Below are 224,273 nucleotides of genomic sequence, written 5' to 3'. Positions count from 1 at the left end.
CCGGCTGCGTCAGTTCTGCGATCTCGTTGACCCACGAGATCAGCCCCTGATGGGTGGTGGGGACGGTGGGAGCCGCGATATCGCGCGCCACGATTGCTCCTAAATGAGGGATTTTTTGTGATGTGGAGGCCCCGTGGGGGCTGCGACCCGGATGCTTCGGTGGATCTTGGCGCTCATCCGGTGCCGACTGCACTCATTTGATCATCCGACGTGCGCGCCCATCTGTCCAGAGGAGCGCACAGGTGAGCAACGTGAGGCTCGCCACGGTTTCCCCGCACCTCTTTGCGTGCACGTTGCGTTCACCTGACAGTCCGTTTGCGTGACCATCGCCGGGATGCGCTGAGAGGATGGCCACTCTTCGCCGGTCAATCGACGGCACCGACGCGCCACTTACGGTTCCGTAGCTACCATTCGGCCATGACTGCGTTCGTCCCCGACGCGCCCACGGACTCGGCGGCCGACGGCCACGGTCCGAAGGCGCTCTCCCTGCCGCATCCGGTCAAGCCGAAGCTGCGCGGCTGGCTGCACCTGGGCATGTTCCCGGCCGTTCTGGTCGCGGGCCTGGTGCTGACCGCGCTCGCCGACTCCTCCAGAGGACGCATCGCCTGCGGGATCTTCGCCCTGACAGCCTGCCTGCTGTTCGGCGTGAGCGCGCTGTACCACCGGGGCGACTGGAGCCCGCGCATGGACGGCGTGCTGCGCCGGCTGGACCACGCCAACATCTTCCTGATCATCGCGGGCACCTACACGCCGCTGACCATGCTGCTCCTGCCGGGAGCCAAGGGGCAGTGGCTGCTGTGGGGCATCTGGGCCGCGGCCGTGGCCGGCATCCTCTTCCGGGTCTTCTGGGTCGGCGCCCCGCGCTGGCTCTACACGCCCTGCTACATCGCCATGGGCTGGGCGGCCGTCTTCTACCTGCCGGACTTCATGCGCACCGGCGGCATCGCCGTCCTCGTCCTGGTCATCGTCGGCGGCCTGCTCTACAGCGCGGGCGGCGTGGTCTACGGCATCAAGCGGCCGAACCCGTCACCGCGCTGGTTCGGCTTCCACGAGGTGTTCCACTCCCTCACCCTGGCGGCCTTCATCGCCCACTACGTGGGGATCTCGCTGGTGGCGTACCAGCACGGGTAGCTCCCTCTCGCGCCCTCTCAAGGCCACGGCTTTCCAGCCGTGGCCTTTTTGCATGCCCGGACACCACCACCACTTGACAGTCTCCATCGTTTGACAGTTACTTTCATTTCATGGCTACTGTCATTACGCCTGACCCCCGCCGCTGGTGGGCCCTGACCGCTCTGGTCGCGAGCATGCTCACGCTCGGCTTCGACATGACGATCCTCAACGTCGCGCTGCCGACCATGGCCGGGGACCTCGGCGCGCGTACGGGCGAGCAACAGTGGATGGCGGACGCGTACGTGGTCGTCTTCGCCGCACTGATGCTTCCGGCCGGGCTGCTCGGTGACCGGTTCGGGCGGCGGCTGATGCTGGTCACCGGGCTCGGGATCTTTCTGGCCGGCTCGGTCATGGGCGCCCTGGCCCCGGACGTGACCTGGGTCGTCGTGGCCCGGGCCGTGATGGGCGTGGGCGGCGCACTGGTCATGCCGCTCGCGCTGTCCGTGCTGCCCTCGCTGTTCGGGCCGGACGAGCGCTCCAAGGCGATCGGCGTCATGTCGGCCGCCTCCGCGCTGGGCATGCCGCTCGGCCCGATCCTGGGCGGCTGGCTGCTCGACCACTTCTGGTGGGGCTCGGTCTTCCTGGTCAACGTCCCGATGGTCGGCATCGGCGTCGCGGCGTGCCTGTTCCTGCTCCCCGAGACGCGCGACCCCGCCTCCCCCAAGGTCGACGTCACGGCCACGTCCCTGACCGCGGCCGGTCTCGGCGCCCTCGTCTACGCCATCATCGAGGCACCCACACGCGGCTGGGGCGACCCTCTGGTCGCCGGGTTCCTCGCCGGGGCCGTCGTCCTGCTCGCCGGGCTGGTGCTGCGCGAGCGGCGGGCGGCGCGGCCCATGCTCGACATGGAGCTGCTCCGCCACCGCGGCTTCCTCGTGAACGCCCTCACGGCGACGCTGGTCACCTTCGTCCTGGCGGGCCTGCTGTTCCTGCTGCCGCCCTACCTCCAGGCCGTCCTCGGCCACGACGCCCTCGGCACCGGGCTGCGGCTGCTGCCGATGATGGCGGGCCTGATGATCTCCGCACGCGGCGCCCAGCCGGTCGTCGCCCGGTTCGGCCCCCGCGCGGTGGTCAGCTGCGGCCTGGTGACGCTGGCCTTCGCCGCGTTCCTCGGCAGCCGTACGACGGCCGACTCCGGGTACGGCTTCACCGCCCTGTGGCTGACCGTCACCGGCCTCGGCTTCGGTTTCGCCGTGGTCCCGGCGATGGACGGGGCGCTGGCCACGCTGCCCTCCGACCGGGCCGGGAGCGGTTCCGGGTTGCTGATGACCCTGCGCCAGGTCGGCAGCGCCATCGGCATCGCCCTGCTCGGCAGCCTGCTCGCGAGCGCCTACCGGGACCGGCTCGACGTCACCGGGCTGTCCGGCCGGGCCGCCGACACCGCCGGGGAGTCCGTCGTCGCCGCACACCTGGTCGCCGAGCGGTCCGGCACGCCGGGCCTGGCCGCCTCCGCGAACAGCGCCTACGTCCACGGCATGGGCGTCGTGCTGCTGGTGTGCGGTGTCGCGGCCCTGGTCGCCGCGCTGTCCGCCGCCGCGTTCCTGCCCGGGAGCGAGTCCGCCGAGGGCGGGGAGAGCGGCAGTCCGGCCATGGCCGGGCCCGGGGCCGATGCCCGACAATGACCTTCATGACGGCCGCACGCACCACTCCCGCCGACCGCCCTCCCCTGGGACTGCGGGAGCGGAAGAAGATCAAGACCCGCCAGGCGATCCGCACCGCGACGTACGCGCTGATCGAGGAGCAGGGCTACGACGCCACGACGATCGAGCAGATCGCGGACCGCGCCGAGGTGTCGCCGTCGACCGTCTTCCGGTACTTCCCCACCAAGGAGGACATCGTCGTCACCGACGAGTGGGACCCGGTGATGATGGCGGAGTTGCGGGCCCGGCCGCGGGACGAGTCGTGGGCGGACGTCCTGCGGCACGTGATGCGCACGGCGCTCGACCTGAGCCTCGCCGAGGAGCCCGAGGTGACACGGCTGCGGACCCGGCTCGGGGTCGAGGTCCCGGCCGTCCGGGCCCGCATGATGGAGAGCATGGCGGCGACCGGCCGGCTGCTCCGCGAGGCCCTCGCCGAACGCTCCGGGCTCGACCCCGACAGCCTGGAGCTACGGGTCTTCGCCATGTCGGTGATGGGCGGACTGATGGAGGTCTCCCAGTACTGGGCGGAGACCGGCCACCGGGACGACATCCGGGACCTCGTCGACCGCGCCCTGGACGTCATGGAGCACGGCCTGCCGAGCGGAAAACCCTGAGGCCGGTGCCCGCCATCGTGACATCCTGACCTGGTGAACGGTCCCGAGATCCACGTCGAGTTCGCCCCCGAGCTGCACGTCTTCGTCCCCCGGGCCCGCCGGGACGGCACGGTGCGGGCCGCCACCGACGGCGCCGCCGGCCTCGGCCATGTCATCGAGTCGCTGGGCGTGCCGCTGACCGAGGTCGGCGCGCTGCTCGTGGACGGCCGCGAGGTGCCCGTCTCGCACGTCCCGGCGGCCGGGGAGTCGGTGACCGTACGGACCGTCACGCGCCCCCAGCGGGTCCCGGGCGCTCCCCTGCGCTTCCTCCTCGACGTGCATCTCGGCACGCTGGCCCGCCGGCTGCGGCTGCTCGGGGTGGACGCCGCCTACGAGTCGACCGACATCGGCGACCCGGCGCTGGCCGCGCTGTCGGCCGCCGAGCAGCGGGTGATGCTGAGCCGCGACCGGGGGCTGCTGCGGCGCCGGGAGCTGTGGGCGGGGGCGTTCGTGTACAGCACCCGCCCGGAGGAGCAGTTGCGTGATGTGCTGGACCGGTTCCGGCCCGAGTTGCTGCCGTGGACACGGTGCACGGCCTGCAACGGGATGCTGCGCAGAGCCAGCAAGGACGAGGTCGCCGACCAGCTGAAGCACGGTACGCATGCGACGTACGACGTGTTCGCGCGGTGCGGTGCGTGTGGGCGGGCCTATTGGAAGGGCGCGCATCATGATCAGTTGGAGGCCATCGTGGAGCGGGCGCTTGCGCTCCGCGCGGAGCGCCGTTGAGTCCTGAGCGCCGCGGGGAACCGCGGGACCGCCGTGGCTGGTCGCGCAGTTCCCCGCGCCCCTGGGGGGCGCACCCGTCGGGGCGCTTCTAGCGCCTTGCCAGGTCCCCCTTGCCGCAGGCGGTTCCGTCCCTGTTCCTGTCCAGGCCCAGCGGGTCGTCCTTGCCGTTGACCTTCAGGCGGCCGTAGTCGTTCGCCTTGAGCCACTCACAGCGGGCCGCCGTCGTCTTCTTCACCTCCGCCGGGAAGTCCGTCGGCACGCAGACGTTGATCGAGCCGTAGTGGCGGTCGCAGCCGGAGACCGTCGGGCTGACCTTCTGCGACACCCGCTTCTTGCCGGGCCCCGTGACCTTGCCCTTCGGTGCGTCGGCGAAGTCGTGGACATGGGCCGAGGCGTCCGTCGCCTTCAGGGCCTGCGGGCCCTTCAGGTGCACCCACTTCGCCGCCGACGGCACCCCGTTCGCGTCGACCGCGAAGAGCATGTACCAGCCGGGCGGGGCCAGGTTGGGGTTGCTCGTCACGTTCAGGTCGACGTTGTCGCCGTCGACGGACAGCGGCAGGTCCACGAACCGCTGGTTGGGGTCCGAGGAGTGCGTGACGGCGGCCGGGCGGATCAGCTGGGCCTTGGCGACGGGCCGGTCGACGGTGATCCGCTGGGTGTCGCCGTAGTTCCACTCGGTGTCGATGACGGAAGTGATCTGCGGACGCGGGCCCTTGAACAGGTAGGGCGGGCTGTAGACCGAAACGTCGTGGTTCCAGGTGCCGTTGCCCGGGTTGTCGCCGGTGGTCATCACGCGGCCGTCGGGGAGCAGAAACGCCGAGGAGTGGTAGCCGCGCGCCTCGGGGTCGACGGCCACCGGGTCGAAGGTCTCCGACGCGGGGTCGAAGATCGACGTCTCGTAGACCGGGTTGGCGCGGTTGTGCAGCGCGCCGCCCGTCTCCAGCACCTTGCCGTCGGGCAGGAGCACCGCGGAGACGTACATCTTGCCCTGGTTCCCGGTCTGCGGGACCGGGCCGTTGCCGAGGTCGACGGTGCCCTGCGGGATCGGCGGCCCGGCGACGTACGCCGGGTTCGGCTGCTTGAGGTCGATGATGTCGGTCAGGCGGTTCGCCTCCGGGTTGGAGTCGATGTTGCCGCCGCCGAGGGTGAGGACCTTCTGGTCCTGCGCCGGGGGCAGCAGCACGCTGGCCGACTGGTCGCGCTCGTCCTTGTTCCTCAGGCCCGGCACCTGGGTGGTGGTGTTGGCGTCGTAGTCGTAGATCGCGGAGCCGGTGCCGGGGATGTTGTTGCCGAAGACGTGGCTGCCCGAGTAGAAGAGGCGGCCGTCCTGCATCAGGATCATCGACGGGTACAGGCCCCAGTACGACCAGGTCTGGTTGACCTTCCACAGCGGCTGCCACTGCTGCTCGGCCTCGGAGAACAGCTCGGCGGTGACCGAGCCGGTGGAGTCCTCGCGCAGGCCGCCGAAGGAGATGACGTCACCGTTGCCGAGGACCGTCGCCGACGGGTACCAGTGGCCGTCGTTCATGTCGTTGGTCTTGGTGTAGGTCTCGGTCTCCGGGTCGAAGATGTACGAGTCCTTGTAGCCCTGGTAGCCGATCCGGCCGTCCGCCGTCGGGTAGCCCTTGTTGCCGGACATCACCAGCACCCGGCCGTCCTGGAGCTGGACGTGCCCGGCGCAGAACATGTCCTTGGGCGTGGGGATGACCTTGTAGGAGCCGTTCGCCGGGTCGTACACCGCCGAGGTGAAGGTGCCGGCCTCGAACATCGACTCGTCGTTGCCGGAGCCCGCGATCAGCAGCACCTTGCCGCCCCGCAGCACGACGGAGTGCATCGAACGGACCGGGTTCTGCGTGGGCAGCACGTCCCACTTGCCGTTCGCGCACTGCTCCGCCGTGCCGGTGCACTCGGGCGGCAGGACCGGGTCGGGCACCTGGTCCATGGTGTAGTCGTCGGTGGTGGCGGAGCCGGTGCCGTAGACGGAGACGCCCCAGGAGATGCGGTCGGTACCGGCCGGGACCTCGGGGGTGCGGACGGTGGCCTCGGTCCAGCTGCCCGCCATGTCCAGTGTCTTGAGGTCGGTCCAGTACTGCCAGCCGGCCGTGGTGTCGTGCCGGAACAGCGTGATCGCCGCGTCGGGCGTGGTCGTCTTGTACCAGAGACCGAGGTCGTACTGCTTGCCCGGCGTCACCACCGGCGCGCACGCGGCGGACTCGGTGATCAGCGCTTTGCGGTCGCCGTCGACGCGGCGGGTCAGCTCGACCTTCATGGCCTTGGAGCCGGTGTGCGCGTCGGCCGTGGTGGTGAAGGTGAAGTCGTTGTCGCCCCAGCCGGACTTCTCCCAGCAGTACGGCATGTCGCCGGTGCCGGCGGTCTCGAAGCCGGGGTTCTTGATGAGGTTGGCGGCGGAGGCGGACTGGGGTGCGGTCAGGAGCAGGCCCGCGGTGAGGCCCGCCACGGCCAGGAACGCGGTACTTCTACGACGTCTGTTCACACGGCTCTCCTTGCTGTGCGGTGCTCCCGCGACCGGGCTTCTCGCGTCCCCGGCGCGGCAGGTAGACCAGCGCTTCGGTCGCGGCGAAGCGCAGGACGAACGTCGTCACCAGCGCGAGCGCGGTGGCCGACAGCACGCCCAGGTGCAACTGGTGCACGAACAGGGCGATCAGCGGGATGCGCAGCACCAGATCGGCGTTGGCGAGCAGCGCGAACCGCCCGGCCCGGTCCCACCAGCGGCGGTGCCGGCGCCGCTCGCGGAACAGCAGGTGCTCGATGAGCACGAAGTTCCAGGCGACACCCAGCTGGTTGGCGAGGATCTCCGCCGGCACGTAGTGCATGCCGGCGGCGGTCAGCGCCCACAGGCCCAGCAGGTTCGGCACGAAGCCGGTCAGCCCGATCAGGCCGAACCCGATCATCCGCGCGACCGGCGAGGCGGCGCGCAGCCCGGCCAGGTGGCGCAGGAAGCGCAGGCCCTCCTGCGCGGTGGACTTGGACTCCCCGGCGAACCGGTCCTGGAAGACGAAGGGCACCTCGGTGACCGTGCGGGGGCGGCTGCGGACGGCGAGTTCGAGGAGGATCTTGTAGCCGAGCGGCTGGAGGACCTCCGCCGTGACCGCGCTGCGGCGGATCGCGAAGAAGCCGCTCATCGGGTCGCTGATGCCGTGCAGCCGACGCGGGAACAGCGCCTTGGTCAGCCAGGTCGCCCCGCGCGAGACGGCCACCCGGTAGCTGCCCGCGAGTCCGGCCCGGCTGCCGCCCTTGATGTAACGGGAGGCCACGACGAGTCCGGCGTTGGCCCGCTCCCCGGTGGCGACGAGGTCGGGCACGAGGGCCGGCGGGTGCTGGCAGTCGCCGTCCATGACGACGATCCAGTCCGACGTGGCCGCCTTCAGCCCCTCGACGACCGCGCCGCCGAGCCCGCCCACCGGCTTCTCGCGGTGCAGCACGGTCACCGGGAACGGGCAGTCCTGCGCCGCCTTCTCGATGACCTCGGGCGTGTCGTCGGTGGAGTCGTCCACGAAGACGACCTCGCAGGGCAGCCGGGCCGGGACGGCCTCGGTGATCTGGCGCAGCAACTGCCGTACGTTCGCCGACTCGTTGAACGTCGGTACGACGATGGTGACGGCGCCCGGTTCGGGGATCTCGGTGGTCTCGACGACCTCGCCGGGGACGGTGGACTCCTGGCTCATCGCGCGCCTCCGGCGGACGTCTGGATCTGGCGGATCTCGATGCGGTCCTCGCCGGTGCCGAAGGTGGCGACCGGGTCCGAGTGCTCCATGGCGGCCTTGACGTTGGGCAGGTCGGCCGCGTCGCGCCGGACGGTCGGCGAGGCGACGACGTAGTCGAGGTCCTTCCAGCCGCGCGGCATCGTCTTCGTCACCGCCGGGTCGAGGTCGGCCTTGTAGAACCAGATGACGCCGAGGCCGGGCCGGTAGCCCTGGTGCACCAGGTCCAGCCAGAGGGCGTCGTCCACCAGCACCCGGGTGCGCTCCGGGTCCTCGACCTCCGTGGCCAGCCACTTGGAGGCGGCCTTGTAGGGGGCGTTGGCGTCGGTGGTGACGGCCGTGTGCGCGCCGTCGTACCAGCGGGGCACGACGTAGGCGCCGGCGGCCAGGGCGAGGACGGCGGCGAGCGCGTACCGGCTCACACTGACGTACCGTTTCTCCGCCTCGGAGCGCCAGCGGCTCAGCACCGCGTGGGCGACGGAGGCGGTGCCTCCCGCGAGGACCAGCGCGAGGAACGGCAGGGCCTGGATGACGTACATCGCGGGCAGGTAGCCGTTCGGGCGCAGGGCCAGCGCGGCGAAGATCGCCACGGCCAGGGCCGGTCCGGCCAGGGCGCGGGCGGTGACCGACCAGCGCCAGGTGAGGAGCAGGAGCAGGGCGCCCGCGAGACCGCCGAGGGGCAGGACCTTGTCGTAGTACAGCCACGACTGGAGCACACCCCAGGAGCCGGAGCCCTGGTCCAGGATGAAGCCCGAACCGGGTCTGGTCATCTGGTACTTGACGCCGTCCCAGAGGGACACGTGCCCGGCGCCGGGCAGCAACTCGCCCTTGAGCAGGGCGAACAGCGGGTACGAGAAGCCGATCAGGGCGCAGGCCGTGACGGCTCCGGTGATGGCGAACTTGCGGGTGTCCCGGTGGCTGTGGCGCCACATGGTGAGGAACAGGGCGGGCAGGACGACGAGCATCGTCTCCTTGGTGAGGACGGCCGTGGCGGCCGCGATGCCCGCGCCGAAGTGGTGCCACAGGTGGCGGCTCGGGGAGGCGGCCAGGGTGAAGGCCAGCAGCGTCCACATCACCGCGAGGTTGTCGAGGAAGATCTCCCGCTGGAGGACGACCGACAGCGGGGAGAGCCCGAAGAACACCATGCCGAGGGCGGCCGCCCAGCGGGGCAGCGCGAGGCGCCGGCCCAGCACGTAGACGAGGACCGCGCTGATGCCGCTGATCACCAGCATCGCGGCGCGCATGGTGCCCACCGTCATCGACTCGGGGCTGATCAGCGCGGGGATCCAGGTCAGCACGGCGATCTGGATCCAGCCGAGCGGCGGATGGTCGTACCAGTAGGTGTAGTGGGCCAGGCCGTTGCCCTGCTGGACCGACCAGGCCTGCGCGAGATAGGTGCCCTCGTCGTCGCTGAGGGCCGGGTAGTCGGCGATGTTCCAGCCCTGTACGACGAGGATCGCCGCGAGGAGGACGCCGCAGAGGATCAGGTCGGAGCGCGAGGAGCGCAGCCGGCTCGGCGGCTCCGGTCTGCGGTGCGCACCGGTCCGGGGCGCAGGCCCGCGCTGCGCGGGGACCTTGGCAGCGGTCACCGCGGGAAGGGTGGAGGTCACGCGGGAACGTCCTCTCGGGTCACGGCGTGCCGGGTCACGGCCGTCTCGTCGAGGTGGGCCCCGACATGGCTGGTCAGCTCCCAGTCGTTGCGGCCGCGCTGCTCACGCCAGACGGCCCGCACGGCCGCTCCGGCAAGCAGGACCTGGTAGAAGGGGCCGCCGAGGATCAGCTTCAGGTAGTGCGCGAAGCGGACGCGCAGCCCGTACTGCTTGCCGAAGTCGTGCAGTCCGACGACCTCGAAGACGAAGGTGACCAGGGCGGTGACGGCCGGCAGGAAGGTGACGAAGGCGATGCCGACGGGCACGTCCAGGAACAGGGCGATCGCCACGTTGAGCGGGATGATCAGGCCGGTGAAGGCCTGCATGAACGGCGTCATCAGGGTGTAGCGGGCGAGCAGCCGCTGCCCGAGGGTGGGCAGTTGCTTCCAGTCCTTCTTCCGGTACACCTGGAGGAACCCCTGGTTCCAGCGGGTGCGCTGCTTCAGCAGGGACATCAGCGAGCCCGGGGTCTCCTCCCGGGTCACCATGTCGGAGTCGTAGGCGACGACGACCTTCTTGCCGACGCTGGACAGGCGCACTCCGAGGTCGCAGTCCTCGGCGAGGCAGTTCGGGTCCCAGCCGTCGGCTTCCCTCAGGACGTCCGTGCGGACGAAGACGGTGTTGCCACCGAGCGGAATGAAACCTTTCTGCGCGTGCAGGTGGAGCCGCGAGCGGAACCAGAAGAAGTACTCCAGGCAGTTGCGCAGGCTGTACCAGCTGGAGTGGAAGTTGATCAGCTGCACCCCGCCCTGCACGACGTCCGCGCCGGTGGTGCGAAAGGCGTGGTCGACGTGCGCGAGGAGCTCGGGGTGGACCTGGTCCTCCGCGTCGAACACGCCGACGACGTCGCCGCGGCAGTGCGGCAGCGCCGTGTTCATGGCCTTCGGCTTGTTCTTCTTCTCGTGTGTGTCGACGACGACCCGGACCCGTGCGTCACGCGCCGCGGCCTGCTCGGCCACGGCGGTGGTCTCCGGGTCGTCGTGCCCGACGATCACGATGATCTCGAAGTCGGTGTGGCTCGACTCCAGCAGCCGCTGGATCGTGTGGTCCAGCACCGCCTGTTCGTGCCGCGCGGGCAGCAGCAGCGAGAAGGAGACGTGCTCGTCCCCGTCCGGACTGCTGAACCGGGTGGAGGCGAGCACTTCCGGCGTGCGCCAGGCGTGCATCTGCCACCACAGCGTGAACGCCGCCATCCAGAACAGGGCCAGTGAAACGGCAGCGATGAAGACAGACGTCAGCAAACAGATCCCCCCAGATCCCAGAGCCCCCGGTCGTGACGGTGTGCCGGTGCGGCCCCTCCCGTCACGTCACTGTGCAGAGATTAGGGGGGAACTGTGAAGCCTGGGGGCTGTTCAGATAAAGAGCGTGTTTCCGTTGATTCCCGACTTCAGTCGCTCAGCACCGCACGCAACCGTTCAACATCCGTTGTCGGCGCGTCACATGTGAAGTTACGGCAGACATACGCCGCCGGTTCACCGCCGACCAGCGGACGGCCGCTGAGCAGCGGGAACTCCTCGCTCTCCGGCACACCGACGGCGACGACGGCACCCGGCGCGGTCCCCAGAAGTGCCGTGCGGTGCAGGGACCTTGTGCCCTCGTCGTCCAACGACGGCCCCACGACCGCGACTTCGCGCGGACCGTCCAACGCGGCCTCCGCGACCGCGAGCCCCCAGCCGATGAAGCGCGGCACCCGCGGCCCGAGCGCCTTGACGACACCGAGGGCCCTCTCCGCGGCCGTGCGGTGCGGCTCGGAGCCGGTGTGCGCCGCGTACCCCAGCAGGGCACCGGCCGCCGCGCTCCAGCCGGACGGCGCGGCATTGTCGGTCGGATCCTGCGGACGGCGGATCAGCCGCTCGGCGTCGGCCGCCGTGTCGTACAGCGACCCCGACTCCGGGTCGGTGAAGCGGGCCAGGACGTGATCGGCGAGGAAGCCGGCGAACTCCAGCCAGACGCCCTCCCCGGTGACGGACGCGAGCGCGAGGAAGCCCTCCGCCACATCCGCGTAGTCCTCCAGGACACCGGCGTTGGCGCCGGCGTGGCCGTCCTTGCTGGTGCGGGTGAGCCGGGCCTGCTCGTCCAGGTGCAGCCGGACCAGGAGATCGGCCGCGGCGACGGCGGCCTCGACCAGGTCGGGCCGGTCGAAGTAGGCGCCCGTCTCGGCCAGCGCGGCGATCGCGAGGCCGTTCCAGGCGGCGACGACCTTGTCGTCCCGGCCGGGCGCGGGCCGCTCCGACCTCGCCGCCAGCAGCCGCTCCCGGACGGAGGCGACCTTCCCCGCGTCGACGAAACCGTCCCGCACGGGCAGTTGGAGGACGGACGCGCCCTCCTCGAACGTGCCCTCCTCGGTCACCCCGAAGTGCCGCGCCGCGAGCTCCGCGTCCTGCTCGCCGAGGACCTCCCGCAACTGCTCCGGCGTCCACACGTAGTACGCGCCCTCGACGTGCTTCCCGGTGCCGTCGTCGCTGTCGGCGTCCAGCGCGGAGGCGAACCCGCCCTCGTTCGTCCGCAGTTCGCGCACCATGAAGTCGGCCGTCTCCAGGGCGACCCGGCGCGCGAGCTCCGAGCCGGTGGCCCGCCACAGATGGGCGTACACCCGGCACAGCAGGGCGTTGTCGTACAGCATCTTCTCGAAGTGCGGCACGACCCAGTCACGGTCGACCGAGTAGCGGGCGAAGCCGCCCCCGAGCTGGTCGTAGATCCCGCCCCGGGCCATGCGCTCGCAGGTGTCGCCCGCCATCTGGAGCGCACCCTCGGCGCCGGTCCGCGCATGGTGCCTCAGCAGGAACTCCAGCACCATCGACGGCGGGAACTTCGGCGCTCCGCCGAATCCGCCGCGCTGCGGGTCGTACTCCCGGGTCAGGCCGAGCAGCGCCTGCGCGAGCTCCTCCTCACCGGGGGTCTGCGCGTCGCCGTAGGAGATCTCCCGCCCGGCCAGATCCCGGACGATCTTCCCGGCGACCTCGGTCACCTCGTCCCGCCGCTCGTCCCACGCCTGGTGCACGCCCTGGAGCACCTGCCGGAAGGACGGCATGCCCTGGCGGGGAGCGGGCGGGAAGTACGTACCGAAGTAGAACGGCTCGGCGTCCGGGGTGAGGAAGACGGTCATGGGCCAGCCGCCCTGCCCGGTCGCGGCCTGCACGGCTTCCATGTAGACGGCGTCCACGTCGGGGCGCTCTTCGCGGTCGACCTTGATGTTGACGAAGTGCTCGTTCATGACCTCGGCCGTCACCTCGTCCTGAAAGCTCTCCTTCGCCAGGACGTGGCACCAGTGGCAACTCGAGTAGCCGACACTCAGATGCACCGGCACCCCCCGCCGCCGCGCCTCCGCGAAAGCCTCTTCCGACCAGGGCCACCAGTCGACGGGGTTGTCGGCGTGCTGGAGCAGGTACGGGGACGTCTCATGAGCCAGTCGGTTCGGCATGCTTCCATCCTGCCTCAGGATGGCCGCCCGGCCGCGGAACACGCCTCTCGCCCCTCTCCTCCGCCGGTGCCAGGGGGCTCGCTTCACGCCAGACGGGCTCGACGCGAGAGTGGTCCCAGGTGTGACTCCCTTTGACGCCAGGGCGCACGACGCAGTGGGTGACCACGGAAGCGATCGTCCTTCGCTTCTCTGTATCCGCCATGCCGTCGTGCCAGCGTCGCCGCGTGGTCTCCGACGGGAGCACGTGGGGCGGGGCCTCGTGGAACAGCAGGCGTTCGAGGGCTTCGTCGGCCAACGGCCCGCTGATGCTGCACCGTCTGCAGGAGCGGCATGCATACGCGTAGGGACTACGCCGGTTCCTCCCCTTCTGAGCGCACAACGCACCTCCGCAGAAATCTCCGTTCATGAGCTGTGCACCGCAGCGCAGGAAGCCGCTGGCGAGACGGCTGGGAGCAGCGGTCCTCGTGGTACGCCTCGGAGCAGCGCTGCCGCGGTGCATGTAGAGGTTTCCGGGAGAGAACGTCGCACACACCGCCATCCACTGCTCCGGCGTCACCACGGGATCCCACCGGCCGAGAACCGGTTCCCCCGTCTCCGGCAAGATCAGCAACTCGCCCCGGTTGGCTCGGTAACCGCACACGCGGGGCGCCGTCATGATCTGGGTGATCGTCTGGGCATTGGGTCTGCCACCACGCGTCCCAGTGACCCCGAGTTCGCACCATTCCCGTGCGATGGCGCGGACCGCCCTGCCACCGACACGGTCGGTCACCGCCTTGCGAATGAGTGCCGCCTCGACCGGATGGAGCGTGAGTCTGTCTTCTTGCCAGCCGAAAGGCCGCGGCCCGCTGTGCGGAGCCCCCTCCACAGCCCGTGCCCAGTGCCAGTCCGACACCCGTCGGCTCCTCAGCCTCGTCTCCGTCATAGCGGCCTCCAACGACCGCACGGCCCGGAGCAGTTCCTCCGGGGAGTGGGGGTCTCGCACGCCCTGCGGATCAACGTAGACGCGCCCTGGCCTCCTGGTCAGCGCGGCGAAGAACCGGGCAAGGTCCTCCGGGCGACGGTAGAGCCGGTCGTACGCGACGCAGACGACCCCCTGGATGGCCTGGCCATCGTTCGTGTATCCGCTCGACAGCGCGGTGACCAGGCATTCGAACCCGGGTCTCACCGCACCATCCTTCGAAGCGCTGCGGCCGTTGTCGGTGTACTCGGCGACGATCAGGCAGCCGTGCTCTCGGGCAGTCCGCTCGTTGATCCGCAACTGATGGCGCACGCCATGTCCGTCCCGTTGCCGGAAGACCTCGGATGTACGGGCGTAGGACACCACGGGGATCCCACCGCTCCTTCGCCCCTCCATGGAACCCGTCATTTTCCCCCGCTCGACAGTCAGCCCGACACTCGCACCAACGAGCGAGCAGTGTGTCGGTCACCGGTCATCCGTTGATCGTCGCCCCCTCGCGCTCACGCCTCCCACCAAGGACACTCAGAGGCAAAGGAGTTGCCGCCGGAGGGGGACGTGACATGCGGGACGCTCATCGGGCGGAGGCCGAGCGGTTGTTGGTACGGGCCGTGGAGGAGGAGGTGCGGCGCTCGGGCGGGCGCAGTGACGGGAAGGTGCTGCTCGCGCGGGCGCGCGGGGCGCTCGACACCATGGCGCGGAGTGCGGGCGAGGAGTACGAGGCCTACACGCGCGCCCTGGACGAGGCGGCGGCCGGTCAGCTGACCTTCGGGCAGCGTTACGCCCGGGAGGGAGCCGGAACACCGCTGCTGGTGGCCGGGGTCGCGGCGGTGGCGGCCGTCGTCGCCGACATGGCGCTGGGCACGGGGACCGGGACGGCTCTCGGGGCGGGTGTGACGGTGGGTGTCGTGGGGGCCGCGGCGACGGTGGTGAAGGTGGTCGGGTCGCACGTGCCGGCCGCGAGTCGTCGCGCCGGGGCCGTGAGCCAGCCCGGCGGGCCCGAACAGTTGCGGCTCCAGTGGCTGACGGCGCTGGAGGTGCGGGGCATCCGGCCGTTCCTGGACCAGCAGCGGGTGCTCGCGGCCTCGACGGGGCCGAAGAAGACGGCGCCGCGGCTGCGGGGTGCGGACAAGAGCGCGGCGGCGCGCGGGCGCAATGTGCTGGAGCAGTCCTTCGGGCAGCTTCCCGAACCGGCGGAGCCGTTCGCGGGGCGGCGGCATGAGCTGGCGCAGATCCGGCAGTGGGTGCAGTCGGCCCGGGCGAGCACGGAGACGCAGCCGACGGTGGTGGTGCTGCACGGCACGCCCGGCAGCGGCCGTACGACGCTCGCGGTGCACGCGACGCACGATCTGAGGGACTACTTCCGGGGTGCCTGCGTCGTCGACCTGCGCGCGGACGGGCCGGGCGAGTCCCCGCTGTCCACCCGTGACGCGCTGCTGCATCTGCTGAACCGGCTCGGCGCGCCCCGCGAGCAGCTGCTGTTCCGCGAGCGTTCCTCGCCCGACCAGCAGGTCAAGCGGCTGAGCGAGCTGTACCACCAGCATCTGACGGGCCTGCCGGTCACGGTCGTCCTCGACGACGCGGCGGACGCGGAGCAGGTCCGCGCCCTGGTCCCGGAGCGGTCCGACAGCCTGGTGCTGGTGACCGCGCGGGGCCCGCTGGAGCTGGGGGGCCTGCCCGCGCGGGTGCACCAGCTGGCGGTGGCGCCGCTGGACGCGGCGGGTGCGGAGGAGCTGCTGGGCGCGGCGGCGCAGGACCGTTCCGGGCCGTACGACGCGGAGTCCGCGGACCGGGTCCGGGAGCTGTGCGGCGGGCTGCCGCTGGCGTTGCGCATCGCGGGCTCGTGCCTCGGTCCGCGCTCGCCGCGCGCGCTGGCCACGGACCTCGACGCGTACGGCCCGGTCGAGCCGGTCGAACGCGCCCTGTGGCTGCGCTACACCGACCAGTCGGAGACCGTACGGCGGTTGCTGCGCCGGCTGGCCCTGGCCGGGCGGGCCTCGCTGGGGGCCGCCGCGGCCGCCGCGCTGCTGGCTACGGACGAGGCGGAGGCGAAGCGTCATCTGCAGGTTTTGACCCGGGCCGGTCTGATCGACCACGTCCGGGGCGACCGCTACCGGCTGCACGACCTGGTGCGTTCCTTCGCCCAGGCCCGCCTGCTCGACGAGGAGGAGCCGTCCGAGCGGACTGCGGCGCAGGAGCGGCTGATTGTGAACTACGCCGAGCTGGCCGACTCGGTGCTGCGCATGGTCGACGGCAACATGTCGACCCGGACGAACCGTTTCAGCCCGTACGGCTTCACCTCCCTGGACGAGGCGCTGCGCTGGCTGGACGACGAGTCGAGCTTCATCACGGCGGCGCTGCGGCATGCCGAGGGAGTGGACCAGGCGGCGGTGCTGAACCTGCTGGGCGCGCTGTGCGACTACTGCCTGCTGCGGGGCGACCTGTACCGGCTGGGGGAGATCAGTGAGCTGGCGCAGGCGGTGGACGAGGGCCTGCTGGTCCGCTCGGTGCAGTGGCGTACGGGTATCGCGGCACGGCAGCTGGGCGAGCTGGACAAGGCCCGCACCACTCTCGCGTCGGTCGTGGACCTCTACCGGGAGGCCCACCACGACGCCGGGGCCGCCCGCGCGCTGTGCTCCCTCGGCATCACGCTGCACCACCAGGGCAATCTGACGGAGGCGTCGGCGAAGCTCCGGGAGGCGCTTGCCCTCCAGGCCTCGCCCGCGCTGGCGGTGGACCGGGCGTGGACGATGCACGCCCTCGCGGCGGTGGAGCGGGACCGGGCCCGGCTGGCGGAGGCGCTGGAGCTGCTGACCGAGTCGTTGGTCCTGCACCGGCGGGGCGAGTCCGTGCACGGCCAGGCGTGGGCGCACTTCCAGCTCGGTCAGCTGGGGCTGCGCATGGGCGACGTCCCGCGGGCCGAGGCCGAGCTGCGGGCGGCCCTGGAGCTGTACGGGCGGACCCGTGACGCCCGTGGTGAGGCCTGGGCCCTGACGCAGCTGGCCCGTGCGCTGCTGGTCGCCGGGGACGCGTCCCCCGCGGTGGAGGAGCTGCGGGGGGCGGCGGCCCGGCACCGCGACAACGAGGATGCGCGCGGCGAGGCCTGGACCCTGTACTACCTGGGCCAGGCCCTGGAGGAGACGGGCGATCTCGACCAGGCGGTCCGCGAACTGGAGCGCGCCCGCACGATGTTCTCCCGCATGCGGGACGTCTACGGCTTGGCCTGCGCCCGCCACCACTCCGCTCGCGTCACCCGCGACCAGCGGGCGGCCCAGACGGGCTCGCTGCGCAACTCGGGCTTCGCCCGCCAGCTCCTGGTCGACGCCCGGGCCGACTTCCAGCGCATCGGCGTCGCCCACGGCGAAGCCTGGACGTGCCTGGAGCTGGTGGTCGTGGACGCGGGCAACGCCCGCACCCAGCAGGCTCTGGCCCTGTGCGACGAGGCGGTGGAGCTCTTCGCGTCCTACGGCGACCGCCGGGGCGAGGACTGGGCCCGCTTCCTGCGCTGCACGCTCCTCCCCTACGCGGCCCCGGGCGGCATGGAGGTGGGTACGGCGGTGGCCCAGGAGGAGCTGGCGCAGCTGTCCCGCGCGAGCCACGGGCTGCGCGACGCCAAGCTGGACGACTACCTCGACGCGTACCGGCTGCTGCTGGAGCGGGGCGTGACCCTGGAGGCAGGCTGGCAGGCCTGGCGCCTCGGCATGGTCCCGAACCGGCATGCGCGCGAGGTGATGGGGGTGGCGGTGGAGCCGAAGGCGTAGGCCACAGGCCGAGCGGGGGGCCGGGACTGGCTCCGCCCCTTTCGGGCGCCCTCCCTTGTCGGCGGCACGCCTCGGGACGGCCGGGACGGCAGACGGCCGGGACGGCGGACGGAAGGGCCGCCGACGCCGTCGGCGAGGGACGCACCGGGCCCCTGGGATGCGTCACGCTACGGGCGACGCGCTCCTGGGCGGCGCTGCACCTCTCGGGCGACGCTCCCCGGGGGGCACGCCGGGTGACCGTCTACGTGTGATCCGCGATGCGCGCCACGCACCCGTCGGCGGCGATCGGCGCCGGCCGCCGACGGGTGGTGCCCCCTGGGTGGGGCGTCAGCCCTGCTTCTTGGCGCCCTGGCTGGAGGGCTCCGCTTCCGCGGCGTTCGCGGTCGCGTCCGCGGCGTTCGCGGTCGCGTCCGCGTCCGCCGGGGACTGCTCCGGCCGCTCCGGCTGCTCCGCCTTCGGGTCCGGGACCTGGGTGAAGTCGACCCGGTTCATGTGCCGGCTCATCGACTTCATCAGGGCCCACACCGCCAGGGCCATCGCCGCGAAGACGATGAAGCCGAGGACGCCGGGGGTGACCTTGTCCTCGTCGACCTCCTTGGCGAAGGAGACGAGGTGCGTCATTGCCAGGCTTGCGCTTGCGCTCATGTCAGGCATTGTCGCGGATGCCCGCGAAGAGGTCGTCCTCGGGGAGGGAGGTATCGACGAGGGCCTTCGCCAGCTCGTACTCCTCCGTCGGCCAGACCTCCTTCTGGATCTCCATCGGCACCTTGAACCAGCCGCCGTCCGGGTCGATCTGCGTGGCGTGGGCGATCAGCGCCTTGTCGCGGATCTCGTAGAAGTCGGCGCAGGGGATGTGCGTGGTGAGCGTGCGCTGCTTCATGCCGAACTCGTCCCAGCGCTTGAGCCAGTCCCCGTAGGGGGACTCCATGCCGCGGTCGAGCATCGCCTGGTGCAGGGCCTCGGTGCGCGGGCGGTTGAAGCCCTGGTTGTAGTAGAGCTTCTGCGGCTGGTAGGCGGGGCCGTACTCCGCCTCCGGGTACTTCTCCGTGTCCGCGGCCGACTCGAACGCCACCATGGAGATCTTGTGGGTCATGATGTGGTCGGGGTGCGGGTAGCCGCCGTTCTCGTCGTAGGTGGTGATCACCTGCGGGCGGAAGGCACGGATCTTGCGCACCAGCTCCCCGGCCGCGTGGTCCACGTCCTCCAGGGCGAAGCAGCCCTCCGGCAGCGGCGGCAGCGGGTCGCCCTCGGGCAGGCCCGAGTCGACGAAGCCGAGCCATTCCTGCTTGACGCCCAGGATCTCCCGGGCCTCGTCCATCTCCTTCTTGCGTACCTCGTGGATGTGCTCCTCGATGTACGCGTCGCCCTGGAGCTTGGGATTGAGGATGGAGCCGCGTTCCCCGCCCGTGCAGGTCACGACCAGCACGTCCACCCCCTCGGACACGTACTTCGCCATGGTCGCAGCGCCCTTGCTCGACTCGTCGTCGGGGTGGGCGTGAACGGCCATCAGTCGCAACTGGTCAGTCAAGACTCAATCCTCAGTAAGTCGGCGCCCTGTGTGCGTCGGCGCAATCAGCGGCTTCTATAGTGACCGAATCGGGGGGCGAATAATTCCGGGGCCCGGTGCCGGCGCCCCTTCCGGGACCTGCTTCCCGGCCCTGCCAGGAGGACGATCATGACTACGGCGAGCACGCGACTGCCCGAGGGCCGATACGGCCGTTCCTCGGACGAGCGCGCCGACCGTACGCTCAAGGTCGTGGGCGCCGTCCTCGCGGTGGCGCTGCTGGGGCTCGTCGGCTGGTTCGGCTACCACTACGTCGCCAAGAGCGAGATCAGCGCCGAGGTGATCAGCTTCGAGCCGGGCAAGAAGTCCGTGCAGGTGCATCTGGAGGTCCGCAAGGACGCCGGCGCCAAGGGCTACTGCACCGTGCGCTCGCAGGCCGAGGACGGGGCCGAGGTAGGGCGGGCCGACTTCCGCTTCGACGGGGACGGGACCCGCATCGACAAGGTCGTCACTCTCCGTACGACCTCCCCGGGGACCACGGCCGAGCTGCTGGGCTGCCACACCGGCTGACGCCGACCGGGCATCACCTGGAATACGTAGTACCTGACCTGCATTGACGTAAATCTGGTGGCTTATGTCCTCCCCCTTGGGCCCCTGAATTGTTAGGCTCGTGGTTTCGCCCTTCCGTGAAGGAACATTCTTCTGGGTAGGGCGATGCTTTGTATTCCCAGTACCTACGAGGAGCACCTGTGACCCAGACCAGCGAGAACGTCACCTGGCTGACCCAGGAGGCGTACAACAAGCTCAAGGCTGAGCTTGAGCACCTTACTGGTCCCGCGCGGGCGGAGATCTCCGCGAAGATCGCCGCTGCGCGCGAAGAGGGCGACCTGCGTGAGAACGGCGGGTACCACGCGGCCAAGGAGGAGCAGGGCAAGCAGGAGCTCCGTGTGCGCCAGCTCACCCAGCTCCTCGAGAACGCCAAGGTCGGCGAGGCTCCCGCCGCGGACGGCGCGGTGGCGCCCGGCATGGTCGTCACGATCGCGTTCGACGGCGACGAGGACGACACGCTGACGTTCCTGCTCGCGTCCCGCGAATACGCGAGCTCCGACATCGAGACGTACTCGCCGCAGTCCCCGCTGGGCACCGGCGTGATCGGCCACAAGGTCGGCGAGGACGCGGAGTACGAGCTGCCGAACGGCAAGAAGGCCCTGGTGAAGATCCTCAAGGCCGAGCCGTACGAGGGCTGACCCGCCCCTTCCGAACCCTGGTCTGCCCCCGGTGCCGCAGCGGCCCCGGGGGCATTCTCATGCCGTCGCCGAGCGGTACTTGCGCACCGCCAGGGTCCGGAAGACCACCAGGATCAGGATCGAGTAGATCAGCGAGGCCCAGACGGGGTGCTGCATGGGCCAGGCGTCCGACGGGGACTGGCCCGGGTTGGCGAACAGCACTCGGCAGGCCTGGACCGTGGCGCTGAAGGGGTTCCACTCGGCGATGTGGCGCAGCCACGGGGTCATGTGGCTGGTGTCCACGAACGCGTTGGAGATGAACGTGACCGGGAAGAGCCAGATCAGGCCGCTGGACGTGGCCGCCTCGGGGGTCCGGACGGACATGCCGATCAGGGCGCCGATCCAGGTGAACGCGTAGCCGAGCAGGAGCAGCAGGCCGAAGGCGGCGAGGACCTTGGCGGCGTTGGTGCTGCCGTCCGAGCCGACGCGCCAGCCGACCAGGAGGGCGACCACGGCGAGGACCACCAGGGTCAGGGCCGTCTGCACGGAGTCGGCGAGGGTGCGGCCGGTGAGCACCGCGCCGCGTGCCATGGGCAGGGAGCGGAAGCGGTCGATGAGGCCCTTGTGCATGTCGTCGGCGATGCCGGCGCCGGAGCTGGCGGTGGCGAAGGTGACGGTCTGCGCGAAGATGCCGGCCATCAGGAAGTTCTTGTAGTCGGCGGCGCTGGTGCTGTTGCCGATCTGCATGGAGCCGCCGAAGACATAGGTGAACAGCACCACGAACATGATCGGCTGGATCAGCCCGTAGATGATCATCTCGGGGATCCGGGACATGCGGATCAGGTTCCGCTTGGCGACGACCATCGAGTCGCGGATCGACTGGCTGACCGGGTTCGCGGCCGGCGCGACCCGCACGGTGTCGGTGACGGCGCTCACTGGGCGGCCTCCTTGTCGTTCTCCTGGTCCTTGGCCTCGGCGACATGTCCCGTCAGGGACAGGAAGACGTCGTCGAGGGTCGGCCGGCGCAGGCCGATGTCGTCGATCTCGATGCCCCGCGTGTCCAGTTCGCGGATGACCTCGGCGAGGAGCTTGGCGCCGCCGGTCACGGGGGCGGTGAGCTTGCGCATGTGCTCCTCGACCGTGGTCTCGCCCTTGCCGAATCCGGCGAGGACCTCCGTGGCGGCCTGGATGTGCTCGCGTTCGTGCACCACGACCTCGACGCGCTCGCCGCCGGTGCGGGCCTTGAGCTGGTCGGAGGTGCCCTGGGCGATGACCTTGCCGTGGTCGACCACCGCGATGTCGTGCGCCAGGTGGTCGGCCTCCTCCAGGTACTGGGTGGTGAGCAGCAGCGTCGTGCCTCCGGAGACCAGTTGCTTGATGACCTCCCACAGCTGCTGGCGGTTGCGGGGGTCGAGGCCGGTCGTCGGCTCGTCCATGAACATCACGGGCGGCGAGACGACCAGGGCCGCCGCGAGGTCGAGGCGGCGGCGCATGCCTCCGGAGTAGGTCTTGGTGGGGCGGTCGGCGGCGTCCGCGAGGTGGAACTGCTCCAGCAGTTCGGCCGCGCGCTCCTTCGCCGCCTTCGCCCGCATCTGGTAGAGCTGGCCGACCATCTGGAGGTTCTCCCGGCCGGTCAGGTATTCGTCGACGGCCGCGAACTGGCCGGACAGCCCGATGGAGCGGCGGACCGCGTCGGGCTGCTTGAGCACGTCGATTCCGGCGACGACCGCCCGGCCGCTGTCGGGGCGCAGCAGGGTGGTCAGGCAGCGGACGGTGGTGGTCTTGCCCGCGCCGTTCGGCCCGAGCAGGCCGAGGACCGTGCCCTCGGGTACGTCGAGGTCGACGCCGTCCAAGGCCTTGACGTCACCGAAGGTCTTGACCAGACCTTCGGCGTAGATGGCGCCTGGCATATGAGTCTCCACGTCTTCGGGGATGACCGGACAGACGTCCGGTGAGGCTTCGCACCGACACACCATAACGCGATGTATCGCGTCTCACAATGCGCTTTTCCTCGTCACTCTCAGCAAGACGAAAGGATCTTGGACGGGCCAGGGAGCCCGGTCAGCCGATGACCGTGTAACCCGCCTCGCGCAGCGCCTGACCCACCTCGGCGCAGTGCGCCGGGCCCTTCGTCTCCAGGTGCAGCTCGACCTCCGCCTCCGTGAGCCCGAGCCGCGGGTCGGTTCGTACATGGCTCACATCGAGGACGTTAGCGTCGACCACTGACAACGCGCCCAGAAGAGTGGCAAGAGCACCGGGCCGGTCCGTCAGCCGCAGGCGGACCGCCAGGTAGCGGCCCTGCGCGGCCATGCCGTGCCGCAGCACCCGCTCCATCAGCACCGGGTCGACGTTGCCGCCGGACAGCACCGCGACCACCGGGCCCTCGAAGGCGCCGGGCTCGCTCAGCAGCGCCGCGACCGGGCTCGCCCCGGCCGGCTCCACGACCAGCTTGGCCCGCTCCAGGCACAGCAGCAGCGCGGCGGACAGCTCGTCCTCGCTGACCGTGCGCACCTCGTCGACCAGCTCGCCGACGATCCCGAACGGCACGTCGCCCGGCCGCCCGACCTTGATGCCGTCGGCCATCGTCGCCGGGTTCTCGACCGACACCGGCCGGCCCGCCGCCAGCGAGGGCGGGTAGGCCGCAGCGCCCGCCGCCTGCACGCCCACGACCCGCACGTCCGGCCGCAGGGACTTCACCGCCACCGCGATCCCGGCGGCCAGCCCGCCCCCGCCGATGCCGACCAGGATCGTGCGGGCCTCCGGGCACTGCTCCAGGATCTCCAGGCCCACCGTGCCCTGGCCCGCGATGATGTCGGAGTGGTCGAAGGGGTGGATGAACACCGCGCCCGTCTCGGCCGCGTACTCCTGCGCCGCGGTCAGCGTCTCGTCGACGACCTGGCCGTGCAGCCGCACCTCGGCCCCGTAGTCCCGGGTGGCGCTGACCTTGGGCAGCGGGGCGCCCTTCGGCATGAACACCGTGGAGCGCACGCCGAGCAGGGCGGAGGCGAGGGCCACACCCTGCGCGTGGTTGCCGGCGCTCGCGGCGACGACACCGGCGGCGCGCTCCTCCGGCAGCAGACCCGCGATCCGGACGTATGCGCCGCGCAGCTTGAACGAGCCCGTCCGCTGGAGGTTCTCGCACTTGAGGTGGACCGGCGCACCGACCATCTGGGACAGGTGCCTGCTGCCCTCCATCGCGGTCACCCGCGCCACACCCGAGAGCATCTTCTGCGCGCCGCGCACGTCGTCGAGGGTGACGGGCCGAAAGGAGTCAGCCGTGCTGTAGCTCATGACTCCAGCATCGCAGTTCACAGGCGGGAACGACCGTTGTGACCAACCTCCGAGACCCGCTTTGCGCAGCGCCGGTACGGCCCGCCTTCCGGCCGCGTACCCTGTCCCCCAATCTGCCAGCCCTCCACGAAGTGAGCCCCCGGCCATGCCCACAACACCTGAAATGTCGATGGACATGACGACCGTCGGTGACACCGGTCTTCTCGACACGCTGCAGCACGAGGTGGCGCTGTTCGCCCGCCGTGCCGAACAGACCCGGCTCGGCGGAGTCGGGCAGGTGCGCAACTCCATGGACCGCGCCGCGTACCTGCTGCTCAACCGCCTCGACAAGGAAGGCCCGATGGGCGTCAAGGCGCTCGCCGCGAGCATGGGCATCGACTCGTCGACGGTCACCCGGCAGGTGGCACCGCTCGTCGACACCGGCCTGGTCAAGCGCACCTCGCACCCCGAGGACGGGCGCGCGGTGGTGCTGCAGCTGTCCCCGCGCGGCCAGGCCCGGCTGGAGGAAGTGCGCTCCTCCCGGCGGCAGTTGATGGCCGAGCTGACCCACGACTGGCAGCCCGAGGAGCGCGAGGCGTTCTGCGATCTCCTCACGCGCTTCAACAGCGCCCTGTCCTCACGGATGGCGGCACAGGGGGTGCCGGGGCCGGAGGCGGATCCGGCGTCCTGAACGCCCTGCCGCGCGGGGGCATCGCGTACGACGGCCGGGCCTCCACGCGTGCGTGGCACCGTCCGGGCCGTGCGCGGCTCTTGACCTCGGGGCCGTCCCTGGCCTGATATGAGACAGGGCCCCGTCGGATGCGGCCGGGTGCCCGCATCCTCAGGGTCGCCGTCAGGCGGGAGGCGCGGTGCTGGAACGGCATGCGTCCCGGGCAACCCGTCGCGCCCGGGAGTTCGAGGCGTTCGTCGCGGGCGCGGCCGGGCGGCTGCTGCACGCCGCCACGCTGCTCACCGCGGAGGCCCCGGACGACAACCCCCGCGCGCGGCGCCTTCTGACGCTGTCGCTGGCCCACACGTACGCGAGCTGGGACCGGCTGCGCGGCGAGGACCCCTACGACCGCACCCGCTCGCACCTCGCCGTCCGCTTCGCGCGCGGGGCGTGGCACCACCACGGCGGGCTCGGCCGCTCCCGCCCGGACCCCGCGAGCCCCCTGGCCCCGCTGCCCCCGCAGGAACGGCTGGTCCTGGTCCTCCGGCTCCACGAAGGCGTCGCCGAGGAGCAGACGGCGGCCCTGCTCGGCCTGTCCCCGGAGCGTGTACGGGCGATCTGCCACCGGGCCACGTCGACCCTGCTGCACCGGCCGCGGGGCCCGGCGCCCGCGGTGACCGCCACCAAGGCGGTGCCGTCATGAACCCGGCCCGCCACCTGAGGGCGACATGAGCGGAAACGACCGCGAGGCGGCCGTACGACGGCTCCTGGAGCAGGCACCACGCCCCCTGCCGCCCGAGATCCACACGGAGGCGGTGCGCCGCGGCGGCCGCATGCTGCGGCGCCGGACGCTCGCCCGCCGCGCTCTGTGGCTGCTGCTGCTCGCGGCGACCCTGGCGTTCACCGTGTGGGCGCTGACGGCCCGCCCCTGGGTGGAGCCGCCGTCCGAGACGACTCCACCCCTGAGCGGCTGGTGACCCGGTGACTGAGCCGGTCTAGCCGAGCGCCTGCTGGAGGTCCTCCAGCAGGTCCTCGGCGTTCTCGATGCCCACGGACAGACGCACCAGGTCGCCGGGAACCTCCAGGGCCGAGCCGGCCACGGACGCGTGCGTCATGCGGCCGGGGTGCTCGATCAGCGACTCGACACCGCCCAGGGACTCGCCCAGCGTGAAGATCTTCGCCCGGTTGCACACCTCGACGGCCGCCTCCTCACCGCCCTCGACGCGGAAGGACACCATGCCGCCGAACGCCTTCATCTGCTTGGCGGCGACCTCGTGCCCCGGGTGCTCCGGCAGCCCCGGGTAGAGCACGCTGCTCACGCGCGCGTGCCGGGTGAGCATGTCGGCGATCTTGGCCGCGTTCTCGCTGTGCCGGTCCATGCGCACGGACAGGGTCTTGGTGCCGCGCAGCACCAGCCAGGAGTCGAAGGGCCCGGCGACCGCGCCCATCGCGTTCTGGTGGAAGGCCAGCTCCTCGCCGAGGCCGGCGTCGGCGGTGATCAGGGCGCCGCCCACGACGTCGGAGTGACCGCCCATGTACTTGGTCAGCGAGTGCACGACGATGTCCGCGCCCAGCGCCAGCGGCTGCTGGAGGTAGGGCGTGGCGAAGGTGTTGTCGACGACGAGGCGGGCGCCCGCCTCCCGGGCCACCTGGGCGACGGCGGCGATGTCGGTGATGCCCAGAAGCGGATTGGACGGGGTCTCCACCCAGACGACCTTGGTCTTCGGGGTGACGGCGGCCCGCACCGCGGCCGGGTCGCTCGTGTCGGCGACCGACCACTCCACACCCCAGCGGGCGACGACCTTGGCGAACAGACGGAACGTGCCGCCGTACGCGTCGTTCGGGATGACCACGTGGTCCCCGGGGGTGAGCAGCGTACGCAGCAGGCAGTCCTCGGCCGCCAGCCCGGACGCGAACGCGAGACCGCGGCGGCCGCCCTCCAGGGCGGCGAGGTTCTCCTCCAGCGCGGTCCTGGTGGGATTGGCGCTGCGGCTGTACTCGTAGCCGCCGCGCAGGCCGCCGACGCCGTCCTGCTTGTAGGTCGAGACCTGGTAGATCGGCGGGACGACCGCGCCCGTCAGGGGGTCGGCGGTGTTGCCCGCGTGGATCGCGAGCGTCTCGAAGTGCTGACTGATGTGCCTGTCGCTCATGAGCACCGAGGGTAGTGCGCCGCGGCGCAGAGTGCCGGGGGTCCGGGTGACGCGGGGTTTTCCACAGGTTCGGGGAGCAGGTTGGCCAATTGTCGGCGCGGTCTGGTTCGCTTGTTGCATGGAGATTCTCTGGGTCCTGATCGCGCTGGTCATGCTGGGCTTCGTGCTGCTCCCCTTCCTGCGGCGCAGGCGCGGTGGTGCGATAGGGCTGGTCTCGCCCGACCACCCGGACGCGGCCGACCCGGCGAACTACGGTTTCGCCTTGGAGGAGGAGCTCGACATCCGCATGCCCGGCCCCGACCAGGACCTGATGGACGTCCTGGACGTGGTGCAGCGCACGCAGGACCACCGCGCCGCGCAGCAGCTCCTGGCGGGCACGGAGACGGAGGGCGAGCGGCGCTGGCAGCGCGTGCAGGCCTTCGCGGGCGCAGCCTCGCTGGAGCTCTCGCGGCGGCCCGGCGGGGTGAGCGAGGCCCCGGGCGGGCAGTGGCTGCGCGTGTGGCGGGCCGAGGCGCCCAAGGACGCGGGCGGTGCGGCGGTGCACGCCGAGTTCCTGGTGCAGCAGGCCTGGCGTACGGCCACACCGGGGACGGACGAGTTCCGGATCATCATGGAGGAGGCGAGGACGGCGTGCGGCGAGGCGGCGCTGCTCGCCCCCGGCGACCCGATCCCCTACATCGTCGAGCTGTCGGTGGCCCGCGGTCTCGGCTACTCCCAGAAGGACTTCGAGCAGATCTGGCTGAAGATCCTGGACCGCGCCCCGGCCCACATGGGGGCGCACCTGGCCGCGCTGCACTACTGGTGCGAGAAGTGGCACGGCTCCCGTGCGGAGGCCTACTCGTTCGCAGAGGCCGCGGCGGCCCGGGCGCCCCGGGGCTCCCTCCTCTCGGCGATGCCCCTCTTCGCGGTGTTCGAGCACCTCCCCGAGGTGACCCTCGTCGCGAGCTTCTGGCAGAGCGAGGTCGTCACGAAGGCGGTCCACGGCGCGCTGCACGCGGTGCACTCGGCCCGCCCGGACGACCCGATGCTGGCGCACGTCCGGCACATGCTGGTGTTCTTCCTGGTCCGCAGCGAGCGCTGGTCGGAGGCCATGAACCAGCTGGTCCACATCGACGGCCACGTGGGTGCCCTGCCCTGGACGCTGTCCGCCGACCCGGCGGCGGAGTTCGCGGTGTACCGGGCGCTTGCGGTGGCGGGCTACGAGGCGAACGGCGGCAGCCCCGCGAGCCTGCCGCACTGACGCCCGCCCGTGCGGTCTCCCCACCGGAATTCCGGGGAGTCCCGGCAGGTTGCAGAGGGCGTCGCCCCGATTGGAGACCGCATGTTCCCGCACAGCCGCACGCCCCACCTGCCGGCCCCCGAGCAGGCGCTGCCCGGCCGCCCGGAGCGGGCGTTCACGGTCCCCGACCGCCACACCGTCCTCGGCAACCCGCTGCTCGGCCCCTACCCCGAGGGCCTGGAGACCGCCGACTTCGGCCTGGGCTGCTTCTGGGGAGCCGAGCGCACGTTCTGGCAGCTCCCGGCCGGTGTGTGGACGACGCTCGTCGGCTACCAGGGCGGCCACACCGAGAACCCCACGTACGAGGAGGTCTGCTCGGGCCTGACCGGCCACACGGAGGTCGTGCGCGTGGTCTTCGACCCGGCGCGGATCTCGTACGAGCGCCTCCTCAAGACGTTCTGGGAGTCCCACGACCCCACGCAGGGCTTCCGCCAGGGCAACGACGTGGGCACGCAGTACCGCTCGGCGGTCTACACCCACACCCCCGAGCAGGAGGCCACCGCCAAGTCCTCCCGCGAGGCGTACCAGAAGGTCCTCACCTCCTCCGGCTACGGCAGCATCACCACGGAGATCGTCCCGACGCAGGGCCGCCCCTTCTACCCGGCGGAGGGCTACCACCAGCAGTACCTGGACAAGAACCCCGCGGGTTACTGCGGCATCGGCGGGACCGGAGTGTCCTGCCCGATCGGTGTGGCCAGGGCCGGTGGGTGACTCCACGGGCGCCGCTGCGTCCTTCGGCGGGGGCTGGATCTTCGAGGAGAGCCTGCGGCCGTTCTGCGAGTCGGTCTCGGAGTTCACGGGTTACGACTTCGACGACTTGGACTGGCAGGCCGTCGAGAACGCCCTGCCCGGCACCGACGTGGAGAAGCCCGGCGGCTGGTACGACTACCCCCTGTCGGGCCGGGTCCCCATGACCCTGCTGGTCGCGGCCGACCCCGGTTCGTCCGTCGTCTTCGTCCGGCTCACCGGGGAGCTCGATGACCGCACACGGACTCAGATCGAAGCGGCCTTGTACATCTTCAGCATGTACTCCATGCGCTGAGGGCCCCCTTCCGAGGGACGGGGCTGCTGCGGGCGCGCTCGCAGCCAATAGGGTGCCTGGGTGACTGCGCCTCTGAGTTCCGACAGATCCCGTGCCGCGCTGCGGATATCCGCGCGCGTGTCCGGGGAGTTTCTGCTGGTGTTGGCCGGGCTGGCCGTGACCCTGTGGCTGCTGGGCCGGATGTGGTCGGTGGTGTGGCCGCTCGTGGTCGGACTGCTGCTGACCACGCTGACCTGGCCCGCGGCCCGGTTCCTGCGCCGCCGGGGGTGGCCGCCCGCGCTGGCCGCCTCAGTTGTGACCGTGCTGTTCCTGCTGGTCGCGGCCGGCGTGGTCGCGCTGATCGCCGTGCCGGTGGCGTCCCAGTCCGGGGAGCTGACCGACGGTGTCGTGGAGGGCATCCAGCGGCTGCGCGAGTGGGCCGCCGGGCCGCCGCTCAACATCGGCGACGCGCAGATCAACCAGGCCTTCGACAGTGCGGTTTCGCGCGCCCAGGAGGGCGTCGGCAGCATGGTGGGCGCGGTCGTCACGGGAGTGAGCACCGTGGTCAACGGTGTCGTCACCGCCGTCCTCGCGCTGTTCCTGATGTTCTTCTTCCTCAAGGACGGCCCGCGGTTCCTGCCGTGGCTGTCCCGTCAGCTGCCCGGCCGGCTCGCCACCGACGTGCCGGCCGTGTTCGAGCGGGGCTGGGCCACCCTGGGCTCCTTCGTACGGTCCCAGGCGGCCGTGGGCCTGCTCGACGCCGTGCTGATCGGCCTGGGCCTGTGGATCCTGGGCGTTCCGCTGGTGCTTCCGCTGGCCGTGCTGACCTTCGTCTCCGCGTTCGTGCCGATCATCGGCGCCCTGTTCGCCGGGTTCGTCGCGGTGCTCATCGCACTGGTCTCCAACGGCCTGACGGACGCGCTGATCGTGCTGGCGATCATCGTCGTGGTGCAGCAGCTGGAGGGCAACGTCTTCCAGCCCATGATCCAGAGCCGTGGCCTGGGCCTGCACGCGGCCGTCGTGCTGCTGGCGGTGACCCTGGGCGGCAGCCTGGCCGGCATCGTCGGCAGCCTGCTCGCCGTACCGATCGCCGCGCTGATCGCGGTGGTCTGGAACTACGTACGGGAGCAACTGGTCGTCCCGACGGACGACACGAGCACCGGCGAGCCGGACGCCGGCGTTGTCGTGCCGTCCTGAGGGGCGGGCAGCCGGGGGCCGGGGGCGGTAACCGGAGCCGGTGACCGGGCCGCGCACCCCGTGGCCCTGGCCCATGGCCCATCACCGGACCGGCCAGGCCCGTAGCCGGGAAGCCCGGACGCCCGGGAGCCCGGAAGCCCGGGAGCCCGGAAGCCGGGCGCGCGAACGGCCCCGTCCAGGTCGCGGGGCCGCTCCTCGCTTGCGAGTCTGCAGGCGAGAGGAGTGCCGCCCATGGTTCCTGCCGCCGCGTCACCCGTACGTCTGGAAGCGTCCCTCGATCCCCGGCTGTCCCGATGGCTGTGGCTGGTGAAGTGGCTGCTCGCCATCCCGCACTACATCGTGCTGTTCTTCCTGTGGATCGCCTTCGCCTTCGTGACCGTGATCGCGTTCTTCGCCGTCCTGTTCACCGCGCGCTACCCCCGTTCCCTCTTCGACTTCAGCGTCGGCGTGCTGCGCTGGAACTGGCGGGTCGGCTACTACGCGCACACCGCGCTCGGCACCGACCGGTACCCGCCGTTCACCCTCGCCGACGTGCCCGACTACCCGGCGCGCTTCGACGTCGTCTACCCGGAGCGGCTGTCGCGCGGACTGGTGCTGGTGAAGTGGTGGCTGCTGGCGATCCCCCAGTACATCGCCGTGGCGATCATCGCCGGTGGCGGCGGGGGCTGGGGCGGCGGGGACGACTGGCCGGGCGGCGGGCTGCTGCCGTATCTCTCCCTCGTGGCCGTGGTCATCCTGCTGTTCACCGCCCGCTACCCGCGGCACCTCTTCGACTTCCTGATCGGTCTGGCCCGCTGGACGGCGCGGGTGGCGGCCTACGCCACGCTGCTGACGGACCAGTACCCGCCGTTCCGGCTCGACATGGGCGGGCAGGAGCCCGCACCGGCCTCACCACCGGCTTCGCCGCCCGGCTCCCCGCTGACCAAGGCCTGACCCCGCAAAGGGAGCCATTCACAGCGGAAGCGTCTCCTGCCGCCCTACGCTCCGTCGCATGGTCCTGAGACGAGCGTCACAGCTGGTCATGGTCATCGCTCTGGCCTCCGCGGGGGCTGTCCAGGGCGGAGCGGGCACCGCACGGGCGGAGCAGGACCGCTCGGCGACCGGGCGGCAACTGCTGTTCTGCAACCACGCCCACGGCGTGCTCGACCGGGAGACCGCGGACGCCATCGAGCACTCCTCCTGTCTGCGGGACTTCGCCGCCTTCCAGGTCCGCACCACGACCGGCACCGGCGGGCAGACCTGGACCGGCCGCTGTCCGACGGGGCGCGAGACCTACCTGGAGTTGTTCGGGAGTACCGGCCCGAGCACTTCGCCGACCCGCGCGCCAGCTCCGAGCCCGCCTCCCACCCCGGTGACGTGGGCCGCGAGCGCTACCTGGCCGACTCCTACCGCGACCGCCTGATGCGGGAGGTGACCGGGATCCGGCTCGCGGTGACCGACACGGGACGTCGCCGGCACGGTGCCGTTGCCGAAGGCCGACGGTTTCGCGGTCCGGGCGCTGCCGGGCGGGGGCGTCGTCGCGGACGGCGGCGGCACGACGATCCGCTTCGACTCCGTGCCCGTGGAGCGGGTGAGCCTGGGGCAGGTCGAGATGTCGCTGAACCAGACGGTGTCGTACCGGCACGTGGAGCGGATCGGCCACTCGGCCCTCGTGGTCGGCCCGGGGTCACGCGCTGTGTGGACCTTCGAGGAGCAGGACCCGCCCGGCACAGCGGGCAGGGGTCCTGGGGTCAGAGGGACACCGCCCGGCCCAGCCTCTCCCCCAGGAACTCCTTCCACGTCCGCTTCCCGGCCTGCGCCCCGTCCAGCGTCAGGTTCGCCCCCGCCCGGTAGGCCCGCCCCGCCTTGCCGGGGATGCGCACCGGCAGCATCGGGCGGCGCCTGCCGAGCAGACCGAGGTAGGGACGGGCCAGGGCGGCGAGGTCGTGGACGTCCGGCCCGGTCAGGTCCGGGACCAGGCCGGACGGGGCGCCGAGCGCCAGTTCCGCGAGGCGCGCGGCGACCTCGCGCGCATCGACGGGCTGGAGCCGGAGGCCGCCCGGGACGGGGAACACCGGCAGCTTCGCCATCTTCTCGACCATGGTGAACGCGAGGTCGTGGAACTGGGCCGCGCGCAAGGTCGTCCACGGGATGCCCGAACCGGCGACGGCCCGCTCCGACTCCAGCTTCGTCCGCATCCATGCCAGCGGGACCCGGTCGGCGCCGATGACGGAGATGTAGAGCAGGTGGCGTACGCCGGCCCGGGATGCGGCGCGTACCAGCGTGCGGGTGGACTCGTCGTCGCCCTTGGGGCCGCCCGCCAGGTGCAGCACCGTCTCCACCCCGTCGACGGCGGCCTCGACGCCCTCGCCCTTCAGCAGGTCGCCGGTGACGTACGCGATGCCGTCCGTGGCGGGTCGGGCGTGCCGGGTGAGGATCCGCACGCCGTGGCCGGAGGCGCGCAGCAGCGGGACGACGTGGCCGCCCAGGGTGCCCGTGCCGCCGGTGACCAGGATCGGTGATGTCATGACTGCTCCCCAGCTCGTTCGCCGTGTGATGTCGCCTTTCGCCGGTATGACGTGCGGCGGCACGGCGATGTGACGCGCGAGGGTGCGGGGGACCCGGCGACGGCTCAGCCGCCGCTGCCGTAGGGCCTCGTGATGATCTCCAGGCGGTGTCCGTCGGGGTCGTCGAAGTAGGTCCCACGGCCGCCGTCGTTGTGGTTGATCTCGCCGGGACGGCTGTGGAACGGGTCCGCCCAGTACGTCAGACCGGCTTCCCGGATGCGGCCGAAGATCTCGTCGAACTCGTCCTCGGAGACGAGGAAGGCGTAGTGCTGCGGCGTGATGGCGCCGGGGCTGTCCATGAAGTCGAGGGTCACGCCGTTGGAGATCTCGACCGGGAGGAACGGGCCGTAGGGAGGACTCACGTCGAGCCCCAGGAGGTCGGCGAGGAACCGGGCCGAGGCGCGCTTGTCGTGGGCGGCGACGATGGTGTGGTTCAGCTGCACGGTCATGGTGGGCCTCCCCTGACGTACCTGGCGGACCCCCCTGGTGCACTCCCCTCACGTGTACCCCGCGCACTCCCCCACGTGTACCCCGCGTGCGCCCCGTCGTGCATCGCGAAACGCCCTGAGGGCCCCGGCACGCGGCCGGGGCCCTCAGAGGGTGCTGTCCAGCAGGTCGGCAGGTCAGCAGGTCAGCAGGTCGGCGGTCAGATCGTCGCCGTGTCGATCACGAACCGGTAGCGCACGTCGCTGCCCTGGACGCGCTCGTACGCCTCGTTGATCTGGTCACCGCGGATCAGCTCGATCTCGGCGCCGAGGCCGTGCTCGGCGCAGAAGTCCAGCATCTCCTGGGTTTCCGCGATGCCGCCGATCATGGAACCGGCGAGGGTCTTGCCGCCGCCGATCACCGAGAAGAGGTTGAGGGAGATCGGCTCCTCGGGGGCGCCGACGTTCGCCAGCGTGCCCTCGGTCTTCAGCAGCGACAGGTAGGCGTTGAAGTCCAGCGGGGCGGAGACCGTGGACACGATCAGGTCGAACGTGCCGGCCAGCTCCTCGAAGGTCTTCGGGTCGCTGGTGGCGTAGTAGTGGGCCGCGCCCAGTCGCAGGCCGTCCTCCTGCTTGCGCAGGGACTGCGACAGCACGGTCACCTCGGCACCGAGGGCGTTGGCGATCTTGACGCCCATGTGGCCGAGGCCGCCCAGGCCGACGATCGCGACCTTCTTGCCGGGGCCGGCGCCGAAGCGCTTGAGCGGGGAGTACAGGGTGATGCCGGCGCACAGCAGCGGGGCCGCGACGTCGAGCGACAGCCCGTCGGGGATGCGGACGACGAAGTTCTCGTCGACGACGACCTTCTGCGCGTAGCCGCCGTAGGTGGGCTCGCCGTCCTTGCCGATGCCGTTGTACGTGGGCACGTTGCCCTTGACGCAGTACTGCTCGCGCCCGGCCTTGCAGTTCTCGCACTCGCGGCAGGAGTCGACCATGCAGCCGACGCCGACGCGGTCGCCGACGGCGAACTTCGTGACGCCCGGGCCGACCTCGGTGACGACACCGGCTATCTCGTGGCCGGGGACCATCGGGAAGATCGCCTCGCCCCAGCCCTCCTGGGCCTGGTGGATGTCCGAGTGGCAGATGCCGGCGAACTTGATGTCGATCAGGACGTCGAACTCGCGGACCTCGCGGCGCTCGATGGTGGTGCGCTCCAGCGGAGCCTTGGGAGCGGGAGCGGCGTACGCAGCAACAGTGGTCATGCCGGGGGTTCTCCTAGCGGGGGTTGTGTGCCCGGCTGCCTTCTGGATCTTCTGACCGGGCACGATCACCAGCGTGCCCGATCCGCGAGCGTCCACCCAGACCACGCTTTTGCGTACGCACACGGTGCGTACCACTGGTGGGGTCAGGCTCGTGTGCGTACGACCGTGAATACTGGACGGCATGGACGAGCAGCCCGAACCCGCACGTACGGCCGGCGGCGGCCTGGACCGGCGCGCCGAGCTCAGCGAGTTCCTGCGCACCCGGCGGGCCCGGCTGAAGCCCGAGGACGTGGGGCTGCCCGACTTCGGGCGGCGCCGGGTGCCGGGGCTGCGCCGCGAGGAGCTGGCGCAGCTGGCCGGGGTCTCCGTGGCGTACTACACGCGGCTGGAGCAGGGCAACGGCCGCAACGTCTCGGCGGAGGTGCTGGACTCGATCGCGCACGCCCTGCGGCTGAGCGACGCCGAGCACGCGCACCTGATGCATCTGGCGAAGCCGAAGCAGCACAAGAAGAAGCCGGCGGCACGCAGCCAGCAGGTGCGGCCGGCGCTGCGGCATCTGCTGGACTCGATCGAGAGCGTCCCCGCGTACATCGTCGGACGCCGCTCCGACATCCTGGCCTGGAACCGCATGGCCTCGGCCCTCTTCGGCGACTGGGCCGAGGTGCCGGCCCAGGAGCGGAACTGGGCGCGGATGGTGTTCCTGCGCCCGGAGTACCGCGAGCTGTACCTGGAGTGGGAGCAGAAGGCGTCCGACATGGTCGGCTACCTGCGCATGGACGCGGGCTGCCACCCGGACGACCCGAGGCTGTCGGCCCTGGTGGGCGAGCTGTCGGTGAAGAGCGAGGACTTCCGCCGCCTGTGGGCCGCCCACGACGTCAAGGAGAAGAGTTACGGCGTCAAGCGCATGCGCCATCCCCTGGTCGGCGAGCTGGCCCTGTCCTTCGAGACGTTCCGCCTGGTAGACGAGAGCGAGCAGTCCCTGATCACGTACCACGCGGAACCGGGCACCCCGTCGGCGGAGGCCCTGCGCCTGCTGGCGAGCTGGGGGGCGGACGCGACCCGCTCCGGCACGAGGGCGTCGGCGCCGTCGGAGTAGGAGGAGTAGGAGGAATAGGAGGAGTCCTCCTCGTCTCAGTCGTCGACGCCGAGGTCCTCCCGCATCAGCCTGCGCATCGCGGACAGCCGCGGTTCGGCCTCCTTCAGGTCCAGGAGTGCTCCCTCGGCGCTCTCGCCGTCCCGGGCCACGCCGCGGTCGAGCCGTTTGACCGCCGCGTCGATGCCCGCGAGGACCTCGTTCACCGACCGTGAGGCCTCCAGGATCCGCTCCGGCACGATCATCTGCGCCTCGGCGTACCGGTCCCGGTAGTCGCGCCGGGTCTCTTCGAGCCGGCCGCGTTCGGCATCGCCGTAGACCCCGTCGCGGATGCGGTGCAGGGCGTCCTTCAGGAGCGTGTGGAACTGGCGCGAGGCCCTGTTCATCGCCGTGTACGCGTCTCTGCGCTCCTCGAACCGCCGTCGCCGCTCGTCGGCCCGGGTCTCCTCGTCCCGCTGCCGTGCGGAGAGCCGCTGGCCGAGTACCGGTGCGAAGAGCGTTCCGAGGACGCCCACGACGGCGGTGATCATGGCGGTCACTGCGGCGGTCATGCGAGGACCCTACTGACGCGGCAGGCCCGCCGGAAGCCGAGGCTTCCGACGGGCCGTCAACGCGCTTGCCCTAGGGCTTGGTCACTTGCCGTAGTACGCGTTGTAGATCGAGATCGTCGACTTGTTGCCCTTCTTGTCGGCGATCTTGGCGTGGAAGGAGATGCCCTTCCCCTTCGCCGGGTTCTTGACGCTCACCTTGCCGTCCTTGACGGTGAGCTTCTTCCAGGTCTTGCCGTAGTCGTACGACGCGTACACCGACAGCGACTTCAGGTTGCTGCCCTTGGCCGCGCCCTCGACGGTGACCGGGATCTTGACGGTCTTGTCGGCCGGGGCCTTGCTGTCCAGACCCGTGGCCGCGAGGAAGCGGGCCGTGGAGACGGGCAGCTTGGTGATGTCGCTGGTCTTCTTCGAGCGGAACGTCCAGCTGGCGTCGACGCGGGTGGAGGCCGCGGCGACCTTGACGCTGCGCTTGACCGACGTCGTCAGCTTGTACGCGGCGTCACCGGCCGGGACCTTGAACTGCTTGTCGCCGAACAGCGGGTCGTCGTTGCTGCCGACCTTGGTGCCGTTGCGGTAGAGGGTCGTGTCGACCGCGGAGAACTCCGAGTAGCCCACGTTGCCCTTGCCGTCGGCGAACAGCGGCAGGGAACCGTAGATCTCGTTGCCCTCACGGAAGACCCCGAAGTCGCCGCTCAGGCGCGGTCCGAAGACTGCCGTGTTGACGGTCTTCGAGTAGCTCTTGCCGGCGGCGAACTTGTGCGTGCCCATCGCGTAGGCGGCCTCGTCGACCGGGAACCCGTCGGCGTCGACACCGCCGGACTGGGCGAACTCCAGCTGCCACTTCACGCCGCCCTGCGCGGACAGGTGCAGGGTGCGGGTGCCGGGCAGGGTCTGCTGGATGCCGATCGAGGAGGCGCTGGAGCTCCACGGCATCCAGCCCACCGCGTTGACGGAGCCCTTCTTGCCGCTCGCCGACGCGCCGAGGCCGGCCTTCACCGTGGCGAGCTCGCTCGCCTTGTAGTGCTTGGTGAAACCGGTCGCGAGCTGCTTGACCGGGCCGCCGGCGATGACGTCGTACTCCTCCTTGCCGCCCTTGGACCAGTGGCCGTCCCACTGCTGGGTCACCGAACCGTCGGTGATCTGCGAACCGACGTGGGCGGTGCGGATGTCGGCGAAGGAGTCCAGCCACCAGCCGAAGCCGTAGCTGCCCTCACCGGCCTCCACGGTGTAGTCGGCGGAGGCGAACTCCGACTTGACGCCCGTGGCCGGGACGGTGATGTCCACCGGCTTGGCCTTGCGGGCGTCCAGCGTGACCGTCGTGTTCTTGGTGACGTTCAGCTTGGGCTGGGCCAGCCAGTCGACGCCCTCGAACTTCTCCGGGTCGTCGCCCGCGAAGATGTTCGTGTTCAGGACGTAGGTGCCCTTGGGGACACGGGCGGTGACCGTGCCGTCCTCGTCGTACGGCATGGACGACTTGCCCTTGTTCTTGCCCGTGATGCCGGTCAGGTCGGCGTTGTAGTTCTTCGCCGCCTTGCCGTCGCGGTCGAGGAACTTCAGCGTCACGTCGTACGACTCGACCTCGCGCTGCACCGCCGCCGCCGTGCGGACGGTCTGGCCGCCGCCCGTGGCCGTCACGTACGACGAGTACGCGCCGTCGACCGTGCCGCCCAGCTTGGTGTTGACGGTGAACGGCACGGAGGCCTTGCCGCCGGCCGGGACCGTCACCGAGGTGGCACCGAGCTTGAAGAAGCCGGCCGGGGCGGCCTGGCCCTTCGGGTTGGTGGCCGTCGACGCCAGCTTCAGCGTGACGTCCTTCGTACCGAGGTTGCGGTACGTCAGCTCCTTGGTGACCGGCTTGTCGTCGGTGTGGGGCCACTGCTGCACACCGAAGCTCACCGAGGCCGGCTCGGCGATCACGGACTGCTTGATGGCCTGGTCGACCTGGATCCGGCCCGAACCCTGCTCGAACGGGGTGTACTTGCCGCCCTTGGTGGAGCCGGTGAGGGCGCCCTTCAGCTCGGCGTACTTCCACTCCGGGTGCTGCTGCTTGAGGATCGCCGCCGCGCCCGCGACATGCGGGGTCGCCATCGACGTACCGGAGATCGTCATGTAGCCGGCGGGCTTCTCGCCGACCTCCTGGGCTATCTGGTTGCCCGGGGCGGAGGCCGCCGTGATGTCCACGCCGGGCGCGGTCACGTCGGGCTTGAGGGCGCCGTCCATGCCGGGGCCGCGGCTGGAGAAGTCGGCGAGCTTGTCCTTGTCGTCGACCGCGCCGACGGTGAGAGCCGCGGCGGCGCTGCCCGGGGAGCCGATGGTCTGCTCGCCGAAGTCGCCCTCGTTGCCGGCCGCGATGGCGAACAGGACGCCCTTCTCGTCGGACAGCTTGTTCACCGCCGCTTCCAGCGGGTCGATCGCGGGCGTGTCGCCGCCGCCCAGGCTCATGTTGATGACGTCGGCGCCCTCGGCGACGGCCCACTCCATGCCGGCGAGGATCTCGGAGTCGCTGCCGAATCCGCCGTCGTCGAGGACCTTGCCGTTGAGGATCTTCGCGCCGGGCGCGACACCCTTGTACTTGCCGCCGGACTTCTTGCCGGTGCCCGCCGCGATGGAGGCGACGTGCGTGCCGTGGCCGACCTTGTCGGTGGCGTCGGGCGAGGTGGTGAAGTTCTTGGCGCCGGCCACCTGACCCTTGAGGTCGTCGTGGGTGGCGTCCACACCGGTGTCCAGGACGGCGATCTTGGTGCCCTTGCCGTCGTAGCCGGCCGCCCACGCCTTCGGGGTGCCGATCTGGGGGACGGACTTGTCGAGGCTGGCCTTGCGGACGCCGTCGAGCCAGACGTGCGCGATACCGGAGGCGGTCTTCTCGCCGTTGGTGACCGCGTCCCACAGCTCGGGCGTCTCCGCCTGCGGCGTCTGCACCGCGTCCGCGTTCACGGACTTCAGCGTGTGGCGCAGGGTGCCGGCCTCACGGACGTCGGCCTTGGTGGACGCGGCGCTTCCCCGGTAGCCGACGATGACCTTCAGGCCCTTCTTCTGGGCCTTCCGGGTCGTGGACTTGTTCAGCTCGGTGACGTCGAAGAGCCGCTGGTCGAGCTTGCCGGTGGCGACCAGGCGGGCCGCGTCGACCGGGATGACAAGGGTGTGGCCGTCGACCTTGCGGATCTGGACGGGTACGTTCTCGCGGCCCTTGGCATGCTCCAGGCCGATGACACGGCCCTTGGCGTCCAGGACGACGCGGTCACCGGTGATCAGTGTGATGCGGTGCTTGGCGGTAAGGGACGCCGGCTTGGCGGACGCTGCCGCCTGCTCGCCGTTGGCCGACGCCGGGCTGGTCATACCCGCCGCCAGGGCCACGGCCGCCGCTGTGGCGACCGTGGCCGCGCACGCCCTTTTCACTTGTCTGCGCAAGTTTCCCCCTTGCAGAAGAACCGGGTGAATTCCCCGTTCACCCGGCCGGGGGTGGTCTCGTACGCATGCACGTACACCCCCCGGAATAGGCAGTATGCCGAGGGGTGATCAGGTGCTCAATAGATGAGATGAGGGTAAGAAATCCGTCGGCCGACTGTTACACGGCCGTCGGAACTCCGTTACAGGGCAGCGCGGTTACGCACGCGTGTTCTCGGTGACGCTGATCCGGCCCTCGCGGATCGTCGCCAGGCGCGGGGCCTTCCGCGCAATCGCCGAGTCGTGGGTGACCATGACGAAGGTGAGACCGAGTTCCTCCCACATGCGTTCGAGCACGTCCATGATCTCGTCGCGCATCGATTCGTCGAGATTTCCGGTGGGTTCGTCGGCGAGGAGCACCTTCGGCTGTTTGACGAGGGCCCGGGCTATGGCCACGCGTTGCTGCTGACCGCCGGACATCTCGCCGGGAAGATGCGCGCTGCGCTCGCCGAGGCCGACCGACTCCAGTGCCTCCGCGGCCTGTTCGCGTCGCTGTTTCGGCTTCACGCCGAGGGGGACGAGGGCCGTCTCCACGTTCTCCTGCGCGGTGAGCGTCGGGATGAGGTTGAAGGACTGGAAGACGAAGCCGATGCTCTCGCTCCGTACGCGGGTCAGTCTGGCCTCCGGCAGTGCGGCGAGGTCGGTGCCGTCCAGGACGACCTGGCCGGAGGTCGGGCGGTCGAGACCGCCGAGCATCTGCAGCAGCGTGGACTTGCCGCCGCCGGTGGGGCCCTGGATGACCAGCCGGTCGCCGTCGGGGATGGTCAGGTCTATGCCGTCCAGGGCTTGGACGGTGTCTTTGGAGCGGGTGTAGTGCTTGGTGACAGCTCTGAGTTCGTACATGGCGGGAGCTCCTGAATCGTTCTTCGCGTGCGGGTGCGTGAGGGCTTGTGGCGCAGTCGCCGCGCCCCTGAGGTCCGTGCTGGTGCCGTCGGCCCGAGGGGAACGCCTACTCCACCCGCCGCAGTGCGTCCGCCGGGCGCAGTCTGGAGGCCCGCCAGCCGCCGAAGGCCCCTGCGACCAGCCCGCCCGTCACCGCGAGGCCCACCGCGAGGGCGATGGTCGTCAGGCTGACCGGGGCGGTGAGGGCGACGTCGAGGGTCTTCCCCGCCGCCTCACGGCCCGGGCCGCCCCGAAAGCCCCCGAAGCCGCCACCACCGGCACCGCCTCCCCCGCCCAACTGTGCCTGGAGCGTGGGACTCACGGCCGTCACGGCGTATGCGCCCGCCAGCCCCAGCGCGATGCCCAGCGCACCGCCCACCAGGCCGTTGACCACCGCCTCGCCGACCACCTGCCGCGTCACCCGGCCCGACTTCCAGCCCAGTGCCTTGAGCGTGCCGAACTCGCGGACCCGGCGGGAGACCGCCGAAGAGGTCAGCAGCCCCGCCACCAGGAAAGCGGCGGCGAGCACCACGATCGACAGCCACTTGCCGACGCCCGCGGCGAGGGAGGAGGCCGTCGACAGGGAGCCGGAGACGGTGCCGGCGAGGTCGGCGGAGGTGGTGACCGTGGTGCCCGGAACGTCCTTCTGGATCTCCGACTTGACGCTGCCGATCCGCTGCGAGTCGGTGGCCTTGACGTAGATGGTGGTGACCTTGCCCTTGGCGCCGGCCAGGGTCTGCGCCTGCTTCAGCGGGACGTAGAGGTCGGCGGCCGCGTCCCCGCTGTCGGCCGTGGCGATGCCGACCACCTTGAAACCGGTGCCTTTGACGGTGACCGTGGAGCCGGTCTTGAGCTTCTTCTCCTTGGCGTACGCGGCATCCGCCACGGCGACCCTGGCGTCCGTCTCGCTCCTGGTGAACGAACGGCCGCTGGTGATCTTCGAGGAGGTCAGCGGGCCGAGGGCCGGCTTGGTGACGTCGGTGCCGTAGACGGAGTAGTTGTTGACGTCGAAGTCGGCGCCGCCGCCCTCGACCCGGCCCTGCGGTGAGGGCTGGGCCCCGCCCCGGCCGAAGCCCTGCCCGCCGCCGCCCTCACCCTGCTCGAACCGGCCCCGTGTGAACGCGCCGCTGACCTTGACGACCTGGAGGCTCAGGCCGCCCACCGCGTCCGCGACGCCGCTCTGCGCACCGACCCTGCCCACGGTCGAACCGGCCAGGGTCTGAAAGCCGCGCACCATGACACGGTCGCTGCTCTGTTCGCCGCCCGACCCGTCGTCCTGCGCGTCGAAGCGGAAGCGCGGCCGCTGCGCGTCGCTCCCGGCCGGTGCAACGGCCTTGGTGACGGTCATGTCCGTGCCCAGCCCGTACAGCGACTGGAGCACCTTGTCCTGCGCCCGGCCCATACCGGCGGACACGGAGGAGACGACGATGACCAGCGCGATGCCCAGCGCCAGTCCGGAGGCGACGACGAGGGCCGCTTTTCTGCGGCGGCGCAGCTCGCGCCTCAGATAGGTGAAGAACATGGCAGCAAGCTAGGGGCGGTCTGTGATGAGGACTTGAGCCGCGCATAAGAGGTGGATGAGAAGAGACGAAAAGGCCGCGGCCCACCCCTGGCGAGGGGTGGGCCGCGGCCTTTTCGTCAGCGAAGCCGGCGAACCGTCAGACCGCCGAGCCGGCCTTCCAGTCGGCCCAGTTCATGTTCCAGCCGTTGAGGCCGTTGTCCGGCGCGATGGTCTTGTCGCCGGTGTTCTCGACGACCACCACGTCACCGAGCATCGAGTTCTTGAAGAACCACGCACCCGGGGTGTTCGGGTCGTCGGCGCCCTTGGCGTCCTGCAGACCCACGCAGCCGTGGCTGGTGTTCACGCTGCCGAAGATGGACTTCGCGCCCCAGTAGTTGCCGTGGATGAACGTGCCGGAGCTGGAGAGGCGGATGGCGTGCGGCACGTCCTTGATGTCGTACTCGCCCTTGCCGTCGTCGTCCGTGAAGCCCACGGTCGCGCCGTTCATGCGCGTCTCCTTGAACTTCTCGGACATCACCATGATGCCCTCGTAGGTCTTGTTCTCGGGCGAGCCGGCGGAGATCGGGATCGTGCGGACGGTCTTGCCGTCCTGCGTGATCTTCATCTGCTTGGTCTTCGCGTCGACGTACGAGACCTGGTTGCGGCCGATCTTGAAGGTGACCGTCTTCTGCTGGACGCCGAAGACGCCCTCGGCTCCCTCGACGCCGTCGAGCGCGAGCTTCAGCGTGACGGTGGAGCCTTCCTTCCAGTAGTCCTCGGGCCGGCAGTCCATGCGGTTGGCGTTGAACCAGTGGCAGGCGACCTCCTGGCCGCCGGTCGTGCTGACCTTGATGCCCTTCTGGACCGCGGCCTTGTTGGTGATCGCCTTGTCGAAGTTGATCGAGACCGGCATGCCGACGCCGACGGTGGTGCCGTCGTCCGGCGTGAAGTTGCCGATGAAGCTGTTGGCCGGGGAGACCGTGGTGAACGAGGCGTTCTCGTGGGCGACGCGTCCGTCGGAGTCCTTCGCCTCGGCCGACAGCTTGTAGGTCGTGGACCGCTCCAGCTGGGTGGTGGGCTTCCAGCTGGTCTTGTCGGCGGATATCTGGCCGCTGACCTCCGCGCCCTCCGGCGTCGTCATCTTCACGTTCGTGAGCGTGCCCTTGCTCACGGTGACGGCGGCCGAGTTGTTGATGGAGGCGTTGTCGGAGCCGTCCTCGGGCGTGATCTTGATCTGGGCCTCGGAGGTCTTCTTCGCCGCGGCCTCGTCGACCTTCGACTGGGAGCTGTCGCCTCCGTCGCCCCCGGAGGCGCTGTCATCGCCTCCGGAACACGCCGAGAGCATCAGCACTCCGCCGAGCAGTGCGGACGCGACCGTCAGGCCCTTGCGCCGCTTGCTGACCGTCATCACACGCTTCTCCATCATTGCCGATTTCCCCAGAACCCCGAGTGTCCCCGTCACAACTGAGTGCCCCCGCCGCCACTCGTGAGTCCTCGTCCCGAACTTTCAACGCTACGACTGGTTCCTCCGGTTCCCCATGTCACGCAGGTGTGGGGATCACCACGTCCGTGACGGGCGGTGCCGGCGATACGGGTGGGGTCGGTGCGCCGTTTGAGACGCGAAGACCCGGGCGGCGGTTGCCGCTCGGGGTCACGATTTTCCCGGACGCTCAGCCGTCGCTGTCGTCGCCATCATCCTCGTCGAGGTCCCAGTCGGGCGAGTCGGGGTCGTAGTCGATCCGCTCGCAGCTCCAGGAGGCCTGTTGCAGCTCCACCCCCGGCACCTGGCTGACCAGGTCGAACGGGTCCACGAGGTAGGCCAGGGCCTCCGCGGTGTCTTCCGTCACAGCGCTCTCGGCGTGGGCCCGTTCCGAAGCCGGCATCTCTGCCTCGTCGGCGATCCGGCGCAGCGCCGACTTGGTGACCGCGTCCGCGTCGTCGACCTCGAGGACGACTTCCACCCGAAGCCGTACAAAACGTGATGTCTCTGGAGTGCTCATGGCGCGAGCGTACGTCCAGGTCCTCCCGTGACTTTCCCGTGACCCGCGACTTTCACTAACATCGCCCCACACGGCCAATTCGCCAGCGCCACAAGGGGATCGATATTCCGTGTCATCCGCTCGCCGATCGTTGCTGACCGCCACCGCCGCGGCGTCCCTGCTGGGCGCCCTGTGGTTCGTCCCGTCCGCCAACGCGACGTCGGACTCCCCGGTGAGAGACGCGGTCTCGGTGAGTCCGTCGCCGCAGGTCACAGAGCAGGCGCGGATCGCCGCCACGACCGCGGACGCCTCCGTCGGCGGCGCCCGCCTCGCCGACACCGGCAGCTTCGACAGCACGCCGTACGTGATCGGCGGGACCTTCTGCCTCACGCTGGGCGCCGGGTTCGTCGTGTACTCGGTGCGCCGGGAACGCCTCGGTTTCTGACAGCGGTTGACGCGGGGGCCCCGCCGGACGGCAGGGCCCCCGCCCGCCCTGACGGCAGGGCCCCCGCGGCCCTACTGGAGCGGCCCGGTGACCTTCTCGACCGCGGCCAGCAGCCGCCCGTCGCGCACGAACGCGTCCGCCGCGGCGAGGTCGGGCGCGAGGAACCGGTCCGGCCCGGGTCCCTGAACTCCCGCGTCCCGTACGGCGTCGATGACCGCCCGCGACGCGGGCGCCGGGGTCAGCCCCTCGCGCAACTCCACCGCGCGCGTGGCGGCGTAGAGCTCGATGGCGATCACCCGGGTGAGGTTGTCGACGGCCGTGCGCAGCTTGCGCGCCGCCGACCAGCCCATCGAGACGTGGTCCTCCTGCATCGCGGAGGACGGGATCGAGTCGGCCGACGCCGGTACGGCGAGCCGCTTCAGCTCGCTCACCAGCGCGGCCTGCGTGTACTGAGCGATCATCAGGCCCGAGTCCACACCGGCGTCGTCGGCGAGGAACGGCGGCAGGCCGTGGCTGCGGTTCTTGTCGAGCAGCCGGTCGGTGCGCCGCTCGGCGATGGAGCCGAGGTCGGCGGCGGCGATGGCGAGGAAGTCCAGGACGTAGGCGACGGGCGCCCCGTGGAAGTTGCCGTTGGACTCCACCCGCCCGTCGGGCAGCACGACGGGGTTGTCCACGGCGGCGGCCAGCTCGCGGTCGGCGACCAGCCGGGCGTGGGTCATGGTGTCCCGCCCGGCGCCGGCGACCTGCGGGGCGCAGCGCACCGAGTAGGCGTCCTGGACGCGCGGGGCGTCGTCCTGGTGGTGCCCGGTCAGGCCCGATCCCTTCAGCACGGCCAGCATGTTGGCGGCGCTGGCGGCCTGGCCCGGGTGCGGCCGGATGGCGTGCAGTTCCGGCGCGAGGACCTTGTCGGTGCCGAGCAGGCCCTCCAGGGACAGGGCGGCGGTGACGTCGGCGGACCGGTAGAGCGTCTCCAGGTCGGCCAGGGCCATCACCAGCATGCCGAGCATGCCGTCGGTGCCGTTGAGGAGGGCGAGGCCCTCCTTCTCGCGCAGTTCGACCGGCTGGATGCCGTGCGCGGCGAGGAGTTCGGCGGCCGGGCGCACGACACCGTCGGGGCCCTCGGCGTCGCCCTCGCCCATGAGCGCCAGCGCGCAGTGGGACAGCGGCGCGAGGTCGCCGGAGCAGCCGAGGGAGCCGTACTCGTGCACGACCGGGGTGATTCCGGCGTTGAGGAGGTCGGCCATGGTCTGCGCGACCTCGGGGCGTACGCCGGTGCGGCCGGAGCAGACGGTCTTCAGCCGCAGGAACATCAGGGCGCGCACGACTTCCCGCTCCACGGCCGGGCCCATCCCGGCGGCGTGCGAGCGGACGATGTTGCGCTGGAGCTGCGCGCGCAGCTCCGGGCTGATGTGCCGGGTCGCCAGGGCCCCGAAGCCGGTGCTCACGCCGTACACGGGTTCCGGCTTGGCCGCCAGCGCGTCCACGATCTCGCGGGCTGCGGCGAGGGCGGCCACGGCCTCCTCGGAGAGCTCGACGGGGGCGCCGCCGCGCGCCACGGCGAGCACGTCGGACGCGGTCACCCCGGACGTCCCCACCACCACAGTGTGCATATCCATATTCAGGAGCGTACGCAGTGAATTCGATGATGTCACCACTGGGGACGGCGTTCGCCCCTTACCGAATGCGTCACACCCCGGGCCGGGGTCAGGGCGCGTGCCGCCCCCGGAAGCGCCGGCGCTCACCGTCGGACTCCTGGGACGGCTCGTCCGCCAGCCGTACGACAGGGTCGTCGGGCCCGGCCCGCCCTGCCACCACCGGCCTGCTCGCCCGCTCGGCCTTGGCCCGGTACTGGGCGGCGTCGGCGAGCCGGAAGAGCCGCCGGGCCGAGCGCACGGGCCCGATCGGGTCCTCGGTGGAGGCGACCCCGCAGGCCACCCCGTCCCCGAGCTCCAACTCCGCGGCCCTGCGGCACAGTTCACCGGCCGCCTTGACGACCTGGTCGGCGGGCGGCCCGACCGCGAGCAGACAGAACTCGTCCCCGCCGAGCCGTGCGGCCAGCGCGCCCGGCAGCATGGCCCCGCACAGCGACAGCACCGACCCGAACCGCTCCAGGAGCCGGTCGCCGACGGCGTGCCCATGGGTGTCGTTGACCCGCTTGAGCCCGTTCAGATCGCAGACGACGAGACTCACGACGGCGCCGTCCCTGCGGTGCCGCTCGATCGCCCGCTCCAGACGTACGTCCACGGCACGGCGGTTGGCCAGCCCGGTGAGCGAGTCGGTGAAGGCCAGCCGCCGGGCTTCCTCCAGCCGCTCGGTCTGGGCGAGGCCGGCGGCCACGACGGAGGCCAGGACCGTGGCGAAGTCGGCGTCGCCCCGCCCGAAGACCGCCTCACCGGCCGGGCGGGCCACGTACAGCTCGCCCCAGGCCCGGCCGTGCAGCACGATGGGCGCGACCACGCAGCAGCCGCGGCCCCTGCGGCGCAGGGCGGCGACCCGCTGGTGGCAGTACCCGGACCGCCCGCCGGCGGCGGGCCCCTCGGCGGTCTCCACCCAGGCGTCCGGCTCCCCGCCGCCGGCCCACTGCTCGTGCAGGAACTCGGTGATCTCCGCGAACTGGTGCACCGGGTAGGCCTCGTCCTCGGGGAACTCCTCCTCACCCTCGGCCAGCTCGCCGACGTTCACGAGGACCCGCAGCCGCCCGAGCTCCCGCTCCCACACCGACAGCGCGGCGAAACTGCCGCCCAGCGCCCGGCACGCCCCGGCGGCCGCGGCACGCCACGCCTCACGCGACCCGTGTGCGGCCGCCATCCCCTGAGCCAACGCGACGACGGCCGCCAGCCGTCTGTCCTCACCCATCACTCCAGGCTAGGGAGTTTCCAGCCAGACTGACCTGTTTACGACGCGAACGGGGACGACTGGTCCCGCCCGGGCGCGCTCCGGCCCCTATTCCCCCGGCCACTGCGGCTTGCGCCGCTCGTTGAAGGCCGCGACGCCCTCCGCCCGGTCCCCCGAGAACGCCGTGGTCCGCCACGCCGCGTCCTCGACCTCCAGCCCGGCCCGCAGATCGAGGCCCTGCCCGAGCCGCAGCGCCCGCTTCGCCGCCCGCAGGCCCACCGGGGAGTTCCCGGCGATCCGGGCCGCCAGCGCCAGCGCCGCCTCCCGGTCCCGCCCCTCCTCCACCAGCTCATCGACCAACCCCAACTCGCCCGCCTCCGCGGCCTCCACCCGCCGCGCGGAGAAGATCAGCTCGGCAGCCCGGGCCGCCCCGACCCGCCGCGGCAGCAACTGTGTGCCCCCGCCCCCGGGGATCACCCCGACCGACACCTCCGGCAGCCCCACGACGGCCGTCCGGTCCGCCACGATCACGTCGCAGGCCAGCGCCAGCTCGAACCCGCCGCCGAGCGCGAACCCGTGCACCGCCGCCACCGTCGGCACCGGCAGCTCCAGCACCCCGGTGTACGCCCCCCGCGTCACCGGCCGCTGCCGCAGCAGATCCGCGTCGCTGAACGAGTTCCGCTCCTTCAGGTCGGCCCCGACACAGAACGCCCGCTCGTGCGTCGAGGTCAGGACGACGGCCCGCACCTCCCGGTCCTCCCCCAGCGCCGTACACGCCCCGGCGATGGAGCGCGCCATCTCCGTCGACACCGCGTTCATGGCCTTGGGCCGGTCGAGGACGAGCTCCGCGACGTGCCCCTGCTCATGCCGCCGCACCGCCACGAACTCCCCGAACCGTTCCTCACTCATGACACCCTCCGGTTAACGCGGGTTAACAAAGCCGACGCTCAGATCATCGCAGCCGCACCCCACCCGCGAAAGGGCGGACACCTCCGACCCCACGACCCCCGCCCACCCGTTCGAGTGACATCGCCGCAACCCCGGCCCAAACGCCCATGGCAGCGCATAGCGTGCGTCCCCCACGGCGCACAGGGGGCGCATGCGCATCGGGGAGGGACCGTGATGACGACGAACACGCCGACGAAACCGCACCAGGCCACCAGGACCGCCCCGGCACCCTGCCGGCGGGAGCCGCCCGCGCCCCACGAGCAGGCCCCGGCCGAAACCCCTCACGCCCGGGGCCGGCACCGCAAGCCCCGCCCCCGCAAGGTCCTGCTCGCCGCCGGCGGCCTCGCCCTCGCCGCGGGCGCCCTGAGCCTCCTGCGCCTGGCCTCCGGCCCGGGCCCCGACGCCCGCGCCGTCGAGGCCGGGCCCCGCCCGGAGCCCGTCACCACCGCGTCGCACGGCACCGCCGGCCCGGCCGCGACCTTCCCGGCGGCCCCTGACGCGAGCCCCTCGTCGCCCGGCGCCCCGGGCGGCCTCACCCCGTCACCGGCCGCCAAGGGCGCGCGGCCGTCCCCGTCCACCACGACCGGCACCCCGACGGCCTCCAAGGCAGCCGCCCCGGCGCCCACGACCATCCCCGACACACCGAACCGGCCGAACGCCCCCGCCCCCGCCCCGGCACCGACGACCCCGGACGGCGGCACCACGCGTCCGGCCCCGGCCCCGCCCGCACCGCCGAGCCGGACCACACCGACCCCGGCGCCCGAGCCCGAGGAGACGGAGAAACGGAACGACCCGGGCCTGTGCGTGCCGGTCATAGGCCTGTGCGTGGACTCACCGGCCGAGCGCCGCTGACGTCCCGGCCGGCAAGGGCACGCCCTCTCGCCGACGCCCGGTTACGGCGCGCTGTCCCGCCGCGTGAGCAGCCACGGCTCCACGACGCCCAGGCCACGCACCGGCCGCTGCCACATCGGCTGCAGCCCGAAGCGGTACACCGGGGGCTCCTCGCCCTCCTTCTCCGCCGCCGCGGCCTCCTCGGCCGCCTCCGCCTCCGAGGCCGGGGCGTCCTGCGTACGGATCAGCTCCTCGGCGAAGGCGGTGTCGACGAGGACGGCGTCCTTCGGAGCTATCGAGGTGAGCCGGGAGGCCAGGTTCACGGTCGTACCGAACACATCACCCATACGGGTGGTGACCGTGCCGAACGCCATGCCGACGCGCAGCTCCGGCATCGTCTCGTCGTGCGCCATGGTCTCGATCAGCCGCAGGGCGATCTCGGCGGCCGTGCCCGCGTCGTCGGCGGCGTAGAGCACCTCGTCGCCCAGGGTCTTGATCAGCCGCCCGCCGTTCGCGGCCACCAGGTCCGCGGCCGTGGTCTCGAAGGCCTCGACCAGCTCGCCGAGTTCCTCCTCCTCCATGCGGCGGGTGAGCCGCGTGAACCCGACCAGGTCGGCGAAGCCGACGGCGAGGCGCCGGTCGACCATCTCCTCGTCGTCGGCCGCCTGCACGACCCGTCCGGCCGAGGCGGCGAGCTGCCGGCGCCAGACGTAGACCAGGAACTCCTCCAGCTCGGGCAGGAGCAGCTCGACGATCGGGTACGTGACCTCGGTGCGGGTCATGCCCGGCTCGGGCGGCTCGGTCAGCCCCTCCAGGAAGGAGTCGATCTGCCACTCGGCGAGCCGCGCGGTGGTCTGGCCCGTGGACCGGGCCACCTGGACGGCCATCGCCTCGCTCAGCAGCCCCGCCTCGACCAGACCGGCGAGGCGCCGCAGGGCGAGGACGTCGGCCTCCGTGAGGGCCTTGGCCTGGCCTATGTCGGCAAAGCCCATGGCCCGCCAGAAGCGGGAGGCCAGTTCCATGGAGACACCGGCGCTGCGGGCCGCCTGAAACGGGGTGTAGCGGCGCTCGGCGCCCAGGATGAGCCCTTCGAGGCGCAGGGCGAGCGGATCCTCGCCGGAGTCGGCGCCCTGCGCGTCCTCGCCGGAACCCGAGTCGTCGACGGTCACGCGTGTTGCCCTTCCGATCTGTCACGGTCATGTATCGACCGGCCTCAACTCTACGGCAGGTGTGCGCCAGCTCACTCCGTTAGGTTGGGCCGGGGGGTGAGGTTCCCCGGGTTGTCCAGGGACCCGGCGTCTCTGCCGCTGTCCCCAAGGGGCTCCGCCCCCCGGGCCCCCGCTTCGGCCTGAACGGCCTCGTCCTCAATCGCCGGACGGGCTGGAAGCACCTGGCCCGCGCCCAGGGGGCGGCACGGATGGGCGCCGGGGGTACCCCCCGCTCGAAGAGCTTGGGGGAGGCACCCCGCTCCGCCGGGCCGCGGACCCATCCGGCCCCGGCTCACGCCGGCCTCAGGTGGACGATGTCCCCGGCACCGACCGGCTCCTGCACCCCCTCCTCCGTCGCCAGCACCAGTCGCCCGTCCCCGTCCAGAGCCACGGCCTCCCCCACGACCGACCGGTCCCCCGGCAGCTCCGCCCGCACGACTCGCCCGAGCGTCGCGCACCCCGCCGCATATGCCTCCTGCAACCCGCACGCGACCGCGTCACCCTCGGCGTCACGCCACTTGCCGTACCACTCCTCCAGTGAGCGCAGCACCCCCCGCAGCAGCGGATCCCGGTCCGTGCTCACGGCCCCGGCCAGGCCCAGCGACCCCGCCGTCGGCACCGGCAGTTCGTCGTCCTTGAGCGAGACGTTGATGCCGACCCCGATGACGACACCGTCGTCGCCGGCCCGCTCGGCCAGGATTCCGCCGGCCTTGCGCTCAGCGCCCCCCACCGTGACCAGCAGGTCGTTCGGCCACTTCAGGGCCGTGTCCACGCCGGCCGCCCGCGACAGACCCGTCGCCACCGCGACCCCCGTGAGCAGCGGCAGCCACCCCCACCGTGCGACCGGCACCTCGCTCGGCGTGAGCAGGACGGAGAAGAAGAGGCCGGAGCGGGGCGGCGCCGTCCACTGGCGGTCGAGGCGGCCGCGGCCCGCCGTCTGCTCCTCGGCGACCAGCACCGCGCCCTCGGTCACCTCGCCCTTCGCCGCCCGGGCCACCAGATCGGAGTTCGTGGAGCCGGTGCGCTGCACCACGTCCACCTCCGACCACAGCCCTCCCTGCCGCACCAGCCCCCGGCGCAGGGCGGTGACGTTGAGGGGCGGACGGTCCAGGTCGGACCAACGGCTTCCGTTCGGCTCTGATGCATCTCGCGGCGTCATGCAAGCCACCCTAGGTGTGGTAAACGCCGCACTGCCGATGTGGAGGCCCCCCACTACTCTACGGATGAGTAACCGTCCCCCCTTTTGAGCAGGCAGGGAGCCGCATCCCGATGTCCGAGCCGGAAGAGCAGCAGCAGCCCGACATTCACACGACCGCGGGCAAGCTCGCGGATCTGAAGCGACGCATCGAGGAAGCGACACACGCCGGCTCCGCACGCGCCGTCGAAAAGCAGCATGCCAAGGGCAAGCTGACGGCCCGTGAGCGGATCGAGCTCCTGCTCGACGAGGGCTCCTTCGTCGAGCTGGACGAGTTCGCCCGGCACCGCTCCACCAACTTCGGCCTCGACAAGAACCGCCCCTACGGCGACGGCGTCGTCACCGGGTACGGAACCGTCGACGGCCGTCCGGTCGCCGTGTTCTCGCAGGACTTCACCGTCTTCGGCGGGGCCCTCGGCGAGGTCTACGGGCAGAAGATCGTCAAGGTCATGGACTTCGCCCTGAAGACCGGCTGCCCGGTCATCGGCATCAACGACTCCGGCGGCGCCCGCATCCAGGAGGGTGTGGCCTCGCTCGGCGCGTACGGCGAGATCTTCCGCCGCAACACCCACGCCTCCGGCGTCATCCCGCAGATCAGCCTGGTGGTCGGGCCGTGCGCGGGGGGCGCGGTCTACTCCCCGGCCATCACCGACTTCACGGTCATGGTCGACCAGACCTCGCACATGTTCATCACCGGCCCCGACGTCATCAAGACCGTCACCGGCGAGGACGTGGGCTTCGAGGAGCTGGGCGGCGCCCGGACCCACAACGCGACCTCCGGAGTCGCCCACCACATGGCGGGCGACGAGAAGGACGCCATCGAGTACATCAAGCAGCTGCTGTCCTACCTGCCGTCCAACAACCTCTCCGAGGCACCGGCCTTCCCGGAGGAGGCCGACCTGGAGGTCAGCGACGAGGACCGCGAGCTGGACGTGATCGTCCCGGACAGCGCCAACCAGCCGTACGACATGCACGCGGTGATCGAGCACGTCCTGGACGACGCAGAGTTCTTCGAGACGCAGCCGCTGTACGCGCCGAACATCGTCACCGGCTTCGGCCGCGTCGAGGGCCACCCGGTGGGCATCGTCGCCAACCAGCCGATGCAGTTCGCCGGCTGCCTGGACATCAAGGCCAGCGAGAAGGCCGCCCGCTTCGTGCGGACCTGCGACGCCTTCAACGTCCCCGTCATCACCTTCGTCGACGTCCCCGGCTTCCTGCCCGGCGTCGACCAGGAGCACGACGGCATCATCCGCCGCGGCGCGAAGCTGATCTACGCCTACGCCGAGGCGACCGTCCCGCTCATCACGATCATCACCCGCAAGGCGTTCGGCGGCGCCTACGACGTCATGGGCTCCAAGCACCTGGGCGCCGACCTCAACCTCGCCTGGCCCACCGCCCAGATCGCCGTCATGGGCGCCCAGGGCGCGGTCAACATCCTGCACCGCCGCACCATCGCGGAGGCCGAGGCGAAGGGCGAGGATCTGGAGGCGGTCCGGGCGCGGCTGATCCGGGAGTACGAGGACGCCCTCCTCAACCCCTACGTCGCGGCCGAGCGCGGCTACATCGACGCCGTGATCATGCCGTCCGAAACCCGCCGTCACGTCGTACGCGGCCTGCGTCAACTGCGTACCAAGCGGGAATCCCTGCCTCCGAAGAAGCACGGCAACATCCCCCTCTAGTCCGCAGCGAGCCCAGGAGGCCCACATGACGATCAAGGTCGTACGGGGCAACCCGACCCCGGAGGAGCTGGCCGCCGCCCTGGCGGTGGTCAGGGCGCGCGCCGCGGCGGCGGCAACCGCCCCGCCCGGCGCGCCGGCGTCCCGCGATTCCTGGTCCGACCCGTCCCGCATCGCGTCCCACCGCCTGCCCCAGCCCGGGCCGGCGGCGTGGGGCCGCACCTACTGGCCGGGCTAGAGCTCTCGCCCCCAGGTGCGGGCGCGGGGAACCGCGCACGGCGGAACAACGCGGGGCGCCGATTTGAGTACCCCTACTCAGGCGCCCCGCCCTGCCAGGCCGCACGCTGGACTCATGCTGTGGTCCGACCCCGAGAACGAACCGCCGAAGGAACTCCGCGACATGCAGGACATGCTCCGGCGGCTGGGCGTTCTCATGGCGTTGGCCATGTTCGTGGCCATGCTGGTGATCGGCGTGAGGTGAACCGGCCTCACCCGTGTGACTAACCTGACCGCATGACTGCTCAGCGCCGCAGGCGACTCGTCCTCGCCTCCCAGTCCCCCGCCCGGCTCGGACTGCTCCGCCAGGCCGGCCTCGCCCCCGAGGTGATCGTGAGCGGCGTCGATGAGGACGCCGTCACCGCCCCCACCCCGGCCGAGCTGGCGCTCGCCCTGGCCGAGGCGAAGGCGTCCGTCGTGGCGGCCCGGCCGGAGGTCAAGGGCGCGCTCGTGATCGGCTGCGACTCGGTGCTCGACCTGGACGGCCAGGCCCTCGGCAAGCCCGCGGACGCCGAGGAGGCCACCGCCCGCTGGAAGTCGATGCGCGGCCGCGCCGGCACCCTCCAGACCGGCCACTGCGTCTACGACACGCTCACCGGCCGCTACGTCTCCGCCACCGCGTCCACGGTCGTCCACTTCGGCGACCCCTCCGACGAGGAGATCGCCGCCTACGTCGCCTCGGGCGAACCCCTCTACGTCGCCGGGGCGTTCACCCTGGACGGCCGCTCGGCCCCGTTCATCGACGGCATCGACGGCGACCACGGCAACGTCATCGGCATCAGCCTGCCGCTCCTGCGCCGGCTCCTCGCCGAACTGGGCGTCGGCATCACGGAGTTGTGGGCGCCGGCGGAGAAGTGACCGGAGGCCCGTCGCCGCTCTTCCCGCCTCCGGGCGCGGCGTCGGCGGGCTCGGCCGGACGGTCGTACGTCATCAGCAGCAGCACGATCAGGGCGAGCACCAGCACCATGAACAGGAACGCCGTCCAGCCGACGAGACCCCAGGTGAACGCGCCCAGCAGGGCGTGCACGACCGCGGCACTGATCAGCAGTACGCGTCCGAGGCCGGCCGGAGGCCGGTCCCGCAGCGCCACGAGCAGGGCGACCAGGCCGCACAGCGCGAAGTAGAGGCCGAAGGCGATCCCGCCGATCTTCGACGACACCGACATCATGTGCGGGTCCAGCCCGGCCAGCGACATGTCCTGCCGGTCGACGACGACCCCCAGGAACCAGTTGAGCGCGGCGACTCCGAACGCCTCGGCGAACAGCACCACCGCCACGACCCACGCCACCGGCCTGCGTATCACCGGGCCCACCCTCTTCCCTTTGAGACACCGCGAACGCTACTAACCGGTAAACCCCGGGACAAGGGTTCGGCCGCGGGCAAAGAATCATTGGGCCATTCGTAGGGACTCCACAAAGAAACCGAGTGGCCCGCAGCACGTGATGACAGAGACCTTGACCACAGGAGAGGGCTAGGGTTTCCCGGAGGAGTACTGCGTACCGCGGTGCGACAAGGGATTTCGCGGGTCGAGCGAGCCTCGCATCACGCTCCGTGTGGGCAAGCTCACCACTGGGGACGGGTCGAAGTGTCGTGTCGGCTGTCCCTAAACTCGGCTTGTTTCAAGGAGGGAGCCTCAATCGTGCGCAAGGTGCTCATCGCCAACCGTGGCGAAATCGCTGTCCGCGTGGCCCGGGCCTGCCGGGATGCCGGTATCGCGAGCGTGGCCGTCTACGCCGACCCGGACCGGGACGCTCTGCATGTCCGCGCCGCGGATGAGGCGTTCGCCCTGGGCGGTGACACGCCGGGCACCAGCTACCTCGACATCGAGAAGGTGCTGGGCGCCGCCCGCGAGTCGGGTGCGGACGCGATCCACCCCGGCTACGGCTTCCTTTCCGAGAACGCCGAGTTCGCGCAGGCGGTCCTGGACGCGGGCCTGATCTGGATCGGCCCGCCGCCGCAGGCCATCCGCGACCTGGGTGACAAGGTCGCCGCCCGGCACATCGCGCAGCGCGCGGGTGCCCCGCTGGTGGCCGGTACGCCCGACCCGGTCTCCGGTGCGGACGAGGTCGTCGCGTTCGCCGAGGAGCACGGCCTGCCGATCGCGATCAAGGCCGCCTTCGGTGGTGGCGGTCGTGGTCTGAAGGTCGCCCGCACCCTCGAAGAGGTGCCGGAGCTGTACGACTCGGCGGTCCGCGAGGCCGTCGCCGCGTTCGGCCGGGGCGAGTGCTTCGTCGAGCGGTACCTGGACAAGCCGCGGCACGTGGAGACCCAGTGCCTGGCCGACCGGCACGGCAACGTGGTCGTCGTCTCCACCCGTGACTGCTCCCTGCAGCGCCGCCACCAGAAGCTGGTGGAGGAGGCCCCGGCCCCCTTCCTGTCCGACGCGCAGGTGGAGGAGCTGTACTCCGCCTCCAAGGCGATCCTGAAGGAGGCCGGCTACGTCGGCGCCGGCACGGTCGAGTTCCTCGTGGGCCTCGACGGCACGATCTCCTTCCTGGAGGTCAACACCCGCCTCCAGGTGGAGCACCCGGTCACCGAGGAGGTCGCCGGCATCGACCTCGTGCGCGAGATGTTCCGCATCGCCGACGGCGAGGAGCTCGGCTACGGCGACCCGGAGCTTCGCGGTCACTCCTTCGAGTTCCGCATCAACGGCGAGGACCCGGGCCGCAACTTCCTCCCCGCTCCCGGCACGGTCACGACGTTCGCCCCGCCGTCCGGCCCGGGTGTGCGTCTGGACGCGGGTGTGGAGTCCGGCTCGGTCATCGGCCCGGCGTGGGACTCCCTGCTGGCCAAGCTGATCGTCACCGGCCGCACGCGCAAGGAGGCCCTGCAGCGGGCCGCCCGTGCGCTGGAGGAGTTCCAGGTCGAGGGCATGGCCACGGCGATCCCGTTCCACCGTGCGGTGGTGAAGGACCCGGCGTTCGCGCCCGAGCTGACGGACTCGTCCGACCCGTTCACGGTCCACACCCGCTGGATCGAGACCGAGTTCGTCAACGAGATCAAGCCGTTCGCCGCGCCGGCCGACGCCGAGGCGGACGAGGAGCCGGGCCGCGAGACGGTCGTCGTCGAGGTCGGCGGCAAGCGTCTTGAGGTCTCCCTGCCGTCGTCGCTGGGCATGTCCCTGGCCCGTACGGGTCTCGCGGCGGGCGCCAAGCCGAAGCGCCGCGCGGCGAAGAAGTCGGGCCCGGTGGCTTCCGGCGACACCCTCGCCTCCCCGATGCAGGGCACCATCGTCAAGGTGGCCGTCGAGGAGGGCCAGGAGGTCAAGGAGGGCGACCTCGTCGTCGTCCTGGAGGCCATGAAGATGGAGCAGCCCCTGAACGCGCACCGGTCGGGCACGATCAAGGGCCTGAGCGCGGAGATCGGCGCGTCGGTGACGTCGGGCGCGGCGATCTGCGAGATCAAGGACTGACGTCCCCACTCTTGGCGCGGCACCTACCCCTTGGTGGGGGTGGGGCCGCGCCTCGGTGTTTCCGGCCTGCTCCGCGGGCACGCGCCGCTCAGCTGCGGGCATGCGTGCCGCTGGGGGCGGCACGGGTGGGCGCAGCGGTACCCCGTTCCGCCGGGGTGCGGACCCACCCGGCGTCAGCGACAACGCCGGGTGCCGGGAAGCGAACCGCGGCTCACCCCACCGGCGGCGTCATCGCCGCCGCATATCCGCCACCCGCGCCCGCTCCGCCCCAGTCCCCTGCTCACCCAGCATCGAGGCAGAGGCGGACCTCAACTGCCCACCAGCCCCCGGCACCTGCCGTCGAGGCCCCGGCACCGGCACGTCCCGGCGCTGCTGGCGCGCCGGGACGGCATCACCCCCCGGGCCCCCGGCACCCGACCCCGCCGACCCCCCCTGCCCCCCGGCCACGGCGATCTGAACGCCCTGGTCGGCAAGCGCCTGGAGTTCCGTGGCGGCACGGTCGTCATGCGCCGGCGGCTCGTCCGTGACGAGGCGCGTGATGAGATCCGTGGGCACCGTCTGGAACATGGTGTCGGTACCGAGCTTCGTGTGGTCGGCGAGTACGACCACCTCCGCCGCGGCCTGCACCAGCGCCCGGTCGACGGACGCCGACAGCATGTTGGACGTGGACAGCCCCCGCTCGGCGGTCAGCCCGGCCCCGGACAGGAACGCCCGCGACACCCGCAGCCCGTGCAGGGACTGCTCGGCACCACTCCCGACCAGGGCGTAGTTCGAACCGCGGAGCGTACCGCCGGTCATCACCACCTCGACCCGGTTGGCATGGGCCAACGCCTGGGCGACGAGGAGAGAGTTGGTGACGACGGTCAGGCCCGGCACCCGGGCGAGCCGGCGTGCCAGCTCCTGGGTCGTCGTACCCGCCCCGACCACGATCGCCTCCCCCTCTTCCACGAAGTTCGCGGCGAGGTCGGCGATGGCGGTCTTCTCGGCGGTCGCGAGATGAGACTTCTGCGGAAAGCCGGACTCCCGCGTGAAACCGCCCGGCAGTACCGCACCGCCGTGCCGGCGGTCGAGGAGTCCTTCTGCCTCCAGCGCGCGCACGTCCCGCCGTACGGTCACTTCGGAGGTCTGGACGACGCGGGCGAGCTCACGGAGCGACACGGCCCCGTTCGCTCGCACCATTTCGAGGATCAATTGGCGACGTTCTGCAGCGAACACGAAACTGACAGTAACGCCAGCGACCGTCTGCTTTCAGCAGTTTGCGCTGAATAGCAGAAGATGTTCGCACCGAGCAGCGGGAAGTGGTATAAGGCCTAGTCCCGCCGCCTATGCCGTACGCATGGTCGAACACTCCCCGTGACCAGCGAGGAGCCGGTTTCGGCCTCAGCCGTGGCCGTTCTCCTTGCGGGTGTGCAACTGCCGTGCCACCTCGGCGATCGAGCCCGACAAGGACGGGTAGACGGTGAAGGCGTTAGCGATCTGTTCGACAGTCAGATTGTTGTCGACCGCGATCGAGATCGGGTGGATCAGTTCCGAGGCGCGCGGCGCCACGACCACACCGCCCACCACGATGCCCGTGCCCGGCCGGCAGAAGATCTTGACGAAGCCGTCCCGGATGCCCTGCATCTTCGCGCGCGGGTTGCGCAGCAGCGGCAGCTTCACGGCCCGGGCGTCGATCTTCCCGCCGTCGACGTCGGCCTGGGTGTAGCCGACGGTGGCGATCTCCGGGTCGGTGAAGACGTTCGACGAGACGGTCTTCAGGTTCAGCGGGGCGACGGCGTCGCCCAGGAAGTGGTACATGGCGATGCGGCCCTGCATGGCGGCCACGGACGCGAGGGCGAACACGCCGGTCACGTCACCGGCCGCGTACACGCCCGGAGCGGTCGTACGCGACACCTTGTCGGTCCAGATGTGACCGGACTCGCGCAGCCTGACCCCGGCGTCCTCAAGACCCATGCCCGCGCTGTTGGGTACGGCACCGACGGCCATCAGACAGTGCGATCCGGTGATGACGCGCCCGTCGGAGAGGGTCACCTCGACCCGGTCCCCCACCCGTTTGGCGGACTGTGCCCGGGACCGGCCCATGACGTTCATGCCGCGCCGCCGGAAGACGTCCTCCAGCACGGCGGCCGCGTCCGGGTCCTCGCCCGGCAGCACGCGGTCGCGCGACGACACGAGCGTCACCCTCGACCCGAGTGCCTGGTAGGCGCCGGCGAACTCGGCACCGGTCACACCCGACCCGACCACGATCAGCTCCTCGGGGAGCTCGTCGAGGTCGTACACCTGGGTCCAGTTCAGGATCCGCTCGCCGTCCGGCTGGGCGTCGGGCAGCTCACGGGGGTGCCCGCCGGTGGCGATGAGGACGGCGTCAGCCGTCAGGGTCTCTTCACTCCCGTCGGCGGTGCGCACCACGACCTTGCGCGACCCGTCGAGCGCCTGCATGCCCTCCAGCCGCCCGCGCCCGCGCATGACACGCGCCCCGGCACGCGTCACGGAGGCGGTGATGTCGTGCGACTGGGCGAGCGCGAGGCGCTTCACACGCCGGTTGACCTTGCCCAGGTCGACGCCCACCACCCGGGCGGCCTGCTCGATGTGCGGGGTGTCGTCGGCGACGATGATCCCCAGCTCCTCGTACGAGGAGTCGAAGGTGGTCATCACCTCAGCCGTGGCGATCAGGGTCTTCGACGGCACGCAGTCGGTGAGCACCGACGCCCCGCCCAGACCGTCGCAGTCGACGACGGTCACCTCCGCGCCGAGTTGGGCGGCCACCAGGGCCGCTTCGTATCCGCCGGGTCCGCCACCGATGATCACGATCCGAGTCACGTACTCCATTGTCCCGCACCGCTCAACATGCCACCGCCCCGGGGCCCCGCCGATGCGCCTGTTGTTACGACAGTGACGCCGGGCGGCCTGCCGTACCCTCTCCCCATGTCGCTCTACGCCGCGTACGCCGGCAACCTCGACGCGCGGCTGATGTCCCGCCGCGCCCCGCACTCGCCGCTGCGCGCCACCGGCTGGCTGAACGGATGGCGACTGACCTTCGGCGGCGAGCACATGGGCTGGGAGGGCGCACTGCCGACCATCGTGGAGGACCCGCTCTCCCAGGTCTTCGTCTCCCTGTACGACATCGCCCCGATGGATGAAGAGTCCCTCGACCGCTGGGAGGGCGTGGGTCTCGACATCTACCGTCGTACGCGCGTACGGGTCCACACCCTGGAGGGCGAGGACTCCGCCTGGGCCTTCGCCCTCAACGCCTACGAGGGCGGCCTGCCCTCCGCCCGCTACCTGGGCGAGATCGCCGACGCGGCCGAGTCGGCCGGCGCGCCCCACGACTACGTGATGGAACTCCGCAAGCGCCCCTGCTGACGGCCGCTCGCGCGAGACCCCTCGTCGGAAACGACAAGACAACGATCGCCACCCCGTGAGCTCTGCCATCTACGCGCGTAGGCAAACAGCGGCTACCCTCATCGGCGTGAACGCATCTCTTCTTCCGGACGACATCCAGGGCGACCCCCACGCGGCCGCCGACGCCGCCGCGGCCCGCCTGCGCGAACTCACGGGCGCCGAGACCCACGACGTCGCCCTCGTGATGGGCTCCGGCTGGGCCCCGGCCGTGGACGCGCTGGGCGCCCCCGAGGCCGAGTTCCAGGTCACCGAGCTCCCCGGTTTCCCGCCCCCGGCGGTGGAGGGACACGGCGGCAAGATCCGCTCGTACCGGATCGGCAACAAGCGCGCCCTGGTCTTCCTGGGCCGCACGCACTACTACGAGGGCCGCGGGGTGGCCGCGGTCGCCCACGGCGTCCGCACCGCGGTCTCGGCCGGCTGCAAGACGGTCGTCCTCACCAACGGCTGCGGCGGCCTGCGCGAGGGCATGCGCCCCGGCCAGCCGGTCCTCATCAGCGACCACATCAACCTCACCGCCACCTCCCCCATCATCGGCGCGAACTTCGTCGACCTGACCGACCTGTACTCCCCGCGTCTGCGCGCCCTGTGCAAGGAGGTCGACGCCACGCTGGAGGAGGGCGTCTACGCCCAGTTCCCCGGCCCGCACTACGAGACGCCGGCCGAGATCCGCATGGCCCGGGTCATCGGCGCGGACCTGGTGGGCATGTCGACGGTCCTGGAGGCGATCGCCGCTCGTGAGGCGGGCGCCGAGGTCCTGGGCATCTCCCTCGTCACCAACCTCGCCGCCGGCATGACGGGCGAACCCCTGAACCACGAGGAAGTCCTCCAGGCCGGCCGCGACAGCGCCGCCCGCATGGGCTCCCTGCTCGCGCAGGTGCTCGGCCGCCTCTGAGAGAGGTTCGGGAGGCGGTCCGGCGGCGGCTGGCCCGTAGTGGCTGGTCGCGCAGTTCCCCGCGCCCCCAGGGGGTGCACCACGGCCGCCCGCACAGCCATGGGGACGCAACCGCACCCGCCGGACGACGCAAGGGGTCGTGTCGGGAGGTGTCCGCCCGCAGCGGTTGGCGCGTCAACGGACGGTTAGTCGGTATCCGACCTCATCGCGCCGTTCCGAGGACGGACACCCCCCGGCCCGGCCCCGACCCACCACCCGGCGAGAAGGCGAAGACGCGCACCCCCACAACGCCGCAGAACGCCGCAGAACGTCGCAGACAAACCCGCACCGCACCACACCGGAGAGGCTGACACCACACCGTGCACGACGAACTCATCGCACAGGCCCAGGCGTGGCTCACCGAGGACCCCGACCCGGACACCCGCACCGAGCTCGCCGGTCTCATCGACGCCGGGGACCACACGGAACTCGCAGCGCGATTCAGCGGCACGCTCCAGTTCGGCACCGCCGGCCTCCGCGGTGAACTCGGCGCCGGCCCCATGCGCATGAACCGCTCGGTCGTCATCCGCGCCGCCGCCGGACTCGCGGCGTACCTCAAGAAGCAGGGTCCCCCCGCGGGGGAAGGGGCAGCCGGCCTCGTCGTCATCGGCTACGACGCCCGCCACAAGTCCCACGACTTCGCCCGGGACACCGCCGCCGTCATGATCGGCGCCGGCCTGCGCGCGGCCGTCCTCCCCCGCCCCCTCCCGACCCCCGTGCTCGCCTTCGCGATAAGGCACCTCGGCGCGGTCGCGGGCGTGGAGGTCACCGCCAGCCACAACCCGCCCCGCGACAACGGCTACAAGGTCTATCTCGGCGACGGTTCCCAGATCGTCCCCCCGGCGGACATCGACATCGCGGCCGAGATCGCCGCCGTCCCGTCCCTCACCACCGTCCGGCGCCCCACCAAAGGCTGGGACATCCTCGACGACAGCGTCCTGGACGCCTACCTCGCCCGCACGGACGCCGTCCTGTCCGAGGGTTCCCCCCGCACGGCCCGCACGGTGTACACGGCGATGCACGGCGTCGGCAAGGACGTCCTCCTGGCCGCCTTCGCCCGCGCCGGTTTCCCGGCACCGGTCCTCGTGGCCGAGCAGGCCGACCCCGACCCGGAGTTCCCGACCGTCGCGTTCCCCAACCCGGAGGAGCCCGGCGCGATGGACCTGGCCTTCGCGACGGCACGCGCGCTCTCCGGCGAAACCGCCCCGGACCTGATCATCGCCAACGACCCGGACGCCGACCGCTGCGCCGTCGCCGTCCAGGACGGCACCGACTGGCGCATGCTGCGCGGCGACGAGGTCGGCGCCCTGCTCGCCGCGCACCTGGTCCGTCGCGGAGCGACCGGCACCTTCGCGGAGTCGATCGTCTCGTCGTCCCTCCTCGGCCGGATCGCCGAGAAGGCGGGCCTCCCCCACGTCGAGACCCTCACCGGCTTCAAGTGGATCGCCCGCGCCGAGGGCCTGCGCTACGGCTACGAGGAGGCGCTCGGCTACTGCGTCGACCCGGACGGCGTACGCGACAAGGACGGCATCACGGCCGCGCTGCTGATCACGGAACTGGCCTCACAGCTCAAGGAGGAGGGGCGTACGCTCCTCGACCTGCTGGACGACCTGGCCGTGGAGCACGGCCTGCACGCGACGGACCAGCTCTCGGTCCGCGTCGAGGACCTCTCCCTCATCGCGGCCGCGATGCAGCGCCTGCGCGAGCAGCCCCCGACGGAGCTGGCCGGTCTGCCGATCACCCGCACCGACGATCTCACCAAGGGCACGGCCGAACTCCCGCCCACGGACGGTCTGCGCTACACCCTCGACGGCGCCCGGGTGATCGTCCGCCCGAGCGGCACGGAGCCCAAGCTGAAGTGCTACCTGGAGGTCGTGGTCCCGGTCGGGTCCCTCCAGGACCTCCCGGAGGCCCGCGCGAAGGCGACGGCGCTGCTGGAGTCGATCAAGCGCGACCTGTCCACGGCGGCGGGCATCTGAGGCCCGCCCCCCGCACCCCCACAGCCCGCCGATGACTCAGGAACCGTTCCTAGAGACTGAGCGGGAGTGAGTCCTGGTGCCAGGGCTCATGCTCAGCCGGACATCCCGAACGGTGTTGGGTGTCCTGGTTGCCCGCTTTCGCTCCGTATCCAGTGCGCACGGATCGTGTCCGTGGTCCGGGAATGCGGGGGCGGGGTTCCTCACGCCCCGGGGCACCCGGTCGGGCCTGGGCGGTCCGATGCCCCTGCTCATCACTCCGGTGAGCGGGGGGCGGTGCCGTCCGTCGCCGGATCGGGTGTCCCAGGGCGCGCCTGCCGATCGCCACGGCGGCCGCGTCGTGGCGGGTGGGTTTGCGGTGTGTGCTGGTGAGGGGCTTCTGCCAGTGCTGGGCACCCCAGCGGCTGGTGTAGGCGGGGTCGACGGCGACGATGGTGATGCCGAGTTCGGCCGCCATCGACACCAGCCGGGCCCGCAGCCGGGCGGTGGGCATGCCGGAGATCAGCTTGCGGAACGTCTTGCGGCGGCCGTGCTTCTCGCGCGTCTTTTCCGCGGTGAAGTCGAGATCCTCGACCGCGATGGCAAGGCCATGCCGCCTGGCGAAGTGCAGCAGGCGGATCAGGGCGTGGCGGATCTGGGCGTCGCGGTGCTGTGCGGTGCCGGACAGGTCGTAGCCGAAGCGGAGGGGTTCGCCGACGGGGTTGCCGTGGGTGTCCAGGCGCCAGGCGGCCAGGTGGTCGGCGTTGGTGTCCACACCGACCAGCCCGCCCGTGCGGGCCGTGGCCAAGGGCACGGTCTTGACCGGGGGGATCGTCCAAGACGCGGTGAGGTACCAGCGGCCCCGGATGGTGTCTTCGTGGATGCGGTAGGCGACCGCCCGGTTGGTCTGGATGCGGTCGGCCCACTGCTCACCGCGGTGCGCGAACGCCACCGTCGCGGCGAGCACATACCGGCCGTGCGGGGCGTTCGCCAGATACGCCAACGGCGCGGGGAGCTTGATCGAGACCTCGCCGTCGGGCGTGACGCGGATCGTCTCGTTGCCGAACCGCTTGCCCGACTCGCCGTCCGCTGCGAGGAACCGGCGCCCGGCCCGCCACCGCGCACGCCACTGCTCCTGCGTGAGCCCGGCGGCCCGCAGATGGTGGCGGGTGTTCAACAGCCGCTTCCCGCCGCGCACCACGCCCACGCGTCCGGCTTCCCAGTCCGCCCGCGCCGCATCGAGCCTGTCGGTCAGCACCCGCAGGCGGCGCGTCTTGACAAACCACTCCCGCCTGCTGCGGTATCCGCCCGGAGCTCGCCTGCTGCCCGCCTCGCCGACCGGCAGGGACAACCGGTGCTCGATCGTGCGCACACTCGCCTGAAGATTCTGAATGTGCGCGAGCTGACCGCGCCGGGCCAGCGCCCACTGATCATGGGAGGCCTTCGTGATGCCCGCCCAGCGGGAGGACGACCCCGGCGTCAGGGCCCGCTTGCGCTCGGCCCACAGCTCGGCGTCGTGCTCCAAGCCGGCCACGCAACGCGCCTTCAGATCCCGCGAGGCCAGCGTGCCCAGATGGTCACCCACCAGGCGCAGCACGCGTTCGTCCTCGGCGGTCAGGTGCCTGAGACGGTCACGAACCGCGATCCCGGAGGGGCCGGGCACCACGAACGGCGCTCCGATCTTCCGCAGGCCGCTCAATGGCCTCACCCCCGTCCCGCGCCAGTTGACCAATCCCTCAGCGCGTTCAACGCCCCCCACGCGCAAAGGTCACACATTCGACAGAGGAACCTTCGTTCACGCGCATGAGGCCGCACCTTCCGCAGCCCGGACACTCCCTCATGCGCACCTGAACACGTCTATGCACAGTCGGCCGCCAGCAGTTCACAACCCTTCCGGGCGGCCTCCCGCCGCTGCCGCTTGCCGAGAGGCGCCTGGGAGAGGTCCTCGGCGGTGGACCGGAGGTTCTTGTAGCCGTACCCGCGCTGCTCCAGCCAGGCCCGCGCCGACTCCTCGGCCCGCTCGGTCGCCTCCAGGATGTCCTCCTCGGCCTCCCCGGAGTCCAGGAAGCGGAAGGTGAAGGCGGGCCGCACGGCCACGTCGTACGTGAGGCTCCCCTCGGGCGTGAAGGCCGCGCGCAGCACGTCGTGCTCCGCGGCCCGCGCCAGCAGCCCGGCCCGCTGGTCGGCACTCAGCCCGTCGAAAACGCCTCGGACGGTGACACGAAAGGTACGGGTGCTCATGCTCCCCGAACCTAGGCCCGGGGAGCACACCGGCTCCACCGGTTTTCCATGAGGCGACGCGCACCCGGAACCCGGCACCGGCAGCACCGCGCGGGCGGCAGGCCCGCCAGAACCCGTCGCACGGTCAGCCCAGCGGTACCCCAACCCGTCGCACGGTCAGCGGACCAGAACCGGCCGGTCCATCACCCCAGCACCACCAGAATCAGCACCAGCACGGCCCCCGCAACCGCCGGCGCCAGCACCTCGTACGCCCACCGCACGGTCACCTCGCCCCGCGCCGACTCCGCCTGCCGCCGCGCCTCGTGCAGCCCCCGCAGGTCGTCCATGATCCGGTCGGTCTCCGCCCGCACGGGCCCGTCCGACAGCGGCTCCCGGCTGAAGCCCTGCCTCAGCCCCTCGGTCGTGCCGAGCGCGCTGCCCCGGCTCCCTTCGCGCCCCATCTCCCGCCGCGCCTGCGCCGTCGCCCGCATCTCGCGCCGCGCGGCCTTCTTGCGCGCGCGCAGCGACACCGGCACGGCCCACAGCTGGTACTTCGCACCGGACTCGGTGAGGACCTCGTTCGAGTAGGCGGAGCGCAGCGAGGCGACCTGCCCCCAGGGCACGACGACGATGCGGAAGGGGTTGCGGATCCGCAGCCGGTCGTCGCCGGCGTACACGGCCGGGCGCAGGGTGAAGGCGACGACCAGCGGCACGACGAGGAGCAGCAGGGCGAGGGCGAGCCACGGCGTGCGCCCCTCCCCGGAGATCACCGCGTCGACGCCGAGCCATCCGGCGATGGCGAGCAGCAGCACGCCACCGGCGATGGCCGGGGCCGACCGGTACACCCGGTCCTTGGACTCGGGCTCCGCAGGCTGCGGCGCCGGCGGCTGGGATTCGGGGCTCGTCATGTCTCGATTCTGCCGGACCGGTCCGCACGTCCCGCATCCACGTCCCCCGGGCCTGGGAACGATCGCGGATCCGTCCCGGAGAAACCGGGGGGCTGTACAGCCGCTACGCGCGTAGATATGCTCGTCTGGTGACCATGCCCAGTTCTGCACTCACCGCAGCTCACCCCCTCAAGGACGTCGCCGCGTCCGACAGCGCGCTGCGCCGCTTCCTCCACGGGCTCCCCGGCGTCGACGCGGTCGGGCTCGAAGGCCGTGCGGCCTCGCTCGGCACCCGTTCGATCAAGACGACCGCCAAGGCGTACGCCATCGACCTCGCCATCTCGATGGTCGACCTGACGACGCTGGAAGGCGCGGACACCCCGGGCAAGGTCCGGGCGCTCGGCGCGAAGGCGGTCAAGCCCGACCCGACGGACCGCACGACGCCGTCCACGGCGGCGGTCTGCGTCTACCCCGACATGGTGGCCGTGGCCAAGGAGGCCGTAGCCGGCTCCGGCGTGAAGGTCGCCTCGGTCGCCACGGCGTTCCCGGCCGGCCGCGCCGCGCTCGACGTCAAGCTGGCCGACGTGCGGGACGCCGTCGCCGCCGGTGCGGACGAGATCGACATGGTCATCGACCGCGGGGCGTTCCTCTCGGGTCGATACTTGAAGGTGTACGACGAGATCACGGCCGTGAAGGAGGCCTGCGGGACCTCCGCGCGCCTGAAGGTCATCTTCGAGACGGGCGAGCTCTCGACGTACGACAACATCCGCCGCGCGAGCTGGCTCGGGATGCTGGCGGGCGCGGACTTCATCAAGACCTCCACCGGCAAGGTCGCGGTGAACGCCACCCCCGCGAACACCCTCCTCATGCTGGAGGCCGTCCGCGACTTCCGTGCCCAGACCGGCATCCAGGTCGGTGTGAAGCCGGCCGGCGGCATCCGCACCTCCAAGGACGCCATCAAGTTCCTCGTGCTGGTCAACGAGACCGCGGGCGAGGACTGGCTGGACAACCACTGGTTCCGCTTCGGCGCCTCGTCGCTGCTGAACGACCTGCTGATGCAGCGCCAGAAGCTGGCCACCGGCCGCTACTCCGGCCCCGACTACGTGACGGTGGACTGATCACCATGGCACCCGTATTCGAATACGCCCCGGCCCCCGAGTCGCGCGCGATCGCCGACATCGCGCCCTCGTACGGCCTGTTCATCGACGGCGAGTTCGTCGAGGCGGCGGACGGCAAGGTCTTCAAGACCGTCTCCCCGTCCACCGAGGAGGTCCTCTCCGAGATCGCCCGGGCCGGTTCCGAGGACGTCGACCGTGCGGTGAAGGCCGCGCGCCGGGCCTTCGAGAAGTGGTCGGCGCTCCCGGGCGCGGAGCGCGCGAAGTACCTCTTCCGCATCGCCCGCATCATCCAGGAGCGCTCCCGCGAGCTCGCCGTCCTCGAAACCCTCGACAACGGCAAGCCGATCAAGGAGACGCGCGACGCCGACCTGCCCCTGGTCGCCGCGCACTTCTTCTACTACGCGGGCTGGGCCGACAAGCTCGACCACGCGGGCTACGGGGCGAACCCGAGGCCGCTGGGCGTGGCGGGCCAGGTCATCCCCTGGAACTTCCCCCTCCTGATGCTGGCGTGGAAGATCGCCCCGGCCCTCGCGACCGGCAACACGGTCGTCCTGAAGCCGGCCGAGACCACCCCCCTGTCGGCGCTGTTCTTCGCGGACATCTGCCGCCAGGCGGGCCTGCCCAAGGGCGTCGTCAACATCCTCCCGGGCTACGGCGACGCCGGCGCCGCGCTGATCGCCCACCCCGACGTGAACAAGGTCGCCTTCACCGGCTCCACGGCCGTCGGCAAGGAGATCGCCCGCACGGTCGCCGGGACGCGCAAGAAGGTCACGCTGGAGCTGGGCGGCAAGGGCGCCAACATCGTCTTCGACGACGCCCCGATCGACCAGGCCGTCGAGGGCATCGTCAACGGCATCTTCTTCAACCAGGGCCAGGTCTGCTGCGCCGGCAGCCGCCTGCTGGTGCAGGAGTCGATCCAGGAGGAGCTCCTGGAGTCCCTGAAGCGCCGCCTGTCCACGCTGCGCCTCGGCGACCCGCTGGACAAGAACACGGACATCGGCGCGATCAACTCCGAGGAGCAGCTCACCCGCATCACCTCGCTCGTCGAGCAGGGCGAGGCGGAGGGCGCCGAGCGCTGGTCGCCGGCGTGCGAGCTGCCGGAGAGCGGCTACTGGTTCGCCCCGACGCTGTTCACGAACGTCACGCAGGCGCACACGGTCGCCCGGGACGAGATCTTCGGCCCGGTGCTGTCGGTGCTGACGTTCCGCACTCCGGACGAGGCGGTCGCCAAGGCCAACAACACGCCGTACGGCCTGTCCGCCGGTATCTGGACGGAGAAGGGCTCCCGCATCCTGGCGGTCGCGAACAAGCTCCGCGCGGGTGTCGTCTGGTCCAACACGTTCAACAAGTTCGACCCGACGTCGCCGTTCGGCGGCTACAAGGAGTCGGGCTTCGGCCGCGAGGGCGGCCGTCACGGCCTGGAGGCATACCTCGATGTCTGACCGCCTGACTGTCTTCAAGACCTACAAGCTGTACGTCGGCGGGAAGTTCCCGCGTTCCGAGAGCGGCCGGGTGTACGAGGTGACCGACTCGAAGGGCAAGTGGCTGGCGAACGCGCCGCTGTCGTCCCGCAAGGACGCCCGTGACGCGGTGGTCGCGGCGCGCAAGGCGTTCGGCGCCTGGTCCGGGGCGACGGCGTACAACCGCGGTCAGGTCCTCTACCGCGTGGCCGAGATGCTGGAGGGCCGCCGCGACCAGTTCACCCGTGAGGTGGCCGACGCGGAGGGCCTGTCGAAGTCCAAGGCGGCCGCGGTCGTGGACGCGACGATCGACCGCTGGGTCTGGTACGCGGGCTGGACCGACAAGATCGCCCAGGTGGTCGGCGGCGGCAACCCGGTCGCGGGCCCGTTCTTCAACCTGTCCTCTCCCGAGCCGACGGGCGTGGTCGCCGTCCTGGCGCCCCAGGAGTCGTCCTTCCTGGGCCTGGTGTCGGTGCTCGCCCCGGTGATCGCGACGGGCAACACCGCGGTCGTCGTGGCCAGCGAGAAGGCCCCGCTGCCGGCGCTGTCCCTGGCCGAGGTGCTGGCCACCTCGGACGTCCCCGGCGGCGTGGTCAACGTCCTGTCGGGCCGCACGGCGGAGATCGCGGCCCCGCTCGCCGCCCACCAGGACGTCAACGCGATCGACCTCGCGGGCGCCGACGAGGTCCTGGCGAAGGACCTGGAGATCGCCGCGGCGGACAACCTCAAGCGCGTCCTCCGTCCACAGCCTGTGGATTACACGGAGACACCCGGCACCGACCGGCTGACGGCGTTCCTGGAGACGAAGACGGTCTGGCACCCCACGGGTTCGCTGGGCGCGTCGGGTTCCTCGTACTGAGCCACCCGTCACAGCCGAAGCCCCGGCCCTCCTCCGTCCGGGAGGGCCGGGGCTTCTCCGCGTCCGCACCGCCCCGGATGCCGCCTCAGATCCCGAGCCGCTGCCCGATGCCGTCGAGGACGCAGTCGAGGCCGAACGCGAACTCCCAGGCCCGGTCGTCCTTGCGGGTCGCGCCGAGGGCGTATTGCTCGAAGGCCGGGTAGCGGCCCGTGCCCACCAGGTAGCGCATCTGCGGGGCGAGCGCCTCGCGGGTCTCGTCGCCGCCGGCCCAGCCGTGGCGTTCCTGGTAGTCGCGCAGGGCGATCTCGGTCTGGGCCGAGCCGTGCACGAAGGAGGTGACGGCCCGGAATGCGGCCATCACGGAGTCGGCGTCCAGGCCGCAGACGGCGAGCGCGGCCAGCTGCCGTTCCGCCACGGCCATCCGTGACGGTGTGAGCATGATGACGGGGGTGGGCATGACCGCCATCCACGGGTGGGCGAGCATCAGCTCCCGCGTCTGGAAGGCGTAGGAGCGCAGTACCTCACGCCAGTCCGTCACGCCCTCCGGTACGGCCAGGTCCCGGGAGACGCGGTCGATCATGAGCGCCCAGAGGTCGTCCTTGCCGTCGACGTGCCGGTAGGCCGCCATGGGGGCGACGCCCAGCTTGGCGGCGAGGCGGCGCATGGTGACGGCGGCGCCGCCCTCCTCGTCGGCGATCTCGACCGCGGCGGCGGCGATCCGCTCCAGGCTCAGCGAGGCGCGAGGCAGAGGAGCGGGCCGTTCCATGCGCTCCCAGAGAGAGGGCCCCTCGCCCCCGCTCTCCTCGGCCTCCTTCTTCGTGACCGGCATGGCCCCGCTCCTCCCGCTCGATGCCGTGTACAGCGTATCTCCAGTAGACGCCGCACACAGCACCTGTGTACGCTGTACGCACCAAGATACGTCGTACACATCCAGGGGGAGACCCATGCCCGAACGCAGCGAACCGCTCCGCGTCGCCGTCCTCGTCGGCTCGACTCGCGAGGGACGCTTCGCACCCGTGGTGACGACGTGGCTGACCGGCCATCTCCACCAGCGCGACGACCTGGTGGCCGACGTCGTCGACCTCGCGAAGACGCCGCTGCCGATTGTGTTTCCGGCGTTCGGCCGGCAGCCATCGCCCGGCAGCCGGGAGCAACTGGCCCTCGTCTCACCGCGCCTCGCGGCAGCCGACGCCTTCGTCCTCGTCACGCCCGAGTACAACCACAGCTTCCCGGCGTCCTTGAAGAATGCGATCGACTGGCACGGCGAGGAGTGGCACGGCAAGCCGGTCGGCTTCGTCTCGTACGGCGGCCTGTCCGGCGGTCTGCGCGCGGTGGAGCACCTGCGGGTCGTCATGGCCGAGGTGAACGCCATGACCATCCGCAACTCCGTCAGCCTCCACGACGCGTGGAGCCGCTTCGACGAGGACGGCGCCTGCAAGGACCCCGCCGCCGACACCGCCGTGAAGGCCCTGCTCGACCAGCTCGCCTGGTGGGGTCACGCCCTGCGGGACGCCAAGTCCGTCCGCAGCTACGTCGCCTGATCACCGGCCTCGCAGCAGGGGGAAGGGCAATCATGGACACACGCGCCGCGGGAGACGCCACCGAGGAGGCCGCCCGCCCGGTCACCCCGCCCTCCCGGCTCGTCATCGGCGGCCTGCTGCTCGGCATCGTGCTCGCCACACTCGACGGCACGGTCGTCGGTACCGCCCTGCCCACCATCGTCGGCGACCTCGGCGGCCTCGGCCACCTCTCCTGGGTGATCACCGCCTACCTGCTGACCACGGCCGTCTCCACCCCCGTCTGGGGCAAACTCGGCGACCTGTACGGCCACAAGGGCAGCTACCTCACCTCCATCACCGTGTTCCTGGCCGGCTCGATGCTGTGCGGACTCGCCCAGGACATGGGCCAGTTGATCGCCTTCCGGGCGCTGCAGGGAATCGGCGCGGGCGGACTGTTCGTAGGGGCGCTGGCGCTCATCGGCACGCTGCTCACCCCGGCCGAGGCCGGACGCGCCCAGTCACTGATCGGAGTGCTACTGCCCGCCGCGATGATCGGCGGCCCCCTGATGGGCGGCTTCCTCACGGACCACCTGGACTGGCGCTGGGTGTTCTACGTCAACGTCCCGGTCGGCGCCGTCGCGCTCGCGCTCATCGGGTGGGGTGTCCGGCTGCGGGCGGCACGCGTCAAGGCGCCGGTCGACCTGGCGGGGGCAGGGCTGCTCACCGCAGCGATCCTCGCCCTGACGCTGCTGGCGAGCTGGGCCGGGACGACGTACGCCTGGACGTCACCGGAGATCATCGGGCTCGCCCTGGTCTGCGCAGGCGCGCTGGCCGCCTTCGTGCGCGTCGAGCGGCGCGCACCGGAGCCGGTGATCCCGCCCCGGCTGTTCCGGGACCGGAACTTCACGGTGGCCCAGGTCCTCAGTTTCGTCACGGGCGCGGCCATGCTCGCGGCGGCGAGCTACCTACCCCAGTACCTGCAGTTCGTGCGGGACACGTCGTCCACCGAGAGCGGCCTGCTGCTCCTGCCGCTGATGCTCGGCATGATGGGCGCCCAGCTCGTCATCGGCCGGCGGATCGCCGACGGCGGACGCTACCGCGCCTATCCGATCGCGGGCGGCGCGCTGGCCACGGCCGGGGCGCTGTCGCTGCTGACGCTCGGCACGGCCACGACGGTGCCCGTCGCCTCCGGTCTGACGCTCGTGCTGGGCGTGGGCATCGGCTGCCTGATGCAGCCGGCGATGCTCCTCACGATGAACAGCGCCGAGCCCCGCGACATGGGCGCGGCCGGCGGCACACAGACGCTGCTGCGCACCATCGGCGGCTCCCTCGGCGTCGCCGTCCTCGGGTCCGTCTACACCAGCCGGCTCACGGCCGGTGTGACGGACCGGCTCGGCGCGGACGCCGGGCGGCTGACCCAAGGCGAGCTGACACCCGGGCTGCTGCGGGACCTGCCGGCGCCGGTACGGCAGGCGTTCCGGACGGGTGTCGTGGACGGCCTGCACGGTGTCGCGCTCGGCACGGCCGTCCTGTGCGCCGTGGCCTTCGCCGTGGCGTGGCTGGTCCGGGAGGTCCCGCTGCGGGGCCGGTGAGCTACGGCTGCGACAGCAGCCCTGTCACAGTGTTCCACCACCGGGACGCTCCCGATCGACTGCGCCACGGGCCCCTTCAGCGCCTGGGACGTCACCGGCTTGAAGTCGGCGAGGTCGGTGCCGACGCTGTTGTCGAGCGGGTCCGCTCCCGTGCCGGCGAGGGGGTGGGCTGGAGACCCGTGACCGGGGCCGGTGGTGTGGGCGAGGGTGTCACCCGCTGCCTGGAGTCCGGACCGTGGCCCGGTCTCCCCCAGGAAACCTTCAGATGCGCTGGGTAATCGGATGGCGGCTGAGGGTAGTTGAGGTGTGACGCGCGCATCAAAGGCGACCCGCGGGGTCGTACGGCCCCCGGTGGATGCCTCACACTGGTGTCCCGTGAGTTCTCCTCTGCCCATATCGACGCGAGTCGTGCTGCTCTGCGGCCCTTCCGGCTCCGGCAAGTCCCTCCTCGCGGCCCGCTCCGGCCTCCCGGTGCTGCGGCTCGACGACTTCTACAAGGAGGGCGACGACCCGACGCTGCCGCTCGTGGCGGAGAGCTCCGACATCGACTGGGACCATCCGGATTCGTGGGACGCGGACACGGCCGTCGCCGCGATCACCCGGCTGTGCCGCACGGGTCGTACGGACGTTCCCGTGTATGACATCTCGCTCAGCGCCCGCACCGGCGCGGAGACGGTCGACATCGGGCGGACCCCGCTGTTCATCGCGGAGGGCATCTTCGCCGCGGAGATCGTCACGCGCTGCCGTGAACTCGGCGTCCTGGCCGACGCACTATGCCTGAGCCGCGGCCCGGTGAAGACCTTCCGCCGCCGCTTCCTGCGGGATCTGAAGGAGGGCCGCAAGTCGGTGCCGTTCCTGCTGCGCCGCGGCTGGCGCCTGATGCGGGAGGAGCGCACGATCGTCGCCCGCCAGACGGCACTGGGCGCGCACGCCTGCGACCGCGACGAGGCGATGGGCCGGCTGGCAGCGGCTGCGGCCGGCCGGTGCGCGGGCCTCCGTACGGCGGCCTAGCCGGCTGCCCGGCCCCAGGGTGGCCGGAGCACAAAGGAAAGCGGGACTGGACGGACCCCCCGGCCCTCCAGTCCCGCTCCTGTGCTCCCCCGTTGTCCTCCCCCGAGTCCCCACTCTCCCGTGAAGACGCCCCCCAGCGTCCGTACGGTTCCCCCGTGGGCCCCCTTGTGGTGCTCCCCCGACCTTCAGGCGACGAGCTCGCCGAAGGCGTCCTCCTCGTCACGGCCGAAGCTGAGGACCTCGTCCTCGCGCAGCCGGCGGAGCGACCGCCAGATGCTGGACTTCACCGTGCCGACACTGATGTCGAGGATCTCCGCGATCTCCGGATCCGTGCGGCCCTCGTAGTAGCGCAGGACCAGCATGGTGCGCTGGAGTTCGGGCAGCCGGGCCAGCGCCTGCCACAGGACGGCGCGCAGCTCGGTGCCGCGCATCGCGTCCGTGTCGCCGGGCGTCTCCGGCAGTTCCTCGGTCGGGTACTCGTTGAGCTTGCGGCGCCGCCAGGCGCTGATGTGCAGGTTGGTCATGGTGCGGCGCAGGTATCCGCCGACCGCGGCCTTGTCGCTGATCCGGTCCCACGCCCGGTAGGTCGAGAACAGCGCGCTCTGCAGCAGGTCCTCGGCCTCGAAGCGGTCACCGGTGAGGTGGTAGGCGGTTGCGTACAGGGAGGCGCGGCGCTCCTGAACGTAGGCGGTGAACTCCGCCTCCGTCAGTGAACGGCGCTCCCCCGAGCCCTCCCCGTACGCGGCTCCCCCGTGAGCCGCCCCCGTCCCCTTGTTCTCCCCCGTGGGTGCGTCAACCACCGTCATGAACGCGGTGTGCTGACGCCCGGCGCCGCGAGCGCACCCCCGCCCGCTCACAGCACCGGACTTCTCGGAACCCCTGTTCACGTCGTGCAGACGCGTGACAACTGCGCTGGTGCTGATGCCGTGCAGCGTGTTCATCTCGCGCCCCCCGTCGTGGACTTCCGGTGTGCGGCCCGCCGGTTGGGGCGGGCTTCCTTGCCTGTGCCGAAAAGCTTGCCGCGGCACTTTCATGGCCGTGTCCGCCGACTGTCACAGACCTGTCACAGGGGTCGGCCACAGGCCGCACACAGGCTGCACACACGCGTCGGCGGTACCGGCCGCACCGAGTGGGCCCCACCGGTCGAACCCCGACCCCTCCATGGGCCAGAATGAGCGCGTGCCTTCCCTGTTGCTGATCGAGGACGACGACGCCATCCGGACGGCCCTGGAGCTCTCACTGACGCGCCAGGGTCACCGCGTGGCGACCGCTGCCAGCGGTGAGGACGGTCTGAAGCTCCTGCGCGAGCAGCGGCCGGATCTGATCGTGCTGGACGTGATGCTGCCCGGCATCGACGGGTTCGAGGTGTGCCGGCGCATCCGGCGCACGGACCAGTTGCCGATCATCTTGCTGACCGCGCGCAGCGACGACATCGACGTCGTGGTCGGGCTGGAGTCCGGCGCCGACGACTATGTCGTCAAACCGGTGCAGGGCCGGGTGCTGGACGCCCGGATCCGGGCCGTGCTGCGGCGCGGCGAGCGGGAGTCGAACGACGCGGCGAGCTTCGGCAGCCTCGTCATCGACCGCTCGGCGATGACCGTGACGAAGAACGGCGAGGACCTCCAGCTCACGCCGACCGAGCTGCGGCTGCTGCTGGAGCTGAGCCGGCGGCCGGGCCAGGCGCTGTCCCGGCAGCAGCTGCTGCGGCTGGTGTGGGAACACGACTACCTGGGCGACTCGCGGCTCGTGGACGCGTGTGTCCAGCGGCTGCGCGCCAAGGTCGAGGACGTGCCGTCGTCCCCGACGCTGATCCGTACCGTGCGGGGTGTCGGCTACCGGCTGGACGCGCCTCAGTGACCCAGGCGCACCAAGGGGGGGCCCGCGGCTGGACCGGGGCGCGCAAGGGAGTTCTGTCGCGGCTGCGCTTCACCAGCCTGCGGCTGCGACTGGTCGTCGTCTTCGGCCTGGTGGCCCTGACGGCCGCCGTGTCCGCGTCCGCGATCGCGTACTGGCTCAACCGCGAGGCCGTGCTCACCCGCACCCAGGACGCCGTGCTGCGCGACTTCGAGCAGGAGATGCAGAACCGGGCTGCCGCGCTGCCCGAGCGTCCGACGCAGGACGAGCTGCAGCACACCGCGGGCCAGATGGCGGGCAGCGACCAGCGCTTCAGTGTGCTGCTGGTCGGCCGCGACACCGCGGGCCGGACCGTCTACGGCAGCTCCGGCGGCCTGAGCGGCTTCTCGCTGGGCGACGTGCCGGTCTCGCTGCGCACGGCCGTGAACAAGGCGCAGAAGGTCGACGGCAGCAACAAGCAGCCGTACCACCTGTACTGGCAGCGGATAGTCGACCACGACACGCCGTACCTGGTGGCCGGTACGCGCGTGATCGGCGGCGGGCCGACCGGTTACATGCTCAAGTCGCTGGAGCCGGAGGCGAAGGACCTCAACTCGCTGGCCTGGTCGCTGGGCATCGCCACGGGCCTCGCGCTGATCGGCTCGGCACTGCTCGCGCAGGCCGCGGCGACGACGGTGCTGAAGCCGGTGCAGCGGCTCGGGGCGGCCGCGCGGCGGCTCGGCGAGGGCAAACTGGACACCCGGCTGCGGGTGTCGGGGACGGATGAACTCGCCGATCTGTCCCGGACGTTCAACAACGCGGCCGAGGCACTGGAGAAGCGGGTCGCCGACATGGCCGCCCGCGACGAGTCGTCCCGGCGGTTCGTGGCGGACATGAGCCATGAGCTGCGCACGCCGCTCACCGCCATCACCGCCGTCACGGAGGTGCTGGAGGAGGAGCTGGAGGCGGAGACCGGGAGCATGGACCCGATGATCGAGCCCGCCGTCCGGCTGGTGGTGAGCGAGACGCGGCGGCTGAACGACCTGGTCGAGAACCTGATGGAGGTCACCCGCTTCGACGCGGGCACCGCCCGGCTGGTCCTGGACGACGTCGACCTCGCCGACCAGATCACCGCCTGCATCGACGCCCGGGCCTGGCTGGACGCGGTCGAGCTGGACGCCGAGCGCGGCCTGCACGCCCGGCTGGACCCGCGCCGCCTGGACGTCATCCTGGCCAACCTGATCGGCAACGCGCTCAAGCACGGCGGCTCCCCGGTGCGGGTGTCGGTGCGGGAGGCGGACGACTCGATCGTCATCGAGGTGCAGGACCACGGCCCCGGCATCCCGGAGGACGTCCTGCCGCACGTCTTCGACCGCTTCTACAAGGCCAGTGCCTCGCGTCCGCGTTCCGAGGGCAGCGGCCTGGGTCTGTCCATCGCGCTGGAGAACGCCCACATCCACGGCGGCGAGATCACCGCGGCCAACTCGCCCGACTCCGGCGCGGTGTTCACCCTGCGGCTCCCGCGCGGCACGTCCCCCGCGGAGGAGCAGCCCGCCGAGGACGGTCTGAGGCCCGAGAGCGGCACCGACCGGCCCCAGGGCGAGGAATCGAAGGGGGACGCATGATGACCGCCCGTCTCGCGGCCGTGCCCCGTCTGCTGGCCGTTCCGGCGCTCGCCGTGCTGCTGGCCGGCTGCGGGATCCGGGCCACGGAGGTGCCGACGAACTTCGGGGCCGCGCCCTCGCGGGTGCAGTGCTCGCTCTCCGAGCCGGACGTCTCGACGCAGGCGGCCCGGGGGCTGCCGGTGCAGGTGTTCCTGCTGTGCGGGTCCGCTCTGGTGACCGTCGACCGGACCGTGCGGGTCCCGGACGGCGCGGCCGACTCCGAGCGGCGCATGCTCGTGGCGCAGGGCCTGCTGGACCAGCTCGCCACACCGCCGTCGGCCGCCGAGAAGGAAGCCGGCTACAGCACGGACGTCCGCGACGGCATCACCGTCGGCGGACCGCGCCCCGGCGATCCGGAGGACACGCTGCGGCTGAGCACGGCACCGGCCGGACTCACCTCCTACGCCCTGGCGCAGATCGTCTGCACGTTCTCCGACTCGGCGGCGGCCGAGGGGGACGGCTCGGTGGTCCTGGGCGGTCCCGGCGGCGAGGCACCGCGCCGCTACGAGTGCACGGACGAGGTGCGGGCCCGGCCGGGCAGCACGGAACCGCCGTCGAAGGGCGTGGCCGGGGAGTGACCCGGCCGGGCTGTGGCGCATGCCTCACAGGCCTGTCCGGGTCCATCCCGGAACCGATCCTGCCGGAGGCCGCGTCTTGGGGGGCGTGCAGCGTCAAGGCTCCATCGGCGGCAGCGCCGCGTTCCGCATCCGTGTGACAGGAGGTGTCCTCCTCGTCGCACACCTCGCGTTCGTCGCCTGGTTAACGCTGCGGCCGCTGGACGTCCCCTGGGTGATGCCCGCCAATCTGCGGCCGTTCGCCGGTATCCGGGCCGATCTCGCCCTGGGCTGGCCCGCGGCGGCCCGCCGGATCGGTGAGGGGCTGGCCCTGCTCGCCCCGCTGGGTGTGCTGCTGCCGATGGTGAGCGGCAGGCTGGTCGTCTCGCCGCTGGCGTCCCTGCTGCGCACCGTCGCGGCCGGCGCCCTGCTGTCGTGGGGCATCGAACTGCTGCAGACCGGCGTGCCCGGTCAGGTCGTCGACGTCGACTCGCTGTTCCTGAACACCGCGGGCGTGGCCCTCGCGCACCTCGCGCTGGTCCCGGCGGGCCGCTCCTGGCTGCGCCGCCGTACCGCCGCCCGCGTGCTGCGTGCGCCCCTCCCGCCCGAGGAGCCGGCTCAGGGTCGGACCCCGACGATTCCCAGGGTCGGGATCGCCCCGTGGAGCGACGCTTTGCCCCCTTCGTCTCCGTAGCGTGGAGTGCAGATGGGGTACTCGGACGAGAGACCCCACGCACACCGACGTTGAAGGAGTCGCACATGTCCCGCCTCGCCCGCCCCACCCACGGCCGCATGATCGGCGGAGTGTGCGCCGCGCTGGCACGGCGCTTCGGCACCTCCGCGACGACGATGCGCGTGATCTTCCTCGTCTCGTGCCTGCTGCCCGGCCCGCAGTTCCTGCTGTACATCGCCCTGTGGATCGTGCTGCCCTCGGAGGACAAGGTCCACGGCAAGACCCAGACGGCCTGGTGACACCCTGATGCGAGAACGCCGATGGGGCGCACCCCGTGCGGGTGCGCCCCATCGGCATGTGTGTCCGCCTCGGCGGGTGGGTCAGCCGACCGGCACTCCGTTCACCGGCAGGCCCTGCGTGGGCAGGCCCTGCACCGGGAGTCCGCCCAGCAGGCCGGCCGGACCCGTCGGGCCCGTGGCGAGCACCTGCTCGGTGACCGGCTGCGCGGCGGCCAGACCGGCACCGGCCGCCGGCTGTCCCTGGCCCAGCGCCTCACCCGAGCCCGGCAGCGTCTGGGAGAGCTGCTCCGCAGGGAGCGCCGCGGTGACGGTCTCCAGCGTCTGGGCGGTGTCCGGGAGGGCCGGGGCGGCGTTGGCGGCGCCCGCACCGGAGGCGGCGAAGGCGGCACCGAGCGCGGCGACACCGAGGGACTTGGCAGCAGACTGCTTCATGAAATGCGTCCTCGTAACGGGATGACGGGATGGGTGAGCGGTCCAGCGACCGTAAACACCCGGCGCCACCCGCCGCAAACATCGAAATACGGTCGGATTTGCGAACACCGTCTGCATCCGCAGTACGCCGAATACCCCGGATCAGCCCTCGGCATCAGCAGAACCACTGGTGGAAGCGGTCTGACGGAACAGCCATTCGGATTTCAGCTCGGCATATCCGGGCTTGATGACGTCATTGATCATGGCCAGCCGTTCATCGAAAGGAATGAACGCTGATTTCATCGCATTGACGGAGAACCACTGCATGTCGTCGAGCGTGTATCCGAATGCCTCGACGAGGTGCTCGAATTCCCGGCTCATGCTGGTGTGGGACATCAGGCGGTTGTCCGTGTTGACCGTGGCACGGAAGTGCAGCCTGCGCAGCAGCCCGATGGGGTGCTCGGCGTACGAGGCGGCGGCCCCGGTCTGGAGGTTGGAGCTCGGGCACAGCTCCAGCGGGATGCGCTTGTCCCGGACGTAGGAGGCGAGCCGCCCGAGTTCGACGCGGCCGTCCTCGTGGACCTGGATGTCGTCGATGATCCGCACGCCGTGCCCGAGCCGGTCGGCGCCGCACCACTGCAGGGCCTGCCAGATGGAGGGCAGCCCGAAGGCCTCCCCGGCGTGGATGGTGAAGTGGTTGTTCTCGCGCTTCAGGTACTCGAAGGCGTCGAGGTGCCGGGTGGGCGGGTAGCCGGCCTCGGCACCGGCGATGTCGAAGCCGACGACGCCCAGATCGCGGTAACGGTTGGCGAGTTCGGCGATCTCCAGGGCGCGGGCCGCGTGCCGCATGGCGGTGAGCAGCGCGCCGACACGGATGCGCTGCCCGTTCTCGTGTGCGCGCCGTTCTCCTTCCCGGAAGCCCTCGTTGACGGCCCCGACGACCTCTTCGAGGCTGAGGCCGCCCTCCAGGTGCTGCTCGGGGGCATAGCGCACCTCGGCGTAGACGACGCCGTCGGCGGCCAGGTCCTCGGCGCACTCGGCGGCGACCCGGACCAGGGCGTCGCGGGTCTGCATGACGCCGACGGTGTGGGAGAACGTCTCCAGATACCGCTCCAGGGAGCCGGAGTCGGCGGCTTCGCGGAACCACACGCCGAGCTTCTCGGGGTCGGTGTCGGGGAGCTGGGTATAGCCGCTCTCGCGGGCGAGTTCGACGATGGTGCCGGGGCGCAGACCGCCGTCGAGGTGGTCGTGCAGCAGAACCTTGGGCGCCCGGTGGATCTGGTCCGTTGTCGGGGTGTTCGCGGTGGTCTGGCTCGTCATTTCCGCACTCTAACTCCTACGCGCGTAGAGGGCGCGGCCCCGGCTGCTTTACTTTTTCGTCGATACGTAACGGTGACCCCGAGGACGGGTCGAGTACACCCGCGCTTCTGACACTGTTCTGTCATGGCACACCAAGCGACGCCGGTTCGCAGGGCCCGGCTGGGCAGGGCACTCGGTCCGCAGCCGACGGCGGTGAGCGGCGCGGTGCTGCTGCTCCCCGGCGGTGACGAGGTCTCCGCCCGCAGACCGTCCCCCATGCTGGCGACCGCCTCCATGCGCGCCGTCGGGCGACGGCTGGCCCGCGCGGGCCGGGACGAGGGTCTCGCCGCGCACGTGGTGCACTACCGCTACCGCGGCTGGAACGGCAGCGAGGCCCATCTCGCGCAGGACGCCACCTGGGCGGCCGACGAGATCGTACGGCGCTACGGGGACGTCCCGGTCTGCCTCGTGGGTCTCGGGATGGGCGGCCGGGCAGGGCTGCGGGCGGGGGGCCACGACGCCGTCAACTCCGTGCTGGCGCTCGCCCCCTGGCTGCCGGAGGAGGACGTCGCGGCGCCACCCGAACCGGTGAAGCAGTTGGTCGGACGCCAGGTGCTGATCGTGCACGGCACGAACGACGGGCGGACGGATCCCGAGCTGTCGTTCCGGCTGGCGGCGCGGGCGAAGAAGGCGAACCGGGACGTGTGCCGGTTCGAAGTGCACGCCGACGGGCACGGGTTGCACCAGTACCGGGACGAAGTGCTGGCGCTGGCCGAGGACTTCGTGATGGGGGCGTTGTTCGGGCGGGTGGTGTCGAGGCCCGTGCGGGACGCGTTCGCGGCGCCGCCGCCGTTGGGGTTGCGGATGCCGCTCGCGGCGGGGTTCAGTCCTTCGAGGCGGTAGCGCCATGTGAGGTGCCCGTGGTTTTCGGGGTGCGGGTTTGTGGTGGGTTGCTCGCGCAGTTCCCCGCGCCCCTCAAGTCGGCAGCAAACTGCCTCTTCTCGAGAGCAGGAACTTCTTGAAAGCCGCCACCGGCGGCGTGTCCGGATGGCCCTCCAGCCAGGCCACGCCGATCTCGCGGGCCGCGCGGGGGGCCGTGACCGTCAGTTCCACCACCCCGGGGCGCGGGACCGCCGGCGGGGGCAGGAGGGCCACTCCCAGGCCCGCCGCCACCAAGCCCCTCAGCGTTTCCGCCTCCTCGCCCTCGAAGGCGATGCGGGGCTTGAAGCCGGCCTCCTTGCAGAGGTCGTCGGTGATGCGGCGCAGGCCGTAACCGGGTTCCAGGGTGACGAAGGTTTCGTCCGCGGCCTCGGCGAGGCGGATGCGGCGGCGGCCGGCCAGGGAGTGGTCGGCGGGGACGACCAGGCGCAGCTTCTGCTCGTCCAGGCGGCGGGCCACGAGGTCGGGGGCGTCCGGCACCGGGGACGTCAGGCACAGGTCGAGCTCGCCGGCGCGGAGGCGTTCCAGCATGGCCTCCCCGTAGTTCTGGACGAGGCTGAAACGGACGCGCGGGTGGTCGGCGCGGAAGGCGTGCAGCAGGCCCGGGACGGTCTCGGCGCCCATGGTGTGCAGGAAGCCGAAGGCGACCTTGCCGGTGGTCGGGTCGGCGTCGGCGCGGACCTCCTCGGCGGCGCGCTCGACCTCGGCCAGGGCACGTTCGACGGAGGTGAGGAAGGTGCGGCCGGCCGGGGTGAGGGAGACCGTGCGGCCGTGCCGGGCGAACAGGTCGACGCCCAGGTCCTGCTCCAGGCGGGCCATGGAGCGGGACAGGGTCGACTGGGGGACGTTCATCTCCTGGGCGGCGCGGGTGACGTGCTCGGTGCGGGCGACGCCCGCGAAGTAGGCGAGGCGCGGCGCCAGCAGCTTCGACATCTCTGCCATGTCTTCTGTGTCACTGCTTGGTGACAGGCGTGGCTGTGAGCTTGGTTGATGCACCATGGGAACGATTATGACCGTTCCATGCATTGGACGGATGAGTGCGGCGTCCGTAGGTTCGAGGCATGTCTCCCGCCAGTACCGGGGCGTCCACGATCGTGGGCGCCGATGCCTCTGTTCCCACCCCCGATGCACGTGTCTCCCCGGGCGGCCCCGGCTACCGCCGGATGAGCTTCGCCCTCTTCCTCGCGGGTGTCGCGACCTTCGCGCTGCTGTACTCCACGCAGGCGCTGCTCCCGCTGATCTCCGGCGAGTTCGGTGTGGCGGCGAGCGACGCGAGCTGGACGGTGGCCGCCGCGACGGGCGGGCTGGCGCTGTTCGTGCTGCCGATGAGCGCCCTGTCGGAGCGCTTCGGACGCCGGGCGGTCATGACCGCGTCGCTCGCGGTGGCCGTCACGCTCGGGCTGCTGGTGCCGCTCGCCCCCTCTCTCGGTGTGCTGATCGCGCTGCGGGCGCTGCAGGGCGCCGCCCTCGCCGGGCTGCCCGCTTCGGCGACGGCGTATCTCGCGGAGGAGGTCAGCCCGAAGGCGCTGGTCACGGCGATCGGACTGTTCGTCGCGGGCAACAGCGTCGGCGGGATGAGCGGCCGGGTCATCACCGGCTGGGTCGCGCAGGAATGGGGCTGGCGGATCGCCGTCGGGGTCATCGGTGTGATCGCGGTGGCGTGCGCGGTGGCCTTCCGGCTGCTGCTCCCCGCCCCCAAGCACTTCAAGGCCGGTTCGCTGCGGCCGCGCGTCCTGGCCCGGACGGTCCGCGGCCACCTGTCCGACCCGCTGCTGTGCCGGCTGTACGCGATCGGCGCACTGTTCATGACGGTGTTCGGCGGTGTGTACACGGTCATCGGCTACCGGCTGACCGAGGCTCCGTTCTCCTTGCCGCAGGGCATCATCGGCTCGATCTTCCTGGTCTACCTGGTCGGCACGGTGTCGGCGTCGACGGCGGGCCGGCTGGTCGGGCGGCTGGGCCGGCGGGGCGCGCTGTACGCGGCGGGCGGTACGACGACGGCGGGTCTGCTGTTGTCCCTGGCGGACTCGCTCCCGCTGGTCCTGGCGGGCCTGGTCCTCATCACGGCGGGCTTCTTCGCGGGCCACGCGGTCGCCTCCTCCGCGGTCAGCAAGACGGCCACGCACGGCCGCGCCCAGGCCTCGGCGCTGTACCAGTCCGCGTACTACATCGGTTCCAGCGCGGGCAGCACGGTCGGCGCGATCGCCTTCCACGCGGGCGGCTGGGCCGGGACGGTCGGGGTCGGACTCCTGGCGGTCCTGGGCGTCGTCACCATCACGGTCTTCGGCACCCGGGCGGCCCGGCTGCAGCGCCGGGAACTGGCCACGGCCGCCTGAGACTCTGCGGCATCCCCCCTGGTCGGGGCCGGTTGTCAGTGGGTGCGGATAACGTCCGCGCCGGCTGGTCACCGGTTTCGAGCAGGGGGATTTTTCATGGAGCTCCGCATCGACCGTACGGAGTTCGCCGATGCCGTGGGCCGGGCGGCCCGCGCGCTGCCCGGCCGGACACCGGTGCCGGTGCTGGGCGGGCTGCTGCTGGAGGCGGGCGCGGGGCGGCTGGCCGTGACGGGGTTCGACTTCGAGGCGGCGGTTCGGGTGGAGGCCGACGCGGAGGTCACGGCCCCCGGGCGGGTGCTGGTCCCGGGGCGGCGGCTGCTGGACGTCTGCCGGGTGCTGCCGGACGGGCCGGTGGGCTGTGTGCTGGAGGGCTCGCGGTTCACGGTGGAGGCGGACGGTACGCGCTTCGGGCTGTCGACGCTGCCGCTCGCGGAGTACCCGTCGCCGCCCGGGCCGCCCGCGCCCTACGGCACCGTCGACGCCGCCGCCTTCGCGACCGCCGTCGCCCAGGTGGCGGTCGCCGCCGGACGTGACGACACGCTGCCCCTGCTGACGGGCGTACAACTGCGCCTCGACGGCGGGGAGATGACCCTGTCGGCCTCGGACCGCTACCGGTACGCGGTGCGGCGGCTGGAGTGGAAGCCGGAGGTCGCCGCCGGTGACGGGGTCGTGGAGACACTGCTGCCCGCGCGGCGGCTGCTGGACGCGGCGCGGTCGCTGGGGCGCGGCGGGAACGTGCGGATCGGGTGGGAGCCGGGCGGGGGCGGCGGGCTGGTCGGATTCGAGAGCGGGCGGACGCGGACCGCGCTGCGGCTGCTGGACGGGCGGCTGCCGTCGTACACGTCGCTGTTCGACATGGCGGGGGCAGCGGTCGCCGAGGTGGCGCGCGAGGACCTCGCGGAGGCGGTGCGGCGGGTCGCGGTGGTGGCGGAGGCGAACAGCCCCGTGCGGCTGGACTTCTCGGCCGGCGGATCCCTACGGCTGCGCGCCGGCTACGGCGACGACGTGGCGGCCCAGCGGCTGCCCGCCACGCTGAGCGGCGCCGACGAGATGCCGGTCGCGTTCAACCCGGCCTACCTGCTGGACGCCCTGACGTCCTTCGAGAGCCCACGGGTGCGGCTGGAACTGCTCGGGGCGGGGCAGCGGGCGCTGCTGCACGCCGTGCCGGGCGACGGGGAGGCGGATGCGGGCGCGGAGGCCGGGGAGCACCGGCATCTGCTCATGTCGGTCAAGGAGCTCGTGTGAAGGCCCGCACGTCGGTCGCCGCCGGTCTGGATCACCAGCTCCCACCTGCGCTTTTGTGCGCTCGGGGGGCCGTTGTCAGTGGGCTGCGGTAGCTTCCGGAGTGCTGGAGCGCAATGGCGCGTGAACAGAACGTCCACAGGGGTGGGTGGAGATGGCGAACGGCACGGCGGCACCGACGGACCTGGACAGCAGGCTGGAGGCACACCGGACGGAGCTGACGGGGTACTGCTACCGGATGCTCGGCTCCTCCTTCGAGGCGGAGGACGCGGTGCAGGACACGATGGTCCGCGCCTGGCGCAGCTACGCCACATTCGAGGGCCGCTCCAGTCTGCGCTCCTGGCTCTACCGCATCGCGACCAACGTGTGCCTGGACATGCTGACCGCGGGCAACAAGCGCGCCCGGCCCATGGACCTGACCGAGTCCACCCCGCTCGCCCAGGCCGCCCTCTCCCCCCGACCGGACAACACCTGGCTGGAGCCCATGCCGGACGCCCGTGTGCTGCCCACCACCGGTGACCCGGCGGAGGCGGCGATCGCCAAGGAGTCCGTGCGGCTCGCGTTCATGGCCGCCCTGCAGCAGCTCCCGGCCAAGCAGCGGGCCGTGCTGATCCTGCGCGAGGTCCTGGCCTGGAAGGCCAGTGAGGTCGCCGAGCTGCTGGACACCTCGGTGGCGTCGGTGAACAGCGCCCTCCAGCGGGCCCGTGCCACCCTCGCCGAGCGGCAGGAGCGGGGCGCCGCGGCGGCCGTCTCCGACCCGCTGGACGAGGACCAGCAGAAGCTGCTGGACCGCTATGTGGCGGCCTTCGAGGGCTACGACATGACGGCGCTGACGGCGCTGCTGCACGAGGACGCGGTCATGACGATGCCGCCGTTCGACCTGTGGCTGACCGGCACGCGGGACATCACCGGCTTCATGACCACCCTCGGCGCGCCCTGCGCGGGCTCCCGGCTGGTGCCCGTCCAGGTCAACGGCCTGCCCGGGTTCGCCCAGTACAAGCCGGACCCCGAGAAGGGCGGCTTCACGCCGTGGGCGGTCCAGGTGCTGGAGATCTCAGACGGCCGGATCACCGGGTTCCACTGCTTCCTCGACACCCAGCGCTGGTTCCCGCTCTTCGACCTCCCCCTCCACCTCGAAGCCGAGACCGACCAGGTCGAGCAGGGCGCGTAGCGCCGGATCGGGGTCGCGCAGCCGGATCCGCCCCCCGGCGCGGCGGGCGGCCAGCTGGAGCCTCCCCAGCAGATCGACGGCGGCGAGGCCCGGCGGCCCCAGGCCCGCGACATCGCACACCACGACCCGGGCACCGCTGCCGTGCAGCAGTGCCCGCACATCGTCGCTGAGCCCCCTCACCTCGTCCCGGGTGACGGGGCCGGGCAGTACGAGCACGGGCGGTGTCATGGCGTCCACGATCGGTAGACCGGGCGGGCGGCGGTAACTCATCGCGGCTGTCCGTCCTGTCGGCGCCGTAAGGATCACATTGACCTGGGCAGTGCCTTCCCCGGAGGGTTGGCTGTATGCCCCACCGATCCGGCCCCGCCGTACTGCCCGCTGCCCTCGTCGCCGGTGGGGAGGAGCCGTGCAGGGGGTGCTGAGCGGGTTCGCGGTCATCGCCGTCGTCATCGGCGTCGGCTATCTGATCGGCCGGCGGGGGTATCTGGGCGACGGCGGCCGTGAGGTCCTGACGAAGCTCGCCTTCCATGTGGCGTCGCCGGCGCTGCTCTTCACGACCCTCGCGCAGGCCGACCTGTCCGTGATCTTCTCCGACCGGCTGCTGGTCACGGCGATGAGCACGGCAGCGGTGGCGGGGATCTTCGTGGCGGTGGGGGCGGCGCGCGGCTGGGGCGTGGGCCGGACGACGATCGGCGCGCTGTGCTCCAGCTACGTCAACTCCGGGAACCTGGGCATTCCGATCGCCGTGTACGTGCTGGGTGACGCGTCGCTGGTCGCGCCGGTGCTGCTGTTCCAGCTGGTCGGTGTCACACCGGTGGCGCTGACGGTGCTGGACCTGGCGAGCGGCGGGGGGAAGCGTCCCCTGTGGCAGCGGCTGCTCACGCCGCTGCGCAATCCGATAGCGCTGGGCTCCCTGGCCGGGGTGGTGGTCTCGGCGTCGGGCCGCACGGTGCCGGGCCCGCTGTTGGACCCCCTGACCCTGATCGGCAACATGTCGGTGCCCGCCGTGCTCCTGGCCTTCGGCATCTCCCTGCGCGGCAGCACGCTCCCGCTGCGCGGCGCGGAACGGGCCCCGGTACTCCTCGCCGTGGCCCTGAAGTCCGTGGTCCAGCCCCTGGTCGCCTGGGCCCTCGCGGCGGGCGTCTTCGGTCTGCGCGGCGCCCTGCTGCTCGACGTGGTGGTGACGTCGGCGCTGCCGGCGGCGCAGAACCTCTTCACGTACGCGAGCAGCTACCGGGTGGGCGAGGTGCTGGCGAGGGAGGCGATCCTGCTGTCGACGGTGCTGGCGGTGCCGGTGCTGGTGGGGGTGGCGGCTGTGTTGGGGTGACTCAGTTCTCGGCGAACTCGCCGGTGTCGATATCGAGGCCGAAGGGCTCGGGCAGCGTGATGAGTTCTCCGAACTTGCCCGCGTCGAGAACCCGGTAGACATCCCGTTGCGGTTCGCCGTAGAGCGTGATGGTGGGACCGCCGGGGGCCCAGCCGTCGATGAGCAGATACAGCGGGACACCCGCCTGGGCGTAGCCTGCGGCCTTTTTGATCCGGTCGTGCGCCGCGTTCGACTTGGACGTGATCTCGACGATGAGTTCGGCGGCAGCCGCTGGGATGAAGTTGCCACCCTCGTCCCGGAGAACCTGCCTGGGGGCTACTGCAAGATCAGGAATGTAGAGCCCGTCACGGGACGGGACCGCCGTACCCAGGGTCTGGTAGATGCCCCAGTGCCTGGGGATGACCTCGTACAAGGCGCGCTGAACCAGGTCAGCGATGTCGTTGTGGGCGTTGGACGGCGGTGGTGCCACGGTGACGATCCCCTCGATGATCTCCACCTTGCAGCCCTCTGGCGCGTCCGTCTCCTGCCAGATCCGGACGAGGTCGTCCCACTCGTGCCCGTTGGCCGGCGAGTGGTCGACGGTGAGTGCGCTCATGGCGGTTCTCCAATCGGTGCGTCACCGATCCCAGCATGCCGAACGGGACCGGCGGGGGTCCACCGATCCCGTTCACCCGAAGGGGAAACCGCCTGGTCAGGCGATACGTTCCAGCACCACCGGCGACGCCGTGAAGTCCGTCCCGGGCGCCGCGACGTCATAGGCGCCCTCGATCGACTGGAGGGCGTACTCGAAGCGCTCGGGTGTGTCGGTGTGGAGGGTCAGGAGGGGCTGGCCCTCCGTGACCGTGTCGCCCGGCTTGGCGTGCATCTCGACGCCGGCGCCCGCCTGCACCGGGTCCTCCTTGCGGGCACGGCCCGCGCCGAGGCGCCAGGCCGCGACGCCGATGCCGTAGGCGTCGAGGCGGGTCAGGACACCCGAGGCCGGGGCCTTGATCACGTGCTGCTCGCGGGCCACCGGAAGCGTCGCGTCCGGGTCGCCGCCCTGGGCCGCGATCATGCGCCGCCAGACGTCCATCGCGGAGCCGTCGGCCAGCGCCTTCGCCGGGTCGGCGTCCTTCACCCCGGCCGCGTCCAGCATCTCGCGGGCCAGGGCGACCGTCAGCTCGACCACGTCCGCCGGGCCGCCGCCCGCCAGGACCTCCACCGACTCGCGGACCTCCAGGGCGTTTCCGGCGGTCAGACCGAGGGGGGTGGACATGTCCGTGAGGAGCGCGACCGTCTTCACGCCGTGGTCGGTCCCGAGGCCGACCATCGTGGAGGCCAGCTCACGGGCGTCCTCGATGGTCTTCATGAAGGCGCCGGTGCCGACCTTCACGTCCAGCACCAGCGAGCCCGTACCCTCGGCGATCTTCTTGGACATGATCGAAGAGGCGATCAGCGGGATGGCCTCGACCGTGCCGGTGACGTCCCGCAGGGCGTAGAGCTTCTTGTCGGCGGGGGCCAGGCCGTCGCCCGCGGCGCAGATGACCGCGCCGGTGGTGTCGAGGACGTGCAGCATCTCCTCGTTGGAGAGCAGCGCACGCCAGCCGGGGATCGCTTCGAGCTTGTCCAGGGTGCCGCCGGTGTGGCCGAGGCCGCGGCCGGACAGCTGCGGTACGGCCGCGCCGCAGGCGGCGACCAGGGGGGCGAGCGGCAGGGTGATCTTGTCGCCGACGCCGCCCGTGGAGTGCTTGTCGGCGGTCGGGCGGGACAGGGACGCGAAGTCCATGCGCTCGCCGGAGGCGATCATCGCGGCCGTCCAGCGGGCGATCTCGCGGCGGTTCATGCCGTTCAGCAGGATCGCCATGGCGAGGGCGGACATCTGCTCGTCGGCGACCTCCCCGCGGGTGTACGCGTCGATGACCCAGTCGATCTGTGCGTCGCTGAGTTCACCGCGGTCCCGCTTGGTGCGGATGACGGAGATGACGTCCATGGCCATGGCTTGGCTTCCTTCCGAGGGTTCCAGAAGCCGCACGGCCCCTCTGAGCCGGTCGCGTGAGCAACTCAGAGGGGCCGCACGGGGGTTACTTGCTGAGGTGTTCCGGGCCGAAGGCCTGGGGCAGCATCTCCGAGAGCGGCAGGATCCCGGCGGGGGTCTCCAGCAGCATCTCCGGGCCGCCGAACTCGTGGAGCAGCTGGCGGCAGCGGCCGCACGGGACGAGTGTGTCGCCGTTGCGGTCGACGCAGGTGAAGTGCGTCAGTCGGCCGCCGCCGGTGTTGTGCAGCTCCGACACCAGACCGCACTCGGCGCACAGTCCGAGGCCGTACGAGGCGTTCTCGACGTTGCAGCCGGAGACGATCCGCCCGTCGTCGACCAGGGCGGCCACGCCGACCGGGTAGCCGGAGTAGGGGGCGTACGCCCGGGACATGGCGTCCCGGGCCACCGCGCGCAGCTTCTCCCAGTCGACGGCGGAACCGGCGTCGGTCACTTGCCCTGCCCCTTCCGGTACGGCATGCCGTTCGCCCTCGGCATCCGAAGCCGCTGGGCGGACAGGGCGAGGACGACCAGGGTGATGACGTACGGCGTGGCGGAGACGACCTGGTTCGGGACCTCGTCGGTGGTCGCGTACCAGGCGAACACCAGGGCGCCGGCGACCAGCGTGCACACGGCCGGGACGTACTTCTTGCGGACGACCAGCCAGATGGCGCCGATGATCAGCAACAGCGCGCCGAGCAGCAGCAGGGCGTGGACGTTGGCGGAGCCGCCGCGCAGGTTGAGGCTGTCGGTGTAGCCGAACAGGCCCGCGCCGAGGGCGAGGCCGCCCGGCATCCAGTTGCCGAAGATCATCGCCGCGAGGCCGATGAAGCCGCGTCCGCTGACCTGACCCTCCAGGTAGAAGGGGTTGGCCACGATGGACAGGAAGACACCGCCGAGGCCGGCCAGACCGCCGGAGATGACGACGGCGATGTACTTGTACTTGTAGACGTTGACGCCGAGGGACTCGGCGGCCACCGGGTTCTCGCCGCAGGAGCGCAGGCGCAGGCCGAACGCGGTGCGCCACAGGATCCACCAGGTGGCGGGGATCAGCGCGACGGCGATCAGCGTCAGCCAGGACACGTTGGTGACCAGGCCGCCGAGCAGGCCGGCGATGTCCGAGATCAGGAACCAGCCATGGGCGTTGAGGTCCCTCAGGGCGTCGGACAGACCGGGCACCGTGAAGTTCCCGAGGGATTCCACCGCCGGGGACTGCTTGGCGGAGCCGCCGGTGTGGCCCTCGAAGGCGAGGGGCGCGAGGTAGCGGGTGGCGCCGAGGGCGAGGATGTTGATCGCCACACCGGAGACGATGTGGTTGACGTTGAAGGTGACGGTCACGAAGGCGTGCAGCAGACCGCCGATCGCGCCGCCGAGGATGCCGACCAGGACCCCGGTCCACGGGCCCCACTGGAAGCCGGCCCAGGCCCCGAACCAGGTGCCGAGGATCATCATGCCTTCGAGGCCGATGTTGACCACGCCCGCGCGCTCGGCCCACAGGCCGCCGAGACCGGCGAGGCCGATCGGGACGGCGAGCTGGAGCGCGGTGGACATCTGGCTGACGTTGGTGATGCCGTCGGCGCCCGTGATGATGCGGACGATCGAGGTGAGCGCCAGGCCTCCGGCGATGATGAGCAGCAGGACGGGCCACGACAGGCGACGGCCGGTCGGCGCCGCGGGCTGCAGCGAGGGCTGGTTGACGTCGGTCGCGGTGGTCATCGGCCAGCCACCTCCTTCGTGTTCTGGGCGCCGAGCACGTGACCGGCGGCGAGTTCGGCACCGACGCGGCGCTGCTGGCGGCGCAGGCCCCATTCGCGGACGGCCTCGTAGGAGACGACGACCGAGAGGACGATCAGGCCCTGCATGATGACCGCGATCTCCTTGTCGTAGCCGTGGAAGTCGAGCTCGGGCGAGGCCTTGTCGAGCCAGGCCCACAGCAGGGCGGCGAAGGCGATGCCGACGGGGCTGTTGCGGCCCAGCAGGGCGATGCCGATGCCGAGGAAGCCGATGCCGGTGGGGAAGTTCAGGCTGTAGGTGTGGGTGTCACCGAGCAGGATCGGCAGGCCGGCGAGGCCCGCGATGCCGCCGGAGATCAGCATGGCGCTGAGCACCATGCGCTTGGGGTCCACGCCACTGGCCGCGGCGGCGGTCTGCGAGGCACCGGAGGCGCGCAGGTCGAAGCCGAAGCGGGTGCGGTTGAGGACGACCCAGTAGCCGATGCCGAGCAGCACGGCGAGCAGCACCAGGCCGTAGATCTCGCCGGCCGCGCCCATCGGGATGCCGGGGATCCAGCCGGACTCGTACATCTCGCCGGTGGTGTTGTTGTTGCCGACCTTCACGCCGAAGACGTCCGGCAGCCACAGGTAGGCGATCACGGAGGTCGCGATCGCATTGAGCATGATCGTGGCGACGACCTCGCTGACGCCGCGGGTGACCTTGAGGACACCGGCGATGCCGGCCCAGAAGGCGCCGGTGAGGACGGCCGTCAGGAGCAGCAGCGGGACCTGGATCGCGGCGGGCGTGTTCACATGGGCGCCGACGATGGCGGCCATCATGGCGCCGAGCTGGTACTGGCCGTCGACGCCGATGTTGAACAGGTTCATCCGGAAGCCGATGGCCACCGCGAGGGCCGCGATGTAGTACATCGAGGCCTGGTTGATGATCAGGACCTGGATGTCGGAGAAGCTGAGCTGCTCGAACATCAGGGCGAACGGTTCGAAGGGGCTCTTGCCCGACGCGAGCAGCACGATCGCGCTCAGGACGAAGGCCACGGCCAGCGCGATGACCGGTCCGGCCACCGCGAGGAGCACGCGCTCCTTGTCGAACTTCTTCATCAGCGGGCCTCGTCTTCCGGAGACTCGGGGGCGTCGGCCTTCGAGATCTCGGGGGTGTCGTCGTGCTCCAGGTGCCCGGTGGCGGCACCGGTCATGGCCGAGCCGAGCTCCTCGGGGGTGATGGTGGCCGGGTCGGCGTCCGCGACCAGCTTGCCGTTGTAGATCACGCGCAGCGTGTCGGACAGGCCGATCAGCTCGTCCAGGTCGGCGGAGATCAGCAGCACGGCCAGGCCCTCGCGGCGCGCCTCGCGGATGTGATCCCAGATGGCGGCCTGGGCACCGACGTCCACGCCCCGGGTGGGGTGGGCGGCGATGAGGAAGCGCGGCTTGTGGCTCATCTCGCGGCCGACGATCAGCTTCTGCTGGTTGCCGCCGGACAGGGAGGCGGCGGTGACGTCGATGCCGGGGGTGCGGACGTCGTACTCCGTGACGATCCGCCGGGTGTCCTCCTGGGCCGCCTTCGGGTCCAGCCAGACGCCCTTGGCCAGCGGCTTCTCCGTGACGTGGCCGAGGATGCGGTTCTCCCAGAGGGGTGCCTCCAGGAGGAGGCCGTGGCGGTGCCGGTCCTCGGGGATGTAGCCGATGCCCTGCTCGCGGCGGCGACGGGTGGGCCAGGCGGTGATCTCCTCGTCGGCGAGCCGGATGGTGCCGGTGTCGGCGGCCCTCAGGCCGATGAGGGCGTCGACGAGTTCGGTCTGGCCGTTGCCCTCGACGCCGGCGATGCCGAGGACCTCGCCCGCGTGGATGGTGAAGCTGATGTCGTCGAGGAGGGCCTTGCCGCCGGGGGCCGCCAGGCGCAGCTTGTCGACGCTGATGACCGGGCGGTCGGTGACCGTGGACTCGGCCGTCTCGGGCGTGGGCAGCTCGCTGCCGACCATCATCTCGGCGAGCTGACGGGGCGACGTCTCGGCGGGGACGGCCGTGCCGACGGTGGTGCCGCGGCGGATGACGGTGATCTCGTCGGCGACGGAGAGCACCTCGCCGAGCTTGTGGGAGATGAAGATGACCGACAGGCCCTCGGAGCGCAGTTCGCGCAGGTTGACGAAGAGGGCTTCGACCTCCTGCGGCACGAGCACGGCGGTCGGCTCGTCGAGGATGAGGGTGGTGGCGCCGCGGTAGAGGACCTTGAGGATCTCCACGCGCTGGCGGGCGGCGACGCCGAGTTCCTCGACGAGGAGGTCGGGCTCGACGCCGAGGCCGTAGCGCTCGGAGAGCTCCTTGATCTTGCGGCGGGCCTTGGCGCCGATGCCGTAGAGGTTCTCGCTGCCGAGGACCACGTTCTCCAGGACCGTGAGGTTGTCGGCGAGCATGAAGTGCTGGTGGACCATGCCGATGCCGCGGACGATGGCGTCGGCCGGCGAGGAGAAGCTGACCTGCTCGCCGCTCACGGCGATGGTGCCCTCGTCCGGCTTCTGCATGCCGTAGAGGATCTTCATCAGCGTCGACTTGCCGGCGCCGTTCTCGCCGACGAGGGCGTGCACGGTGCCCTTGCGGACGGTGAGGTGGATGTCGTGGTTGGCCACGACACCGGGGAAACGCTTGGTGATCCCGGCGAGTTCGACGGCGGTCACCGATTCGTTGACCGCCGCTCCGGCCGGAGGGCTGCTGGACGCGTTGATGGCGCACTCTCCTGGGGACGGGGGCCGTCTACGCGCGTAGCGCCCCTACGGCATACAAAGGGGCCGACGCCCCGCGGCAACGGGGTACGAGGAGCAGCTCCCCGTACCCCGTCGAGCGGACGTAACCCCGGGGGTTACCGCCTGCTTCGAGGCAGTCGCTCGTCAGCTGCTCTTGACCTTGATCTCGCCGCTGATGATCTTCTCCTTGGCCGTCTTGATGGCTTCCTGAAGCTCGGCGTCGTCCGCGAACTTCGGGTTGGAGTTCGACAGGCTCACCTCGCCGGTCTTCAGATCGCCACGAACGATACCGGTCTCGGGCTTGCCGTCCTCGACCGACTTCGCCAGGTTGTACACCGCCTTGGCGACGTCCTTCATCGCCGAGGTCAGGATGGAGTCCTTGTACTTGGCGAGGGCTTCCTGCTGGTACTGGTCGGAGTCGACACCGATGGCCCACACCTTGTTGGCGGCGGCGGCCTCGATGACACCCTGACCGGACAGGCCGGCGGCCGCGTAGACGACGTCGGCCTTCTTCTCGATCTGGCCCTCGGCAGCCGTCTTGCCCTTGTCGGGGCTGGCGAAACCGCCCTCCTCGGCCGTCTGGGTGAGGTACTGGGAGAGCACCTTGACCTTCGGGTCGGTGTCCTTCACGCCCTGCGCGAAGCCCGCCTGGAACTTGTGGATCAGCGGGATGTCCACACCGCCGACGAAGCCGACGACCTTGGACTTGCTGGTCTTGGCGGCGGCGACACCGGCCAGGTAGGAGGCCTCCTCCTCACTGAAGACCAGGTCGGCCACGTTCTTGGCGTTGATCGTGGCGTCGTCGACGATGCCGAAGGTGGTGTCCGGGAACTTCTCGGCGGCACCCTTCACGGCCGAGGCGTAGGCGTAGCCGACGCCGATGACCGGGTTGTGGCCCTGCTTGGCGAGGGAGACCAGGCGCTGCTCCTTGTCGGCGTCCGTCTCGCCCTCGGTGGGCTCCACGTCGGCCGTCTGGTACCCGAACTCCTTCTTCGCCTGCTCCAGGCCCGCGTACGCGGCGTCGTTGAAGGACTGGTCGCCCTTGCCGCCGACGTCGTAGGCGATGGCGAGACCCTTGTCGCCCTTCGAGTCCGACGACCCGGCGGAGGTCGAGGTGCCGCCGCAGGCGGAGAGCGCGAGGGCCAGGGAGGCGGTCGCTGCGCCTGCGACCGTGATCCGGGAAATCCGGCGCATGTGTGGGTGCTCCTGTCGTACAACGAGGTCGCACAGCGCCGGGACGGTTCAGCTTCAGCGCTGGCTTCGCCGCAGATTAACGCGCGTAGACCTGCCTGAAAACCCCTTCTGTCCACCTTGTTATGCGCCCGTGGCCAAGCCATCACCCGGCCTTGGCCGGGGCGTTGCCGACCGCAAACGGGGGGTGGCGCTGGGTGATGCGCTTCCGCGATCCGGGTGCTCCGCTTCCCTGCGTTGTCGCGCAGGAGGGCCGGAAGCACGGAGCGGGCGGACACCCTGGGGTGTCCGCCCGCTCTGCTGCCCTGTGGGGGCGGTACTACTCGGTCTTCACCTTGATGGAGCCGTCGTCGATGCCCTGCTTCGCCTTTTCCACGGCCTCCTTGAGGCCCGCGACCTTGGCGAACTCGGGGTTCGACTCGGAGAGCCCGACGCCGTTGACCTTCAGGTCGAAGGTCTTCACGCCGGTCAGCGGCTTGTCGTCCTGGACCGACTTGGACAGCGCGTAGACCGCTCCGCCGACGTCCTTGAGCGCGGACGTGAGGATGTAGTTCTTGTACGGGGCCAGAGCGGCCTGCTTGTACTGGTCGGAGTCGACGCCGATCGCCCAGACCTTCGCCTTGGCGGCGGCCTCGATCACGCCCTGTCCGGACAGACCGGCGGCCGCGTAGAGCACGTCGGCCTTCTTCTCGATCTGGCCCTCGGCGGCGGCCTTGCCCTTGTCCGGGCTGGCGAAACCGCCCTCTTCGGCCGTCTGGGTGAGGTACTGCGACAGGACCTCCACCCCGGGCTTGGTGTCCTTGACACCCTGCGTGTAGCCGGCCTCGAACTTGTGGATCAGCGGGACGTCCACGCCGCCCACGAAGCCGACGACGTCGGTCTTCGTGGCCTTGGCGGCGGCCACACCGGCGAGGTACGAGGCCTGCTCCTCGGCGAAGACGAGGGAGGCGACGTTCTTGCCCTCGACCACGGAGTCCACGATGCCGAAGGTGGTGTCCGGGTACTTGGAGGCGACGGCCTTCATCGCCGCGGTGTACGCGTAGCCGACACCGATGACCGGGTTGTAGCCCTGCTTGGCCAGCGACGCCAGGCGCTGCTCCTTGTCGGCGTCCGTCTCGCCCTCGGTGGGCTCGATGTCGGCCGTCTTGTAGCCGAACTCGTCCTTGGCCTTCGTCAGGCCGGCGTAGGCGGCGTCGTTGAAGGACTGGTCGCCCTTGCCGCCGACGTCGTACGCGATCGCGACGCCGCGCTCGCTGCTGTCGCTGTCACCGCTGTCGCTGCTGGTGCCGCCGCAGGCCGTGGCGACGAGCCCGAGCGACGCGACCCCCACCGCGACGCGGGTCAGTTTGGAAATCCGACGCATCTGAAGTTCCCCATTCTCCAAAGCCCCGCAGTGGGTGCTCGGTTCGGCGCACATTAACGCGCGTAGACACTCCTGGGAACGGTTCGCCGCGGGGCCGTTATCCATTCGTGCCGATGGCCGGTTACGCCCTTGTGAACCACGGGATCGAACAGGGTCGAAAAGGTGTACTCGGGGACACGGCGCGTGTCTACCTCGCCACGGGCACCAGGGTGCCGCTAGGCTGCGCCGCTCGCAAGCGGGGGGGGTGTGGGGGTGCTGTCGGGGTGGCCCGGGGGTGTGGGGGGCCGTTGGTTGTGTGCGGGAGCGTCGTGGCTGGTCGCGCAGTTCCCCGCGCCCCTATGGAGTCGGGTAACCCCGGGGTCCGGGGTCCGGGGTGACGCCGGTCGGGTGGGGCTTGGGGGCTTGGGGGCCGTTGGTCGTGTGCGGGGGCGTCGTGGCTGGTCGCGCAGTTCCCCGCGCCCCTATGGAGTCGGGATGCCCCGCGGCCCAAGGAGGTCGGGTTTCCGCTGGGAGGGCGCCTAGCGGAGGCCGTTGACCAGGGCTGCGGCGGTGAAGAGTTCTACGCCTACCGTGATGGCCGACTCGTCGACGTCGAAGTCGCCCTGGTGGAGGTCGCGCACGTGGCGTTCGCCGGGGGTGCGGACGCCCAGGCGGGCCATGGCGCCGGGGACGTGCTCCAGGTACCAGGAGAAGTCCTCGCCGCCGAGGCTCTGCTCGGTGCCCTCGACGGACTCGACGCCGCGGCGGGCGATCATGGCTTCGCGCAGCAGTTCGGTGACGCCGGGCTCGTTGACGACCGGCGGGACGCCGCGCACGTAGTTGATCTCCGACTTGGCGCGGTGGAGGTTGGCGACCTCGTCGATGGCCGCGACGACGACGTCGGGGGCCTGCCGCCACGCCTCCAGGTCGAGGCAGCGCACCGTGCCGGAGAGCTCGGCGTGCTGCGGGATCACGTTCGGTGCGTGGCCCGACTCGACGCGGCCCCAGGTGATGGCGAGCCCGCTGCGGCTGTCGAAGCGCCGGCCGACCAGCGCGGGCACGTCGGTGACGACGCGGGCCGCGGCGGTGACCAGGTCGGTCGTGAGGTGGGGGCGGGCGGTGTGGCCGCCCGGGCCGTCGAGGCCGATCTCCAGCCGGTCGCAGGCGGAGGTGATGGGACCCTCACGGAGCCCGATCCTTCCGGCGTCCACGCGGGGGTCGCAGTGCACGGCGATGATCGCGCCGACCCCTTCCAGCGCCCCGCTCTTGATGGCGTCGGCGGCGCCGCCGGGCAGCACCTCCTCGGCGGGCTGGAAGATCAGCCGGACGGGGCGGGGCAGCGCGCCCTGCCGGTGCAGCTCGGCGAGGACCAGGCCGGCACCCAGGACGACGGTGGTGTGCACGTCGTGGCCGCAGGCGTGCGCGCGGTCGGGCACCGTCGAGCGGTACGGGCACTCCGTCTTGGTGTCCGGGATGGGCAGGCCGTCGATGTCGGCCCGCAGGGCGAGCATGCTGGGACCGCCGTCCCACTGCTCGCCCTCCACGCCGATGTCACAGACGAGTCCGGTCCCCACGGCGAGGACGCGCGGCTTGAGGCCGGCCCGCTCCAGCCGCTCCTTGATCGCGGCGGTCGTGCGGAACTCCTGGTTGCCGAGCTCCGGGTGCATGTGCATGTCGCGTCGGAACGCGATGAGCTCGGCCCGCAGCGCGTCGGGCAGTGCACCGGGAAGTACGGCTCCGCCGGGAAGATCGACCTCGGACTCCAGTGACATCAGTGGCTTCACCCTCTGAAGGGTAGGGCGCCGAGGCGGTCGACCGACCCTGGATCAACAAAACTTCAACCCGAAAGGGGAAGAAAATATGACCGCCGGACGCATAGCTATCAAGTGAGATGGGTAGACTGGCCTGCTTTTTGGGTCGGACCGGGCCACCCATCTCCCGGAGTGTGACTTCGGCCATACCGACGTCGCGACTCCGGTATCCATCCATCCTCTCCACGGATACCACGCTCTGCGCGGCGAACACGGGCTCGTTCATCTGCCGGACGAGCGTCCCGCTAGTCTGCGCCCCGTGCGCGCCCCCGATTTCTTACAGTCCACGCAGGCCTCCTACGACGCCATCGCCGAGGCCTACACCGCCGAGCACCCCGACAGTCTGGCCGGGAGACCCCTGGAGCTGGCCCTGCTGACGACCTTCGTGGAGCTGGTCCGGGCGGCCGGGACGGCCGGGCCACCGGTCGCGGACGTCGGCAGCGGCCCGGGGTATGTGACCGCGCGGCTGCACGAGGCCGGGCTGCCGGTGTTCGGGGTCGACGCGTCTCCCCGCATGGTGGGCCTGGCCCGGCGGGCGCACCCGGAGCTGCGCTTCCACGTCGGTTCGATGACGGCGCTGGACCTGCCTGAGGAGACGCTGGGCGGCATCGTCGCGCTCTACTCGATCATCCATGTGCCGGACGATCAGCTGCCGTCCGTCTTCGCCGGGTTCCGCCGGGTCCTGCTGCCGGGCGCCCCCGTGCTGCTCGGCTTCCAGTCCGGGGACGAGGACGGACAACAGCGCCTGACCGAGCGCTACGGGCAGGAGATCTCACTCGACTACTACTGGCGCACTCCTGACACGGTCGCCGCGCACCTCGAAGAGGCGGGCCTGGAGATGTACGCCCGGGTGCTGCGTGAGCCCCAGGGGGAGGAGAAGATGCCGCGCGCGTTCCTCCTGGCCCGCAGGCCGGCGCCCGGCCCGTCCGGCGTTTTTCGGCCGAGCGGTCGCGGCTAGGTAGATACCGAAGCCCTCACCACCGGCGCGCCGGTGGAAACGAGCCTCGTCGGTCGCGGAGTGGTGGAAGGACGTTCGCATGCTCTGCCCGGCAGGAGGAGGGCGCCGGAGTGTGGCCCTGCGCCCGGGCCTCGGCCGGCGCCCGGACCGCGATCCGGTGCGCCTCGTCGGCGCGGCCCGAGAGGAAGGCGCGTCGGGCTGTTCAGGGTCTCGGCCGGCTCGGAGCGTCGTGGTCCTCGTGTCCCGACGCTGCCACAGCCCGCTCTCTCCCCCGGCGTCTTCCCAGGTCAGAGGGTGGCAAGCCACCGCACGGTGCCCCGGCCCGGCGCCCCGGGCCCTCAGACCGCCTGCACCGCTGACAGGCGGTGGACGTCCCGGGCCGTGCCCGTGACTCCGGACAGGAAGCCCTGGGCGCGCGGGGAGGCGTTCTCGGTCAGCCAGGCCGGGTCGATGTCGCAGACCGCCACGCGGACCTCCGTGCCGGACAGGGCGAGGGGCAGGGTGTGGACGACCGTGGAGGGGAAGCTGAGGATCGTGCGGCCGATGGGGCCGCGGCGGGCGATCAGTTCCAGGGGCAGCTCGGGGCGGACGATCTCCAGGCCCGTCTCGACGGCGAGGCGGTGGAGCTTGTCGGTGCTCTCGCGGCGGTGGGCGAAGTAGCGCGTGGCGCCGTGGGTCTTCGCCAGGGCGCGCACGGCTTCCAGGTAGCTGCCGTCGTCCACCACGCCGGTCTCCACCAGGGACGTGCCCACCATGTCGGCGCCCTTGGTGATGCGGGGCGGGCCGAAGCGGGACCGGGTCCAGGCGAAGGTGTTGGCGCCGACGGTGACGCCCGCCGGGGTCTCCTCCATCGGCATGGAGGAGAAGATCTCGATGCGGCGGCTGCCGGAGGGGGTCAGGCGGCGGCGGGCCGAGGCCGACACCGGAGCGAAGATCACGTCCCGGGGGCCGGGGCGGCCGCCCTTGCGGTGCCAGCGCACCAGCCGCTCGCCCCGGGCCAGCTGCCCGACGAACTCCATGGTCGCCGTGCCGTCGTCGACGACGACCAGGTCACGGGCGTGGGTGATCGTCAGCAGCAGCTGGACGTAGCGGGAGAACGGGTCCCCCAGGACGACCCGGCGTGCCCTGCGGAGCAGACCGGTCAGGCCGCCGATGGTCTGGAAGGGCGCCAGGGGGCCGCCGCGCGCTTCCTCCCAGCGGACCTGGTGCCCCTCGTCGCGGGCCAGGTCGGACATCCGCCGCAGCTGGCCGCGTGTCATCGGGTCGAGGGGTGACAGCACCACGAGGGTGAGCCCCACGCCGGGCGCGTGCGCGTGCGCCCACTCCAGCACGTTCAGCAGCTGTACCGGACTCTCGACGAAGGCGAGGGTGTGGGGGCCGGCGTTCCCGGCGCGGGGTCTCATCGACGTACGACCGTCCCGTCGTAAGGGGGGTTGTGGGGGTGGTGCGTTCAGACGCCGACCGGCTCGCCCGCGGCCGTGGCGATCTCCGCCTCGGCGACCACACCGGTGACGCGGCGCAGCTTCTTCATCGGGCCCAGCTCGGACTCGTAGACCTTCTTGACGCCGTCGCCGAGGGAGGCCTCGATGGTGCGGATGTCGCGGACGAGGCGGGTCAGGCCCTGCGGCTCGACGGAGGCGGCCTGGTCCGAGCCCCACATGGCGCGGTCGAGGGTGATGTGGCGCTCGACGAAGGTGGCGCCCAGGGCGACCGCGGCGAGGGTGGTCTGCAGGCCGGTCTCGTGGCCGGAGTAGCCGATCGGGACGTTGGGGAACTCCTGCTGGAGGGTGTTGATGACCCGCAGGTTGAGCTCCTCGGCCTTCGCCGGGTAGGTCGACGTGGCGTGGCACATCAGGATGTTGTCGGAGCCGAGGACCTCGACCGCGTGGCGGATCTGCTTCGGCGTCGACATGCCGGTGGAGAGGATCACGGCGCGGCCGGTGGAGCGCAGGGCCTGCAGCAGCTCGTCGTCCGTGAGGGAGGCGGAGGCGACCTTGTGGGCGGGGACGTCGAACTTCTCCAGGAAGGCGACGGCCTCGGTGTCCCACGGGGAGGCGAACCAGTCGATGTTCTTGGACTTGCAGTAGTCGTCGATGGCGCGGTACTCGTCCTCGCCGAACTCCACGCGGTGGCGGTAGTCGATGTAGGTCATCCGGCCCCAGGGGGTGTCGCGCTCGATGTCCCACTGGTCGCGCGGGGTGCAGATCTCCGGGGTGCGCTTCTGGAACTTCACGGCGTCGCAGCCGGCCTCGGCGGCGGCGTCGATGAGCTTGAAGGCGTTCTCCAGCTCGCCGTTGTGGTTGATGCCGATCTCGCCGCAGACGTAGACCGGGCGGCCGGGGCCGACCTCGCGCGAACCGAACCGGCGGATACGGGAGTTGGTGCTCATGGCAGAGATGTCCTTACTTGGTGAGGGAATCGAGAGAGGGGCCGAGGATCCAGCTGGCGATCTCTCGGATCGCGCCGTCGCCACCGGGGACGGTGGTGACCGCGCGTGCGGCGCCGCGCACGACGTCGTGGGCGCTCGCGACCGCCACGGGCCAGCCCACGAGGGCGAAGCACGGGAGGTCATTGACGTCGTTGCCGACGTAGAGCACGCGCTCCGGCGCGATGCCCTGCTCCTCGCACCACTGCTTCAGCGCGAGGTCCTTGCGGTCGATGCCGTGCAGCACCGGGAGCTTGAGCTTCCGGGCCCGGGCGGCGACCACAGGGTTCTGTTCCGTGGACAGGATCAGCATCTTCAGGCCGCTCCTGCGGAGGGCCGCGATGCCGAGTCCGTCTCCGCGGTGCACGGAGACGAACTCCCGTCCGTCGGAGTCGACGAGCACCCGGTCGTCGGTCTGGGTGCCGTCGAAGTCGAGGACGACCGCGTCGATGTCGTCGGCGGTCGGGAGCGCGCCGGGGCGGTCCGCGTCGAAGAGCGGGGCGAGGGCCCGGGCGCGGGCGAGGTCGTGCGGGTCGTCGATCTCCAGCACGCGCGCGGGGTCCGTGCGGACCAGTTCGGTGCGGCCGAAGAAGCGGTGCTGGTGCTTGCGGAAGCCGGTGGCCTCCATGGCGTAGGCGGCGCCGGTCTCCAGCAGGTCCTGGGGGCGGTCCTGGCGACGGGGCCGGAAGGACTTGTCGTGGTTGACGCCGTAGCCGCCGCCGACCGCGGCGTCGGTCTCCGCGACGGAGCCGGCCGCTGCCTCGTCGTCGGCGTCCCGCCAGACGAACCCGTGGAAGGGCGCGACGGTGACGGCGGTGTCGGCACCGTTCTCGGTGATCGCGCCCGCCACCCCGTCGATGTCCTCGCGGACGATGAACGGGCTGGTGCACTGCACGAGCAGGACCACGTCCACCGGCGCCCCGTGCAGGGCCTCGTGGGCGTCCATGGCGTGCAGGACGGCGGCCTCGGAGGTGGCCGTGTCGCCGGCGATGGCGGCGGGCCGCAGCACGACCTCGGCGCCGGCCTCCCGGGCGGCGGCCGCGATGGCCTGGTCGTCGGTGGAGACCACGACGTCGGTCACCAGCCGGGCCGTGCGGCACTCGCGCACCGTCCGCGCCACCAGCGGGACGCCGCCGACGGGGAGGAGGTTCTTCGCGGGCACGCCCTTGGAGCCGCCGCGTGCGGGGATCACCGCGAGCACGCGGCGCACGGAGGCACCTCGGCCCGTTTCCGGTCGGGACATGGGGTCTACTCCTTGGGCAGGGGTGTCGGGGCGGCTCACAGCTCGCCCATCCGCCGGATGACGGGCGCCACGCGCTGCACGCCGTGCCGGTAGGCGCCGCGCGCCGCCCGGCGCACGATCTGCCGGACCGGTCCGGGGTCCTTGTCGGCGGCGGGCGCGCCGGGCAGCGGGGCGCCGTCCGGGCCGAGGTGGTGGCGGGCGAGGATCCCGGGCAGATAGCCGGGCGCGGTGACGGGGGTGTAGTACGGGGCCAGCGGCGGCAGGCCGCCGGGCCGGTCGAGCAGCTTGGCGATGCGCTCGCGGGCAGCGTCGAAGGCGGAGTCGTAGGAGCCGTCCGCGGCGACGCCCTGGCGGGAGACCCACTCCTCGTCGGGTACGGGCCGGTGCCCGGCGTCGAGCTGGTCCCATGAGGCGAGGCAGCCGGAGCCCACGAAGTGGTGGTTGCCGAGCGACTCGCGGATGCCGAGGTCGGTCAGTACGACGGTGGGGATCCGCCGGTGCAGCGACTCCAGGGCGGCCGTGGAGCTGACCGTCACCAGCAGGTCGGTCCGGTCCAGGACCTCGCCCATGTTGCCGTACACCAGGCGGAAGTTGGCGGGCGGATCGAGGCGCTGCACCAGCTTCTGGTACGGCAGCTCCTCGATGTGGGTGGTGTGTTCGCCGGGCTTGGAGCGCAGCTTCAGCAGCACCTCGCGCTCGGGGTGCCGGCGGGCGTGCTGCACCAGCCGGTTCAGCAGGTACGTACGGTCCTTGCGGCTCTCGGGGACCGAGGGCTGGGCGGCGAAGACGACCGTGCAGGGGTCGTGTTCACCTTCGTAGGGCGCGCCGCCGAGGAACGGCAGGGCCACCTCGGTCACCGCGGAGGCGTCGGCGCCGACCCCTTCGTAGACGGCCCGGAACCGGTCCGCGTCCTGGCGGGAGTTGGCGAGGACGAGGTCGGCGCCGTGCCGCAGCAGCAGGCCGTCGGCGAGCTTCTCGTAGACGACGCCGACGTAGCCGGTGACGACGACGGGCCGCTCGGTGCGGTCCTGCCAGGCGTGCTTCAGGCCGTGCAGCATCGCCTGTACACCGCCGCCCACGAGGGAGAGGACCAGGAGGTCGTAGGACTCCTCGGCCATGGCGCGCAGGAACTCGGCGGCGGTGACCTCCCGCAGTGAGTCGGCGCGCACGCCCACTTCCTCCAGCTGGCGCGGAGTGGGCGTCGCCCGGCCGCGCAGCAGGAATCCGTCGAGGAGCGGGCGGACTTGCGCGCCCTCCCGCGGTGCGGTTTCCATGGACGGTCCCGGGGCGATGCGGTCCGCGGTCAGCGCACCCCATTTCCATCGGGTGTCGGAGTCCGCAAGGACCGCGATTCGCGGGCGCTTCGGTGTACTTACTGGCACGTCGATGACGCTAGGAAGCGAATCCTAGGTATGGCGGAACCGCGACTCAACGAAAAGTTAACAACAGCCCACCGAGAGCCGAACTGGCCTGCCGGAAAGCGGGAAGTACACGGGGTGCACCGTTCTGACACATGGAGTTCACCCGGTGTACCTTCATCGGAAAGTTCCACTGCCGGGCGGCCTCCTAACGTTTTGCGGGTGCCTAAGCTTTCCGTGATCGTGCCGTTCTACAACGTGCAGCAATATGCCCCGGACACCCTCAGAAGCCTTCGGTTGAACGCCGACCGCGATTTCGAGTTCATCCTGGTCGACGACCATTCGAAGGACGAAACTCCGGCCATTCTCGAACGAGCGGCCGAGGACCTTTCGGATGTCGCCCAGGTGCGGTACATCCGGCATGAGCGAAACGGTGGGCTCGCCACCGCCCGCAACACCGGCCTGGACGCGGCGCAGGGCGAGTACCTGACGTTCCTGGACGGCGACGACTGGCTGGCCCCCGGCTACTTCACCGAACTGGTGTCCGCGATGGACGACCTGGGCTGCGACTTCGTCCGCACCGACCATGTGCAGGCCACCGCCCGGGCCCGTTCCGTGAGCAGGGTGCCGATCGGCCGGCGCTGGGAGGTGTTCAGCCCGCGCGAGGCGATCCTGCCCGCCCACCGCTCGACCTCGGTGGACTACGCCTACGCCTGGGCCGGCGCCTACCACCGCCGCCTGGTCGACAAGGGCCTGCTCCACTTCACAGACGGGCTGCGCACGGCCGAGGACCGGCCGTGGATCTGGAGGCTGCACCGCGAGGCGGAGTCCTTCGCCGTGGTGAGCCTGCTGGGCGTGTTCTACCGGCGCGGGGTCGCCTCGTCCCTGACGCAGATCGGCGACGTCCGCCAGCTCGACTTCATCCGCGCCTTCGACCAGGTGATCGAGGAGACGGCCGCGGACCGCGACGCCGGCCGGCTGCTGCCGAAGGCGGTACGCACCTACTGCGCGATCATCGCCCACCACCTCTCCAACGAAGACAGGTTCGAACCGGCCGTGGCCAGGCAGCTGCGGTCGATGAGCGCGGCGGCCATCAAGCGCATGCCGCAGGACGCACTCGGTGACGCACTGGAGGCCATGGACATGGACCGCTCGTCCAAGCTGCGGCGGCTGCGGCGCCGGGTGACCACGACGGGAGCGGCCGCCTGATGCCCGGGACCACTCAGATCTTCTGCGCCTCGACGCTGTACGGCGTCGCCACCCTGGCCGCCGCGATCGACTCGGACCTCTTCGAGGAGCCGGACCGCCGGGTGCTGCTGGTGTTCAACAACTCCACGACCCCGGAGACCACTCCGGCCCTCGACGAGATGCCGGGGTTCGCCCCGCTGCGCGAGCACTTCGACGAGGTGCTGTCCTGGAACGAGGCGATCCGCCCCTTCCACCCCGGGGCCTGGGCGCCGCGCGCCGACGACATCCCCCTCTTCGAGCGCTACCTGCGGCTGCTGTGGGGGCTCGGCGACGACCGGGTGAGCCTGGTGCTGGAGTCGATCCAGGTGGCGCCCGCGCTGACGGTGGCCCAGCTGTTCACCGACGCGCCCGTCGACGTCTACGCCGACGGGCTGATGAGCTACGGCCCCACGCGCAACAAGCTCGACCCGCTGGTCGGCACGCGCGTGCGGCGGCTGCTGCACCTGGATCTGGTGCCGGGGCTCACGCCGGTGCTGCTCACCGAGTTCGGCGTGCCGGCGCACCTGGTGCCGACGCCCGCGTTCCTGAAGGTGCTCGGCGAGGTCACCGAGACGGTGCCCGAGCTGCCGGACGTCCCCGGCGACTCGGCGCTGCTGCTCGGCCAGTACCTGTCCGCGCTGAACATCCTCTCCCCCGAGGAGGAGGAGGACCTGCACGTGCGGATGATGCGGGGCGCCGTCGCCCGCGGCCACCGCACGGTCGTCTTCAAGCCCCACCCGACCGCACCGGCCCGCTACAGCCGTGCCCTGGAGACCGAGGCCGAGAAGCTCGGCGTGGACCTCACCGTGCTGGACACGCCGGTGCTCGCCGAGGTGCTGTTCGACCGGGCCCGGCCCGCGCTGGTCGTCGGCTGCTTCTCGACCGCGCTGTTCACGGCCTCGGCGTTCTACGACCTGCCGGCCGCGCGCATCGGCACCGAGCTGCTGCTGGAGCGGCTGACGCCGTACCAGAACAGCAACCGGGTACCGGCCACCCTGGCGGACGCGCTGCTGCCCGACCTGGAGAGCGGCACGGACGGTGACCTCCTGCCGGCCGAGCGGCTGTCCGCCCTCGTCACGGCCCTCGGGTTCACCATGCAGCCGCAGATCTACCCGGACCTGCGCCCGCATGCCGAGCGGTTCCTCGCCCGGCATCTCGGGCCGCGCACCCGGCGCTACTTCAAGAAGCGCCGTCTGACCGCGCTCGGACTGCCCGGCGGCATTCCGCAGCGGCTGGCGTTCCTGCCGCGCAATTCCACGGCACGCCGGGTGGTCAGGAGGGCCCGGGCCCTGCGCAAGGCGGTCCGCCGCTGAGCCGGTCCCGCCCGGCCGCCCGCCCCCCGGCGACATCCAGATGAACCCATGGAGACCGGCGGGCGAAGCCTGTCGCCATCGAACGTAATTACGTCAACTCTCGTCCTAGGGTGACAGGCGCCCGCCCCACAGGCGGCTCAGGCAAAGGACATACGAGCCACACAGAGGTTTCCAGCGTGACCGAGACGGTCGTCAGCACCCGTAAGCCCCAGCCCGGTGTCGCCGTGCTGGTCGACCCACCGGGCGCCACGACCGTCCCACGGCGCAGAGGGGACTCCGGCGGCCGGCTGCGCGCCCTCGACGGACTGCGGCTGGTGGCCGCGCTGATGGTGGCGCTGTACCACTACGGCGGACGCGGCGGTGAGGTCGCCGAGGCCTGGGGCACCTCGCCCAGGGACCAGTTCCCCACCCTGCACTCGCTGTTCGCCTACGGCTGCCTCGGCGTCCAGGTCTTCTTCGTGATCAGCGGGTTCGTCATCTGCATGAGCGGCTGGGGCCGTCCCCTGAAGTCGTTCTTCGCCTCCCGCGCCTCCCGGCTGCTGCCCGCCTACTGGGTGGCGGTGCTCATCGTCACGGCGGTGTTCGCGCTGCCGGTGGTGGCCTACCAGGCCGTCTCGCCCAGCGACGCCCTGGTCAACCTGACCATGCTGCAGATGCCGCTGGGCGTGGACCGGGTGCTCGGGGTGTGCTGGACCCTGTGGGCGGAGGTCCGCTTCTACGCCCTGTTCGCCCTGTGCGTCGTGCTGCCCGGGGCGAACCGCCGCCGGGTGATCATGTTCTGCGCGGGCTGGACGCTGGCGGCGGTGATCGCCGAGAACGCGCACATGCCGCTGCTCGACATCGTCCTGATGCCCGAGTACGCACCCTTCTTCATCGGCGGTGTCGGCCTCTACCTCGTGCACCGCGACCGGCGGGACGTCTACGGGTGGGCCATCGTCGCCGTCAGCTGGCTGATCGGCCAGCACTACGCGGTGCAGGGGCTGTGGCACGCGCCCGACCCGGATGCCTTCTCCTACCGCTCCTCGTTCGGGATCATCGCCGTCGTGACGTTCGGCTTCGTGGCGGTCGCCGCGATCGCGCTGGGCCTGCTGGGCCGCGTCAACTGGCGGTGGCTGACGGTCGCGGGCGCACTGACGTACCCCTTCTACCTCGTCCACGAGCATCTCGGCTGGGTCGTGATCCATGCCCTGCACCGCGGCTTGGGGCTCGCCTCAGGGGTGACCTTCGCGCTGACGGTGGCGTCAATGCTGCTGCTGGCATGGTTGCTGAACAAGTATGTGGAGAAGCCGCTGACGCCCCGGCTGCGGGCGGCCCTGACGAAGACCCGCTGACCCTGTTCACGGGACGTTCAACCGGCCGTCGATCGGGGCAACGCTCAGAGAGAAGGCTCGTCTCATGACCCAAGCACAAGCGACCGACACGCACCCCGGCGAACTCGCCGACGTCCCGGGCTGGTTCCCGCCGCTGGACCAGACGCTGTTCACCTGGTTCCTGGACCAGCAGAAGAAGGCCGGCATAAAGGGCGACCTGCTGGAACTCGGCGTCTACATGGGCAAGAGCGCGATCCTCCTCGGCCACCACCTCCAGGACGGCGAACAGTTCACCGTCTGCGACCTGTTCGAGGGCGACGCCCCGGACGAGGCCAACAAGGCCGAGTCCTCGAAGTCGTACGCCTCGCTCACCCAGCAGGCGTTCGAGCGGAACTACCTCTCCTTCCACGACACCCTGCCGACGGTGATCACCGGCCCCAGCTCCCTGGTGGACGAGAAGGTGGCCCCGGACTCCTGCCGCTTCATCCACATCGACGCCTCGCACCTGTACGAGCACGTGTACGGCGACATCGGCGCGGCCCACGACATCCTGCTGCCCGAGGGCGTCGTCGTCCTGGACGACTTCCGGTCCGAGCACACCCCGGGTGTCGCGGTCGCCGCCTGGGAGGCCGTCCTCAACCGGGGTCTGCGCCCGATCTGTCTCAGCACGCAGAAGCTGTACGCCACCTGGGGCGATCCGGAGCCGCTCCAGGAGGAGCTGCTGGAGATGCTGCGGCAGCGCTCGGACGTCGGGCTGAGCCTTCAGGAGGCGGCCGGGCACCGGCTGATCCGGACCCGCTCGCGGGGCATGAAGCCGCCGCCCTTCCCGCCCTCACGGCACTACGTGGAGCCCGTGGCCGCGTCGGCCCCCGCTCCCCGGGTCGCCGAGTCGGCCGCGGCGCGCCCGGCCCGGCCGGCTCCCTCCCGGGCCCGCCGGCTCGCCAAGGACCTGCTGCCGCCCGTGATCACCCGGGCCGTGCGCCGGGCCCGCGTGAAACGGTCCTGACGCGCCGGACCGCGTCATGAGACCCCGTAGCGCGCCCCGATCCCCTCGATCACGAGGGCGAGTCCCTCCTCGAAGTGCCGGTCGTAGTCCTCGAAGATCTCCGCGCCCGCCTGAGCCGACAAGGGAAAGTCGGCCATCAGGCGGGCGCGTTCGTCCATGTCGTAGCCCTCGCGGCGCTCGCCCGGCAGCGGCTGGACGCCCTGCTCCTCGGTGACGAAGCCCAGTGTGTACAGGTACGTCGTGGTGAGCGCGCGGGCCGCCTGGGCGAGGGTGAAACCGGCGGCCGTGAACAGGCGCAGGCTGTCCTCCATCTGGCCCGCGTGCTCGATGCCGGTGAAGCGTGAGCCGCTGAACACCTTCGCGCCGTCCCGGTAGCCGAGCAGCGCCGCGCGCAGCCCCCGGTTGGTCCTCAGCAGCCGCTCCCGCCAGGTGTCGGCGGGGTCGAGGGCGGTACCGGCGACCATCCGGCGGAACATCTCCGTCGCCATCTCGTCGAGCAGCGCCTGCTTGTCCTTGAAGTGCCAGTAGAGGGCGGGCGCCTTCACGTCCAGTTCCCGGGCGATGGCACGCAGGGTCAGGCCGTCCAGGCCCGTCTCGTTCAGCAGCCGCAGCGCGGTGTCCGCGACCCGTCGGCGGTCCAGGGGCTCGCGTCGTTCCGTACTCACGCTTGACAACTTAACACCGTTAAGGCGACCCTCGTGAAGCGGAGCTACTTAACAGCGTTAAGGAGAGGGTGGCCGATGAAGCCGACCAGGGACACGGACGTGCTGGTGGTGGGCGCGGGCCCGACGGGCCTGGCACTCGGCATCGACCTCGCCCGGCGGGGCGTGCCCGCGCTGGTCGCCGAGCGGGCGGGGGCGTTGTTCCCCGGCTCGCGCGGCAAGGGGATCCAGCCGCGCACGATGGAGGTCTTCGACGACCTGGGCGTACTGGACGCGATCCGCGCGGCGGGCGGCACCTACCCGGTGGGGATGATCTGGCAGGACGGCAGGCGGGCGGGCGAGCACCGGATGTTCGACGCGGCCGAGCCGACCGAGGACGCGCCGTACAACGAGCCGTGGATGGTGCCGCAGTGGCGCACGCAGCGGATCCTGCGGGCGCGGCTGGCGGAGCTGGGCGGCGAGGTGGCCTTCGGCCGGGAGCTCGTCGGGCTGACGCAGGACGAGGGCGGGGTGCGCGCGGAGTTCGCCTCGGGCGAGGCCGTCACCGCCCGGTACGCCGTGGCGGCGGACGGCGGCCGCTCGACCGTGCGCAGGCTGCTCGGCATCGGCATGACGGGCGAGACCGTCGATCCGAGCCCGACGCTGGTGGCGGACGTCCGGGTCAGCGGCCTCGACCGGGACAACTGGCACGTCTTCCCGCCCGGCGAGGGCGAGGGCTTCCTCGCGATCTGCCCGCTGCCGGGCACCGAGGACTTCCAGCTGGTGGCGCAGTTCCCGGACGGGACGGCACCGGACCTCTCCCTGGAGGGCATCCGGAAGGTCGTCGCCACCCGCTCGCACCTCGCGCCCGAGTGTGTGACGGAGCTGAGCTGGGCCTCGGACTTCCGCCCCCGGGCGGCCCTCGCGGACCGCTTCCGCTCCGGGCGGGTCTTCCTCGCCGGGGACGCGGCGCACGTGCACTCCCCCGCGGGCGGTCAGGGCCTCAACACCAGCGTCCAGGACGCCTACAACCTGGGCTGGAAGCTGGGCGCGGTGCTGCGGGACGGCGCGGAGGCGGCCCTGCTCGACTCCTACGAGGAGGAGCGGCGGCCCGTGGCCGCCGATGTGCTCGGACTGTCCACGCGTGTGCACCGCGGCGAGACCCGGCGCGGCGGGGCGACCCGCCAACTCGGGATCGGCTACCGGAAGTCGCCGCTCACCCACGAGACCCGGACGGACCCGGGCGCGCTGCGGGCGGGCGACCGCGCACCCGACGGGACGGTGGCCGGCGTCCGGCTCTTCGACGCGTTCCGCGGCCCGCACTGGACGCTGCTGGCCCTGGGCGGCGCACCGGCACCGGATCCCGGCGGGCGGATCCGGGTCGTACGGGGCCCCGCACCCGGGACGTACGGGCCCGGCCTGTACCTCGTCCGCCCCGACGGCCATGTCGGCTGGGCAGCGGACACGGCGGCCGGACTCCCGGACTACCTGGCCCGCTTCGGCCTCTGCCGGCGGGCCTGACCTACGGGCCCGCCAGCGACAGCTTCACGGCGAAGCCCAGGAACAGCGCCCCCGCCGCCGAGGTCGCCCCCGCCGACAGGCGCCTGCGGCGGCGGAAGGCGGCGGCCAGCCTGGTGCCGCCGAATATCAGCGCGCTGAGGTAGAGCACGCTGGCGAGCTGCGCGAGGACTCCGAGGACGACGAAGGACAGGGCGGGATGGGCGTACGCCGGATCCACGAACTGCACGAAGAAGGCGACGAAGAAGAGGATCGCCTTGGGATTGAACAGGCTGACGACGAAGGCACGGCGGAAGGGCCGCTCCCCGGCCGGCGCGGGCGCCTCGTCACCGGCGGTCCGCTCCCCGCGGGCCCGCCACATGCCCCACGCGGCCCGCAGCATGCCGACGGCCAGCCAGGTCAGATACCCGGCCCCCGCGTACCTGACGACGGCGAACAGCACGGCGTTCGTCTGGAGCAGCGAGGCGACTCCGGCCGCGGACAGCGTCATCAGCACCGTGTCCCCGCACCAGACCCCGGCGGCGCCTCGGTACCCGGCGCGCACGCCACGGCGGGCGGCCACGGACAGCACGTACAGCGAGTTGGGACCGGGCAGCAGGACGATCAGGGCGAGGCCCGCCAGATAGGTGGGCAGATCAATGACGCCGAACATGCGCATGAGTGTCGCACGCGGGTCTGACACCCCCGCCCTTCCCTTCGGTCAGAAGGCGTCCGACGGGACGTACGCCCCCCACACCTCGCGCAGTGCGTTGCAGACCTCGCCGACGGTGGCGCGGGCGCGCAGGGCCTCCTTCATGGGGTGGAGGACGTTGTCGTCGCCCTCGGCGGCCTTCTTCAGCGCCGCCAGGGCCGCGTCCACGGCCGGCCGGTCGCGCTCCGCGCGCAGCTCGGCCAGGCGTTCGGCCTGCCGGGCCTCGATGGCGGGGTCGACGCGCAGCGGCTCGTAGGGCTCTTCCTCGTCCAGCCGGAAGCGGTTGACGCCGACGACGACCCGCTCTCCGGAGTCGGTCTCCTGGGCGATGCGGTAGGCGTTGCGTTCGATCTCGCCCTTCTGGAAGCCCTGTTCGATGGCTTCGACGGCCCCGCCGAGATCCTCAACCCTGTCCATCAGCGCCACGGCCGCCGCTTCGAGGTCGTCGGTCATCCTCTCGACGACGTAGGACCCGGCGAAGGGGTCGACGGTCGCGGTCACGTCGGTTTCGTAGGCCAGGACCTGCTGGGTGCGCAGAGCGAGCCGTGCCGACCTGTCGGTGGGCAGGGCGATGGCCTCGTCGAAGGAGTTGGTGTGCAGCGACTGCGTCCCGCCCAGCACCGCGGCCAGGCCCTGCACGGCGACCCGGACCAGGTTCACCTCGGGCTGCTGGGCCGTCAGCTGCACCCCGGCCGTCTGGGTGTGGAACCGCAGCATCAGCGACTTCGGATTCCGCGCCCCGAACTCCTCGCGCATCACCCGCGCCCAGATCCGCCGCGCGGCACGGAACTTCGCGACCTCCTCCAGGATCGTGGTCCGCGCCACGAAGAAGAACGACAGCCGCGGGGCGAAATCGTCCACGTCCATGCCGGCGGCCACGGCGGTGCGCACGTACTCGATGCCGTCGGCCAGGGTGAAGGCGATCTCCTGCGCGGGCGAGGCGCCCGCCTCGGCCATGTGATAGCCGGAGATGGAAATGGTGTTCCACCTCGGGATCTCGGCCCGGCAGTACCGGAAGGTGTCCGCGATCAGCCGCAGCGACGGCTTCGGCGGGAAGATGTAGGTCCCCCGGGCGATGTACTCCTTCAGCACGTCGTTCTGGATCGTGCCCGTCAGCCGGTCCGCGCCGACCCCCTGCTCCTCCGCGACCAGCTGGTACAGGAGCAGCAGCGGGGCCGCCGGGGCGTTGATCGTCATCGACGTCGACACCCGGTCCAGCGGGATCCCGCCGAACAGCACCCGCATGTCCTCGACCGAGTCGATGGCCACCCCCACCTTGCCGACCTCGCCGTGCGCGATCGGGGCGTCGGAGTCGTGGCCCATCTGGGTGGGCAGGTCGAAGGCGACCGACAGACCCGTCGTACCGTGCGCGATCAGCTGCCGGTATCGGGCGTTGGACTCCGCGGCCGTACCGAACCCCGCGTACTGGCGCATCGTCCACGGACGGCCCGTGTACATCGACGGGTACACACCGCGGGTGTACGGGAACTCCCCCGGCTCCCCCAGCTTCTCCGCCGGATCCCAGCCCTGGAGGGCCTGCGGCCCGTAGACCGGCTCGATGGGCAGTCCGGACTCCGACTCACGCGCCATGGTGGATTGCCTCCCGCCGAGAGTGACCTCGCTCACCACCATGCCCCCTGGTTCACGGCCGGTCACGCCCGGGGAACATCTCAGGTGACATCCGGGCACACCGGTGAGACGAGCGGGGGGCCGTGTGCGTACTACGGGCATGGGGAGAGCGTTCGTAGCGGGACTCGTCGTGGTGGCCGCGCTGACCGGCTGCACGGTGCAGACCCCCGACGGCGAGGGGAAGCGCCGCTCGCCGGTGCACATCGAGCTGCCCAGCACCACCCCGTCCCCGGGCCGCACGCCCGCCGGTGACGGCGGCGGGCCGGACCCCGCGCCGCGGCCGGACGACGACAAGCCCCGTGCCGCCCCCGCACCGCCCCGCGTGCTGTGGTCCCGCGGCGACGCCGGCCGGGACGTCCGGGAGCTGCAGGCCCGGCTGCGGCAGGTCGCCTGGCTGTTCGACGGGCCGACGGGCACCTACGACGAGCCGACCGAGCGGGCGGTGAGCGGCTTCCAGGGCAAGCGGGGGCTGCCGAGCACCGGAAAGGCCGACGCCGTCACCTGGCAGCGGCTGCTGCGCATGACGCGCGAGCCGGGCCGGTGGGACCTGTATCTGATGGGCGGCCAGCGGGCCGACCCGCCGGACGTGCGCTGCCGGACCGGCCGGGTGCTCTGCATCGACAAGACCAGCAGGACGCTGCGCTGGATGGTCGGCGGACGGACCGTGTCGACGATGGCGGTCCGCTTCGGCTCGCAGGGCACGCCGACCCGGGAGGGCGTCTTCTCCGTCTACTGGAAGTCCCGCGACCACGTCTCGACGCTCTACGACTCGCCCATGCCCTACGCGATGTTCTTCAGCGGCGGCCAGGCCGTGCACTTCTCGGCGGACTTCGCCGCCCGGGGCTACGCGGGCGCCTCGCACGGCTGCGTCAACGTACGGGACGAGACGGCGATCGCACAGCTGTACGCGCAGGTCCGCAACGGCGACAAGGTCGTCGTGTCCTGGTGACGGCGGGGAGAGGAAGGATGGGGCGCGGGCGGGACCGGGGGAACGTGTCCCGCCCGCGCTCAGGTGCACGAGCCGTAGGTACGGGGGGAACCCCGGCTCTGTGCGACGGCCGATGACCAGTCGGCTCACTCATTACTGCGCCGGGGCGGCCGAAAACGTCACACCCTCGGCCGGAAGATTTTCAGCGGGTACGAAACCGCAGGTCACAGCGGTGCGAGAGCGCTTCCCGACCGGCCATGGTTCGCGCCGTCATCGCCGACCTGGCCGTCATGGCCGTCATCGCCGTCATCACAGTCAGTCCTTCTTGCCGGACCGCTGATCGGCCTTCCGGTCGGCCTGCCGGTCGCTCTTCCGCTCGGCCTTGTCCTGCTTCCGGTCCTGCTTCCGGTCCTGCTTCCGGTCCTGGTCGCGGTCCCGGTCCGCGCCCTTGCCGTGGTGCCGGCCCTGGTCCGCGCGGTCGTCGTGCCGGCGCTCCCCGGAGCGGGGGCCGGCCGGGGACAGGACGCCCTTGCAGTACTTCCCCACCCGGAGGCCGTCCGCCGCGTCCCGCAGGGCGCGCCTGCGGTCGGGGTCGAGCCGCTTGCCGTCGCGGAGGTCGCGGCAGGCGGAGGTGATCTCCCTGCGGTGGTCGCCGGAGCGGCCTTCCCGGTCCTTCGGCTTCGGGGCCGCGTCGTCGCGCCGCTCGTCCCGGTCCCGGGTACCGGACCCGCCCGTGGACGAGCCGCCCGGGGCGTCCTCGGGGGTGGAGCCGCCCTGCACGGCGTCACTCGGCGAGGGCGACACCAGCGGGCGTTCCGGGTGAGTGGCGGCGGCCGAGACGGAGGCGCCGGGGTCGGGCTCGTCGCCGCCGAACGGCGCTCTCAGGGCTCCGGTTCCGGCCGCGAGGGCGACCCCGCCGGCCATGCCGACGGCCAGCACGGCGGCCAGGGCGAAGCGTGCGGGACGGGCCCAGCGGGGCCGGCGTGCGGACCCGCCGCCGCTGCCGCCGGGGCTGCCGATACGGACCAGCCCGGCGTCGGTGGTCCCGGCCGCGTCCCGTCCGCCGGTGGCCGCACGGGCCGCCCTCGCGTCGGCGCGTTCCGCGCGGGCCTTGCGGAAAGCGGCCACCGCGGCGGCCTCGCCGGGGAGTTCATCGCTGGTCAGCGGGGGTTTGGCGGACAACGCGCCGAGGGTTCTGGCGAGGTGTTCGGCCTGGTCCCGGCCGGCGCCTTCGACAGCTCCGGGTGGCTCTCCGCTCAGCAAACGCTCCGCCGTTTCGCGGTCCAGCCACCTGTACTGCTCGTCGGCCATCACACATCCTTCTGCGTCCGCGCAACGCTACGCGTCACACCTGCGGACGTCACGGCACCGCGGCGCGGTTCTCGCTGGGGCGGCAGGGCGTCGAGCACCCCGGCCGATTCCGGATCGGCCTGCGGGTCGTCGCCGAGCAGTTCGGCGAGCCGCTTCAGACCGCGGTGCGCCGCCGTGCGGACAGCGCCCGGACGCTTGCCGAGCGTCTCGGCGGCGCTCTTCGCGTCCAGGCCCACCACCACGCGCAGCACGACCGCCTCGGCCTGGTCCTGCGGCAGCCGGGAGATCAGGGAGAACGCGCCGTCGGTGGCGAGCGCCTCGATGGCCTCGCCGGCGGTGTCCGACTCGGCGGCCCGGCCGGTCAGCTCGGTCTCGTCACCACCGATCGCGGGCCGGCGCCCGCGCATGCGTATGTGGTCCAGGGCGCGGTTGCGGGCGATCCGGGCGGCCCAGCCGCGGAACCGGTCCGCGTCGCCGGTGAACCGCTCCAGATCGCGGGCTATCTGGAGCCACGCCTCGGATGTGACGTCCTCGGCGTCGGGGTCGCCGACGAGTGTCCGTACGTACCCGAGCAGCCGCGGGTGAACGGTGCGGTACACAGTCCGGAACGCGTCTTCGTCTCCGTCCTGTGCCGCGCGCACCGCGGCGGTCAGCTCCGCGTCGTCCCCCAGCACCGCGCGCCCTTCTGCGCCTAAACCGGCGCCGCTCTCGCGGACCGGGTTCTCGCCGTCGTGGTTGCTCAATTGGTGGTTGCGGTGCCTGGACCGCAGGTGGTTGCGGTGGTCGTACCGCCTTCGCCTTGGCGCGAATGGCACGTTACGACCTGAAACCACTCCCCGTCCATGTCCGCCCGAGATGCAACTAAGCCGTGACGCGGCGGGGTGTGACAGAAAACGCACACCGGGCGCTGTAGGGAGTACGGGCCGCCGCGCGGCCCGTGCCGCGCGACGGCCGGGGCCTCTCCTGTGGGGGGTGGCGGCCTCGGCCGTTGCCAAGGCAGGTGCCGGCGGATGCGCGTCCCGCCCGGCGGTGCCGGCCGGCGCTTCGTGGAATCCCTTATTCGTTACGGCCGTTGGGCCGGCCTTCGGGCTGGGAGCGCTTGCCCTCGCTCCCGCTCCTGCCCGCACCGCTGTCCGGTCCGTCGGCCGCGCCGTTGTCCGGCCCGTTGTCCGCACCGTCGTTCGCGGCGGGTGCGCCGTCGTCCTCGGCGGGCCCGTCGTTCCCGGAGCCGCCGCTCCCGGCCTGTGGTTCGTCCCGTCGCTCGGCGCAGTACGCCGTGACGTTCCTCTCACCGCCGGCGGCGGCCACGAGCCGCTGCCAGGCCGTCGCGTCCATGGCGTTGCCGCGTCCCCCGGCACGCTCGTAGGCGCCGCAGTGGGCCTCGGCGTCCTGGGCGGCGTCCGGCCGGTCCGGGTGAGCCGGCGAGGAACCGGCGCCGGTGCCCGGGCTGTGGCTGCCACGGGGAGGCTGCTGCGCCGGGTCGCGCGGGACGCTGCTCGGCGCGGGCGAGCGGCCGGGGGCGTCCTCCGGGCCCTCGTCGGGCGATCCGGCCACGCCGATCGCCGCCACCGCGACACCGCCCAGCGTGAGGCTGGCGAGCAGCACGGAGAGCGTCGTCTTCAGGGACCGTCCGAGGTGGCGCCGCTCCCGGGCACGCCAGTCGTCCCGGCGGCGGGTGCGCGTCCGCGGCGCTCCGGCCTCCCGGGCGGCCCGGAAGGCCGCCACGGCCCGCTGTTCGGCCTCCGCGTCGACGCCGTCCCGGATGAGGGAGGCGATGATCAGCGCCTCCACGTCGGAGTCGAGGAGGGCGTGACGGGAACCACGGCCGGACAGCCCGCCGTCGCTCTGCCGTTCACCCATGTTCGTTTCCGTTCCTGCTCGATCCGATCGATCCGTCCGCTCCGGCGGCGCCGCCCGGCCCGCCGAGCCCCAGTACGTCACACCGGTCCGCCCTGTTCAGGGCGCCGGATCCGCGCGACCCGCCCGGCCCGTGAGCGAAACCGTCGATTCCGCTCACGTCGACTCACCCAGCGTCCGGGGAGCCCCATCCGTCACACTCTTCTCCGCGCCCAGCTGCCCGGCGAGGCGTTTCAGGCCCCGGTGGGCGGCCGTGCGCACCGCACCCGGACGCTTGCCCAGCACCCGTGCGGCAGCCGGCCCGTCGAGGCCCACCACCACCCGCAGCAGCACGGCCTCGGCCTGGTCACGCGGCAGCCCCCGCACCAGCTCCAGGGCGCGCTCGGTGGAGAGGGCCTCCAGCGCCTGGTCGTGCGTGCTCTGCGGTCCGGGCAGTTCCAGGACGTCCTGCTCCAGCGCGGACGACCGGGGCCGTACCCGCTGCCGGCGCAGATGGTCCAGCGCCCGGTGCCGGGCGATGGTCGCCGTCCAGCCGCGGAAGCCGGCCCCGTCGCCCCGGAACCGCCCGAGGTCTCGGGCGATCTCCAGCCAGGCGTCGGACGCCACGTCCTCCGCGTCGTCCCCGACCAGGCCGCGCAGATAGCCGAGCAGTCCGGGCTGCACGAACCGGTAGGCGACCGCGAAGGCCGCCTCGTCACCCTGCTGGGCCTTCGCGACGGCCGCGCCGAGTTCCCCGTCGTACGCCTGTCCGCGCCGGGGTTCCGTTCCCTGACCCAAGTACCGTCCTCGTCCGTGCCGGCTGCGCGCCCTCCCACGGTCATCAGCGCCGGTCTTCGCGGAAGTGTCACAGCGCGTCAGGCTCCGGGCGGCGACGGCCGTTCGGGTCAACCCCGCCCGCCGTCCTCGGGAGCCCGGCCCCGGGGAGGTTTCGGCCAAGTGACGTACCGGGGAGCTCTGCTCGCGATGCAACCGCCCACGAAAGGCGAGCACCGTATGACACCCCGCCTCCTGCGCACCGCCGTCGCCACCGCCCTGGCCATCGGCGCCCTCGGCCTGACCCAGCCCGCCCGGGCCGCCTCCCCGGACGGGGTGCACACCGTCCGGGTGCCGGACGGCGACCCCCGCGAACGGTCCCTCGCCCCGCGCACCACTGAGCCGTTCAGCCTGATCGGCCTCACCTGGGACGACCCGGAGGCGACCCTGAACGGCACCGCCCAGGTGCGCACCCGCTCCCGGGAGAGCGGCGTGTGGAGCGAGTGGCACCCCCTGGAGACGGACGCCCGTACGCCCGAGGCGGGCCCCGACCGCGACCGGCCGGGTGTGCGCGGCAGCACCCAGCCGCTGTGGACCGGGCCATCGGACGGCTTCCAGGTGCGCGTCTCGGGCGCCCGCCTGCCGACGGGGCTGCGCGTCGAACTGGTCGACCCCGAGGCCGGGTCGGACGCCGTGCACACCACCGTCGTCGAACCGGACGCCGCCGCCGGTCCGCTCCTCGCCGGGCGTCCCGCCATGACGTCGCGCTCCGCCTGGGGCGCCGACGAGTCCCTGGTGAAGGACCCGCCCACGTACACCGGCAACACCAAGGCGATCTTCGTGCACCACACGGCGGGCACCAATGCCTACGCGTGCTCCCAGTCGGCGTCGATCGTGCGCGGCGTGTTCCTCTACCACGTGAAGAGCAACGGCTGGAACGACATCGGCTACCACTTCCTCGTCGACAAGTGCGGCACCGTCTTCGAGGGCCGTGCGGGCGGCGTCGACAAGCCCGTCCTCGGCGCGCACACCTACGGGTTCAACACCGCCACCAGCAGCATCTCGGTGCTCGGCAACTACTCCACGGCGGCCGCCAACGCCGCGGTGCGCCAGTCGGTCGCGAAGGTCGCGGCGTGGAAACTCGGCCTCTACGGCATCAACCCGGCCGGGACGGTCGTGCTGACCTCCGGTGCCGACAACGGCAAGTACAAGCTGGGGCAGAAGGTCACGTTCCACCGCATCTCCGGGCACCGTGACGGCTACCCCACCGAGTGCCCCGGCCAGAACCTCTACAACGACCTGCCCAGGATCCGCACCCTGGCCACGAGCGCCGGCACGTTGGCCGAGGCCGCTTCGGGACTGCCGGGGGCCTGGAACGAGGACGAGGACGAGGGCGTGCCGACCCGCTGACGCTATGCCCGGGGCTCGGTGCTCACCGCGTCCCGGCACAGCAACCGCAGCGAACCGTGGCCGGCGTAGCAGCGGCGGGCCTCGTCGATGGGGTCCCACAGGCGTCCGTCGGGGGTGCGGATCCAGTGGTCGCCGCCGGTCGCCCACCACTCGGCGCCGGTCTGACGCACGATCACCTCACCGGCGTAGGCGCCGAAGCCGCGCAGTGCCTGCTGGACGGCGGCCTCGGGCGCTCCTTCCTGCCGTATCCCCTCGATCATCCGGTCGATGCTCCACAGACTCTGTGCCGAGTAGTCGAGGTGCAGCCGTGCTCCCTCGCGCATCGTCGCCACTGTGTCCGCCGCCCATCGCAGCGGCTTCGCAGCCGCCGATGGCCTGGTCTCCGCTTGAGTCGTCACATCCCGGAAAGCGCTGCGACGAAGCGTTTCGTCACCCGGAATCGGCGACTGCCCCGAAGCGGCGCAGGATTGCCCCACCTTGCCCAAGGGACAGTCACAGGACCCTTCCAGGAAGCGGGTTTAGGGGTCCCTCAGTGGTTCTCAGGCCGGTCGGGCCGTCGGCGGCCCCACTCAGCCCTGCTGCCGGCTCCGGCGGGAGACCACCGCGCGCAGCACCCGCCGCCCCTCCGTCGACACCTCCAGCGCCCGGCGCAGCCCGGCCGGACCGTGTCCGGCCAGGACCTCCAGGACGATGACCTGGCGGCGCAGTTCGGCGGCGACGAGGGGTGACATGCCGTCCGTACGGCCCTCGCGGCGGGAGTCCACGGTCGAGGCCTCGTCCTGGGCGGTGTCCAGGAGCCGGTGGATCTGCAGGGAGGCGACGGAGCAGGCGTCGGCCCACACCCGGACTTCCGCGGCGGACCGCTCGGCGGGGGCGGCCTCCAGCATCCGGTGGGCGAGCACGGCCGCCTCGTCCCCGGCGCCGGCCGCGTCCAGCTTGCCGCGCGCCTGCTCCAGCCGCTCGCCCCACTCACCGGCGCCGGCGTCGTCGCCGAGGCTCGCCCACACCGGCCGCAGGGTCTCGTCGTCGCCGCCCAGCAGGGGCACGCACCGATCGAGACAAGCCAGCCCGCTCGCGGCCAGCCCGCGTTCGTCGGCCTGTGCGATCAACTCCACCAGGCTCATCCACGCCTCCCTCCGCGGGCCTTCTCCGGGGCCCGATCAGGCCGCCACCAGCCCTCACCCCTCACGGAACCCGCACTTCCCCTTACTGCGCGCAACGGCCCCGGAGTGTCACAGGGGCACCACGCCCAGCCTGTCGAGGAAGCGGAACAAGAGGTTTTCGGCCAGGGGGTCAGGGTCTGAAGTCAGTACGGCCACGAGGGCGTCGGCGTTCACCTCGCACCCGGCCTCGGCGGCCCAGCGCACGGCGCGCTCGGCGGCGTCACCGGGTTCCAGGAAGTAGTCCTCCAGCGTGAGACCCTCGCGGCCGGCCCCCAGGTACCCGGCCATCGCGGAGCGCGCGAGGCAGGTCGTCCACGCCCCGCTCTCCGGGGCCGCGGCCTCCAGCACCACGCACTCGCTGTTCATGACGTACCCGAAGAGCGCGGGCGCCCCGGTCTCCCGCGCCAGGGCGTTCATGTTCCCGATGTCGCCGTCGCTGCTCGGGTACTCCCAGACCTGCCATCCGCCCGCCGCCGAGGCGCGCTGCGTCGGGCCCTCCCCGGCCCCCGCCAGCGCGTCCAGCTCCGGCAGCGGCCGCTCCCCCCGGCCCACGACGAAATATCCCCAGTAGCCCATGTCCCGGTTCCCCCCGGCATATTCGACTCCACTCGCGCCAGAAGACGACCACAGGCGTACGCGAGTTCGCAGCCGTATGCGCCAATTCGTTCCGGTCAGCCGAGCCTGTCCGCCAGCGCCCGGAACTCCGCCCAGGACAGCTCGGGCCTGTCCGGGTCCCACAGCTTCTGGACGGTCGCCCGCAGCGGCATCCGGATCCCGGCCGCCACCTGGTCCTCCGTCTGGGAGTTCGCGAGGTCGCACCAGACGGCGAAGGACCCGCCGAGGATCTGGCCGTCGTAGCGCGCCGGGACGGCCGCGGTGCCGCGCAGCACCCGCGGTGTCCACTGCTCGTAGATCCGCTGGCCCGTCGGGTAGACGAAGGTCTGCGGCTCGCCGAGCACGTAGTACAGGAACTCGTCGTTGTAGTTGATCACCTTGCGGCCCGCCTCCAGGTACTCCAGGGGAGCCCGGGCGCCGATCTCCTTGCCCGTCCAGTAGGCGACCTGGATGTCCTTGGCGGCCTGGACGGAGGTGCCGCGGAAGAAGCCGTCGTTCCAGGCGCGCGGGACGCGCTGGTGCTTGCGGACGGTGTCGGCCCGGTCGTTCAGCCAGCCGGTCGTGAGGTCGGCGACCGTCGCGCCGGAGCCGTACCTCTCCCGGGCGGCGGCGGCCAGCTGCGGGAACGACGCCTCCGGGTCCGACCGGGTCAGCGCCTGGTACTCATCGCCGCCGAGGTGCCACGGCCCGCCGGGGAAGAGGTCCGCGTACTCGTTGAGCAGGTCGTCGACGATCTCGGCGCTCCCCGCCTTGGAGATGTCGATGGCGCCCTGCACCGCCGACCCCTGCGCGCTGCGCAGCTGCAGGTCGGGGTGGGCGTCGAGGACCGCGCCCAGGTGGCCGGGCGAGTCGATCTCGGGCACGACCGTGATGTGCCGGCTCCGCGCCAGGTCGATGATCTTCCGCACCTGCGCCTTGGTCAGATGCTGCTGCGACACGATCTCGGGATGGGAGGAGGACTCGATCCGGAAGCCCTGGTCGTCGGAGAAGTGCAGCCCCAGCTGGTTGAACTTCAGGTCGCCCAGTTCCCGGACGCGGTCCTCGATCCAGCCGGCCGTGAAGTTCTTGCGCGCGATGTCCAGCATGAACCCGCGCTGGGGCTTGGCCGGCTCGTCCTTCACGACCCCCTCGGGCGCCGTGCCGCCGTCGTGGGTCTCCTGCTTGAGCGTGCGGGTGCCGTAGAAGACCCCCGCGTCGGACGGCCCGTCGATCTCCACCCGCCCGTCGCGCACGGTCATCGTGTACGACTCCGGGTTCGCGCCCTTGTCACCGTTCAGCGCCAGCCGCAGGTCCCCGGCCTTCTTGTCGCCCTTCTCGCCCGCGTACGCCAAGCCCAGCTCGCCCGCGACCAGCCGGCCCTCGTCGGCCAGCGCCGGGTCGTCCACGACCACCCGGTTGCCCTTCTCGGGCTTCCAGCCCGGACCGCGCGCCGGTTCGTGGTCGCGCACGGCGGGGATGGTGCGGGGTGCCTCGGACAGGGGGTAGGAGCGCGTCGGACTGGGGGTCGGGGCCGCCTCCGGTGCCTGGTCCGGCGGGGCGGCCGCGGTGGCCCCCTGCGAGGATCTGGCCTGAGAGCCGGTGGACCCGCCGTCGCCGCCCGAGGCCGCCCAGAGCCCAAGACTCACCCCGGCCGCGACCACGACCAGGGCTACAGCCATGGCCACGACCAGCACCTGCCGCTGTTTCTCCTGCTTCGCCGAAGTCCGGCGCCTGTGCTGACTCACTCAGCCAACCTAAAACCCGGGGCCGTATGGCGCGCGTCCACCACGCGTGCCGAATCTCTCCCGCCCGGGTGAAATTCAGGCATCCTTCGGACACGTCATGGTCGTACTCGATAGCGTGACGTCACATCTCTCACAGCTCGCCCTGCTGACACACGTGACGCCCACGAGGACCCACGCTGCCTGCGCACCGTCTCCCAGACCTCCCCGGCCGACTCGCCATACCGGTGGAGCACTTCAACGCAGCCTCCGCACAGGAGCTGGAGCAGGCCCTCCTCGCCTGCCTGCGCAGCCTCCGCTGGGCCCGGCGCGTCGCGGACCACCGCCCCTACCCGGACGTGGACTCGCTGCTGGCCGCTGCGGACGAGGCGGCCTACGACCTGACCTGGTCCGACCTCACGGAAGCGCTGGCGGCCGAGCCCCTTCCCACCCTCCCGCCGGACACCTACTCCGCGGCCCACACCGCCCTGAGCGCGGCCCACGCCGCCTACGAGGCCCGCTTCGGGCACATGTTCGTCATCTGCCTGGACGGCCTGTCCCCGTCGGAAACCCTGGACCGCCTCCTCGCGGCCATCCGGTCGCGATTGACCAACGATCCCGAGGAGGAGCGCGCGGTCGTGGCCGACGAACTCCGCCGCCTGGCGAGCGTGCGGCTGGTCAGCGCCTTGAGGGGCGCGGGGAACTGCGCGAGCAACCACTGACGACTCGCACCCGGCGTCCCAAGAACACCCCCTGCCCCCTGGGCCGCACTAGCCCACCAGTACCTCTTTGCGTGCCAGTTTGATCACACCCAGGGACCCGGGCTCAGCCCAGCGGCAGCGCATCGCTACGATGCTGGGGGCCGGTGGACCGTACCCGGCCGGGCCCGACCGACACACCAAGCCGGCGCGGCCCCAATCCCCGCTCCCGGAGGAAACTTCCGTGCCGGCTGGAACGCTGTACCGCGGCCGGGAAGGAATGTGGTCCTGGGTGGCTCACCGAGTCACCGGCGTCCTCATCTTCTTCTTCCTGTTCGTCCACGTGCTGGACACCGCTCTCGTCCGTGTGTCCCCTGAGGCCTACGACACCGTCGTGGCCACGTACAAGACGCCGATCGTCGCGCTGCTGGAGTACGGCCTCGTCGCCGCCATCCTCTTCCACGCGCTCAACGGTCTGCGCGTCATCGCTGTCGACTTCTGGATCAAGGGCGCCCGCTACCAGAAGCAGATGCTCTGGACCGTCGTCGCCCTGTGGGTCGTGCTGATGCTCGGGGCCATCTACCCCGTCCTCGGCCACGCCGCTCGTGAACTGTTCGGGAGCTGACGCCAATGTCCACGTCTGAGAAGACCGCTGCCGGCGTCGGCCCCGTCGAGGGCGGCGCCGTCTACACCGTCGACAACCCGGCGCCCTTCATCGAGGCCCCGCGCCAGCGGACCAAGAAGACCCCGAAGAGCACCCGGGGCAACTTCGAGCTGGCCGCCTGGCTCTTCATGCGCCTGTCGGGCGTCGTGCTGGTCATCCTGGTCCTCGGCCACCTGCTGATCCAGCTCGTGCTGGACGGCGGCGTCTCCAAGATCGGCTTCGCCTTCGTGGCGGGCCGCTGGGCGTCCCCGTTCTGGCAGGTCTGGGACCTGCTGATGCTGTGGCTCGCCATGCTGCACGGCGCCAACGGCCTGCGCACGGTCATCAACGACTACGCGGAGCGCGCGAACACCCGGCTGTGGCTCAAGGGCCTGCTCTACACGGCCACGGTGTTCACCATCCTGCTGGGCACGCTGGTGATCTTCACCTTCGACCCGAACATCCGCTAGGCACGGGGCTGCGAGAATCATGAAGATCCACAAGTACGACACCGTCATCGTCGGCGCCGGTGGCGCGGGCATGCGCGCGGCCATCGAGTCCACGAAGCGCAGCCGCACCGCCGTGCTGACCAAGCTCTACCCGACCCGCTCCCACACGGGCGCCGCGCAGGGCGGCATGGCCGCCGCGCTCGCCAACGTGGAGGAGGACAACTGGGAGTGGCACACCTTCGACACGGTCAAGGGCGGTGACTACCTGGTAGACCAGGATGCCGCCGAGATCCTGGCGAAGGAGGCCATCGACTCCGTCCTCGACCTGGAGAAGATGGGCCTGCCGTTCAACCGGACCCCGAACGGCACCATCGACCAGCGCCGCTTCGGCGGTCACAGCCGCAACCACGGCGAGGCCCCGGTCCGCCGCTCCTGCTACGCGGCCGACCGCACCGGCCACATGATCCTCCAGACGCTGTACCAGAACTGCGTCAAGGAGGGCGTGGAGTTCTACAACGAGTTCTACGTCCTGGACCAGCTGATCACCGAGGTCGACGGCGTCAAGAAGTCCGCCGGTGTGGTGGCCTACGAACTGGCGACCGGCGAGATCCACGTCTTCCAGGCGAAGTCCGTGGTCTACGCGTCCGGCGGCTGCGGCAAGTTCTTCAAGGTGACGTCGAACGCGCACACGCTGACCGGTGACGGCCAGGCGGCCGTCTACCGCCGCGGGCTGCCGCTGGAGGACATGGAGTTCTTCCAGTTCCACCCGACCGGCATCTGGCGCATGGGCATCCTGCTGACGGAGGGCGCCCGCGGTGAGGGCGGCATCCTCCGCAACAAGGACGGCGAGCGCTTCATGGAGAAGTACGCGCCGGTCATGAAGGACCTCGCGTCCCGTGACGTCGTGTCCCGCTCCATCTACACGGAGATCCGTGAGGGCCGCGGCTGCGGTCCCGAGGGCGACCACGTCTACCTCGACCTCACGCACCTCCCGCCGGAGCAGCTGGACGCGAAGCTCCCGGACATCACGGAGTTCGCCCGCACCTACCTCGGCATCGAGCCCTACACGGACCCGATCCCGATCCAGCCCACCGCGCACTACGCCATGGGCGGCATCCCGACCAACGTCGAGGGTGAGGTCCTGGCGGACAACACCACGGTCGTCCCGGGCCTGTACGCGGCCGGCGAGGTCGCCTGCGTGTCCGTCCACGGCGCCAACCGCCTCGGCACGAACTCGCTGCTGGACATCAACGTCTTCGGCAAGCGCGCGGGCATCGCCGCCGCCGAGTACGCGCAGAAGGCGGAGTTCGTCGAGCTGCCGGAGAACCCGGCCGAGCTCGTGGTCGAGCAGGTCGAGCGGCTGCGCGACGCCACCGGCAACGAGCGGGTGGCGGAACTGCGGCGCGAGCTGCAGGAGACCATGGACGCCAACGTCATGGTGTTCCGCACCGAGCAGACGATCAAGACTGCGGTCGAGAAGATCGCGGAGCTGCGCGAGCGGTACAAGAACGTGTCGATCCAGGACAAGGGCAAGCGGTTCAACACGGACCTGCTGGAGGCCGTCGAGCTGGGCAACCTGCTCGACCTCGCCGAGGTCATGGCGGTCTCCGCGCTCGCCCGCAAGGAGTCCCGCGGTGGTCACTACCGCGAGGACTACCCCAACCGCGACGACGTCAACTTCATGCGGCACACCATGGCGTACCGCGAGGTCGGCGCCGACGGTTCCGAAACCGTCCGTCTCGACTACAAGCCGGTCGTCCAGACCCGCTACCAGCCGATGGAGCGTAAGTACTGATGGCTACCCCTGTTCTGGACAAGGAAGACGCGGCCGGCAAGCCCGAGCCCGGTTTCGCCGACTCCCCCTACATCACGGTCACCTTCCGCATCCGCCGCTTCAACCCGGAGGTCGCGGCGGAAGCGGTGTGGGAAGACTTCCAGGTGGAGATCGACCCCAAGGAGCGTGTCCTCGACGCCCTCCACAAGATCAAGTGGGACCTGGACGGCACCCTCACCTTCCGCCGCTCCTGCGCCCACGGCATCTGCGGTTCGGACGCGATGCGGATCAACGGCAAGAACCGTCTTGCCTGCAAGACCCTGATCAAGGACATCAACCCCGAGAAGCCGATCACGGTCGAGGCCATCAAGGGCCTCACGGTCCTGAAGGACCTCGTGGTCGACATGGAGCCGTTCTTCCAGGCGTACCGCGACGTCATGCCCTTCCTCATCACGAAGGACACGAACGAGCCGACGCGTGAGCGTTTCCAGACGGCCGAGGACCGCGAGCGCTTCGACGACACCACGAAGTGCATCCTCTGCGCGGCCTGCACCACGTCGTGCCCGGTCTTCTGGAACGACGGCCAGTACTTCGGCCCGGCCGCCATCGTCAACGCGCACCGCTTCATCTTCGACTCGCGTGACGAGGCGGGCGAGCAGCGCCTGGAGATCCTGAACGACCGCGACGGCGTCTGGCGCTGCCGCACGACCTTCAACTGCACGGACGCCTGCCCGCGCGGCATCGAGGTCACGAAGGCGATCGCAGAGGTCAAGCGCGCACTGATCACGCGCCGCTTCTGAGGTCGACCGCTTGTCCAAGAGGGCCCCGTTTCCGCTGGAGACGGGGCCCTCTGGCATATGCCACACCATCGGGTGAACGCAGCGGAACGGGCCGCACGGACGTCGTCCGGCCTACGATGATGCTCTCGACACCAGTTCCCAGGAGGCACCTGATGTCCGCAGCTTCCGTCGAGCAGCCCTTCCACGACGAAGAGCCGGTCACCCTCACGACCATCGCCGACGAGATCATGGAGCGCCATCCGGGCTACCGCGTCGAGATCATCGGAGGCCATCTCCTCGTGACCCCGTCCCCTGACGGCGCCCATGCTCGCGCGCTGACCAAGCTCATGCGTCCCTTCATGGCAGCCGACCTGGATGGAGGCGAAACCGAACTCCTTCAGGGCGTCGGTCTGTGGCTGCCCATGGAACCGGAGGACTACGCCATCCCCGATCTTGCGGTCGTGGACGCCGATTTCGAGGACCATCACGTCGAGAACAACGCTTACGAACCGGTCTGCTTCCGCCTGGTGCTGGAGGTCACGTCCACAAACTGGAAGAACGACCTGAAGACGAAGGTCGCCGCCTACGCCGAGGCGAAGGTCCCGGTCTACGTCATCGTGGACCGCAAACACCAACGCCTCCACGTCCTGACCAACCCGGTCGGAAGCACCTACGAGAACCACCGCCCACACGCCCCCGGCGAGCTCGTCACCCTCCCGGACTCCATCGGCGCGAAGGTGACTCTCGACGTGGCCGAGATCCTCAAGGCGGGCCGGCCGAAGACGAGCGACTGACACTCACAACTGGCTCAGGATCGAAGGATCCGTGATCTTCGTGTCCGCCGCCAGCATCATCGCCTTGCTCAGGATCACCGACAGCATGCGGTCGCCCTCGTAGGGGAGGTAGCCCGCCCCAGGGGCCGTCGGGGCGGACTTCGGGACGATGCAGAGGTACTGGTCGTTCGGGGTCATGAGGATGTTGCCCGAGCCGAGGTGGATCTTGTAGGTGTGGCGGTCGCCGCGGACGTGGAGGAAGCGGCCCTCCAGGGTGCAGCGGTCGGCTATCGCCAGGCGCGGGACCAGGCGTTCCAGCAGGAGTCTGCGGGTCTCGGCGCTCTGGTTCAGTTCGCCGAAGCCGTACGACGTCCAGTACTCGCGGAAGCGGCCGCCCGGGCCGCCGTCCTGCCAGGTCGGGTCGTTGCCGATGCTGGAGACGCCGACGAACAGGTCGACATCGCGCAGGACTTCGGAGAGGACCAGGGGCGGGATGTCCTTCAGGGGGATCGGGTCGACCGGGTCCTGGCCGTCGCGGAGCCACATGGCGTACTCGCCGCCGCAGCAGTGCGCCGAGTTCTGCGGGGCGTCGATCGGGTAGAAGCGGACCTGGTCGGTGCGCAGGCGCAGATAGCTGCCGGAGTCGGTGGTGTCGACGCCGTACTCCTCGCCGTCGCCCTCGATCCAGTACTCGGCGCGCAGGCCCCACCGAGGCAGCTCGCGGGTGGCGGGAGGGGCGGAGTCGTCGACGCACAGGCGCAGCTTGTTGTGCCAGCCGCGGATCGCGGCCAGGGAGTGGAACTGGTGCTGGCGCAGGACGTGGGCCGCAAAGCGGTTGGAGTAGGTGCCGGTGGCCCGCTCAGCGTCCGTGAGCAGGTAGATCTCGCGGTGGGCCTGCTTGAACGGCTGAGTGATGCCGTGCCGCTCCAGCCAGTCGCGCCAGGCGACGATCTCGGCGGCTTCGCGGCCGGCCGGGTGCCAGAGTTCGACCCGGGTACCCGGCGGCAGCGGGTCGTCGGACAGGGTCCGCAGCTCGCCGTCCGCGTATCCGGCCGTCGTGCCGTCGACCGTCCACAGCAGGCGGCGGGCCAGTGTGCCGACCAGGGGGTGGTCCAGGTAGCGCTCGCGCCAGAGCGCGTACGGCCAGCTGCGGCGGGCCAGGAACTGGCGGTCCAGGCGCTCGCTCTGCGCCGAGAGCATCTTGTCGATGTCCTTGGCCGCGGTCTTCAGGTCCTTCAGTTCATCCGGGTGGTCGCGCTTCACGGCCACCGGCACGGTCTTGACCGGCTTGCCCGCGGCGTTGCGCCAGCTCAGTACGGCGCGCGAGCCGCGGACTTCGAGGAGCGCCGTCGCCTCTCCCAGGCGGTGTTCGGCGCGGCCGGTCTCCGTCAGGCCGTAGGCGGGTACCGCCAGTTCCTCGATCTCGTCGCGGGTGAGACCGAGGGCGGTGGCCCTCGTCTCCAGTGCCGTGTCGAGGAGCTTGGCCGTGTTCTTGTACGTCACGCGGGTGGCCAGCCGAGCGAGTTCGGCCAGGGCCGCCTCGGAGTCGATGCGGGCCAGCGCGATGACACCGGCGTTGGCGACCTTCGGGTTGCGGGGGCCGATGCCCGCGACCTTCTTCAGTGACGTCTCGGCCAGAGCGCCCAGGGCCCGCGCGACATCGGGCCGGGGCGGCAGCAGGGAGAGGAGCCAGGCCAGGCCGCGCAGGGCCGTGGCGTTGTACGGGTCGTAGGCGTTGTTGATGTCCGGCTCCCACTCCTGGCGTTCCAGGGGGAGGGTGCGGGGGCGGCCGACGAGGGCGAGCCAGGAGAGGACCGTCTCGCGGACGGAGTCGGTGCCGAGGGTGTCCAGCAGGGCGCGGGCCTGCTTGTCCCACTTGGCCGTGGGCTTCGAGGCGGTGGCGGTGAGGGCGTGGGCGAGGAGCGCCTGCCAGTCCGGGGTGGTGGCGTCGCTCAGGGCCTGTTCGGCCCAGGCCTCGCCGACGTTGAGGACGGGGTCGGTGAGCTGCCGGGCCAACCCGACGAGGTCGTCCCCGCGGTAGGCGTCCAGGGCCGCGCGGCGGACCACGGCCACCACGGGAGCCGGGAGGGGACGGCCCGCGGCCAGCTCGGCCCGGCCCAGGATCTCGAAGCGGGCCGCGTACCAGAAGGACTGGCGGCGGGCGAGGTCGTCCAGGGCCTTGCGCCGCTCGGCGGCCAGCGGGTCGTCGGCGAGCCGCTCCGAGCCGTCGAGGCCCTCGGCGACCAGGACGCACAGGGCGAGATGGCGGCAGCGGGCTTCTGTGTCGTCACCGGTCTGGTGGAAACGGTCGGCCAGGGCGTGCAGCAGCGCGCGGCGGTCCTCGGCCGGCAGGGCGCGGAGCTGGTCGAGCACCCGCTCCCAGCCGCCGCCCCAGGAGCCGCGGCTGGAGTCCATGACGCGCAGCGCCTCGTCGGCGACCCGGGCGATGTCGCCGTCGGCGATCCTGTTGCGCAGCCGGTCCGTGTGCGACCGGGGTGTGCGGAAGGAGTTCATCAGCCACCGACCAGGGGGACGAGCTTCAGGAACGTGACCTCGGTGCCGAGCGTCAGCTCGATCTCCTCGTCCGGGTCGGTGACCTGACGGTCCCCCACCAGCACCAGGAAGCCGTTCCCCGCGAAGGCCCGCTCGGCGAGGGCCGTCTGCGTCTCGGGGTCGATCCGGCGGGGCGTGCGCACCGCGTAGCCGTTCAGCACGCGCTCGGTGTCCTCGGGCTGCACGAGCCCCTGGAACACCTCCGGCGTGCGGGCGTTGTACTCGGCGACCTCCTGGAACACCCGGCGCCGGATCAGTTCCCGTACGGTCAGCCGTTCTTCGGCGATCTCCAGCCCCCAGGCCGTGCGCCGCTCCCCCGCCGTCGTCTCGTCGACGAACGTCACGATTCCCATGCCGACGACCGTACGAGGCACCACTGACAATCACCCCGCGCCATCGTGTTGAACATGTTCAAAAGTAGTCTAGAGTCATCCCCGAAAGAGTTTTGAACGTGTTCAAGAAGGGGTGGAGCCATGGACCGCACGGTCATCGCCTACGTCATCTACCTGCTGGTCAGCATCGGTCTGACCGTCTGGGTGGCCCGCACGCTCAGCCACAACGGGAGGGTCTTCCTCGCCGACGTGCTGCACGGCAACGAGAAGCTCGCCGACGCCGTCAACCACCTCCTGGTGGTCGGCTTCTACCTCGTCAACCTCGGGTTCGTCGCGCTGTACCTGAGCGACGACGAGACCATCACCGACGCCCGCGGCATCTTCGAGGCCCTGTCGACCAAGCTCGGCGTGGTGCTGCTGGTGCTCGGCGTGATGCACCTGGCCAACGTCTACGTGCTCAACCGGATCCGGCGCCGGGGCGCCATGGAGCGGGAGCAGGTGCCCCCGGTGCCGCCGCAGGGCTGGGTGGCCCCGCAGGCGCAGGCCTGAGCGGAGGAGGCCCACGTGAACGCCACCGGCACGAACGCGACCGGCATGAACACACCCGCACCGGTCCGCCGGCTCACCGTCCTGTACGACGCCGAGTGCTCCCTGTGCGCGTTCCTGCGCGACTGGCTCCTGCGGCAGCCGAAGCTGGTGCCGCTGGAGCCGGTCCCGGCCGGCTCCGAGGAGGCCCGGCGGCGCTTCCCCGGCCTCGACCACGGAGCCACCCTCGACGAGATCACCGTCGTCGGCGACGCCGGGCAGGTCTACCGGGGCCCCGCCGCCTGGGTGGTCACCCTGTGGGCGCTGCGCGAGCACCGGCCGCTCGCCCACCGGCTGAGCACCCCGGCCGGTGCCCGGCTGGCCAGGGGCGCGGTGCTCGCCGCCGCCAAGTGGCGCGGGGCGCAGGGGCACCGGGGGCAGCGCGGCGGCGCGCAGTGGGGCGGCCAGGTGTACCGGCGCGCGGACGGCTGGTCGTACGCCCCCGGCAGCGGCTGGAGCTACACCGCGCCGGGCTGCGCCGACGGCACCTGCGCCCCCCGATAGCCGCACCGGTGCTGACGTTAGGCTCTCTTCCCGTGCCCGCGATGAACGACGGCCCCGACGACGGCGCCACCCCCACCAAGTCCGAGCAGACCCGCGCCCTGATCCTGGAGACTGCCATGCGGCTGTTCCAGGAGCGCGGCTACGACAAGACGACGATGCGGGCCATCGCCAAGGAGGCCGGCGTCTCCGTCGGCAACGCGTACTACTACTTCGCCGGCAAGGAGCACCTGATCCAGGGCTTCTACGACCGGATCGCCGCCGAGCACCAGGTGGCGGTCCGGGAGATCCTGGACCGGGAGCGGGACCTGGAGGCCCGGCTGGCGGGGGTGCTGCGGGCCTGGCTGGACATCGCGGCGCCCTACCACGAGTTCGCGGTGCAGTTCTTCAAGAACGCCGCCGACCCGGACAGCCCGCTCAGCCCCTTCTCGCCCGAGTCGGAGCACGCGCGCGAGGAGGCCATCAGCGTCCACCGGGAGGTGCTCGCCGGGGCCACGAAGACGAAGGTGCCCGAGGAACTGCGGGATGTCCTGCCCGAGTTGATGTGGCTGTCCCAGATGGGCCTCGTCCTGTACTGGATCTTCGACCGTACCGAGGGGCGCGAGCGCAGCTACCGGCTCGCCGAGCGCGGCGCCCGGCTCACCGCGCGGGGCGTCGCCCTGGCCCGCTTCCGGGTGCTGCGGCCGCTCGTGCGCGAGGTGCACGAGCTGTTCACGGAGTTCCTGCCGGGGATGACGAACGCCATCCCCGATCCGGCGGCCCGGCGGCGCACCGACCCCTGAGCCGCGGCCTGGCGGGGCGTCAGAGCGCGGTCAGGCTCCACAGGCGGAACACACCCGTGCCGTCCGACAGGTACTGGCCGCCGCCGACGTCCTCGGTGGTGACGACGTACTCCTCGGCCTGCCACAGCGGCAGCACCGGGACGTCCTCGGCGACGGTCTGCTGCACCGAGCGGAAGTCCTGGTCGGCCTCGGTCCGCTCGGCGAAGCGCCGGCTGTCCTTGATGAGCCGGTCGACGGTCTTGCTGCTGTAGCCGGTGTTCATGGCGCTGCCGGTGCCGACGAGCGCGGCGCCGAAGGTGTCCGGGTCGGGGAAGTCGGCGACCCAGCCGACGGCGTACGCGTCGAGCTTGCCGCTCGCCCACTGCTTCTGGAAGGCCGTCCACTCGTAGCCCTTGAGGGTGACCTTGAACAGGCCGCTCGCCTCCAGCTCCTTCTTGATCTCGGCGCCCTCCTGCTCGCCGGCCCCGCGGCCCTTGGCGTAGCCGTAGGTGAAGTGCACCGGCAGGCTCACACCGGCCTGGGTGAGCAGTTGCCGGGCCTTCTCCGGGTCCGGCTTCGGGTAGTCGTCGAAGAACGAGGCGGTGTGTCCGGTGAGGCCGGCCGGGATCAGGGAGTACAGCGGGTCGACGGTGCCGTCGTAGACGGTGGCGGCCAGCCGCTCGCGGTCGATCAGCCAGGCGATGGCCCGGCGGACCTTCGGCTCGTGCAGCGGCTTGCCCGCGCGGGTGTTGAAGTACAGGTTGCGGGTCTCGGACCCGTCTGCCTCGTAGACGCGTTGGGTGGGGTCGCTCGGGTTGAGGCCGGCCAGGACGCCGGGCGGCAGCTGGTCGGTCGCGACCTCGACCTGCTTGTCCTTCCAGGCGGTGTTCAGGGCCTCAGGGGTCGCGTAGTAGCGCAGGTCGACGGGTCGGCCGGTGCCGCTGACGGCGCCCTGGTAGTGCCGGCTGGGCGTGAGGACCGCGTCCCGGTCCTTCGTGTACGAGGTGAGGGTGTACGGGCCCGTGCCGTCGACGCGGTCGCCGGTGCGCAGCTTGCCGGCCGGGTACGCGGTGTGGTCGACGATCGAGCCGGCGCCGGTGGCCACCTTGAAGGGGAACGTCGCGTCCGGCGAGGTCAGGTGGAAGGTGACGGTCATGCCGTCGGCGTCCACGGAGCCGAGCGTGCCGAACAGGGACGCCGGGCCGACCGGGGCCTTGATCTTCAGGGTCCGGTCGAAGGAGTACTTCACGTCCTCGGCGTCCATCGTCCGGCCGCTCGGGAAGGTGAGGCCGTCGCGCAGCTCGCAGCGGTAGGTGGTGAGGTCGCCCCGGACGAACGCGCAGCTCTTCGCCGCGTCCGGCACGGGGGCGGTACCGCCCGGCGCGAAGGTCAGCAGCGACTGGAAGACGTTGCTGAACAGCGCCCAGGAGCCCGCGTCGTAGGCTCCGGCGGGGTCGAGCGAGGTGACGCCGTCCGTCGTGCCGACCGTGATGGTCTTCGCGTCGCCCTTCGATGGCAGGAGCCGCCAGGCTCCCACGGCCACGGCGGCCAGGACGAGCAGCCCCGCGAGTATCCGTATGCGAACCGATCGCATCGGCTTCGCCCTCCCCAGGCCCTTTGAGGCCCGTTGAGGCCCTTGTGCGTATGCCACACCCTTCGTGGCGGGCTCACACAATCACAGGATTTTGAGCAGGGGGAAGGGAGATCTGATGAGTTGGGAAAGAACTTACCGATGCGCGTTTCGGTCCGATTTCACAGCGTTCCCACAGGGTGCGCGCGGTCAGGCCCGCCTCGACGCCAGCTCGATCAGGGTGATGTCCGACGGGGCGCCCACGCGGGTGGGCGGGCCCCAGGCGCCGGCACCGCGCGAGACGTAGAGCTGGGTGTCGCCGTAGCGGTCCAGGCCCGCGAGGGTGGGGTTGGCGCCGGAGGCGATGAGGTTGCCGGGCCAGAGCTGGCCGCCGTGGGTGTGGCCGGAGAGCTGCAGGTCGACGCCGTGCTCGACGGCGTCGTGGATCTGGACGGGCTGGTGGGCGAGCAGGACGCACGCGCGTGCGGTGTCCCGGTCGCCGAGCGCCTTCGCGAAGTCGGGGCCCTGGCCCTCCTCCTCGCCGGCCACGTCGTTGACACCGGCCAGGTCGAAGTACGGCATCTCCCTGCGGGCGTTCTCCAGGGGGTCGATGCCCAGGCGGCGGACCTCCTCGACCCATTGCTCGGCGCCGGAGAAGTACTCGTGGTTGCCGGTGACGAAGTAGGAGCCGTGACGGGCCCTCAGCTGCGCGAGCGGGGCGGCCGCCGGGCCCAGGTCCTTCACGCTGCCGTCGACCAGGTCGCCGACGACCGCGATCAGGTCGGGCTGGGTCGAGTTGATCGTGTCGACGACCTTCTGCGCGAAGCCGCGTCCCAGGACCGGGCCGAGGTGCACGTCACTGACCACGGCGATCCGGTACCCGTGCGCGGCGCGCGGCAGCTTGGCCAGCGGCACGGTGACCCGCTTGACCTTCGGCCCGCGCAGCACACCGTACGTCCCGTACCCCACGGTCCCGACGGCCGCGGCCGCGGCGGCCCCGGCGACGACGCGGGAGACGAAGAGGCGACGGGAGGGGCCGGTGGGGGTTGCGGTACCGGCCGGCTCCGGGGACACCTCGGGCGACGTGTCCGGGCCCGGGCCGATCGGCGGGGGGAGGACGGTGGCGGCGGCGCCGCGGCCGGGCTGCGAGGCGGCTGCGGGCGCGGGCCGCCCGGGCGTGGGCTGCCCGGGCGCGGATGCCTGGGTGGCGCCGCCGCCCGCACGCGAGCCTGCCACGATCCCGGACGCAGAAGCCCCACCGGCATCGCCGGCCTCGGACGCCGGGGCCGTACCGCTGCCGTTCGCCTGCGGCGCGGCGGGCGCGGTCGCGGGCGCGTCGGCGCCGCCGTCGCGCTGCGAAGCGGCATCGGGCGCCGCGGAAGCTGTCGCTCCGCCGCCGCCCGCCCGCGTGCCGGCCGCAGGCACGGCGGTCGCGGTGGAGGCCGCGCCGCCACCTCCGCCGGGCTGCGAGGCGGGAGCGGGGTCGGGGGCCGTGGTCGGCCTGCCCGCGGAACCCGCCGGGGAGGACGCCGTGGACGTCGCCGGGCCGGGCTGTGCACCCTGGTCCGTGCGTCTCGCGCGGTGTTCCAGGAAGCGGCGCAGCAGTGGTCTGACGATTTCCCCGGCCAGGACCGCCAGCAGCAGGTATATCGACAGGGCCAGCCAGAGGAAGCCCGGCCAGGCGAGGACCTGCTGGAGCCAGAACGGGGCGCCCGAGCGCTCGGCGACCAGGGCCGTGATCGCCAGGATCCAGCCGCCGGCGATCAGGACCGCCCCCACGCGGCGCGTGAGGCCCGGGCCCCGGGTCGTGTCGCGGAACAGGCGGCGCCAGACGTACCAGTTGGCCGTCACGATGACGGCCATGACCAGTACGGCGACGACTACGAAAACGATGACCACGGTGCCGTGTCTCCCGATCGCCCTATGACGTCCGGCGCAGTGCGCGCAGACCACGCAACCCGATGGCCCCGACGACCGTCCCCAATACGAAGGAGACGGCGGCGAGCACCAGGTGCACCCAGAAGTACCCCGTGGGACGACCGTCGTCGAAGGCGAGCCCGCTGCCGTCCGCGACCAGGTTCTTGACGAAAGTGATCCAGATGACCCAGCTCCACACCCCGAAGGCGAGCAGGAACCAGGAGACGGGGCGGCTGAGCTTCATGCACCCAGTATCGCCAAGCCGTGTCCGGTTCCGTTCGCGGGGTGGGGCCGGAGGCGGGACTTCCCCCCGTACGGCATGTACGTTTCCGACCGTGCCCGCCCCGAAGAAGACCGCCAGGCGATTCCTGCTGGTCACCTCCGCCGCCCTGTCGTCCCTCGCCCTGGCCGTGCCCGCCGCCGTCGCCGCCCCCAAGCCCTCGGGCAGCCCGTCGGCGAGCGCGAGCCCCTCGGCCACTCCCCCGGCGACGATGTCGACCGTGGGCGGCGCCCGGCTCGGCAAGCCGGGGACGCAGGTGAACCTGGCGAGCGGCGTGCCGGTGCTGCCGAAGGACCTGAGCGCCCGCTCCTGGATCGTGGCCGACGCCGAGTCCGGCGACGTGCTGGCCTCGCACAACGCGCACTGGCGCCTCGCTCCGGCGAGCACGCTGAAGATGCTGTTCGCGGACACGCTGCTGCCGAAGTTCCCCAGGGACACCAAGCACAAGGTCGTGCCCTCCGACCTGGCCGGCATCGGCCCCGGCTCCAGCATGGTCGGGATAAAGGAGGACGAGACGTACACGGTCCACGACCTGTGGCTGGGCGTCTTCCTGCAGTCCGGCAACGACGCCGTGCACGTGCTGTCCGCGATGAACAAGGGCGTCGAGAACACCGTCAAGGAGATGAACGAGCACGCCGAGGAGCTCCAGGCCCTCGACACGCACGTGGTCAGCCCGGACGGCTACGACGCCGAGGGGCAGGTGTCGTCGGCCTACGATCTGACGCTGATCGCCCGCTCCGGGATGCAGAAGAAGGACTTCCGCGAGTACGCCTCGACGGTCACCGCGAAGTTCCCGGGCGAGACGAAGAAGGGCAAGAAGGGCAAGAAGGTCCGTAAGCCCTTCGAGATCCGGAACACCAACCGGCTGCTGGCCGGTGACGTGGACGTGCCCGTCTACCAGGGCATCGCGGGCGTCAAGAACGGCAACACCACCAACGCGGGCGCCACCTTCACCGGCGTCGCCGAGCGCGACGGCAAGGTACTGCTGGTGACGGTGATGAACCCGGAGAAGTCCGAGCACAACGAGGTCTACAAGGAGACGGCCCGGCTGTTCGACTGGGGCTTCAAGGCGGCCGGGAAGGTGCAGCCGGTGGGCGAGCTGGTGCCGCCGAGGGATGCCGCGCAGTCCGGTGCCCAGCCCGGCGCGAACCCCTCCGGCGAGGCCGGCGGATCCGGGGACGGCGGCAGCGCTACGGCCGGGCCCGGTGCCAAGCCGGTGGCCGGTGCCCCGGCCGCGGACGGCACCAGCGGCATCTGGACCGCGCTCGGCATCACGGGCGGGGTGCTGGTGCTGCTCGCGGGCGGCGCGTTCCTCGTCAACCGCCGCTGGCCGCTGCCGGATCTGGTGCGCCGCCGGACTCGCCCGTGAGGCCCGGGACTTCGTCCCCCTTGCTCTGCGTCGCCGTCCAGGAGGCGCAGAACAGCACCAGCTTCGAGGTGAAGTTGATCCACAGCAGCAGCGCGACGGGCACCCCGAACGCGCCGTACATGCTCTTCGCCGCCACGCCCTGCAGATAGCCGCTGAGCAGCAGCTTCAGCAGTTCGAAGCCGATCGCGCCGGTCAGCGCCGCCACGAACAGGCGGTGGCGCGTCGGCTCGACGCCGGGCAGCAGGGTCAGGACGTAGAGCAGGAGCAGGAAGTTGGCGAGGACGGCGATCAGGAACGCGGCGATGTGCAGCAGGACTCCGCCCCACCCGCCCTCGTCGATGCCGAGTTCCCGGGTGATCCAGCCGATCATCGCGGAGGCGACGGCGGAGGCGGCGATGGTGACGAGCAGCGCGCCGCCGAGGCCGAGCAGGACCCCCACGTCCTTGCCGTAGCGCAGGGCGGGGTTCTCCTCCTCGTCGGACAGGTCCCACACCGCCCGCAGGCACTCGCGCATCGAGCCGGCCCAGCTGACGCCCGTGAAGAACAGCAGCGCGCCCGCGATGAGCCCGATCGTGCCGGCGTTGTCCACGAGACCGGCGATGTCCAGCTGGTCGGAGATGCCCGGGACCTGCTCGGCGAGCTTGTCCTGGAGCTTCTCCTCCTGCTCCGTGCTGAGCGTGGCGGCGGCGATGGTCGCGGACACCGTCAGCAGCGGGAACAGCGCGACGAAACTCGTGAAGGTCATCGCGGCGGCCAGCCGCGTCCACTTCACGCGGTCCAGCCGCTCGTACGACCGCCACGCGTGCGTGATCATCAGCCGCTCCGCCCACGGCCCGATCACCGGTAGCTTTTTCAGCCAGTCCATGATCCGACTCTGCCCTCCGCCCGGAACACCCATGTACGGGTACCCCAGAACCGCAGGACTGTGGCCAAGGCCATACCGACGACCGTCCCGGAGACGGTGTCCGCGCGCTGCGAGGTGAGCCCGAGGCCGTAGTGGCTGACGGCCAGGCAGAGCAGTTGTACGGCGGCTCCGGCGAGGTTCACGGCGAAGAACGCGGCGTACGGGCGCAGGCCCGTGGCGCGCGTGGTCCGGTAGGGGCCGAGGGCGTTGCCCGCGTAGGCGACCGTGCAGGCGGCCAGGAAGGACAGGGACTTGGCGGTGAGCGGGGCGAGTCCGGCGGGGCCGCGCAGGTACGTGAACAGGGCCAGGTCGACGGCGTAGGCGAGGAGGCCGACGACGGCGAAGCCGATCAGTTCCCGGCGGGCCGGGAGCGTGGGGCCGCGCCACGCGCGCGTGGTCACCAGTTCGCCACGGCCAGGCCGTACATCGCCACCCAGGCCACGCCGATGAGCGCGAGCGCCCGGTCGCGCAGGACGACGTCCTCGGGTTCGCCGGCCGTGCCGCGGTCGGCGAAGACGGCGTACCGGAGGATCGCCAGGATGAAGGCGACCATGGACAGTTGGCGCCAGGGCAGCACGCTGGTGTGCGGGACGCCGCCCTCCTCCATGGCCCACAGGCAGTAGCCGAGGACGGCGACACCGGCCGCGAGCTGCCAGACGAAGCGGAGGTAGCCGGTGGTGTACTCGGTGAGCAACGCCCGTGTGGCGCCCGCCTTTCCGGCCATCTGGACGGCTTCCGAGTAGCGCTTGGCCGACACCATGAACAGGGCGCCGAAGCCGGTGGTGATCAGGAACCAGCGCGACAGCGGGATGCCGAGGGCGAGTCCACCGATCATGGCCCGCATCAGGAAGCCGGTGGTGACGACGGCGAGGTCGACGACGAGGACGTGCTTGAGGCTGATGCAGTAGGCCAGTTGCATGGCGAGGTAGGCGGTCAGCAGCGCGGCGACGGCCGGGCCGCACAGCCAGGCCGCGGCGGTGGGCGCGAGGATGCCGAGGCAGCCGCCGACGGCGTAGGCGACGGGCACGGGGACCTGCCCGGCGGCGACCGGGCGGTGCCGCTTGACGGGGTGGGCGCGGTCGGCGTCGGCGTCGCGGGCGTCGTTGACGAGGTAGACGGCGGCGGCGCAGGCGGTGAAGAGGACGAAGACCAGGGCGAGTCGGCTCAGGGCGTGCCGGGAGAACAGCTCGCCGGCGGCGGCCGGGGCGGCGACCACGAGGACGTTCTTGACCCACTGCTTGGGGCGCGCGGTCCTGAGGAGACCGGCCAGGAGACCGCCCTTGCGGGGTGGTGCGGGCCGCTCCTGGTGGGTGCGCTGCCGCAGGACGGCCGTCTCAGTCATGGTGGGCGCCTCCCCGCATCCAGCGGGCGCCGAGCCGGGCCGTGAGGGCGCCCAGGGCCGCGCCGGCCGCGACGTCCGTGGGGAAGTGGACGCCGGCCACCAGCCGTGAGACGCACACCAGTCCGGCGAGGGGCGGGACCGTGTGTGCTCCCAGGGCGCCGAAGGCGACGGCGGCGGCCGCCGCGGAGGCGGCGTGCGAGCTGGGGAAGGAGTGCCGGCCGGCCGCGCGCACCAGGGGCTCGACGTGCGCGGGGCGCGGACGGCGCACGACGCGCTTCACCCCCATGCTGACCAGGTGCGCCCCCGCGGTCAGTGCGGTGCCGCGCAGCCAGGCGCCGCGCCGCCCGCCGTCGACGGCGGCTCCGGCGAGCCCCGCCGCCAGCCACAGCGCCGCGTGCTCCCCCGCCCAGGACAGGGCACGCGCGGCGCCGGCCACGCGCGGGTCGGTGCCGCACTCCCTGAGCGCCGAAACGATCCGGTGGTCCATGTCGTGCAGGTCGTCGAGGTCGTCCATGTGGACTCACTGTCCACGCCCATCAGGCCTGAACTCCGGCAATATTGGGCGACATCCCATTAATCACCCATTTCGGGGAGGGATGCCATGTTCGCTAACTGAACGCTCACACTTGGGCGATACGGTCACGGACATGTCTGCCGAGACCGATTTCGACCCGGACGTCATGGGCATGGACCACACCACCGTGACGGGCTGGGGTCGCACCGCCCCCACCGGCGCCTGGCTGATCCGTCCGCGTACGTACGAGGAGGCCGCGGCGGCCGTCCGGGGCTGCGGGGCGCGCGGCGGGATCCCCCGGGGCCTGGGGCGGGCGTACGGGGACGCGGCGCAGAACGCCGGCGGGTCCGTGCTCGACATGACGGCCCTGGACCGGGTGCACGCGATCGACGCCGACGGCGGGACCGTGCTGTGCGACGCGGGCGTCTCCCTGCACCGGCTGATGGAGGTGCTGCTGCCGCTCGGCTGGTTCGTGCCGGTCACCCCCGGCACCCGCTACGTCACCGTCGGCGGGGCGATCGGCGCCGACATCCACGGCAAGAACCACCACGTCTCGGGCTCCTTCGCGCGGCACGTACTCGCCCTCGAACTGCTCACCGCCGACGGCGAGATCCGCACGGTCATCCCCGGCACACCGCTCTTCGACGCGACGGCCGGCGGCATGGGCCTGACCGGAGTGATCCTCACCGCGACGATCCGGCTCCAGCCGGTCGAGACCTCGCTGATGTCGGTCGACACCGAGCGGGCGACGGACCTCGACGACCTGATGGCCCGGCTCGCGGCCACCGACCACCGCTACCGCTACTCGGTCGCCTGGATCGACCTGCTGGCCCGGGGCGCCGCCACCGGCCGCGCGGTCCTCACCCGCGGCGACCACGCCCCGCTGGACGCCCTCCCCGCCCGGCTGCGCCGGGACCCGCTGGCCTTCCGCACCTCCCGCCTCCCGGCCACCCCCGCGATCCTCCCCGAGGGCCTGCTCAGCCGGACGACCGTGGGCCTCTTCAACGAGCTGTGGTACCGCAAGGCCCCCCGCACCCGGACCGGCCGACTCCAGCGGATCTCCGGCTTCTTCCACCCCCTGGACGGGGTGCCCCACTGGAACCGCGTCTACGGCCGGGGCGGCTTCGTGCAGTACCAGTTCGTCGTCGGCCACGGCCGCGAGGACGCCCTGCGCCGCATCGTGCGCCGCATCTCCGAACGCCGCTGCCCGTCCTTCCTGGCCGTCCTCAAGCGCTTCGGCGAGGCCGACCCGGGCTGGCTGTCCTTCCCCGTGCCCGGGTGGACGCTGGCGCTGGACATCCCGGCGGGCCTGCCCGGCCTCGGCGCGTTCCTCGACGAACTCGACGAGGAGGTCGCCGCCGCGGGCGGGCGCGTCTACCTCGCCAAGGACGCCCGGCTGCGCCCGGAGCTGCTCGCGGCCATGTACCCGCGCCTCGACGACTTCCGCGAACTGCGCGCCGAACTGGACCCGCGCGGGGTGTTCGTGTCCGACCTGGCCCGCCGCCTCAGTCTCTGAGCAACCTCTAGGAGCTGCTGTCATGAAGGACGCCTTCGGCCTCCCCCAGTCCCTGCTCGTCCTCGGCGGTACGTCGGAGATCGCCCTGGCCACCGCCCGCCGCCTGATCGCCCGCCGCACCCGCACGGTCTGGCTGGCCGGCCGCCCCTCCCCCGCCCTGGAGGAGGCCGCCGGGCAGCTGCGCGGGCTCGGGGCCGACGTGCACACCGTCGCCTTCGACGCGCTCGACCCGGGCTCCCACGAGGCCGTCCTCGGCAAGGTCTTCGCCGAGGGCGACGTCGACATGGTGCTGCTCGCCTTCGGGCTGCTCGGCGACCAGGCCCGCGACGAGCGGGAGCCGGAGGCGGCGGTGCGGGTCGCGCAGACCAACTACACCGGCGCGGTCTCGGCAGGGCTGGTGTGCGCCCGCTCGCTCCAGTCCCAGGGGCACGGCTCGCTGGTCGTGATGTCCTCCGTCGCGGGCGAGCGGGCCCGCCGCGCGAACTTCATCTACGGCTCCAGCAAGGCCGGTCTCGACGCCTTCGCGCAGGGCCTGGGCGATGCGCTGCACGGCACGGGCGTGCACGTCATGGTCGTACGCCCCGGCTTCGTGCGGACGCGGATGACCGCCGGTCTGCCCGAGGCGCCGCTCGCGACCACGCCCGAGGCGGTCGCGTCGGCCGTGGAGCTGGGGCTGCGGCGCCGCTCGGAGACGGTGTGGGTGCCGGGGACGCTGCGCGTGGTGATGGCGGCGCTGCGGCATCTGCCGCGCGGGGTGTTCCGGCGGCTGCCGGTCTGACCTCGCGGGCGGCTCAGCGGATGGGGACGGAGCCGCGCGCCACCCGCCCGGCCTGCGGGGGGACCACCGAGCCGCCGAAGGGGAACTCGCGGAGCTTGCGCCAGACGCCGTCGGCGCCCTGCTCGTAGAGGGCGAAGCCGGTGCAGGGCCACTCGGCCTCGTAGCCGGCGAGATCCTCGAAGGCGCGGTCCATGGCCGCGTCGTCGATGCCGTGCGCCACGGTGACGTGCGGGTGGTACGGGAACTGCAGCTCGCGGTTGACCGGCCCCTCGGGGTCGCGGACCTGCTGCTGGAGCAGCGTGCAGGCCTCCGCACCGGCGACGACCTGGACGAACACCACCGGCGACAGGGGCCGGAAGGTGCCGGTGCCGGACAGCCGCATGGGGAACGCGCGGCCGGCGGCGGCGACCTCGGCCAGATGCGCCTCGACGGCCGGCAGGGACGCCTCGTCGATCTCTGTCGGCGGCAGCAGGGTGACGTGCGTGGGGATGCCGTGAGCGGCGGCGTCGCCGAAGCCCGCGCGCAGCTGCTGGAGCTCGCTGCCGTGAGGCTCCGGGACCGCGATCGAGACACCGATCGTTACGGTCCCCACGTCGTCTCCTGTCGTGTCAGTGTGGCCGCTGATACGACCACCCGGTTATCGACTGTACGGCCACGACCGGGTTACGGGCAGGCGCAACCGGAGTGATGTACAGCGCTGTTCGGTGGTACGGCTGTGCGCGGGGGCGGGTTCAGTGCTTGGCGGGCAGGAAGCCGACCTTGTCGTACGCCTGCGCGAGGGTCTCGGCGGCGACGGCGCGGGCCTTCTCGGCGCCCTTGGCCAGGATCGAGTCGAGCGTCTCGGGGTCGTCCAGGTACTGCTGGGTGCGCTCCCGGAACGGCGTCACGAAGTCGACCATGATCTCGGCGAGGTCCGTCTTGAGCGCGCCGTACATCTTGCCGGTGTACTTCTCCTCCAGCTCGCCGATGCTCTCGCCGGTGAGGGTCGAGTAGATCGTGAGCAGGTTGCTGACGCCCGGCTTGTTCTCGGCGTCGTAGCGGATCACCGTGTCGGTGTCGGTGACGGCGCTCTTGACCTTCTTGGCCGTGGCCTTGGGCTCGTCGAGGAGGTTGATGAGGCCCTTCGGCGTGGACGCCGACTTGCTCATCTTGATCGACGGGTCCTGGAGGTCGTAGATCTTCGCCGTCTCCTTGAGGATGTACGGCTTCGGGAGGGTGAAGGTCTCGCCGAACCGGCCGTTGAAGCGCGTGGCGAGGTCGCGGGTGAGCTCGATGTGCTGGCGCTGATCCTCGCCGACCGGGACCTCGTTGGCCTGGTAGAGCAGGATGTCCGCGACCTGGAGGATCGGGTACGTGAACAGGCCGACCGAGGCGCGCTCGGCGCCCTGCTTGGCGGACTTGTCCTTGAACTGGGTCATCCGGCCGGCCTCGCCGAAGCCGGTGAGGCAGTTCATGATCCAGGCGAGCTGGGCGTGCTCGGGGACGTGGCTCTGCACGAAGAGCGTGCAGCGGTCCGGGTCGAGACCCGCAGCGAGGAGCTGGGCCGCGGCCAGGCGCGTGTTCGCGCGCAGGTCCTTCGGGTCCTGCGGGATGGTGATCGCGTGCAGGTCGACGACCATGTAGAACGCGTCGTGGGTCTCCTGCAGGGCCACCCACTGGCGGACGGCGCCGAGGTAGTTGCCGAGGTGGAACGAGCCGGCGGTGGGCTGGATCCCGGAGAGCACGCGAGGTCGGTCAGAGGCCATGCTCACCATTCTCTCAGGTCCCGGGGGCCGATCCGGAACGGGCCGGAAACAGACGGGATCCCGTTCGGCTCCGGCGGTGTAACAAGGGGTGAGGCACGGCAGGGGCTGTCCTGCGGGCGGGCTCGGGGCACTGCGGACGGGGAGGGGGATCCCTTGCGGGCACGAGGCGGGGTGGTGCGGGGCGTGCTGGTGGTGGCGGTGGCGGGCGCTGTGGCCGGGTGCGCGGCGGTGCCGGCGGCCGTGGCTCTCCCGGCTCGGGGGGCGGACGTGCCCGACGTGGCGATGGTCGTGGCGGGCGGCACGGGACGGACGACGGCGGTGCGCTCGGGGCAGCCGGCCTTCGCCCGGCTGTGGCAGCTGCTGGAGCCCCTGCACACGGGGACGGAGCGGGTGCCGGAGGACTGGGCGGAGGGGGACTTCCCGCGGGTGCGGCTCACGGTGCTCTGGGGGCTGTCCGGGGTCGGCGGGTGGCCGCGCACGAACCGGCCGCCGGGCGGGGACGTGGCCGTCGAGCGGCAGGACCAGCTGCTGGTGGCCGAGGACGGCACGCCCTGGGTGCGCTCGGATCCCAGCCCCGCCGTGGAGGACGACGACATCCGCTGGCACCGGGCGCCGCGGTCCGTCTTCGAGCGGTTCGACCTGGCCCGGCTGCTCGGTGATGCGGAGGGCGGGCCCGTCGCGAGCCCGGCCGCCGCCGCGGACCCGGACGGTCCGCTGCGGGACGAGGTCCGGTGGGCGGTGACGGCGGGGGCGCTGGGGCTCGCCGCCGGTGCGGGCGGCACGCTGCTGATACGCCGCGCGGCGGCCCGGCGGGAAGCCGGACCGCCGCGGGAGGAGCCGCGCCAGGTGCTGATCGACCTGGACGAGTGACGGGCCGTGGCGTCGGCCCGGGCCCTGGAAGGGTGACGGGCCGCGGGCGTCAGCCCAGGTCGATCTCCGGGTAGAGCGGGAAACCGGCCACGAGGTCGGTGGCGCGCTGGGAGATCTCGTCCGCCACCTTCGCGTCGAGCACGTGGGACGCCTTGGAGGGGGCGCCCGACTTGGTCGTGCCCGGCTCCGTGGTGGTGAGGACGCGGTCGATGAGGCCGGCGACCTCGTCCATCTCGGCGGTTCCCAGGCCACGGGTGGTCAGGGCGGGGGTGCCGATGCGGATGCCGGAGGTGTACCAGGCGCCGTTCGGGTCCGCGGGGATGGCGTTGCGGTTGGTGACGATGCCCGAGTCGAGCAGGGCGGCCTCGGCCTGGCGGCCGGTGAGGCCGTAGGAGGACGCGACGTCGATCAGGTTCAGGTGGTTGTCCGTGCCGCCGGTCACCAGGGTGGCGCCGCGGCGCATCAGGCCCTCGGCGAGGGCGCGGGAGTTGTCGACGATGCGCTGGGCGTAGTCGCGGAAGGACTCCTGGCGGGCCTCGGCGAGGGCCACGGCCTTGGCGGCCATGACGTGCGGGAGGGGGCCGCCGAGGACCATCGGGCAGCCGCGGTCGACCTGGTCCTTCAGCGAGTCGTCGCACAGGACCATGCCGCCGCGGGGGCCGCGCAGCGACTTGTGGGTCGTCGTCGTCACGATCTGGGCGTGCGGGACCGGGTCGAAGTCGCCGGTGAGGACCTTGCCCGCGACCAGGCCGGCGAAGTGCGCCATGTCGACCATGAGGGTCGCGCCGACCTCGTCGGCGATCTCCCGCATGATCCGGAAGTTCACCAGACGGGGGTAGGCCGAGTAACCCGCGACGATGATCAGCGGCTTGAACTCGCGGGCGGAGGTGCGCAGCGCCTCGTAGTCGATGAGGCCCGTGGCCGGGTCCGTGCCGTAGGAGCGCTGGTCGAACATCTTGCCGGAGATGTTCGGGCGGAAGCCGTGGGTGAGGTGGCCGCCGGCGTCCAGGGACATGCCGAGCATGCGCTGGTTGCCGAAGGCCTGGCGCAGCTCGGCCCAGTCGGCGTCGGTGAGGTCGTTGACCTGGCGGGCGCCGGTCTTCTCCAGGAAGGGCACCTCGACGCGGGCGCCGAGGACGGCCCAGAAGGCGACCAGGTTGGCGTCGATGCCGGAGTGCGGCTGGACGTAGGCGTGGCGGGCGCCGAACAGCTCCTTGGCGTGCTCGGCGGCGAGGGACTCGACGGTGTCGACGTTGCGGCAGCCGGCGTAGAAGCGGCGGCCGATGGTGCCCTCGGCGTACTTGTCGCTGAACCAGTTGCCCATGGTCAGGAGCGTGGCCGGGGAGGCGTAGTTCTCGGAGGCGATCAGCTTGAGCATCTCGCGCTGGTCGGCGACCTCCTGGCCGATGGCGTCCGCCACGCGGGGTTCGACGGCGCGGATCACGTCGAGGGCGGCGCGGTAGGCGGTGGAAGCGGTGGAGAGGGGCTCGGCTGACATGTGTGGACCTCCGGACGTTGCGTTCAGCGTTCACGGTACGGCCCAGGCGCACGGCTCTGTCTGCTCGGGCCGCTCCCCGATGGTTCATCCATCCCAGCGCGCCAGTCACGGCCCACGGTCAGCCTACCGGGTGCGGGTCCGGGGGATCATCTGCCGGGTTGCCCGTCGTTGCCGGGTGCGGGTCCTGTGTGGTCGGTCGCGCAGTTCCCCGCGCCCCTTCAGGGGCACGCACCTCCCGGTCCGCCTAAAGGATCACGTGAGGCAGGAACCGTGCGTACTCGTCCGTTATCAGGCCCGAGGACTCCCGGATGCCCAGGCCCGCCGACTCGTTCTCCACCACCCAGGCGCCCAGGACCACGCGGTTGCCGTCGAAGTCGGGCAGGGGGGCCAGTTGCTGGTAGACGCAGGGTTCGTCGCGGAGGGCGGGGTCGGTGCCCGGGGCGTGGATCGTGACGCCGGCGCCCTCTCGGCCCAGGAGGGGCTTGGCCACCCAGCCCCGGGCGGACAGGTCGCGGGGGCCGTCCAGGTACGCGGGGAGGAGGTTCGGGTGGTCGGGGTGGAGCTCCCAGAGGATCGCCAGCAGCGCCTTGTTGCTGAGGAGCATCTTCCAGGCCGGCTCGATCCACAGGGTGGAGCCGGTGCCGCCGCCGTTGTCGAGGGTGTCCAGGACGTGGTCGGCGAAGCGGTCGGTGGTGAGCCACTCCCACGGGTAGAGCTTGAAGATGCTGCGGATGAAGCGGAGGCGGTTGTCGACGAAGCGGCCGGAGAGGCGGTCCCAGCCGATCTCCTCCATCGCGATCCAGTCGGTGGCCAGGCCGGCCTGCTCGGCGGTCTCCTTGAGATAGGCGACCGTCATCATGTCCTCGCCGAGTTCGTCGGCGGAGGAGTACGCGAAGTAGAGGGGGCTGCCCGGCGGGAGGAGGGCGGCCTGCTTCTTCCAGGCGTCGATGAGGCGCTCGTGCAGGGAGTTCCACTGGTCGGCGCCGGGGAAACGGTCCTCCATCCAGAACCACTGCGGGGACGCGGCCTCGACCAGTGAGGTGGGGGTGTCGGCGTTGTACTCCAGGAGCTTGGCCGGACCGGTGCCGTCGTAGCGGAGGTCGAAGCGGCCGTAGACGGAGGGGAGTTCGGCTCGGCGGTGCCAGGCCTCGGCGACCCTGCGGGCGACCCGGGGGTCGGTGATGCCCAGGTCGGCGAAACGGTCCTCGGTGACGATGTGGTCGGCCGCCGCCAGGCACATGCGGTGGAGGTCCTCGACCACCTCTTCGAGGGCCTCGATCTCCTCCAGGGAGAAGACGTAGTAGGCGCTCTCGTCCCAGTAGGGGCGCAGGGAGTCGTCGGGGTAGCGGGTCAGGGGGTAGATGAGGCCCTGTTCCTCGACGGTCTGCTGCCAGCCGGGGCGGGCCTCCATGGTGCGGCGTTCCATCGCTGCGCCCGCCCGTCAGCCGCCGCCGCTGCCGGAGCCGGAGCAGCCGAAGCCGCCCCGGTCGACGGCCTCGTCGCGGCTGAAGGTGCCGTCGTCGGCCCAGCCGCCGCTGACGTCGGCGTCGTAGTACCAGTCGGCGTCGGTGACCTTGGTCTTGCCGGTCTTGCGGCCCTTGCCGGAGGAGGACGTGCCGGACGAGCAGTTCTTGTCGGCGACGATCTTGTAGCCGTTGATGTAGTCGTAGCTGTCCCGGTCCACACAGCGGCGGTCGGGGTCGGAGCCGCACGCGGACAGGGCCGCCGCGAGGACGCCCATGCCGCCCAGCACCACCGTGCTCGAACGCAACCGTCGCCGTGTTTCAGCCATGTGCGTGTCTCCCCGCATCTCCCCGTGTGACATGACAGACGGTCAGCCTAGAGATCGGTGTGAACGGCCGCGCATGGCCCCCCGTCCCCGGGCGCTCCCCTACTGTCGATTTGTGATCTTTGGAATGGTGTGTGCCCTCGGTGCGGCGGTCTGCTTCGGTACGGCGACCGTGTTGCAGGCGATCGCCGCGCGGTCGGCGGCGGCGACCGGGCCGGGCGGGGACGTGGCACTGCTGTGGCGGGCGCTGCGGCAATGGCGGTATCTGGCCGGACTCGCGCTGGACGGGCTCGGCTTTGTGCTGCAGATCCTCGCGCTGCGGTCGGTGCCGATCTACGCCGTGGGGGCGGCGCTGGCAGCGAGCCTCGCGGTGACCGCCGTGGTCGCGGCGCGGCTGCTCAAGGTGCGGCTGAGCCGCGTCGAGTGGGCGGCGGTGGCGGTGGTGTGTGCCGGGCTCGCACTGCTGGGGCTGGCCGCCGGGGCGGAGGGTGACGAGGAGGGGCCGGCCTGGCTGAAGTGGGCCATGCTCGGGGCGGCGGCCGGGGTGCTGCTGCTCGGGGCGGTGGCCGGGCGGCTGCCGGAGCGGGGGCGGGCGCTGACGCTCGGACTGGGGGCGGGGCTCGGGTTCGGGGTGGTGGAGGTGTCGGTGCGGTTGATCGACGGGTTCTCAGCCGGTGAGCTGTTCCCCAACCCGGCGACGTACGCGCTGCTGCTCGGCGGCGGGGCGGCGTTCCTGCTGCTGACCTCGGCCCTGCAACGCGGGTCGGTGACCACGGCGACGGCCGGTCTGGTGCTCGGGGAGACGGTCGCGCCCGCGCTGATCGGCGTGGTGTGGCTCGGGGACCGTACGCGGCCGGGGCTGGGGTGGCTGGCGATCGCCGGTTTCGCGGTGGCGGTGACGGGGGCGCTGGCGTTGTCGCGGTTCGGGGAGGCGCCGGTGGAGGCGGAGGAGAGCGCGGTCATGCCGAGTTGAGCGGATGCGCTTTCCGACCTGCGGGGATTCTGCACCTTCGGGGTGATCATCGGGGTGACCTTCGGGGGGACTTCGGGGCGACCTTGCGGGCGACCGGAAAATTCTTTGTTGAATCTTGAACGCGCTGTGAGCGCTTTCCGTAAGGGACGGCGTGACCAGTAATCCCGTCACGGTCACCGTGGCCTATCGCGTGATGCCGGGCCGTGCAGCCGACTTCCACTCGTGGGGGTGGGCGATGCTGGGCGCGACCGCGCGGCAGCCGGGATTCATGGGGGGTGGGGTACTTGTCGACGGAGGGGCGGAGTGGCATGTCGTCTATCGCTTCGCCAGCGAGGGTCTGGCCCTGGCCTGGGAGAAATCACCCTCCCGGGAACAATGGGACGCCCGGCTGGCGGGCGTCGCCCAGGAGGCGGAGCGCAGGCGGGTGCCGGGCGCCCGGGCCTGGTTCGACGCGCAGACGCTGACGCCCCCGCCACCGGCTCCGCCGTCGAAATGGAAACTGTGGTTCGTGAATATGAGCGCGGTTTTCCCGCCGGTGCTCCTGTTCAATCTCACGGTGCTTCCCTATCTCGGTGACCTCAATGCACTGTTTCGCACGCTGTTGTTGTGTCTGTGTGTAACGGCCCTTGTCACCTGGATTCTCATGCCACGGCTCCAGCGTTTCTTCAGGAAATGGCTGTACCCGTCGCTCCAGGCACTGCGCGGGCGGCACAAACGCCGGGCCGTATAGGCCCGCGAACGAACAGAGGGAGGTGGGCGGGTGAAGACCCTGCTCATCGACAATTACGACTCGTACACGTACAACCTGTTCCAGCTGATCGCCGAGGTCAACGGCGAGGAACCGGTGGTCGTCCGGAACGACGCTCCCGTCGACGGTCTTCCCGATCTCCGGGCGTTCGACAATCTCGTGGTGTCCCCCGGGCCCGGGCATCCGGGCGAGGCGCGTGATTTCGGTATCGGCAGCAGGCTGCTCGCGACCTCCCCGGTTCCGGTGCTCGGTGTGTGTCTGGGTCATCAGGGGATCGCGCTCGGGGAGGCCGGGCTGGTGGGGGCCGCCCCGGAGCCGCGGCACGGGCATCTGTCCACGATCCGGCATGACGGCCGGGACCTGTTCCACGGTCTGCCGCAGCACTTCACCGCCGTCCGCTACCACTCCCTTGCCGTGCGCGAGCCGTTGCCGGAGACGCTGGAGGCCACGGCCTGGGCGGAGGACGGTGTCCTGATGGGGCTCCGGCACCGCAGCCGGCCGCTGTGGGGAGTGCAGTTCCATCCGGAGTCGGTCCTCACGGAGTACGGGCACCGCATGCTCGTGAACTTCCGCAACCTCACCGCCGAGCGGGCGGGCAAGCTGCGCACGAAGAACACGGCCGTGCCCTCGCACGAGCAGGTCCGGCGGCGGGTCGTCGTCCCGGAGTGTGACGCGGGGACCCGGCGCCCTGTGGGGGGTCTTCTCGGCCTCGGCGGCCTTCGTCGCCCGGTGGCCGCGGCCGTCTTCCAGGTCGCCGCCGTCACCCGGGCGGGGGCGAACCCGCCGGGCGGCCCCGGGACGCCGGGGCTCGGCGAGACCACGCCGTCGAGCAGGCCGGCCCCGTCGGCGGGCGTGGGGCCACGCCCCGAGCCCGTGGCGTCCGCCCCGGCTGCTCTTGCGCCCGGCAGGGCCACCCCGGCAGCGGGGCCGGGGGCAGGCGCCGAGGCTGACGCATCGGCCCCGGCTGCCTTGACGCCCGGCGGGGCCGTCCCGGCTGCGGGGGCGGGGCCACGCCCCGAGTCCGTGGCATCGTCCCCGGCTGCGGGAGCGCCCGGTCAGGCCGTCCCGGCTGCGGGGGCGGCACCAAGCCCCGAGTCCGTGGCACCGTCCCCGGCTGCGGGAGCGCCCGGTCAGGCCGTCCCGGCTGCGGGGCCGGGGACGAAGCACGGGGTCGTCCGCGGCCCGGCTGCGGGGGCCGGGAACCATGCCGAGGCCGCCTCCGCCAACCCGACTGCTCCAGCGCCCGGCGGGGACGTCCCGGCTGTCTCCGCGGCTGCCGGTGCCCCGGCCACGGGCGCGTCCGCCGTACCCGCCGCCCGGGGGCGGAAGACGCCCGCCGAGGCCGCGCCGGACTCCGTCTCCATCCCCCGGCCCCGTCGGCCCGATCGGGTCGGGTACCGGCTGCACACCCGGAGGGTCAGCGGGGCCGTCGACACCGAGGCGGTCTTCAGCCGGATGTTCGCGGGGTCGCCGCGGAGCTTCTGGCTGGACAGTTCGCTGGTGGAGCCGGGGCGGTCGCGGTTCTCGTTCCTCGGGGACGACCAGGGGCCGCTCGCCGAGTTCGTGCGGTACGACGTCGGTGCCGGGCGGTGTGAGATCGAGCGGGCGGGGCGGCCCCTGCGGCGGGTGCGGGCGAGTGTCTTCGACTACCTGAAGCGGCAGTTGGCCAACCGCCGGGTGGACGCGACCGGGCTGCCGTTCGACTTCACCGGCGGCTACGTCGGCTACTTCGGCTACGAGATGAAGGCCGACTGCGGGTCGGCCAACCGGCACCGCTCCCCCACCCCGGACGCCGCGTGGCTGTTCGCCGACCGGGTGATCGCCGTGGACCACGAGGAGGGTTTCACCTACGCCGTCTGCCTGGCCGAGGACACCCCGCAGGCCGCGCGGGAGGCCGCCGACTGGCTGGAGGGCGTGCTGGCCGGCCTCTCCTGCGTGGCGACGGAACGCCCGCCGCTGCCCGGACCGCCGGAGCCGGCCGACCCCGGCGCCGCCGAGCCCTGGCTGGTGCGTGACCGGGCGACGTACCTCGCGGACATCGAGGCGTGCCGGCAGGCGCTGCGGTCCGGCACCAGCTACGAGGTCTGCCTGACGAACGCCGCCCGGCTGCCCGCCCCGCCCGACCCGCTGGAGTTCTACCGGACGCTGCGCCGCGACAACCCGGCCCCGTACGCGGCGTTCCTGAGGTTCGGGGAGCTGGAGGTGGCCGGTTCCTCGCCCGAGCGGTTCCTGCGGATCGGCCGGGACGGCACCGCCGAGGCCCGGCCCATCAAGGGCACCGCGCCCCGGGGCGCCGGGCCGGAGGAGGACGCCCGGCTGCGGGACGCGCTCGCCTCGGATGCCAAGACCCGGGCCGAGAACCTGATGATCGTGGACCTGCTCCGCAACGACCTGGGGCAGGTCTGCCGGACCGGCACCGTGCGGGTCTCCAAGCTGATGGCCACGGAGACCTACGCCACCGTGCACCAGCTGGTGTCCACCGTGCAGGGCAGGCTGCGGGAGGGCACGGACGCGGTGGACTGCGTGCGGGCCTGCTTCCCGGGCGGGTCGATGACCGGCGCGCCGAAGCTGCGCACGCTGGAGATCATCGACACGCTGGAGACCGAGGCCCGTGGCGTCTACTCCGGCGCCCTCGGCTACCTCGGCTGCGGTGGCGGTGCGGACCTGAGCATCGTGATCCGGACCGCCGTCTTCGCCGACGGCCTGATGCACCTGGGCGCGGGCGGCGCGATCGTGCTCGGCTCCGATCCGGACGCCGAGTACGAGGAGATGCTGCTGAAGACGGCGGCCCCGATGCGCGCCCTCCACCGGCACACGGCCGACCGGATGCGGCAGGAGGGTCCGCCGGGGCAGCGGGCCGGGGCTGCGGGGGAGGTCAGACGATGACCAGTCCGCAGGTCATGCTGAGCCCGGCGGAGGCCGAGGCGCCCGGGAATCTCGCGGCCCACCTGGCGGAACTCGCCGAGCGGCGCGGGTGGAACGGACGGACGGCCTTCCACCAGGGGCACCGGGCCTGGACCCACGGCGAGGTGCACGACCTCGCCGCCCGTGCGGCCACCGTACTGGCCGGCCACGGGGTGCGCCCCGGCGACCGGGTGCTGCTCGCGCTGCCGGACTCCCCGGCCTGGGTGACGGCGTTCCTCGCCACCGCCCGCCTCGGCGCCGTGGCGGTGCCGGTCAACCCCGAACTCCCCGCGGCCGACCACGCGTTCCTGGCCGAGGACACCGCCGCCGTGCTGTGTGTGACCGGACCGGGCCTGGAGGACCGGTTCGCCGGCCGGACGGGGCTCGGCGCCGACCAGCTGATGGCCCTCGCCCCCACCGCCGGGCCCGCCCCCGCACACCAGGTCGACGCGCACACCCCGCTGTACGTGCAGTACACCTCCGGCACCACGGGCCGCCCCAAGGGCGTCGTGCACACGCACGGCGATCCGCGGACGTACCACGACCTGATCGGGCGGCGGGTGCTGCGGATCACCGCGGAGGACGTCACCCTGTCGGTGTCGAAGCTGTTCTTCGCCTACGGGTTCGGCAACGCGTTCGTCTTCCCGCTGTTCTCCGGCTCGTCGGCGGTGCTCGTGGACCGGCGCCCGACGCCCGCCACCATCGACGAGCTGGTCGCCCGGCACCGGGTGACGCTGCTGTACTCCGTGCCGTCCGCGTACGCCGCGCTGGTCGCGGAGCGGGGCCACGGGCACGAGGGCTGCTTCGCCTCCTTGCGGGCCGCGGTGTCGGCCGGCGAGGGACTGCCGGAGGGGCTGGCCACGCAGGTGACCGCGCTGCTGGGCGCGCCGGTGCTGGAGCAGATCGGCTCCACCGAGGCCGGCCACGCGTTCTGCGCCAACGGCTTCGCCCACAACCGCCCCGGCACCGTCGGCCCGCCCGTCCCCGGCTTCGAGGTGGAGCTGCGCGACCGCGACGGCCACCCGGTGCCGGACGGCGAGGAGGGCGAGATGTGGGTGCGCGGGCCGACGGTGACGTCCGGCTATCTCAACCGGCCCGAGGAGACCGCCCGGACCCTCGTGGGCGGCTGGCTGGCCACGCGGGACCGGGCCTGCCGTGAACCGGACGGCACCTACCGGCATCTGGGCCGCGCCGACGACATGGAGATGGTCGGCGGCATCACCGTCTCCCCGCTGGAGGTGGAGGCCGTGCTGCGCGGCCATCCGGCGGTGCGGGAGGTGGCGGTCGCCGCCGTTCCCGACGGGCGCGGCGCGAGCCGGCTGCGGGCCTTCGTGGTCCCCGTCCCGCCCGTCCGGGACGGTCTGGCCGCGGAGTTGACCGGCCTGGCGCGGATGAGTCTCGCCGCGTTCAAGGTCCCGCGCAGCGTCAGCTTCGTCCCGTCGCTGCCCCGCACCCCGACCGGGAAGCTGCGCCGCCATCTGGTGCGCAAGGGCGCCTGGTGAACACCACGGAGAGGAACGACCCCATGCGACAGCCCCTGCTCGCGGACCGCGGCTTCTATCTGGGCCCGCTCTTCCGGCGTGCGGCCGACCGGCACGGGGCGGTCTTCGTCACCCTCGACCGGCCGCTCGACGTCGCCCCCTCCCTCGGCACCGACCTGAGCTACACCGTGCTGGCCGAGGTGGTCGAGGAGTTGTCCGGGCGGCTGTGGGAGGCCGGCGTGCGGCCCTCGGAGCAGGTCGCCGTGCACAAGGCGGACAACGTCGACATCATGCTGCTGACCTGCGCCGTCTCCCGTATCGGGGCGGTACCCGTGCTGCTGTCGCCCGCGCTGGCCCCCGAGGTGGCCGGGCAGCTCCTCGGACGGCTGCGGCGGCCCTGGCTGATCACCGACGGCGCGACGCTGGCCGGTCTGGGGGACGTCGGCCTGTCCGGGCTCGTGCGGCGGACGCTGTCCGTGGACGACGCACCCGGGGCCGAGCCCCTGGCGAAGTACACCGGCGCCGAACCGCCCCCACCGGTGCGGCTCCACCCCCGTGAACCCGCCCTGATCACCCACAGCTCGGGCACCACCGGCGTCCCGAAACTGGCCGTGCACTGCGCGCAGACCATGTGGAACCGGCTCGTGCCGCAGCAGGCGATGGGCTGGCCCACCCGGGGCGAGACCGCCGCGCTGCACATGTCGTTCGTGCACTCGCGCTTCTACCACCTGCTCGGCGTGCTGCTGCACTTCGGCAGCCCGCTCGTGCTGATCACCGACCCGGACCCGGCCTCGGTCGGCCCGCTGCTGGTCCGGCACCGGCCCGGCATCGTGGAGACGCACCCCAACACGTTCGTACTGTGGGAGGAGTTGGCCGGTGCGCCCGGGGCGCCGCTGTCCCGGGTCCGGTCGTACGGCTCGACGTTCGACGCGATCCATCCGCGGACCGTACGGCGGCTGCTGGACGCGTCGCGGCGCCGCACGCCCTGGCTGGTCCAGCTGTACGGGCAGAGCGAGACGGGCCCGGTGGCGTTCCAGGTGGTGACCCGGCGCAGTGCGGCCCGGGCGGACGGCCGCCGGGTCGGGTTCGGGATACCCGGCTTCACCCGGGTCCGGGTGACCGACGCCGAGGGCCGGCGGGTCGCGCCCGGCACTCCGGGCCGTATCGAGGCGCGCACCCGTGGCCGCATCCTCACCTACCTCGGCATGCCGGACCGCTACGACCGTCAGCTCACCGACGGCTGGTGGGAGATGGGCGACCTGGGCTACCGCGACCGTCTCGGCGCGCTGTACCTGATCGACCGGGAGATCGACCGGATCGACGCCGTGCACAGCAACCTGGAGGTCGAGGACACGCTGATGTCCCGGCTGGAGGAGCTGCGCGAGGTCGTGATCGTGCCGGGGGCGGACCGTGAGCCGGTGCCGGTGGTGTGCGTGCGCGGCGAGCGGCCCCTGGATCCGGAGCGCTGGCGGCGGGCCACGGCCGGGCTGCCGGCGATGGCCGAGCCCCGGCAGTGGCGGTTCGAGGAGCTGCCGATGACGGCGACCTGGAAGGTGAAGCGGGTGGAGATCGCCCGGATGCTCGGCGAAGGCGTCAGGGCATGACACCGGTCGTGGTCGTGGGGGCCGGGCCGGTGGGCCTGTCGGCGGCCCTCGCGCTGCGCGCCCACGGCCTCCCGGTCACCGTGCTGGAAGCCGACCCGCAGGACCGTGAACGGCCCGGCAGCCGGGCCCTGTTCGTGCACCGGGAGACCCTCGGCCTGCTGGACGCCATGCTGCCCGGCCTCGCCGCCGAGATCACGGCGTACGGGCGGACCTGGCACACCAGGCGCACCCTCTACCGGGGGCGTGAGGTCTACGCCCGGACCTTCCCGCCGCCGCCCGGCCCGCCGCCCTTCACCAGCCTGCGCCAGGCGGACACCGAACGCTTTCTGCGCGCGGCCTGTGAGCGGGCCGGGGTCGGCTTCGAGTGGGGCGCCCGGGTGACGGGCGTGCGCAGCACGGGAAGCGGGGTCCGGCTGACGGGTGCGGACGGGCGCGAGTGGAGCGCTTCCCACGTCGTCGCCGCCGACGGGGCCCGCTCCGCGGTCCGGCGCGAGCTGGGCATCGAGCTGGAGGGCACCCGCGGCGAGGGCTTCCACGTCGTCGTGGACGTCGCCGACGTACCGGGCGCCGAGCTGCCGTTGGAGCGGGTCTTCCACTACGAGCATCCCGGGGCGGGCGGGCGCAGTGTGATGCGGGTGCCGTTCACCGGGGGCTTCCAGGTCGACCTCCAGTGCCGCGACGACGACCGGCCGGAGGAGTTCGGCACCGAGGACGCCGTACGGCGCTGGCTGCCGGCGATCGTCGGGGAGGGCTACGGCGACCGGATCCTGTGGGTGTCGACGTACCGCTTCCTGCGCAAGGTGGCCGCCTCGTTCACCGATCCGCACCGGCGGGTGCTGCTGGCCGGTGAGGCGGCGCATCTCTTCCCGCCGTTCGGGGCGCGCGGCATGAACAGCGGGATCGCGGACGCGGCGGCCGCCGCCGGGGCGATCGCCGCCGGGACCTCGGAGGCGGTCGCGCACTTCGCGGAGGTGCGGCGCGCGGCGGGCCTGTTCAACATGGCCGCCGCCGGCACGGCCCTGGACCATCTGCGGCCGCACCGCCGGATCGTCCGGGTCAGGCAGCGGGCCGCGGCGGCCCTGGCGCCGGTGCTGCCGTGGTGTGGATCCTGGCTGGAGCACGCGCCGTACGGGCCCCGGCACGGGGCGCCCGCCGTCGCGGGCCGCAGGTACTGAGGAGAGGACCCCATGGTGACAAGACCGGCGGTGGCGGAGGGCCTGTGGGCCTGGACGCCCGGCCGTGGCCTGGCCCCGGCCCCGGAGCGGACGGCCGGGGGGCGGCTGCTCGTCGCGGACTCCTGGCTGCTGCGCGAGGGCCGGGTGCGGGCCTATGCCCGGCACCGGGAGCGGTTCTCGCGGTCCTGCGGTGACTGCGGCGGGCCCGAACCGCGCCGGCTCACGGCGTTCTGGCAGGACGTGACCGCCGCCCTGCCGAGAACCGGGGAGTGGTTCCCCCGGGTGGAACTCGCGGCGGGGTCCCTGGAGCTGCGGCTGCTGCTGCGGCCCGCTCCGCCGCTGGGTACGGGGGTGCGCCTGTGGGCGGCGGGCCAGTCCGATCCGCGGACGGTGCCCCGGCGCAAGGGCCCGGACCTGGACACCCTGGCCCGGGTGCGTCGCCGGGCCGCGGGCGAGGGCGCGGAGGAGGCGGTGCTGATCGCCCGCTCGGGCACGGTCCTGGAGTCGGCCACGGCCGGTGTCCTGTGGTGGGAGGACGACACCCTGTGCCTGCCCCCTCCGCGGCTGCCCGTCCTGCCGAGTGTGACGGCCGGGCTGGTGCAGGAGCGGGCGCTGCGCTCCGGGCTGCGGATCGCGCACCGCGAGCGGACCGTGGCGGAGCTGGACGGCCGTGAGGTGTGGCTGGTGAACGCGCTGCACGGGATCCGGCCCGTGACGGGCTGGACCGGACGGCCGATGCGGGTGCCTCCGGCGGAACGGGCCGCGGAATGGCGGATATGGCTGGACAGCCTCATGGAGCCCCTGCCGACCGACTGAAACGGAGAAAAGGAGTAGCGCCGGGACGAATTCGACCCGGCGCCTTTTCCGCTGCCTTTCTCAGTTTTTCGGGACCATGCGCGTCGCTATCGCGATCCGGTTGTAGGCGTTGATGACGGTGGCCGCCCAGATGAGGGCCGCTATCTGGTTCTCGTCGAAGACTCCGGCCGCCTCGGCGTAGACGGCGTCCGGGACGCGGCCGTCGTGCACGAGCGTCACCGCCTCGGTCAACGCCAGGGCCGCACGCTCGCGTTCGGTGAAGAAGGGCGTCTCCCGCCAGGCGTTCAGCGTGTAGATGCGCTGCTCGGTCTCGCCCCGTTCGCGCGCGTCCCTGGTGTGCATGTCGAGGCAGAACGCGCAGCCGTTGATCTGCGAGGCGCGGATCCGGACCAATTCCAACAGGTCCGGTTCGAGCTTTGCCTCCTGGGCGGCGGTTACGGCGGCGGCGTGCAGGGAGCCCATGGCCGCGGAGACATCGGGGGTGATTTTCTTCAGGGCCACACGAGAGGGGGAAAGGCTTTCACTCATGGGGCGACCATATCCGCCGGACGGCATTTCCGAGGGTGAATTCGAGCGATTATCCGGGCAGTACCGCGGACAGCGCGTCCAGCGCCCCCGACCAGGCGTGGTCCGGCGGTGTGCCGTAGCCGACGACCAGGGCGTCGACGGGCTCGGCCCGCGCGGCGGGATGGGTGTAGCGAGCGAGGCCGTGGAGCGCGAGGCCCCGCCAGTTCGCCGCCTGGACCACCGACTGCTCGGTGCCCGGGGGCAGGCGCAGCAGGACGTGCAGACCGGCCGCGATGCCGGTGACGCGGGCCTGGGGGGCCCGGGCCGTGACGGCCGCGACCAGGGCGTCCCGGCGGCGCCGGTAGCGCAGGCGGGTCGCGCGCACGTGCCGGTCGTAGGCGCCGGAGGTGAGGAACTCGGCCAGGGTCAGCTGGTCCAGCACCCCGCAGGTGTCGACGCCGCCCTTCGCCGCGGCGACCTCCTCGGCGAGGCCCGGCGGCAGCACCATCCAGGCCAGCCGCAGCCCGGGCGCGAGGGATTTGCTCGCGGTGCCCAGGTAGACCACCCGGTCGGGGTCCAGGCCCTGGAGCGCGCCGACGGGCTGCCGGTCGTAGCGGAACTCCCCGTCGTAGTCGTCCTCCAGCACGAGGCCGCCGGTGCGCCGCGCCCAGTCCACGACGGCCGTACGGCGGTCGCGGTGCAGGGGCACGCCCATGGGGAACTGGTGGGCGGGGGTGAGCAGCAGCGCGTCGTCTCCGGACGGGGCGCCCGGGTCGGTGCCCAGATGGTCGAAGGGCAGCGGGGCGGTGTCCAGGCCGGAGGCGGCCAGGATCCTCCGGTGCACGTCGAGACCGTACGACTCGACCGCGACCGTCCGTGCTCCGCGCGCCCGCAGGGCCGTGCCGAGCAGCTTCAGGCCGTGCGCGAACCCGGCGCACACCACGATGTGTTCGGGGCCGGTGCGGACGCCCCGGGCCCGGGAGAGGTACCCGGCGAGCGCGGCCCGCAGCTCGGGGCGGCCGCGGGGGTCGCCGTAGTCGAGGGCGTGGTGCGGGGCGGCGGTGAGGGCGCGGCGGGCGGCCTTGAGCCATGCCGTGCGCGGGAAGGACGCGAGGTCGGGACTGCCGGGGCGCAGGTCGTAGGCCGGGCGGGCCGGTGCGCGGGGGTGGGGTGCCGTGCCGGACGGCGGGACGACCTCGCGCGCGGCGACCCGGGTGCCCGAGCCCTGCCGGGCGGTGAGCCAGCCCTCGGCGACCAGGTCGGCGTAGGCGTCGGCGACGGTGTTGCGGGCGATGCCCAGGTCGGTTGAGAGCGCGCGGGAGGAGGGCAGCCGGGTGCCCGGGGCCAGCCGGCCGGAGCGCACCGCCTCGCGCAGGGCGTCGGTCAGCCCCCGGCGCAGGCCCGGCCCGGTCGGCTCCACAAGCAGGTCGATGCCCAGAGTGGCCCAGGGTTCCGCCATGGAAATGGACCATACTCCTGGGCTGCTTCCCTCCTAGGGTCGAGGGCATGACGACGCACCCCGACACCCCGACGACCGTGGAGTACGCCCCCGAGCAGCCCGCCCGCCTGGAGTGGGCCAAGCACGCGCCCGAGGTCTACAAGGCGATGGTCCGGCTGGAGACCGCCGCCCGGAAGGGCCTCGACCACAAGCTGTACGAGCTGGTGAAGATCCGCGCCTCCCAGATCAACCACTGCGCGTTCTGCATCGACATGCACACCAAGGACGCCCTGGCGGCGGGCGAGAGCGTCGAGCGGATCGTGCAGCTCAGCGCCTGGGACGAGTCGCGGCACTTCTACACCGCGAAGGAGGTCGCCGCGCTGGAGCTGACGGAGGCGGTGACGGTGCTGACTGGGGGCACCTCCCAGGCTTTCGGCTCTGGGGGAGGGTTCGTGCCGGACGAGGTCTACGACAACGCCGCGAAGCACTTCGAGGAGGCCGAACTGGCCCAGGTCATCGCCGCGATCACGGTGATCAACGCCTGGAACCGGTTCGGGGTGACCTGCCGGATGGCACCCGGGCACTACCGGCCCGGGCAGTACAAGTGACCGCTCGGACCCGGCTGCTGGACCCCGCTGTCGAGCGGGCCCTGGCCGCCCTGAGCGCCACGGCGAAGAAGGGCCTCGGCGATCCGGCCCTGGCCGAACTCGTGGTGATCCGCGCCTCGCAGCTCAACCACTGCGCGTTCTGCCTCGACATGCACCTCGCGATCGCCCGCGAGCACGGGGTGAGCGAGGAGCAACTCGGTCTGCTGGCCGCGTGGGAGGAGGCCGAGGAGGTCTTCGACGAGCGGGAACGGGCCGCGCTGGCCCTGACGGAGGCGGTGACCGTGCCGACCGAGGGCTTCGTGCCCGACGAGGTGTACGAGCGGGCCGCCAAGCACTTCGACGAGGCCCGGCTTGCCCATCTGATCGGGCTGGTCGTCGCCATCAACAACTGGAACCGGGTGATGGTCGCCCGCCGGATCCCGCCTGGGGGGTACACGCCATGAGCAAGGTGGAGGCTTTCCGCGCCCTGCACCATCACCGGGCGCCCGGCGACCCGCTGGTCCTGCCCGGACCGTGGGACGCGGCCAGTGCGCGGGTGTTCGCCGAGGCCGGGTTCCCGGCACTCGCCACGCCCAGCGCCGGCGTCGCCGCCTCGCTCGGGTACGAGGACGGGCAGGTCCCGGCCGACGAGATGTTCGCGGCGGTCGCACGGATCGTCCGGGCCGTCGACGTGCCCGTGTCGGCGGATGTGGAGGGCGGGTACGGGCTCGCTCCGAAGGACCTCGTGGAGCGGCTGCTGGAGGCGGGGGTGGTCGGCTGCAACCTGGAGGACTCCGCGGACGGGGTGCTGAAGAACCCCCGCGCGCACGCCGCCTGGCTGGCCGAGGTGCGCGAGGCGGCCGGTGACCGGCTGTTCGTCAACGCGCGCGTGGACACCTTCTCCTGCGGGATCGGCGACCCCGGCCCGGCGATCGAGCGGGCCGCGCTGTACGTCGCCGCCGGGGCCGACTGCGTGTACCCGATCGGGGCCCCGCCGGAGATCCTGCCGCTGCTGCGGGCCGGCATCCAGGGGCCGCTCAACGTGGGGGCCCCGGCCGACGGTGGCCCCTCACCCGCCGAACTCGGCGCGCGAGGGGCCACCCGGATCACCTTCGGGCCGGGACTCCAGCGGCGGGCCGCCCGGGCCCTGCGGGAGATCGCCGACCGGCTGGTGCGGTGACCGTCAGGACAGCCACTTCTTCCACGTGGACTTGTGGCTGTCCACCCACTTCTTCGCCGCGTCCTCCGGCGTCATCTTCTGGTCGGCGATCATCAGGGAGACCTCGTTCTGGTCCTCGGTCGTCCACTTGAACTTCTTCAGGAAGGCCGCCGCCTTGCCGCCCTTCTTCGCGAAGTCCGCGTTGAGGTACTTCTGCAGCGGCGTGTGCGGGTAGGCGCAGGCGACCTTCTCCGGGTCGGCGTCGCAGCCCTCCTTGTACGCCGGCAGCTTCACCTCGGTCATCGGGACCTTCTTGAAGAGCCACTGCGGGGAGTACCAGTAGGTGAGGAAGGGCTTCTTCTCCTTGGCGAACTGCCTCATCTGCGTGATCTGCGCCGCCTCGGACCCGGCGAACACCACCTGGTAGTCCAGCTTCAGGTTCTTCACCAGCGCCTTGTCGTTGGTGACGTAGGACGGCGAACCGTCCATCAGCTGGCCCTTGCTGCCGCTCTCCGGGGTGCGGAACTGATCGGCGTACTTGTTGAGGTTCTTCCAGTCGGTGACGTCCGGGTGCTTCTTGGCGAAGTACGTCGGGACGAACCAGCCGATGTGGCCGGTGACGCCGAGTTCGCCGCCGGGTGCGATCGTCTTCTTGTCCTTGACGTACCGCTGCTCCTGCTCGGGGTGGCCCCAGTCCTCCAGGAGCGCGTCGACGCGGCCCTGGCTGAGGGCGTCCCAGGCGGGCACCTCGTCGACCTGGACGGTGTCGACGCGGTAGCCCAGCTCGTGCTCCAGGATGTACTGGGCGACGGCCACGTTGGACTGGGCGCCCACCCAGGACTGCACGGACAGCGTCACGGTCTTCGAGCCCTGCGCGTTGGCGAAGGGCGAGGCCTGCTTCGTCATGTCGGCGGCGCCGCAGCCGGTGAGCAGCGCCAGGGAGCTCACCGCGGCGACCGCGGCGGTCGTACGGATCCGCATGTCAGGCTCCCTTCTTCGCACGGCGTTCGGTGGGCTGGGTCACCCGGTCCAGCATCAGGCCGAGGCAGACGATCGCCGCGCCGGCCACCAGACCGGTCGCCAGGTCGCCCTGGGCGAGGCCGAAGACGACGTCGTAGCCGAGGGCGCCACCGCCGACCAGGCCGCCGATGACGACGACGGCGAGGACCAGCACGAGGCCCTGGTTGACGGCGAGCAGCAGCGCCGGGCGGGCCAGCGGGAGCTGCACCTGCCGCAGCTGCTGCCAGCTGGTCGCGCCGAGCGAACTGGAGGACTCCAGCGCGGCCGGGTCGACCTGGCGCAGGCCCTGGGTGGTGATGCGGACGACGGCCGGCAGCGCGTAGACGATCGCGGCGGCGACGGCCGGGGCGCGGCCGACGCCGAACAGGGCGACGACCGGGATCAGGTACACGAACTGCGGCATCGTCTGGAACACGTCGAGGACCGGGCGCAGCGCCCGCTCCAGGCGGTCGCTGCGGGCCGCCGCGATGCCGACGGCAAAGCCGACGACCAGGGTGACGGCGACGGCCGCCAGGACCTGGGAGAGGGTGTCGAGGGACGGCTTCCAGACGCCGAGGACGCCGATCGCGGCCATGGCGAGGACGGCGGTGAGCGCGGTGCGCCAGGTGCCGATGACCCAGGCCAGGGCGGCGACGATCAGCAGCACCGACCACCAGGGCAGCGCCTGCATGCCGTCGCGCATCGGGTCGAGGACCCAGGTGGTGAAGTGGCCCGCCCAGTCGGCGGTGCCGCCGACGACGGGGACGCCCGAGTACAGGTGCGCGGTCATCCAGTCGACGGCGCGGTTGACGGGCTCGGCGATGCCGACGACCCAGGAGTCGGGCCAGTCGAGGCGGCCCGCGAGCCGCCCGGCGACCGCCACGACGACGACGCCGGCGAGGGCGTAGAGCCAGCCGCGTCCGCTGTGGGGCTCGGGTTCGGCGCCGAGCTTCTCCCCCGCCGCGCCCGTGACGCGGTCGAGGACGACGGCCAGCAGCACGATCGGGATACCGGCGGCGAGGGCGGCACCGACGTCGACCGAGGCCAGGGCCTGGTAGACGCGGTCACCGAGACCGCCCGCGCCGATGACGGCGGCGATGACGGCCATCGACAGCGCCATCATGATCGTCTGGTTGAGGCCGAGGAGGAGTTCCTTGCGGGCCAGCGGGATGCGGGCGGTCAGCAGGCGCTGGCGCGCGGTGGAGCCGAGTGACTCGACGGCCTCCAGCACCCCCTTGTCGGCGCCGCGCAGCCCGAGCGAGGTCAGGCGGGCCATGGGCGGGGCGGCGTAGATGACGGTGGCCAGCACGGCCGCCGGGACGCCGATGCCGAAGACCAGCACGACCGGCAGCAGGTAGGCGAAGGCGGGCAGCACCTGCATGGTGTCCAGGACCGGCCGCAGCATGCGGTCCATCCGGTCGGACAGCCCGGCGGCGAGCCCGAGCAGCGCGCCGACGGCGACCGACGCGAGGACCGCGACGACCATCAGGGCGAGTGTCTGCATGGTCGGCACCCACATGCCGAGCAGGCCGCAGGCGAGGAACGCGGCGCCGGTGCCGAGGGCCAGCTTCACACCCGCCACGCGCCAGGCGACCAGGGCGCCCAGGGCCGTGACGCCCGCCCAGCCGACGGCCAGGAGGGTGAGGTAGACGGCCCGTACGGCGATGACGACGACGTTGCTGACGTGGCCGAAGAAGTAGAGGAACAGCGGGTGGCTGTCGCGGTTGTCGATGATCCAGTCGCTGGCCTTGGCGAGCGGCTCGGAGAAGTCGACGGTCAGGGCGCTCGGCCAGGTGCCGCTCGCCCAGCGGGCGTTGGCCAGCGGCACGAGGATCGCGGCGGCGAGGGCGAGCAGCAGCAGCTTGTGGACGGCCCGGTGCTTGAGGAGGGCGGGCAGGCCGACCCGGGGCGGGTTCGCGGTGATGGTCGCCATCACACCGCCTCCTTGGGCTGCTCCGTCCCGGGCGGAGCGGGCTGCTCCGTCCCGGCGACGACACCGAGGAGCGTGTCGGAGTCGACCACGCCCACGCACCGGCCCTCGTCGACGACCCGGGCCGGAGCGCCGGCGCGGGCGACCGCCTCGATCGCCTCGGACACCGTCGCGTCGGGGCGCACCGCTGGTCCGCTGCCGTCCTGGTCCGCCGAGGGGCGGCGCATGGCCGTACGGACGGTGAGGACCTGCTCGCGCGGGACGTCCCGGACGAACTCGCGGACGTAGTCGTCGGCCGGCGCGCCCACGATCTCCTCGGGCGTGCCCAGCTGGACGACCCGGCCGTCGCGCATCAGGGCTATGCGGTCGCCCAGCTTGAGGGCCTCCTGGAGGTCGTGGGTGATGAAGACCATCGTGCGGCCCTCCTCGTGGTGCAGCCGGACGACCTCCTCCTGCATGTCCCGCCGGATCAGCGGGTCGAGCGCGCTGAACGGCTCGTCGAAGAGCAGGACCTCGGGGTCGGCGGCGAGCGCGCGGGCCAGGCCGACGCGCTGCTGCTGGCCGCCGGAGAGCTGGCCGGGGCGGCGGTGCTCCATGCCTTCGAGGCCGACCTTGGCGACGACCTCGGCGGCCCGCTCGCGCCGCTCGGACTTGCCCATGCCCTGGATCTCCAGGCCGTAGGCGACGTTGTCGAGGACGGTGCGGTGCGGCAGCAGGCCGAAGTGCTGGAAGACCATCGCGGCGCGGTGGCGGCGCAGTTCGCGCAGCCGGGCGCGGTCCATGGCGCGGACGTCCTCGCCGTCGATGGCGATGGTTCCGGCCGTCGGCTCGATCAGCCGGGTCAGACAGCGCACCAGCGTGGACTTGCCGGAGCCGGACAGGCCCATGACGACGAAGACCTCGCCCTTGCGCACGTCGAAGCTGACGTCGCGGACGGCGGCGGTGCAGCCGGTGCGGGAGCGCAGCTCGGCGGGGTCGAGGGCGGTGAGCTCGGGGTCGGCGGGAACGCGGTCGGCCTTGGGGCCGAACACCTTCCACAGGCCCTCCACCGAGAAGACGGGGGTGGTGTCCGTGTCCATGGTCTGCTCCGTGGGGGGTTCGAGGGTCGGGATCTCGGTCACCGGTCACCACCACCGATCAGCTCGGCGGCCTTCTCACCGACCATGAGCACTCCGATCATCGGGTTGACGGTGGTCATCGTGGGGAACACGGAGGCGTCGGCGATGCGGATGCCCTCCAGGCCGCGGACGCGCAGCTCGGGGTCGACGACGGCCTGCCGGTCGTCGGCGGCGCCCATCTTGCAGGTGCCGGCGGGGTGGTAGACGGTGTGCGCGACCTTGCGGGCGTACTCGCTGAGCTCCTCGTCGCCGGTGACGTCCGGGCCGGGGGCCACCTCGCGCTTGAGCCAGCCGGCCAGGGGCTCGGTCTTGGCTATCTCGCGGGCGATCCTGATGCCGTCGACGAGGGTCTTGCCGTCGTAGTCGTCCTCGTCGGTGAAGTAGCGGAAGTCCAGGGCCGGCTTGACCTCGGGATCGGCGCTGGTGAGGTACAGCCGGCCGCGGCTCTTCGGCTTGGGGATGTTCGGGGTCATGGAGACGCCGAACTCCGGCCGCTGGTAGCCCAGTCGCTCCGGGTTGTCCGTGAACGGGATCTGGTAGAAGTGGAACATCAGGTCGGGGTGCGGCTGTTCGGGGTCGCGGCGAACGAACAGGCCCGCGTCGGAGTCCATCGCGGAGTTCTCCGGGATGGGGCCGTTGGTCTCCCAGACGATGACCGACTCGGGGTGGTCGAGCAGGTTCTCGCCGACTCCCGGCAGGTCGTGCGTGACGGGGATGCCGAGCTTCTCCAGGTCGGCCTTGGGGCCGATGCCGGAGTGCATCAGCAGCCGGGGGGAGTCCACGGCGCCGGCGCACAGCAGGACCTCGTTGCGCGCCTTGACGAGGATCTCCTCGCCGTCCTTGGTGCGCACATGCACGCCCTCGGCGCGGTTGCCGTCGAGCTGAAGCTTGTACGCCCAGGTCTCCAGCATGATCGTCAGGTTGGACCGCTCGTCCATCACCGGGTGGAGGTAGGCGACCGACGCCGAGGACCGCTTGTTGTTCTCGGGGTGGTAGGCGAGGTCGAAGAACCCGACGCCCTCGGTGAAGGGCTTCTTGTTGAAGCCCTCCACGCGCGGCACGCCCACCGCTTCCTGGGCCGCCTCGACGAAGTCGCGGGCGATGGCGTTCCGGTCCTTCTCGTCGACCGGGACGATGTTGTTCTTGAGCCGGGCGAAGTACGCCTCCATCTGCACCGCGCCCCACCCCTTGGCGCCGGCCTCCTCCCACTCGTCCCAGTCGGCGGGCAGCGGCTTGAAGGCGATCAGGGTGTTGTGCGAGGAGCAGCCGCCCAGGACGCGGGCCCGGCTGTGCCGGATATGCGAGTTTCCGCGTGGCTGTTCGGTGGTGGGGTAGTCGTAGTCGAGCTCGCCGCCGAGCAGGCCCATCCAGCGACGCAGGGTCAGTACGTCGTCACGGCCGACGTCACTGGGGCCGCCCTCGATGACGGCGACGGTGACGTCCGGGTTCTCGGTCAGGCGGGAGGCGATCACGGAACCTGCGGTTCCGCCGCCTATCACGACATAGTCGTACTCATGGTTGGTGTGGGGCATGGCGTACTTGCTCCAGTGGGGATGAAATAAACGGGCTCGGGGACGGGGCCGTTCAGCCCGGGGTGTGGGGGTCAGCCCGGGATGAGGGGTCGGCGGCCCGGCGGGGGGTGGGGGTCAGCCCGCGAACCAGCGCACCGGCTTGGGAGCGAGGTTCTGGTAGACGTGCTTGGTCTCCCGGTACTCGGCCAGTCCGGCGGGGCCGAGTTCGCGGCCCACTCCGCTCTTGCCGAAACCGCCCCACTCCGCCTGCGGCAGGTAGGGGTGGAAGTCGTTGATCCAGACCGTGCCGTGACGCAGCCGGCCGGCCACACGGCGGGCGCGGCCCGCGTCGGTGGTCCAGACGCCGCCCGCGAGTCCGTACTCGGTGTCGTTGGCGAGGGCGACGGCCTCGTCCTCGGTGCGGAAGGTCTCGACGGTGAGGACCGGCCCGAAGACCTCCTCCCGCACGACGCGCATCTCGCGGTGGCAGTGGTCGAGGACGGTCGGCTCGTAGAAGTAGCCGTTCTCCGGGCGCTGCGCGGACGGCTCGGGGCGCTTGCCGCCGGAGCGCAGCACCGCGCCCTCCTTGAGGGCGGACTCGACGTACATCTCGACCTTGGCGCGCTGCTGCTCGGAGACGAGCGGGCCGCACTCGACGCCGTCCTCGGTGCCGCGGCCGAGGCGGATCTTCTCGGCGCGCCGGGCGAGTTCGGTGACGAAGCGGTCCCGGACGGACTCCTCGATGATCAGGCGGGCGCCGGCCGAGCAGACCTGGCCGCTGTGGATGAAGGCGGCGTTGAGGGCCTGGTCGACGGCGGTGTCGAAGCCCTCCTCGGTGGCGCAGGCGTCGGCGAAGACGACGTTGGGGTTCTTGCCGCCGAGTTCGAGGGCGACCTTCTTGACGGTGGGCGCGGCGGCCTGGGCGACCTTGGTGCCGCTGATCAGGCCGCCGGTGAAGGAGACCAGGTCGACGTCGGGGTGCTCGGACAGGCGCGCGCCGACGGAGTGGCCCGGGCCGGTGACGATGTTGGCGACGCCCTCGGGGAGACCGGCCTCGACGAGCAGCTCGATGAGCGCGATCGTCGTCATCGGGGTGATCTCGCTCGGCTTGATGACGAAGGTGTTGCCGGCGGCCAGGGCGGGGGCGATCTTCCAGCTGGCCTGGAGCAGCGGGTAGTTCCAGGGCGTGATCATCGCGCAGACGCCGATCGGCTCGTGCACGACGACGCTGTGGATGTCGGTCGAGCCCGCGTCCACGACCCGGCCGGGGGCCTCGCCCGCGACCAGGTCGGCGAAGTAGCGGAACGCGTCGGCGACGCAGTCGATGTCGACGCGGCCCTCCTCGACGGTCTTGCCCGCGTCCTGGGCCTCCAGCCGGCCGAGCTTCTCGCGGTCCCGCACGAGCAGGCCGGCGACGCGCCGCAGCAGCGCGGCCCGCTCGGCGACGGGCGTCTGCGGCCACGGCCCCTCGTCGAAGGCGCGCCGGGCCGCGGCGATCGCCAGATCGGTGTCCTTCTCGTCGCCTTCCGCGACCACGGCGAAGGGCAGGGCATCCGCGGGGTCGAGGATCTCGCGGGTGGCCCCGGAGGTGGCCGCCCGCCACTCTCCTCCCGCATGGATGGTTTCGCGTGCCTGAAGTTCGGTACTTTCCGCCATGATCGCTCTTCGCCTTCCGTTCCTGATCAGCGCCCCTGTGTCACATTCGTGTCACTAAGAGACCGAGTTCGCCTGCCCGACTCCCTCGGATGCATGCGCGTCGATGGCCGAAAGTGCGCTGTGTCACGGGAGATGCGGACGAACAGGAACAAAAGGTGCGGAGATCCGGCTCGCGGACCTCGGCTCACCTGGGCCGGAAGCGAGGGGCCGCCTCGGACGGGGGACCACCGATCTGTGGAAAGCCCGCAGGCCCCGCACCGGACGTCCGGTGCGGGGCCTGCGTACGGAGAGTCGCGAGCGGCTCCGGTCAGATGAGGCCGAGGCCGCGGACCGCCTCGCGCTCCTCCTCGAGCTCCTTGACGGAGGCGTCGATCCGGGCGCGGGAGAACTCGTTGATCTCCAGGCCCTGGACGATCTCGTACGTGCCGTCCTTGGTGGTGACGGGGAAGGAGGAGATCAGGCCCTCCGGCACGCCGTAGGAGCCGTCCGACGGGATGCCCATGGAGACCCAGTCGCCGTCGGCGGTGCCGTTGACCCAGCTGTAGACGTGGTCGATCGCGGCGTTGGCGGCGGAGGCGGCCGACGAGGCGCCACGGGCCTCGATGATGGCGGCGCCGCGCTTGGCGACGGTCGGGATGAAGTCCTCGGCCAGCCACTTCTCGTCGTTCACGACCTCGGCGGCGTTCTTGCCGGCGACCGTGGCGTGGAAGATGTCGGGGTACTGGGTGGCGGAGTGGTTGCCCCAGATGGTCAGGCGCTTGATGTCGGCGACCGTCGAGCCCGTCTTCTTCGCGAGCTGGGTCAGCGCGCGGTTGTGGTCCAGGCGGGTCATCGCGGTGAAGCGCTCGGCCGGTACGTCCGGCGCGGCGGCCTGGGCGATGAGGGCGTTGGTGTTGGCCGGGTTGCCGACGACCAGGACCTTGATGTCGTCCGCGGCGTGGGCGTTGATGGCCTGGCCCTGCGGCTTGAAGATGCCGCCGTTGGCCTCCAGCAGGTCGCCGCGCTCCATGCCCTTGGTGCGGGGGCGGGCGCCGACGAGCAGGCCGACGTTGGCGCCGTCGAAGGCGACGTTCGGGTCGTCGGTGATGTCGATGCCCTGCAGGAGCGGGAACGCGCAGTCGTCCAGCTCCATGGCCGTGCCCTCGGCCGCCTTCAGGGCGGGCGTGATCTCCAGCAGGCGCAGCTTCACCGGCACGTCCGCGCCGAGCAGCTGACCGGAGGCGATGCGGAAGAGCAGGGCGTAACCGATCTGGCCGGCCGCGCCGGTGACGGTGACGTTCACGGGAGTGCGGGTCATGGCGTTCTCCGTATGACAGCTGGCGGTGGGGCGGTCCCTGCCCCGGACGTTTGATCGATCTCTTGGCATCAAGAGATCCATCCAGCGGTCAGGCTACCGCGCATCCGGGATCTCGGACGTCCGGGTCGGTGTGGCCCGGCCCACAACTCCGGCCCGCCCTCGGGCACCCACCCGCCCCCACGCGAGAGGCGGCCGCCCGTCCGGGAGAGGAGGACGAAGGCGGCCGCCTGGGGGGATACCGACCATGCCGGACTCCCGTGGGGGTACGGTTCGCGTGCCCCCGATCCGGGCGGGCATTCCTCCTCTTCGGAAATTCCTCATCCGGGCCGCCCGCACAGGCGTTCCACGCCGGTGAGGGCGCGGGCCCGGCCCCGGTTGCTCCGCTGCGCGTCTAGTCGGTGCAGCCCTGCCCGCCGGCCGTCAGCGTCGCGCAGGCCTTGGCGTCGGCAGCGCCCTTCACGGCCACCATCGGGGTGTAGGCGATGGTGTCGCCGGCCGCGGTGATGCTGCCGGTCTGCTTCGCCTTGCCCGAGCTGATCTCGACCTCGTCGCCCTGTGCGGCCTGCGTGATACGCCCCCAGGCCGCCTTGCAGGTCTCGCTGTAGCGGACCTCGACGACGGTCGTGCCGACGGTCGCCTTCTGGGCCGTGGTCACCAGGTCACCGCTGCACCCCATGGCCTCCGCGTCCTTGCCGGTGCAGTCGGCGCCGCTGCACTTCACACCGGGCGGCAGCTTCGGGTCGGTGCTGACGGTCGGCGAGGGCGACTTGGCGCCGCCCTTGGCCTCGTCACCGCCACCGCCTCCGGTCAGGTAGAACGCGCCGGCGATCACCACCAGCACGCCCACGACACCCGCGACGAAGGTCGCGGTCCGCTTCTTGCCCGCGGGGGCGGAGGGGGCGCGGCGGGTCCCGCCGGCACCACTGCCGCCCGCGCCGCCGGCCCGTGCCGGGACGGCGTCCTGCGGTTCGCCGTACGAGCCGGCGCCGGGAGTCCGGCCGCCGGGCGATCCCGCGGAGGTTCCGGGACGTGCGCCGGGCCGGGATCCCCGGTCCGCACCGGGCCCGGCGGAACGACTGCCCGTCGGCGACGGGCCCTGGTAACCGGCCAGCCCCCACGAGTTGACCTCGGGCGCGGCGTCCCGGCCGCTCTCCTCCCGCACACCCGCGCCGCTGGAGTCCTGGACCTCGGGGGCCGTCGGCTGCGACGGCACCGTCGGAGCCACACCGGCCGGCCCCGCGATGCCCGGCGTGACCGTGGTGCCGCCGCTCTGGCGGGCGGGCTTGCCTCCGCCCGCCGAGGCCGCTCTGCCCTCGCCCGCCGAGGCCGCCTTGCCGCCGGCCGAGGGGTCGGTGAAGTCCTGCCCGCCGAACTCCCCGAGCGCGGCGCGCGCCTGGGATATCCGGATGGCCTCCATCGTCATGTCGTGCCGCATCTCCGAGCGGCTCCAGGCGCGCTCGGCGAGCTCCCACATGGTGGTCAGGTGCACCGGATTGGTACCGGTGACCTCGGCCAGGGCCACGATCGCGCCCTTCGGCGCGAGCAGCCGGCCGTTCAGGTAACGCTCCCACGACGTCTTGCTGTAGCCCGTGCGGTCCGCCACCGACGCGATGCTCAGACCGCTGCGGTCCACGAGCCTGCGCAGCTGACTGGTGAACTCCCTGATCTGCGGATCGAGCTCATCCGGCAAGGCCTTCCAACGAGGCATTGCTCCCCCTCTTCCCCCCGTACGTGCTGATATTTCTCGCGCTGTTCGCCCCGCGCGTGGCGGCCTTGGCCGAGTCCCCGTTCTGGATACCCACAGGGATGCGCCCAGTCAGGATCTCAGTTCCCTGACGGGGGGCGCACAGGAGCATGGTGACCGCGCGCGGTACACCCTGGACCGTCCTGATTGTCCCTGCCAACCCCGGCGTCGCACCACTTTGTGCGGTATCGGAAGCGAGACGTACCGGAACTGTCACTTCCGTGCCACAGCGCACTGACAGCCGTTGAACAGGCTGTTCGCCGTGCAGGAGGGTGGTGCGTGACGGCGGCCCGTCCTTCCTCGGGGGAGAGGACGGGCCGCCGTCCCGTCACTCGTTGGTGACCGTGAAGTGCAGGGTGTCCTTCAGGAACGGGATCTGCAGCCACGGGTCCGGCTGTGCCATCAGCGCCAGCATGACGATCACCAGGCCCAGCACGCCGTACGTGACGATGTCCGTGAAGCGGGAGCGGACGGCGAGCATGCCGACGTCCGGCAGCAGCCAGCGCATCGCGCCGCCGCCCAGCAGGGCGACACCGATCAGCAGCGTCCCGATCCGGAACTGGCCGAAGGCCGTGACCAGCAGTCCGACCCCGGCCAGCCCCAGCACGGCGAGCACGGGCCACTGCCGCGCCGGCGCGGGAGCGTCCCCGGGCGCGGCCCGGCCGCCGCCCTCGGGCCGCGCGGTGTCCTTGGTGAACAGCGGGAAGCGCCGGGTGACCCGCCGCGGCCGCCCCGCGGCGTCGGGCGCGCTGATGGGGTCCCGGACGGTCATGTCCTCCGGAGCCTCGTGCTCGCCCCGCGTCCCATGCCCCCCGGGGGTCTCGTCCCCACCCGGGGCCTCGTGCCCGCCCGGTGTCTCGTGCCCGCCCGGCGTCCCATGCCCCCCGGGGGTCTCGTGTCCGCCCGGGGCCTTGTGCCCGCTCTGGGCCCGGTGCTCAGCCGACACTGCGCTCCGCCGCCTCGACCACGTTCACCAGCAGCTGGGCGCGGGTCATCGGGCCGACTCCGCCGGGGTTCGGGGAGATGAAGCCGGCGACCTCGGCGACGTCGGGGTGGACGTCGCCCACGATCTTGCCCTCGGCGCTGCGTGAGACGCCCACGTCGAGGACGGCCGCGCCGGGCTTCACGTCCTCGGCGCGGATCAGATGGGCGGAACCGGCCGCTGCGACGATGATGTCCGCGCGCTTGAGGTGCGCCGACAGGTCGCGGGTCCCGGTGTGGCACTGCGTCACGGTCGCGTTCTCGCTGCGGCGGGTCAGCAGCAGCGGCATCGGCCGGCCGATGGTCACACCGCGCCCGACGACCACGACCTCGGCGCCCTTGATCTCCACGCCGTAGCGGCGGAGCAGCGTCAGCACGCCGTTCGGGGTGCAGGGCAGCGGGGCGGGCTCGTTGAGGACGAGGCGCCCCAGGTTCATCGGGTGCAGTCCGTCCGCGTCCTTGTCCGGGTCCATCAGTTCGAGGATGCGGTTCTCGTCGATGCCCTTGGGCAGCGGCAGTTGCACGATGTACCCGGTGCAGGCCGGGTCCTCGTTCAGCTCGCGGACGGCGGCCTCGATCTCCTCCTGGGTCGCCGTGGCGGGCAGTTCGCGCTGGATGGAGGCGATGCCCACCTGCGCGCAGTCGCGGTGCTTGCCGGCGACGTACTTCTGGCTGCCGGGGTCGTCCCCGACCAGGATCGTGCCGAGGCCGGGCGTGACGCCCTTCTCCTTCAGCGCCGCCACGCGGGCGGTCAGATCGGACTTGATCGCGGCTGCGGTGGCCTTGCCATCGAGAATCTGGGCGGTCATGGCTCCATCCTCGCGGATGACCCCGCCGCGGTTCCAATCCGGCCGCAATCCGGGCACCGCGGGGTCCGTCCTCCCGTATCCGCCCATGATCAGCGATGTTGCACTTGCACAACACATCGGGAATGCGGCTGGACAAGCCGGTCAGTGGTGAAGAACGATGACCGGACAAGTACCGCGGGCAGCTCAACGGGGGGACGGTCGCAATACTGAAGATTTCCTCCGTGCGGGATGTCACGCGTCGTCCCCGCACCAGGACCAACGGAGGAAAGTCCCCCATGAGCTACGGCGACCCGAACAACCCCTACGGCGCTCCCCAGGGGCAGCCGCAGCAGCAGCCGGGCTACGGCTACCCGCAGGACCAGGGGCAGGCTCCCGGTTACGGCTACCCGCAGGCCCCTCCGGTCTCCCCCTACGGCGGCCCCGCCGCGCCGACCACGATGCCCGGCTCGGTGGGCGCGGCCCGCGTGATGATGTGGGTGATCGTCGGTCTGCAGGTCGTCGGCATCGCCATCTTCGCCTTCGCCGCCGCGGCCCTGAACGCCGCGAAGGACGACGCGTCCCTCAAGGACAACACCGCCTTCCAGGACCTGGTCGGTGACTCGACCGGCGTGATCTGGGGCTACGTGGTCTTCGGCCTGGCCTGGCTGGTGTTCGCCGCCGTCCTGGCGACGAAGTTCAAGAACGGCGGCAACGGCGCCCGGATCACCATCCTGGTCTTCGCCATCATCACGGCGGTCCTCGGCATCTACCCGTTCCTCCTCGTGGGCCTGGTGCACACGGTCCTCGCCATCCTGGTGGCCGTCTTCGTCGGCAACGCCAACGGCAAGGCCTGGTTCAACCGGCCCCGTTACTGAACGGACCGGGTCCACCGGACCAGTTCACGCCAATCACTTCCAAGGGCCGTGTCTCACCCGTACGAGGGGGGCACGGCCCTGGTGCGTCGCCCTAACCTGACGGTGGTAGCTGTTCAGGCACGGGGAGAGCACCTTGTTCAGCATCATCGTGGTACCTCCGCCGACCACGGAGGACGAGCGAAACCGCACCCCCATCACCCGCCCACCCGGCGAACGCCGCGCGTACGGGCGCTTCGCGTACGGGCGCTTCGCGTACGAGCCCTGCGCGTACGGCACGTTCCGGATCCTCGGCCGTCCTGACCGGGCCGGGGCGACCCGGTGACCGAGGCCTACGCCGTACCCGTGCCCAAGGGCTACCGGGTCGGCGACTGGGAGGTGCGCGAGCCCATCGCGACGGGCGCCTTCGGCAGTGTGTACGCGGCCCGGCGCGTCGGTGCCGGCACCGAACTGCCGCCCACGGCCGCGCTGAAGTTCCTGCCCACCGGGACGGCCACGCCCCGCCGGCTGGCCCACCTGCGCGAACTGATCGAGCGGGAGGTCGAGCTGTACCGGCGGCTGAGACAGCCGCGGCTGGTGCGGATGTACCAGACACTGACGGTCGACGACCCGGGCCGTCCGGAGCTGGACGGGGCCACCGTCCTCGTCCTGGAGAAGGCCGAGGGCTCCCTGTCGGCCCTGCTCGCCGCGGCGCCCCGCCCCGCGGCCGGCCCGGCACTGCTCGCGCAGATCGCCGAGGGCCTCGCCCAACTGCACGACGCCGGCTGGGTGCACGGCGACCTGAAGCCGGCCAACGTGCTGCTGATGGCGGACGGTTCGGTCCGTCTGGCCGACTTCAACCTGGCCGCCGAGCTGGAGGGCACCCACGCCTACACGCCGGCCTTCTCCACCCCCGACTACACCCCGCCGGAGCTGCTGTGGACCGAGATCGGCGAACGCGGCCGCCGTATCCGCCCCTCCGCCGACATCTGGGCCTTCGGCGTCCTCGCCCACCTCGTGCTCGCCGGCGCCTTCCCGCTGCCCGGCGCCACCCCGGCAGCCCGCCGTGACGCGGCGGCGGCCTACGCCCGCGGCGTCGACCAGCTGCGCCTGTCGCCGGAGCTGCCGGACGACTGGCGGGAGGTCGTGGGGGCCTGTCTGACCCGGACGCACCAGCAGCGCATCGGCGGTGCGGCACTGCTGCGCCGTGTGACGGCGGCCGCAGGCCAGGGCCGGCGCGTCTTCCGCCCGTCCGCGCTGCGCTCGGCCCGCCGCCGCTCGCGCCGCGGGTCCCTCGCGGCCGTCCTGGCCGCGGCCGCCGCGGCCCTGGCCGCCCTGCTGGCCTACGGCATCGGCGTCTCGGCCGGAGGGGACGGCACCGGCAGCGCTCCCGGCGCGACGGCGAACGTCTCGGCCGCGGCCTACGGCGCCTCCGAGCTCCGCACCGACCGGGGCGTGCCGCCCGCCTACCGCCTGCTGATCGTCGAGACGGCACACGACTGCGACCAGGAGGAGGTCAGCCCGGCCCTGATCGCCGCCATGCTGAAGGTGGAGAGCGACTTCGACCCGGACCTCTCCGACCCCGCGAACGACGAGTACGGCATCGCCCGCTGGACCCCGCGCGTCCTGCGCTGGTGGATGAACGAGGACGGCGCCCCCGGCGAGACGGTCCCCGAGCCTCCCTTCCCGCCGGCCGAGTCCATCCCCGCGATGGGCCGGTACCTCTGCTGGATCGCCCCGCGCCTGCACGGAGACCTGCCGGGCGACCGGCGCGTCCTCGTCGCCGCCGCGTACCGCAGGTCGTACCGCACGGTGAACAAGACGGGCGGCGTGCCCCCGGACGTCCGCGACTACGCCGACCGCGTCGCGCACTTCTTGAAGGACTACGAGCCCGAGGGCCGGAAGTGACTCCTACGCAAGGACTCTCGGGGGGGCCGTCGTAAATGACCGGTCCAACCGGCCGGGGCATGCGAACATGCTCTCGATTCCGACCAGTTGGAGAGAGGTTCACGCATGAGACTCACCCGCGGTGCCCTGCTCGTCGCCGCCGGCGCCCTCGCCCCCGCCCTCCTGTTCACCACACCGGCCTTCGCCACCGGCACGGCTCCCGAGGCGGTGGTGGCGGCCTCACCGGCGGACGGCACTCCGGTGGACCAGATGTCGGAGGAGGAGCTGCGGATCGCGATCCTGCGCATCCTGGCCGACGAGGACACCGGCCGCGGTGTCACCCGTGAGGCCAACGAGGCGCTCGACGGCACCGTGGAGGACATGCGGGAGTTCCTGAAGTCCGGCTACCGCCTGGCCCAGGCCGAGGACGACCGCGTCGCCATCGTCCGCATCATCGGCGACCCCGACTCCGGCCGCGGCGTCAAGCGCGAAGCCACCAAAGCCCTCGACACCAACACCCCGGAAGCCCTGCGCGCCTTCCTCGAAACCGGCCACCGCCTCGCCCAGGCTGAGGACGACCGCGTCGCCGTCGCCCGCATCCTGGCCGACCCGACCATCAGCGCGGCCCTGCGCGCGGCCGCCGAGGACGTCATCGACGGCACTCCGGAGGAACTGCGGTACTTCCTGGAGACCGGGCGGTACGAGGTCTGACGCCTGACATGGCCGGAGCGGGCCGGTGGGGTTCCGCCGGCCCGCTCCGTCGTCAACGGCTCAGTGGAAGAAGTGCCGCGTCCCCGTGAAGTACATCGTGATGCCGGCCTTCTGCGCGGCCTCCACGACCAGCTCGTCACGGACCGACCCACCGGGCTGCACGATGGCCTTGACGCCCGCGGCACCCAGGACGTCGATGTTGTCCGGGAACGGGAAGAACGCGTCCGACGCGACGTACGAGCCCCTGGCCCGCTCCTCGCCGGCCCGCTCCACCGCGAGCTTGCAGGAGTCGACGCGGTTGACCTGCCCCATGCCGACGCCGACCGAGGCACCGTCCTTGGCGAGCAGGATCGCGTTGGACTTCACCGCGCGGCAGGCCTTCCACGCGAAGGCCAGCTCGGCCAGCTCGTCGGCGCTCAGCGCGTCGCCGGTCGCCAGCGTCCAGTTGGCCGGGTCGTCGCCGTCGGCCTGGAGGCGGTCGGTGACCTGGAGCAGCGCACCGCCGTCGATGGGCTTGATCTCGACGGGCGCGGCGGGCCCGTCGGCGCAGCGCAGCACACGGATGTTCTTCTTCTTGGTGAGGGCCTCCAGCGCGCCGTCCTCATAGTCCGGCGCGACGATGACCTCGGTGAAGATCTCCGCGACCTGCTCCGCCATCTCCTTGCTGACCGGGCGGTTGACCGCGATCACGCCGCCGAACGCCGACAGCGGGTCACAGGCGTGCGCCTTGCGGTGCGCCTCGGCGACGTCCGCGCCGACGGCGATGCCGCAGGGATTGGCGTGCTTGATGATCGCGACGGCCGGCTCGGCGTGGTCGTACGCGGCGCGGCGGGCGGCGTCCGTGTCCGTGTAGTTGTTGTACGACATCTCCTTGCCGTGCAGCTGCTCGGCCTGGGCGAGGCCGCCCGTGCCGGAGACGTAGAGCGCGGCGGGCTGGTGCGGGTTCTCGCCGTACCGCAGGGTGTGCTCGCGCTCCCAGGTGGCGCCGAGGAAGTCGGGGAACTGCGACTCGTCGACGGGCGCGTAGGAGGAGGCGAACCAGGAGGCGACGGCGACGTCGTAGGCGGCCGTGTGCTGGAAGGCCTCGGCGGCGAGCCGCTTGCGGGTGGCGAGGTCGAAGCCGCCGCCCTGGACGGCCTTGAGCACGTCGGCGTACCGGGCCGGGCTGGTGACGACCGCGACCGAGGGGTGGTTCTTGGCGGCGGCGCGGACCATCGAGGGACCGCCGATGTCGATCTGCTCCACGCACTCGTCGGGCGAGGCACCGGAGGCGACGGTCTCGCGGAACGGGTAGAGGTTCACGACGACGAGGTCGAACGGCTCGACACCCAGCTCGGCGAGCTGCTCGCGGTGGCTGTCCAGGCGCAGGTCGGCGAGGATGCCGGCGTGGACCCGGGGGTGCAGGGTCTTGACGCGGCCGTCCAGGCACTCGGGGAAGCCGGTGAGCTCCTCGACCTTGGTGACGGGGACGCCGGCAGCGGCGATCTTCGCGGCGGTGGAGCCGGTGGAGACGAGCTCGACCCCGGCCTCGTGGAGCCCGCGCGCCAGCTCTTCCAGGCCGGTCTTGTCGTAGACGCTGACGAGCGCCCGGCGAAGGGGCCGCTTGTTGCTCTCGGCGGTCACTGGATAACTACCTTTCGTCCCTCAATGCGATAGCCGTTGCGGGCGAGGCGCCCCACGACCTCGACGAGCAGCCTTCGCTCGACTTCCTTGATGCGCTCGTGGAGAGCGCCTTCGTCGTCCTCGTCCCGGATCTCCACCACGCCCTGCGCGATGATCGGCCCGGTGTCGACGCCGTCGTCGACGAAGTGGACGGTGCAGCCGGTGACCTTGGCGCCGTACGCGAGCGCGTCCCGCACACCGTGGGCTCCCGGGAAACTGGGCAGCAGCGCGGGGTGGGTGTTGACGAACCGCCCCCCGAACCGCGCCAGGAACTCCTTGCCGACGATCTTCATGAACCCGGCGGAGACGACGAGGTCGGGCTCGTACGCCGCGACGGCCTCGGCGAGGGCGGCGTCCCACTCCTCGCGGCTGCCGTGGTCCTTGACCCTGCACACGAAGGCCGGCAGCCCGGCGCGCTCGGCCCGCGCCAGCCCCTCGATGCCCTCGCGGTCCGCGCCGACGGCCACGATCTCGGCCCCGTACTCCGGTGCGCCGACGGCGGCGATCTCGTCGAGCAGCGCCTGGAGGTTGGTGCCGGATCCGGAGACCAGCACGACGAGGCGCTTGGCGCGCGGGGCCACGGGCTTGGCGGCCACGGTGGGGGCCTTTCTCGGGGAAGCGTCTGTCCAAGGCGGCCGACACCCGACGTTTTGTACATTCATACGAATGCTTTGCGTCCCCGGATACGGGGAAGCCTACGAACCGGCCGACCGTCAGCAACGATACCGGCACACCGGGCGGCCCCCACGGGACGGGGGCAAGGCCGGAAGGTAGCGTCTGGACGGAGCCGGTTCGGGAACGACGTCCGGACGTGGTGCGTTCAGGAGGTGACGGACCCGGGTCCGACGCCGTTCCGTTCTGTCCACTCATTCCTCCTCACCAACGGGAAGACGCTCACCTGATGCCGGACCGCAGCCTGCGACTCCTCACGTTCCCCCAGCTGTCGCCGCAGGGAGGGGAGCGCGGCGCCGTGCTGCTGCGGGAGCGCCCCAGCTCACCGCCCGACGCGCCTTCGGGCGGCGACGGCGGGGAGGGGCGGGGCCGAGGGTCCCAGGAGGACAACCCCTTCGCCCCGCCGCCCGAGGGCACACCGGACCGGCCCTGGCAGCCGCGTCGCCCGACGGGCGACGACTCCCAGGACTCCCAGGATTCCCAGGGCGGCGGGTCCCGTTCCCCCTGGGGCAGCCAGTGGAGCGACCGGCAGCCCGGCCGCTCCTCCGGCGGCTTCGGTGATCGCCCCCGCAGCGGGCCCGAGGGCCAGGGCGGCCCCCAGGGCGGCGGCCCGAACGTGCGCTGGGACCCGACGGACCCCGCGCAGCGCCGGGCGCGCTACGCCCTGCTGTCGGGCATGTGGGCCTTCTTCTTCGCCCTCTTCAGCTGGCCGTACGTGGCCCTGCTGCTCGGCGCGCTCGCCCTCTACTGGGCCATCAGCTCCCTGCGCGCCAAGCCCCGCAGGCCCGACCCGGCCTCCCCCGCCCCCGAGCAGCAGGGCGGCGGCCGCCCCCAGACGACGGCGGCGGTGAGCGGTCTGGTCACGGCGTCGCTGGCGATCGCCCTGGTCGCCGCGTCCTTCACGGCACAGCTGGTCTACCGCGACTACTACACGTGCACGAACGACGCCCTCACCAACGAGGCGAAGCAGTCCTGCACCGAGCTCCTGCCGGAGCAGCTCCGCGGGCTGCTGGGGACCGACGGCTGACGCTTCAGGGGGTTTCCGTCGGCCTGGACCGGCCGGGCGGGTCCGGGGTGCCGTGCGGCCCGGAGGCCGGGGTGCCGTGCGGATCGGAGATCGTGGTGCCTGGCGGATCGGAAGCCGGAGTGCCGTATGGCTCGGAGGCCGGGGTGTCGTACGGCCCGGAGGCCGGGGTGTCGTACGGCTCGGAGGCCGGACCGGACGGCAGGAAGTCGTAGAGGCCGAAGTCCGTCTCGCGGTCCTGATGGCGCAGGTCCGGCGCGTCCCGCTCGGGGTCCGAGGACTGGTGGGGCGACGGCGTCCCGTCGGCCGGTGAGGTGTCGCGCGCGGTGCGTCCGCCGCGGTCCGCCTCCCAGGCCTCGTCGGGATCTCCGAGGCCCCAGACGCCCTGGGCGACCTCGTTCCGCCCCGGCCGTCCGGCGCCCCGGGCGCCCTCGACGGCTCCGGTCACCCCGGCCATCCCGGCGACGCCGGTGCGCGTGAACCAACCGCGGCCGTGCTTCCGGGCCCGCCCTCGCCCCCGGGCGCTGTCGGCCGCCGTCTCCCGCTGCTTGCCGATCTTCGGCTCCTCCGCCCGGGCCGAGCGGCACCGCCAGGCCCGTACCCCCACCGCCGTCGGGACCGCCAGCAGCACCAGCCAGGCCAGCGTCGCGGCGGCGACCTGCCACCACACCGGGCCGAAGCGGGACAGCACGGCAGAACCGATGGGGCCGCCCGACACCGCGGCCAGCCCTGCGAGCGCGGCCGCGCAGAGCAGCGAAGCCAACGCGGCGGTCCGGGCGGTACGGCCGACCGACCAGACCGCGGTCCGCGTGCCGCCGCCCGGTTTCGTCCCGCTGCGCTCCGCGGACGCCGCACCCTTGGCCACCGTCCAGCCCATGACCAGCGCGGCGACCACCGGTACGACCCCGGCCGCCCAGTGCACCGGCGTCCCCTTTCCCGCCTCCGGCACCGCCGCCAGCAGCGGAAACGGTGGCAGGAGCGGAGCCGGCGCCGAGGCAAGCGGGCCGACCGTGTGGCCGGCGCCGAGGGCGAAGCCCGGGCCGAGGGCATAGGCGGCGCCCCACACCGCCGCGTTGGGCACCAGGGCCGCGCACAGCAGGAGTACGGCGAACCGCCCCGACCAGCCCTCGGTCAGCCGGAGCAACGACGCCTGAGTCGCCGCTCCATGGCCCACCATCGACGCCACCACCAGCAGCGCACCGCCCCCGAGGAGCATCACGGCCCCGGCCGCCGCGGCCCGGGCCGCGACACCGGGGCGCCCGTCCGGGCCGAGCACCAGCGGGCGTACTCCCTCGGGCAGCAGGCCCAGCAGTCGCCGCAGCGGCCGGCCCGGACGGCCGTACGCCGACCACACGCCCGCCCCCGCCGCCACGACGGCGACCAGCGGAACGCACACCGCCGTCCACACCCACGACGGCCGCAGCACACCGCCCGCGGCGTACAGGGCGGCGGGCGCGGCGACGGCGAGGTAGCCGAGGACGACGCCCGTCCACGCAATGCGGGGGGAGACCAGGGGCGGGCTCGCGACCGCCTCGGTGTCCTCCTCGAAGTCGTCGTCCTCGGCTCCTCCCCCACCGTCCGTGGCGTCCCGGGCCGCCCGGTGCAGCAGCCACACCGGCAGCGCGAGCAGCAACAGGGGCGGCAGGCCGAGGGGGGCGGGGACACCGGAGAGCGTGTCGGTGCGGACCAGTTCGGCGCCGTGCGCCAGCAGCCACAGCGCAGCCGCCACATGCATGGCGCCACCGGGCCCGCTGTCCGGGTAGGGCGAGCTGATCCACAGCAGCATCACGAGCACGGCGAACGACGCCAGTCCGAGGCCCGCCGCGAGCGCACCCCCCAGGAGGCCGCCGACCAGCCCGGGCGAACGGTCGCGCATCCGGGTGAGCAGGGGCGCCGGCGAACGTCGGCGAGCGGTCATCTCGGTCACGCCCGCCATGCTCCCAACGACACGCGCTTTACCGGCGTAACAGGCGAACTTTCGCTGTGTCGCTAAAAATACGTTTATGTACTTTTCCGGACGGAGGCGCGCCCTGTGACCCAGAGCCCTGCCATCCCGCTCCCTCCGCCCAAGGAGCGCCGGCGCCTGCGCGAGGCCGCCTCGCTGACGCGGGCTCAGCTGGCCTCCCGGGTGGGCGTCACCGGCGAGACGGTGCGCGCGTGGGAGACCGGCCGCTCCACGCCGCGTGGCCGCAAGGGGGAGAAGTACGCGAAGCTGCTCGACTCGCTCGGCGACGAGGCGGGAATGACGCCTGATCAGGACGGCGCCGCCGACTCCGACGACCCGGAACCGGCGCCCGGGGCGGTCCTCTCGCGCGGAGCCGCACGCGCCCGGCGCAAGACCGCCGCCCCCGACCGGAAACGACCCGCCGCGAAGGACCGGGGCCGCGGCCCCGTCACCGTCCCCGACCGGAGCCGCACCCCCGTCCCGCACGGGCACCGCGTCATCCTCACCGAACGCCCCCGGACGACACCCCCGCGCCGGCCGGACGACGCCATCGCCGCCCTGACCCCTGATCAGGCCTTCGACGCGCTGTACGCCTTCTGTGCCCCCGCCCTCGTCCGGCAGACCTATCTGCTGACCGGCCGGCGTGAACTGGCCCGGGAGTCGGTGGAGCGGGCCTTCCAGATCGCCTGGCAGCGCTGGCCCGAGGTGGCCCGGGACCGCGACCCGGCGGGCTGGGTGCGCGCGATGGCGTACGAGTGCGCGCTCTCCCCGTGGCACCGGTTCCGGCCGCGCTACCGGCACCCCGAGCCGCCGCCGCCCGACGCGTTCGACCGCGCGCTGATGGACTCCCTGCTGAAACTCCCCCCGTCCTACCGCCGCACGCTGGTGCTCTACGACGGGGTCGGGCTCGGCCTGCCCGAGACGGCGGCGGAGACGGAGGCGAGCACCCGCGCGGCCGTGAACCGGCTGGCGCACGCGCGCGAGGCGGTCGCCGAGCGGCTGCCGGAGCTGGCCGACCCGGAGACACTGCACTGGCGGCTGGTCGAACTGGCCTCCGTCGAGCGGCTGCGGGCCGCCAAACCGTCGGTCGTGCGGAAGGACGGGGAACGCCGGGCCCGCTTCTGGACCCGGGCCGCCATCGCCTTCACGGTCGCCCTGATCGGCACGACGGCCCTCACCGTGCGCACGGCCCCGACGCACTACGAGCCGCCGGTGCCCGAGGGGGAGACGGTGCAGGGCGTACCGCCACGGCTGGCGCCCGGGCCGCTGTCGGAGTCGGAGCGGAAGCTGCGGGCGAAGCTGCGCAAGGAGGAGCAGCGAGGGCCGGTCCGGCTGCTGCCCCAGCCATGGTGACGCCGCCGGTCCTCCGGGAGAGTGGCGGCGGCGGGCGGTAGAGACGGGCGTGAGGGCAGCGGAGACGGCGATGGGCCCGCCCCCTGTGCAGGGAGCGGGCCCATCTGTGAGCCGTGCGGCGGTGCTCAGCCGGCGAGGATGGCGCGGGCCAGCTTGGCCGTCTCGGTCGGCGTCTTGCCGACCTTGACGCCGGCGGCCTCAAGGGCCTCCTTCTTCGCGGCGGCCGTGCCGGAGGAGCCGGAGACGATGGCGCCGGCGTGGCCCATGGTCTTGCCCTCGGGCGCGGTGAAGCCCGCGACATAGCCGACGACCGGCTTCTTCACGTTCTCCTTGATGAAGGCCGCGGCCCGCTCCTCGGCGTCGCCGCCGATCTCACCGATCATGACGATCAGGTCGGTGTCGGGGTCGGCCTCGAACGCGGCGAGCGCGTCGATGTGGGTCGTGCCGATGACCGGGTCGCCACCGATGCCGACGGCCGAGGAGAAGCCGATGTCCCGCAGCTCGTACATCATCTGGTACGTCAGCGTGCCGGACTTCGACACCAGGCCGATGCGGCCCGGCTTGGTGATGTCGCCCGGGATGATGCCGGCGTTGGACTGGCCCGGGGTGATGAGACCGGGGCAGTTCGGGCCGATGATGCGGGTCTTGTTGCCCTTGGACACGGCGTACGCGTAGAACGCGGCCGAGTCGTGGACGGCGATGCCCTCGGTGATGACGACCGCGAGCGGGATCTCGGCGTCGATGGCCTCGACGACGGCGGCCTTGGCGAAGGCCGGCGGGACGAAGAGGACGGACACGTCGGCGCCCGTCTTCTCCATGGCCTCGGCGACCGTGCCGAAGACCGGGATGTCGTTGCCGTCGATGTCGACGGACGTGCCCGCCTTGCGGGGGTTCACGCCACCGACGATGTTCGTGCCGTCGGCCAGCATGAGCTTGGTGTGCTTCATGCCCGTGGCACCGGTCATGCCCTGGACGATGACCTTGCTGTCCTTGTTGAGGAAGATAGCCATGGCTGTTTAGTCCCTCGTCCCTTACTTCGCAGCCGCGAGCTCGGCGGCCTTGTCGGCCGCTCCGTCCATGGTGTCCACGCGCTGAACCAGCGGGTGGTTGGCGTCGGAGAGGATCTTGCGCCCGAGCTCCGCGTTGTTGCCGTCCAGACGGACGACCAGGGGCTTGGTGACGTCCTCGCCCTTGTCCTTGAGCAGCTGCAGCGCCTGGACGATGCCGTTGGCGACCTCGTCACAGGCGGTGATGCCACCGAAGACGTTGACGAAGACGGACTTGACGTCCGGGTCGCCGAGGATGATCTCCAGGCCGTTCGCCATGACGGCGGCGGAGGCGCCACCACCGATGTCGAGGAAGTTGGCCGGCTTCACGCCGCCGTGCGCCTCACCGGCGTACGCGACGACGTCCAGGGTGCTCATGACGAGACCCGCGCCGTTGCCGATGATGCCGACCTCGCCGTCGAGCTTGACGTAGTTGAGGTTCTTCTCCTTGGCGGCGGCCTCGAGCGGGTTGGCCGCGTCCTTGTCCTGGAGGGCCTCGTGCTCCGGCTGACGGAACTCGGCGTTCTCGTCCAGGGAGACCTTGCCGTCCAGGGCGATGACGTCACCGGAGGCGACCTTGGCCAGCGGGTTGACCTCGACCAGGAGGGCGTCCTCCTCGACGAAGGTCTTCCACAGGGTGACGAGGATGTTCGCGACCTTGTCGGCGACCTCGGCCGGGAAGTTCGCGGCCTCGACGATCTGGCGCGCGACCTCGGGGGTCACACCCACGTTGGCGTCGATCGGCGTCTTGGCGACGGCCTCGGGGCGGGTCTCCGCCACCTCCTCGATCTCCATGCCGCCCTCGACGGACGCGATGGAGAGGAAGGTGCGGTTGGCACGGTCCAGGAGGAAGGAGACGTAGTACTCCTCCAGGATCTCCGGAGCCGTCTCGGCGATCATCACCTTGTGGACCGTGTGGCCCTTGATGTCCATGCCGAGGATGTTGGTCGCGTGCTCGACCGCCTCGTCGGTGGTCGCCGCCAGCTTCACGCCGCCGGCCTTGCCGCGGCCGCCGACCTTCACCTGGGCCTTGACGACGGACTTGCCACCGAGGCGCTCGGTGGCTGCGCGGGCCGCCTCAGGCGTGTCGATGACTTCACCGGCCAGCACCGGTACATCGTGCTTGGCGAAGAGGTCCCTCGCCTGGTACTCGAACAGGTCCACGCGCTTCCGTCCCTATCAGTGATCTCGCGGTTCGTTGTCTGCGTGGGCGTGCCGCGAGGGCAACGTGACGTCCGCTGTCTGTCACAAGGGAGGCGCACACGGTGTCCGAGCGCGCGGCATGTCCGTCTCGCAGGTTATCGCTGCTTCCGGGAGGCCTCTAAATCGAGGGTCACACCTGAGCGGTGATACCTGTCACATGATGCCTCGCTCTCTGGCACGGCGTGCCGGATGTGAGGAGCGGGTGAGGGGCCTCACCGGGATGGGGTTGACCCGGTGAGGCCCGCCGGACACCCCGGAGGGAGCACGAAGGCCCTGTTCAGGGCCTGGCTCTCCGGGGCGCCTGGTCGGGCGGCCCCCACCCAATGGGGGCCGCCCGACCCATTCACGAGGTTGCGGCCTCGGACCACCGACGGCTTTCGGCCGTCCGGGCGTGACGCCTCGTGAAGCACTGGGAGCGGGAGGGTGCCGCAGGGCACCCCGTGCGGGGTCGGTCGGAGGAGCTCTCAGCCACGGGGGCGGGCCGATGGCTGGGAGACCTCGACGGCCGTCCGTGCTAGCCGGGGAAGAGGGGGATGTCCCGGTGACCGCACCCGGTACCGGCCCCGGAGGTGCGGGCCCCTACACCGGGCACGAGCGCGAGCGGTGCCCAGGGGCTCGGGGTGACGGCGTGGGCCTCGCCGTGACGCGACGAGCCGCTGTCGGCCATGGACCGATTGCCGAGCACGCCGTCGGGACGACCGCCGGACCAGTGACCGGCGGCCGGGGCCGGTCCCGCGTGCGGCGAGGACCCGGGGTGGCCGGGGCGACCGGGGTGGCGGGGGTGGCCGGGGTGGCTGAGATGGCTGGGGCGGCTGAGGTGATCTGCGTGGCCCAGGGGGTGGGCGGGTCTGAGGTGGAGGGCGTGGAGGGCATAGGGGGCGTGGACGCCGTGGGCCCTCGGGTCTGCGGGGGTCGGGCTCCCGGCCTGTCGCGAGGGTGCGGCTTCGTCCGCGGGCACCACCGGCCCCGAGCCCGGCGCCGACGTCCCGCCCGGCTGGGGGTCGGCCGTGACGGGGGTGGGGGAGACGGGGGAAGTGGGTGGGGCGGGTGGAGCTGGTGCTCCAGGGAGCCCGACGACGGGGTCGCCGGGGGGTGGGGGCAGGTCCGGCGGACCCGGCAGGTCCGATAGACCTGGCACGTCCGGCAGCGCGGTTGAGTCGGGCAGCCTGGGCAGGGCAGGCAGGGCCGGTGCATCCGGCAGGGCAGGCAGGGCCGGTGCATCCGGCAGGGCAGGCGATCCGATGGGGACCGGGAGGGCGGGCGATCCGATGGGGACCGGGAGGGCGGGCGATCCGATCGGCACCGGGAGGTCTGGAACCGCCGGGAGGTCCGGCACCACCCGGTGCGCCGCCGGCCCGGGCGGCTCCGGACGCTCCACGTGCGACGGCCGCTCCGGCGGATGCGACCGCGAGGACGACGATGACAGCACCAGCGACACCTTCACCTGCGCGCCTGACGGGCCCTCGCTCTCAGGCCCCCTCATCTCGCCGGCGACCCGAACCAGCACTCGGCCGTCGACGGCCTCCCCGGCCCGCCCCTCCGGCCGCTCCCCCACACCGTTGACACCGTTCTCCGCATGGGCCCGCTCACCCCACAGCAGTCCGGCGACCAGCAGCCCGCCCACCAGCAGCGCCACTTGGAGCGCACGCCGCCCGGCCGCGGTGCGCAGCGTGCGCAACGCGGCTTCGGGCAGGGCTGCTGACCAGCTCAAGAGGGGAAGCTTCCTCCCGTGCGACGGAAGCGGTACCGCCCGGCCGGCACCCCGCACGGCCGAGCAGGCGCCGATCCTCGCACGGGAGTGCGGAGGTTGCGCAAGCCCTTGCTAACCGATGGGCCGTCATGTCCCTTTTGCTGCTCCAAGTCGGACGACGACCCATCGACAAATCGTCACCCGCCCCCTCCCCCAAGGCCGTTCACACCGCGTCCGTCACGCAGCATCCGGTATCGGCAACGGCCGCTTCTCGATCGCCGCCGCCATCACCTCCGGGAACAGATCGGGCGTGCAGGCGAACGCCGGCGTCCCCAACGCGGCCAGCGCGGCCGCGTGCTCCCGGTCGTACGCCGGTGCCCCTTCGTCCGAGAGCGCCAGCAGCGTCACGAACTGCACGCCCGACGCCTTCATCGCGGACACCCGCTTGAGCATCTCGTTGCGGATGCCGCCCTCGTAGAGGTCGCTGATCAGCACGACCACCGTCTCCGCGGGCCGGGTGATCTGCGACTGGCAGTACGCGAGCGCCCGGTTGATGTCCGTGCCACCGCCGAGCTGCGTGCCGAACAGCACGTCGACGGGGTCGTCCAGCTGGTCCGTGAGATCGACGACCGCCGTGTCGAAGACGACGAGTCGCGTGGAGATCGTCCGCATCGAGGCGAGCACCGCCCCGAACACCGATGCGTACACAACCGATGCCGCCATGGATCCCGACTGGTCGATACAGAGGATGACCTCCTTCTTGGTGGACTGGGCAGCCCGCCCGAACCCGATGAGCCGCTCCGGCACGATCGTTCGGTACGCGGGCAGGTAGTGCTTGAGGTTGGCCGCGATGGTGCGGTTCCAGTCGATGTCGTGGTGGCGGGGCCGGTTGATCCGGGCGCTGCGGTCGAGGGCGCCGGTGAGGGTGGCCCGGGTGCGGGTGGCGAGCCGCTTCTCCAGGTCCTCGACGACCTTGCGCACAACGGCCCGGGCCGTCTCCTTCGTCGTCTCCGGCATCGCTTTGTTCAGCGACAGCAGCGTGCCGACGAGGTGGACGTCGGCCTCGACCGCCTCCAGCATCTCCGGCTCCAGCAGCAGCGTGGCGAGACCGAGCCGGTCGATGGCGTCGCGCTGCATGACCTGAACGACGGAGGAGGGGAAGTACGTCCGGATGTCCCCGAGCCAGCGCGCCACGGACGGCGCCGACGCCCCGAGCCCCGCCGAACGCTCCCGGCCCCCCTGAGACTTGCTGTCCTTCCTTCCGTAGAGCGCGGTGAGCGCTCCGTCCATCGCCGCGTCCTGCCCCGACAGCGTGCAGCCGGTGCCGTCCGCCGCGTCGCCCCCGAGGACGAGCCGCCAGCGCCGCAGCCGCTCCTGCGCCGGGTCCGTCGTTTCGGACGTCATGCCCGGCCTCCCTTGCGGGGCCGTTCCCACAGCGGGATCACCGGCACGGTCGTCGACGGCCGTCCGTCCGCCCGGGACCCGCCCGTCACGGTGGCTCCCGTTTCCGGTGCCGTCGTCCGCTGCCTCAGTGCCTCGGTCGTCATCCCGTCACCCCCGCCAGGTTGTCGTCGGTGTTCTCTTCCATGTCGTCCAGCCCGAGCAGCAGCCGCACCACCGGCAGCACCGCGTCCGCGCGCTCGGTGTCGAAGCCGGCCGCGAAGCCGGGCGTTGCGGTACCGGCGGCAGTCGCGCCGGCCCCGGTTCCCGGCCCGCGCCGGACCAGTTCGCCGAGGGTCCGGCGCACTCCGGGCTCGTACGCGGAGAACGTCCGCCGCAGCAGGGGCAGTACGTCCGTGAAGGCCTCGGCCGGCACCCCGGTCAGCCACGCGTCGACCAGTCCGAGCAGCCGCTCGTCGTGCACCAGGAGCATTCCGCCCCCGGAACCGCCTCCGACGAAGCCCTCGATCCATGCGGCCGCGTCCGCCGGCGGTGTGCCCGGTGACAGGACGAGTCCCATCAGCAGTGCTGCCTCGTCCTGGGCCAGCTGCCCGTCGTCGAGCAGCAGCCGGACGGCCCGCCCCCGGATGACCCCCGGCACGGTGTCCCGCCCGGACAGCACCCGCAGCACGGACTGCCAGCGGCCTCTCAACCGGCCGTGTCCGGCCGCAGGGGCGTCGCCCAGCAGGGCCACGGCCCCGTGCACCGCGTCCACATGGCCCCGCATCTCCTCGGCGGCGTCCGCGTCGAGCGCGGCGCAGGCCGGGGGAAGACCGACGAAGACCCGCTCGGCCAGTCCAGCGGCGACCTCCGCCAGGGCTCCGGTGTCCGTGCCCCGCACGTCTCCGTAGCGCAGGGAGCGGACCAGGGCCGGGAGCGCCTGGGCGAGATGGCCGACGTCCGTATCGAGGGCCGCCCGGTCGGCCAGGACTCGCATCACCGTGGGGAGGGCGTCGGGCAGTTCGGCCAGCAGGCAGCGCTCGGCGAGCCCGGTGACGCCGGCGAGGCCCTCCGCGCCGACGGCGTCCGCCTCGGCCTTGGCAGTCGCGGCGGACAGGACGGTCGTCCCCCACACGCCGGCCTCGGCGACCCGCACGGACAGTTCGGGCTCCCAGCGCAGCCGCCATGTCTCCCGGAACGTGCCCGTGCTGCCCCGCGACGCGGCCGGTTCGCCCCACGCGATGCCGAGCAGCCGCAGCCGGTGCAGCAGTCTGCTGCGGGCGGCGTCGTTCTCCTTGCGCAGGTCGAGCTCCAGCTCCCGCTCCAGCGCCTCGGGCTTCAGCCGCAGCCGGCGTTGCAGCCGGGTGAGGTCCCGCTGCAACGGCACGGCCGGTGCCGACGGCGGCACCTCCCCCAGCACGTCCCCCACGACCAGCCGGTCCCGGATGAGTGCCAGCGGTACGTCCGAGCCCTCGCACATCACCGCCCGCACGGCGTCGGTCGTCTCGCTCAGGCCGGGCAGCGGACGGCCGCGCATCGCGGCGAGCGTCTCGGCCAGCTGCACCGCCTCGATGACGTGCGCGGAGGAGACGATCCGGTCCTCTGCGCGCAGCAGCCCCGCCACCTTGGTCAGCCACCGCTCCACCGGCCGGTCCGGGGCGCTGAACAGGTGCCCGTACCAGCCCGGTGAGTCGATGCCCGCTCCGTAGCCGCTGGTCCGGGCGAGCCGGCGGTGGGTCCACGGCACCCAGGTCATGTCCGTCTTGACCTTGGGGAGCCCCTTCAGCAGCGCCTTGTCGGCGGCGACGGTGGTCTTCTGCCGCAGGGCGGGCACGTGCCAGGCCCCGCAGACCACCGCCACGCCGTCCTCGAACTCCCGCTGCGCGGCCCGCACCTGGAGCCGCATGTACGCCTCCCGCACCAGATCCCGGTCGTGGCCCCCGCTGCCGAAGGTCTCCCGCAGCGCGCCCATGGCCTCCTCCAGCGCGGTGAACGGCGCGAGCGCGTCGCCCTCCTCCGCGCCCCGGTGCTCCACGACGTCCTCCCACCACCGCTCCGGGTCGTCGTAGCCGGCGGCGTCGGCGAGCACGCCGAGCGGATCGATCCGGAGCTCGGCGGAGCCGGGACCGGTGTCTCCGTCCGGCGCCGTCTCGGCCGGCGGCGGATGTTCGCCCTCTGTTCCCGCCTCGTCCTCCTGCCTCCCCCAGGCCAGCGTGTGCGTGGCCGGCAGGTCGATGAAGCGGGCCGGGACGTGGTGTTCCAGGGCCCAGCGGAGGGCGACCCACTCCGGGGAGAACCCGGCCAGCGGCCAGAACGCCGAGCGGCCGGGCTCGTCCACGGCGTGGGCGAGCAGGGCGACCGGCGGCCGCATCTCCTCGTCGGCGGCGAGCGGGATCAGGGCGTCGGCCTCGGGCGGCCCCTCGATCAGCACGACCCGCGGCCGGACCTCCTCCAGCGCCGCCCGCACCGCCCGCGCCGACCCCGGTCCGTGATGCCGTACGCCGAGCAACACCGGCCCCGCCCCGGCCCCCCGGCCCGCGGTCTGTTCCCCACCGGTCACTTCATCCCCCTCCCGTCCCGCACGTCCCCGCCCGGTCCCGCGGGCGGCCGCCGTCCCGTCACCCGGGGCCCACGCCCTGGCGTTTTCCTCACACGCTCACCTCGCGGCAGGCCCGGTAGAAGTCCTTCCAGCCGTCACGCTCGCGGACCACCGTCTCCAGGTACTCCTGCCAGATGACCCGGTCCGCCGCCGGGTCGCGGACCACCGCGCCGAGGATGCCCGCGGCGACGTCGCCCGGCCGCAGCACGCCGTCGCCGAAGTGGGCGGCCAGGGCGAGCCCGTTGGTGACGACGGAGATCGCCTCGGCCGTGGACAGCGTGCCGCTGGGCGACTTGAGCTTCGTCCGCCCGTCGGCGGTGACCCCGTCGCGCAGCTCGCGGAAGACCGTGACGACCCGGCGGATCTCGTCGAGCCCGTCGGGCGCGGCCGGCAGGTCGAGGGAGCGGCCGATCTGGTCGACGCGCCGCGAGACGATGTCGACCTCGGCCTCGGGGCTCTCCGGCAGCGGCAGCACGACCGTGTTGAAGCGGCGGCGCAGGGCGCTGGACAGGTCGTTGACGCCGCGGTCGCGGTCGTTGGCCGTGGCGATCAGGTTGAATCCGCGGACCGCCTGCACCTCCTGACCCAGTTCCGGTATGGGCAGCGTCTTCTCCGACAGGATCGTGATGAGCGTGTCCTGCACGTCGGCCGGGATACGCGTCAGTTCCTCGACGCGGGCCGTCATGCCGTCGGCCATGGCCCGCATGACGGGGCTGGGCACGAGGGCGTCGCGGCTCGGGCCGTGGGCGAGCAGCTGCGCGTAGTTCCAGCCGTAGCGGATGGCCTCCTCCGGGGTGCCGGCGGTGCCCTGCACCAGCAGCGTGGAGTCACCGCTGACCGCCGCGGCCAGGTGCTCGGACACCCAGGTCTTCGCCGTGCCCGGGACGCCGAGCAGGAGCAGGGCGCGGTCGGTGGCGAGCGTGGTGACGGCGACCTCGACGAGGCGGCGCGGTCCGACGTACTTGGGACTGATCACCGTGCCGTCCGGCAGGGTGCCGCCGAGCAGGTACGTCGCGACGGCCCAGGGCGACAGCTTCCAGCGGGCCGGGCGCGGCCGGTCGTCCTGGGCGGCCAGCGCGGCGAGTTCATGGGCGAAGGCGTCCTCGGCGTGCGGTCGCAACGCCTGGGTCGGTCCCGTCTCCCCCGCTTCGACGGACGTCGGCTCCACGGACACGGTCATGGCAAAGTCCCCCTCCAGCTCGGCCGGTTCGGATCTGTCGCCAACGTTGCACCACACCACTGACAATGCGTTCCGACCTGCGGAAATGCGCTGCCGGGTCCGCCGGCGGACCCGATTGTCAGTGGTGGGATCTACCTTCGGTGGCATGACTCAGCAGGGGGTGCGCTGGACCGCGGACCAGGTGCTGGCACTGGCGCCTGACGCCGCTTCACGCAAAGCGGGAAGCAAACTCGGCGCGGCGGGGCCGTGGTCCGAGGCGGGGAGTTCCGACGAGGGGACGGTGTGGGGGCTGTGCAAGGGCAGCGGAAGCAAGCCGTATCAAACGGTCGTGGACATCGCGGACGCCGCGGGCCCCGCGTACAAGTGCAGTTGTCCGAGCCGCAAGTTCCCGTGCAAGCACGCGCTGGGGCTGCTGCTGCTCTGGGCCGCCGACGAGGCGGCGGTGCCGCCGGGGCAGACGCCGGAATGGGCCGCGCAGTGGACCGAGGGGCGGCGCGAGCGCGCGGAGGCGAAGAGGGCCGGTGCCGGCTCCGGTGCGCCGTCCGGGTCCGCTGATCCCGAGGCGGCGCGTCGGCGGGCGGAGCGCCGGGCCGAGCGGGTCTCTGCGGGCGCGGTGGAGCTGGAGCAGCGCCTGGTCGACCTGCTGCGCGGCGGTCTGGCGACCGCTGAGCAGTCGGGGTACGGCCTCTGGGAGGAGACGGCGGCCCGCATGGTCGACGCCCAGGCGCAGGGACTGGCGGGGCGGGTGCGGGAGTTGGGGGCGATTCCGTCGACCGGGCCGGGCTGGCCGGTGCGGCTGCTGGAGGAGTGCGCGCTGCTGCATCTCCTGGGGCGGGGCTGGCGGCGCCGCGAGCGGCTCCCGGCCGGTCTCGCCGCCACGGTCCGCTCCCGCATGGGCCTCCCGACCTCCGCGGACGGCCCGCTGCTGCGCGACCGCTGGCTGGTCCTCGCCCAGTACGACACGACGGACCCGCGCCTGACGACCCGCCGGATCTGGCTGCACGGCGACGCCTCGCACCGCACCGTGCTGCTCCTCTCCTACGGCGCGGCCGGCCGCGCCCCGGAGCTGGCGCTGCCGGTGGGCCTGAGTCTGGAGGCCGAGGTGTCCGCGTACCCGGGCGCCGGGCAGCCGCGGGTGGCCCTGGGCGAGCAGTTCACCCCGCCCGCGCCCGCGGCGACCCGTCCGCCGGGGGTGACCACGGCCCAGGCGGCGGCCCGTTACGGCGACGCCCTGCGCGAGGACCCGTGGCTGGAGTCCGTCCCGGTGACGCTGGACCGGGTCGTTCCCACGCCGGACGGCGACTCCTGGCAGCTGGCGGACGCCGACGAGGACGCGGCGTTGCCGCTGACTCCCGCCGCGCGCTCCCGGCCGGGCCTGTGGCGGCTCGTCGCCCTGTCGGGCGGGGCCCCGGTCAGGGTCTTCGGCGAGTGCGGCCACCAGGGCTTCACGCCGCTGACGGCCTGGCCCGAGGGGCCGGGCGACGCGGTCGCGCTGTGCTGAACCGGCGGCGGCCCCGCTCACGGCACATCGGCCGGCCCCACCCATCCCACGGGTCCACGCATTTTTCAGGCATCACGGGACAACCGGTAAGGGCGAGTCTTCAACTACCGGGCGCCCCGCGGAAAGGAAGCTCATGACCAGGACCTCCGCTCCTGTGGACGCGGCCGGCGCGGACGCCTGGGAGGGGCTCGTCACCACCGCGCTGCTGGGCACCGACCGGCGCACCCCGCCCGGTACCGCGCCGGGCCCGGACGCACCCCTGGCCCTGCTGGACGCGGCGGCCGTGGAGACCGTACGGCGCCGGGCCGGTCTGCGCCCGGCGCGGGCGGCAGAGCGCCCGCAGGCGGCTCCGGAGGACTCCCGCCCGGCGCTGCCGCCCGCTGCCGCCCGCAGGCTCGCGATGCTGCTGGCCGACCGCCCCGGCCCGTCCGGCGGAGGGCGGCGGGGTGCCGCGCCGGATCTGACGGAGCTGCTGCCGCAGTGGCTCGCGGTGGCGAACGCCCGGGGTTTCGCACCGCCTCCGCAGGTGCTTCCGGCGTTGCTGGACGCGGCCCGGGGGCGTACCGACCTGCGTCCGGCGGCACTGGAGTTCGCGGGGCCGCGAGCCTTGTGGCTGGCCCGGCTGAACCCGGACTGGCGGTTCGCTCTGCGCGCGACCCCGGGCGGCGGAGCGGCCCTGCCGCACCTCCAGGACGACGACAGCGTCCGGCAGTTGTGGCAGGAGGGCCTGTTCGCCGAACGCGTCGCTCTGCTCTCCGCGCTGCGTTCTCGCACCCCGGCGGCCGCGCGCGACCTGCTCGCGACGACGTGGGGGACGGAACGGGCCGAGGACCGGCTGATGTTCCTCGATTCGCTGCGCGAGGGCCTCGGCCCGGACGACGAGCCGTTCCTGGAACAGGCCCTGGCCGATCGCAGCCGCAATGTCCGGGCGACGGCCGCGGAACTGCTGTCGGCCCTGCCCGGTTCGGCGCTCGCCGCACGGATGGCGGTCAGGGCGGAGGCGTGCGTCGCCATCGACCACATGCGGTCCGCCCCGAAGCGAGCAGCCGGGGCCGGGGACGACATACCCGGGGGGACCACGCAGACCACTGCGACGATCGCCGTCGAGGCGCCGCACGAGTGCGATCCGGGCATGGAACGCGACGGCGTCGTGGCGAAGGCCCCCGCGGGGCGCGGCGAACGCTCCTGGTGGCTCGGTCAGCTGGTGGAGGCGGCACCGCTCGGCACGTGGTCGCGGCGGCTCGGCGGGCGCACGCCCCGGGAGATCGTGGCGCTGCCGGTGGCGGACGGCTGGCAGGGCGAGCTGCACGCGGCGTGGTGCCGGGCGGCGGTGCGCCAGCGGGACGCCGCGTGGTCACGCGCGCTGCTCGGCGATCCGTCGGCGCCGGAGGCGGGCGGTCCGGGGGCGGTGTCCCTGGCCGAACGCGCCAAGTTGCTCGGCACGCTGGGCGCCGCCGAACGGGCCGAGTGGGTGGCCGGCTTCATCGCCGCGCACGGCCTGTCCGAGGCCTTCCAGCTGCTCGGGGTGTGTGCGGTGCCCTGGGCGGCTCCGCTCGGGCGGGCCGTGGTGGACGCGCTCAACATCGCTCGGGACGCAGGGAGCTATCCATGGAGTTTCAGCGGGGTCATGGGCCTGGCGGAGCGCTGCCTCGACCCGTCCGAGGCCTCCCGGCTCGACGCGCTGCTGGCCGTACCCGACGAACCGGAGAACGCGTCGCCGGGAGCCGGGGGCTACTGGGCGGAGGCCTTCCAGCGGCTGGTGACGACCCTGCGTCTGCGTGCGGCGATGGCCGAGGAGCTGGGAGCGGCCTGACCCCCGCCGGCGCCTCCGGGGGCGGGTGCCCCGCGGCGAGCGACTGCCGCCGGGTGTGCCGACGGCCGGGGCGGCCGCCGGAGGCGGTCGCGGCCGGCGGCCCGACGAAGCAGCCCCACAGCACAGGGGGCGCGCCGGCTCCGGCCGGGCCGGGGCATCCGGGGCGATCCGCCGGAGGGCTACGCCTCCGCGGGCTGGCGGGCGTTCGTCCGGACCCAGTCCACGATGGACGCCGTCGTCGCGCCCGGCGTGAAGATCTCCGCGACGCCCTTCTCCTTCAGCAGGGGGATGTCCGCCTCGGGGATGATCCCGCCGCCGAAGACGAGGATGTCCTCCGCGTCCCGCTCCCTGAGCAGATCGATCACGGCCGCGAAGAGCGTGTTGTGCGCTCCGGAGAGGATGGACAGCCCGATCGCGTCGGCGTCCTCCTGGAGCGCCGTGTCGACGATCTGCTCGGGGGTCTGGTGGAGACCGGTGTAGATGACTTCCATACCGGCGTCGCGCAGGGCACGCGCGATCACCTTGGCCCCGCGATCGTGGCCGTCGAGCCCCGGCTTGGCCACCACCACGCGGATCGGACCGGCTGCCACACCCATCACTGCCTCCATGAAGCGACTACATCCATCCGTATCGACAAGTACCGCACACATCGGGCAAGCCGTACACGCCGCACCGCACGGACACCCCGCCCCGAACCCTCCGGGCAAGTGAACGAACGTTATCTCCAGCATCCCGCAACCGGCAGTTTCGCGGTGGATACCGAGGGGGAAATCACACGATGGGACAAGCGCAAGGGGAGCCGCACCGAAATCGCCGTACGACCGCACCGTCCACCACGGACCGCGACAGCACGGCGCTTCGGCGAAAGCACGCAGGGCAAGCACCGCACGCACAGCACGCAGGGCAGACACGGCGCACCAGCGGGGAGCCTCGTCACCCCACCGATCGGGGACCCCCGTCGCACCACCGGCGTCACACACGCCACACGCCGCACTCTGCCCCCGCAGCTCACGCGGCTCACGCCGCTCTCGCGGTCATGGCCGGCCGTCTTCGCAGCTGCTTTCCACGAGGGCACCCGGGGGGCGGAGGCGTCCTCCCGCGTGCCGACAGGAGGTCGGCCATGAAGGTCACCAGGGCGGCTCTGCCCTTTCTTCCGTTCTGCGAGCGTCTGCTGCCGGGCAGGCTGGCGGGACTCTCCCTGGCCCTTCTGAAGGCCACCGCCCTGGAGATCGCGATCCTGGCCGGGCACCTCCTCCTCTATCCGTCCGGCATCACCCAGGAGCGCCGCGCCCCCGTCCCGGCACTGCCGGCGGACGGCGCCGCCCAACTGCCCACGGAGGCCAAGCCGCCGGTCCTGCTGCTGCACGGATTCATCGACAACCGCTCGGTCTTCGTCCTGCTGCGCCGCAGCCTCGCCCAGCACGGCAGGCAGCAGATCGAGTCGCTCAACTACTCGCCGCTGACCTGCGACATACGGGCCGCCGCCGAACTGCTCGGCCGGCGCATCGAGGAGCTCTGCGAGCGCACGGGCGCCGACCGGGTCGACGTCGTCGGGCACAGCCTCGGTGGACTGATAGCGCGTTATTACGTGCAGCGGCTCGGCGGCGACACGCGCGTACGGACCCTGGTCACGCTCGGCACGCCGCATTCGGGAACCCGAGTGGCGCCCTTCGCCGACGCGCACCCCATCGTGCGCCAGATGCGCCCCGGCTCACCGGTACTCGAGGAGCTCGCTCTGCCCGCCCCCGACTGCCGTACGCACTTCGTCAGCTTCTGGAGCGACCTGGACCACGTGATGGACCCGCTGGAGACGGCCTGCGTCGACCATCCCGATCTGACGGCGCAGAACGTGCGCGTGACCGGCATCGGCCATCTCGCTCTGCCCGTGCACCCCGCCGTCGCCAACGGCATACGGCAGGTTCTGGACACGGCACACGCGGGTGAACCGTCCGCCGAACACACCGGCGGTCTGACCGTCGCCTGAGAATCGTCATACAGCGATCACTCAGCGCCGAAGCACCGATCAGCATCGAACAAACTTCGAACACAGGGCCAAACCCGTGCCCGCCGTCCGCCAAAACACGGCCGAATGCCCGTTTCCTGCGCGGGCGAAACCTGCCGAAGATTGTCGTGCCCGCGTACCGCCGGGTACAGTCGCCGCACTGCTCTGGCAGCCCCTGTTGTCGAGGCGAAAGAGAAGTTGGTGAACGACCGTCACCCGTCGGGGACCATGACCCCGGCTCCGGCTTCCGACGCCGCCTCCGCGCACTACGCGTCGTACGGCACCCAGGAAGCCCAGTACGGCGACTTCACCACGTACGGCGACTACGCCGCCACCGGATTTGACCCCACCGGTACCAACGGCGCCGGTTTCGACGCCACCGGGCACACCACCGCGAGCTTCGCGACCGACCCCCTCTTCGGCGACATGCCGGGCAGCGGCCAGGACACGGGCGGCTACGACACCGGCCACTGGCCCACCGGCACGCACGAGAACGTGCACTACGACGCCTACGCGGCCCAGCACCACGCCGCCTACGACACCGGCGTCTACGACACGACCTCCTGGACGGCCGAACAGCAACCGATGTCGGCCATCCCGTCCCAGGCCCCCTCCCCCGACGCCACCGGGCAGTGGGAGTCCGGCGCCTGGCTCAAGCCGGACCAGTCCGGCAACCCCGCCGACCACACCCAGCAGTGGGAGTGGGGCACGCAAACCTTCGACACGGGCGCCTACGACGCCACGCAGTGGAACTCCGACGGCACCGCCGCATCGGACCCGGACGCGTACGAGCACCCCGCCGAAACCTTCGACCAGCACGAGACCTCGGCCTTCGAGCAGGTCGCCTACGACGAATCCGCCGAAGCCGGCTTCCACGACGCCGCCGTGGAGGGCGATGAACCGGCCGCCACCGGTGAACTGCCCGTCGTCACCCCGCTTCTGGACGGCCAGGAGGACGTCACCCCCGCTCCCTCGGGGCGTGCGGCCTCGCGCGCCGCTTCCCGATCCCGCCGCCGCACACCGCCCAAGCGCTCGGCGCTGATGACCATCGCGGTGCCCTCGGCCTGCGTGATGGGTGTCGCCGGGATCGCCGCCGTCTCCGTCGGCGCCTTCGCCGACGACAGTGCCGCGGACGCTCAGACGACCGCGGCGGACGCGCAGCCGGTCAAGCCGGCCGCCGCCAACAACAAGCTGGACACCCAGCTGCAGAGCCTCTCCGCCGGCGCCGACGACTTCGCCGACCGGGCCAGCCGTACGCAGGAGCGCATCGACCTCAAGGCCCAGCAGGCGGCCGAGAAGAAGCGCGCGGCGGAGGAAGCGGCCCGCAAGGAGCGGCTGCGCCCCAAATTCGCCCTGCCGGTCGCGCGGCACGGACTCAGCGCCTACTACGGCCAGTCCGGCATCAACTGGATGTCTCTGCACACCGGCATCGACTTCCCCGTCTCGTACGGCACGACCGTGATGGCCGCGACCGACGGCACTGTGCGCACCCAGTGGAACAGCGCGTACGGCAACATGATGGTCGTGACCGCCAAGGACGGCACGGAGACGTGGTACTGCCACCTCTCCACCTACACGGTCCCCTCGGGTACGACCGTGAAGGCGGGCGATCCGATCGCCCGATCGGGCAACTCCGGCAACTCCACAGGCCCTCACTTGCACTTCGAGGTGCGCCCGGCCGGCGGCTCGGCGATCGACCCGCTCCCGTGGCTGCGCAGCCACGGCATCGACCCTTCGTAACGTCCCGCCTGCCCCGCCGGTCCGTCCGACGGGGCTCACCTCACAGGGCTACAGCTTCTCCACCGGCGCGTACCGCAGCAGCAGCCGCTTCGGCTTGGTGTCACCGAAGTCGATCGTCGCCTCGGCGTTGCCGCCCGTGCCCTTGACCCCGACGACGGTCCCGAGCCCGAACTGGTCGTGTGTGACGCGGTCCCCGACGGCCAGTGACACCACGGGCTTCTCCGAGGTGCGCCGCGTGGCGAACCCGGAGGCGCCCGACGCCGACGAGCGCGAGCGGGACGAGGACAGCGAGGCCGCCACCGCCGAGACCGGCCCGGAGGACGCGGGCGCGGTGGCTCCCGTCCGCTTCCACTCCATGTGGACCGGCGGGATCTCCTCCAGGAACCGGGAGGGCGGGTTGTACGACGGCTGGCCCCAGGCGCTGCGCAGGGTGGACCGCGTCAGATACAGCCGCTCCCGCGCGCGGGTGATGCCGACGTAGGCCAGGCGCCGCTCCTCCTCCAGTTCCTTGGTCTGCCCGAGGGCGCGCATGTGCGGGAAGACGCCGTCCTCCATGCCGGTGAGGAAGACGACGGGGAACTCCAGGCCCTTGGCGGTGTGCAGGGTCATCAGGGTGATGACGCCGTCGCCGTCCTCCTCGTCGGGGATCTGGTCGGAGTCGGCGACCAGCGCGACCTGCTCCAGGAAGTCCGACAGCGTGATCTGCTCGTCCTCGCCGCGCTCCTGCTCGAACTCCATGGCGACGGCGGCCAGTTCCTGGAGGTTCTCGATCCGGGTCTCGTCCTGCGGGTCGGTGGAGGCCTGCAGCTCGGCGAGGTATCCGGTGCGCTCCAGCACGGCTTCCAGAACCGTGGCCGGCCCGGCGCCGGACTCTACGACGGTGCGGAGGTCCTCCATCAGCGTGTTGAACCGCTTGACGGCGTTGGTGGAGCGCGCGGCCATGCCGTACGCCTCGTCGACGCGCTTGAGCGCCTGCGGGAAGCTGATCTTCTCCCGCTGGGACAGGGCGTCGATCATCGCCTCGGCGCGGTCGCCGATGCCCCGCTTGGGGACGTTGAGGATCCGGCGCAGCGGCACCGAGTCCTCGGGGTTGGCGAGCACGCGCAGGTAGGCCAGGACGTCCCGGACCTCCTTGCGCTCGTAGAAGCGGACGCCGCCGACGACCTTGTAGGGCAGGCCGACGCGGATGAAGATCTCTTCGAAGACACGGGACTGGGCGTTGGTGCGGTAGAAGACGGCGACGTCGCCGGCCTTCGCGTGCCCCGCGTCGGTGAGGCGGTCTATCTCCTCGGCGACGAACTGCGCCTCGTCGTGCTCGGTGTCGGCGACGTAGCCGGTGATCCGGGCGCCGGAGCCGGCGTTGGTCCACAGGTTCTTGGGGCGGCGGGACTCGTTGCGCTCGATGACCGCGTTGGCGGCGCTGAGGATCGTCTGTGTGGAGCGGTAGTTCTGCTCCAGCAGGATGGTCGTCGCGTCCGGGTAGTCCTCCTCGAACTGGAGGATGTTGCGGATCGTCGCGCCGCGGAAGGCGTAGATCGACTGGTCGGCGTCGCCCACGACGCACAGCTCGGCGGGCGGGACCTCGGCCTCGGGCGGTACGTCGACGGGGTGCTCGGAGGTGCCGACCAGCTCCCGGACGAGGGCGTACTGGGCGTGGTTGGTGTCCTGGTACTCGTCGACCAGCACGTGCCGGAAGCGGCGGCGGTAGTGCTCGGCGACGTCCGGGAAGGCGCGCAGGAGATTGACCGTCGTCATGATCAGGTCGTCGAAGTCGAGGGCGTTCGCCTCGCGCAGCCGCGACTGGTACATGGCGTAGGCCTGGGCGAGGGTCTTCTCGAAGCCGTCGGTGGCCTGGGCGGCGAAGTCCTCCTCGTCGATCAGCTCGTTCTTCAGGTTGCTGATCTTGGCGCTGAAGGACTTCGGCGGGAAGCGCTTGGGGTCGAGGTCGAGGTCACGGCAGACCAGGGCCATCAGGCGCTTGGAGTCGGCGGCGTCGTAGATCGAGAAGCTCGATGTGAAGCCGAGTTTCTTGCTCTCGCGGCGGAGGATGCGCACGCACGCACTGTGGAACGTCATGACCCACATGGCGTTGGCGCGCGGGCCGACGAGCTGCTCGACGCGCTCCTTCATCTCGCCCGCGGCCTTGTTGGTGAAGGTGATCGCGAGGATCTGGCCCGGGTGCACGCCGCGCTCGGCGAGCAGGTGGGCGATGCGGTGCGTGAGCACGCGGGTCTTGCCGGAGCCGGCACCGGCCACGATGAGCAGCGGGGAGCCGGAGTGGACGACGGCGGCGCGCTGGTTGTCGTTCAGCCCTTCCAGGAGCGCGGCGGTGTCCACGACCGGGCGGGGTGCGCCGTCCCGGTAGTAGGCGTCCCGGTCCGGGGGCGCGTCGAACTTCCCGCCGAACAGATCGTCCGGAATCGACTCCGGAACGTGATCGTCCTCGGGCGGCGGCGGGGGCTCGTCCGCGGGGCCCCGCTGGGCCTGGAGGTTCGCCAGGAAGCTGTCGTCAAAGAGGCTGCTCATCGCTCTCCGAGTCTAGGGCGCCCCACTGACAGCCCGCCGCCGCCCTGAGAACATCGCCGGGCGCCCGACCCCCCGGCGACCGGCCGGCGGCGCATTGTCGCCCTCCATGACCGCATGATCACGGCCTGCTACACCCCCCGCAATCATGGATGAAACGTGACCAAACCCCCTCGATCATTCACTCTCGGCAACGTTCATGACCGAGGTCACGAAAATGTATCGGGCATATCACCCATCAACCTTCACAGGGGCCACACGAGTTGGCTACCGTGCGACCAGGCCGCATGACCCCCACCGGCGAACGTCGCCGGGCCGCGCGGCCTCCGCCGAGTCCGGTGTGCCGCAGTGGCAGCCGGAGCCGGGGACCCAACCGTGAACCTGGGGTGAATCGGCCCGACTCCCTGTGCGGAGAAGGCCGTAGGGCAAACCTTCCGAACCACCCGCCCGAACCCGACAGCTAACCCGGTAGGCGGAACGTGGAAGGAGTCGCCTCCCTTGGCGTCGCACCGCAAGTCGCGTCCTACGGGTACGCGCGTGGCAGGCATACGGACCCCCGCCCTCGCAACGGCGGCCCTCACCTCCGTGGCCCTGCTGTCCCAGTCGGCCAACGCCGCCCCCGAGGCCGACGACAAACCCAGCCTGGAAGAAGTCGAGAAGAAGGTCGACGACCTGTACCGCCAGGCGGGGTCGGCGACCGAGAAGTACAACGCGGCCAAGGAGAAGACGGCGAAGCAGCGCAAACGCGCCGACGCCCTCATCGACGACGTCGCGAAGCGCACCCAGAAGCTCAACGAGGCGCGCGAGGAGCTGGGGTCCTTCGCCTCCGCCCAGTACCGCACCGGCGCCGCCGCCCCGGACACGGCGACGTTCCTGCTGGCGGACACCCCGCAGGACTACTTCGACCAGACCCAGCTGATGGACCGGATGACGGGCCGCCAGAAGGTCGCGGTCGACGACTACATCGCGCAGCAGTCCGAGACGATGACGAAGCGCCAGGAGGCCACCGAGAGCCTGGAGGCGCTCACCGAGTCGCAGGGCGATCTGAAGGCCGCCAAGGCGACCGTCCAGCGCAAGCTCGCCGACGCGCGCGAGCTGATGTCGAAGCTGACCGCCGAGGAGAAGGCCCGGCTCGCGGCGATCGAGAAGGAGAAGCAGGAGGAGGCCGCCCGCAAGGCCGCAGAGCTGGCCCGGCAGCAGGCCGCGCAGCAGCAGGCGCAGGAGGAGGCCGCCCAGCAGCAGGACAGCGGATCCTCGTCGTCGGGTTCGGCGGGCTCCGGCTCGTCCACCTCGACGGCCCCGGCCGACTCCTCGTACGCCACCAAGGCCGACAAGGCGCTCGCCTTCGCCCGCGCGCAGATCGGCAAGCCGTATGTGTGGGGCGCGGTCGGCCCCGGCTCCTACGACTGCTCCGGTCTCACCCAGGCCGCCTGGAAGGCCGCCGGCGTCGACCTGCCGCGCACGACCTACGACCAGGTGAACGCCGGCACCACGGTCCCGCTCTCCCAGGCCCAGCCCGGTGACCTGGTCTTCTTCTACGACGACGTCACCCACGTCGGGATCTACATCGGCAACGGCATGATGATCCACGCCCCGAAGCCCGGCACGTACGTGCGCGAGGAGTCGACCTACTACGACGGCGAGTCGGCCATCCACAGCGTGGTGCGGCCGGCCTGAGAAGTCCCTGCGGGGCCGGTTCCAGTCAGTCGGATTCTCAGCGGTCTGTCGTCGGTCTGCCGTCTGCGACAGATCGCTGAGAAACGCTCCGCAGGGTGGCAGCGATGTCTTCCTGGGGCACGTCAGCGGCATTGAATTCGCGGCCTTGGAATGCCTGCCGACGCCCTGCGCGCTACGCAGCCCGTCACGAGTTCAGGTCAGTTGCATCCGGACATCGTGTAGATGTTGTCGACGACGACCCTGCTCCCGGACTTCATGTAGGAGTACGCCTCGCCGCAGCCGCCGCGCTTCTGGTAGACGGGCCCGGCGTAGGTGCTGTACGTGCCGAAGTCCTCGGCGTGAGGCGTGTCGGTGAAGTTGTCCTTCAGCCGGATGCCCATGGAGCGCGCGGCGCCGGTGTCGTTGAAGAGGACACCGCAGATGTACTTGTCGTACAGCTTGTTGGAGCCGCTGTACTTGCCGTTCCACCACAGGTAGAGGCTGGCGTTGGTGCCGTAGCGCGCAGCGCCGGCGGAGATGGTGTAACCGGAGCCGCAAACGTTGGCGGCAGCCGCGGTCACGGTGGCGTCGGCCTGCAGAAGGGCCTTGCCGTCGGCGCCTTCGATCATCTTGAGGCCCTTGCTGCCTCCGAGTTCGATGATCTTCGGTTTCTTGGTGTCTGAGTCAGCTGCGGCGTCAGCGCTCGTGGCGGTGACGGCGGTCAGGGCCAGGGCTGCGGCGACGACGGCGTTACGCCTGACGGAACGCGTGAACATAGAGCTCCCCTGTCATGTTCTCGATTCACAAACGGGTGAGACTTTATCCCCCTCGAATGTCGGGCAATGGTTTATTGAGCTGGTTTTGAGCTTCGCAAATAGGGAACACCATATTCCCTTTCCTTGCGGCGTAGTAAATAAGTCGGTTTTCGGTCACTGAAGACCGGCCATTCTGAATCCGCAGGTTCACACCGGCGGCTCGGCAGCGAGGGGCGCGCCGAGCTCGACCGGCCAGGCGTGCCGGGATGTCCCGTCACGCTTTTTGAGGGGCACGCGCGCGTGCCCTTCCCGTAACGGGTGCGGCGCTCTCTAGCATCGGCACTATGTCCGGTCCCTCCCCGTTTGCCACCTGGTGGTCGACGTACGCGCTGGCGACCGGCATCGTGTCGGTCGGTCTCGACTCGGCGGGGTACGAGGTCCTCTCCCGCATCGCCCTCGCCCTGGCCTGCGCGGCCTTGGCGGCGGCGGGCGCCGGCCTCGTCCAGCGCGCACGCGGCGGGTGGCGGGCGGAGACGCCCGCCGAGCTCACGGCCGTGGCGGCGACCGCCGTCCTGGGCACCGGCTTCTCCGCGGCCGGCCTGCAGCCCGTCGCCGAGGCGCTGCTGGCACTCGCGATGCTGCTCTGGGCGGTGCTGCTCACCGCGGAGGCCGGGGGGCGGCACGGCACGGTGTTCCTGCGCTGCGTGGCCACCCAGGGGCTCGCGGTGCTCGGCGCCACGCTCGCCGCGGCCGATACGTCGGCCTGGCTCGCCCACGCGGCCCTGGTGCTGTTCTGGCTGGGTCTCGTGCTCTACGGCTTCGCCCTGTTCCGCTTCCAGCCCCGGCAGGTGGAGGAGGGGCGCGGGGACCACTGGCTCGCGGCCGGCGCCCTCGCCGTCTCCGCACTGGCCGGGGCGAAACTCCTCAGCGCCGACAGCGCGCGCCTGTACCTGTGGAACGAGGACAACGCCGACGTCCTGCGCACGACGGCCGTCACGCTGCTCGTGCTCGCGCTGGTCGCCTGCGTCGCCCTGCTGCTCGCCGAGCTGTTCTGGCCCCGCCACCACTACGACGTGCGGCGCTGGGCGACCGTGTTCGCCGCGGTGGTGACGGCCGAGGCCACCATGGCCGTCGCCGCCGCCCTGGACGTCCCCTGGCTCGACGCCGTCGGAGAGGTGCTGCTGTGGGTCGCGGTGGCCGCGTGGCTCGGGTGCACCGCCTGGGCGGTCACCTCGGCCCGGGACGGCGCCCGGCGCTCCCGGGTCAGGTCCAGAGCACGGCGATGAAGATGTTCGCCGTCGTCAGCAGACCGACCAGGCCGAAGAGGCCCTTGTCCACCTTCTCGTCGTCCCGCTTCACATAGACCAGGCCGAGGATCACGATCAGCAGGGCCAGCTTCACGCCGATCTTGATGTTGTTCACGGACTGGTCGTCGGCCTGGTTGAGGCCGACCAGGGCCACACCGGTGACCAGCATCGTGAGCGCGCCGTGCAGCATGGCGGGGGTGTAGCGGGCGGTACCCTCGCCCATCGCCTTCATCTGGGTGAGGAAACCGCCCAGGAGCGAGGCGATGCCGATGATGTGGAGGCCGACGAAGAGGTGGATGAGTACGTCCATGAGGGCGGAGCCTAATCAGGGCCCCTGGACCGCCCGACACCGGCCCACTGATGCACATATGCGCCCCATAGCACCCGATCACGGTCACTCGCTCATGATTCGGTGCATCGGTCATCACGCTGAGTGAAGTCGACGGCGTCAAGGCGGGGCGGCGGTCGCATACGGTCACCGCCGGTCCTCTCAAGACACTTCCGCACACCTGCCACCGCCCCGTCGCGGCGGCGTTTAGCGTCCTCCACCAGGTGCCCGGCTCCCCACCGCCGCCCGGGCCAGGGGCGGCAGTCGGACACCACCGCCGAAAAGGTCCGGCGGCGATCCGCTCCCCCTGTGCGGGCCGTCGCCGGACGCGCAGGCCGCCCGTCCGCTCCCCCCGGCGGCCGCACGCACCCGTCGGCGGTCGAGGAAAGGACGTGGCCTTCAGGTGGCAGCGCACCGCAAGCCCCGACAGCGCTCGATGGGTGGCGGCAAGGCCCGAACGGCCGCCACGATCGCCCTCGCGGGCGCGGCGACGGCGACGGGGTTCGACGGAACCGGACACGCCGAGCCACAGCTCACACCCGGCCAGGTCAGAGCCAAGGTGGACAAGCTGTACCAGGAGGCTGAGGTCGCCACCGAGAAGTACAACGGCGCGAAGGAGAAGGCCGAAGCGGCCGGGCAGCGGTTGAAAAGCCTCCAGGACCAGGCGGCGCGCCAGGAGGAGCGGCTCAACTCCGCCCGGGCCGCCCTGGGTTCGGTCGCCGCCGCGCAGTACCGCGTCGGCGGCCTCGACCCCGCGGTGCAGCTCGCCCTCTCCGACGATCCCGACCGGTACCTGGAGAACGCCGAGTTCGTCGAGCGGGCCGGCAGCCGGCAGAACGCCGCCGTCGCGGGGGTACGCAAGCAGCTCCGGGAGATCGAGCAGCTGCGCGGGGCCGCCCGCATCGAGCTGACGTCCCTGAAGTCACGCCGGGCGGAGCTGAAGCAGCACAAGAAGACGATCACCGGCAAGCTCGGCTCGGCACGGCAGCTGCTGTCCCGGCCCGGCCCGCAGGAACGTTCCCTGTCCGGCGCGTCGCAGGACCGCGCCTCGCGCTCGACGGGCCCACGGGACACCCTCGCGGCCCCCGGCTCCGCCTCGTCCCGGGCGACCGACTCCCGCGCGGCCGCCGCCGTCTCCTACGCCTACCAGAAGCTCGGCAGCCCCTACGTCTGGGGCGCCACCGGCCCGAACGCCTTCGACTGCTCGGGCCTCGTCCAGGCCGCGTACCGCGCCGCGGGCGTCTCCCTGCCCCGCACGACGTACTCCCAGATCGCCGCGGGCCGCCGCGTCTCCCGCTCCGAACTCCTCCCCGGCGACCTGGTCTTCTTCTACACCGGCATCAGCCATGTCGGCATCTACGTGGGCAACGGCCGCATGATCCACGCCCCGAACCCCTCGGCGCCGGTGCGCGTGGCCCCGCTGGACGAGATGCCGTTCGCGGGGGCCACGCGGGTGGTGTGAGCGCCGCTGTCAGACGAGCCGTCGGGCCGTCGCCCAGCGTGTCAGCTCGTGCCGGTTGGAGAGCTGGAGCTTGCGCAGGACCGCCGAGACGTGCGATTCGACGGTCTTCACGGAGATGTACAGCTGCTTGGCGATCTCCTTGTACGCGTAGCCCCGGGCGATGAGCCGCAGCACCTCGCGTTCGCGCTGGGTCAGGCGGTCCAGGTCCTCGTCGACCGGCGGTGCGTCCGTGGAGGCGAAGGCGTCCAGGACGAACCCGGCCAGCCGGGGCGAGAAGACCGCGTCGCCCTCCTGGACACGGAAGATGGAGTTCACGAGGTCCGTGCCGGTGATCGTCTTGGTGACGTAACCGCGGGCGCCGCCGCGGATCACGCCGATCACGTCCTCCGCCGCGTCCGACACGGACAGCGCCAGGAAGCGGACCGGCTGCTCGGTGTCGCCCATCAACGGGGCACAGCGGCGCAGCACTTCGACGCCGCCGCCGCCCGGCAGGTGCACGTCGAGCAGGACCACCTCGGGGCGGGTCGCGGTGATCACCGTGACCGCCTGGTCGACGTCCGCGGCCTCGCCGACGACCTCGACACCGGTCTGCTCGGTCTGCCCGATCTCGGCCTGGACCCCCGTACGGAACATGCGGTGGTCGTCCACGAGGACCACGCGCACGTGACGCCCCGGTCCGCCGGCCGCCTCCGCCGGTCCCGCCGTACCGTTCGCCTCGGTCGGCTCGCTCATGACGTCTTCTCCGCCCTCTCCATCTCCAGCTCGACCTCCGTGCCGCCGTCCGGCACCGCGCGCAGCCGCGCCGTACCGCCGTTGCGCTCCATGCGGCCGATGATCGATTCTCTGACACCCATCCGGTCGGCGGGTATCGAGTCGAGGTCGAAGCCGGGGCCGCGGTCCCGGACGGACACGAAGACCGTCTTCCCCTCGACCTCGGCGAAGACCTGCACGGCGCCGCCCTCGCCACCGTACTTGGCGGCGTTCACCATTGCTTCCCGCGCGGCCTGCATCTGTGCGGCGATCCTCTCGTCGAGCGGGCAGTCGCCGACGACCACGACCTCGATGGGCACGCCGTGCTTGTCCTCCACCTCGGCCGCGTTGCGCCGCACGGCGTCGGCGAGGGTGGTGGGTTCGTCGGCCTCGTCCTTGCCGGTGCCCTCGGGTTTGTACAGCCAGGTACGCAGGTCGCGCTCCTGGGCACGGGCCAGGCGGCGGACCTCGTTCGCGTTCTCCGCGTTGCGCTGGATCAGCGTGAGGGTGTGCAGCACCGAGTCGTGCACATGGGCGGCCACCTCCGCGCGCTCCTGCGCACGGATGCGCATCAGGCGCTCCTCGGAGAGGTCCTGCGTCATGCGCACCAGATACGGCCCGGCGAGGAGCGTTATGCCGACGAGGACCGCGAGGGCCGCCTGGAGGACGGAGCCGAGGTGGGCCGCGGAACCCTGGAGGACGAAGATGCCGGAGACACCGGCCGTCACCAGCAGCACGCCGCCCACCGAGCGCAGCAGCGTGACCGTACGCCGGCGGCGGCCGACCTCGACCCAGCGGGCCCGGCGGGCGTTGTCCGCCTGCCGCCAGACCAGGGCGACGCCCGCGCCGACGAGCACCGCCGGCCAGAGGTAGGCCCGCGCTCCTCCGCTGAGGTTCACGTTGCCCACGAAGACCATGGCCACCACGACCATGAGGAGCAGGGCCACCATCTGACCCTTGTCGGGCCTGCGCGTGACGCGTCTGCGGCGGCCGTCGGGTGAGGTCTCCGCGGCCGGCGGCGACGGCGGCTTCTGCGCCTCGACACCTCCGACGCCGAGCGGGACGAAGAACCAGAACGCGGCGTACAGCAGCGCACCGAGGCCGTCGGCCATGAACAGGCCGACGAAGACGAGCCGTACCCAGATCACGGGCAGCCCGAGGTGCCCGGCGAGGCCCCGCGCCGCGCCCCCGAGCCAGCGTCCGTCACTGCTGCGGTAGAGCTTGCGCGGCGGCCGCGGTTCGGCGAGTGGCGCTGCTGCGGCTTCCGACATGCCTTTGATGGTCACACGTGCGGGAGGCCGGAGCATCAGGGTCGGCCCCTGAGCCTCCCCTGATCTCCGCGGGCCGCTCCTCGAACGCTTCCCGAGCCGCCCCTCAGGGCCGATATCAGGGTCCGGCCAGGGTCGTTCCGACTCCCGCGGGGGCGTCGCGCCCGTCACCATGGACCCATGACCGATCACGAGCACGCCGCGACGGGTCCGGGACCCGGCTCCGGCCCGCGCCCCGCCCCGGGCGCCGGGCCGCAGGATGCCGCGCCCGCCGCGGGCCCCGCGCCCGGCCGCGCGGACGCGGGAGAACAGGGAGGAGCCCCCGGCCCGGCCGCCCCCGCCGAAGACGGTGTGCCACCGGGGCCGCCCCACGCGTTCCGCCGCGACCGCCGCCACAAGACCCTGGCCGGCGTCTGCGCGGGGCTCGGGCGGCAGTGCGACATGGACCCGGTGATCTTCCGCATCACCCTCGCCGTGCTCTCCGCCACCGGCGGCATCGGCCTGCTCTTCTACGGCTTCGCCTGGCTCTTCGTCCCGTACGACGACGAGGAGAAGAACGAGGTCCGCAAACTGCTCACCGGCCGGGTCGACGGCCAGGCCCTGGCGGCCGTGCTGTTCGCGCTGGTCGGCTGCGGGGTGTTCCTGACGATGCTGAACAACGGCGGGGTGCTGACCTTCGCCGTCGTCCTCTCCCTCCTCCTCGCGGGCGCAGGCTACTGGTCGCGCCACCGCGCCGCCCCCAGCCCCGACCCCCTGGCCGCGCAGGCCGTCGCCGACGCCCCGCCGGAACCCCAGGCGCCGCCGGTGTTCCTCACCGCCCCCTCCTGGTGGCGCGACCCGATCGTCAAGGACGGCACCCACATCGGCGGCACGGGCTACCTGTGGGGCCCCCGCGACCCCCATGACCTGGACGTCGCCGCAGCCCTCAACATCGGCCTCGGCAGGCCAGGTGCCCGCGAGGACATACCCGCCCCGCGCCCCCGGCCGCCCCAGCCGCGCGGGCCGCGCTCGATCGGCGGCTCGGTCTTCCTGCTGGCCCTGCTCGCGGGAGCCCTCGGCACGAGCCGCACGTGGGACGGCCACCCGCTCGGCACCAGCCTGCAGACGGGCCTGGCCTGTGCGCTCGCCGCCCTGGGCCTGGGCATAGCCGTCAGCGCCTTCCTGGGCCGGACCGGCGCCGGCTCGGTCTTCCTGGCGATCATCACGGCCGGCCTGCTCGCCGGCGCGGCGGCCCTGCCCAAGGACATCGACACCCACTGGGCGCGCACCACCTGGCAGCCCGCCGCGGTTGGGGACGTACGGCCGCGGTACGACCTGGGCACCGGCGTCGGCACCCTGGATCTGAGCAAGCTGGACGTGTCCGGGAAGCAGACGGTCACGACAAGGGCGGAGGTCGGCATGGGCCGGATCAAGGTGCTCGTGCCCGAGGACGTGACCGTGCGGCTGAACGTCGAGGTGGGCATGGGCGACCTCCAGCTGCCCGGCGACGACCCGAAGGACGTGGACGTGCGGCCGGACCAGGACAAGGAGATCACCCTCTCCCCCGCCGAGGGCGTCGAGAAGTCCGGCACCATCGACCTGGACCTCCAGGTCGGCATGGGCCAGGCGGAGGTGACCCGTGCTGCGTCATGAACTCCAGCCCGGAAAGCTGATCGCCGGCCTCGTCCTCGTACTGGCGGGCGTCCTCTACGCCGGTGACGCGGGCGGCGCCTGGGAGATCCCGTGGTTCGTGGTGATCCCCCTCGTCACGGGCGGGCTGTGCCTGGCCGGCGCGGTGGCGTTCCTGACGGGGCGGGTCCGGCGCCGCCGCCAGAGGGGCCGTACGGGCGCGGACCCGGCGTGACGGGGACGGGCCCTACTGGTACCGGCCGCTCCGTTGCCGTCGCCGTGACCGTAGCGCGGCGTCGAGGGACAGCAGGGGCGCGCCCGCGAGGATCAGTGGGGTCCAGGCCATGAGGTAGGCGAGGTCGTTGCCGTAGTAGTACGGGTCGGAGGCCCAGCTCACGGTCAGCCACAGGCTGAGGGAGATCAGCGCGCCGCCGAGTGCGGCCAGACGGGCGAGGAGGCCGAGCAGCGTTCCGATGCCGACGGCCAGTTCACCGAAGGCGATGGCGTAGCCGAAACCAACCGGGCTCTTCAGGGAGAGGTCGACCAGGGCGGGAATGGCGGAGGAGTCGCGTACGGCGCGCATCATGTCGCCGATCGAGCCGGCACCGGAGTCCTTCATGAAGGCGCTGTCGGTGAGTTTGTCCAGGCCGGCGTAGATGAACGTGACACCGAGGAAGATGCGCAGGGGCAGCAGGGCGTAGCGGGTGGCGTTGTCCCGCCAGCCTCCCCCGTCGCCGAAGTGGGGGGAGTGCGTGTCCGTTCGCATACCGTGAGTCATCGCTGCTAGCCGCCTCTCGCCGGTGCCCAGACCCCCTCAACAGACGATACGTACGACGAACGAACCGCGCTCAATCCTGTACACCGGCTTGTTTCGTCGTGCCGGGTGGTGCGGGGCGCCCAGGGGGCCCGTCGCTCACTCCGTCACGTCGACCGCGTACCGGTTCGTCTCCACCCCGGCCGCCGTGACGACCTGCACCTCCACCCTCCCCGGTTCGACATCCGCCGGCACCGGCACCGTCAGCAGGGTGTCCGTGGGGTTGCGGAACCCTCCGGGCACGGGGATCAGCGGCACATGGACGTGCACCGCCCCCACGCGCACGACCATCCGGGCCAGCCGGTCGGCCCCCTGCGCTCCCGGCGGCACGAATCCCGCGCCGCGGATCTCGATGTCGTCCCCGGTACGGATCGGCCCGTCCAGGTCGCCCGCCTCCCGGGCCCGGACCACGGAGAGGATGACCGGCCGGCCGCCCTCCGCGTACTTCCCGGCGAGATACGTCGCCGCCGACACCAGCACCACCACCGCCAGCCCCCACGGCAGATCCGGCAGCTGCTCCGGCCGCCTGGCCAGCCGTACCGCCGCGAACACCAGGGCGACGCCGCTGATCACGACGTACTGGATGTCGGCGAAGGTGCCCCGGCCGGCGTCGTCGGTCAGCAGGTCGGCGGCCCGGGGCCGGTCGGCACGCACCTTCTGCAGCCGTTGCCCCAGCACCCGCAGCCCGACCACCCGCCGCACGAGCACGGCGATCCCGCACAGCACGGCGAGCACGGTCACGATCCCGGCGCCCCGGGCGAGGTCCAGCCCGGAGATCAGCGCGTCCCGCTCCCGGTGCCGGGAGGCGGCGGCCAGCCGCCCCGCGAGGACGAGCACCGAGTAGGCCACGAAGAGCACCCACGCCGCGGCGACCGTGCGGGAGGTGGACAGCCGGTTGTCCTCACCGATCACGGGCGCCAGCACCCCGCCCTTCGCCCGGTGGAACCACGAGGCGGCGGTCAGCGACGAGGCCAGCACCAGGGCCGCGGCCAGCCCGGCCGTACGCGCCGCAGTCCAGCCCGAACCGACCGCCGTGAGGGCCTGCCCGAGCAGCAACAGCACCACGGCGGCCCACACGACACCCGCCGTGCGCCGCCACAGTCCCGTCCGCCAGGCCTGTCCCTCGGCCCGCCCCCGCTCGGCGACGTGCTCGGCGGACTGCGCCAGTTCCTCGGAGACCCACTGGCGGGAGGCCGACGCGGAGTGGGCCACCGCGGCCGGCAGCCCCTGCCCGGCAGCGAACTCGTCACGCCTGCGCAGGAACGCGGCGACGGCCCGCCGGTGCCCCTCGCGCGCACCGTGCGGGCAGTCCCCGCAGGCGCATCCGCCCTCGTGAGCGCCTCCGGGTCCGCCCGGCTGACCACCGGGGTAACCGCCGGCGTACCCCTCGGCACAGGCACCCGCACGCGCACGTGCGTACCCGCCCGCGCCCGCACCGCCCTGTCCTGCCTCCCGCACCGCCACGCCCGACGCCCGCCTTCCCGCGACCCAACCACCGCCGGCCTTCCGGACCCCGGAAACACCGCTGTGCAACTCCCGTGCGACGACAGCGAATTGTGCCCTACGCCACCCGTCCCATGTCCGCCCGGACTGGTCAACACGGGTGAAGTTCGGTGTGCCGTGTTGACCCGGCTGGGAGAATTCCCCTATGGCCGAGATCATCCAGCGTGACGGGACCTGGGCCTTCGACGGTGACACGCTCCGGATCACGCCCGGCCTGCACCGCTCCGTGCCGCTGCTCCGACGGACGTACGGTGAGATCTCCGTGCCGCTCGCGGCGGTCTCCGGTGTCTTCCTGGAAGCCGCACGCGGTCACGGGCGGCTGCGGTTGCGGCTGCGCGAGGGCGCCGACCCCCTGCTCCAGGCGACCGGCGGGCGGCTGCCCGACGCGGCCGATCCCTACCGGCTGACGGTGGACGCCGGCCGGACGGGGGCGGCCGAGTACGTCGCCGAGGAGATCCGTCGCGCGCTGTTTCTCGACCGGGTCCCGCACGGGCCGGCGGAGGCGTATCTGCTGCCCGGCCCGCCGGTTCCGGTGTCGGTGCGCACCTCGGACGGGACGGTCTCCTTCGACGGCACGCGGATACGGATCGACTGGGCCGACACCTCCGAACGGGTCAAACGCGTCACCGGTCCGCGGATCATCACCATGGGCGACCTCGTGCGGGTCGAGTGGCTGCCCAGCACCCGCCACGAGGACGGTTCGCTGCGCTTCGTGACCCGCGAGACGGTGCTCTCGAAACTTCCGCCGGACAAGGACCCGTACGCCCTGGACCTGTGGGGCAGCGCCCGCCGGGACCTGCTCACGGCGCTCGTCGCGGCGGCCGTCACCGCCCGGCTGCCGCACCCGTCCACGCGCACCGCCACCGCGAACGGTGAACTCCTCGCCCGCGCCGCCTCCGTGCCTCCGCCCGCCTGCGACCACCACGACGTGCTCCTGCGGCGGCTGCGCGAGCTGGGCCGGCTCCACCGCGACGGCGTCCTGACGGACGAGGAGTTCGCGAGGACGAAGGCGGTGGTGCTGCGCGGCTTCTGAGCCGGTGCGCAGACCGGCGTCAGTCCAGCAGACCCGGCTCGCTCCGTCTGACGTCCTCCCACATGGGCTGGTAGTTGATCCACGCCACCAGGTCGCCGCCCAGTTGCTCGCGCGTCGCCACCGCCATCCGGTGATCGATGCGGACCGGCCGGCCGGCCGCCTGGGCCGTCAGCTGCACCTGGCAGGAGCGCTCCATCGACACGAACCACCAGGCCGCCGCGTCCACCGAGTCGCCGACGGTCAGCAGCCCGTGGTTGCGCAGCACGAGCGCCTTGCGGGAGCCGAGCACAGAGGCGATGCGCCGCCCCTCCTCCGCGTCGACCGAGACGCCGGTGTACGTGTCGTAGAGGGCGTGGTCCTCGTAGAAGGCGCAGCTCTCCTGGGTGATCGGCTCCAGCAGCTCGCCGAGGGCCGCGAGGGCCCGGCCGTGCACCGAGTGGCAGTGGGCGACGGCGACCACGTCGGGCCGGGCGGCGTGGACCTGGGCGTGCACGGTGAAGGCCGCCTGGTTGACGTGGTAGCCGCCCTCGACGACCTGGCCGTCCTGGTTGGCGAGCACGAGGTCGCTCACGGTGACGTGCCGGAAGGGCATCCCGAACGGGTTGACCCAGAAGCAGTCGGTGAATTCCGGGTCGCGGGCGGTGATGTGCCCGGAGACGCCGTCCTCGTAGCCGAGCCGGCCGAAGATCCTGAGGGCGCCCGCGAGCCGTTCCTTGCGGTGCCGGCGCTCGTCCTCGACCGACTCGTGCATCGGCGGCATGGCGAACCGCAGCCGGTCGGTGGGCAGCGGCAGGGGCGGGGTGGGCCCGCTCATAGGTCCTCCAGCACTGGTTCTGCGTACGGGCGGAAATTACCGTCCGTGAGGCCGGGAAGAACAGAAGCGATTCGTGAAGATGCCACGAGCGCCCCTGTGAGCGCCCTGTGCCCATCCGTGTGCCCCCGGGCTCCCCGACCCCACGAATAGCCGACAGAGGATGTCGGGTTTCGGCGCGACACTCTTCCCATGACTGCGAACTGGGCGGCTTTCGCCACCGCCGAACCGGATCTGGCCGGCACCGTCGAGAAGCGCTTCGGCGCCTACACCCACCACATCCTCGCCACCCTCCGTAAGGACGGCTCGCCCCGCACCAGCGGTCTGGAGGTGCGGTTCCTGAACGGCGAACTGTGGCTCGGCATGATGCCGGACTCGCTCAAGGCCCTCGACCTGCGCCGCGACCCGCGCTTCGCGCTCCAGGCGAACCCCGGGGAGGGCACGGGCATGGGCGGCGGCGACGTCCGGATCAGCGGCCGGGCGATCGAGGTCGACGACGTGGAGACCAAGGCCGGATACGTCGAAGAGGTGGAGCCGCCGGAGCAGCTCCACCTCTTCCGCACCGAGCTGACGGAGGTCGTACGGACCTACATCGAGGACGACACGTATCTCGTCGTCCAGGTCTGGACGCCCGGCGCGCCCCTGCGCACGATCAAGCGCACCTAGGCAGGGAGGTCACTCCCACTCGATGGTGCCCGGCGGCTTCGAGGTCACGTCGAGAACGACGCGGTTGACGTCCTTGACCTCGTTGGTGATCCGGGTGGAGATCCGGGCGAGGACCTCGTACGGCAGGCGCGACCAGTCGGCCGTCATGGCGTCCTCGGACGAGACGGGGCGCAGGACGATCGGGTGACCGTACGTCCGCCCGTCGCCCTGGACGCCCACGCTGCGGACGTCGGCGAGCAGGACCACCGGGCACTGCCAGATGTCGCGGTCGAGGCCGGCCGCCGTCAGCTCCTCGCGGGCGATGGCGTCGGCCTCGCGCAGCAGGTCCAGGCGCTCCTTGGTGACCTCGCCGACGATCCGGATGCCGAGGCCGGGGCCGGGGAACGGCTGGCGCTGGACGATCTCCTCCGGCAGGCCGAGCTCCTGGCCGACCATGCGGACCTCGTCCTTGAAGAGCTTGCGCAGCGGCTCGATCAGCTGGAACTCGAGGTCCTCGGGCAGGCCGCCCACGTTGTGGTGGGACTTGATGTTGGCCGTGCCGGTGCCGCCGCCGGACTCGACGACGTCCGGGTAGAGCGTGCCCTGCACGAGGAACTCCACGGCCGGGCCCTCGTCGGCGATGATCTCGGCCTGGGCCTGCTCGAAGACCCGGATGAACTCGCGGCCGATGATCTTCCGCTTCTCCTCGGGGTCGGAGACCCCGGCCAGCGCCTTGAGGAACCGCTCCTCGGCGTCCACTACCTTCAGCTGCACGCCGGTCGCGGCGACGAAGTCCTTCTCGACCTGCTCGGTCTCGCCCTTGCGCATCAGGCCGTGGTCGACGTACACGCAGGTCAGCTGGGAGCCGATGGCCTTCTGGACGAGGGCCGCGGCGACCGCGGAGTCCACGCCGCCGGACAGGCCGCAGATGGCGCGCCGGTCGCCGACCTGCTCGCGGATGGCGGCGACCTGCTCCTCGATGACGTTGCCGGTCGTCCAGTTCGGCGTGAGGCCCGCGCCCCGGTAGAGGAAGTGCTCCAGCACCTGCTGCCCGTGCGTGGAGTGCATCACCTCGGGGTGGTACTGGACGCCGTACAGCTTCTTCTCGTCGTTCTCGAAGGCGGCGACCGGTACGACGTCCGTGGAGGCCGTGACGGAGAAGCCCTCGGGGGCGGCGGAGCAGGCGTCGCCGTGCGACATCCAGACGGGCTGCTCGGCGGGGGTGCCCTCGAAGAGGGTGGAGGACACCTTGGAGACGTGCAGGTCGGTGCGGCCGTACTCGCGGGCGCCGGTGTTGTCGACGGTGCCGCCGAGGGCGCTCGCCATCAGCTGGAAGCCGTAGCACATGCCGAAGACGGGGACGCCGGCCTCGAAGATCTCGCGGTCCAGGCTGGGCGCGCCCTCCGCGTAGACCGACGAGGGGCCGCCGGAGAGGATGATCGCCGCGGGGTTCTTGGCGAGCATCTCCCGGACCGGCATGGTGCTCGGCACGATCTCGCTGTAGACCCGCGCCTCGCGGACACGACGGGCGATGAGCTGGGCGTACTGCGCGCCGAAGTCGACGACCAGGACGGTGTCGGCGGCGTTGGCAGCGGGAGTCGCTGATGACACGGGGTGCCTTCCGGCGGTGGGGCGGGGGTCTTGTGCCACCCGATTCTACCGGGGGGCCGCCGGGCTCCTACCGTGTGCCGGGAGGGAGCCCCGTCTCAGGATGCGAACCGGCTTGGACGGCCCCCGGAGGCGGTGCATACTTGCCCCCATGTTCAAGCACCAGACGTTCGTCTTTACCTATGGCATCCGGCCCGCCGGACGCCATGGTCGTGCTGCTTGAGCAACTGACAAGCGACTTCCCAGGCGCCCCGGGCCGACAAGGCCCGGGGCGTCTGTCGTCGTCCGGGCCTTGCCGCCCCGGGGCAGCCCCGGACCACCAGGAGCCCCTTATGACCGCCATCGACGTGACCGGCGCCCGCACCCCCGAGGCCGCCGACGTGATCACCGGCGCGCGCGAGCGGATCGACGCGCTCGACGACCGGATCATCGGCCTGATCCAGGAACGGGTGGCCGTCTCGGCCGTCATCCAGGAGGCGCGGATCTCCTCCGGCGGCCGGCGCGTGAACCTGTCCCGCGAGATGGACGTCCTCGGCCACTACAGGGAAGCGCTGGGCAAGCCGGGCACCGCGCTCGCGATGACCCTGCTGGAGCTGTGCCGCGGCAAGATCTGAAACCACCTTCACAGAACAGACGTGCGGCCCCTCCTCACCCGTACGGCGCGTGACCGGCCCGGCATCACCTCGTTGGTCCCGGTGTCCGTGCCAGCCAGGCGCGGGCTCGAAAGAACCACGCGTGGCTCACTGGGGCGATGAGACGCACGGATCGTGCCGTGCGTCGTGGGACCTCGCTCCAGGGAAGTGACCGGACGGCAGGGGACAGCAGCCCGGTCACCCATGAGAACGGTCGGCTCCGGGGACGCCCGGAGCCGACCGGCGGACCTTGCATAAATGCACAAGTCTGGGTCAAACGGTTGCGGGCGCCGCCTTCATCCAGCACGATGCCTACACGGTCCAAGTCCCCCAGCGGGCACCCGCATTGCCCCACTGCCAGAGGTACAGACCAGCGGCGCAACCCCCCGGCGCCGCTTCCAGGCACCGGCGCTGCCCTGACGTCGGTGCTGACGAGAAGAAGGGCCCCGCGGCTCCACCCCGCGGGGCCCTTCGCTCTGCTCAGGTGCGGGTCACCGTCCCGCAGTCGCCGCCGTCGCCGCGTTCGAGCTCCCTGCTCCGGTCGTACGGGTCCGTCGCCGGGCCGCTCGGGTCCGGGCCCGCGGATTTGCTCGACGGGAACTCCGGGTGCAGGTAGCCGTCGTCGACGAAGCAGGAGGAGTTGCCTATCTCCTGGTCGTAGTTCATGAGGAGCAGGCGGCCGGGTGTGACCTCGTAGCGGCCGGGGTCGGCGAGTTCGACGTCGAGGACCCGGCGCACGATGGTGCGGGCGACCTCGGTGGGGCCGTCCGCCCGGACTACGGGGTAGACGAAGGTGTAGTCGGCGCGCACAGCCACACCTCCCTGCGTGCCCTTCTTGAACGTCATGCGCCCCCGGGTCTTGATCACGTCGCCGGCCGGCCGCACCTCGTCGGGGTCGAAGCGGCTGAACAGCGTCACCGGGTCGTGCTCGTCGCTCGGGGAGCGCAGGCCGGTGTCGAGATCGTCGAGGAGTTCGGGCTGCTTGGGGTCGAGCACGGACAGCGCGGCCGTGGGGCGGGCCCCGCGTACGGTCCTCGGGTCGAGGTTGGCGCCCACCAGCAGCTTCTTCGTCAGTTTCAGCGCCTCTTCCACCCGGCCCTCGGAGACCGCGCCGACGGCCTTCGCCTCGGGCAGGACGATGCCGGCCTCGCCGTCGGCCCAGCGCTCGGCGGGAGAGCCGGCGAAGGGCCGGTCCAGGGTGGGGGTTTCGGGGTCCGACGCACCCGGAGCGGCGGTGGGAGCCGCCGTCTCGTCGGGCAGCGGTGAGGCCTCCGCGGCAGCGGACTCCCCGGTGCCGAAGGGGTCGCCGGGCAGCAGCGACGGCTTGAGGGCCACGAGCGCCACGGCGGCGGCGAGGGGGACGCCGATGAAGGCCCACAGCTTGCGGCGCCGGGCGGCACGCCCGTTCATCTCCTTCCCCCAAGCTCTCGACTTCGCTCGACCAGGGGGGACCCCCATGGCGGGGCCGGTGCGCCACCCGGGAGGCGTCTCGCCCCGGGCGTCCTGCTCACGCAGCCGCTCCGTCACCATGCGGGCCCGTGCGGACGGCTCCTTGGGGGCGGAGGAACGGATGTCCCGCTCGGTGTCGCGGGTGAACTGTTCCCAGACGTCGTCGGGGAGTTCCGAGGCCGACTGCTGATCGTCGGACGGCTTGTCAGACACGAAGCCAAGATCTAAGCGCGCGGAAAGCGCCTTCACAAGCCTCCACTGGAAGATCACCGGTGTGACTCAGCCCACATAAGAATTCTGTGAATGCCAGCACAACCATTCACAGGTTTCACGGATCAAACCAGCCGAACCAAGGGCCACTCCCGCGCCCCACACGCGGAGGCCTCCCCCAACGTTCGTGCCGCATCCCGCGGTACGCCGGACTTTCCGAGGTCTTCATGAAGCTTCGCCGCGCCATGGCAGCAGCGGCCGCTACGGCGGTCATAGCCCCGGTGGCACTGCTCGCGGCACCGGCCGCGTACGCGACCGACGAGACGACGCCCGCGCCGAGCGCCTCGGTGAGCGAGTCCGCTCCGGCCGAGACGACGCCCTCGCCGTCGGCGACCGAGTCCACCCCCGCCGAGACGACGCCGACTCCGAGCGCCTCCGTGAGCGAGTCCGCTCCCGAGACGTCCAGCTCGCCGAGCGCGTCCGCGAGCGAGTCCTCCCCGGCGCCGAGCGCGTCCGAGCCCGAGGAGTCGGAGTCCCCGGACCCCGAGCCCTCCGTGTGTGAGGACACCAAGGTCGACGTCAGCATCTCCGGCCTGCCCGGCAAGATCGCGGCGGGCAGCGGCTGGCACAAGTTCTCGCTGAACGTGCTGAACAACTCCGACTCCACGCTGAACGACCTCGACTTCTTCGCCGGGGCCTCCCCCGACAAGAACGGCGAGGAGCTGTTCTCCAGCAAGCAGGTCCGGCTCCAGGCCTGGGACCCCCAGGACAAGATCTGGGTCGACCTCAACGAGGGCGGCTACGCGGTCGGTTACGTCGGCTACACCGACGAGCTGAAGCCCGAGTACGAGGTCGACATCCCGCTGCGCCTCAACGTCAGCAAGTCCGCCCCGGTCGGCGCCGGCTTCTCGCTCGGCGCGACGATCTACGGCGACAACGACGCCGAGTGCACCGGCTTCGGTGACGTGTCGTACAAGTTCCAGATCGTCTCCTCCGGCACGGACACCGGTGGCACCAAGCCGCAGGAAGGCGGCAAGGCGCCCGTCACCGACGAGAAGCCGAGCGGCAACACGCCGGAGGTCACCGGCAGCCTCGCCGAGACCGGCTCCAGCTCCGCCCTGCCGATGATCAGCCTGGTCGGCGGTGCCGCGGTCGTCGCCGGTGCCGGCGCGATCTTCGTCGTCCGTCGCCGCAAGGCCGGCGCGCAGGCGTAAGCCACAGCGGCCCGCACGGGCCGCAGCACCAAGCAGAAGAGGGACCTGCGCTCGGAGGGGGGCGCAGGTCCCTCTTCTGTCTGCCGACTTCGGCTACTTCTTCGGCGGCACGGCCGGCATGCCGAGGAACGGCAGCCGCAGCGCGCCGAACGCCTCCGCCGGGACCGCCGGGGACTTCGGCTCGACCGGCTGGAGCCGCTCGTAGGCCGTGCCCTGCTGGGGACGGGGGTCGGACTCGCCCTTGTTGGGCCAGTACGACATCGCCCGCTCGGCCTGGGCGGTGATGGTGAGGGACGGGTTGACGCCCAGGTTGGCGGAGACCGCGGCGCCGTCGACGACGGAGATGCCGGGGTGGCCGTAGAGGCGGTGGTACGGGTCGATCACGCCGGATTCGCGGGAGTCGCCGATGGGGCAGCCGCCCAGGAAGTGGGCCGTGAGCGGGGTGCCCATCAGTTCGCCGACGTTGGAGCCCGCGAAGCCGTTGATCTCGGCGGCGAGTGCCGACGCGCTCTCCGTCGCCGCCTTGATCTGCTTGGGGTTGGGGGCGCCGTGGCCCTGGCGGGCGGTGAGCAGGCCGCGGCCGACACCCGACGGTTTCACGTAGGTCGTCAGGGAGTTGTCCAGCGACTGCATCACCAGGCCGATGATGGTCCGCTCCGACCAGCGGCGGTTCGACAGGGAGCGCAGCACCAGCAGCGGGTGCTTCGCCGCGTTGGCGAGGAAGCCCAGGACCCGTGAGGCGCCCGAGTTTGTCCCCGCGTACGGCACCTGGAGGATGGACAGGCCGCCCATCGAGTTGGAGCCCTTGCCGTAGCGGACCGGCTCGATGTGGGTGTTCGCGTCCGGGTGGATGGAGGACGTGATGGCCACGCCCCGCGTGAAGTCGGCCTTGGGCGCGCCGTGCGCCTTGCGGTAGCGCCGGTCGTCGGTCTGGGCGCCGACCAGGGCCTCGGAGTTGGTGCGGGTCAGCTCGCCCAGCTTGTCGGAGAGGTGCGGCAGCTGGCCTCCCGCCTTCATGCGGTGCAGCAGGGTCTGCGTGCCGTAGGTGCCGGCGGCGAGGACGACCCGGCGGGCCGTGAAGGTGCGGCCCTTCTTCTTGCCGCGGTCGTCGGTGGGCAGGGTGGCGACGGCGTAGCCGCCGCGCGAGTCGTCGGTGACCGACACGACCGTGGTCATGGGGTGGACGACCGCGCCGGCCTTCTCGGCGAGGTGCAGGTAGTTCTCGTTGAGGGTGTTCTTGGCGCCGTGGCGGCAGCCGGTCATGCACTCGCCGCACTCCGCGCAGGCCTTGCGGGACGGGCCCGCACCGCCGAAGTACGGGTCGGGCACCTCCTGGCCGGGCTTGGCCTTCGCCGAGCCGTCGGCGTCCTCGCCGTCGCCGAAGAAGACGCCGACCGGGGCCATGTGGAAGGAGTCGCCGCAGCCCATCCGCTCCGCGGCGGCCTTCAGATGGACGTCCGACGGCGTCATGGTCGGGTTGAGCCGTACGCCCAGCATGCGGCGGGCCTGGTCGTAGTACGGCTTCAGCTCCTCCTGCCAGTCCGTGATGTCACGCCACTGGGGGTCCTCGAAGAACGGCTTCGGCGGGACGTAGAGGGTGTTGGCGTAGTTGAGGGAACCGCCGCCGACGCCCGCGCCCGCCAGGACCATGACGTTGCCGAGGAGGTGGATGCGCTGGATGCCGTACATGCCGAGCTTCGGCGCCCAGAGGTAGTTCTTGAGGTCCCAGGAGTTCTTGGGGAGGGTCTCGCGGGTGAAGCGCCGGCCGGCCTCCAGGACGCCTACGCGGTAGCCCTTCTCGGTGAGGCGCAGGGCGGTCACCGAGCCGCCGAATCCGGAACCCACGACGATGACGTCGTAGTCGTAAGCGTCCTGAGGCACGTGCCGTCTCCCCTTCGAGTGTGCAGTGCGGGTGGTGCGGGTGGTCTACCGGAACCTGAACGCCTTCATCAGGCGGAGGCTGCGGCTCATGAACTGGGCGTACTTCTCGTCGTCCAT

Annotated in this window: 204 protein-coding genes and 2 riboswitches (2 of these 206 cut by a window edge); of the genes, 95 read left to right on the top strand and 109 right to left on the bottom strand. The window is 71.8% G+C overall.

Annotated features, from left to right (window positions below):
• Positions 1-91 carry the 5' portion of a phosphoenolpyruvate carboxykinase (GTP) gene (locus RFN52_RS25755; RefSeq protein ID WP_184849411.1) on the bottom strand. It extends 1,739 nt beyond the left edge of the window, so the window shows 91 of its 1,830 coding nt (coding positions 1-91); the start codon lies at positions 89-91; its stop codon lies beyond the left edge, outside the window.
• A gap of 326 nt (positions 92-417) precedes the next feature.
• Between RFN52_RS25755 and trhA the strand changes: the two genes are divergently transcribed.
• The 4 genes from trhA (at position 418) to RFN52_RS25735 (ending at position 4,189) form a co-directional block, all read left to right on the top strand.
• On the top strand, positions 418-1,131 hold the full coding sequence (gene trhA, locus RFN52_RS25750) for a PAQR family membrane homeostasis protein TrhA (protein WP_184849410.1): 714 nt from the start codon (positions 418-420) through the stop codon (positions 1,129-1,131).
• A 110-nt stretch (positions 1,132-1,241) separates the two neighbouring features.
• The gene (locus tag RFN52_RS25745) at positions 1,242-2,792 is read left to right on the top strand and encodes a DHA2 family efflux MFS transporter permease subunit (protein ID WP_184849408.1); all 1,551 of its coding nucleotides are present in this window, start codon (positions 1,242-1,244) and stop codon (positions 2,790-2,792) included.
• A 5-nt stretch (positions 2,793-2,797) separates the two neighbouring features.
• Entirely contained in the window at positions 2,798-3,424 is a 627-nt protein-coding gene (locus RFN52_RS25740; protein WP_184849406.1) for a TetR/AcrR family transcriptional regulator, read from the top strand.
• A 33-nt stretch (positions 3,425-3,457) separates the two neighbouring features.
• Positions 3,458-4,189, top strand: coding sequence for a Mut7-C RNAse domain-containing protein (locus RFN52_RS25735; protein WP_184849404.1), 732 nt, complete (start codon positions 3,458-3,460; stop codon positions 4,187-4,189).
• A gap of 88 nt (positions 4,190-4,277) precedes the next feature.
• Here the strand turns inward: RFN52_RS25735 and RFN52_RS25730 are convergent, their stop codons facing one another.
• The 6 genes from RFN52_RS25730 to RFN52_RS40115 all read right to left on the bottom strand — a co-directional run bounded on the left by RFN52_RS25730 (position 4,278) and on the right by RFN52_RS40115 (position 14,335).
• On the bottom strand, positions 4,278-6,683 hold the full coding sequence (locus RFN52_RS25730) for a galactose oxidase family protein (protein WP_184849402.1): 2,406 nt from the start codon (positions 6,681-6,683) through the stop codon (positions 4,278-4,280).
• The gene (locus RFN52_RS25725) at positions 6,667-7,875 is read right to left on the bottom strand and encodes a glycosyltransferase (protein WP_184849400.1); all 1,209 of its coding nucleotides are present in this window, start codon (positions 7,873-7,875) and stop codon (positions 6,667-6,669) included. Before RFN52_RS25725 ends, RFN52_RS25730 begins: the two co-directional genes overlap by 17 nt.
• Positions 7,872-9,521 (bottom strand): ArnT family glycosyltransferase, encoded by a 1,650-nt coding sequence (locus tag RFN52_RS25720; RefSeq protein ID WP_184849398.1) that lies wholly within the window; start codon positions 9,519-9,521, stop codon positions 7,872-7,874. The genes RFN52_RS25725 and RFN52_RS25720 overlap by 4 nt, the downstream gene beginning before the upstream one ends.
• Positions 9,518-10,801 (bottom strand): glycosyltransferase, encoded by a 1,284-nt coding sequence (locus tag RFN52_RS25715; protein ID WP_184849396.1) that lies wholly within the window; start codon positions 10,799-10,801, stop codon positions 9,518-9,520. The genes RFN52_RS25720 and RFN52_RS25715 overlap by 4 nt, the downstream gene beginning before the upstream one ends.
• 146 nt (positions 10,802-10,947) lie before the next feature.
• The gene (locus RFN52_RS25710; RefSeq protein WP_184849394.1) at positions 10,948-12,981 is read right to left on the bottom strand and encodes a thioredoxin domain-containing protein; all 2,034 of its coding nucleotides are present in this window, start codon (positions 12,979-12,981) and stop codon (positions 10,948-10,950) included.
• The gene (locus RFN52_RS40115) at positions 12,959-14,335 is read right to left on the bottom strand and encodes a recombinase family protein (protein WP_374050222.1); all 1,377 of its coding nucleotides are present in this window, start codon (positions 14,333-14,335) and stop codon (positions 12,959-12,961) included. Before RFN52_RS40115 ends, RFN52_RS25710 begins: the two co-directional genes overlap by 23 nt.
• Positions 14,336-14,499: 164 nt before the next feature.
• Between RFN52_RS40115 and RFN52_RS25705 the strand changes: the two genes are divergently transcribed.
• Positions 14,500-17,697, top strand: a complete 3,198-nt coding sequence (locus RFN52_RS25705; protein WP_184849391.1) for an ATP-binding protein — start codon at positions 14,500-14,502, stop codon at positions 17,695-17,697.
• A 327-nt stretch (positions 17,698-18,024) separates the two neighbouring features.
• Here the strand turns inward: RFN52_RS25705 and RFN52_RS25700 are convergent, their stop codons facing one another.
• Both RFN52_RS25700 and mca read right to left on the bottom strand, forming a co-directional pair.
• Positions 18,025-18,351, bottom strand: a complete 327-nt coding sequence (locus tag RFN52_RS25700) for a hypothetical protein (protein WP_184849389.1) — start codon at positions 18,349-18,351, stop codon at positions 18,025-18,027.
• Positions 18,344-19,225, bottom strand: coding sequence for a mycothiol conjugate amidase Mca (gene mca, locus RFN52_RS25695; protein ID WP_184849388.1), 882 nt, complete (start codon positions 19,223-19,225; stop codon positions 18,344-18,346). Before mca ends, RFN52_RS25700 begins: the two co-directional genes overlap by 8 nt.
• 147 nt (positions 19,226-19,372) lie before the next feature.
• On the opposite strand from mca, the gene RFN52_RS25690 reads away from it, so the two are divergent.
• Entirely contained in the window at positions 19,373-19,771 is a 399-nt protein-coding gene (locus RFN52_RS25690; protein ID WP_184849386.1) for a DUF4307 domain-containing protein, read from the top strand.
• A 179-nt stretch (positions 19,772-19,950) separates the two neighbouring features.
• Positions 19,951-20,448: a transcription elongation factor GreA gene (greA, locus tag RFN52_RS25685; protein ID WP_031104770.1), complete on the top strand. Its 498-nt coding sequence runs from the start codon at positions 19,951-19,953 to the stop codon at positions 20,446-20,448.
• A gap of 57 nt (positions 20,449-20,505) precedes the next feature.
• On the opposite strand, the gene RFN52_RS25680 is transcribed toward greA, so the two are convergent.
• The 3 genes from RFN52_RS25680 to ilvA all read right to left on the bottom strand — a co-directional run bounded on the left by RFN52_RS25680 (position 20,506) and on the right by ilvA (position 23,718).
• On the bottom strand, positions 20,506-21,363 hold the full coding sequence (locus RFN52_RS25680) for an ABC transporter permease (RefSeq protein WP_031132720.1): 858 nt from the start codon (positions 21,361-21,363) through the stop codon (positions 20,506-20,508).
• Entirely contained in the window at positions 21,360-22,337 is a 978-nt protein-coding gene (locus RFN52_RS25675; protein WP_184849384.1) for an ATP-binding cassette domain-containing protein, read from the bottom strand. The genes RFN52_RS25680 and RFN52_RS25675 overlap by 4 nt, the downstream gene beginning before the upstream one ends.
• Before the next feature lie 151 nt (positions 22,338-22,488).
• The gene (gene ilvA / locus RFN52_RS25670; protein ID WP_184849382.1) at positions 22,489-23,718 is read right to left on the bottom strand and encodes a threonine ammonia-lyase; all 1,230 of its coding nucleotides are present in this window, start codon (positions 23,716-23,718) and stop codon (positions 22,489-22,491) included.
• A gap of 163 nt (positions 23,719-23,881) precedes the next feature.
• Between ilvA and RFN52_RS25665 the strand changes: the two genes are divergently transcribed.
• The 3 genes from RFN52_RS25665 (at position 23,882) to RFN52_RS25655 (ending at position 25,344) form a co-directional block, all read left to right on the top strand.
• Entirely contained in the window at positions 23,882-24,388 is a 507-nt protein-coding gene (locus RFN52_RS25665) for a MarR family winged helix-turn-helix transcriptional regulator (RefSeq protein ID WP_174569459.1), read from the top strand.
• 178 nt (positions 24,389-24,566) lie between these two features.
• Complete coding sequence (locus RFN52_RS25660; protein WP_184849380.1) at positions 24,567-25,070, top strand: sigma factor-like helix-turn-helix DNA-binding protein; 504 nt, start codon at positions 24,567-24,569, stop codon at positions 25,068-25,070.
• Between the two features lie 25 nt (positions 25,071-25,095).
• Complete coding sequence (locus tag RFN52_RS25655; protein WP_184849379.1) at positions 25,096-25,344, top strand: hypothetical protein; 249 nt, start codon at positions 25,096-25,098, stop codon at positions 25,342-25,344.
• Between the two features lie 18 nt (positions 25,345-25,362).
• Here the strand turns inward: RFN52_RS25655 and RFN52_RS25650 are convergent, their stop codons facing one another.
• Positions 25,363-26,517 (bottom strand): cystathionine gamma-synthase, encoded by a 1,155-nt coding sequence (locus RFN52_RS25650; protein WP_184849377.1) that lies wholly within the window; start codon positions 26,515-26,517, stop codon positions 25,363-25,365.
• Between the two features lie 118 nt (positions 26,518-26,635).
• Here RFN52_RS25650 and RFN52_RS25645 point away from each other — a divergent pair, with 118 nt between their 5' ends.
• From RFN52_RS25645 to RFN52_RS40300, 7 genes are all read left to right on the top strand, one after another.
• A complete protein-coding gene (locus RFN52_RS25645) occupies positions 26,636-27,757 on the top strand; it encodes a hypothetical protein (RefSeq protein WP_184849375.1) in 1,122 nt (373 codons plus the stop codon).
• An 81-nt stretch (positions 27,758-27,838) separates the two neighbouring features.
• A complete protein-coding gene (gene msrA, locus RFN52_RS25640) occupies positions 27,839-28,507 on the top strand; it encodes a peptide-methionine (S)-S-oxide reductase MsrA (protein ID WP_184849373.1) in 669 nt (222 codons plus the stop codon).
• Positions 28,500-28,838 carry a hypothetical protein gene (locus RFN52_RS25635; protein WP_229856431.1) on the top strand — a complete coding sequence of 113 codons (339 nt, stop codon included), beginning with the start codon at positions 28,500-28,502 and terminating at the stop codon, positions 28,836-28,838. Before msrA ends, RFN52_RS25635 begins: the two co-directional genes overlap by 8 nt.
• Positions 28,839-28,898: 60 nt before the next feature.
• Entirely contained in the window at positions 28,899-30,014 is a 1,116-nt protein-coding gene (locus RFN52_RS25630) for an AI-2E family transporter (protein WP_184849370.1), read from the top strand.
• A 231-nt stretch (positions 30,015-30,245) separates the two neighbouring features.
• Complete coding sequence (locus RFN52_RS25625) at positions 30,246-30,947, top strand: DUF4389 domain-containing protein (protein WP_184849368.1); 702 nt, start codon at positions 30,246-30,248, stop codon at positions 30,945-30,947.
• A gap of 58 nt (positions 30,948-31,005) precedes the next feature.
• A complete protein-coding gene (locus RFN52_RS40305) occupies positions 31,006-31,416 on the top strand; it encodes a DUF5829 family protein (RefSeq protein WP_508162253.1) in 411 nt (136 codons plus the stop codon).
• Positions 31,371-31,847: a hypothetical protein gene (locus RFN52_RS40300; protein ID WP_508162251.1), complete on the top strand. Its 477-nt coding sequence runs from the start codon at positions 31,371-31,373 to the stop codon at positions 31,845-31,847. The genes RFN52_RS40305 and RFN52_RS40300 overlap by 46 nt, the downstream gene beginning before the upstream one ends.
• Here the strand turns inward: RFN52_RS40300 and RFN52_RS25615 are convergent.
• The 3 genes from RFN52_RS25615 to RFN52_RS25605 all read right to left on the bottom strand — a co-directional run bounded on the left by RFN52_RS25615 (position 31,745) and on the right by RFN52_RS25605 (position 34,247).
• Positions 31,745-32,521, bottom strand: a complete 777-nt coding sequence (locus RFN52_RS25615) for an SDR family oxidoreductase (RefSeq protein ID WP_184849366.1) — start codon at positions 32,519-32,521, stop codon at positions 31,745-31,747. The genes RFN52_RS40300 and RFN52_RS25615 overlap by 103 nt on opposite strands.
• Before the next feature lie 104 nt (positions 32,522-32,625).
• Positions 32,626-33,009 (bottom strand): VOC family protein, encoded by a 384-nt coding sequence (locus RFN52_RS25610; protein WP_184849364.1) that lies wholly within the window; start codon positions 33,007-33,009, stop codon positions 32,626-32,628.
• A 197-nt stretch (positions 33,010-33,206) separates the two neighbouring features.
• Positions 33,207-34,247 carry an NAD(P)-dependent alcohol dehydrogenase gene (locus RFN52_RS25605; protein ID WP_184849362.1) on the bottom strand — a complete coding sequence of 347 codons (1,041 nt, stop codon included), beginning with the start codon at positions 34,245-34,247 and terminating at the stop codon, positions 33,207-33,209.
• A 181-nt stretch (positions 34,248-34,428) separates the two neighbouring features.
• Between RFN52_RS25605 and RFN52_RS25600 the strand changes: the two genes are divergently transcribed.
• The gene (locus RFN52_RS25600) at positions 34,429-35,343 is read left to right on the top strand and encodes a helix-turn-helix domain-containing protein (protein ID WP_184849360.1); all 915 of its coding nucleotides are present in this window, start codon (positions 34,429-34,431) and stop codon (positions 35,341-35,343) included.
• A 35-nt stretch (positions 35,344-35,378) separates the two neighbouring features.
• On the opposite strand, the gene RFN52_RS25595 is transcribed toward RFN52_RS25600, so the two are convergent.
• The 6 genes from RFN52_RS25595 to RFN52_RS25570 form a co-directional block, all read right to left on the bottom strand.
• Positions 35,379-35,891, bottom strand: a complete 513-nt coding sequence (locus RFN52_RS25595) for a hypothetical protein (protein ID WP_184849358.1) — start codon at positions 35,889-35,891, stop codon at positions 35,379-35,381.
• Between the two features lie 81 nt (positions 35,892-35,972).
• A complete protein-coding gene (locus RFN52_RS25590; protein WP_374050221.1) occupies positions 35,973-39,227 on the bottom strand; it encodes a S8 family serine peptidase in 3,255 nt (1,084 codons plus the stop codon).
• A gap of 267 nt (positions 39,228-39,494) precedes the next feature.
• Positions 39,495-40,178, bottom strand: coding sequence for an ABC transporter ATP-binding protein (locus RFN52_RS25585; RefSeq protein WP_184849357.1), 684 nt, complete (start codon positions 40,176-40,178; stop codon positions 39,495-39,497).
• 106 nt (positions 40,179-40,284) lie between these two features.
• A complete protein-coding gene (locus tag RFN52_RS25580; RefSeq protein ID WP_184849354.1) occupies positions 40,285-41,739 on the bottom strand; it encodes an ABC transporter permease in 1,455 nt (484 codons plus the stop codon).
• Between the two features lie 136 nt (positions 41,740-41,875).
• A complete protein-coding gene (locus RFN52_RS25575; RefSeq protein ID WP_229856531.1) occupies positions 41,876-43,141 on the bottom strand; it encodes a L,D-transpeptidase in 1,266 nt (421 codons plus the stop codon).
• A gap of 247 nt (positions 43,142-43,388) precedes the next feature.
• The gene (locus RFN52_RS25570) at positions 43,389-43,718 is read right to left on the bottom strand and encodes a hypothetical protein (protein WP_184849352.1); all 330 of its coding nucleotides are present in this window, start codon (positions 43,716-43,718) and stop codon (positions 43,389-43,391) included.
• Positions 43,719-43,827: 109 nt separating this feature from the next.
• On the opposite strand from RFN52_RS25570, the gene RFN52_RS25565 reads away from it, so the two are divergent.
• Positions 43,828-44,142 (top strand): hypothetical protein, encoded by a 315-nt coding sequence (locus RFN52_RS25565; RefSeq protein WP_184849350.1) that lies wholly within the window; start codon positions 43,828-43,830, stop codon positions 44,140-44,142.
• Positions 44,143-44,213: 71 nt separating this feature from the next.
• Here RFN52_RS25565 and hutH read toward each other — a convergent pair whose 3' ends face one another.
• The 3 genes from hutH to RFN52_RS25550 all read right to left on the bottom strand — a co-directional run bounded on the left by hutH (position 44,214) and on the right by RFN52_RS25550 (position 47,886).
• Complete coding sequence (gene hutH / locus RFN52_RS25560; RefSeq protein WP_184854033.1) at positions 44,214-45,752, bottom strand: histidine ammonia-lyase; 1,539 nt, start codon at positions 45,750-45,752, stop codon at positions 44,214-44,216.
• A 94-nt stretch (positions 45,753-45,846) separates the two neighbouring features.
• Positions 45,847-46,998 carry a GGDEF domain-containing protein gene (locus RFN52_RS25555; protein WP_184849348.1) on the bottom strand — a complete coding sequence of 384 codons (1,152 nt, stop codon included), beginning with the start codon at positions 46,996-46,998 and terminating at the stop codon, positions 45,847-45,849.
• An 87-nt stretch (positions 46,999-47,085) separates the two neighbouring features.
• Positions 47,086-47,886 (bottom strand): enoyl-CoA hydratase/isomerase family protein, encoded by an 801-nt coding sequence (locus tag RFN52_RS25550; RefSeq protein ID WP_184849347.1) that lies wholly within the window; start codon positions 47,884-47,886, stop codon positions 47,086-47,088.
• Positions 47,887-48,099: 213 nt separating this feature from the next.
• On the opposite strand from RFN52_RS25550, the gene RFN52_RS25545 reads away from it, so the two are divergent.
• Positions 48,100-48,777, top strand: a complete 678-nt coding sequence (locus RFN52_RS25545; protein ID WP_229856434.1) for a hypothetical protein — start codon at positions 48,100-48,102, stop codon at positions 48,775-48,777.
• Positions 48,778-48,818: 41 nt separating this feature from the next.
• On the opposite strand, the gene RFN52_RS25540 is transcribed toward RFN52_RS25545, so the two are convergent.
• Both RFN52_RS25540 and RFN52_RS25535 read right to left on the bottom strand, forming a co-directional pair.
• A complete protein-coding gene (locus tag RFN52_RS25540) occupies positions 48,819-49,925 on the bottom strand; it encodes an adenylate/guanylate cyclase domain-containing protein (protein ID WP_184849345.1) in 1,107 nt (368 codons plus the stop codon).
• 331 nt (positions 49,926-50,256) lie between these two features.
• Positions 50,257-51,123 (bottom strand): biotin--[acetyl-CoA-carboxylase] ligase, encoded by an 867-nt coding sequence (locus RFN52_RS25535; RefSeq protein WP_184849343.1) that lies wholly within the window; start codon positions 51,121-51,123, stop codon positions 50,257-50,259.
• 110 nt (positions 51,124-51,233) lie between these two features.
• Between RFN52_RS25535 and RFN52_RS25530 the strand changes: the two genes are divergently transcribed.
• The 4 genes from RFN52_RS25530 to RFN52_RS25515 all read left to right on the top strand — a co-directional run bounded on the left by RFN52_RS25530 (position 51,234) and on the right by RFN52_RS25515 (position 53,969).
• A complete protein-coding gene (locus RFN52_RS25530; protein ID WP_184849341.1) occupies positions 51,234-52,838 on the top strand; it encodes an acyl-CoA carboxylase subunit beta in 1,605 nt (534 codons plus the stop codon).
• Between the two features lie 25 nt (positions 52,839-52,863).
• Positions 52,864-53,073 carry an acyl-CoA carboxylase epsilon subunit gene (locus RFN52_RS25525; protein WP_184849339.1) on the top strand — a complete coding sequence of 70 codons (210 nt, stop codon included), beginning with the start codon at positions 52,864-52,866 and terminating at the stop codon, positions 53,071-53,073.
• 114 nt (positions 53,074-53,187) lie between these two features.
• Positions 53,188-53,316, top strand: a complete 129-nt coding sequence (gene mmpB, locus RFN52_RS25520) for a morphogenic membrane protein MmpB (protein ID WP_255961279.1) — start codon at positions 53,188-53,190, stop codon at positions 53,314-53,316.
• Between the two features lie 32 nt (positions 53,317-53,348).
• The gene (locus RFN52_RS25515; protein ID WP_184849337.1) at positions 53,349-53,969 is read left to right on the top strand and encodes a Maf family protein; all 621 of its coding nucleotides are present in this window, start codon (positions 53,349-53,351) and stop codon (positions 53,967-53,969) included.
• Here the strand turns inward: RFN52_RS25515 and RFN52_RS25510 are convergent.
• Positions 53,938-54,414 (bottom strand): hypothetical protein, encoded by a 477-nt coding sequence (locus RFN52_RS25510; RefSeq protein WP_184849335.1) that lies wholly within the window; start codon positions 54,412-54,414, stop codon positions 53,938-53,940. The two genes, RFN52_RS25515 and RFN52_RS25510, sit on opposite strands and share 32 nt — an antisense overlap.
• Before the next feature lie 336 nt (positions 54,415-54,750).
• On the opposite strand from RFN52_RS25510, the gene RFN52_RS25505 reads away from it, so the two are divergent.
• Positions 54,751-56,523 carry an acetyl/propionyl/methylcrotonyl-CoA carboxylase subunit alpha gene (locus tag RFN52_RS25505; RefSeq protein WP_184849334.1) on the top strand — a complete coding sequence of 591 codons (1,773 nt, stop codon included), beginning with the start codon at positions 54,751-54,753 and terminating at the stop codon, positions 56,521-56,523.
• 228 nt (positions 56,524-56,751) lie between these two features.
• On the opposite strand, the gene RFN52_RS25500 is transcribed toward RFN52_RS25505, so the two are convergent.
• Together RFN52_RS25500 and RFN52_RS25495 are read right to left on the bottom strand one after the other, a co-directional pair.
• The gene (locus tag RFN52_RS25500; protein WP_184849332.1) at positions 56,752-57,738 is read right to left on the bottom strand and encodes a DeoR/GlpR family DNA-binding transcription regulator; all 987 of its coding nucleotides are present in this window, start codon (positions 57,736-57,738) and stop codon (positions 56,752-56,754) included.
• A 165-nt stretch (positions 57,739-57,903) separates the two neighbouring features.
• Positions 57,904-59,352, bottom strand: coding sequence for an NAD(P)H-quinone dehydrogenase (locus tag RFN52_RS25495; RefSeq protein ID WP_184849330.1), 1,449 nt, complete (start codon positions 59,350-59,352; stop codon positions 57,904-57,906).
• A gap of 96 nt (positions 59,353-59,448) precedes the next feature.
• Here RFN52_RS25495 and RFN52_RS25490 point away from each other — a divergent pair, with 96 nt between their 5' ends.
• From RFN52_RS25490 to RFN52_RS25480, 3 genes are all read left to right on the top strand, one after another.
• Positions 59,449-59,886 carry a gamma-glutamylcyclotransferase family protein gene (locus RFN52_RS25490; protein ID WP_184849329.1) on the top strand — a complete coding sequence of 146 codons (438 nt, stop codon included), beginning with the start codon at positions 59,449-59,451 and terminating at the stop codon, positions 59,884-59,886.
• A 106-nt stretch (positions 59,887-59,992) separates the two neighbouring features.
• The gene (locus RFN52_RS25485; protein WP_184849327.1) at positions 59,993-60,817 is read left to right on the top strand and encodes a purine-nucleoside phosphorylase; all 825 of its coding nucleotides are present in this window, start codon (positions 59,993-59,995) and stop codon (positions 60,815-60,817) included.
• Between the two features lie 359 nt (positions 60,818-61,176).
• Complete coding sequence (locus RFN52_RS25480; RefSeq protein ID WP_184849325.1) at positions 61,177-62,835, top strand: phospho-sugar mutase; 1,659 nt, start codon at positions 61,177-61,179, stop codon at positions 62,833-62,835.
• A 49-nt stretch (positions 62,836-62,884) separates the two neighbouring features.
• Here RFN52_RS25480 and RFN52_RS25475 read toward each other — a convergent pair whose 3' ends face one another.
• The 3 genes from RFN52_RS25475 to RFN52_RS25465 all read right to left on the bottom strand — a co-directional run bounded on the left by RFN52_RS25475 (position 62,885) and on the right by RFN52_RS25465 (position 65,939).
• A complete protein-coding gene (locus RFN52_RS25475; protein ID WP_184849324.1) occupies positions 62,885-64,510 on the bottom strand; it encodes a transposase in 1,626 nt (541 codons plus the stop codon).
• Between the two features lie 158 nt (positions 64,511-64,668).
• The gene (locus RFN52_RS25470; protein ID WP_184849322.1) at positions 64,669-65,052 is read right to left on the bottom strand and encodes a DUF6204 family protein; all 384 of its coding nucleotides are present in this window, start codon (positions 65,050-65,052) and stop codon (positions 64,669-64,671) included.
• A gap of 182 nt (positions 65,053-65,234) precedes the next feature.
• Positions 65,235-65,939: a PH domain-containing protein gene (locus tag RFN52_RS25465; protein ID WP_184849320.1), complete on the bottom strand. Its 705-nt coding sequence runs from the start codon at positions 65,937-65,939 to the stop codon at positions 65,235-65,237.
• A 134-nt stretch (positions 65,940-66,073) separates the two neighbouring features.
• Here RFN52_RS25465 and deoC point away from each other — a divergent pair, with 134 nt between their 5' ends.
• Genes deoC through RFN52_RS25450 form a run of 3 tightly spaced genes read left to right on the top strand, consistent with a single transcriptional unit; the run spans position 66,074 to position 69,355 of the window.
• The gene (gene deoC, locus RFN52_RS25460) at positions 66,074-67,036 is read left to right on the top strand and encodes a deoxyribose-phosphate aldolase (RefSeq protein WP_062928753.1); all 963 of its coding nucleotides are present in this window, start codon (positions 66,074-66,076) and stop codon (positions 67,034-67,036) included.
• A 5-nt stretch (positions 67,037-67,041) separates the two neighbouring features.
• The gene (locus RFN52_RS25455) at positions 67,042-68,478 is read left to right on the top strand and encodes an aldehyde dehydrogenase family protein (protein WP_184849318.1); all 1,437 of its coding nucleotides are present in this window, start codon (positions 67,042-67,044) and stop codon (positions 68,476-68,478) included.
• Positions 68,471-69,355, top strand: a complete 885-nt coding sequence (locus RFN52_RS25450; RefSeq protein ID WP_184849316.1) for an aldehyde dehydrogenase family protein — start codon at positions 68,471-68,473, stop codon at positions 69,353-69,355. The genes RFN52_RS25455 and RFN52_RS25450 overlap by 8 nt, the downstream gene beginning before the upstream one ends.
• Positions 69,356-69,440: 85 nt before the next feature.
• Here RFN52_RS25450 and RFN52_RS25445 read toward each other — a convergent pair whose 3' ends face one another.
• Positions 69,441-70,184 carry a TetR/AcrR family transcriptional regulator gene (locus RFN52_RS25445; protein ID WP_184849314.1) on the bottom strand — a complete coding sequence of 248 codons (744 nt, stop codon included), beginning with the start codon at positions 70,182-70,184 and terminating at the stop codon, positions 69,441-69,443.
• Positions 70,185-70,299: 115 nt separating this feature from the next.
• Here RFN52_RS25445 and RFN52_RS25440 point away from each other — a divergent pair, with 115 nt between their 5' ends.
• The 3 genes from RFN52_RS25440 (at position 70,300) to RFN52_RS25430 (ending at position 73,457) form a co-directional block, all read left to right on the top strand.
• Positions 70,300-70,896 (top strand): NADPH-dependent FMN reductase, encoded by a 597-nt coding sequence (locus RFN52_RS25440; RefSeq protein WP_184849312.1) that lies wholly within the window; start codon positions 70,300-70,302, stop codon positions 70,894-70,896.
• A 32-nt stretch (positions 70,897-70,928) separates the two neighbouring features.
• A complete protein-coding gene (locus tag RFN52_RS25435) occupies positions 70,929-72,446 on the top strand; it encodes an MDR family MFS transporter (RefSeq protein ID WP_184849310.1) in 1,518 nt (505 codons plus the stop codon).
• Between the two features lie 306 nt (positions 72,447-72,752).
• Positions 72,753-73,457, top strand: coding sequence for a uridine kinase family protein (locus tag RFN52_RS25430; protein ID WP_184849308.1), 705 nt, complete (start codon positions 72,753-72,755; stop codon positions 73,455-73,457).
• A gap of 185 nt (positions 73,458-73,642) precedes the next feature.
• On the opposite strand, the gene RFN52_RS25425 is transcribed toward RFN52_RS25430, so the two are convergent.
• Positions 73,643-74,398 carry a SigE family RNA polymerase sigma factor gene (locus RFN52_RS25425; protein WP_184849307.1) on the bottom strand — a complete coding sequence of 252 codons (756 nt, stop codon included), beginning with the start codon at positions 74,396-74,398 and terminating at the stop codon, positions 73,643-73,645.
• Between the two features lie 238 nt (positions 74,399-74,636).
• Here RFN52_RS25425 and afsQ1 point away from each other — a divergent pair, with 238 nt between their 5' ends.
• The 5 genes from afsQ1 (at position 74,637) to RFN52_RS25400 (ending at position 78,480) form a co-directional block, all read left to right on the top strand.
• Positions 74,637-75,314: a two-component system response regulator AfsQ1 gene (gene afsQ1 / locus RFN52_RS25420; RefSeq protein ID WP_053675520.1), complete on the top strand. Its 678-nt coding sequence runs from the start codon at positions 74,637-74,639 to the stop codon at positions 75,312-75,314.
• Positions 75,311-76,915 carry an ATP-binding protein gene (locus RFN52_RS25415; protein ID WP_184849305.1) on the top strand — a complete coding sequence of 535 codons (1,605 nt, stop codon included), beginning with the start codon at positions 75,311-75,313 and terminating at the stop codon, positions 76,913-76,915. Before afsQ1 ends, RFN52_RS25415 begins: the two co-directional genes overlap by 4 nt.
• A complete protein-coding gene (locus tag RFN52_RS25410; protein ID WP_373308498.1) occupies positions 76,912-77,532 on the top strand; it encodes a hypothetical protein in 621 nt (206 codons plus the stop codon). Before RFN52_RS25415 ends, RFN52_RS25410 begins: the two co-directional genes overlap by 4 nt.
• 85 nt (positions 77,533-77,617) lie before the next feature.
• Positions 77,618-78,202 carry a VanZ family protein gene (locus RFN52_RS25405; protein WP_184849303.1) on the top strand — a complete coding sequence of 195 codons (585 nt, stop codon included), beginning with the start codon at positions 77,618-77,620 and terminating at the stop codon, positions 78,200-78,202.
• 65 nt (positions 78,203-78,267) lie between these two features.
• Positions 78,268-78,480 (top strand): PspC domain-containing protein, encoded by a 213-nt coding sequence (locus tag RFN52_RS25400; RefSeq protein WP_107455762.1) that lies wholly within the window; start codon positions 78,268-78,270, stop codon positions 78,478-78,480.
• A gap of 81 nt (positions 78,481-78,561) precedes the next feature.
• Here RFN52_RS25400 and RFN52_RS25395 read toward each other — a convergent pair whose 3' ends face one another.
• Both RFN52_RS25395 and RFN52_RS25390 read right to left on the bottom strand, forming a co-directional pair.
• Positions 78,562-78,912: an ATP-binding protein gene (locus tag RFN52_RS25395; RefSeq protein WP_184849301.1), complete on the bottom strand. Its 351-nt coding sequence runs from the start codon at positions 78,910-78,912 to the stop codon at positions 78,562-78,564.
• Between the two features lie 141 nt (positions 78,913-79,053).
• A complete protein-coding gene (locus RFN52_RS25390) occupies positions 79,054-80,211 on the bottom strand; it encodes an adenosine deaminase (protein WP_184849299.1) in 1,158 nt (385 codons plus the stop codon).
• A gap of 123 nt (positions 80,212-80,334) precedes the next feature.
• Here RFN52_RS25390 and RFN52_RS25385 point away from each other — a divergent pair, with 123 nt between their 5' ends.
• On the top strand, positions 80,335-81,093 hold the full coding sequence (locus tag RFN52_RS25385; protein WP_184849297.1) for an alpha/beta hydrolase family protein: 759 nt from the start codon (positions 80,335-80,337) through the stop codon (positions 81,091-81,093).
• A 72-nt stretch (positions 81,094-81,165) separates the two neighbouring features.
• Here RFN52_RS25385 and RFN52_RS25380 read toward each other — a convergent pair whose 3' ends face one another.
• Positions 81,166-82,128: a LysR family transcriptional regulator gene (locus tag RFN52_RS25380; RefSeq protein ID WP_184849295.1), complete on the bottom strand. Its 963-nt coding sequence runs from the start codon at positions 82,126-82,128 to the stop codon at positions 81,166-81,168.
• A gap of 62 nt (positions 82,129-82,190) precedes the next feature.
• Here RFN52_RS25380 and RFN52_RS25375 point away from each other — a divergent pair, with 62 nt between their 5' ends.
• The 3 genes from RFN52_RS25375 (at position 82,191) to RFN52_RS25365 (ending at position 85,878) form a co-directional block, all read left to right on the top strand.
• A complete protein-coding gene (locus RFN52_RS25375) occupies positions 82,191-83,465 on the top strand; it encodes an MFS transporter (RefSeq protein WP_184849293.1) in 1,275 nt (424 codons plus the stop codon).
• Between the two features lie 96 nt (positions 83,466-83,561).
• Positions 83,562-84,710: a DNA polymerase III subunit beta gene (dnaN, locus tag RFN52_RS25370; protein WP_184849291.1), complete on the top strand. Its 1,149-nt coding sequence runs from the start codon at positions 83,562-83,564 to the stop codon at positions 84,708-84,710.
• A gap of 151 nt (positions 84,711-84,861) precedes the next feature.
• Positions 84,862-85,878 carry a sigma-70 family RNA polymerase sigma factor gene (locus RFN52_RS25365; RefSeq protein WP_184849289.1) on the top strand — a complete coding sequence of 339 codons (1,017 nt, stop codon included), beginning with the start codon at positions 84,862-84,864 and terminating at the stop codon, positions 85,876-85,878.
• Here RFN52_RS25365 and RFN52_RS25360 read toward each other — a convergent pair.
• Complete coding sequence (locus RFN52_RS25360; RefSeq protein ID WP_184849288.1) at positions 85,762-86,148, bottom strand: STAS domain-containing protein; 387 nt, start codon at positions 86,146-86,148, stop codon at positions 85,762-85,764. The genes RFN52_RS25365 and RFN52_RS25360 overlap by 117 nt on opposite strands.
• Positions 86,149-86,284: 136 nt before the next feature.
• Between RFN52_RS25360 and RFN52_RS25355 the strand changes: the two genes are divergently transcribed.
• Positions 86,285-87,205: an AEC family transporter gene (locus RFN52_RS25355; RefSeq protein ID WP_184849286.1), complete on the top strand. Its 921-nt coding sequence runs from the start codon at positions 86,285-86,287 to the stop codon at positions 87,203-87,205.
• 1 nt (position 87,206) lies between these two features.
• On the opposite strand, the gene RFN52_RS25350 is transcribed toward RFN52_RS25355, so the two are convergent.
• The 9 genes from RFN52_RS25350 to RFN52_RS25310 all read right to left on the bottom strand — a co-directional run bounded on the left by RFN52_RS25350 (position 87,207) and on the right by RFN52_RS25310 (position 97,989).
• On the bottom strand, positions 87,207-87,800 hold the full coding sequence (locus RFN52_RS25350) for a Uma2 family endonuclease (protein WP_184849284.1): 594 nt from the start codon (positions 87,798-87,800) through the stop codon (positions 87,207-87,209).
• 96 nt (positions 87,801-87,896) lie between these two features.
• Positions 87,897-89,180: a thymidine phosphorylase gene (locus tag RFN52_RS25345; RefSeq protein WP_184849282.1), complete on the bottom strand. Its 1,284-nt coding sequence runs from the start codon at positions 89,178-89,180 to the stop codon at positions 87,897-87,899.
• 85 nt (positions 89,181-89,265) lie between these two features.
• Positions 89,266-89,670 (bottom strand): cytidine deaminase, encoded by a 405-nt coding sequence (locus RFN52_RS25340; protein WP_184849281.1) that lies wholly within the window; start codon positions 89,668-89,670, stop codon positions 89,266-89,268.
• The gene (locus tag RFN52_RS25335; RefSeq protein ID WP_184849279.1) at positions 89,667-90,932 is read right to left on the bottom strand and encodes an ABC transporter permease; all 1,266 of its coding nucleotides are present in this window, start codon (positions 90,930-90,932) and stop codon (positions 89,667-89,669) included. The genes RFN52_RS25340 and RFN52_RS25335 overlap by 4 nt, the downstream gene beginning before the upstream one ends.
• Positions 90,929-92,047: an ABC transporter permease gene (locus RFN52_RS25330; protein WP_184849277.1), complete on the bottom strand. Its 1,119-nt coding sequence runs from the start codon at positions 92,045-92,047 to the stop codon at positions 90,929-90,931. Before RFN52_RS25330 ends, RFN52_RS25335 begins: the two co-directional genes overlap by 4 nt.
• The gene (locus RFN52_RS25325; protein WP_184849275.1) at positions 92,047-93,618 is read right to left on the bottom strand and encodes an ABC transporter ATP-binding protein; all 1,572 of its coding nucleotides are present in this window, start codon (positions 93,616-93,618) and stop codon (positions 92,047-92,049) included. Before RFN52_RS25325 ends, RFN52_RS25330 begins: the two co-directional genes overlap by 1 nt.
• 210 nt (positions 93,619-93,828) lie before the next feature.
• Positions 93,829-94,878 carry a BMP family lipoprotein gene (locus RFN52_RS25320; RefSeq protein WP_184849273.1) on the bottom strand — a complete coding sequence of 350 codons (1,050 nt, stop codon included), beginning with the start codon at positions 94,876-94,878 and terminating at the stop codon, positions 93,829-93,831.
• Positions 94,879-95,194: 316 nt separating this feature from the next.
• Positions 95,195-96,238 (bottom strand): BMP family lipoprotein, encoded by a 1,044-nt coding sequence (locus tag RFN52_RS25315; protein ID WP_184849271.1) that lies wholly within the window; start codon positions 96,236-96,238, stop codon positions 95,195-95,197.
• A gap of 518 nt (positions 96,239-96,756) precedes the next feature.
• Positions 96,757-97,989 carry a M20 family metallopeptidase gene (locus tag RFN52_RS25310; RefSeq protein ID WP_184854030.1) on the bottom strand — a complete coding sequence of 411 codons (1,233 nt, stop codon included), beginning with the start codon at positions 97,987-97,989 and terminating at the stop codon, positions 96,757-96,759.
• Between the two features lie 289 nt (positions 97,990-98,278).
• Here RFN52_RS25310 and RFN52_RS25305 point away from each other — a divergent pair, with 289 nt between their 5' ends.
• A complete protein-coding gene (locus RFN52_RS25305; protein ID WP_374050220.1) occupies positions 98,279-98,986 on the top strand; it encodes a class I SAM-dependent DNA methyltransferase in 708 nt (235 codons plus the stop codon).
• 338 nt (positions 98,987-99,324) lie between these two features.
• On the opposite strand, the gene RFN52_RS25300 is transcribed toward RFN52_RS25305, so the two are convergent.
• Genes RFN52_RS25300 through RFN52_RS25285 form a run of 4 tightly spaced genes read right to left on the bottom strand, consistent with a single transcriptional unit; the run spans position 99,325 to position 104,036 of the window.
• A complete protein-coding gene (locus RFN52_RS25300) occupies positions 99,325-100,389 on the bottom strand; it encodes a ferritin family protein (protein WP_184849267.1) in 1,065 nt (354 codons plus the stop codon).
• Between the two features lie 47 nt (positions 100,390-100,436).
• A complete protein-coding gene (locus tag RFN52_RS25295) occupies positions 100,437-101,375 on the bottom strand; it encodes an N-acetylneuraminate synthase family protein (RefSeq protein ID WP_107455781.1) in 939 nt (312 codons plus the stop codon).
• Between the two features lie 13 nt (positions 101,376-101,388).
• Positions 101,389-102,654 (bottom strand): N-acylneuraminate cytidylyltransferase, encoded by a 1,266-nt coding sequence (locus RFN52_RS25290; protein WP_184849265.1) that lies wholly within the window; start codon positions 102,652-102,654, stop codon positions 101,389-101,391.
• Positions 102,655-102,689: 35 nt separating this feature from the next.
• Positions 102,690-104,036, bottom strand: coding sequence for a DUF6716 putative glycosyltransferase (locus tag RFN52_RS25285; protein WP_184849263.1), 1,347 nt, complete (start codon positions 104,034-104,036; stop codon positions 102,690-102,692).
• A gap of 198 nt (positions 104,037-104,234) precedes the next feature.
• On the opposite strand from RFN52_RS25285, the gene RFN52_RS25280 reads away from it, so the two are divergent.
• From RFN52_RS25280 to RFN52_RS25265, 4 genes are all read left to right on the top strand, one after another.
• Positions 104,235-105,221: a glycosyltransferase family 2 protein gene (locus RFN52_RS25280; RefSeq protein ID WP_184849260.1), complete on the top strand. Its 987-nt coding sequence runs from the start codon at positions 104,235-104,237 to the stop codon at positions 105,219-105,221.
• Positions 105,221-106,552, top strand: a complete 1,332-nt coding sequence (locus RFN52_RS25275) for an alpha-2,8-polysialyltransferase family protein (protein WP_184849258.1) — start codon at positions 105,221-105,223, stop codon at positions 106,550-106,552. The genes RFN52_RS25280 and RFN52_RS25275 overlap by 1 nt, the downstream gene beginning before the upstream one ends.
• Before the next feature lie 176 nt (positions 106,553-106,728).
• Positions 106,729-107,883 carry an acyltransferase family protein gene (locus tag RFN52_RS25270; RefSeq protein WP_184849256.1) on the top strand — a complete coding sequence of 385 codons (1,155 nt, stop codon included), beginning with the start codon at positions 106,729-106,731 and terminating at the stop codon, positions 107,881-107,883.
• A 64-nt stretch (positions 107,884-107,947) separates the two neighbouring features.
• Positions 107,948-108,868 carry a class I SAM-dependent methyltransferase gene (locus tag RFN52_RS25265; RefSeq protein ID WP_184849254.1) on the top strand — a complete coding sequence of 307 codons (921 nt, stop codon included), beginning with the start codon at positions 107,948-107,950 and terminating at the stop codon, positions 108,866-108,868.
• Between the two features lie 14 nt (positions 108,869-108,882).
• Here the strand turns inward: RFN52_RS25265 and RFN52_RS25260 are convergent, their stop codons facing one another.
• Entirely contained in the window at positions 108,883-109,533 is a 651-nt protein-coding gene (locus tag RFN52_RS25260; protein ID WP_184849252.1) for a TetR/AcrR family transcriptional regulator, read from the bottom strand.
• A 75-nt stretch (positions 109,534-109,608) separates the two neighbouring features.
• Between RFN52_RS25260 and RFN52_RS25255 the strand changes: the two genes are divergently transcribed.
• On the top strand, positions 109,609-111,030 hold the full coding sequence (locus RFN52_RS25255; RefSeq protein WP_184849250.1) for an FAD-dependent oxidoreductase: 1,422 nt from the start codon (positions 109,609-109,611) through the stop codon (positions 111,028-111,030).
• Between the two features lies 1 nt (position 111,031).
• Here the strand turns inward: RFN52_RS25255 and leuE are convergent, their stop codons facing one another.
• Positions 111,032-111,679 (bottom strand): leucine efflux protein LeuE, encoded by a 648-nt coding sequence (gene leuE, locus RFN52_RS25250; RefSeq protein WP_184849248.1) that lies wholly within the window; start codon positions 111,677-111,679, stop codon positions 111,032-111,034.
• A gap of 48 nt (positions 111,680-111,727) precedes the next feature.
• Entirely contained in the window at positions 111,728-113,308 is a 1,581-nt protein-coding gene (locus RFN52_RS25245) for an acyl-CoA mutase large subunit family protein (RefSeq protein WP_184849246.1), read from the bottom strand.
• A 139-nt stretch (positions 113,309-113,447) separates the two neighbouring features.
• On the opposite strand from RFN52_RS25245, the gene RFN52_RS25240 reads away from it, so the two are divergent.
• Entirely contained in the window at positions 113,448-114,296 is an 849-nt protein-coding gene (locus RFN52_RS25240) for a L,D-transpeptidase family protein (RefSeq protein WP_184849244.1), read from the top strand.
• Positions 114,297-114,590: 294 nt separating this feature from the next.
• Here the strand turns inward: RFN52_RS25240 and RFN52_RS25235 are convergent, their stop codons facing one another.
• The 4 genes from RFN52_RS25235 to RFN52_RS25220 form a co-directional block, all read right to left on the bottom strand.
• Positions 114,591-115,586: a hypothetical protein gene (locus RFN52_RS25235; protein WP_184849242.1), complete on the bottom strand. Its 996-nt coding sequence runs from the start codon at positions 115,584-115,586 to the stop codon at positions 114,591-114,593.
• The gene (locus tag RFN52_RS25230) at positions 115,586-116,260 is read right to left on the bottom strand and encodes an RNA polymerase sigma factor (RefSeq protein WP_184854029.1); all 675 of its coding nucleotides are present in this window, start codon (positions 116,258-116,260) and stop codon (positions 115,586-115,588) included. The genes RFN52_RS25235 and RFN52_RS25230 overlap by 1 nt, the downstream gene beginning before the upstream one ends.
• A 382-nt stretch (positions 116,261-116,642) precedes the next feature.
• Positions 116,643-117,446 carry a hypothetical protein gene (locus RFN52_RS25225; protein ID WP_184849240.1) on the bottom strand — a complete coding sequence of 268 codons (804 nt, stop codon included), beginning with the start codon at positions 117,444-117,446 and terminating at the stop codon, positions 116,643-116,645.
• Between the two features lie 153 nt (positions 117,447-117,599).
• Complete coding sequence (locus tag RFN52_RS25220) at positions 117,600-118,220, bottom strand: RNA polymerase sigma factor (protein WP_184849238.1); 621 nt, start codon at positions 118,218-118,220, stop codon at positions 117,600-117,602.
• 216 nt (positions 118,221-118,436) lie between these two features.
• On the opposite strand from RFN52_RS25220, the gene RFN52_RS25215 reads away from it, so the two are divergent.
• Entirely contained in the window at positions 118,437-119,606 is a 1,170-nt protein-coding gene (locus tag RFN52_RS25215; RefSeq protein WP_184849236.1) for a peptidoglycan recognition protein family protein, read from the top strand.
• Positions 119,607-119,608: 2 nt separating this feature from the next.
• Here the strand turns inward: RFN52_RS25215 and RFN52_RS25210 are convergent, their stop codons facing one another.
• The 4 genes from RFN52_RS25210 to RFN52_RS25195 all read right to left on the bottom strand — a co-directional run bounded on the left by RFN52_RS25210 (position 119,609) and on the right by RFN52_RS25195 (position 123,042).
• Positions 119,609-120,004, bottom strand: a complete 396-nt coding sequence (locus RFN52_RS25210; RefSeq protein WP_184849234.1) for a hypothetical protein — start codon at positions 120,002-120,004, stop codon at positions 119,609-119,611.
• Positions 120,005-120,175: 171 nt separating this feature from the next.
• On the bottom strand, positions 120,176-120,730 hold the full coding sequence (locus tag RFN52_RS25205; RefSeq protein ID WP_184849232.1) for a hypothetical protein: 555 nt from the start codon (positions 120,728-120,730) through the stop codon (positions 120,176-120,178).
• Positions 120,731-120,838: 108 nt separating this feature from the next.
• A complete protein-coding gene (locus RFN52_RS25200) occupies positions 120,839-121,345 on the bottom strand; it encodes a hypothetical protein (protein ID WP_184849230.1) in 507 nt (168 codons plus the stop codon).
• A gap of 95 nt (positions 121,346-121,440) precedes the next feature.
• A complete protein-coding gene (locus tag RFN52_RS25195; RefSeq protein WP_184854028.1) occupies positions 121,441-123,042 on the bottom strand; it encodes a beta-N-acetylhexosaminidase in 1,602 nt (533 codons plus the stop codon).
• A gap of 290 nt (positions 123,043-123,332) precedes the next feature.
• Between RFN52_RS25195 and RFN52_RS25190 the strand changes: the two genes are divergently transcribed.
• From RFN52_RS25190 to RFN52_RS25165, 6 genes are all read left to right on the top strand, one after another.
• Positions 123,333-123,806, top strand: coding sequence for a 2-oxo-4-hydroxy-4-carboxy-5-ureidoimidazoline decarboxylase (locus RFN52_RS25190; RefSeq protein WP_184849228.1), 474 nt, complete (start codon positions 123,333-123,335; stop codon positions 123,804-123,806).
• 220 nt (positions 123,807-124,026) lie between these two features.
• Positions 124,027-124,407, top strand: a complete 381-nt coding sequence (sdhC, locus tag RFN52_RS25185; protein WP_031107855.1) for a succinate dehydrogenase, cytochrome b556 subunit — start codon at positions 124,027-124,029, stop codon at positions 124,405-124,407.
• A 5-nt stretch (positions 124,408-124,412) separates the two neighbouring features.
• The gene (locus tag RFN52_RS25180; RefSeq protein ID WP_184849226.1) at positions 124,413-124,895 is read left to right on the top strand and encodes a succinate dehydrogenase hydrophobic membrane anchor subunit; all 483 of its coding nucleotides are present in this window, start codon (positions 124,413-124,415) and stop codon (positions 124,893-124,895) included.
• Between the two features lie 19 nt (positions 124,896-124,914).
• Positions 124,915-126,669 carry a succinate dehydrogenase flavoprotein subunit gene (sdhA, locus tag RFN52_RS25175; RefSeq protein WP_184849224.1) on the top strand — a complete coding sequence of 585 codons (1,755 nt, stop codon included), beginning with the start codon at positions 124,915-124,917 and terminating at the stop codon, positions 126,667-126,669.
• The gene (locus RFN52_RS25170) at positions 126,669-127,448 is read left to right on the top strand and encodes a succinate dehydrogenase iron-sulfur subunit (RefSeq protein ID WP_031107859.1); all 780 of its coding nucleotides are present in this window, start codon (positions 126,669-126,671) and stop codon (positions 127,446-127,448) included. Before sdhA ends, RFN52_RS25170 begins: the two co-directional genes overlap by 1 nt.
• 152 nt (positions 127,449-127,600) lie before the next feature.
• On the top strand, positions 127,601-128,221 hold the full coding sequence (locus tag RFN52_RS25165) for a Uma2 family endonuclease (protein ID WP_184849222.1): 621 nt from the start codon (positions 127,601-127,603) through the stop codon (positions 128,219-128,221).
• Between the two features lie 3 nt (positions 128,222-128,224).
• Here the strand turns inward: RFN52_RS25165 and RFN52_RS25160 are convergent, their stop codons facing one another.
• A complete protein-coding gene (locus RFN52_RS25160; RefSeq protein WP_184849220.1) occupies positions 128,225-130,714 on the bottom strand; it encodes a DUF4132 domain-containing protein in 2,490 nt (829 codons plus the stop codon).
• Entirely contained in the window at positions 130,714-131,106 is a 393-nt protein-coding gene (locus tag RFN52_RS25155; RefSeq protein ID WP_184849218.1) for a hypothetical protein, read from the bottom strand. The genes RFN52_RS25160 and RFN52_RS25155 overlap by 1 nt, the downstream gene beginning before the upstream one ends.
• Before the next feature lie 120 nt (positions 131,107-131,226).
• Here RFN52_RS25155 and RFN52_RS25150 point away from each other — a divergent pair, with 120 nt between their 5' ends.
• Genes RFN52_RS25150 through RFN52_RS25140 form a run of 3 tightly spaced genes read left to right on the top strand, consistent with a single transcriptional unit; the run spans position 131,227 to position 132,953 of the window.
• The gene (locus RFN52_RS25150) at positions 131,227-131,634 is read left to right on the top strand and encodes a hypothetical protein (protein WP_033311437.1); all 408 of its coding nucleotides are present in this window, start codon (positions 131,227-131,229) and stop codon (positions 131,632-131,634) included.
• Positions 131,635-131,679: 45 nt separating this feature from the next.
• The gene (locus tag RFN52_RS25145) at positions 131,680-132,174 is read left to right on the top strand and encodes a thiol-disulfide oxidoreductase DCC family protein (protein ID WP_184854027.1); all 495 of its coding nucleotides are present in this window, start codon (positions 131,680-131,682) and stop codon (positions 132,172-132,174) included.
• 32 nt (positions 132,175-132,206) lie between these two features.
• Positions 132,207-132,953, top strand: a complete 747-nt coding sequence (locus RFN52_RS25140) for a TetR/AcrR family transcriptional regulator (protein ID WP_033311441.1) — start codon at positions 132,207-132,209, stop codon at positions 132,951-132,953.
• Between the two features lie 19 nt (positions 132,954-132,972).
• Here RFN52_RS25140 and RFN52_RS25135 read toward each other — a convergent pair whose 3' ends face one another.
• The 3 genes from RFN52_RS25135 to RFN52_RS25125 form a co-directional block, all read right to left on the bottom strand.
• Positions 132,973-134,526, bottom strand: coding sequence for an ABC transporter substrate-binding protein (locus RFN52_RS25135; protein WP_184849216.1), 1,554 nt, complete (start codon positions 134,524-134,526; stop codon positions 132,973-132,975).
• 186 nt (positions 134,527-134,712) lie between these two features.
• Positions 134,713-136,401 (bottom strand): metallophosphoesterase, encoded by a 1,689-nt coding sequence (locus RFN52_RS25130; RefSeq protein WP_184849213.1) that lies wholly within the window; start codon positions 136,399-136,401, stop codon positions 134,713-134,715.
• 22 nt (positions 136,402-136,423) lie between these two features.
• Complete coding sequence (locus RFN52_RS25125; protein ID WP_184849211.1) at positions 136,424-136,663, bottom strand: SCO4848 family membrane protein; 240 nt, start codon at positions 136,661-136,663, stop codon at positions 136,424-136,426.
• Positions 136,664-136,754: 91 nt separating this feature from the next.
• Here RFN52_RS25125 and RFN52_RS25120 point away from each other — a divergent pair, with 91 nt between their 5' ends.
• Positions 136,755-138,068 carry a D-alanyl-D-alanine carboxypeptidase family protein gene (locus RFN52_RS25120; protein WP_327785373.1) on the top strand — a complete coding sequence of 438 codons (1,314 nt, stop codon included), beginning with the start codon at positions 136,755-136,757 and terminating at the stop codon, positions 138,066-138,068.
• On the opposite strand, the gene RFN52_RS25115 is transcribed toward RFN52_RS25120, so the two are convergent.
• The 4 genes from RFN52_RS25115 to RFN52_RS25100 are packed head-to-tail and all read right to left on the bottom strand — an operon-like array spanning position 138,016 to position 140,828.
• Positions 138,016-138,933, bottom strand: a complete 918-nt coding sequence (locus RFN52_RS25115) for a YihY/virulence factor BrkB family protein (protein WP_184849207.1) — start codon at positions 138,931-138,933, stop codon at positions 138,016-138,018. The two genes, RFN52_RS25120 and RFN52_RS25115, sit on opposite strands and share 53 nt — an antisense overlap.
• The gene (locus RFN52_RS25110) at positions 138,921-139,373 is read right to left on the bottom strand and encodes a GtrA family protein (protein ID WP_184849205.1); all 453 of its coding nucleotides are present in this window, start codon (positions 139,371-139,373) and stop codon (positions 138,921-138,923) included. Before RFN52_RS25110 ends, RFN52_RS25115 begins: the two co-directional genes overlap by 13 nt.
• A complete protein-coding gene (locus tag RFN52_RS25105; protein ID WP_184849203.1) occupies positions 139,370-140,314 on the bottom strand; it encodes a decaprenyl-phosphate phosphoribosyltransferase in 945 nt (314 codons plus the stop codon). Before RFN52_RS25105 ends, RFN52_RS25110 begins: the two co-directional genes overlap by 4 nt.
• Positions 140,307-140,828: a phosphatase PAP2 family protein gene (locus RFN52_RS25100; RefSeq protein ID WP_184849201.1), complete on the bottom strand. Its 522-nt coding sequence runs from the start codon at positions 140,826-140,828 to the stop codon at positions 140,307-140,309. The genes RFN52_RS25105 and RFN52_RS25100 overlap by 8 nt, the downstream gene beginning before the upstream one ends.
• Positions 140,829-140,961: 133 nt before the next feature.
• Here RFN52_RS25100 and dprE1 point away from each other — a divergent pair, with 133 nt between their 5' ends.
• The gene (gene dprE1 / locus RFN52_RS25095; RefSeq protein WP_184849199.1) at positions 140,962-142,344 is read left to right on the top strand and encodes a decaprenylphosphoryl-beta-D-ribose oxidase; all 1,383 of its coding nucleotides are present in this window, start codon (positions 140,962-140,964) and stop codon (positions 142,342-142,344) included.
• Between the two features lie 22 nt (positions 142,345-142,366).
• Positions 142,367-143,122: a decaprenylphospho-beta-D-erythro-pentofuranosid-2-ulose 2-reductase gene (dprE2, locus tag RFN52_RS25090; protein WP_033311457.1), complete on the top strand. Its 756-nt coding sequence runs from the start codon at positions 142,367-142,369 to the stop codon at positions 143,120-143,122.
• A 13-nt stretch (positions 143,123-143,135) separates the two neighbouring features.
• Here dprE2 and RFN52_RS25085 read toward each other — a convergent pair whose 3' ends face one another.
• Positions 143,136-143,714, bottom strand: a complete 579-nt coding sequence (locus RFN52_RS25085) for a 2'-5' RNA ligase family protein (protein WP_184849197.1) — start codon at positions 143,712-143,714, stop codon at positions 143,136-143,138.
• A 139-nt stretch (positions 143,715-143,853) separates the two neighbouring features.
• Positions 143,854-144,867 carry a tryptophan--tRNA ligase gene (trpS, locus tag RFN52_RS25080; RefSeq protein WP_184849195.1) on the bottom strand — a complete coding sequence of 338 codons (1,014 nt, stop codon included), beginning with the start codon at positions 144,865-144,867 and terminating at the stop codon, positions 143,854-143,856.
• Between the two features lie 153 nt (positions 144,868-145,020).
• Here trpS and RFN52_RS25075 point away from each other — a divergent pair, with 153 nt between their 5' ends.
• Positions 145,021-145,737, top strand: a complete 717-nt coding sequence (locus RFN52_RS25075) for a hypothetical protein (protein ID WP_374050179.1) — start codon at positions 145,021-145,023, stop codon at positions 145,735-145,737.
• Positions 145,738-145,786: 49 nt separating this feature from the next.
• Here RFN52_RS25075 and RFN52_RS25070 read toward each other — a convergent pair whose 3' ends face one another.
• The 3 genes from RFN52_RS25070 to RFN52_RS25060 all read right to left on the bottom strand — a co-directional run bounded on the left by RFN52_RS25070 (position 145,787) and on the right by RFN52_RS25060 (position 149,027).
• Positions 145,787-147,235: a glycine hydroxymethyltransferase gene (locus RFN52_RS25070; RefSeq protein WP_184849193.1), complete on the bottom strand. Its 1,449-nt coding sequence runs from the start codon at positions 147,233-147,235 to the stop codon at positions 145,787-145,789.
• Between the two features lie 33 nt (positions 147,236-147,268).
• Positions 147,269-147,354, bottom strand: a riboswitch (ZMP/ZTP riboswitch).
• 125 nt (positions 147,355-147,479) lie between these two features.
• Positions 147,480-148,661 (bottom strand): glutathionylspermidine synthase family protein, encoded by a 1,182-nt coding sequence (locus tag RFN52_RS25065; protein WP_184849192.1) that lies wholly within the window; start codon positions 148,659-148,661, stop codon positions 147,480-147,482.
• A gap of 15 nt (positions 148,662-148,676) precedes the next feature.
• Positions 148,677-149,027, bottom strand: coding sequence for a hypothetical protein (locus RFN52_RS25060; protein WP_184849190.1), 351 nt, complete (start codon positions 149,025-149,027; stop codon positions 148,677-148,679).
• A gap of 124 nt (positions 149,028-149,151) precedes the next feature.
• Between RFN52_RS25060 and RFN52_RS25055 the strand changes: the two genes are divergently transcribed.
• From RFN52_RS25055 to RFN52_RS25025, 7 genes are all read left to right on the top strand, one after another.
• Positions 149,152-149,997, top strand: a complete 846-nt coding sequence (locus tag RFN52_RS25055) for a DMT family protein (RefSeq protein ID WP_184854025.1) — start codon at positions 149,152-149,154, stop codon at positions 149,995-149,997.
• Positions 149,998-150,148: 151 nt separating this feature from the next.
• A complete protein-coding gene (locus tag RFN52_RS25050) occupies positions 150,149-150,727 on the top strand; it encodes a putative antibiotic biosynthesis monooxygenase (protein WP_184849188.1) in 579 nt (192 codons plus the stop codon).
• Positions 150,728-150,757: 30 nt separating this feature from the next.
• Positions 150,758-153,631, top strand: coding sequence for an aminodeoxychorismate synthase component I (gene pabB, locus RFN52_RS25045; protein ID WP_311241053.1), 2,874 nt, complete (start codon positions 150,758-150,760; stop codon positions 153,629-153,631).
• A complete protein-coding gene (locus RFN52_RS25040) occupies positions 153,628-155,151 on the top strand; it encodes an AMP-binding protein (protein WP_184849186.1) in 1,524 nt (507 codons plus the stop codon). Before pabB ends, RFN52_RS25040 begins: the two co-directional genes overlap by 4 nt.
• A 23-nt stretch (positions 155,152-155,174) precedes the next feature.
• Positions 155,175-156,734, top strand: coding sequence for a class I adenylate-forming enzyme family protein (locus RFN52_RS25035; RefSeq protein WP_184849185.1), 1,560 nt, complete (start codon positions 155,175-155,177; stop codon positions 156,732-156,734).
• Positions 156,731-157,909 (top strand): FAD-dependent oxidoreductase, encoded by a 1,179-nt coding sequence (locus tag RFN52_RS25030; RefSeq protein WP_184849183.1) that lies wholly within the window; start codon positions 156,731-156,733, stop codon positions 157,907-157,909. Before RFN52_RS25035 ends, RFN52_RS25030 begins: the two co-directional genes overlap by 4 nt.
• Positions 157,910-157,921: 12 nt before the next feature.
• Positions 157,922-158,725 (top strand): aminotransferase class IV, encoded by an 804-nt coding sequence (locus RFN52_RS25025; protein ID WP_373308500.1) that lies wholly within the window; start codon positions 157,922-157,924, stop codon positions 158,723-158,725.
• A 60-nt stretch (positions 158,726-158,785) separates the two neighbouring features.
• On the opposite strand, the gene RFN52_RS25020 is transcribed toward RFN52_RS25025, so the two are convergent.
• Together RFN52_RS25020 and pdxR are read right to left on the bottom strand one after the other, a co-directional pair.
• Positions 158,786-159,253 (bottom strand): carboxymuconolactone decarboxylase family protein, encoded by a 468-nt coding sequence (locus RFN52_RS25020; RefSeq protein WP_184849181.1) that lies wholly within the window; start codon positions 159,251-159,253, stop codon positions 158,786-158,788.
• Positions 159,254-159,302: 49 nt separating this feature from the next.
• On the bottom strand, positions 159,303-160,691 hold the full coding sequence (gene pdxR, locus RFN52_RS25015) for a MocR-like pyridoxine biosynthesis transcription factor PdxR (protein ID WP_184849179.1): 1,389 nt from the start codon (positions 160,689-160,691) through the stop codon (positions 159,303-159,305).
• Between the two features lie 47 nt (positions 160,692-160,738).
• Here pdxR and RFN52_RS25010 point away from each other — a divergent pair, with 47 nt between their 5' ends.
• From RFN52_RS25010 to RFN52_RS25000, 3 genes are read left to right on the top strand one after another with little or no spacing between them, the layout of a single operon-like run.
• Positions 160,739-161,278 (top strand): carboxymuconolactone decarboxylase family protein, encoded by a 540-nt coding sequence (locus tag RFN52_RS25010; RefSeq protein ID WP_184849177.1) that lies wholly within the window; start codon positions 160,739-160,741, stop codon positions 161,276-161,278.
• On the top strand, positions 161,275-161,721 hold the full coding sequence (locus RFN52_RS25005) for a carboxymuconolactone decarboxylase family protein (protein WP_184849176.1): 447 nt from the start codon (positions 161,275-161,277) through the stop codon (positions 161,719-161,721). The genes RFN52_RS25010 and RFN52_RS25005 overlap by 4 nt, the downstream gene beginning before the upstream one ends.
• Positions 161,718-162,437, top strand: coding sequence for an isocitrate lyase/PEP mutase family protein (locus RFN52_RS25000; RefSeq protein ID WP_184849174.1), 720 nt, complete (start codon positions 161,718-161,720; stop codon positions 162,435-162,437). Before RFN52_RS25005 ends, RFN52_RS25000 begins: the two co-directional genes overlap by 4 nt.
• 3 nt (positions 162,438-162,440) lie before the next feature.
• Here RFN52_RS25000 and RFN52_RS24995 read toward each other — a convergent pair whose 3' ends face one another.
• The 9 genes from RFN52_RS24995 to RFN52_RS24955 form a co-directional block, all read right to left on the bottom strand.
• Positions 162,441-163,397 (bottom strand): ABC transporter substrate-binding protein, encoded by a 957-nt coding sequence (locus RFN52_RS24995; protein WP_184849172.1) that lies wholly within the window; start codon positions 163,395-163,397, stop codon positions 162,441-162,443.
• Position 163,398: 1 nt separating this feature from the next.
• Positions 163,399-165,348, bottom strand: a complete 1,950-nt coding sequence (locus RFN52_RS24990; RefSeq protein WP_184849170.1) for an ABC transporter permease — start codon at positions 165,346-165,348, stop codon at positions 163,399-163,401.
• On the bottom strand, positions 165,348-166,424 hold the full coding sequence (locus RFN52_RS24985) for a quaternary amine ABC transporter ATP-binding protein (RefSeq protein ID WP_184854022.1): 1,077 nt from the start codon (positions 166,422-166,424) through the stop codon (positions 165,348-165,350). Before RFN52_RS24985 ends, RFN52_RS24990 begins: the two co-directional genes overlap by 1 nt.
• Positions 166,425-166,462: 38 nt before the next feature.
• A complete protein-coding gene (locus tag RFN52_RS24980) occupies positions 166,463-167,995 on the bottom strand; it encodes a GMC family oxidoreductase (protein ID WP_184849168.1) in 1,533 nt (510 codons plus the stop codon).
• Positions 167,996-168,109: 114 nt separating this feature from the next.
• The gene (locus RFN52_RS24975; protein WP_184849165.1) at positions 168,110-169,630 is read right to left on the bottom strand and encodes an aldehyde dehydrogenase family protein; all 1,521 of its coding nucleotides are present in this window, start codon (positions 169,628-169,630) and stop codon (positions 168,110-168,112) included.
• A 307-nt stretch (positions 169,631-169,937) separates the two neighbouring features.
• A complete protein-coding gene (locus tag RFN52_RS24970; RefSeq protein ID WP_184849163.1) occupies positions 169,938-170,927 on the bottom strand; it encodes a malate dehydrogenase in 990 nt (329 codons plus the stop codon).
• A 391-nt stretch (positions 170,928-171,318) separates the two neighbouring features.
• Positions 171,319-172,617, bottom strand: a complete 1,299-nt coding sequence (locus RFN52_RS24965) for a helix-turn-helix domain-containing protein (protein WP_311241052.1) — start codon at positions 172,615-172,617, stop codon at positions 171,319-171,321.
• 382 nt (positions 172,618-172,999) lie between these two features.
• Positions 173,000-173,443 (bottom strand): DUF3017 domain-containing protein, encoded by a 444-nt coding sequence (locus RFN52_RS24960; protein WP_184849159.1) that lies wholly within the window; start codon positions 173,441-173,443, stop codon positions 173,000-173,002.
• A 163-nt stretch (positions 173,444-173,606) separates the two neighbouring features.
• Positions 173,607-174,461, bottom strand: coding sequence for a bifunctional methylenetetrahydrofolate dehydrogenase/methenyltetrahydrofolate cyclohydrolase (locus tag RFN52_RS24955; protein WP_059423424.1), 855 nt, complete (start codon positions 174,459-174,461; stop codon positions 173,607-173,609).
• A 275-nt stretch (positions 174,462-174,736) separates the two neighbouring features.
• On the opposite strand from RFN52_RS24955, the gene RFN52_RS24950 reads away from it, so the two are divergent.
• From RFN52_RS24950 to RFN52_RS24935, 4 genes are all read left to right on the top strand, one after another.
• Entirely contained in the window at positions 174,737-175,315 is a 579-nt protein-coding gene (locus RFN52_RS24950; protein ID WP_184849157.1) for a hypothetical protein, read from the top strand.
• 133 nt (positions 175,316-175,448) lie between these two features.
• Positions 175,449-175,637 carry a hypothetical protein gene (locus RFN52_RS24945; RefSeq protein WP_184849155.1) on the top strand — a complete coding sequence of 63 codons (189 nt, stop codon included), beginning with the start codon at positions 175,449-175,451 and terminating at the stop codon, positions 175,635-175,637.
• On the top strand, positions 175,634-177,199 hold the full coding sequence (locus RFN52_RS24940) for a protein kinase domain-containing protein (protein ID WP_184849153.1): 1,566 nt from the start codon (positions 175,634-175,636) through the stop codon (positions 177,197-177,199). Before RFN52_RS24945 ends, RFN52_RS24940 begins: the two co-directional genes overlap by 4 nt.
• Before the next feature lie 105 nt (positions 177,200-177,304).
• Entirely contained in the window at positions 177,305-177,889 is a 585-nt protein-coding gene (locus RFN52_RS24935) for an ALF repeat-containing protein (protein WP_184849151.1), read from the top strand.
• Between the two features lie 60 nt (positions 177,890-177,949).
• On the opposite strand, the gene purH is transcribed toward RFN52_RS24935, so the two are convergent.
• Both purH and purN read right to left on the bottom strand, forming a co-directional pair.
• Positions 177,950-179,512: a bifunctional phosphoribosylaminoimidazolecarboxamide formyltransferase/IMP cyclohydrolase gene (purH, locus tag RFN52_RS24930; protein WP_184849149.1), complete on the bottom strand. Its 1,563-nt coding sequence runs from the start codon at positions 179,510-179,512 to the stop codon at positions 177,950-177,952.
• Positions 179,509-180,147, bottom strand: coding sequence for a phosphoribosylglycinamide formyltransferase (purN, locus tag RFN52_RS24925; protein ID WP_184849147.1), 639 nt, complete (start codon positions 180,145-180,147; stop codon positions 179,509-179,511). Before purN ends, purH begins: the two co-directional genes overlap by 4 nt.
• Before the next feature lie 305 nt (positions 180,148-180,452).
• On the opposite strand from purN, the gene RFN52_RS24920 reads away from it, so the two are divergent.
• Positions 180,453-181,250: a hypothetical protein gene (locus RFN52_RS24920; protein ID WP_184849146.1), complete on the top strand. Its 798-nt coding sequence runs from the start codon at positions 180,453-180,455 to the stop codon at positions 181,248-181,250.
• A 4-nt stretch (positions 181,251-181,254) separates the two neighbouring features.
• Here RFN52_RS24920 and RFN52_RS24915 read toward each other — a convergent pair whose 3' ends face one another.
• The gene (locus RFN52_RS24915; protein WP_311241051.1) at positions 181,255-183,183 is read right to left on the bottom strand and encodes a cell division protein PerM; all 1,929 of its coding nucleotides are present in this window, start codon (positions 183,181-183,183) and stop codon (positions 181,255-181,257) included.
• A gap of 96 nt (positions 183,184-183,279) precedes the next feature.
• Between RFN52_RS24915 and RFN52_RS24910 the strand changes: the two genes are divergently transcribed.
• Positions 183,280-184,545, top strand: coding sequence for a helix-turn-helix domain-containing protein (locus RFN52_RS24910; protein WP_184849144.1), 1,266 nt, complete (start codon positions 183,280-183,282; stop codon positions 184,543-184,545).
• Positions 184,546-184,670: 125 nt separating this feature from the next.
• Here RFN52_RS24910 and sucD read toward each other — a convergent pair whose 3' ends face one another.
• Positions 184,671-185,555 carry a succinate--CoA ligase subunit alpha gene (sucD, locus tag RFN52_RS24905; RefSeq protein WP_184849142.1) on the bottom strand — a complete coding sequence of 295 codons (885 nt, stop codon included), beginning with the start codon at positions 185,553-185,555 and terminating at the stop codon, positions 184,671-184,673.
• 21 nt (positions 185,556-185,576) lie between these two features.
• Positions 185,577-186,755, bottom strand: a complete 1,179-nt coding sequence (gene sucC / locus RFN52_RS24900; RefSeq protein ID WP_184591287.1) for an ADP-forming succinate--CoA ligase subunit beta — start codon at positions 186,753-186,755, stop codon at positions 185,577-185,579.
• Between the two features lie 1,615 nt (positions 186,756-188,370).
• Between sucC and RFN52_RS24895 the strand changes: the two genes are divergently transcribed.
• The gene (locus tag RFN52_RS24895; RefSeq protein ID WP_268254247.1) at positions 188,371-188,496 is read left to right on the top strand and encodes a hypothetical protein; all 126 of its coding nucleotides are present in this window, start codon (positions 188,371-188,373) and stop codon (positions 188,494-188,496) included.
• A 225-nt stretch (positions 188,497-188,721) separates the two neighbouring features.
• On the opposite strand, the gene RFN52_RS24890 is transcribed toward RFN52_RS24895, so the two are convergent.
• The 3 genes from RFN52_RS24890 to RFN52_RS24880 all read right to left on the bottom strand — a co-directional run bounded on the left by RFN52_RS24890 (position 188,722) and on the right by RFN52_RS24880 (position 193,643).
• Positions 188,722-189,888: a vWA domain-containing protein gene (locus RFN52_RS24890; protein ID WP_184849140.1), complete on the bottom strand. Its 1,167-nt coding sequence runs from the start codon at positions 189,886-189,888 to the stop codon at positions 188,722-188,724.
• A gap of 139 nt (positions 189,889-190,027) precedes the next feature.
• Positions 190,028-192,424 (bottom strand): DUF5682 family protein, encoded by a 2,397-nt coding sequence (locus RFN52_RS24885; RefSeq protein ID WP_184849139.1) that lies wholly within the window; start codon positions 192,422-192,424, stop codon positions 190,028-190,030.
• Between the two features lie 88 nt (positions 192,425-192,512).
• Entirely contained in the window at positions 192,513-193,643 is a 1,131-nt protein-coding gene (locus RFN52_RS24880) for an ATP-binding protein (protein ID WP_184849137.1), read from the bottom strand.
• A gap of 145 nt (positions 193,644-193,788) precedes the next feature.
• On the opposite strand from RFN52_RS24880, the gene RFN52_RS24875 reads away from it, so the two are divergent.
• Together RFN52_RS24875 and RFN52_RS24870 are read left to right on the top strand one after the other, a co-directional pair.
• Positions 193,789-195,144 carry an SWIM zinc finger family protein gene (locus RFN52_RS24875; protein ID WP_184849135.1) on the top strand — a complete coding sequence of 452 codons (1,356 nt, stop codon included), beginning with the start codon at positions 193,789-193,791 and terminating at the stop codon, positions 195,142-195,144.
• 133 nt (positions 195,145-195,277) lie between these two features.
• Complete coding sequence (locus RFN52_RS24870; protein ID WP_184849133.1) at positions 195,278-196,957, top strand: DUF5691 domain-containing protein; 1,680 nt, start codon at positions 195,278-195,280, stop codon at positions 196,955-196,957.
• A gap of 179 nt (positions 196,958-197,136) precedes the next feature.
• Here the strand turns inward: RFN52_RS24870 and icmB are convergent, their stop codons facing one another.
• The gene (gene icmB, locus RFN52_RS24865) at positions 197,137-197,553 is read right to left on the bottom strand and encodes a coenzyme B12-dependent isobutyryl CoA mutase small subunit (RefSeq protein ID WP_161369103.1); all 417 of its coding nucleotides are present in this window, start codon (positions 197,551-197,553) and stop codon (positions 197,137-197,139) included.
• A 524-nt stretch (positions 197,554-198,077) separates the two neighbouring features.
• Here icmB and RFN52_RS24860 point away from each other — a divergent pair.
• Both RFN52_RS24860 and RFN52_RS24855 read left to right on the top strand, forming a co-directional pair.
• Positions 198,078-198,941, top strand: a complete 864-nt coding sequence (locus RFN52_RS24860; protein WP_184849131.1) for an esterase/lipase family protein — start codon at positions 198,078-198,080, stop codon at positions 198,939-198,941.
• Between the two features lie 219 nt (positions 198,942-199,160).
• The gene (locus tag RFN52_RS24855; RefSeq protein ID WP_311241050.1) at positions 199,161-200,699 is read left to right on the top strand and encodes a M23 family metallopeptidase; all 1,539 of its coding nucleotides are present in this window, start codon (positions 199,161-199,163) and stop codon (positions 200,697-200,699) included.
• Positions 200,700-200,747: 48 nt separating this feature from the next.
• Here RFN52_RS24855 and pcrA read toward each other — a convergent pair whose 3' ends face one another.
• On the bottom strand, positions 200,748-203,225 hold the full coding sequence (gene pcrA / locus RFN52_RS24850) for a DNA helicase PcrA (protein WP_184849128.1): 2,478 nt from the start codon (positions 203,223-203,225) through the stop codon (positions 200,748-200,750).
• 314 nt (positions 203,226-203,539) lie between these two features.
• A riboswitch (cyclic di-AMP (ydaO/yuaA leader) is annotated at positions 203,540-203,712 on the top strand.
• Between the two features lie 8 nt (positions 203,713-203,720).
• Between pcrA and RFN52_RS24845 the strand changes: the two genes are divergently transcribed.
• A complete protein-coding gene (locus RFN52_RS24845; protein WP_184849126.1) occupies positions 203,721-204,899 on the top strand; it encodes a C40 family peptidase in 1,179 nt (392 codons plus the stop codon).
• 197 nt (positions 204,900-205,096) lie between these two features.
• Here the strand turns inward: RFN52_RS24845 and RFN52_RS24840 are convergent, their stop codons facing one another.
• Positions 205,097-205,654, bottom strand: coding sequence for a hypothetical protein (locus RFN52_RS24840; protein ID WP_311241049.1), 558 nt, complete (start codon positions 205,652-205,654; stop codon positions 205,097-205,099).
• A gap of 323 nt (positions 205,655-205,977) precedes the next feature.
• Between RFN52_RS24840 and RFN52_RS24835 the strand changes: the two genes are divergently transcribed.
• A complete protein-coding gene (locus RFN52_RS24835; protein ID WP_184849124.1) occupies positions 205,978-206,919 on the top strand; it encodes a tellurite resistance/C4-dicarboxylate transporter family protein in 942 nt (313 codons plus the stop codon).
• Here RFN52_RS24835 and RFN52_RS24830 read toward each other — a convergent pair.
• Positions 206,897-207,250 (bottom strand): hypothetical protein, encoded by a 354-nt coding sequence (locus RFN52_RS24830; protein WP_184849122.1) that lies wholly within the window; start codon positions 207,248-207,250, stop codon positions 206,897-206,899. The two genes, RFN52_RS24835 and RFN52_RS24830, sit on opposite strands and share 23 nt — an antisense overlap.
• A 421-nt stretch (positions 207,251-207,671) precedes the next feature.
• Here RFN52_RS24830 and RFN52_RS24825 point away from each other — a divergent pair, with 421 nt between their 5' ends.
• Complete coding sequence (locus tag RFN52_RS24825) at positions 207,672-208,730, top strand: C40 family peptidase (RefSeq protein WP_184849120.1); 1,059 nt, start codon at positions 207,672-207,674, stop codon at positions 208,728-208,730.
• Positions 208,731-208,739: 9 nt separating this feature from the next.
• Here RFN52_RS24825 and RFN52_RS24820 read toward each other — a convergent pair whose 3' ends face one another.
• Positions 208,740-209,462, bottom strand: coding sequence for a LuxR C-terminal-related transcriptional regulator (locus RFN52_RS24820; RefSeq protein WP_184849118.1), 723 nt, complete (start codon positions 209,460-209,462; stop codon positions 208,740-208,742).
• Positions 209,459-210,751 (bottom strand): ATP-binding protein, encoded by a 1,293-nt coding sequence (locus RFN52_RS24815; protein WP_184849117.1) that lies wholly within the window; start codon positions 210,749-210,751, stop codon positions 209,459-209,461. Before RFN52_RS24815 ends, RFN52_RS24820 begins: the two co-directional genes overlap by 4 nt.
• A gap of 177 nt (positions 210,752-210,928) precedes the next feature.
• Here RFN52_RS24815 and RFN52_RS24810 point away from each other — a divergent pair, with 177 nt between their 5' ends.
• Together RFN52_RS24810 and RFN52_RS24805 are read left to right on the top strand one after the other, a co-directional pair.
• Positions 210,929-212,380 (top strand): PspC domain-containing protein, encoded by a 1,452-nt coding sequence (locus RFN52_RS24810; RefSeq protein WP_184849115.1) that lies wholly within the window; start codon positions 210,929-210,931, stop codon positions 212,378-212,380.
• Positions 212,367-212,591, top strand: coding sequence for a hypothetical protein (locus RFN52_RS24805; protein WP_184849114.1), 225 nt, complete (start codon positions 212,367-212,369; stop codon positions 212,589-212,591). The genes RFN52_RS24810 and RFN52_RS24805 overlap by 14 nt, the downstream gene beginning before the upstream one ends.
• 12 nt (positions 212,592-212,603) lie before the next feature.
• On the opposite strand, the gene RFN52_RS24800 is transcribed toward RFN52_RS24805, so the two are convergent.
• Entirely contained in the window at positions 212,604-213,134 is a 531-nt protein-coding gene (locus RFN52_RS24800; RefSeq protein ID WP_184849112.1) for a DoxX family membrane protein, read from the bottom strand.
• A 135-nt stretch (positions 213,135-213,269) separates the two neighbouring features.
• Entirely contained in the window at positions 213,270-214,634 is a 1,365-nt protein-coding gene (locus RFN52_RS24795; RefSeq protein ID WP_311241048.1) for a hypothetical protein, read from the bottom strand.
• 184 nt (positions 214,635-214,818) lie between these two features.
• Here RFN52_RS24795 and RFN52_RS24790 point away from each other — a divergent pair, with 184 nt between their 5' ends.
• Positions 214,819-215,706: a DUF4429 domain-containing protein gene (locus RFN52_RS24790; RefSeq protein WP_184849110.1), complete on the top strand. Its 888-nt coding sequence runs from the start codon at positions 214,819-214,821 to the stop codon at positions 215,704-215,706.
• Positions 215,707-215,725: 19 nt separating this feature from the next.
• On the opposite strand, the gene RFN52_RS24785 is transcribed toward RFN52_RS24790, so the two are convergent.
• Positions 215,726-216,520, bottom strand: a complete 795-nt coding sequence (locus tag RFN52_RS24785) for a class II aldolase/adducin family protein (RefSeq protein WP_184849108.1) — start codon at positions 216,518-216,520, stop codon at positions 215,726-215,728.
• Positions 216,521-216,709: 189 nt separating this feature from the next.
• Here RFN52_RS24785 and RFN52_RS24780 point away from each other — a divergent pair, with 189 nt between their 5' ends.
• Positions 216,710-217,183, top strand: coding sequence for a pyridoxamine 5'-phosphate oxidase family protein (locus RFN52_RS24780; RefSeq protein WP_184849107.1), 474 nt, complete (start codon positions 216,710-216,712; stop codon positions 217,181-217,183).
• 9 nt (positions 217,184-217,192) lie between these two features.
• Here RFN52_RS24780 and guaA read toward each other — a convergent pair whose 3' ends face one another.
• Positions 217,193-218,773, bottom strand: a complete 1,581-nt coding sequence (guaA, locus tag RFN52_RS24775; RefSeq protein ID WP_184849105.1) for a glutamine-hydrolyzing GMP synthase — start codon at positions 218,771-218,773, stop codon at positions 217,193-217,195.
• Between guaA and RFN52_RS24770 the strand changes: the two genes are divergently transcribed.
• Positions 218,767-219,384 (top strand): chorismate mutase, encoded by a 618-nt coding sequence (locus RFN52_RS24770; RefSeq protein ID WP_311241047.1) that lies wholly within the window; start codon positions 218,767-218,769, stop codon positions 219,382-219,384. The genes guaA and RFN52_RS24770 overlap by 7 nt on opposite strands.
• A gap of 498 nt (positions 219,385-219,882) precedes the next feature.
• On the opposite strand, the gene RFN52_RS24765 is transcribed toward RFN52_RS24770, so the two are convergent.
• Positions 219,883-221,064 (bottom strand): hypothetical protein, encoded by a 1,182-nt coding sequence (locus tag RFN52_RS24765; RefSeq protein ID WP_184849101.1) that lies wholly within the window; start codon positions 221,062-221,064, stop codon positions 219,883-219,885.
• A 224-nt stretch (positions 221,065-221,288) separates the two neighbouring features.
• Between RFN52_RS24765 and RFN52_RS24760 the strand changes: the two genes are divergently transcribed.
• Positions 221,289-222,275 carry an LAETG motif-containing sortase-dependent surface protein gene (locus tag RFN52_RS24760; RefSeq protein WP_184849100.1) on the top strand — a complete coding sequence of 329 codons (987 nt, stop codon included), beginning with the start codon at positions 221,289-221,291 and terminating at the stop codon, positions 222,273-222,275.
• Between the two features lie 93 nt (positions 222,276-222,368).
• Here the strand turns inward: RFN52_RS24760 and RFN52_RS24755 are convergent, their stop codons facing one another.
• Positions 222,369-224,156: a GMC family oxidoreductase N-terminal domain-containing protein gene (locus tag RFN52_RS24755; protein ID WP_184849098.1), complete on the bottom strand. Its 1,788-nt coding sequence runs from the start codon at positions 224,154-224,156 to the stop codon at positions 222,369-222,371.
• A gap of 45 nt (positions 224,157-224,201) precedes the next feature.
• A protein-coding gene (locus RFN52_RS24750) for a succinic semialdehyde dehydrogenase (protein ID WP_184849096.1) crosses the window boundary here: on the bottom strand, positions 224,202-224,273 show its final stretch. Its footprint extends 1,551 nt past the window's final position; 72 of the gene's 1,623 nt are visible here — the last part of the coding sequence; its start codon lies beyond the right edge, outside the window — the gene reads right to left on this strand; the stop codon is at positions 224,202-224,204.

Source organism: Streptomyces collinus (assembly GCF_031348265.1).
Taxonomy (GTDB): Bacteria; Actinomycetota; Actinomycetes; order Streptomycetales; family Streptomycetaceae; genus Streptomyces; species Streptomyces collinus.
The sequence above is the reverse complement of the archived record's forward strand: the minus strand, read 5'-3'. Positions and strand labels throughout refer to the sequence as shown.

Bases quoted from the DNA above. Each gene is read 5' to 3' on its own strand.
- trhA (WP_184849410.1), top strand. From the start codon at position 418: ATGACTGCGTTCGTCCCCGACGCGCCCACGGACTCGGCGGCCGACGGC.
- RFN52_RS25745 (WP_184849408.1), top strand. From the start codon at position 1,242: ATGGCTACTGTCATTACGCCTGACCCCCGCCGCTGGTGGGCCCTGACC.
- RFN52_RS25740 (WP_184849406.1), top strand. From the start codon at position 2,798: ATGACGGCCGCACGCACCACTCCCGCCGACCGCCCTCCCCTGGGACTG.
- RFN52_RS25725 (WP_184849400.1), bottom strand. From the start codon at position 7,875: ATGAGCCAGGAGTCCACCGTCCCCGGCGAGGTCGTCGAGACCACCGAG.
- RFN52_RS25710 (WP_184849394.1), bottom strand. From the start codon at position 12,981: ATGCCGAACCGACTGGCTCATGAGACGTCCCCGTACCTGCTCCAGCAC.
- RFN52_RS40115 (WP_374050222.1), bottom strand. From the start codon at position 14,335: ATGGAGGGGCGAAGGAGCGGTGGGATCCCCGTGGTGTCCTACGCCCGT.
- RFN52_RS25705 (WP_184849391.1), top strand. From the start codon at position 14,500: ATGCGGGACGCTCATCGGGCGGAGGCCGAGCGGTTGTTGGTACGGGCC.
- RFN52_RS25700 (WP_184849389.1), bottom strand. From the start codon at position 18,351: ATGCCTGACATGAGCGCAAGCGCAAGCCTGGCAATGACGCACCTCGTC.
- RFN52_RS25690 (WP_184849386.1), top strand. From the start codon at position 19,373: ATGACTACGGCGAGCACGCGACTGCCCGAGGGCCGATACGGCCGTTCC.
- RFN52_RS25675 (WP_184849384.1), bottom strand. From the start codon at position 22,337: ATGCCAGGCGCCATCTACGCCGAAGGTCTGGTCAAGACCTTCGGTGAC.
- ilvA (WP_184849382.1), bottom strand. From the start codon at position 23,718: ATGAGCTACAGCACGGCTGACTCCTTTCGGCCCGTCACCCTCGACGAC.
- RFN52_RS25665 (WP_174569459.1), top strand. From the start codon at position 23,882: ATGTCGATGGACATGACGACCGTCGGTGACACCGGTCTTCTCGACACG.
- RFN52_RS25655 (WP_184849379.1), top strand. From the start codon at position 25,096: ATGAGCGGAAACGACCGCGAGGCGGCCGTACGACGGCTCCTGGAGCAG.
- RFN52_RS25650 (WP_184849377.1), bottom strand. From the start codon at position 26,517: ATGAGCGACAGGCACATCAGTCAGCACTTCGAGACGCTCGCGATCCAC.
- RFN52_RS25645 (WP_184849375.1), top strand. From the start codon at position 26,636: ATGGAGATTCTCTGGGTCCTGATCGCGCTGGTCATGCTGGGCTTCGTG.
- msrA (WP_184849373.1), top strand. From the start codon at position 27,839: ATGTTCCCGCACAGCCGCACGCCCCACCTGCCGGCCCCCGAGCAGGCG.
- RFN52_RS25625 (WP_184849368.1), top strand. From the start codon at position 30,246: ATGGTTCCTGCCGCCGCGTCACCCGTACGTCTGGAAGCGTCCCTCGAT.
- RFN52_RS40305 (WP_508162253.1), top strand. From the start codon at position 31,006: ATGGTCCTGAGACGAGCGTCACAGCTGGTCATGGTCATCGCTCTGGCC.
- RFN52_RS25615 (WP_184849366.1), bottom strand. From the start codon at position 32,521: ATGACATCACCGATCCTGGTCACCGGCGGCACGGGCACCCTGGGCGGC.
- RFN52_RS25610 (WP_184849364.1), bottom strand. From the start codon at position 33,009: ATGACCGTGCAGCTGAACCACACCATCGTCGCCGCCCACGACAAGCGC.
- RFN52_RS25605 (WP_184849362.1), bottom strand. From the start codon at position 34,247: ATGACCACTGTTGCTGCGTACGCCGCTCCCGCTCCCAAGGCTCCGCTG.
- RFN52_RS25600 (WP_184849360.1), top strand. From the start codon at position 34,429: ATGGACGAGCAGCCCGAACCCGCACGTACGGCCGGCGGCGGCCTGGAC.
- RFN52_RS25595 (WP_184849358.1), bottom strand. From the start codon at position 35,891: ATGACCGCCGCAGTGACCGCCATGATCACCGCCGTCGTGGGCGTCCTC.
- RFN52_RS25590 (WP_374050221.1), bottom strand. From the start codon at position 39,227: ATGACCAGCCCGGCGTCGGCCAACGGCGAGCAGGCGGCAGCGTCCGCC.
- RFN52_RS25585 (WP_184849357.1), bottom strand. From the start codon at position 40,178: ATGTACGAACTCAGAGCTGTCACCAAGCACTACACCCGCTCCAAAGAC.
- RFN52_RS25580 (WP_184849354.1), bottom strand. From the start codon at position 41,739: ATGTTCTTCACCTATCTGAGGCGCGAGCTGCGCCGCCGCAGAAAAGCG.
- RFN52_RS25575 (WP_229856531.1), bottom strand. From the start codon at position 43,141: ATGGAGAAGCGTGTGATGACGGTCAGCAAGCGGCGCAAGGGCCTGACG.
- RFN52_RS25570 (WP_184849352.1), bottom strand. From the start codon at position 43,718: ATGAGCACTCCAGAGACATCACGTTTTGTACGGCTTCGGGTGGAAGTC.
- hutH (WP_184854033.1), bottom strand. From the start codon at position 45,752: ATGCACACTGTGGTGGTGGGGACGTCCGGGGTGACCGCGTCCGACGTG.
- RFN52_RS25555 (WP_184849348.1), bottom strand. From the start codon at position 46,998: ATGGGTGAGGACAGACGGCTGGCGGCCGTCGTCGCGTTGGCTCAGGGG.
- RFN52_RS25550 (WP_184849347.1), bottom strand. From the start codon at position 47,886: ATGAGTGAGGAACGGTTCGGGGAGTTCGTGGCGGTGCGGCGGCATGAG.
- RFN52_RS25545 (WP_229856434.1), top strand. From the start codon at position 48,100: ATGACGACGAACACGCCGACGAAACCGCACCAGGCCACCAGGACCGCC.
- RFN52_RS25535 (WP_184849343.1), bottom strand. From the start codon at position 51,123: ATGACGCCGCGAGATGCATCAGAGCCGAACGGAAGCCGTTGGTCCGAC.
- RFN52_RS25530 (WP_184849341.1), top strand. From the start codon at position 51,234: ATGTCCGAGCCGGAAGAGCAGCAGCAGCCCGACATTCACACGACCGCG.
- RFN52_RS25525 (WP_184849339.1), top strand. From the start codon at position 52,864: ATGACGATCAAGGTCGTACGGGGCAACCCGACCCCGGAGGAGCTGGCC.
- mmpB (WP_255961279.1), top strand. From the start codon at position 53,188: ATGCTGTGGTCCGACCCCGAGAACGAACCGCCGAAGGAACTCCGCGAC.
- RFN52_RS25515 (WP_184849337.1), top strand. From the start codon at position 53,349: ATGACTGCTCAGCGCCGCAGGCGACTCGTCCTCGCCTCCCAGTCCCCC.
- RFN52_RS25495 (WP_184849330.1), bottom strand. From the start codon at position 59,352: ATGGAGTACGTGACTCGGATCGTGATCATCGGTGGCGGACCCGGCGGA.
- RFN52_RS25490 (WP_184849329.1), top strand. From the start codon at position 59,449: ATGTCGCTCTACGCCGCGTACGCCGGCAACCTCGACGCGCGGCTGATG.
- RFN52_RS25470 (WP_184849322.1), bottom strand. From the start codon at position 65,052: ATGAGCACCCGTACCTTTCGTGTCACCGTCCGAGGCGTTTTCGACGGG.
- RFN52_RS25465 (WP_184849320.1), bottom strand. From the start codon at position 65,939: ATGACGAGCCCCGAATCCCAGCCGCCGGCGCCGCAGCCTGCGGAGCCC.
- deoC (WP_062928753.1), top strand. From the start codon at position 66,074: ATGCCCAGTTCTGCACTCACCGCAGCTCACCCCCTCAAGGACGTCGCC.
- RFN52_RS25455 (WP_184849318.1), top strand. From the start codon at position 67,042: ATGGCACCCGTATTCGAATACGCCCCGGCCCCCGAGTCGCGCGCGATC.
- RFN52_RS25450 (WP_184849316.1), top strand. From the start codon at position 68,471: ATGTCTGACCGCCTGACTGTCTTCAAGACCTACAAGCTGTACGTCGGC.
- RFN52_RS25445 (WP_184849314.1), bottom strand. From the start codon at position 70,184: ATGCCGGTCACGAAGAAGGAGGCCGAGGAGAGCGGGGGCGAGGGGCCC.
- RFN52_RS25440 (WP_184849312.1), top strand. From the start codon at position 70,300: ATGCCCGAACGCAGCGAACCGCTCCGCGTCGCCGTCCTCGTCGGCTCG.
- RFN52_RS25435 (WP_184849310.1), top strand. From the start codon at position 70,929: ATGGACACACGCGCCGCGGGAGACGCCACCGAGGAGGCCGCCCGCCCG.
- RFN52_RS25425 (WP_184849307.1), bottom strand. From the start codon at position 74,398: ATGAACACGCTGCACGGCATCAGCACCAGCGCAGTTGTCACGCGTCTG.
- RFN52_RS25410 (WP_373308498.1), top strand. From the start codon at position 76,912: ATGATGACCGCCCGTCTCGCGGCCGTGCCCCGTCTGCTGGCCGTTCCG.
- RFN52_RS25400 (WP_107455762.1), top strand. From the start codon at position 78,268: ATGTCCCGCCTCGCCCGCCCCACCCACGGCCGCATGATCGGCGGAGTG.
- RFN52_RS25395 (WP_184849301.1), bottom strand. From the start codon at position 78,912: ATGAAGCAGTCTGCTGCCAAGTCCCTCGGTGTCGCCGCGCTCGGTGCC.
- RFN52_RS25390 (WP_184849299.1), bottom strand. From the start codon at position 80,211: ATGACGAGCCAGACCACCGCGAACACCCCGACAACGGACCAGATCCAC.
- RFN52_RS25385 (WP_184849297.1), top strand. From the start codon at position 80,335: ATGGCACACCAAGCGACGCCGGTTCGCAGGGCCCGGCTGGGCAGGGCA.
- RFN52_RS25380 (WP_184849295.1), bottom strand. From the start codon at position 82,128: ATGGTGCATCAACCAAGCTCACAGCCACGCCTGTCACCAAGCAGTGAC.
- RFN52_RS25375 (WP_184849293.1), top strand. From the start codon at position 82,191: ATGTCTCCCGCCAGTACCGGGGCGTCCACGATCGTGGGCGCCGATGCC.
- dnaN (WP_184849291.1), top strand. From the start codon at position 83,562: ATGGAGCTCCGCATCGACCGTACGGAGTTCGCCGATGCCGTGGGCCGG.
- RFN52_RS25365 (WP_184849289.1), top strand. From the start codon at position 84,862: ATGGCGAACGGCACGGCGGCACCGACGGACCTGGACAGCAGGCTGGAG.
- RFN52_RS25360 (WP_184849288.1), bottom strand. From the start codon at position 86,148: ATGAGTTACCGCCGCCCGCCCGGTCTACCGATCGTGGACGCCATGACA.
- RFN52_RS25350 (WP_184849284.1), bottom strand. From the start codon at position 87,800: ATGAGCGCACTCACCGTCGACCACTCGCCGGCCAACGGGCACGAGTGG.
- RFN52_RS25345 (WP_184849282.1), bottom strand. From the start codon at position 89,180: ATGGCCATGGACGTCATCTCCGTCATCCGCACCAAGCGGGACCGCGGT.
- RFN52_RS25335 (WP_184849279.1), bottom strand. From the start codon at position 90,932: ATGACCACCGCGACCGACGTCAACCAGCCCTCGCTGCAGCCCGCGGCG.
- RFN52_RS25330 (WP_184849277.1), bottom strand. From the start codon at position 92,047: ATGAAGAAGTTCGACAAGGAGCGCGTGCTCCTCGCGGTGGCCGGACCG.
- RFN52_RS25320 (WP_184849273.1), bottom strand. From the start codon at position 94,878: ATGCGCCGGATTTCCCGGATCACGGTCGCAGGCGCAGCGACCGCCTCC.
- RFN52_RS25315 (WP_184849271.1), bottom strand. From the start codon at position 96,238: ATGCGTCGGATTTCCAAACTGACCCGCGTCGCGGTGGGGGTCGCGTCG.
- RFN52_RS25310 (WP_184854030.1), bottom strand. From the start codon at position 97,989: ATGTCACTGGAGTCCGAGGTCGATCTTCCCGGCGGAGCCGTACTTCCC.
- RFN52_RS25300 (WP_184849267.1), bottom strand. From the start codon at position 100,389: ATGAGACCCCGCGCCGGGAACGCCGGCCCCCACACCCTCGCCTTCGTC.
- RFN52_RS25295 (WP_107455781.1), bottom strand. From the start codon at position 101,375: ATGAGCACCAACTCCCGTATCCGCCGGTTCGGTTCGCGCGAGGTCGGC.
- RFN52_RS25290 (WP_184849265.1), bottom strand. From the start codon at position 102,654: ATGTCCCGACCGGAAACGGGCCGAGGTGCCTCCGTGCGCCGCGTGCTC.
- RFN52_RS25275 (WP_184849258.1), top strand. From the start codon at position 105,221: ATGCCCGGGACCACTCAGATCTTCTGCGCCTCGACGCTGTACGGCGTC.
- RFN52_RS25265 (WP_184849254.1), top strand. From the start codon at position 107,948: ATGACCCAAGCACAAGCGACCGACACGCACCCCGGCGAACTCGCCGAC.
- RFN52_RS25255 (WP_184849250.1), top strand. From the start codon at position 109,609: ATGAAGCCGACCAGGGACACGGACGTGCTGGTGGTGGGCGCGGGCCCG.
- leuE (WP_184849248.1), bottom strand. From the start codon at position 111,679: ATGTTCGGCGTCATTGATCTGCCCACCTATCTGGCGGGCCTCGCCCTG.
- RFN52_RS25245 (WP_184849246.1), bottom strand. From the start codon at position 113,308: ATGGCGCGTGAGTCGGAGTCCGGACTGCCCATCGAGCCGGTCTACGGG.
- RFN52_RS25240 (WP_184849244.1), top strand. From the start codon at position 113,448: ATGGGGAGAGCGTTCGTAGCGGGACTCGTCGTGGTGGCCGCGCTGACC.
- RFN52_RS25235 (WP_184849242.1), bottom strand. From the start codon at position 115,586: ATGGCCGACGAGCAGTACAGGTGGCTGGACCGCGAAACGGCGGAGCGT.
- RFN52_RS25225 (WP_184849240.1), bottom strand. From the start codon at position 117,446: ATGGGTGAACGGCAGAGCGACGGCGGGCTGTCCGGCCGTGGTTCCCGT.
- RFN52_RS25215 (WP_184849236.1), top strand. From the start codon at position 118,437: ATGACACCCCGCCTCCTGCGCACCGCCGTCGCCACCGCCCTGGCCATC.
- RFN52_RS25205 (WP_184849232.1), bottom strand. From the start codon at position 120,730: ATGAGCCTGGTGGAGTTGATCGCACAGGCCGACGAACGCGGGCTGGCC.
- RFN52_RS25200 (WP_184849230.1), bottom strand. From the start codon at position 121,345: ATGGGCTACTGGGGATATTTCGTCGTGGGCCGGGGGGAGCGGCCGCTG.
- RFN52_RS25195 (WP_184854028.1), bottom strand. From the start codon at position 123,042: ATGGCTGTAGCCCTGGTCGTGGTCGCGGCCGGGGTGAGTCTTGGGCTC.
- RFN52_RS25180 (WP_184849226.1), top strand. From the start codon at position 124,413: ATGTCCACGTCTGAGAAGACCGCTGCCGGCGTCGGCCCCGTCGAGGGC.
- sdhA (WP_184849224.1), top strand. From the start codon at position 124,915: ATGAAGATCCACAAGTACGACACCGTCATCGTCGGCGCCGGTGGCGCG.
- RFN52_RS25170 (WP_031107859.1), top strand. From the start codon at position 126,669: ATGGCTACCCCTGTTCTGGACAAGGAAGACGCGGCCGGCAAGCCCGAG.
- RFN52_RS25165 (WP_184849222.1), top strand. From the start codon at position 127,601: ATGTCCGCAGCTTCCGTCGAGCAGCCCTTCCACGACGAAGAGCCGGTC.
- RFN52_RS25160 (WP_184849220.1), bottom strand. From the start codon at position 130,714: ATGAACTCCTTCCGCACACCCCGGTCGCACACGGACCGGCTGCGCAAC.
- RFN52_RS25155 (WP_184849218.1), bottom strand. From the start codon at position 131,106: ATGGGAATCGTGACGTTCGTCGACGAGACGACGGCGGGGGAGCGGCGC.
- RFN52_RS25150 (WP_033311437.1), top strand. From the start codon at position 131,227: ATGGACCGCACGGTCATCGCCTACGTCATCTACCTGCTGGTCAGCATC.
- RFN52_RS25145 (WP_184854027.1), top strand. From the start codon at position 131,680: ATGAACACACCCGCACCGGTCCGCCGGCTCACCGTCCTGTACGACGCC.
- RFN52_RS25135 (WP_184849216.1), bottom strand. From the start codon at position 134,526: ATGCGATCGGTTCGCATACGGATACTCGCGGGGCTGCTCGTCCTGGCC.
- RFN52_RS25125 (WP_184849211.1), bottom strand. From the start codon at position 136,663: ATGAAGCTCAGCCGCCCCGTCTCCTGGTTCCTGCTCGCCTTCGGGGTG.
- RFN52_RS25115 (WP_184849207.1), bottom strand. From the start codon at position 138,933: ATGGACTGGCTGAAAAAGCTACCGGTGATCGGGCCGTGGGCGGAGCGG.
- RFN52_RS25105 (WP_184849203.1), bottom strand. From the start codon at position 140,314: ATGACTGAGACGGCCGTCCTGCGGCAGCGCACCCACCAGGAGCGGCCC.
- RFN52_RS25100 (WP_184849201.1), bottom strand. From the start codon at position 140,828: ATGGACGACCTCGACGACCTGCACGACATGGACCACCGGATCGTTTCG.
- dprE1 (WP_184849199.1), top strand. From the start codon at position 140,962: ATGTCTGCCGAGACCGATTTCGACCCGGACGTCATGGGCATGGACCAC.
- dprE2 (WP_033311457.1), top strand. From the start codon at position 142,367: ATGAAGGACGCCTTCGGCCTCCCCCAGTCCCTGCTCGTCCTCGGCGGT.
- trpS (WP_184849195.1), bottom strand. From the start codon at position 144,867: ATGGCCTCTGACCGACCTCGCGTGCTCTCCGGGATCCAGCCCACCGCC.
- RFN52_RS25070 (WP_184849193.1), bottom strand. From the start codon at position 147,235: ATGTCAGCCGAGCCCCTCTCCACCGCTTCCACCGCCTACCGCGCCGCC.
- RFN52_RS25065 (WP_184849192.1), bottom strand. From the start codon at position 148,661: ATGGAACGCCGCACCATGGAGGCCCGCCCCGGCTGGCAGCAGACCGTC.
- RFN52_RS25060 (WP_184849190.1), bottom strand. From the start codon at position 149,027: ATGGCTGAAACACGGCGACGGTTGCGTTCGAGCACGGTGGTGCTGGGC.
- RFN52_RS25055 (WP_184854025.1), top strand. From the start codon at position 149,152: ATGGTGTGTGCCCTCGGTGCGGCGGTCTGCTTCGGTACGGCGACCGTG.
- RFN52_RS25040 (WP_184849186.1), top strand. From the start codon at position 153,628: ATGACCAGTCCGCAGGTCATGCTGAGCCCGGCGGAGGCCGAGGCGCCC.
- RFN52_RS25035 (WP_184849185.1), top strand. From the start codon at position 155,175: ATGCGACAGCCCCTGCTCGCGGACCGCGGCTTCTATCTGGGCCCGCTC.
- RFN52_RS25030 (WP_184849183.1), top strand. From the start codon at position 156,731: ATGACACCGGTCGTGGTCGTGGGGGCCGGGCCGGTGGGCCTGTCGGCG.
- RFN52_RS25025 (WP_373308500.1), top strand. From the start codon at position 157,922: ATGGTGACAAGACCGGCGGTGGCGGAGGGCCTGTGGGCCTGGACGCCC.
- RFN52_RS25020 (WP_184849181.1), bottom strand. From the start codon at position 159,253: ATGAGTGAAAGCCTTTCCCCCTCTCGTGTGGCCCTGAAGAAAATCACC.
- pdxR (WP_184849179.1), bottom strand. From the start codon at position 160,691: ATGGCGGAACCCTGGGCCACTCTGGGCATCGACCTGCTTGTGGAGCCG.
- RFN52_RS25010 (WP_184849177.1), top strand. From the start codon at position 160,739: ATGACGACGCACCCCGACACCCCGACGACCGTGGAGTACGCCCCCGAG.
- RFN52_RS25000 (WP_184849174.1), top strand. From the start codon at position 161,718: ATGAGCAAGGTGGAGGCTTTCCGCGCCCTGCACCATCACCGGGCGCCC.
- RFN52_RS24995 (WP_184849172.1), bottom strand. From the start codon at position 163,397: ATGCGGATCCGTACGACCGCCGCGGTCGCCGCGGTGAGCTCCCTGGCG.
- RFN52_RS24990 (WP_184849170.1), bottom strand. From the start codon at position 165,348: ATGGCGACCATCACCGCGAACCCGCCCCGGGTCGGCCTGCCCGCCCTC.
- RFN52_RS24985 (WP_184854022.1), bottom strand. From the start codon at position 166,424: ATGGACACGGACACCACCCCCGTCTTCTCGGTGGAGGGCCTGTGGAAG.
- RFN52_RS24980 (WP_184849168.1), bottom strand. From the start codon at position 167,995: ATGCCCCACACCAACCATGAGTACGACTATGTCGTGATAGGCGGCGGA.
- RFN52_RS24975 (WP_184849165.1), bottom strand. From the start codon at position 169,630: ATGGCGGAAAGTACCGAACTTCAGGCACGCGAAACCATCCATGCGGGA.
- RFN52_RS24970 (WP_184849163.1), bottom strand. From the start codon at position 170,927: ATGACCCGCACTCCCGTGAACGTCACCGTCACCGGCGCGGCCGGCCAG.
- RFN52_RS24960 (WP_184849159.1), bottom strand. From the start codon at position 173,443: ATGACCGTCCGGGACCCCATCAGCGCGCCCGACGCCGCGGGGCGGCCG.
- RFN52_RS24955 (WP_059423424.1), bottom strand. From the start codon at position 174,461: ATGACCGCCCAGATTCTCGATGGCAAGGCCACCGCAGCCGCGATCAAG.
- RFN52_RS24950 (WP_184849157.1), top strand. From the start codon at position 174,737: ATGAGCTACGGCGACCCGAACAACCCCTACGGCGCTCCCCAGGGGCAG.
- RFN52_RS24935 (WP_184849151.1), top strand. From the start codon at position 177,305: ATGAGACTCACCCGCGGTGCCCTGCTCGTCGCCGCCGGCGCCCTCGCC.
- RFN52_RS24920 (WP_184849146.1), top strand. From the start codon at position 180,453: ATGCCGGACCGCAGCCTGCGACTCCTCACGTTCCCCCAGCTGTCGCCG.
- RFN52_RS24915 (WP_311241051.1), bottom strand. From the start codon at position 183,183: ATGGCGGGCGTGACCGAGATGACCGCTCGCCGACGTTCGCCGGCGCCC.
- sucD (WP_184849142.1), bottom strand. From the start codon at position 185,555: ATGGCTATCTTCCTCAACAAGGACAGCAAGGTCATCGTCCAGGGCATG.
- RFN52_RS24895 (WP_268254247.1), top strand. From the start codon at position 188,371: ATGGGCCCGCTCACCCCACAGCAGTCCGGCGACCAGCAGCCCGCCCAC.
- RFN52_RS24890 (WP_184849140.1), bottom strand. From the start codon at position 189,888: ATGACGTCCGAAACGACGGACCCGGCGCAGGAGCGGCTGCGGCGCTGG.
- RFN52_RS24880 (WP_184849137.1), bottom strand. From the start codon at position 193,643: ATGACCGTGTCCGTGGAGCCGACGTCCGTCGAAGCGGGGGAGACGGGA.
- RFN52_RS24875 (WP_184849135.1), top strand. From the start codon at position 193,789: ATGACTCAGCAGGGGGTGCGCTGGACCGCGGACCAGGTGCTGGCACTG.
- RFN52_RS24870 (WP_184849133.1), top strand. From the start codon at position 195,278: ATGACCAGGACCTCCGCTCCTGTGGACGCGGCCGGCGCGGACGCCTGG.
- icmB (WP_161369103.1), bottom strand. From the start codon at position 197,553: ATGGGTGTGGCAGCCGGTCCGATCCGCGTGGTGGTGGCCAAGCCGGGG.
- RFN52_RS24860 (WP_184849131.1), top strand. From the start codon at position 198,078: ATGAAGGTCACCAGGGCGGCTCTGCCCTTTCTTCCGTTCTGCGAGCGT.
- pcrA (WP_184849128.1), bottom strand. From the start codon at position 203,225: ATGAGCAGCCTCTTTGACGACAGCTTCCTGGCGAACCTCCAGGCCCAG.
- RFN52_RS24840 (WP_311241049.1), bottom strand. From the start codon at position 205,654: ATGTTCACGCGTTCCGTCAGGCGTAACGCCGTCGTCGCCGCAGCCCTG.
- RFN52_RS24835 (WP_184849124.1), top strand. From the start codon at position 205,978: ATGTCCGGTCCCTCCCCGTTTGCCACCTGGTGGTCGACGTACGCGCTG.
- RFN52_RS24830 (WP_184849122.1), bottom strand. From the start codon at position 207,250: ATGGACGTACTCATCCACCTCTTCGTCGGCCTCCACATCATCGGCATC.
- RFN52_RS24820 (WP_184849118.1), bottom strand. From the start codon at position 209,462: ATGAGCGAGCCGACCGAGGCGAACGGTACGGCGGGACCGGCGGAGGCG.
- RFN52_RS24815 (WP_184849117.1), bottom strand. From the start codon at position 210,751: ATGTCGGAAGCCGCAGCAGCGCCACTCGCCGAACCGCGGCCGCCGCGC.
- RFN52_RS24810 (WP_184849115.1), top strand. From the start codon at position 210,929: ATGACCGATCACGAGCACGCCGCGACGGGTCCGGGACCCGGCTCCGGC.
- RFN52_RS24800 (WP_184849112.1), bottom strand. From the start codon at position 213,134: ATGACTCACGGTATGCGAACGGACACGCACTCCCCCCACTTCGGCGAC.
- RFN52_RS24790 (WP_184849110.1), top strand. From the start codon at position 214,819: ATGGCCGAGATCATCCAGCGTGACGGGACCTGGGCCTTCGACGGTGAC.
- RFN52_RS24785 (WP_184849108.1), bottom strand. From the start codon at position 216,520: ATGAGCGGGCCCACCCCGCCCCTGCCGCTGCCCACCGACCGGCTGCGG.
- RFN52_RS24780 (WP_184849107.1), top strand. From the start codon at position 216,710: ATGACTGCGAACTGGGCGGCTTTCGCCACCGCCGAACCGGATCTGGCC.
- RFN52_RS24770 (WP_311241047.1), top strand. From the start codon at position 218,767: ATGACACGGGGTGCCTTCCGGCGGTGGGGCGGGGGTCTTGTGCCACCC.
- RFN52_RS24760 (WP_184849100.1), top strand. From the start codon at position 221,289: ATGAAGCTTCGCCGCGCCATGGCAGCAGCGGCCGCTACGGCGGTCATA.